This window comes from Variovorax sp. Soil_C_19 (assembly GCF_057657255.1).
Genome location: NZ_JBDGIV010000003.1, coordinates 274796 through 500577, shown reverse-complemented (window position 1 = coordinate 500577; position 225782 = coordinate 274796). Strand labels below are relative to the sequence as shown.

205 protein-coding genes (2 of these 205 running past the window's edge) are annotated in these 225782 nt (G+C 67.7%); 147 read left to right on the top strand and 58 right to left on the bottom strand.

What is annotated here, in order from left to right; genetic code table 11:
• The 4 genes from otsA to AC3A6R_RS09705 form a co-directional block, all read right to left on the bottom strand.
• On the bottom strand, nucleotides 1-1080 hold the 5' portion of the coding sequence (otsA, locus tag AC3A6R_RS09720; protein WP_487862852.1) for an alpha,alpha-trehalose-phosphate synthase (UDP-forming). It extends 306 nt beyond the left edge of the window; only the first 1080 of its 1386 coding nucleotides appear in the window; its start codon is at nucleotides 1078-1080; the stop codon falls past the left edge of the window.
• A complete protein-coding gene (locus AC3A6R_RS09715; RefSeq protein WP_487862853.1) occupies nucleotides 1077-2999 on the bottom strand; it encodes a glycoside hydrolase family 15 protein in 1923 nt (640 codons plus the stop codon). Before AC3A6R_RS09715 ends, otsA begins: the two co-directional genes overlap by 4 nt.
• 16 nt (nucleotides 3000-3015) lie before the next feature.
• Nucleotides 3016-3786: a trehalose-phosphatase gene (gene otsB / locus AC3A6R_RS09710; RefSeq protein WP_487864374.1), complete on the bottom strand. Its 771-nt coding sequence runs from the start codon at nucleotides 3784-3786 to the stop codon at nucleotides 3016-3018.
• 89 nt (nucleotides 3787-3875) lie between these two features.
• The gene (locus tag AC3A6R_RS09705) at nucleotides 3876-5135 is read right to left on the bottom strand and encodes a multifunctional CCA addition/repair protein (protein ID WP_487864373.1); all 1260 of its coding nucleotides are present in this window, start codon (nucleotides 5133-5135) and stop codon (nucleotides 3876-3878) included.
• Between the two features lie 160 nt (nucleotides 5136-5295).
• Between AC3A6R_RS09705 and AC3A6R_RS09700 the strand changes: the two genes are divergently transcribed.
• The gene (locus AC3A6R_RS09700) at nucleotides 5296-6021 is read left to right on the top strand and encodes an OmpW/AlkL family protein (protein ID WP_487864386.1); all 726 of its coding nucleotides are present in this window, start codon (nucleotides 5296-5298) and stop codon (nucleotides 6019-6021) included.
• 3 nt (nucleotides 6022-6024) lie between these two features.
• Here the strand turns inward: AC3A6R_RS09700 and AC3A6R_RS09695 are convergent, their stop codons facing one another.
• From AC3A6R_RS09695 to AC3A6R_RS09685, 3 genes are all read right to left on the bottom strand, one after another.
• Nucleotides 6025-6708: a glutathione S-transferase family protein gene (locus tag AC3A6R_RS09695; protein WP_487864372.1), complete on the bottom strand. Its 684-nt coding sequence runs from the start codon at nucleotides 6706-6708 to the stop codon at nucleotides 6025-6027.
• Between the two features lie 120 nt (nucleotides 6709-6828).
• Nucleotides 6829-7380, bottom strand: a complete 552-nt coding sequence (locus tag AC3A6R_RS09690; protein ID WP_487864371.1) for an MgtC/SapB family protein — start codon at nucleotides 7378-7380, stop codon at nucleotides 6829-6831.
• The gene (locus AC3A6R_RS09685) at nucleotides 7381-9414 is read right to left on the bottom strand and encodes a lytic transglycosylase domain-containing protein (RefSeq protein WP_487864370.1); all 2034 of its coding nucleotides are present in this window, start codon (nucleotides 9412-9414) and stop codon (nucleotides 7381-7383) included. It lies immediately after the preceding gene.
• Between the two features lie 9 nt (nucleotides 9415-9423).
• Between AC3A6R_RS09685 and AC3A6R_RS09680 the strand changes: the two genes are divergently transcribed.
• A complete protein-coding gene (locus AC3A6R_RS09680; protein ID WP_487862859.1) occupies nucleotides 9424-10041 on the top strand; it encodes a 5-formyltetrahydrofolate cyclo-ligase in 618 nt (205 codons plus the stop codon).
• 130 nt (nucleotides 10042-10171) lie between these two features.
• Here the strand turns inward: AC3A6R_RS09680 and AC3A6R_RS09675 are convergent, their stop codons facing one another.
• The gene (locus AC3A6R_RS09675) at nucleotides 10172-11155 is read right to left on the bottom strand and encodes a LysR substrate-binding domain-containing protein (protein WP_487864369.1); all 984 of its coding nucleotides are present in this window, start codon (nucleotides 11153-11155) and stop codon (nucleotides 10172-10174) included.
• A gap of 169 nt (nucleotides 11156-11324) precedes the next feature.
• On the opposite strand from AC3A6R_RS09675, the gene AC3A6R_RS09670 reads away from it, so the two are divergent.
• Nucleotides 11325-11645 (top strand): DUF2917 domain-containing protein, encoded by a 321-nt coding sequence (locus tag AC3A6R_RS09670; protein WP_487862861.1) that lies wholly within the window; start codon nucleotides 11325-11327, stop codon nucleotides 11643-11645.
• Nucleotides 11646-11721: 76 nt separating this feature from the next.
• Here AC3A6R_RS09670 and AC3A6R_RS09665 read toward each other — a convergent pair whose 3' ends face one another.
• A complete protein-coding gene (locus AC3A6R_RS09665; protein ID WP_487864368.1) occupies nucleotides 11722-12126 on the bottom strand; it encodes a BLUF domain-containing protein in 405 nt (134 codons plus the stop codon).
• 90 nt (nucleotides 12127-12216) lie between these two features.
• Between AC3A6R_RS09665 and AC3A6R_RS09660 the strand changes: the two genes are divergently transcribed.
• Nucleotides 12217-12987 carry a Crp/Fnr family transcriptional regulator gene (locus AC3A6R_RS09660; RefSeq protein WP_487862863.1) on the top strand — a complete coding sequence of 257 codons (771 nt, stop codon included), beginning with the start codon at nucleotides 12217-12219 and terminating at the stop codon, nucleotides 12985-12987.
• 16 nt (nucleotides 12988-13003) lie between these two features.
• Here the strand turns inward: AC3A6R_RS09660 and AC3A6R_RS09655 are convergent, their stop codons facing one another.
• On the bottom strand, nucleotides 13004-14722 hold the full coding sequence (locus AC3A6R_RS09655) for a sigma-54 interaction domain-containing protein (RefSeq protein WP_487864367.1): 1719 nt from the start codon (nucleotides 14720-14722) through the stop codon (nucleotides 13004-13006).
• A 164-nt stretch (nucleotides 14723-14886) separates the two neighbouring features.
• Between AC3A6R_RS09655 and AC3A6R_RS09650 the strand changes: the two genes are divergently transcribed.
• The 6 genes from AC3A6R_RS09650 to AC3A6R_RS09625 are packed head-to-tail and all read left to right on the top strand — an operon-like array spanning nucleotide 14887 to nucleotide 21549.
• Complete coding sequence (locus AC3A6R_RS09650; protein WP_487864366.1) at nucleotides 14887-16434, top strand: acyl-CoA carboxylase subunit beta; 1548 nt, start codon at nucleotides 14887-14889, stop codon at nucleotides 16432-16434.
• 27 nt (nucleotides 16435-16461) lie between these two features.
• Entirely contained in the window at nucleotides 16462-17466 is a 1005-nt protein-coding gene (locus AC3A6R_RS09645) for a Bug family tripartite tricarboxylate transporter substrate binding protein (protein WP_487864365.1), read from the top strand.
• A gap of 12 nt (nucleotides 17467-17478) precedes the next feature.
• Nucleotides 17479-19560 (top strand): acetate--CoA ligase family protein, encoded by a 2082-nt coding sequence (locus AC3A6R_RS09640; RefSeq protein WP_487864364.1) that lies wholly within the window; start codon nucleotides 17479-17481, stop codon nucleotides 19558-19560.
• Nucleotides 19557-20939, top strand: coding sequence for an acetyl-CoA carboxylase biotin carboxylase subunit (locus AC3A6R_RS09635; RefSeq protein ID WP_487864363.1), 1383 nt, complete (start codon nucleotides 19557-19559; stop codon nucleotides 20937-20939). Before AC3A6R_RS09640 ends, AC3A6R_RS09635 begins: the two co-directional genes overlap by 4 nt.
• The gene (locus AC3A6R_RS09630) at nucleotides 20936-21148 is read left to right on the top strand and encodes an acyl-CoA carboxylase biotin carboxyl carrier protein subunit (protein WP_487862869.1); all 213 of its coding nucleotides are present in this window, start codon (nucleotides 20936-20938) and stop codon (nucleotides 21146-21148) included. The genes AC3A6R_RS09635 and AC3A6R_RS09630 overlap by 4 nt, the downstream gene beginning before the upstream one ends.
• Nucleotides 21145-21549 carry a PaaI family thioesterase gene (locus AC3A6R_RS09625; protein ID WP_487862870.1) on the top strand — a complete coding sequence of 135 codons (405 nt, stop codon included), beginning with the start codon at nucleotides 21145-21147 and terminating at the stop codon, nucleotides 21547-21549. Before AC3A6R_RS09630 ends, AC3A6R_RS09625 begins: the two co-directional genes overlap by 4 nt.
• 46 nt (nucleotides 21550-21595) lie before the next feature.
• Here the strand turns inward: AC3A6R_RS09625 and AC3A6R_RS09620 are convergent, their stop codons facing one another.
• Nucleotides 21596-23017, bottom strand: coding sequence for an aminotransferase-like domain-containing protein (locus AC3A6R_RS09620; protein ID WP_487864362.1), 1422 nt, complete (start codon nucleotides 23015-23017; stop codon nucleotides 21596-21598).
• Between the two features lie 172 nt (nucleotides 23018-23189).
• Here AC3A6R_RS09620 and dctP point away from each other — a divergent pair, with 172 nt between their 5' ends.
• The 4 genes from dctP (at nucleotide 23190) to AC3A6R_RS09600 (ending at nucleotide 27442) form a co-directional block, all read left to right on the top strand.
• Nucleotides 23190-24230, top strand: coding sequence for a TRAP transporter substrate-binding protein DctP (gene dctP, locus AC3A6R_RS09615; protein ID WP_487862872.1), 1041 nt, complete (start codon nucleotides 23190-23192; stop codon nucleotides 24228-24230).
• Between the two features lie 64 nt (nucleotides 24231-24294).
• Nucleotides 24295-24828, top strand: coding sequence for a TRAP transporter small permease subunit (locus AC3A6R_RS09610; RefSeq protein ID WP_487862873.1), 534 nt, complete (start codon nucleotides 24295-24297; stop codon nucleotides 24826-24828).
• Nucleotides 24825-26135: a TRAP transporter large permease gene (locus tag AC3A6R_RS09605; protein ID WP_487862874.1), complete on the top strand. Its 1311-nt coding sequence runs from the start codon at nucleotides 24825-24827 to the stop codon at nucleotides 26133-26135. Before AC3A6R_RS09610 ends, AC3A6R_RS09605 begins: the two co-directional genes overlap by 4 nt.
• Complete coding sequence (locus tag AC3A6R_RS09600) at nucleotides 26132-27442, top strand: hydroxymethylglutaryl-CoA reductase, degradative (RefSeq protein WP_487862907.1); 1311 nt, start codon at nucleotides 26132-26134, stop codon at nucleotides 27440-27442. The genes AC3A6R_RS09605 and AC3A6R_RS09600 overlap by 4 nt, the downstream gene beginning before the upstream one ends.
• Before the next feature lie 73 nt (nucleotides 27443-27515).
• Here AC3A6R_RS09600 and AC3A6R_RS09595 read toward each other — a convergent pair whose 3' ends face one another.
• On the bottom strand, nucleotides 27516-28403 hold the full coding sequence (locus AC3A6R_RS09595) for a DUF6279 family lipoprotein (RefSeq protein WP_487864361.1): 888 nt from the start codon (nucleotides 28401-28403) through the stop codon (nucleotides 27516-27518).
• On the opposite strand from AC3A6R_RS09595, the gene glmU reads away from it, so the two are divergent.
• Nucleotides 28402-29820, top strand: coding sequence for a bifunctional UDP-N-acetylglucosamine diphosphorylase/glucosamine-1-phosphate N-acetyltransferase GlmU (glmU, locus tag AC3A6R_RS09590; RefSeq protein WP_487864360.1), 1419 nt, complete (start codon nucleotides 28402-28404; stop codon nucleotides 29818-29820). The genes AC3A6R_RS09595 and glmU overlap by 2 nt on opposite strands.
• Here glmU and AC3A6R_RS09585 read toward each other — a convergent pair.
• Nucleotides 29780-30283, bottom strand: a complete 504-nt coding sequence (locus AC3A6R_RS09585; RefSeq protein ID WP_487862877.1) for an Lrp/AsnC family transcriptional regulator — start codon at nucleotides 30281-30283, stop codon at nucleotides 29780-29782. The two genes, glmU and AC3A6R_RS09585, sit on opposite strands and share 41 nt — an antisense overlap.
• 151 nt (nucleotides 30284-30434) lie before the next feature.
• Between AC3A6R_RS09585 and glmS the strand changes: the two genes are divergently transcribed.
• Nucleotides 30435-32315 carry a glutamine--fructose-6-phosphate transaminase (isomerizing) gene (gene glmS / locus AC3A6R_RS09580; protein WP_487864359.1) on the top strand — a complete coding sequence of 627 codons (1881 nt, stop codon included), beginning with the start codon at nucleotides 30435-30437 and terminating at the stop codon, nucleotides 32313-32315.
• A gap of 132 nt (nucleotides 32316-32447) precedes the next feature.
• On the opposite strand, the gene AC3A6R_RS09575 is transcribed toward glmS, so the two are convergent.
• A complete protein-coding gene (locus tag AC3A6R_RS09575; protein ID WP_487864358.1) occupies nucleotides 32448-33509 on the bottom strand; it encodes a hypothetical protein in 1062 nt (353 codons plus the stop codon).
• Nucleotides 33510-33949: 440 nt separating this feature from the next.
• Here AC3A6R_RS09575 and AC3A6R_RS09570 point away from each other — a divergent pair, with 440 nt between their 5' ends.
• Entirely contained in the window at nucleotides 33950-35272 is a 1323-nt protein-coding gene (locus AC3A6R_RS09570; RefSeq protein WP_487862309.1) for an MFS transporter, read from the top strand.
• Between the two features lie 8 nt (nucleotides 35273-35280).
• On the opposite strand, the gene AC3A6R_RS09565 is transcribed toward AC3A6R_RS09570, so the two are convergent.
• Entirely contained in the window at nucleotides 35281-36024 is a 744-nt protein-coding gene (locus AC3A6R_RS09565) for a GntR family transcriptional regulator (RefSeq protein ID WP_487864357.1), read from the bottom strand.
• 56 nt (nucleotides 36025-36080) lie between these two features.
• On the opposite strand from AC3A6R_RS09565, the gene AC3A6R_RS09560 reads away from it, so the two are divergent.
• The 6 genes from AC3A6R_RS09560 (at nucleotide 36081) to AC3A6R_RS09535 (ending at nucleotide 42458) form a co-directional block, all read left to right on the top strand.
• Complete coding sequence (locus AC3A6R_RS09560) at nucleotides 36081-36797, top strand: alpha/beta fold hydrolase (protein ID WP_487864356.1); 717 nt, start codon at nucleotides 36081-36083, stop codon at nucleotides 36795-36797.
• A complete protein-coding gene (locus tag AC3A6R_RS09555; RefSeq protein WP_487862299.1) occupies nucleotides 36787-38046 on the top strand; it encodes an iron-containing alcohol dehydrogenase in 1260 nt (419 codons plus the stop codon). The genes AC3A6R_RS09560 and AC3A6R_RS09555 overlap by 11 nt, the downstream gene beginning before the upstream one ends.
• Before the next feature lie 82 nt (nucleotides 38047-38128).
• Complete coding sequence (locus tag AC3A6R_RS09550; protein ID WP_487864355.1) at nucleotides 38129-38965, top strand: sterol desaturase family protein; 837 nt, start codon at nucleotides 38129-38131, stop codon at nucleotides 38963-38965.
• Nucleotides 38966-39184: 219 nt separating this feature from the next.
• Nucleotides 39185-39601, top strand: a complete 417-nt coding sequence (locus AC3A6R_RS09545; RefSeq protein ID WP_487862297.1) for a hypothetical protein — start codon at nucleotides 39185-39187, stop codon at nucleotides 39599-39601.
• Nucleotides 39598-41085, top strand: a complete 1488-nt coding sequence (locus AC3A6R_RS09540) for an ATPase domain-containing protein (protein ID WP_487862296.1) — start codon at nucleotides 39598-39600, stop codon at nucleotides 41083-41085. Before AC3A6R_RS09545 ends, AC3A6R_RS09540 begins: the two co-directional genes overlap by 4 nt.
• 5 nt (nucleotides 41086-41090) lie before the next feature.
• Complete coding sequence (locus AC3A6R_RS09535; protein ID WP_487864354.1) at nucleotides 41091-42458, top strand: hybrid sensor histidine kinase/response regulator; 1368 nt, start codon at nucleotides 41091-41093, stop codon at nucleotides 42456-42458.
• Between the two features lie 44 nt (nucleotides 42459-42502).
• Here the strand turns inward: AC3A6R_RS09535 and AC3A6R_RS09530 are convergent, their stop codons facing one another.
• Nucleotides 42503-44485 carry a metallophosphoesterase family protein gene (locus tag AC3A6R_RS09530; protein ID WP_487864353.1) on the bottom strand — a complete coding sequence of 661 codons (1983 nt, stop codon included), beginning with the start codon at nucleotides 44483-44485 and terminating at the stop codon, nucleotides 42503-42505.
• Nucleotides 44486-44690: 205 nt separating this feature from the next.
• Between AC3A6R_RS09530 and AC3A6R_RS09525 the strand changes: the two genes are divergently transcribed.
• The 4 genes from AC3A6R_RS09525 (at nucleotide 44691) to AC3A6R_RS09510 (ending at nucleotide 49207) form a co-directional block, all read left to right on the top strand.
• The gene (locus tag AC3A6R_RS09525; RefSeq protein ID WP_487864352.1) at nucleotides 44691-45722 is read left to right on the top strand and encodes a TRAP transporter substrate-binding protein; all 1032 of its coding nucleotides are present in this window, start codon (nucleotides 44691-44693) and stop codon (nucleotides 45720-45722) included.
• A gap of 4 nt (nucleotides 45723-45726) precedes the next feature.
• Nucleotides 45727-46248, top strand: a complete 522-nt coding sequence (locus AC3A6R_RS09520) for a TRAP transporter small permease (protein ID WP_487862292.1) — start codon at nucleotides 45727-45729, stop codon at nucleotides 46246-46248.
• A complete protein-coding gene (locus AC3A6R_RS09515) occupies nucleotides 46238-47539 on the top strand; it encodes a TRAP transporter large permease (protein WP_487864351.1) in 1302 nt (433 codons plus the stop codon). Before AC3A6R_RS09520 ends, AC3A6R_RS09515 begins: the two co-directional genes overlap by 11 nt.
• Before the next feature lie 117 nt (nucleotides 47540-47656).
• Nucleotides 47657-49207 (top strand): methyl-accepting chemotaxis protein, encoded by a 1551-nt coding sequence (locus AC3A6R_RS09510; RefSeq protein WP_487864350.1) that lies wholly within the window; start codon nucleotides 47657-47659, stop codon nucleotides 49205-49207.
• 15 nt (nucleotides 49208-49222) lie between these two features.
• Here the strand turns inward: AC3A6R_RS09510 and AC3A6R_RS09505 are convergent, their stop codons facing one another.
• The gene (locus tag AC3A6R_RS09505; protein ID WP_487864349.1) at nucleotides 49223-49984 is read right to left on the bottom strand and encodes an SDR family oxidoreductase; all 762 of its coding nucleotides are present in this window, start codon (nucleotides 49982-49984) and stop codon (nucleotides 49223-49225) included.
• A gap of 104 nt (nucleotides 49985-50088) precedes the next feature.
• A complete protein-coding gene (locus AC3A6R_RS09500; RefSeq protein ID WP_487864348.1) occupies nucleotides 50089-50421 on the bottom strand; it encodes a four-helix bundle copper-binding protein in 333 nt (110 codons plus the stop codon).
• A 242-nt stretch (nucleotides 50422-50663) separates the two neighbouring features.
• Between AC3A6R_RS09500 and AC3A6R_RS09495 the strand changes: the two genes are divergently transcribed.
• The 8 genes from AC3A6R_RS09495 to AC3A6R_RS09460 all read left to right on the top strand — a co-directional run bounded on the left by AC3A6R_RS09495 (nucleotide 50664) and on the right by AC3A6R_RS09460 (nucleotide 63872).
• Nucleotides 50664-51854 (top strand): zinc-dependent alcohol dehydrogenase, encoded by a 1191-nt coding sequence (locus AC3A6R_RS09495; protein ID WP_487864347.1) that lies wholly within the window; start codon nucleotides 50664-50666, stop codon nucleotides 51852-51854.
• Nucleotides 51855-51870: 16 nt separating this feature from the next.
• Nucleotides 51871-52419 carry a hypothetical protein gene (locus AC3A6R_RS09490; RefSeq protein ID WP_487864346.1) on the top strand — a complete coding sequence of 183 codons (549 nt, stop codon included), beginning with the start codon at nucleotides 51871-51873 and terminating at the stop codon, nucleotides 52417-52419.
• Nucleotides 52416-54164 carry a RecQ family ATP-dependent DNA helicase gene (locus AC3A6R_RS09485; RefSeq protein ID WP_487864345.1) on the top strand — a complete coding sequence of 583 codons (1749 nt, stop codon included), beginning with the start codon at nucleotides 52416-52418 and terminating at the stop codon, nucleotides 54162-54164. The genes AC3A6R_RS09490 and AC3A6R_RS09485 overlap by 4 nt, the downstream gene beginning before the upstream one ends.
• A gap of 10 nt (nucleotides 54165-54174) precedes the next feature.
• The gene (locus tag AC3A6R_RS09480) at nucleotides 54175-55497 is read left to right on the top strand and encodes a lytic murein transglycosylase (RefSeq protein ID WP_487864344.1); all 1323 of its coding nucleotides are present in this window, start codon (nucleotides 54175-54177) and stop codon (nucleotides 55495-55497) included.
• Nucleotides 55498-55605: 108 nt separating this feature from the next.
• The gene (locus AC3A6R_RS09475) at nucleotides 55606-56862 is read left to right on the top strand and encodes a putative Na+/H+ antiporter (protein WP_487864343.1); all 1257 of its coding nucleotides are present in this window, start codon (nucleotides 55606-55608) and stop codon (nucleotides 56860-56862) included.
• An 88-nt stretch (nucleotides 56863-56950) separates the two neighbouring features.
• The gene (locus AC3A6R_RS09470) at nucleotides 56951-61792 is read left to right on the top strand and encodes a CapA family protein (protein WP_487864342.1); all 4842 of its coding nucleotides are present in this window, start codon (nucleotides 56951-56953) and stop codon (nucleotides 61790-61792) included.
• A 50-nt stretch (nucleotides 61793-61842) separates the two neighbouring features.
• Entirely contained in the window at nucleotides 61843-62751 is a 909-nt protein-coding gene (locus tag AC3A6R_RS09465; protein ID WP_487864341.1) for an alpha/beta hydrolase family protein, read from the top strand.
• 29 nt (nucleotides 62752-62780) lie between these two features.
• Entirely contained in the window at nucleotides 62781-63872 is a 1092-nt protein-coding gene (locus AC3A6R_RS09460; RefSeq protein WP_487864340.1) for an aldose epimerase family protein, read from the top strand.
• Nucleotides 63873-63886: 14 nt separating this feature from the next.
• On the opposite strand, the gene AC3A6R_RS09455 is transcribed toward AC3A6R_RS09460, so the two are convergent.
• Nucleotides 63887-64138 carry a DUF2798 domain-containing protein gene (locus AC3A6R_RS09455; RefSeq protein WP_487864339.1) on the bottom strand — a complete coding sequence of 84 codons (252 nt, stop codon included), beginning with the start codon at nucleotides 64136-64138 and terminating at the stop codon, nucleotides 63887-63889.
• Complete coding sequence (locus tag AC3A6R_RS09450; protein ID WP_487864338.1) at nucleotides 64135-65016, bottom strand: NmrA family NAD(P)-binding protein; 882 nt, start codon at nucleotides 65014-65016, stop codon at nucleotides 64135-64137. The genes AC3A6R_RS09455 and AC3A6R_RS09450 overlap by 4 nt, the downstream gene beginning before the upstream one ends.
• A gap of 130 nt (nucleotides 65017-65146) precedes the next feature.
• Between AC3A6R_RS09450 and AC3A6R_RS09445 the strand changes: the two genes are divergently transcribed.
• Nucleotides 65147-66034, top strand: coding sequence for a LysR family transcriptional regulator (locus AC3A6R_RS09445; protein WP_487864337.1), 888 nt, complete (start codon nucleotides 65147-65149; stop codon nucleotides 66032-66034).
• Nucleotides 66035-66056: 22 nt separating this feature from the next.
• Here the strand turns inward: AC3A6R_RS09445 and AC3A6R_RS09440 are convergent, their stop codons facing one another.
• Entirely contained in the window at nucleotides 66057-66983 is a 927-nt protein-coding gene (locus AC3A6R_RS09440) for an SMP-30/gluconolactonase/LRE family protein (protein WP_487864336.1), read from the bottom strand.
• A gap of 146 nt (nucleotides 66984-67129) precedes the next feature.
• Here AC3A6R_RS09440 and AC3A6R_RS09435 point away from each other — a divergent pair, with 146 nt between their 5' ends.
• Nucleotides 67130-67912 carry an SDR family NAD(P)-dependent oxidoreductase gene (locus AC3A6R_RS09435; RefSeq protein WP_487864335.1) on the top strand — a complete coding sequence of 261 codons (783 nt, stop codon included), beginning with the start codon at nucleotides 67130-67132 and terminating at the stop codon, nucleotides 67910-67912.
• Here the strand turns inward: AC3A6R_RS09435 and AC3A6R_RS09430 are convergent, their stop codons facing one another.
• Nucleotides 67913-68872 (bottom strand): LysR family transcriptional regulator, encoded by a 960-nt coding sequence (locus AC3A6R_RS09430; protein ID WP_487862275.1) that lies wholly within the window; start codon nucleotides 68870-68872, stop codon nucleotides 67913-67915. It abuts the gene before it with no gap.
• A gap of 160 nt (nucleotides 68873-69032) precedes the next feature.
• On the opposite strand from AC3A6R_RS09430, the gene AC3A6R_RS09425 reads away from it, so the two are divergent.
• The 10 genes from AC3A6R_RS09425 (at nucleotide 69033) to AC3A6R_RS09380 (ending at nucleotide 81697) form a co-directional block, all read left to right on the top strand.
• Entirely contained in the window at nucleotides 69033-70484 is a 1452-nt protein-coding gene (locus AC3A6R_RS09425; protein ID WP_487862274.1) for an aldehyde dehydrogenase family protein, read from the top strand.
• Between the two features lie 55 nt (nucleotides 70485-70539).
• Nucleotides 70540-71505, top strand: a complete 966-nt coding sequence (locus tag AC3A6R_RS09420; protein WP_487862273.1) for an ABC transporter substrate-binding protein — start codon at nucleotides 70540-70542, stop codon at nucleotides 71503-71505.
• 13 nt (nucleotides 71506-71518) lie between these two features.
• Entirely contained in the window at nucleotides 71519-72592 is a 1074-nt protein-coding gene (gene chvE / locus AC3A6R_RS09415) for a multiple monosaccharide ABC transporter substrate-binding protein (RefSeq protein WP_487862272.1), read from the top strand.
• 8 nt (nucleotides 72593-72600) lie between these two features.
• Nucleotides 72601-74157: a multiple monosaccharide ABC transporter ATP-binding protein gene (gene mmsA / locus AC3A6R_RS09410; protein ID WP_487862308.1), complete on the top strand. Its 1557-nt coding sequence runs from the start codon at nucleotides 72601-72603 to the stop codon at nucleotides 74155-74157.
• Entirely contained in the window at nucleotides 74144-75370 is a 1227-nt protein-coding gene (mmsB, locus tag AC3A6R_RS09405) for a multiple monosaccharide ABC transporter permease (RefSeq protein ID WP_487862271.1), read from the top strand. The genes mmsA and mmsB overlap by 14 nt, the downstream gene beginning before the upstream one ends.
• A complete protein-coding gene (locus AC3A6R_RS09400) occupies nucleotides 75367-76887 on the top strand; it encodes a sugar ABC transporter ATP-binding protein (protein ID WP_487864334.1) in 1521 nt (506 codons plus the stop codon). The genes mmsB and AC3A6R_RS09400 overlap by 4 nt, the downstream gene beginning before the upstream one ends.
• Before the next feature lie 70 nt (nucleotides 76888-76957).
• Nucleotides 76958-77992: an ABC transporter permease gene (locus AC3A6R_RS09395; protein WP_487862269.1), complete on the top strand. Its 1035-nt coding sequence runs from the start codon at nucleotides 76958-76960 to the stop codon at nucleotides 77990-77992.
• Nucleotides 77989-79023 (top strand): galactofuranose ABC transporter, permease protein YjfF, encoded by a 1035-nt coding sequence (gene yjfF / locus AC3A6R_RS09390; protein ID WP_487862268.1) that lies wholly within the window; start codon nucleotides 77989-77991, stop codon nucleotides 79021-79023. The genes AC3A6R_RS09395 and yjfF overlap by 4 nt, the downstream gene beginning before the upstream one ends.
• 7 nt (nucleotides 79024-79030) lie before the next feature.
• Nucleotides 79031-80770, top strand: coding sequence for an IlvD/Edd family dehydratase (locus tag AC3A6R_RS09385; RefSeq protein ID WP_487862267.1), 1740 nt, complete (start codon nucleotides 79031-79033; stop codon nucleotides 80768-80770).
• 6 nt (nucleotides 80771-80776) lie between these two features.
• Entirely contained in the window at nucleotides 80777-81697 is a 921-nt protein-coding gene (locus tag AC3A6R_RS09380; RefSeq protein WP_487862266.1) for a dihydrodipicolinate synthase family protein, read from the top strand.
• 29 nt (nucleotides 81698-81726) lie between these two features.
• Here AC3A6R_RS09380 and AC3A6R_RS09375 read toward each other — a convergent pair whose 3' ends face one another.
• The 5 genes from AC3A6R_RS09375 to AC3A6R_RS09355 all read right to left on the bottom strand — a co-directional run bounded on the left by AC3A6R_RS09375 (nucleotide 81727) and on the right by AC3A6R_RS09355 (nucleotide 88118).
• Complete coding sequence (locus AC3A6R_RS09375; RefSeq protein WP_487862265.1) at nucleotides 81727-81981, bottom strand: hypothetical protein; 255 nt, start codon at nucleotides 81979-81981, stop codon at nucleotides 81727-81729.
• 126 nt (nucleotides 81982-82107) lie between these two features.
• Nucleotides 82108-82641 carry a hypothetical protein gene (locus AC3A6R_RS09370; protein WP_487862264.1) on the bottom strand — a complete coding sequence of 178 codons (534 nt, stop codon included), beginning with the start codon at nucleotides 82639-82641 and terminating at the stop codon, nucleotides 82108-82110.
• Between the two features lie 41 nt (nucleotides 82642-82682).
• Nucleotides 82683-83117: a hypothetical protein gene (locus tag AC3A6R_RS09365; protein WP_487864333.1), complete on the bottom strand. Its 435-nt coding sequence runs from the start codon at nucleotides 83115-83117 to the stop codon at nucleotides 82683-82685.
• A gap of 169 nt (nucleotides 83118-83286) precedes the next feature.
• The gene (gene cphA / locus AC3A6R_RS09360; protein ID WP_487862262.1) at nucleotides 83287-85854 is read right to left on the bottom strand and encodes a cyanophycin synthetase; all 2568 of its coding nucleotides are present in this window, start codon (nucleotides 85852-85854) and stop codon (nucleotides 83287-83289) included.
• Between the two features lie 20 nt (nucleotides 85855-85874).
• Nucleotides 85875-88118, bottom strand: coding sequence for a cyanophycin synthetase (locus AC3A6R_RS09355; protein WP_487864332.1), 2244 nt, complete (start codon nucleotides 88116-88118; stop codon nucleotides 85875-85877).
• A gap of 139 nt (nucleotides 88119-88257) precedes the next feature.
• On the opposite strand from AC3A6R_RS09355, the gene AC3A6R_RS09350 reads away from it, so the two are divergent.
• From AC3A6R_RS09350 to queC, 3 genes are read left to right on the top strand one after another with little or no spacing between them, the layout of a single operon-like run.
• On the top strand, nucleotides 88258-90543 hold the full coding sequence (locus tag AC3A6R_RS09350) for a cyanophycin metabolism-associated ABC transporter (protein ID WP_487864331.1): 2286 nt from the start codon (nucleotides 88258-88260) through the stop codon (nucleotides 90541-90543).
• A complete protein-coding gene (locus tag AC3A6R_RS09345; protein WP_487864330.1) occupies nucleotides 90540-91031 on the top strand; it encodes a cyanophycin metabolism-associated DUF1854 family protein in 492 nt (163 codons plus the stop codon). The genes AC3A6R_RS09350 and AC3A6R_RS09345 overlap by 4 nt, the downstream gene beginning before the upstream one ends.
• A gap of 16 nt (nucleotides 91032-91047) precedes the next feature.
• Entirely contained in the window at nucleotides 91048-91785 is a 738-nt protein-coding gene (gene queC / locus AC3A6R_RS09340; RefSeq protein WP_487864329.1) for a 7-cyano-7-deazaguanine synthase QueC, read from the top strand.
• Here queC and AC3A6R_RS09335 read toward each other — a convergent pair.
• Nucleotides 91734-93530, bottom strand: a complete 1797-nt coding sequence (locus tag AC3A6R_RS09335; protein ID WP_487864328.1) for an ABC transporter ATP-binding protein/permease — start codon at nucleotides 93528-93530, stop codon at nucleotides 91734-91736. The genes queC and AC3A6R_RS09335 overlap by 52 nt on opposite strands.
• A gap of 244 nt (nucleotides 93531-93774) precedes the next feature.
• Here AC3A6R_RS09335 and AC3A6R_RS09330 point away from each other — a divergent pair, with 244 nt between their 5' ends.
• The 10 genes from AC3A6R_RS09330 (at nucleotide 93775) to AC3A6R_RS09285 (ending at nucleotide 104045) form a co-directional block, all read left to right on the top strand.
• Nucleotides 93775-94809, top strand: coding sequence for a putative 2-aminoethylphosphonate ABC transporter substrate-binding protein (locus tag AC3A6R_RS09330; RefSeq protein ID WP_487864327.1), 1035 nt, complete (start codon nucleotides 93775-93777; stop codon nucleotides 94807-94809).
• A 14-nt stretch (nucleotides 94810-94823) separates the two neighbouring features.
• Complete coding sequence (locus AC3A6R_RS09325; protein WP_487864385.1) at nucleotides 94824-95909, top strand: ABC transporter ATP-binding protein; 1086 nt, start codon at nucleotides 94824-94826, stop codon at nucleotides 95907-95909.
• A 6-nt stretch (nucleotides 95910-95915) separates the two neighbouring features.
• Entirely contained in the window at nucleotides 95916-97631 is a 1716-nt protein-coding gene (locus tag AC3A6R_RS09320) for a putative 2-aminoethylphosphonate ABC transporter permease subunit (RefSeq protein ID WP_487862255.1), read from the top strand.
• 87 nt (nucleotides 97632-97718) lie between these two features.
• A complete protein-coding gene (locus tag AC3A6R_RS09315) occupies nucleotides 97719-97850 on the top strand; it encodes a hypothetical protein (RefSeq protein ID WP_487864326.1) in 132 nt (43 codons plus the stop codon).
• Nucleotides 97851-97974: 124 nt separating this feature from the next.
• Nucleotides 97975-99240 carry an MFS transporter gene (locus tag AC3A6R_RS09310; RefSeq protein WP_487864325.1) on the top strand — a complete coding sequence of 422 codons (1266 nt, stop codon included), beginning with the start codon at nucleotides 97975-97977 and terminating at the stop codon, nucleotides 99238-99240.
• 19 nt (nucleotides 99241-99259) lie between these two features.
• On the top strand, nucleotides 99260-99982 hold the full coding sequence (locus AC3A6R_RS09305) for a GntR family transcriptional regulator (protein WP_487864324.1): 723 nt from the start codon (nucleotides 99260-99262) through the stop codon (nucleotides 99980-99982).
• A 117-nt stretch (nucleotides 99983-100099) separates the two neighbouring features.
• Nucleotides 100100-101143 (top strand): taurine ABC transporter substrate-binding protein, encoded by a 1044-nt coding sequence (locus AC3A6R_RS09300; RefSeq protein WP_487864323.1) that lies wholly within the window; start codon nucleotides 100100-100102, stop codon nucleotides 101141-101143.
• A gap of 4 nt (nucleotides 101144-101147) precedes the next feature.
• Nucleotides 101148-101984: an ABC transporter ATP-binding protein gene (locus AC3A6R_RS09295; RefSeq protein ID WP_487864322.1), complete on the top strand. Its 837-nt coding sequence runs from the start codon at nucleotides 101148-101150 to the stop codon at nucleotides 101982-101984.
• Nucleotides 101981-102796, top strand: a complete 816-nt coding sequence (locus tag AC3A6R_RS09290) for an ABC transporter permease (RefSeq protein ID WP_487864321.1) — start codon at nucleotides 101981-101983, stop codon at nucleotides 102794-102796. Before AC3A6R_RS09295 ends, AC3A6R_RS09290 begins: the two co-directional genes overlap by 4 nt.
• Nucleotides 102797-102803: 7 nt before the next feature.
• Nucleotides 102804-104045, top strand: coding sequence for a pyridoxal phosphate-dependent decarboxylase family protein (locus AC3A6R_RS09285; RefSeq protein WP_487862248.1), 1242 nt, complete (start codon nucleotides 102804-102806; stop codon nucleotides 104043-104045).
• 11 nt (nucleotides 104046-104056) lie between these two features.
• On the opposite strand, the gene AC3A6R_RS09280 is transcribed toward AC3A6R_RS09285, so the two are convergent.
• The 15 genes from AC3A6R_RS09280 to gspG form a co-directional block, all read right to left on the bottom strand.
• A complete protein-coding gene (locus AC3A6R_RS09280) occupies nucleotides 104057-106303 on the bottom strand; it encodes a phosphocholine-specific phospholipase C (RefSeq protein WP_487864320.1) in 2247 nt (748 codons plus the stop codon).
• Between the two features lie 14 nt (nucleotides 106304-106317).
• Nucleotides 106318-108528 carry a phosphocholine-specific phospholipase C gene (locus tag AC3A6R_RS09275; RefSeq protein ID WP_487864384.1) on the bottom strand — a complete coding sequence of 737 codons (2211 nt, stop codon included), beginning with the start codon at nucleotides 108526-108528 and terminating at the stop codon, nucleotides 106318-106320.
• A gap of 50 nt (nucleotides 108529-108578) precedes the next feature.
• A complete protein-coding gene (locus AC3A6R_RS09270) occupies nucleotides 108579-108770 on the bottom strand; it encodes a hypothetical protein (protein WP_487862246.1) in 192 nt (63 codons plus the stop codon).
• A gap of 160 nt (nucleotides 108771-108930) precedes the next feature.
• Complete coding sequence (locus tag AC3A6R_RS09265) at nucleotides 108931-109830, bottom strand: 5'-nucleotidase (protein ID WP_487864319.1); 900 nt, start codon at nucleotides 109828-109830, stop codon at nucleotides 108931-108933.
• A 4-nt stretch (nucleotides 109831-109834) separates the two neighbouring features.
• Nucleotides 109835-111073 carry a type II secretion system inner membrane protein GspF gene (gene gspF / locus AC3A6R_RS09260; RefSeq protein WP_487862244.1) on the bottom strand — a complete coding sequence of 413 codons (1239 nt, stop codon included), beginning with the start codon at nucleotides 111071-111073 and terminating at the stop codon, nucleotides 109835-109837.
• 22 nt (nucleotides 111074-111095) lie between these two features.
• Nucleotides 111096-112487, bottom strand: coding sequence for a GspE/PulE family protein (locus tag AC3A6R_RS09255; RefSeq protein ID WP_487864318.1), 1392 nt, complete (start codon nucleotides 112485-112487; stop codon nucleotides 111096-111098).
• Between the two features lie 14 nt (nucleotides 112488-112501).
• Nucleotides 112502-114811, bottom strand: a complete 2310-nt coding sequence (gspD, locus tag AC3A6R_RS09250) for a type II secretion system secretin GspD (protein ID WP_487864317.1) — start codon at nucleotides 114809-114811, stop codon at nucleotides 112502-112504.
• A gap of 2 nt (nucleotides 114812-114813) precedes the next feature.
• Nucleotides 114814-115614 (bottom strand): type II secretion system protein N, encoded by an 801-nt coding sequence (gene gspN, locus AC3A6R_RS09245; RefSeq protein ID WP_487864316.1) that lies wholly within the window; start codon nucleotides 115612-115614, stop codon nucleotides 114814-114816.
• A 23-nt stretch (nucleotides 115615-115637) separates the two neighbouring features.
• Nucleotides 115638-116171, bottom strand: coding sequence for a type II secretion system protein M (locus AC3A6R_RS09240; RefSeq protein ID WP_487862240.1), 534 nt, complete (start codon nucleotides 116169-116171; stop codon nucleotides 115638-115640).
• On the bottom strand, nucleotides 116168-117379 hold the full coding sequence (gene gspL / locus AC3A6R_RS09235) for a type II secretion system protein GspL (RefSeq protein ID WP_487864315.1): 1212 nt from the start codon (nucleotides 117377-117379) through the stop codon (nucleotides 116168-116170). The genes AC3A6R_RS09240 and gspL overlap by 4 nt, the downstream gene beginning before the upstream one ends.
• 131 nt (nucleotides 117380-117510) lie before the next feature.
• Entirely contained in the window at nucleotides 117511-118512 is a 1002-nt protein-coding gene (gene gspK / locus AC3A6R_RS09230) for a type II secretion system minor pseudopilin GspK (protein ID WP_487864314.1), read from the bottom strand.
• Nucleotides 118509-119204, bottom strand: coding sequence for a PulJ/GspJ family protein (locus AC3A6R_RS09225; RefSeq protein WP_487864313.1), 696 nt, complete (start codon nucleotides 119202-119204; stop codon nucleotides 118509-118511). Before AC3A6R_RS09225 ends, gspK begins: the two co-directional genes overlap by 4 nt.
• Nucleotides 119204-119581 carry a type II secretion system minor pseudopilin GspI gene (gspI, locus tag AC3A6R_RS09220; RefSeq protein WP_487864312.1) on the bottom strand — a complete coding sequence of 126 codons (378 nt, stop codon included), beginning with the start codon at nucleotides 119579-119581 and terminating at the stop codon, nucleotides 119204-119206. Before gspI ends, AC3A6R_RS09225 begins: the two co-directional genes overlap by 1 nt.
• Nucleotides 119582-119655: 74 nt before the next feature.
• Nucleotides 119656-120120 carry a prepilin-type N-terminal cleavage/methylation domain-containing protein gene (locus AC3A6R_RS09215; protein ID WP_487864311.1) on the bottom strand — a complete coding sequence of 155 codons (465 nt, stop codon included), beginning with the start codon at nucleotides 120118-120120 and terminating at the stop codon, nucleotides 119656-119658.
• Entirely contained in the window at nucleotides 120095-120535 is a 441-nt protein-coding gene (gene gspG, locus AC3A6R_RS09210) for a type II secretion system major pseudopilin GspG (protein ID WP_487862234.1), read from the bottom strand. The genes AC3A6R_RS09215 and gspG overlap by 26 nt, the downstream gene beginning before the upstream one ends.
• 49 nt (nucleotides 120536-120584) lie before the next feature.
• Between gspG and AC3A6R_RS09205 the strand changes: the two genes are divergently transcribed.
• Complete coding sequence (locus AC3A6R_RS09205; protein WP_487864310.1) at nucleotides 120585-121217, top strand: type II secretion system protein N; 633 nt, start codon at nucleotides 120585-120587, stop codon at nucleotides 121215-121217.
• Nucleotides 121218-121238: 21 nt separating this feature from the next.
• On the opposite strand, the gene ilvA is transcribed toward AC3A6R_RS09205, so the two are convergent.
• Nucleotides 121239-122825 carry a threonine ammonia-lyase, biosynthetic gene (gene ilvA / locus AC3A6R_RS09200; RefSeq protein WP_487864309.1) on the bottom strand — a complete coding sequence of 529 codons (1587 nt, stop codon included), beginning with the start codon at nucleotides 122823-122825 and terminating at the stop codon, nucleotides 121239-121241.
• A 232-nt stretch (nucleotides 122826-123057) separates the two neighbouring features.
• Between ilvA and AC3A6R_RS09195 the strand changes: the two genes are divergently transcribed.
• Entirely contained in the window at nucleotides 123058-124029 is a 972-nt protein-coding gene (locus AC3A6R_RS09195; RefSeq protein ID WP_487864308.1) for a hypothetical protein, read from the top strand.
• A gap of 90 nt (nucleotides 124030-124119) precedes the next feature.
• Here AC3A6R_RS09195 and AC3A6R_RS09190 read toward each other — a convergent pair whose 3' ends face one another.
• A complete protein-coding gene (locus AC3A6R_RS09190; protein WP_487864383.1) occupies nucleotides 124120-125310 on the bottom strand; it encodes a porin in 1191 nt (396 codons plus the stop codon).
• Nucleotides 125311-125596: 286 nt separating this feature from the next.
• On the opposite strand from AC3A6R_RS09190, the gene AC3A6R_RS09185 reads away from it, so the two are divergent.
• A complete protein-coding gene (locus AC3A6R_RS09185; RefSeq protein WP_487864307.1) occupies nucleotides 125597-126046 on the top strand; it encodes an OsmC family protein in 450 nt (149 codons plus the stop codon).
• A gap of 18 nt (nucleotides 126047-126064) precedes the next feature.
• Here AC3A6R_RS09185 and coq7 read toward each other — a convergent pair whose 3' ends face one another.
• Nucleotides 126065-126694 carry a 2-polyprenyl-3-methyl-6-methoxy-1,4-benzoquinone monooxygenase gene (gene coq7 / locus AC3A6R_RS09180; RefSeq protein WP_487862230.1) on the bottom strand — a complete coding sequence of 210 codons (630 nt, stop codon included), beginning with the start codon at nucleotides 126692-126694 and terminating at the stop codon, nucleotides 126065-126067.
• 282 nt (nucleotides 126695-126976) lie between these two features.
• Between coq7 and AC3A6R_RS09175 the strand changes: the two genes are divergently transcribed.
• The 7 genes from AC3A6R_RS09175 to AC3A6R_RS09145 all read left to right on the top strand — a co-directional run bounded on the left by AC3A6R_RS09175 (nucleotide 126977) and on the right by AC3A6R_RS09145 (nucleotide 135350).
• Nucleotides 126977-128164 carry a porin gene (locus tag AC3A6R_RS09175; protein WP_487862229.1) on the top strand — a complete coding sequence of 396 codons (1188 nt, stop codon included), beginning with the start codon at nucleotides 126977-126979 and terminating at the stop codon, nucleotides 128162-128164.
• A 193-nt stretch (nucleotides 128165-128357) separates the two neighbouring features.
• Nucleotides 128358-129338, top strand: coding sequence for an ABC transporter permease (locus AC3A6R_RS09170; protein WP_487862228.1), 981 nt, complete (start codon nucleotides 128358-128360; stop codon nucleotides 129336-129338).
• A 1-nt stretch (nucleotide 129339) separates the two neighbouring features.
• Nucleotides 129340-130611: a M20 aminoacylase family protein gene (locus AC3A6R_RS09165; RefSeq protein WP_487862227.1), complete on the top strand. Its 1272-nt coding sequence runs from the start codon at nucleotides 129340-129342 to the stop codon at nucleotides 130609-130611.
• A gap of 31 nt (nucleotides 130612-130642) precedes the next feature.
• Nucleotides 130643-132226 (top strand): ABC transporter substrate-binding protein, encoded by a 1584-nt coding sequence (locus tag AC3A6R_RS09160; protein WP_487862226.1) that lies wholly within the window; start codon nucleotides 130643-130645, stop codon nucleotides 132224-132226.
• 75 nt (nucleotides 132227-132301) lie between these two features.
• Entirely contained in the window at nucleotides 132302-133216 is a 915-nt protein-coding gene (locus AC3A6R_RS09155) for an ABC transporter permease (protein ID WP_487862225.1), read from the top strand.
• A 20-nt stretch (nucleotides 133217-133236) separates the two neighbouring features.
• Nucleotides 133237-134307, top strand: coding sequence for an ABC transporter ATP-binding protein (locus AC3A6R_RS09150; protein WP_487864306.1), 1071 nt, complete (start codon nucleotides 133237-133239; stop codon nucleotides 134305-134307).
• Complete coding sequence (locus tag AC3A6R_RS09145) at nucleotides 134304-135350, top strand: ABC transporter ATP-binding protein (RefSeq protein ID WP_487864305.1); 1047 nt, start codon at nucleotides 134304-134306, stop codon at nucleotides 135348-135350. The genes AC3A6R_RS09150 and AC3A6R_RS09145 overlap by 4 nt, the downstream gene beginning before the upstream one ends.
• A gap of 16 nt (nucleotides 135351-135366) precedes the next feature.
• Here AC3A6R_RS09145 and zwf read toward each other — a convergent pair whose 3' ends face one another.
• Entirely contained in the window at nucleotides 135367-136833 is a 1467-nt protein-coding gene (zwf, locus tag AC3A6R_RS09140; RefSeq protein ID WP_487862222.1) for a glucose-6-phosphate dehydrogenase, read from the bottom strand.
• A gap of 143 nt (nucleotides 136834-136976) precedes the next feature.
• Here zwf and AC3A6R_RS09135 point away from each other — a divergent pair, with 143 nt between their 5' ends.
• Complete coding sequence (locus tag AC3A6R_RS09135) at nucleotides 136977-137906, top strand: extracellular solute-binding protein (protein ID WP_487864304.1); 930 nt, start codon at nucleotides 136977-136979, stop codon at nucleotides 137904-137906.
• 12 nt (nucleotides 137907-137918) lie between these two features.
• On the top strand, nucleotides 137919-138551 hold the full coding sequence (locus AC3A6R_RS09130; protein ID WP_487862220.1) for an HAD family hydrolase: 633 nt from the start codon (nucleotides 137919-137921) through the stop codon (nucleotides 138549-138551).
• On the opposite strand, the gene AC3A6R_RS09125 is transcribed toward AC3A6R_RS09130, so the two are convergent.
• Entirely contained in the window at nucleotides 138538-139215 is a 678-nt protein-coding gene (locus AC3A6R_RS09125) for a lipocalin family protein (protein WP_487862219.1), read from the bottom strand. The genes AC3A6R_RS09130 and AC3A6R_RS09125 overlap by 14 nt on opposite strands.
• Before the next feature lie 270 nt (nucleotides 139216-139485).
• Between AC3A6R_RS09125 and tal the strand changes: the two genes are divergently transcribed.
• From tal to AC3A6R_RS09105, 4 genes are all read left to right on the top strand, one after another.
• The gene (gene tal / locus AC3A6R_RS09120; RefSeq protein ID WP_487864303.1) at nucleotides 139486-140445 is read left to right on the top strand and encodes a transaldolase; all 960 of its coding nucleotides are present in this window, start codon (nucleotides 139486-139488) and stop codon (nucleotides 140443-140445) included.
• Between the two features lie 2 nt (nucleotides 140446-140447).
• Nucleotides 140448-142004 (top strand): glucose-6-phosphate isomerase, encoded by a 1557-nt coding sequence (gene pgi, locus AC3A6R_RS09115; RefSeq protein ID WP_487864302.1) that lies wholly within the window; start codon nucleotides 140448-140450, stop codon nucleotides 142002-142004.
• 131 nt (nucleotides 142005-142135) lie between these two features.
• The gene (locus AC3A6R_RS09110; RefSeq protein ID WP_487862216.1) at nucleotides 142136-142465 is read left to right on the top strand and encodes a DUF805 domain-containing protein; all 330 of its coding nucleotides are present in this window, start codon (nucleotides 142136-142138) and stop codon (nucleotides 142463-142465) included.
• Between the two features lie 77 nt (nucleotides 142466-142542).
• Nucleotides 142543-143517 (top strand): carbohydrate kinase family protein, encoded by a 975-nt coding sequence (locus AC3A6R_RS09105; protein WP_487864301.1) that lies wholly within the window; start codon nucleotides 142543-142545, stop codon nucleotides 143515-143517.
• 67 nt (nucleotides 143518-143584) lie between these two features.
• On the opposite strand, the gene groL is transcribed toward AC3A6R_RS09105, so the two are convergent.
• A complete protein-coding gene (gene groL / locus AC3A6R_RS09100; RefSeq protein ID WP_487862214.1) occupies nucleotides 143585-145237 on the bottom strand; it encodes a chaperonin GroEL in 1653 nt (550 codons plus the stop codon).
• 83 nt (nucleotides 145238-145320) lie between these two features.
• Nucleotides 145321-145614: a co-chaperone GroES gene (locus AC3A6R_RS09095; protein WP_487862213.1), complete on the bottom strand. Its 294-nt coding sequence runs from the start codon at nucleotides 145612-145614 to the stop codon at nucleotides 145321-145323.
• 275 nt (nucleotides 145615-145889) lie between these two features.
• On the opposite strand from AC3A6R_RS09095, the gene AC3A6R_RS09090 reads away from it, so the two are divergent.
• The 11 genes from AC3A6R_RS09090 to AC3A6R_RS09040 all read left to right on the top strand — a co-directional run bounded on the left by AC3A6R_RS09090 (nucleotide 145890) and on the right by AC3A6R_RS09040 (nucleotide 160073).
• The gene (locus AC3A6R_RS09090) at nucleotides 145890-146852 is read left to right on the top strand and encodes an AraC family transcriptional regulator (RefSeq protein ID WP_487862212.1); all 963 of its coding nucleotides are present in this window, start codon (nucleotides 145890-145892) and stop codon (nucleotides 146850-146852) included.
• Nucleotides 146853-147090: 238 nt separating this feature from the next.
• A complete protein-coding gene (paoA, locus tag AC3A6R_RS09085; RefSeq protein WP_487862211.1) occupies nucleotides 147091-147741 on the top strand; it encodes an aldehyde dehydrogenase iron-sulfur subunit PaoA in 651 nt (216 codons plus the stop codon).
• Entirely contained in the window at nucleotides 147738-148688 is a 951-nt protein-coding gene (locus tag AC3A6R_RS09080) for an FAD binding domain-containing protein (RefSeq protein WP_487862210.1), read from the top strand. Before paoA ends, AC3A6R_RS09080 begins: the two co-directional genes overlap by 4 nt.
• Before the next feature lie 5 nt (nucleotides 148689-148693).
• Nucleotides 148694-150904 carry an aldehyde oxidoreductase molybdenum-binding subunit PaoC gene (gene paoC / locus AC3A6R_RS09075; RefSeq protein ID WP_487862209.1) on the top strand — a complete coding sequence of 737 codons (2211 nt, stop codon included), beginning with the start codon at nucleotides 148694-148696 and terminating at the stop codon, nucleotides 150902-150904.
• A 205-nt stretch (nucleotides 150905-151109) separates the two neighbouring features.
• Complete coding sequence (locus tag AC3A6R_RS09070; RefSeq protein WP_487864300.1) at nucleotides 151110-152165, top strand: helix-turn-helix transcriptional regulator; 1056 nt, start codon at nucleotides 151110-151112, stop codon at nucleotides 152163-152165.
• A 280-nt stretch (nucleotides 152166-152445) separates the two neighbouring features.
• Nucleotides 152446-153207, top strand: a complete 762-nt coding sequence (locus tag AC3A6R_RS09065) for a helix-turn-helix transcriptional regulator (protein ID WP_487864299.1) — start codon at nucleotides 152446-152448, stop codon at nucleotides 153205-153207.
• A 209-nt stretch (nucleotides 153208-153416) separates the two neighbouring features.
• Nucleotides 153417-154181 (top strand): winged helix-turn-helix transcriptional regulator, encoded by a 765-nt coding sequence (locus AC3A6R_RS09060; protein WP_487864298.1) that lies wholly within the window; start codon nucleotides 153417-153419, stop codon nucleotides 154179-154181.
• A gap of 134 nt (nucleotides 154182-154315) precedes the next feature.
• Nucleotides 154316-156442: a TonB-dependent siderophore receptor gene (locus tag AC3A6R_RS09055; RefSeq protein WP_487864382.1), complete on the top strand. Its 2127-nt coding sequence runs from the start codon at nucleotides 154316-154318 to the stop codon at nucleotides 156440-156442.
• Nucleotides 156443-156472: 30 nt separating this feature from the next.
• On the top strand, nucleotides 156473-157678 hold the full coding sequence (locus AC3A6R_RS09050; protein ID WP_487864297.1) for a PepSY-associated TM helix domain-containing protein: 1206 nt from the start codon (nucleotides 156473-156475) through the stop codon (nucleotides 157676-157678).
• Complete coding sequence (locus AC3A6R_RS09045; RefSeq protein WP_487864296.1) at nucleotides 157675-157869, top strand: hypothetical protein; 195 nt, start codon at nucleotides 157675-157677, stop codon at nucleotides 157867-157869. The genes AC3A6R_RS09050 and AC3A6R_RS09045 overlap by 4 nt, the downstream gene beginning before the upstream one ends.
• A gap of 62 nt (nucleotides 157870-157931) precedes the next feature.
• Nucleotides 157932-160073: a TonB-dependent receptor domain-containing protein gene (locus AC3A6R_RS09040; protein WP_487864295.1), complete on the top strand. Its 2142-nt coding sequence runs from the start codon at nucleotides 157932-157934 to the stop codon at nucleotides 160071-160073.
• Nucleotides 160074-160104: 31 nt separating this feature from the next.
• Here AC3A6R_RS09040 and metK read toward each other — a convergent pair whose 3' ends face one another.
• Nucleotides 160105-161289, bottom strand: a complete 1185-nt coding sequence (gene metK / locus AC3A6R_RS09035) for a methionine adenosyltransferase (protein WP_487862201.1) — start codon at nucleotides 161287-161289, stop codon at nucleotides 160105-160107.
• A 219-nt stretch (nucleotides 161290-161508) separates the two neighbouring features.
• Between metK and AC3A6R_RS09030 the strand changes: the two genes are divergently transcribed.
• Nucleotides 161509-162402, top strand: a complete 894-nt coding sequence (locus tag AC3A6R_RS09030) for a lysophospholipid acyltransferase family protein (protein WP_487864294.1) — start codon at nucleotides 161509-161511, stop codon at nucleotides 162400-162402.
• Nucleotides 162399-163283: an LpxL/LpxP family acyltransferase gene (locus tag AC3A6R_RS09025; protein WP_487862199.1), complete on the top strand. Its 885-nt coding sequence runs from the start codon at nucleotides 162399-162401 to the stop codon at nucleotides 163281-163283. Before AC3A6R_RS09030 ends, AC3A6R_RS09025 begins: the two co-directional genes overlap by 4 nt.
• Here the strand turns inward: AC3A6R_RS09025 and AC3A6R_RS09020 are convergent.
• Nucleotides 163277-164188, bottom strand: a complete 912-nt coding sequence (locus AC3A6R_RS09020) for an alpha/beta fold hydrolase (RefSeq protein WP_487864293.1) — start codon at nucleotides 164186-164188, stop codon at nucleotides 163277-163279. The two genes, AC3A6R_RS09025 and AC3A6R_RS09020, sit on opposite strands and share 7 nt — an antisense overlap.
• A gap of 70 nt (nucleotides 164189-164258) precedes the next feature.
• Nucleotides 164259-165002, bottom strand: a complete 744-nt coding sequence (yihA, locus tag AC3A6R_RS09015) for a ribosome biogenesis GTP-binding protein YihA/YsxC (protein ID WP_487864292.1) — start codon at nucleotides 165000-165002, stop codon at nucleotides 164259-164261.
• Nucleotides 165003-165072: 70 nt separating this feature from the next.
• Here yihA and AC3A6R_RS09010 point away from each other — a divergent pair, with 70 nt between their 5' ends.
• The 5 genes from AC3A6R_RS09010 to AC3A6R_RS08990 all read left to right on the top strand — a co-directional run bounded on the left by AC3A6R_RS09010 (nucleotide 165073) and on the right by AC3A6R_RS08990 (nucleotide 171211).
• On the top strand, nucleotides 165073-165741 hold the full coding sequence (locus AC3A6R_RS09010) for a c-type cytochrome (RefSeq protein ID WP_487864291.1): 669 nt from the start codon (nucleotides 165073-165075) through the stop codon (nucleotides 165739-165741).
• Between the two features lie 150 nt (nucleotides 165742-165891).
• Nucleotides 165892-168060 carry a cytochrome c biogenesis protein ResB gene (locus AC3A6R_RS09005; protein ID WP_487862195.1) on the top strand — a complete coding sequence of 723 codons (2169 nt, stop codon included), beginning with the start codon at nucleotides 165892-165894 and terminating at the stop codon, nucleotides 168058-168060.
• Nucleotides 168057-169373 carry a c-type cytochrome biogenesis protein CcsB gene (ccsB, locus tag AC3A6R_RS09000; protein ID WP_487862194.1) on the top strand — a complete coding sequence of 439 codons (1317 nt, stop codon included), beginning with the start codon at nucleotides 168057-168059 and terminating at the stop codon, nucleotides 169371-169373. Before AC3A6R_RS09005 ends, ccsB begins: the two co-directional genes overlap by 4 nt.
• A 117-nt stretch (nucleotides 169374-169490) precedes the next feature.
• Nucleotides 169491-170510 carry a protein-methionine-sulfoxide reductase catalytic subunit MsrP gene (gene msrP, locus AC3A6R_RS08995; RefSeq protein WP_487862193.1) on the top strand — a complete coding sequence of 340 codons (1020 nt, stop codon included), beginning with the start codon at nucleotides 169491-169493 and terminating at the stop codon, nucleotides 170508-170510.
• A gap of 41 nt (nucleotides 170511-170551) precedes the next feature.
• Nucleotides 170552-171211, top strand: a complete 660-nt coding sequence (locus AC3A6R_RS08990; RefSeq protein ID WP_487862192.1) for a protein-methionine-sulfoxide reductase heme-binding subunit MsrQ — start codon at nucleotides 170552-170554, stop codon at nucleotides 171209-171211.
• A gap of 14 nt (nucleotides 171212-171225) precedes the next feature.
• On the opposite strand, the gene lysA is transcribed toward AC3A6R_RS08990, so the two are convergent.
• Nucleotides 171226-172509 (bottom strand): diaminopimelate decarboxylase, encoded by a 1284-nt coding sequence (gene lysA / locus AC3A6R_RS08985; RefSeq protein ID WP_487862191.1) that lies wholly within the window; start codon nucleotides 172507-172509, stop codon nucleotides 171226-171228.
• Nucleotides 172506-172760 (bottom strand): LPS translocon maturation chaperone LptM, encoded by a 255-nt coding sequence (gene lptM / locus AC3A6R_RS08980; RefSeq protein WP_487862190.1) that lies wholly within the window; start codon nucleotides 172758-172760, stop codon nucleotides 172506-172508. The genes lysA and lptM overlap by 4 nt, the downstream gene beginning before the upstream one ends.
• Before the next feature lie 12 nt (nucleotides 172761-172772).
• On the opposite strand from lptM, the gene cyaY reads away from it, so the two are divergent.
• Nucleotides 172773-173105 carry an iron donor protein CyaY gene (gene cyaY, locus AC3A6R_RS08975; protein ID WP_487862189.1) on the top strand — a complete coding sequence of 111 codons (333 nt, stop codon included), beginning with the start codon at nucleotides 172773-172775 and terminating at the stop codon, nucleotides 173103-173105.
• Between the two features lie 19 nt (nucleotides 173106-173124).
• Here the strand turns inward: cyaY and AC3A6R_RS08970 are convergent, their stop codons facing one another.
• Complete coding sequence (locus AC3A6R_RS08970; protein WP_487864290.1) at nucleotides 173125-175533, bottom strand: penicillin-binding protein 1A; 2409 nt, start codon at nucleotides 175531-175533, stop codon at nucleotides 173125-173127.
• Between the two features lie 239 nt (nucleotides 175534-175772).
• Here AC3A6R_RS08970 and AC3A6R_RS08965 point away from each other — a divergent pair, with 239 nt between their 5' ends.
• The 41 genes from AC3A6R_RS08965 (at nucleotide 175773) to tatC (ending at nucleotide 212986) form a co-directional block, all read left to right on the top strand.
• Nucleotides 175773-176852, top strand: coding sequence for a pilus assembly protein PilM (locus tag AC3A6R_RS08965; RefSeq protein WP_487862187.1), 1080 nt, complete (start codon nucleotides 175773-175775; stop codon nucleotides 176850-176852).
• Nucleotides 176849-177478, top strand: coding sequence for a PilN domain-containing protein (locus AC3A6R_RS08960; protein ID WP_487862186.1), 630 nt, complete (start codon nucleotides 176849-176851; stop codon nucleotides 177476-177478). Before AC3A6R_RS08965 ends, AC3A6R_RS08960 begins: the two co-directional genes overlap by 4 nt.
• Before the next feature lie 7 nt (nucleotides 177479-177485).
• Nucleotides 177486-178169, top strand: a complete 684-nt coding sequence (locus AC3A6R_RS08955) for a type IV pilus inner membrane component PilO (RefSeq protein ID WP_487862185.1) — start codon at nucleotides 177486-177488, stop codon at nucleotides 178167-178169.
• The gene (locus AC3A6R_RS08950) at nucleotides 178166-178708 is read left to right on the top strand and encodes a pilus assembly protein PilP (RefSeq protein ID WP_487862184.1); all 543 of its coding nucleotides are present in this window, start codon (nucleotides 178166-178168) and stop codon (nucleotides 178706-178708) included. Before AC3A6R_RS08955 ends, AC3A6R_RS08950 begins: the two co-directional genes overlap by 4 nt.
• A complete protein-coding gene (locus AC3A6R_RS08945) occupies nucleotides 178705-180846 on the top strand; it encodes a type IV pilus secretin PilQ (protein WP_487862183.1) in 2142 nt (713 codons plus the stop codon). Before AC3A6R_RS08950 ends, AC3A6R_RS08945 begins: the two co-directional genes overlap by 4 nt.
• Nucleotides 180847-180870: 24 nt before the next feature.
• The gene (locus AC3A6R_RS08940) at nucleotides 180871-181419 is read left to right on the top strand and encodes a shikimate kinase (RefSeq protein ID WP_487864289.1); all 549 of its coding nucleotides are present in this window, start codon (nucleotides 180871-180873) and stop codon (nucleotides 181417-181419) included.
• A 50-nt stretch (nucleotides 181420-181469) separates the two neighbouring features.
• Nucleotides 181470-182582, top strand: a complete 1113-nt coding sequence (gene aroB, locus AC3A6R_RS08935) for a 3-dehydroquinate synthase (protein ID WP_487862181.1) — start codon at nucleotides 181470-181472, stop codon at nucleotides 182580-182582.
• Between the two features lie 73 nt (nucleotides 182583-182655).
• Complete coding sequence (locus AC3A6R_RS08930; protein ID WP_487862180.1) at nucleotides 182656-183786, top strand: deoxyguanosinetriphosphate triphosphohydrolase; 1131 nt, start codon at nucleotides 182656-182658, stop codon at nucleotides 183784-183786.
• Nucleotides 183787-183808: 22 nt separating this feature from the next.
• The gene (locus tag AC3A6R_RS08925) at nucleotides 183809-185086 is read left to right on the top strand and encodes an MFS transporter (RefSeq protein WP_487864288.1); all 1278 of its coding nucleotides are present in this window, start codon (nucleotides 183809-183811) and stop codon (nucleotides 185084-185086) included.
• Nucleotides 185083-185658, top strand: coding sequence for a DUF1415 domain-containing protein (locus AC3A6R_RS08920; RefSeq protein ID WP_487864287.1), 576 nt, complete (start codon nucleotides 185083-185085; stop codon nucleotides 185656-185658). The genes AC3A6R_RS08925 and AC3A6R_RS08920 overlap by 4 nt, the downstream gene beginning before the upstream one ends.
• Nucleotides 185655-186536, top strand: coding sequence for a class I SAM-dependent methyltransferase (locus AC3A6R_RS08915; protein WP_487864286.1), 882 nt, complete (start codon nucleotides 185655-185657; stop codon nucleotides 186534-186536). The genes AC3A6R_RS08920 and AC3A6R_RS08915 overlap by 4 nt, the downstream gene beginning before the upstream one ends.
• A gap of 37 nt (nucleotides 186537-186573) precedes the next feature.
• Nucleotides 186574-187275: a transposase gene (locus tag AC3A6R_RS08910; RefSeq protein ID WP_487864285.1), complete on the top strand. Its 702-nt coding sequence runs from the start codon at nucleotides 186574-186576 to the stop codon at nucleotides 187273-187275.
• Between the two features lie 170 nt (nucleotides 187276-187445).
• Nucleotides 187446-192206 (top strand): glutamate synthase-related protein, encoded by a 4761-nt coding sequence (locus AC3A6R_RS08905; RefSeq protein WP_487864284.1) that lies wholly within the window; start codon nucleotides 187446-187448, stop codon nucleotides 192204-192206.
• 42 nt (nucleotides 192207-192248) lie between these two features.
• Complete coding sequence (locus AC3A6R_RS08900) at nucleotides 192249-193727, top strand: glutamate synthase subunit beta (RefSeq protein ID WP_487862174.1); 1479 nt, start codon at nucleotides 192249-192251, stop codon at nucleotides 193725-193727.
• A gap of 67 nt (nucleotides 193728-193794) precedes the next feature.
• Nucleotides 193795-194655 (top strand): ABC transporter ATP-binding protein, encoded by an 861-nt coding sequence (locus AC3A6R_RS08895; protein WP_487864283.1) that lies wholly within the window; start codon nucleotides 193795-193797, stop codon nucleotides 194653-194655.
• Nucleotides 194652-195434, top strand: coding sequence for a lipid asymmetry maintenance ABC transporter permease subunit MlaE (gene mlaE / locus AC3A6R_RS08890; protein ID WP_487862172.1), 783 nt, complete (start codon nucleotides 194652-194654; stop codon nucleotides 195432-195434). Before AC3A6R_RS08895 ends, mlaE begins: the two co-directional genes overlap by 4 nt.
• A 37-nt stretch (nucleotides 195435-195471) precedes the next feature.
• The gene (gene mlaD, locus AC3A6R_RS08885; protein WP_487862171.1) at nucleotides 195472-195963 is read left to right on the top strand and encodes an outer membrane lipid asymmetry maintenance protein MlaD; all 492 of its coding nucleotides are present in this window, start codon (nucleotides 195472-195474) and stop codon (nucleotides 195961-195963) included.
• On the top strand, nucleotides 195960-196715 hold the full coding sequence (locus AC3A6R_RS08880; protein ID WP_487862170.1) for an MlaA family lipoprotein: 756 nt from the start codon (nucleotides 195960-195962) through the stop codon (nucleotides 196713-196715). The genes mlaD and AC3A6R_RS08880 overlap by 4 nt, the downstream gene beginning before the upstream one ends.
• Before the next feature lie 190 nt (nucleotides 196716-196905).
• On the top strand, nucleotides 196906-197565 hold the full coding sequence (locus AC3A6R_RS08875) for an MlaC/ttg2D family ABC transporter substrate-binding protein (RefSeq protein ID WP_487862169.1): 660 nt from the start codon (nucleotides 196906-196908) through the stop codon (nucleotides 197563-197565).
• 4 nt (nucleotides 197566-197569) lie between these two features.
• The gene (locus tag AC3A6R_RS08870; RefSeq protein ID WP_487862168.1) at nucleotides 197570-197842 is read left to right on the top strand and encodes an STAS domain-containing protein; all 273 of its coding nucleotides are present in this window, start codon (nucleotides 197570-197572) and stop codon (nucleotides 197840-197842) included.
• Nucleotides 197843-197939: 97 nt separating this feature from the next.
• The gene (locus AC3A6R_RS08865) at nucleotides 197940-198887 is read left to right on the top strand and encodes an ABC transporter ATP-binding protein (RefSeq protein WP_487864282.1); all 948 of its coding nucleotides are present in this window, start codon (nucleotides 197940-197942) and stop codon (nucleotides 198885-198887) included.
• Nucleotides 198884-199648 (top strand): ABC transporter permease, encoded by a 765-nt coding sequence (locus AC3A6R_RS08860; RefSeq protein ID WP_487862166.1) that lies wholly within the window; start codon nucleotides 198884-198886, stop codon nucleotides 199646-199648. Before AC3A6R_RS08865 ends, AC3A6R_RS08860 begins: the two co-directional genes overlap by 4 nt.
• Nucleotides 199649-199655: 7 nt before the next feature.
• Nucleotides 199656-199898, top strand: coding sequence for a BolA family protein (locus AC3A6R_RS08855; RefSeq protein ID WP_487862165.1), 243 nt, complete (start codon nucleotides 199656-199658; stop codon nucleotides 199896-199898).
• A 47-nt stretch (nucleotides 199899-199945) separates the two neighbouring features.
• Entirely contained in the window at nucleotides 199946-201238 is a 1293-nt protein-coding gene (murA, locus tag AC3A6R_RS08850) for a UDP-N-acetylglucosamine 1-carboxyvinyltransferase (protein ID WP_487864281.1), read from the top strand.
• A 28-nt stretch (nucleotides 201239-201266) separates the two neighbouring features.
• Entirely contained in the window at nucleotides 201267-201908 is a 642-nt protein-coding gene (hisG, locus tag AC3A6R_RS08845; protein WP_487862163.1) for an ATP phosphoribosyltransferase, read from the top strand.
• Between the two features lie 15 nt (nucleotides 201909-201923).
• Complete coding sequence (gene hisD, locus AC3A6R_RS08840; protein ID WP_487864280.1) at nucleotides 201924-203246, top strand: histidinol dehydrogenase; 1323 nt, start codon at nucleotides 201924-201926, stop codon at nucleotides 203244-203246.
• A gap of 38 nt (nucleotides 203247-203284) precedes the next feature.
• A complete protein-coding gene (locus AC3A6R_RS08835; RefSeq protein WP_487864279.1) occupies nucleotides 203285-203656 on the top strand; it encodes a hypothetical protein in 372 nt (123 codons plus the stop codon).
• Nucleotides 203653-204741: a histidinol-phosphate transaminase gene (gene hisC, locus AC3A6R_RS08830; protein ID WP_487864278.1), complete on the top strand. Its 1089-nt coding sequence runs from the start codon at nucleotides 203653-203655 to the stop codon at nucleotides 204739-204741. The genes AC3A6R_RS08835 and hisC overlap by 4 nt, the downstream gene beginning before the upstream one ends.
• On the top strand, nucleotides 204738-205361 hold the full coding sequence (gene hisB, locus AC3A6R_RS08825; protein WP_487862159.1) for an imidazoleglycerol-phosphate dehydratase HisB: 624 nt from the start codon (nucleotides 204738-204740) through the stop codon (nucleotides 205359-205361). Before hisC ends, hisB begins: the two co-directional genes overlap by 4 nt.
• Before the next feature lie 21 nt (nucleotides 205362-205382).
• Nucleotides 205383-206042, top strand: coding sequence for an imidazole glycerol phosphate synthase subunit HisH (gene hisH / locus AC3A6R_RS08820; RefSeq protein ID WP_487864277.1), 660 nt, complete (start codon nucleotides 205383-205385; stop codon nucleotides 206040-206042).
• A gap of 65 nt (nucleotides 206043-206107) precedes the next feature.
• On the top strand, nucleotides 206108-206860 hold the full coding sequence (hisA, locus tag AC3A6R_RS08815; protein ID WP_487862157.1) for a 1-(5-phosphoribosyl)-5-[(5-phosphoribosylamino)methylideneamino]imidazole-4-carboxamide isomerase: 753 nt from the start codon (nucleotides 206108-206110) through the stop codon (nucleotides 206858-206860).
• A 51-nt stretch (nucleotides 206861-206911) separates the two neighbouring features.
• Nucleotides 206912-208102 carry an AAA family ATPase gene (locus AC3A6R_RS08810; RefSeq protein ID WP_487864276.1) on the top strand — a complete coding sequence of 397 codons (1191 nt, stop codon included), beginning with the start codon at nucleotides 206912-206914 and terminating at the stop codon, nucleotides 208100-208102.
• A 30-nt stretch (nucleotides 208103-208132) separates the two neighbouring features.
• Entirely contained in the window at nucleotides 208133-208969 is an 837-nt protein-coding gene (locus AC3A6R_RS08805; RefSeq protein ID WP_487862155.1) for a D-hexose-6-phosphate mutarotase, read from the top strand.
• A gap of 20 nt (nucleotides 208970-208989) precedes the next feature.
• A complete protein-coding gene (gene hisF / locus AC3A6R_RS08800; RefSeq protein WP_487862154.1) occupies nucleotides 208990-209769 on the top strand; it encodes an imidazole glycerol phosphate synthase subunit HisF in 780 nt (259 codons plus the stop codon).
• Nucleotides 209770-209790: 21 nt separating this feature from the next.
• Nucleotides 209791-210189: a phosphoribosyl-AMP cyclohydrolase gene (hisI, locus tag AC3A6R_RS08795; protein ID WP_487862303.1), complete on the top strand. Its 399-nt coding sequence runs from the start codon at nucleotides 209791-209793 to the stop codon at nucleotides 210187-210189.
• Nucleotides 210186-210572, top strand: a complete 387-nt coding sequence (locus AC3A6R_RS08790) for a phosphoribosyl-ATP diphosphatase (protein WP_487862153.1) — start codon at nucleotides 210186-210188, stop codon at nucleotides 210570-210572. The genes hisI and AC3A6R_RS08790 overlap by 4 nt, the downstream gene beginning before the upstream one ends.
• A 10-nt stretch (nucleotides 210573-210582) precedes the next feature.
• The gene (locus tag AC3A6R_RS08785) at nucleotides 210583-210972 is read left to right on the top strand and encodes a DUF4870 family protein (protein ID WP_487862152.1); all 390 of its coding nucleotides are present in this window, start codon (nucleotides 210583-210585) and stop codon (nucleotides 210970-210972) included.
• On the top strand, nucleotides 210962-211321 hold the full coding sequence (locus tag AC3A6R_RS08780) for a histidine triad nucleotide-binding protein (RefSeq protein WP_487862151.1): 360 nt from the start codon (nucleotides 210962-210964) through the stop codon (nucleotides 211319-211321). The genes AC3A6R_RS08785 and AC3A6R_RS08780 overlap by 11 nt, the downstream gene beginning before the upstream one ends.
• A 62-nt stretch (nucleotides 211322-211383) precedes the next feature.
• Complete coding sequence (gene tatA, locus AC3A6R_RS08775) at nucleotides 211384-211635, top strand: Sec-independent protein translocase subunit TatA (RefSeq protein WP_487862150.1); 252 nt, start codon at nucleotides 211384-211386, stop codon at nucleotides 211633-211635.
• 13 nt (nucleotides 211636-211648) lie between these two features.
• Complete coding sequence (gene tatB / locus AC3A6R_RS08770; protein WP_487862149.1) at nucleotides 211649-212110, top strand: Sec-independent protein translocase protein TatB; 462 nt, start codon at nucleotides 211649-211651, stop codon at nucleotides 212108-212110.
• Between the two features lie 72 nt (nucleotides 212111-212182).
• On the top strand, nucleotides 212183-212986 hold the full coding sequence (tatC, locus tag AC3A6R_RS08765; protein ID WP_487864275.1) for a twin-arginine translocase subunit TatC: 804 nt from the start codon (nucleotides 212183-212185) through the stop codon (nucleotides 212984-212986).
• A gap of 33 nt (nucleotides 212987-213019) precedes the next feature.
• Here the strand turns inward: tatC and AC3A6R_RS08760 are convergent, their stop codons facing one another.
• The gene (locus tag AC3A6R_RS08760) at nucleotides 213020-214180 is read right to left on the bottom strand and encodes a S1C family serine protease (RefSeq protein WP_487862147.1); all 1161 of its coding nucleotides are present in this window, start codon (nucleotides 214178-214180) and stop codon (nucleotides 213020-213022) included.
• 26 nt (nucleotides 214181-214206) lie between these two features.
• Between AC3A6R_RS08760 and AC3A6R_RS08755 the strand changes: the two genes are divergently transcribed.
• The 3 genes from AC3A6R_RS08755 to pdxA all read left to right on the top strand — a co-directional run bounded on the left by AC3A6R_RS08755 (nucleotide 214207) and on the right by pdxA (nucleotide 216606).
• On the top strand, nucleotides 214207-214713 hold the full coding sequence (locus AC3A6R_RS08755; RefSeq protein ID WP_487864274.1) for a hypothetical protein: 507 nt from the start codon (nucleotides 214207-214209) through the stop codon (nucleotides 214711-214713).
• A 61-nt stretch (nucleotides 214714-214774) separates the two neighbouring features.
• The gene (locus AC3A6R_RS08750; protein ID WP_487862145.1) at nucleotides 214775-215548 is read left to right on the top strand and encodes a Nif3-like dinuclear metal center hexameric protein; all 774 of its coding nucleotides are present in this window, start codon (nucleotides 214775-214777) and stop codon (nucleotides 215546-215548) included.
• Nucleotides 215545-216606 (top strand): 4-hydroxythreonine-4-phosphate dehydrogenase PdxA, encoded by a 1062-nt coding sequence (gene pdxA, locus AC3A6R_RS08745; RefSeq protein WP_487864273.1) that lies wholly within the window; start codon nucleotides 215545-215547, stop codon nucleotides 216604-216606. Before AC3A6R_RS08750 ends, pdxA begins: the two co-directional genes overlap by 4 nt.
• 9 nt (nucleotides 216607-216615) lie before the next feature.
• Here pdxA and mscL read toward each other — a convergent pair whose 3' ends face one another.
• Nucleotides 216616-217047, bottom strand: coding sequence for a large conductance mechanosensitive channel protein MscL (mscL, locus tag AC3A6R_RS08740; RefSeq protein WP_487862143.1), 432 nt, complete (start codon nucleotides 217045-217047; stop codon nucleotides 216616-216618).
• A 119-nt stretch (nucleotides 217048-217166) separates the two neighbouring features.
• On the opposite strand from mscL, the gene AC3A6R_RS08735 reads away from it, so the two are divergent.
• The 8 genes from AC3A6R_RS08735 to AC3A6R_RS08700 all read left to right on the top strand — a co-directional run.
• The gene (locus AC3A6R_RS08735) at nucleotides 217167-217889 is read left to right on the top strand and encodes a phosphatase PAP2 family protein (protein ID WP_487862142.1); all 723 of its coding nucleotides are present in this window, start codon (nucleotides 217167-217169) and stop codon (nucleotides 217887-217889) included.
• Between the two features lie 419 nt (nucleotides 217890-218308).
• The gene (locus AC3A6R_RS08730; protein ID WP_487862141.1) at nucleotides 218309-219472 is read left to right on the top strand and encodes a polysaccharide biosynthesis/export family protein; all 1164 of its coding nucleotides are present in this window, start codon (nucleotides 218309-218311) and stop codon (nucleotides 219470-219472) included.
• Nucleotides 219469-219924 (top strand): low molecular weight protein-tyrosine-phosphatase, encoded by a 456-nt coding sequence (locus AC3A6R_RS08725; protein WP_487864272.1) that lies wholly within the window; start codon nucleotides 219469-219471, stop codon nucleotides 219922-219924. Before AC3A6R_RS08730 ends, AC3A6R_RS08725 begins: the two co-directional genes overlap by 4 nt.
• Nucleotides 219921-222176, top strand: a complete 2256-nt coding sequence (locus AC3A6R_RS08720) for a polysaccharide biosynthesis tyrosine autokinase (protein ID WP_487864271.1) — start codon at nucleotides 219921-219923, stop codon at nucleotides 222174-222176. Before AC3A6R_RS08725 ends, AC3A6R_RS08720 begins: the two co-directional genes overlap by 4 nt.
• A 340-nt stretch (nucleotides 222177-222516) precedes the next feature.
• A complete protein-coding gene (locus tag AC3A6R_RS08715) occupies nucleotides 222517-223230 on the top strand; it encodes a sugar transferase (protein WP_487862138.1) in 714 nt (237 codons plus the stop codon).
• Nucleotides 223231-223251: 21 nt separating this feature from the next.
• Nucleotides 223252-224400 carry a polysaccharide pyruvyl transferase family protein gene (locus AC3A6R_RS08710; protein WP_487862137.1) on the top strand — a complete coding sequence of 383 codons (1149 nt, stop codon included), beginning with the start codon at nucleotides 223252-223254 and terminating at the stop codon, nucleotides 224398-224400.
• A 14-nt stretch (nucleotides 224401-224414) separates the two neighbouring features.
• On the top strand, nucleotides 224415-225482 hold the full coding sequence (locus AC3A6R_RS08705; RefSeq protein WP_487864270.1) for a glycosyltransferase family 4 protein: 1068 nt from the start codon (nucleotides 224415-224417) through the stop codon (nucleotides 225480-225482).
• Nucleotides 225479-225782, top strand: the beginning of a protein-coding gene (locus tag AC3A6R_RS08700; RefSeq protein ID WP_487864269.1) for a hypothetical protein. Its footprint extends 938 nt past the window's final position; 304 of the gene's 1242 nt are visible here — the first part of the coding sequence; the start codon lies at nucleotides 225479-225481; its stop codon lies beyond the right edge, outside the window. The genes AC3A6R_RS08705 and AC3A6R_RS08700 overlap by 4 nt, the downstream gene beginning before the upstream one ends.

Genomic DNA, 225782 nt, shown 5'->3' with positions numbered 1-225782 from the left:
CACGAGTCCGACGGCGGCGGCACGGCACAGCCCCGGCACGCGCTTGCGCGCCACCATGCGGTGGATGTAGCGCACCGGCATCCAGTCGAGTTCGCCGTAATCGCCGTTGATCGCACCGCACAGCGACTCGAGTTCGCGCCGGATGTCGCCGTAGGCGTCGACCGTCTCGCGCGTGGGCGAGGCGATCTGGATCAGCGTGGCGCTGCGGCGGTTCTCGGGGTAGTTGGCGAGCAGTTCGCTGAAGGCGCGCACGCGCTGCGGAATGCCCTTGGAGTAGTCGAGCCGGTCGATGCCCAGCAGCAGTCGCCGCTGCGAGTATTCGCGCCGCATGGTGTCGAACATGTCGCGCGACTCCTTGGCATGCGTGAGCCGCGTGAACTCGTCCACGTCGATGCCGATCGGGAACGCGCTGCAGCGCACCGTCTGCCCGTAAGCGCGGTACATGTCGTCGCCGAGGTATTCGCCGTTGGCTTCGTTGCGCACGTAGTGTTCGAAGTGCTGCACGTCCTGCTGCGCCTGGAAGCCGATCAGGTCGTAGGAGAACAGCGAGCGCATGAGCCATTCATGCTGCGGGACTGCCGCGATGATGATCTGCGGCGGTAGCGGAATGTGCAGGAAGAAGCCGATGCGCTGCTTGCAGCCCATCGCGCGCAGTTCGGCCGCGAGCGGCATCAGGTGGTAGTCGTGGATCCAGATGATGTCGTCTTCCTTCAGCAGCGGCATGAGCTTGCGCGCGAACAGCTGGTTCACTCGCCGGTAGCCGCCGATGAAGCCGGCATCGAAATGGGCAAGGTCGAGCCGGTTGTGGAAGACCGGCCACAGCACGTCGTTGCTGTAGCCGAGGTAGTAGCTGTCGTGGTCGTCACGGCTCAGGTCGAGCGTGGCCAGCGTGACCTTGCCGGCCTGCTGCACATGCAGCTCGCCTTCGCCGGTGGGACCTTCCTCGACGATCTGGCCACTCCAGCCGAACCAGAGCCCCCCGCTTTGCTGCAGGCTTTCGCCGAGTGCCACGGCCAGGCCGCCGGCCGCGGGCTTGCGTGGGTCGGCCACGCGGTTGGATACGACGACAAGACGGTTCATATGGCGGAGTCCCAGGGCGCCGAGAGCCGCATCGCCGCGTTGATGATGCCGACCATGGAATAGGTCTGCGGAAAGTTGCCCCACATCTCGCCGGTGACGGGATGCGTGTCTTCGGAGAGCAGGCCGAGCGGATTGCGGGCCGCGAGCATGGTCTCGAAGATCTGGCGTGCTTCGGCCTTGCGGCCGATCTTGGCAAGCGCGTCGATGCGCCAGAAGGTACAGATGTTGAAGGCGGTCTCGGGCTTGCCGAAGTCGTCGGCCGCTTCGTAGCGGCGCATGTAGGGGCCGTCGCAGAGCGACTTCTCCATGGCGTCGACGGTGGAGACGAAGCGCGGATCGCGCGCGTCGATCAGGCCCACCTCGACCATCAGCAAAATGCTCGCATCGAGTTCGTGGCCGCCGAAGCTCTCGGCGAAGGCCTGTCGCTCCTCGCACCACGATTTGTCCAGGATCTCTTCCTTCATGCGCGCGGCATGGCCCTGCCAGTAGGCGGCGCGCTCGGGCAGCGCCAGCGCGTGGGCGATCTTGCCGAGCCGGTCGCAGGCGGCCCAGCTCATCAGGGCCGAGCTGGTGTGCACGCGGGCGCGGGTGCGCAGCTCCCACATGCCGGCATCGGGCGTGCCGTAGACGCGGATCGCCTGCTCGCCCACCGCTTCGAGGTGCGGGAATTCCGCCACACCCGCGGGGCTCAGCAGGCGCTGGTCGTGGAAAGCCTGCGCCGCGCCGAGCACGATGTTGCCGTACACGTCGTGCTGGAAGTGCTCTTGCGCCTGGTTGCCCACGCGCACCGGCCCCATGCCGCGGTAGCCCGGCAGGTGCTCGACCATGGATTCGGGCAGTTCGCGCTCGAGTCCGATGCCGTAGAGCGGCTGAATGTGCTCGCCGTGCGAGCCGATCACCACGTTGCCGAGCCAGCGCAGGTAGTCCTCCATGGTGCCCACTTCGCTCAGCGAGTTGAGCGCGCGCACCACGAAGAAGGCGTCACGCAGCCAGCAGTAGCGGTAGTCCCAGTTGCGCTGGCTGCCCGGCGCCTCCGGGATGCTCGTGGTCATGGCGGCGACGATGGCGCCGGTGTCCTCGTAGAGCGAGAGCTTGAGCGTGATCGCGGCGCGGATCACCGCGTCCTGGTATTCGAACGGAATCGCAAGCCGCTTGCTCCAGGTGCGCCAGTAAGCGATGGTTTCCTGCTCGAAGGCCCGCGCGGTATCGGCAATGCCGTCGAGCAGCGTCTCGTCGACGCCGAACATGAAGTTGTACTCGCGCGAGAGTACGAACGGCTGGCGCGCGAGGATGTGCGAGATCGAGGCGTCGGTGTTGAGCCGCAGCGTCACGTCGGGCCCGACGTAGCGGATGTGGTTGCTGCCGCGCGTGACCTCCACCGGCGCCGAGGCGCCCCACTGGAAGCGCGGGTCGAGCGACACGCGGATGCGCGGCGAACCCGCGAGCGGCCGCACGCGGCGCACCAGCATGAGCGGACGGAAGTAGCGCGAGCGGCTGTAGAAGCGCGGCGCAAAGTCGGTGATCTCGATGCCCTGGCCGGCGCTGTCGAACAGCTGGGTGCGCAGCACGGCGGTATTGGGCTCGTACCACTGCTTGCTCGAGGCGAAGTCCTCGATCTCGATGGCCCAGGCGCCGGCCTCGTCGCCCGGGTGCAGCAGGGCATTGAAGACCGGGTCGCCGTCGAAGCGCGGCAGGCAGCACCAGACGATGCGCCCGCGGGCGTCGACCAGCGCGCTGTAGGCGCAATTGCCGATCACGCCGACGTCGAGCGAAGGCTCGGCCGGCGGGGCGAAGCCGCGCGGCACGGCCGAGGTGGCGGCGCGGGGATCGACCGGGGCCTTGTCGGCGGGCCCGGCCGCGCCCGCGAGCGAAGTGCCCGCGCGGTCCTCGGGCGCCTTCGGCAACTGCAGTTCACTCATCCGGTCGCTCCTCTGCTCAGGTATCTTCGTTCTTCTTGTGCGGGGCTGCAGCCAGTTGGTCGCGCATCTGCACCAGCCATTCGTAGACGGCGCGCGGCGACTCGAGGCGGTGCTGTGCAATGCTCGGCCCCGCGCCGACCTTGATGGCGATGCCGCCGCGCGGCTGCACCACCGCGAAGCCGGTTTCGTCCGTGGTGTCGTCGCCGGCAAAGAACGGCACGCGCCCCGCGAACGGGGCCTCGGTCATGAAGGCGTCGATCGCGGTGCCCTTGTTGACGCCCGTGGGCTTGATCTCGAACACGAACTTGCCATGCATGAGTTCGAGCAGCGGACGGTCGGTGATGGCGCGCGACATCGCGTCGCGGCACACGGCCTCGAGCTGCGGCGCCAGGCGGTAGTGCAGCGCGATGGCCGCGTGCTTGCGTTCGACCAGCAGCCCCTCGTGCACGCGCGCCAACTCGTTGGCGGCATCGAGGATGGGAATGAGATCGGGTGGGCGCTGCTCCTGCATGCGCCCCTTGGCGTCGCGGCGCTGCACGCCGTGCTCGCCCGCGACAGGCAGCCGCAGCGGTGCAAGGAAGCGGTCGATGGCGTCGATCTGGCGGCCCGAAACCACCGCCAGCGCACCGCCGAGCTGGTCACTCAGATCTTCGAGCAGTGGAACCAGCGCGGGAGGAATCTCGATCGATTCAGGGGTTGGCGCGAGGCCGACCAGGGTGCCATCGAAATCGAGAAAGAGGGCGCCGTCTTGGCCCAACGGAGGTGGCAACTTGGAAGACATTGGCATCTGGCAACGACCATAACACGGGCCTAGCAGGTTCCATGTCGGCCAAAGCCGGACGTGCCCGGAGGCGGGCGCGAGCGCTTACAAAGTTGTCAATCGAGCGCGGCCGCGACCGCTTCCACGCGCGCCCGGTGGATCGCTGCGCCGATCTGCGGTCCCGCGGCGCCGGCCTGCTGCGCGGCGCGTGCGACCGGTTCGGTCGCCACGCCGGTCGCCACTGCCAGCACGCGCAGCAGACGCTCGCGCTGCGGGTAGGCGCGGTCTTCGAACCCGAGCCGGCCGCGCGCATCGCATTCGCAGGCCAACAGCGCATCGGCGAAGCGCGCCGGCTTGCGCAAGGCGTCGCAGCGCTCCAGCAGCCGCACCAGCGCCGCAGCGCCCAGTTCGCCGCTGCGATGGATGTTGCCGTGTTCGCGCGCCACCACATCGGCCAGCTCGCGGATCTCCACGGGCACGCGCCAGCGGTCGCACACCGCGCGCAGCAACTCGGCGCTGCGCTTCTCGTGGCCGATGTGGCGCGGCAGCATGTCGGCGGCGGTCGTGCCCTTGCCGAGGTCGTGCATGAGGCAGGCGAAGCGCACCGCGAGCGGCGCCCCGAGCCGCGCGCTCGTGTCGATGACCATCATCAGGTGCACGCCGGTATCGATCTCCGGATGGTGCGCCGCGGGCTGCGGCACGCCCCAGAGCCGGTCGACCTCGGGCAGCAGCACCGCCAGCGCGCCCGACGCCCGCAGCACCTCGAACATGCGCGAGGGGCGCGCTTCCATGAGCCCGCGCGACAGTTCCTGCCAGACGCGCTCGGGCACCAGTGCGTCGGCCTCGCCGGCCTCGACCATCTCGCGCATCAGGGCCATGGTCTCGGGCGCCACCGCGAAGTCATCGAAGCGCGCCGCGAAGCGCGCCACGCGCAGGATGCGCACCGGATCCTCGCGGAAGGCGTCGGTCACGTGGCGCAGCTGCTTCTGCGCGAGGTCGCGCCGGCCGTGGAAGGGATCGGCCAGCTTGTCGGGGGTGGGTTCGAAGCTGCCGTCGGCCTCGACGAACTCGGCCGGCATGGCGATCGCGTTGACCGTGAGGTCGCGCCGCGCGAGGTCCTGCTCGAGCGTGACGTCGGGCGCGGCGTGGATGGTGAAGCCGCGGTAGCCCGGCGCGCTCTTGCGCTCGGTGCGCGCGAGCGCGTATTCCTCGCGCGTTTCGGGGTGCAGGAACACCGGGAAGTCGCGGCCCACGGGCAGGAAGCCGCGCGCGTTCATCTCCTCGGGCGTGGCGCCGACCACCAGCCAGTCGTGGTCGGTCACGGGGCGCCCGAGCAGCCGGTCGCGCAGCGCGCCGCCGACGAGGTAGGTTTTCATGGCGCCAAGTTTAGGGATATCCCATATGTAAAAATAGAACGACCGTTCGATAATTTGTTGATGCCTCGGACGATCCTTCGCCGTTTCTCGCGGAACGCAGTCGCCGTCTCTGGCAAGGCTGCTTACTACAAAGTTCTTAACCAAAAGGAGCGAACAGATGATGAAGAAAAACATGTGGGCCCTGGCGGCATGCGGTGCGCTGGCGTCGGGCGGCGCATGGGCGCAGAACGCGGGCGACTGGGTCGTCGGTGCGGGCTGGCTCCACCTGGCACCGCAGGATTCGAGCAAGCCGCTCACGCTGACCGCGCCGGTGCGCAGCGTGGTCGCCGGCTCGGGCGCATCGGTCAGCGACTCGGACACGCTGGGCCTGAGCGCGGTGTATTTCATCGACAGCCACTGGGCGGTCGAAGGCGTGCTGGGTGTGCCGCCGAAATTCAAGCTCGACGGCAAGGGCACGCTCGGCCGCGTGGGTGAACTCGGCGAGGCGCGCCAGTGGAGCCCCACGATCCTCGGGAAGTACTACTTCAACCAGGCCAACGATGCCTTCCGCCCGTTCGTGGGCCTGGGCGCCACCTATGTCTGGTACAGCGACGTCAAGCTCACGCAGGGGCTGCAGGGCGCGCTCGGCAGCCAGCTGCGCCGGCCACCGATGTCGACCTCGACCACGGCCGAACTCGACAGCTCGTTCGCGCCGGTGTTCAACGTGGGCGCGTCCTACCAGTTCGACAAGCACTGGGGCGTCTCGTTCTCGGTCTCGTACATCCCGCTGAAGACCAAGGCTACGCTCACCACCACGTCGCTCGGCGGGCTGCCGATCGCCACCAGCGAGGCGCGGCTGAAGCTCAATCCAATCGTGACCTACCTGTCGGCGACCTACAGGTTCTGAGCGTCAGCGCTGCTGCCGGTAGGGCTCCTCGAAGTCGAGGAAGTCCTTCTCGGCCAGCGCGTCGTCGATCCAGGCCTTGACGCCGGGCAGCGCCTGCACGCGCGCGATGTAGGCGGTGATGGCGGCCGGCACCGGCAGGCCGTAGGTCTTGATGCGTACGCCGACCGGCGCGTAGTAGGCGTCGGCGATGCCGAATTCGCCGAACAGCATCGGCCCGCCGTGCGCATCGAGCAGGCCGCTCCACATCTGCACGATGCGCTCGACCTCGGCGCCGAGCGCGGGATGGTCCTTGAGCAGTTGCGCGCCCACGTGCGGAAGCGAGGCCTCGATGTTCATGCCGCACAGCGTGCGCAGGTTGCCGAAGCCCGCATGCATTTCGGCGCAGATGCTGCGCGCACGGGCGCGATCGGCCGCGGCGCTCGGCCAGAGCTGCTTCTCGGGAAAAGTCTCGGCCAGGTATTCGGCGATGGCCAGGCTGTCCCACACCACGAGTTCGCCGTCGACCAGCACCGGCACCTTGGCGACCGGATTGAGCCTGGCGATGATCTGCTTGAACTGCGAATCGGCCTCGAAGGAATCGAAGCGCACCTTGACCTCTTCAAACGGAATGCCGGCCTGCTTCATCAGCACCCAGGGCCGCATCGACCAGGACGAGTAGTTCTTGTTGCCGACGTAGAGCTTGCGCATGGTGTGGTCCTGCGGATCAGAGGAAAAGGAAGGCCCTCGATGCTAACGAGCCTGCGCGTCCGCATTGATGCCGAAGCCGCGGCAGATTGATGCGCGGTGCGCGCCCGGCGCATGCGCGCTTCAGCGCGGCGGCTCGTCCTCGGGCGCAGCGATCACGCGCCGCTTGCCCGGGTCGCGCGGCGGGCCGACCAGGCGCTCGACCAGGTTGACCAGGCGCGGCACCACGGAAAGCACCGCCAGCGCCAGCAGCGCGCTCGTCACCGCCGTGACCTCGCGCCCGAGCCCGCAGGCCATGCCGATGGCCGCCGTCATCCAGAGCCCGGCCGCGGTGGTCAGGCCCTGCACCTGGTGTTCGCCTCGGCCCTGCTTGAGGATGGTGCCGGCGCAGAGAAAGCCCACGCCCGCCACCAGTCCCTGGATGACGCGGCTCATGTCGGCCGGCTCGATGCCCGACTGCTGCGGGATCAGCACGAACATCGCTGATCCGATCGCCACCAGCATGTGGGTGCGCACGCCGGCCGCCTTGCCGTGCTGTTCGCGCTCGAACCCGAGCATGAAGCCGAGCACCGCCGCGAGCATCAGCCGCACGACGATGCGCGTGAGCTGGGCGACATCGGCCGCGTCCGAGAACTCGGCCGCAACCGTGTCGAGCACCTCGGTGGTCCAACTCATCTAGGGCAGGTCCTTGTTAGGTTCGGGTTCGGCCACATTGCGCGGGCCGACCTGGCCGAGGCGCTCCTTGAGCGACTGCGGACGGCCGCTGATCAGCGCCGCGTAGTTGGTGGTGTTGGCGAGCACCTTCTTCACGTAGTCGCGCGTCTCGTTGAAGGGCACGTTCTCGGCCCAGATCGCGGCGTCGAGAACCGGGCCGTTGCGCCAGTTGCGCGGCCGGCCGGGGCCGGCGTTGTAGGCGGCAGCGGCCAGCGCCATGGAGCCGTCGAAGTCGTCGAGCGCGAGCTTGAGGTAGGCGGTGCCGATGGTGATGTTGGTCTCGCGCTCGTTGATGCGGCCCGGCGTGAAATCGGTCATGCCGATCTTGCGCGCCGTCCAGCGCGCGGTGGCGGGCATGACCTGCATCAGGCCCGAGGCGCCGACGCCCGAGCGGGCGTCCATGATGAAGCGGCTTTCCTGACGGATCAGGCCGTAGACGTAGGCCGGGTCGAGACCGATCTCCTGGCTCTTGCGCAGCACGGTGTCGTGGAAGGGCATCGGAAAGCGCTGCTCGGCATCGATCGCGCCCTTGGTGCGCTCGCTGGTGTTGATGCAGCGGTCCCAGACTTCGCGCTGGCAGGCCAGGTCGGCCGCGGCCAGGAGCGAGCGGTCGTCCATGCCGCCCCGGTCGTGCAGGTTGGTGGCGTAGTTCCACTCGCGCACGCCTTCGGAGCGCAGCCCCATCGAGATCGCGTAGAGCCCACGCGCCAGCGACGGATTGGTGCGCGCGGCGTTCTTCTCCTCGGCCGTGAGCGGCGCCGGGCGCGTGGGCACCAAGATGCGCTGGCCCATCTCCTCGAGCGCGAGCATTTCGTAGAAGCCGCGCGTGCCGGCGATGCTCTGGTACAGCTCGCGCGCCTGGGCGCGGCGCTCGTCACCGCCCGCCGCGCTGAGCGCACGCGCCTTCCAGTAGATCCAGGTCGGCTCCAGCTGGGCGTTCTCGCTCATGGCGTTGATGGCGGGCGCCACCTCCTTCCACTGGCCGGCGCGCAGTGCGGCGCGCACGCGCCAGCCGAGCATGTCGTCGGAGAGATCGCTGTTCTTCGTGACGTTGGCGAAGTAGCTGCCGGCCAGCGGCGAGAGCTTGTTCGCGGCCTGGCGGCCGATGGTGCCCCAGACCCAGTTGCGTTCTTCGGCCGAGAGCATCGGCCCCCATTTGCCGTCGAGTTGCGAGGCCGCCTGCTCGGGGTCGGCCATGGCGATGCGGATCAGCGCCAGCACGACGATTTCCTTGCGCGACTTGGCGGCCACGAAGGCGCGGCCCGCGAGGAACTTCGCGGCGCTGGCATTGACCTCTTCGAACAGCGGCAGCGCGTCGGGTGCGGCGATGGCCACGGCGCCGCGCGCGGCCTGCGCGCGATTGGCTTCCATGGCCAGGCGCGCCTTCTTCCAGGCGTCGTTGGGCGACATCAGCCGGGCTGCGACCATGCGGTCGGCCGCGGTGAGGCAGCCGTCGTCCGCCTCTTTCTGCCCGTGCCAGTTGCGGCGCACCTCGTCGGCCTGGGCCTGGGTGGCGGTGCCGGTGCGCAGCGACTCGACGAGGATCGCGTAGCAGCGAACCTGCGGGTCGTCGTTCATGCGAAAGCCCGGCAGGGCGGCCGAGAAGCCGTCCCAGTCGCGGCGCTCGCCCAGCAGCAGCAGCCAGTCGTTGCGCAGCCGGTCTTCCTGGTAGGAGCCGGGATAGCGCGCGAAGAAGTCCTGCACTTCGTTCGGCAGGGCCTCTTTCAGCCGCGCCTTGAGCTCCCAGTAGGCGGCCCAGGGTTCGAGCGCATGGCCGCGGGCTTGCGGCAGCAGCGCGGCCAGCCGCGCCTTGTCGCCGCGCTGGAACGCCTGCTTCATCTGGACCAACAGGTCGTCGTTGCTGTTGGCCTGTTGCGCTGCCGCGGGCGCCTGCGCGAGCAGGGCGGCGGTGGCCAGGACGGTGGAAAAGACCAGCGCGGAGGCCGCTCGGCGCGGGCCGCGGTGCTTGGGTGCCAAAATGCTCGGGAACTGCATCGGGGGATTATGGACAAGTCACAGGATGCCGGCACCTCGGCGACCGCAAGTTTTCTCAAGGCACAACTGCGCAAGGCGCTCATCGAGCAGCGCCTCGCGATGCCCGACCGGCTGGCCAGGGCCGACCTGCTGCAGCGCGTGATGCGCATCTGGCTCGTGGGGCGACCCGACACGGTGATCGGCGCCTACTGGCCGATCAAGGGCGAGTTCGATCCGCTGCCCGCGCTGCACCGCTGGAAGGAAGACGGCGAACTGATGGACGAGCCGCAGCGCCGCCGCATCGGCCTGCCGGTGATGAACAAGGTCCACAAGACGCTGACCTTCCACGCCTGGTACCCGGGCTGCCAGATGGAAGAGGACGCCTACGGCATTCCCAAGCCCAAGGACACCGAACTCATCGTGCCCACGCTGCTGTTCGTCCCCTGCGTGGGCTACAGCGCCGGCGGCTACCGCCTGGGCTACGGCGGCGGCTTTTACGACCGCACGCTGGACGCGCTCGAGCCGCGGCCCTTCACGGTCGGCCTCGGCTTCACGAATGCGTTTCTCGAGGACTACCAGCCCGAGCCGCACGACCTGCCGCTGGATGCCATCCTGAACGACAACGGCGTCGTCTGGCCGGTGGGCTGACCCGGCCCTCGTCAGTCCCATGGCGCTTGAAGTGTCAGGGCCCAAAGCGTGAACGCCGCGGAACCGGCTTTGCCGGGCCGCTGGTGTTGCCCCCCAGTGGGGGGAGGCGCCGCAGGCGCTTCGGGGGGCGTCAATCAATATTGTCGACCGTGTCGGGGTCGGGCACCTCGCCGATCGTCTCGCGCGTGGTCACCGCCTGCGCCTGCAGCCAGTCCGAGAATGCCTTGATCTCGGGCCGCAGTGCCTGGCGCGGGCCGGCGATGAGCCAGTAGGCCATCGGTGAATCCATGCGGTGCTGCGGCAGCACCTCGACGAGGTCGCCATTGGCCAGGCTTTCGGCGATCAGCGAGCTGCGCGCCAGCACCACGCCCTGGCCGGTGAGCGCCGCCTGCACCATCTGGTAGGCGTAGTTGAAATAGAGCCAGCGCCGGGGCTGCGCCCGTTCGAGGCCGTTGACTTCGAACCAGCGCCGCCAGGTCAGCCATTCGAGGTGCGAGCGGTGCGCGTCGCCCGCTTCGATCAGCGTGAAGCGCGCGATGTCGGCCGGCGTCTTGACCGGCGGGCTGCTCTTCAGCAGCCACGGGCTCGCCACCGGGGTGAGCGTTTCGCCGAAAAGGCGCAGCGCCGAGGCCGGCATGCTCTCGCGCGGACCGTAGCGCAGCGCGATGTCCACGTCGGCCACTTCGAGGTCGACCGCGACGTCGCTGGCGTCGATGCGGATGTCGATTTCGGGGTTGTCGCGCTGGAAAGCCTCGAGCCGCGGGATCAGCCACATCGATGCGAACGATGCGAAGGTCGTGAGCGAGACGTTCTTGCGCCCGGCGCTCTGGCGGATCTGCCGCACCGCCATGTCGATGCGCGGCAGCGATTGCTGCACCGCGAGCAGCAGCTGCGCACCGGCGCTCGTGAGCTCCACCGCGCGCGTGTGGCGCAGGAACAGCGCCACGCCCACCTCTTCCTCGAGCGACTGGATCTGGCGGCTGACCGCCGACTGGGTGAGCGCCATTTCCTCGGCGGCGGCGCGAAAGTTCAGGTGGCGCGCCACCGCCTCGAAGGCGCGCAGGTGGCCGGCCGAGACCGGGCGGGAGCGCAGGTGGGTTTGCGAGTGCTGCATGGATCGGGAAGGGTGGATGCCGGGCATTGATGCGGATTCGGAATCAGTAGGCTACTTCGTTTTCATTGGACTGCCAACGGCCCGGAAACGATCATTCATTCCCGAACTGCGCCAATTCCTGTTTCTTCCCGTCCTGTCATCGCGCATCGGCCCAGCCAAGGAGTCTCTTATGTCCACCGCCGTCTGCACCAATGAATCGCTCGCTTCCCTGCCAGGTGCTGCCCGCACCAACGCTGCCGTGCCGCCGGCCGTGCGCCGTGGCGCCTGGCAGATCGCACCCGGCGAGGCCATGAGCCTGCGTGCCCGCACCGCCAGTGTGCTGCGCATCAAGCAGGGCCGCGTCTGGGTCACGGCCGACGCCAACGCGGCCAGCGCAAGCGAAGACCTCGTGCTCGCACCGGGCGAGTCGCTCACGGTGGCTGGGGGCCGGCGCATCGTGATGGAAGCCTGGGACGGCTACGGCGCCACCTATTCGTGGGACCCGGCCTGAGCCGCCCGTCGGGCAGCGCGTGTTTCCCACGGACGGAAGGCGGCCTCGGCCGCCTTTTTCTTTGGCTGCCCGGAATTCAGATGCTGATGTCGAAGCTGGGCCGCAGCGCCAGGAAGTGCTTCAGCGCCGCCTCACCGTCGAGCGCATGGACGCCGGCCATCAGATCGGGGCCTTCGCTCTCGGCCAGGCCCATGCCGAAGCCGCTGTAGCGGCGGCTGTCCAATGCGCCGCGGTAGAGCACCCGCACCTCCGTATGCCGCGGGTCATGGGCGATGCGGTGCATCAGCGTCTCCACGGCTTCCACGGGTCCTTCGAGGTGTTGGCAGAACCGCATGCCGTCGAACACCAGCAGGCCGGTGATCCGGTGTTCTGCGTTGCGAGCGCGGGCCTGGGTCACGATGGTGCCGACGGCCGTCGGCGGCAGGTCTTGCGTCAGAAGGCTGCAGTAGAAGATTTCGTGAAGTGCGTGGTGATCTGTCATGCGTTCGGAGGCAAGGGACGTATGAAGTCTAGGCACCTCCGAAGTGTCGCGAAATGTGAAAAGACATAGGCAAAAGACCTATAGTGCGGCGTGAAATTCGAGGACTACGCCATCCCTGCACCGCCGCCCGCGGGCCCGAACCCGTGCGACGACTGCGCGTTGCGCCGGCTCGACGCCTTCCTGCCGGCATCGCAGGACGAGCTTGCAACCATCCAGTCCTTCAGGATCGGCTCGCGCCAGGTCGCGGCCGGGCGCGCGATCATCGAGGAGCACCGGCCCAGCCCCGAGCTGTTCACGCTCTACGCCGGCTGGGCCTTCCGCTACAAGACGCTCAGCGACGGCCGGCGCCAGATCCTGAGCTTCCTGTTGCCTGGCGACTTCATCGGGCTGCAGGACGAATTCGCCGATGGGCAGACGCACGGCGTGGAGGCCGTGACCGACACCACGCTGTGCGCCTTTTCGCGCGCCCGGCTGTGGGAACTCTTCCATGGCCAGCCGAAGCTCGGCTACAGCATCACCTGGCTCGCCGCGCGCGAGGAAAAGCTCGTTGACGACAACCTCGTGACCGCGGGCCGCCGCAACGCGGTCGAGCGCGTGGCCATGCTGCTGATGCACCTGTACCGGCGCGCGCAACGTGTGGGCATGGTGCGCGACGATTGGGTCGAGTTTCCGTTCAACCAGCAGCACATCGCCGATGCGCTCGGACTGTCGCTGGTGCACACCAACAAGACCTTGCGCAAGCTGCAGGCGCTCGGGCTCTACAAGCTCGATGCCGGCTGGCTGCGCATCCTGGAGCCGCATGCGCTCGAAAGGCTGGGCGACTATTTCGAACGGCCGATGCGGCCGACGCCGCTGATCTAGGGGCCCGAGGCCGCGGTCAGGCGCGCGCGCTGCTGCCCAGCACCTTGTAGAGGTACGAGCGCGAGATGCCGAGCTCCTGCGCCGCCAGCTTCTTGTTGCCGCCGCAGCGCGCGATCGCATCGAGGATGGCCTGGCATTCGACCTGCCGCAGCGGTGCCACTGCCCCGCCGGCCGGCGACCCGGCCCGCGTCACAGACACGGACGAAAGATCTTGCGCCGGTATCCGCTGCGCATCGGCGAGCGGATCCTGATGGCGGGCGAAGTCCGCCACGCCGAGCAGCTTGCCGTCGCAGAACACCAGCGCCTCTTCCACGCGCTGGCGCAACTGGCGCACGTTGCCGGGCCAGCGCTGCTGCGCCAGGTAGCCGATCACGCCGGGCGCGATGCCTGGCTGGGCGATGCCGTTGCGCTCGCAGAACGCCTGCATGAAGCGCTGCACCAGTGCGGGAATGTCCTCGAGGCGCTGGCGCAGCGCCGGCACGTTCAGCACCACGCCGCTGAGGCGGTAGAACAGGTCGAGCCTGAAGCGGCCGCTGTCGATCAGCGCCCGCAGGTCGCGGTGCGTGGCCGCCACGATCCTGAAGTTCATGCGCCGGCTCAACTGGCTTCCGAGTCGCTGCACCTGGCGGTCTTCGAGCACGCGCAGCAGCTTGACCTGGATCTCCATCGGGATGTCGGCCACCTCGTCGAGAAAGAGCGTGCCGCCTTCGGCCTGCTCGAGCTTGCCGGGCTGTCCCTGCTTCTTGCCGCCCGTGAAAGCGCCGGCCTCGTAGCCGAACAGCTCGGATTCGATGAGGGTGGCGGGCAGGGCGGCCAGGTTCAGGCTGACCAATGGCGCATCGGCGCTGCGCCCACGTGCATGCAGGGCCTGCGCGACCAGTTCCTTGCCGCTGCCGCTCTCGCCGAGGATGAGCACGGGCACGTCGAGCCTCGCCACGGCGTCGATCTCGCGCGAGAGCCGTTGCATGGGCGCACTGCTGCCCACCATGATGGTTGCCGCGGCCGTTCCGCCCTGGAGTTCGCTGAGTTGCCGCTTGTAGTGCTGCACCTCGTCGCGCAGCTGGTTCAGGCGCTGCTGCATGCGGTTGACGGCCTCCACGCCGCTGAAGCTCACCTGCCCCACCGCACCGACCACGGCGCCGCCCTCGAAGATCGGCATGCGATTGACGATGCGGCTCACGCCGCGCCCCAGTTCCTGCAGCTCGCCGATCTCGGCCCTGCCGCTGCGTGCCACGTGGGGCAGTCGCGAGTTGGGGATCACGTCTTCCGCACGGCGCCCCACCGCCACGCCCGGCGCCAGGCCGAAGAACTTCTCGTGCACGGGGCTGATGTAGCGCATGTGCCCGTCGCGATCGGCCACGGTGATGGCCTGGTACGGATTGGTCAGGAACATGTTGAGGATGGCGTACGCGAAAGGCACGCTCGCCGCGAGGTCGAACAGCGCGGCCGATTCGTCGGCCGGCCGCACCAGCGCGACTTCCGTGTCCGCATCCGCCAGCCAGACGACGACATGGCGCGACATGCCGCGTGGCCCTGGCGTTTCCACATGCAGCAGGCGCCCCGCGCCGGACGGCTGGCCCTGGTCGGCCTGCGCCAGTCGCGCGCTCGCGACGGCCTTGGCCACGGCCGCGCGCAGCAGCGGTTCGCGCGCCGACCCCAGCTGCACGGCCGGCGCTTGCGCGCCGCTGTGCCAGGCGAGCAGGCCGAAACGGTGGTCCGTGGGATGAACGGGCATGTCTTTGCGGCGTGTGTTTACTGCGGACACCCACTCTAGCAGTGTCTTGGTTGTGTCCTTGTCGTGGACGTGTCTCGCGCGCCCGCCCAGCAGTCGCCTTTGAAATCAACGACTTACACGGTTGGCACGGTCCCTGCGCAGCAATGGCCAGGAGACATACACACATGACTTGGCAACCCGAAGTGGACGAGATCGCCTACCGCCGCGCGCTGGCGGCGAAGCTCGGTGGCGAGGACAAGGTGGCGCGGCACAAAGCTGCAGGCAAGCTGACGGTGCGCGAACGCATCGCCGGCTGCACCGACCCGGCGTCGTTCGTGGAAGTGGGCTCGTTGACGGGCTCGGGCCAGTACGACAGCCTGGGCCGCCTGGTGGATTTCACGCCGTCCAACCTCGTCATGGGCCGCGCGCGCATCGGCGGGCGAACCGTGGTCGTGGTGGGGGACGATTTCACGGTCCGCGGGGGTGCCAACGACGGCGCCGTGGGCGACAAGCTCATCTTCGCGGAGAAGATGGCGCACGACCTGCGACTGCCGATGGTCCGGCTGGTCGACGGCACGGGCGGCGGCGGTTCGGTGCGCAACATCGAGACCAAGGGCTACACCAGCGTGCCGACCATGAAGGTCTGGAGCCAGGTGGTGGAGAACCTCTCCACCGTGCCCGTCGTGTCGCTCGCGCTGGGCTCGGTGGCGGGCATGGGGGCGGCACGGGTCGCCTCGAGCCACTACTCGGTCATGGTCAAGGACACCGCTCAGGTGTTCAACGCGGGCCCGCCCGTGGTGGCGCGCATCGGTCAGACGGTGACCAAGAACGAACTCGGCGGCAGCCACATCCACACGCGCAACGGCGTGGTCGACGACGAGGTGGCGACCGAGGAAGAGGCCTTCGAACGCGTGCGCGGCTTTCTCTCGTACCTGCCGTCGTCCGTGCATGAACTGCCCGCGCGCGGCGAGGTGCGCGACGACCCCGCGCGCCGCGACGAATGGCTGCTGTCCGCCATTCCGCGCGACGGCCGCAAGGTCTACAAGGTCCGGCCGATCGTCGAATGCCTGGTGGACAGCGGTTCGTTCCTGGAAACCGGCCGCCAGTGGGGCCGCGCCATCGTCACCGGACTGGCGCGCATCGACGGCTGGCCCGTGGCCGTGGTCGCGAGCGACCCGTATTTCTATGGCGGCGGCTGGGATGGCCTCTCGGCCGAGAAGTTCACGCGCTTCGTCGACCTGGCGCAGACCTTCCATCTGCCGGTGGTGAACCTGGTGGACATCGCCGGCTTCCAGATCGGCGTGGAGGCCGAGAAGGCCGGGATCATGCGCTACGGCGTGCGCGCGCTGGCGGCGGTGTACCAGGCCACGGTGCCGTGGTGCAGCCTGATCGTCCGGCGGGCCTACGGCGTGGCCGCGGCGGGCCACCAGCACATGGGGCGCTTCAACTTCCGCTACGCCTGGCCGTCGGCCAACTGGGGTTCGTTGCCGATCGAGGGCGGGCTCGAGGTGGCCTACAAGGCCGAGATCGAAGGCGCGGACGACCCGGTGCAAAAGCGCGCCGAGATCGAGCAGCGCGTGCGCAGCCTCAGTTCGCCGTTCCGGACCGCCGAAGCCTTCGGCATCGACGAGGTGATCGACCCGCGCGACACGCGCCGGCTGCTGTGCGAATTCGTCCATCTGGCCGCGCCGCTGCGCGAGCCGGGAGCTCCCCGCTTCGGCCTGCGCCCCTGAATCAACAACCAAGAAGGAGACAAGAACATGACCGAAACGCATCGCCGTCCGTCCACGCGCCGCATCCTCGCCGCGCTGGGCCTGGCCGCCTCGTGCCTGGCCATTGCGCCGGCGCAGGCGCAGGCGGACAACTGGCCGAGCAAGCCGATCCGCATCCTGGTCGGCTTTCCGGCCGGTTCGTTCACCGACACCATCGCCCGCAGCGTGGCGGACCAGCTCGGCAGGCAACTGGGCCAGCCGGTGGTGGTGGAGAACAAGCCCGGCGCCAACGGCGCCATCGGCGTGGGCGAGGCCGCACGGGCTGCGCCCGACGGCTACACGCTGTTGGTCACCAACTCGAGCAGCATCACGATCAATCCGCAGATCTACAAGAAGATCACCTACCAGCCGAAGGACTTCGCGCCGGTCGCCATGCTGCTCGACGCGCCTTTCATCCTGGCGGCCAACCCCGCCTGGGCAAGCAAGAACCAGATCCGCGAACCCAAGGACGTGATCGCCTACGCCCGGCGCAATCCCGACAAGATCAGCTATGGCTCGGCGGGCCCGGGCAACATCGCGCATCTGGCCTTCGCGTCGTGGAGCAACCGAGCCGACGTCAAGACGACGCACGTGCCCTACAAGAGCGCCTCGCAGGCGCAGCTGGCGGTGCTCAGCGGCGAGCTGGCCCTTCAGTTCGACACCTGGAGCGCGCTGCCGCAGATCGCCGCGGGCAAGCTGGTGCCGCTGGCCGTCACCGCGCCCAAGCGCATGAAGCAGCTGCCCGACGTGCCCACGATGGCCGAAGCGGGCTATGCCGACTTCAACGTCACCTTCTGGGCCGGCCTGTTCGCGCCGGCCGGGACGCCGCCGGCCATCGTCGATCGCCTCTACGAGGCGACGCAGGGCATGCTCAAGGACGAGCGCGCACGCAACGTGCTCACCAGCCAGGGCGACATGGCGATGCTGCCGCCCGGGCCTTTCGGCGAACGGATCGCCAAGGAAGTGGCCGACTGGAAGCAGGTGATCCAGCGCGAAGCCATCTCGCTGGACTGAAACGAGGTTCGCGTGTCTTTGCTGCAAACCTTGAGCCCCGGCGCCGTGGCCATCCTCGGCGCCTCCGACAACCCCATCAAGCCGGGTGGCCGGCCGATCCACTACATGCGCCGCCACGGCTATGCGGGGCGCGTCTTCCCGATCAACCCGAACCGCAGCGAGGTGCAGGGCCTGCCCGCCTACGCGTCGTTGAAGGCGCTGCCGCAGGCACCGGACGTGGTGGTCATCAGCGTTGCCGGCGAGGACGTGGCGGCCGCCATCGACGACTGCTCCGCCGCGGGTGCCAGGGCGGCGGTCATCTACTCGTCGGGTTTTGCCGAGATGGGCGAAGCCGGGCGCGCTCAGCAGGCTGACCTGGTCGCCCGTGCGCGGCGCGGCGGCCTGCGCCTGTTCGGCCCCAATTGCCAGGGCGTGGCGAACTTCGCCACGGGGGCCATCCTCAATTTCTCGACCATGATCAACGAGAGCCCGCCGGCCGACGGTCCGGTGGCGATCGTGAGCCAGAGCGGCGCGGGGGCCGCGATCCTCTATGGCGGGCTGCGCCGCGCAGGCGTCGGCGTGCGCTACATGGTCTCCACCGGCAACGAAGCAGACGTCTGTGCCGCAGAAGCCGTGCTGGCGCTGATGGACGACCCGCAGATCCGACTCGTCGTGCTCTACGTCGAGACCCTGAGCCGCGCCGACCGCCTCGCTGAAGCGGCGCGAAGGGGGCGCGAGCGCGGTGTGACGATCCTCGTGGTGAAGGCGGGGCGCACCAGCGCCGGCCAGGCGACGGCCAGTTCGCACACCGGTGCCCTGGCCGGCGAGGATGCGCTGGCCGACGCTTTCCTGCGCCAGCACGGCATCCGGCGGCTCGCCGACTTCCGTGAAGCGATCGACTACGCACCGCTGTTCCTGTCGCAGCCTGCTGCACGCGGCAAGCGCGTGGTGAGCATCAGCAACTCGGGTGCGACCTGCGTGCTGTCGGCCGATGCGGCCGAGGAGTTCGGCCTGTGCATGGCGCCATTCGACGCTGCCACCCTCGCGAGATTGAAGCAGGCCTTGCCGCCGTACGTGAACGCGCGCAATCCCATCGACATGACCACGGCCCTGCTGGGCAAGCCCGAGACCTTCGGCAACACGCTGGCTGCGCTTGCCGGCAGCGGTGCCGTCGACCTGGTGCACGTCGGGTTCCCGATCGGCGGCGAGGGCTACGACTTCGCGGATTTCGCCGCGCAGGCCAGCCGCTTCGCGCAGGACAGCGGCGTGCCCGTGGCCGTCAGCGTGAACCAGGACTGGGTGGCGGCGGCTTTCCAGGCGCAAGGCGTGCCGACCTTCTGGAGCGAGCGTGCCGCCCTGCGCGGCCTCGCGCTGCTCGCCGCGCAGGCCGGGCCGCTATCTTCAACGGGCGTCGCGGCCCCGATCGCCGAACGGCCCGCGGTCATGCTCGACGAGCCGTCCACGCTGGCGCTGCTGCAAGCCGCAGGGCTGCCCGTGATGCGCCATGCGGTCGCCACGACCGAAGAAGCGGTGCGTGCCGCCTTCGACACCCTGCCGGCACCGCTCGTCGCCAAGGGCATCTCGGCCGACGTGGCCCACAAGTCGGAGCACGGGCTGGTGCGGCTGAACATCCGCGAACCGGCCCAGGCCGTGCAGGCATGGCGCGACTTTGCCGCCACCTTGCGCGACCTCGGCGCGCAGGACGGCGGCCTGCTGCTGGGCGCCCAGCACCAAGCCGATTTCGAAATGGCGTTGGGTGCGCATGTCGATCCGTCGTTCGGCGTGGTCGTGATGATCGGCCACGGCGGTGTGCTGGTCGAGGTGCGCAAGGACGTGCAGTTCCTCGTCGCGCCGTTCAGCCGCGACCAGGCGCTCGCCGCCATCCAGCGGCTGAGGCTGGCGCCGGCCTTCGCCGCCGTTCGCGGCATGCAGGCCGTGGCGCTGGCGCCGTTGGCCGACATGATGGTGCGCCTGGGCGACTGGATGCTGGCCCAGGCCGGCCACGTGCAGTCGGTGGACGCCAATCCGGTGCTGGTGGCGCGAGGGGCGGCAACCCCGGTCATCGTCGATGCCGTGGCGGCCGTGGCGGCCGTGGCGGCGGGGGAGGCCGCATGAACGCACCACGCCTTCCCCGCCGTGTGCTGGTCGCCAACCGCGGCGCGGTGGCCGCACGCGTGATCCGCACGCTGCAGCGCATGAACATCGAGGCGGTGGCCGTCTACTCCGAGGTCGACGCCGAGCTGCCCTACGTGCGCCTTGCCGACGCGGCTTTCGCGATCGGCCCTGCGCCCGCCCGGGAGAGCTACCTGAACCCGGCGCGCCTGCTCGAAGTGGCGCACCGGAGCGGTGCCGACGCGGTGCATCCGGGCTACGGATTCCTGTCGGAGAACGCCGATTTCGCCGAGGCCGTGCAGGCGCAGGGCCTGTGCTTCGTCGGGCCGTCGCCGCACTGGCTGCGCGTGCTCGGGCACAAGACGCAGGCGCGCGATTTCATGGCCGCGCAGGGCATGCCCCAGGCCGCCAGCTCGCGTGTGCTCGCGAGCAGCGACGAGGCCCTGGCCGCGGCGGTGCGCCTCGGCTACCCGGTGCTGGTCAAGCCGGCCGGCGGTGGCGGCGGCATCGGCATGCTCCCCGCGCGTGATGCGCAGGAACTGGCGGCCGCCTGGGCCAAGGCCAGCGGCATCGCTGCCAAGTTCTTCGCATCGGCCGAGCTGTACCTCGAAAAACTGGTGGAGGCACCACGCCACATCGAATTCCAGGTGCTGGCCGACCGCCACGGCGAGGTGCGCATCCTGTTCGAGCGCGACTGCTCCGTGCAGCGCCGCCACCAGAAGGTGGTGGAAGAGGCGCGCCCCGCAGGCATTCCCGAGGCGCAGCTGGCCGACATGCGGCGACTGCTGTCGGCGCTGCTGTCGCGCATCGGCTACGACGTGATCGGCACGGTGGAAACGCTCTACACGCCGCGGGACGGGTTCATGTTTCTCGAGATGAACACCCGCCTGCAGGTCGAGCATGCGGTGACCGAGGAAATCACCGGCATCGACATCGTCGAGGCGCAGATCCGGCTCGCGGCCGGCGAGCCCATGCAGCGCGTGCTGCCTGCACCGCCGCAGGCCAGCGGCCATGCGATCGAAGCGCGCATCTATGCCGAGGACCCGGTGCGCTTTTTGCCCTCACCGGGGCGGCTGACGCGCTTCGCGCTGCCCTCGGGTGAGGGCGTGCGGGTGGAGACCGGCTATGCCGAGGGCAGCTGCGTCACGCCGTTCTACGACCCGATGGTGGCCAAGCTCGTCGCGCACGGCCACGACAGGACCGAGGCCATCTCGCGCCTGCAGGCGGCACTGGCACGGACCCGCATCGAAGGCGTGAAGACCAACATCCCGTTCATCCAGCGCGTGCTGGTCGACCCTGACTTTCGGGCCGGCCGCATCGACACCGGCATCGCCCAGCGCGTGGCCGCCATCCCAACTTCTCCCTCAGTGAACCTGCCATGACCACAGTCGAAAGCCCCATTGCCGGCCTTGTTGCCGCCATCGAAACCAGCGAAGGTGCCGCCGTCGAAGCCGGTGCGGTCCTCATCGTCGTCGAGTCGATGAAGATGGAGATCCCGGTGGAGGCCGAGGCAGCCGGCGTCGTGCGCCGGCTGCTCGTTGCCGTCGGCGACCGGATCGCGGAGGGCCAGGCCATCGCGGAGCTCGGATGAGCGTCGCCGAGACAGGCTATTTCGGCATCGACGTGCCGTTCATGCGGCACATCGGCCTGGAGGCCGTGGGGCTCGAGCCCGGCTGCGCACGCACGCGGCTGCCGATGCGTCCCGAGCTGGTCAACAGCCGGGGCCATGGGCATGGCGGCGCCATGATGAGCGCGCTCGACTTCACGCTGAGCGCGGCCGCCCGCTCGCACGATCCGCTTGGGCAGGGCGTGATCACTGTCGAGATGAGCACCCATTTTCTTGCTGCCGCCACGACCGACCTGCTGATCGAAGCGCGCGTGCTGCGCGGCGGCGCGCGCACCGTCTTCTGCGAAGGCGATGTGCGTGACAGTGCGGGCGAGGTGGTCTGTACGGCGCGCGCCGTGTTCAAGCTCGTCGCGCTCGGGCGCTAGGTGCTGTCGCAGAAGCTGCCCGGAGGAGCGAACGCCGCCGGCGCCTTCATTGCCCGAGCGCCGACCGCAAAAAGCGCAGGAAGCGCGCGTCGCTCGCATAGGCCACATTGATTCGCAATGCCGGCGGATGATTGTTTCGATCGGGAAAAAACACGGACCCCGGCGCGAGGAATATGCCCTTGGCAGCGGCTTCGCGCGTGAGCTTGAGTTCGTCGACGGACGCAGGCAATTCGCCCCAGAGGTAGTAGCCGTTCGAATCGGCCGCATGCACGCGAACGCCTGCGCGCGCCAGCGCTCCGATGGCGGGCCGGTGCACTTCGGCCAGGCGGGTCTTGAGTCGATTCAGGTGCCGCCGGTACTGCCCGGCCGAAATCAATTGGTGCACCACCCTTTCCACGAAGTCCGAAGTGGACACCACGGTGACCATCTTGAGGTCGCAGATCGCGGCGATGCGTTCGACGGCGCCTGCGATGTAGCCGACCCGAAGACCTGCCGACAAGGTCTTGGAGAAGCTGCTCACGTAGATCACGCGTTCGAGCTGATCCAGCGCGGCCAGGCGAGGGGCGGACGCGGGTAGCAGATCGGCAAACGGGTCGTCCTCCACGACGAGGCAGTCGAATTCCGCCGCAAGCTGCAGCAGCTTGTGGGCCTTCGGCAGACTGATCGAGCCGCCCGTGGGGTTGTGCGCGAGCGATTGGGTGAAGAAGACCTTGGGCCGGTGCAGATGCAGGTACTTCTGCAGGAGGTCGAGGTCCGGCCCGTCGGACATGCGAGGAATACCCAGCATCTCCACTTTGGCGAGTTTCAGTTTGCCGAAGAGCGGGTAGTAGCCGGGCGAGTCCACCAGCACCTTGTCGCCCGGTTCCAGCAGATGGCGCACGATCAGGTCGAGTGCATGGTTTGCGCCCTGCGTGAGCAGAACCTGTCGCGCATGCACCTGGATGCTGCGTTCGCCGAGCAGGCGGACCACCGTCTCGCGCAGGGGCAGGTAGCCCCACGGCGTGCCATAGCCGTGCTCGATGTCCGACAGGCCATGCGCACGCGCGCGACGCAGGTGGCTGCCGAGCTCGGAGCCCTCCATCCACGACGCGGGCGGGCGGCCATCGCCGACGCGCACCTCGTAGTGCTGTTCCAGCTGCTCCCGCAGCAGCGACACCACGTCCACGGCCGCCGCCACGTGCGGCGCCGGGGCCGAGGCGCGGGTGCGCGTGATCTTGCGGACGTAGTAGCCGGACCCGGGTCGCGACTCGGCATGGCCGCGGGCGACGAGCCGGTTGTAGGCCTCGACAACCGTGTTGATGCCGAGGCCTTCCACGCGGGCGGTGTCTCGCACCGAGCGCAGGCGGGCGCCGGCGGGCAGGTCGTCGTGTTCGATCGCGCGCAGCAGCTTCTGCGTGAGCGCCTCGACCTTCGTGCCGGATGGTGGGGTGACCATGGAGACTTCGTGAAGGGAGTGGACTGTTCCCATTGGTGGGTGGATACAGTTCATCGAACTGTGCCCAAACTGTATCCCTTCCGGGCTGCGTTGTCTCATAGACTGGCCGCGATCGCAGCGAGGACGGGGCTTGCCCCACCGTGGACGCTGCGACGCGAAGCCCCGGCATCCGATCGGGGATCCATCATCCTACGGAGACAGTGACATGACCCAACCGCCGATGGCTCGCCGCCAGATCATCAAATCCGCTCTCGCCGCGACCGTTGTGGCCACCCCTCTGTTGGCGCAGGCCCAAGGCGCCAGCGTGACGTGGCGCATGCAGGCGTTGTGGGACGGCGGAACGACACCGCAGAAATTCGAGGAGCGTTTCGTGGCCCGCGTTGCCGAGCTGACGGGTGGCCGCTTCAAGATCAACCTGTTCGCCGCGGGTCAGATCGTTCCGGCGGCGCAGGCCTTCGATGCCGTGCGCGGCGGGGCCTTCGAGCTTATGAAGACCTTCGATGGCTACGAAGCCGGCAAGATTCCGGCCTTCGCCTTCACCAGTACCATTCCGTTCGGCTTCGCGGAAAGCGACGAGTACGAGGCCTGGTTCTACGAGCGTGGCGGCCTGGCGATGGCGCGACAGGCGTACGCACCGGCCGGCCTGCATTACATCGCGCCCACCGTCTACGGGCAGGAGCCGTTGCACTCCAAGGTGCCGATCCGAAAGATCTCCGATCTGGCCGGCAAGAAAGGTCGTTTCGTCGGGCTGGCGTCGGCGGTGATGGGCGCCATGGGCGTGTCCGTCACGCCGCTGCCCACGGGCGAGGTGTATTCGGCGCTCGACAAGGGCGTCATCGACATGGCGGACCGGGGCGATCTGACGGCCAACTTCGAGGCCGGACTGGCCGAAGTGGCGAAGTACGTGGTGGTGCCCGGGTTTCATCAACCGACCACCGCGACCGCTTACGTCGCCAACCGGGCGGCCCACGAGAAACTTCCTGCCGAGTTCAAGGCGGCGCTGGCAGTTGCCGCGCGCGAGGTGTCCGCCGCGCTGCGTCAGCACATCCTGGTGAGCGATGCAACGGTGCTGAGCAAGTACGCAGCCAAGGGATGCGAGATCATCCGCTTCAGCGCGGCCGACATCGCCGCGGCCCGGCCCAAGGCGATGGAGGCCTGGCGCTCGGCTACCAAGGGCGATCCACTGGCGACGAAGATTCTGGACAGCCAGATCGCCTTCATGAAGGAACTGGGCCTGCTGGCCTGACCTGACGCCTCACCGATCGGCACACCCGGGTGCCGGTCTTCATTCCCTTTTCGAGGAGTTCGGCATGCCCGTCTGGCTGTCCGTTCCCGCCTCGGCCATCACCACCTTCAACCGCTGGCTGTTTCAGGCCACGGTGTGGCTGATGGCCGTGGTGGTTCCCGTCATGCTCTATGAAGTGGTGGCGCGCTATGTCTTCGACGCGCCTACCGTCTGGGGCATGGAATTGGCCGTGCTGCTGTTCGGCCCCTATTTCCTGTTCGGGGGGCCCTACCTGTTGCACCTCAAGGGCCATGTCGCTCTGGATCTCGTGCGCCAGCGGCTGAGCGCCGCCTGGGTGCGCCGCCTGGACCTGGTGAACTACCCCGTGATCGTGATTTTCTGCGCCATCCTGCTGTACTTCAGCGTGCCCTCTGCGTGGAGCGCCTGGACCTACCGGGAAACCAGTTTCTCGGCATGGAATCCGCCGATCTGGCCGGTCAAGGCGGCCGTGCCCCTGGCGTTGGCCTTCATGTTGTTGCAGGCGCTCGCGGAGTGGGTGTATGCCTGGTTCGGCCACCCGCTGGACGCGGCCGCAGCGCGTGAGGGGGTCGCGCTGTGAGTGCCAATCTCATTTTGCTGATGATGTTCGGCAGTCTCACGCTGTTCATGCTCAGCGGACTGCCCATCGCCTTCGTGCTTGGCGGCCTGTCGCTGCTTTTCACGGTCACGCTGTGGGAGCCGAATGCGGTGATCGTTCTGGTCCTGCAGATCTTCGACACCATGAAGTCGGAAGCGCTGTTGGCCATTCCGTTGTTCATCCTGATGGCCTGCATCCTGCAGCGCGCCGGCGTGATCGAAGACCTCTACAAGGCGATGGAACTCTGGTTCGGCCGCCTGCGCGGAGGGCTCGCCATCGGGACCGTGATCATCTGCGTAGTCATGGCCGCGATGACCGGCGTGGTCGGCGCGGCCGTCACGGCCATGGGCATCCTCGCGCTGCCCGAGATGCTGCGCCGGGGATACAAGCCCGAACTGGCACTGGGAACCATCTGCGCATCGGGAACGCTCGGGATCCTGATTCCGCCTTCGGTGCTGACCATCGTCTACGCCGTCACGGCGCAGATATCCATCGGCCAGATGCTGATTGCCGGACTTGTCCCCGGCCTGATCCTGGCCAGCCTGTACATCGCCTACATCCTGATCGTGAGCTGGCTCAAGCCGGAGTGGGTACCGCTCGACAAAGGCGCCCATGTCGCAACGTGGCCCGAGAAGCTGCTGGCCTTGAAGGCGCTGGTGTTCCCGACGATGCTGATCGTGATCATCCTCGGATCGATCTTCTTCGGTGTCGCCACGCCCACCGAATCGGCCGCGGTGGGCGTGGCCGGCGCGTTGATTCCAGCCGCTCTCAAGCGCCGCCTGGGCATGCTGCGCGAGGCAGGATTCGATGCGCTCAAGGCCACGTCGATGATCCTGTGGATCACGCTCGGTGCCAAGGCCTATGTGGCCATCTTCACAGGCCTGGGCGGGGCGGACACGCTGCTCGAAATCATCAAGGGGCTGGAGGTCAACCGCTGGCTGATCCTTGGCGCGATGATGCTGCTGCTGGTGTTTTTGGGGACCGTGCTCGACGAACTCGGGATCATCCTGCTCACGGTGCCGGTGTTCCTGCCGATCGTGCGCCTGCTCGGCTTCGACGAACTCTGGTTCGGCGTGCTCTACGCCATCACCATCCAAATGGGCTACATCAGCCCGCCATTCGGCTACACGCTCTTCTATATCAAGGGCACGCTGCCTCGAAACATCGGCATGGGTGCGGTCTACCGCGGCATCCTTCCCTTCTTCGCGCTGCAGTTCGTCGGCCTGCTGATCTGTGCCGCCTTCCCCGATCTCGTCACGTTCCTTCCCAAGCTCATGACAGCGCGCTGAGCGTTCACCACCCCCTGAAGACCATGAACACACAAGCTCCAAGCAGCCGCATCGGCGGTTTCCACAAGCTGCCGATGCCGCAACGTATCGAGGCCGTGGCAGCGTTCGCTGCGCTCGACGCCGCAGAACAGGCCCACCTGCTCGACACCGGCAACCTGTCGGCCGACCTGGCGGACCACCTGATCGAGAACGTGATCGGGACCATGAACATCCCGGTGGGCATCGCCACCAACATGAAGATCGACGGCGTCGATCGCCTCATTCCCATGGCGACCGAAGAGTCTTCGGTGGTGGCGGCGGTCTGCAATGCCGCGCGCCAGTCCTATGACAGTGGAGGGTTCGTCACGTCCATGTCCGGCACGCAGATGATTGCCCAGATCCAGCTGACCGGCGTCGGCGACCCCGAGCACGCGCGCATCAGGATCCTCGAGCAAAGGGACGAGATCCAGGCCCTTTGCGACAGTTGCGATCCGGTGCTGGTGGGGCTGGGCGGCGGCTTCCGTGATCTGGAGGTACGCGTGATCCAGACCCAGGGTGGACCCATGGTCATCACCCACCTGGTGGTCGATACGCGCGATGCCATGGGCGCGAATGCCGTGAACACCATGGCCGAGAAGCTGGCGCCACGCATCGCCGGCTGGACCGGCGGCAAGACCAACCTGCGCATCCTCTCCAACCTTGCCGATCGGCGCCTGGCGCGGGCGCGTTGTACCTGGCGACTGGCCGACATCGGCGGCGAAGCTGTGCGTGACGCCATGATCTCGGCCTACCACTTCGCCGACGCCGATCCTTACCGGGCGGCGACCCATAACAAGGGTGTCATGAACGGCATCAGCGCCGTCGTGCTGGCGACGGGGAACGACACCCGCGCGGTGGAGGCCGGTGCCCATGCCTATGCGGCTCGCCAGGGTCGCTATGGCAGCCTGACACGCTGGGAAGTCACGGCCGAGAGGGACCTGGCTGGCTCCATCGAGGTGCCGATGGCCGTGGGCCTGGTCGGCGGCGCCACCAAGCTGCATCCCACCGCCAGGCTGGGGCTGAAGATCCTGGGCGTCACTTCGGCGCAGGAGCTGGCGCGGATCATCGCGGCTGTCGGTCTGGCGCAGAACTTCTCGGCCTTGAAGGCGCTGGCGACGGCGGGGATCCAGAAGGGCCATATGGCCCTGCATTCACAGAACATCGCCATGATGGCGGGCGCTGTGGGCGACGAGATCGAACATGTGGCGCGTGCGCTGGTGAGTCAGGGTGCGGTGCGGCTGGATCTGGCCGAAGCCGAACTGCAGCGTCTGCGTGCCGGCGGCGCATGATGCCGACCAACTGCCGAAGATAGGAACGCCTGGCCGAGGCCCGCGCCGCCGCTGTGCCGCGCATCACCGCACGTCAACGCGCCATGAGCAGGCTGATGTCCTGCCGATAGCCTTGCAGCCGCTGCACCGCCTTGTCGCGCTGGCCCGCGCTGGCCGTGGCGTGCAGCGCCGCCAGATTGCGGCAGCCCTCCTCGAGCAGCGCCTGCTGGTGCTCGCGCCAGGGGCCGGGCGGCGGATCGGCGATGCGCATCACATGCGCATGAACCGCGGCACGTGCCTCGGCGGCAGGCGGCCGCTCGGCCTGGAAGCCGCGCAGCAGCGCCAGCATCTCCCGCTGGCGTACGCGGCGTTCCGCATCGGCGAGCCTCGGGTCGAACACCGACTGAGCGATCTGGCGCCGAAGCAGGTCGCGCTGCGCGGGTTCGAGCCGGCCATAGAAGTCTTCCAGGCGCTCGAGGAAGCGGTCGTAGCGCCGCTCGTGCACCTCGGCCTTGCTGCGGTCCAGCCATTCCTTGCGGTATTCGGCGTTGATCTTCGCGTACTTGCGTTCGAGCTGCTGCAGTTGCGCGTCACCCAGGCCCAGCGCGATGTCGGCGATCGCGGGTTCCGCCTGCACGGCCACCGCGAGCAGGCGCTCGCGGATCTGCTCTGCCATGCGGCAGGCCTGGTCGGCGCTCACCTCGCCCGGCGCCAGCGCCTGCGCATCCTGCAGCAGGGCGGCCACGCGCGGCAGCTCGTTGCGGCGGTGCCAATCGAGCAGGCGCGCGAGTTCGTCGCGCACCTTCGGTGTCTGCGCGCCGTCGAAATCGAGGTAGCCGTCGAGCCACCAGTAGCTCAGTTCGGGCAGGTTGTTGTAGGCCAGGCGTACCGTGCTGCAGGCTCCGAGCGCGGCGGCCACCAGCAGCACGCCGATAATTCGCGCCAGCTTGGGGCAACACGACATTCGAGTAGAAAGACGCATGAATCAGATTTCGCAAGAGAACCAGGGGCCGGTCGACGTGGTCGTCATGGCAGCCGGCAAGGGCACGCGCATGAAGAGCAGGCTGCCCAAAGTGTTGCATCGTTTGGCCGGGCGCGCACTGCTCGCCCACGTGACCGACACCGCGGCGCGCCTTGGCGCGCGCCATGTGGTGGTGATCACCGGCCATGGTGCGGCCGAGGTGGAGGCCGCCATGGCCGCCCCGGCCGCCGGCGGCACCCTCCAGTTCGCGCGCCAGGAACCGCAGCTCGGCACCGGCCATGCGGTGCAGCAGGCCATGCCGCTGCTGCCCGACGACGGCACCGTGCTGGTGCTCTCGGGCGACGTACCGCTGATCGCCGAAGACACGCTGCGCGCGCTGATCGCCGCCAGCGCGGGCGGGCGGCTCGCGCTGCTCACGATCGAATTCGCCGACCCCACGGGCTACGGCCGCATCGTGCGCGACGAGGGCGGGGGCGAGGTCCGCGCCATCGTCGAGCAGAAGGACGCCAGCGAGGCCGAGCGCGCGATCCGCGAGGTCTACAGCGGCATGATGGCCGTGCCTGCGGCGCTGCTCAAGGGCTGGCTCGCGCGGCTGGACAACCGCAATGCACAGGGCGAGTACTACCTCACCGACATCGTCAAGTTCGCCGCCGCCGATGGCGTGCCCGTGGTGGCGCACGTCACCACCGATGCGCTGCAGGTCGCCGGCATCAACAGCCCCGTGCAGCTCGCCGCGCTCGAGCGCGCCTGGCAGCTGCGCCAGGCCGATGCGCTGATGGCGCAGGGGGTGCGGCTCGCCGATCCGGCGCGTTTCGACCTGCGCGGCACGCTGGCCTGCGCCACCGACGTCGAGATCGACGTCAACTGCGTGTTCGAAGGCGCGGTGTTCCTCGGCGAGGGCGTGCGCATCGGTGCCAACTGCGTGATCGCCAATGCACGCATCGAGGCGGGTGCGGTGATCCATCCGTTCACCCACATCGACGGCGAGAAGGCGGGCGTGTCGGTCGGCGAGAACGCCCTCGTCGGCCCCTTCGCGCGGCTGCGGCCCGGTGCCCAGCTCGGCGCCGAGGTGCACATCGGCAACTTCGTGGAGGTCAAGAACTCGACCCTGGCCGAAGGCGCCAAGGCCAATCATCTGGCCTACCTGGGCGACGCCACCGTGGGTCGGCGCGTCAACTACGGCGCGGGCAGCATCACGGCCAACTACGACGGCGCAAACAAGCACCGCACCATCATCGAGGACGACGTGCACGTGGGCAGCAATTGCGTGCTGGTGGCGCCCGTCACCATCGGCGCGGGCGGCACCATCGGCGGCGGCTCGACGGTCAACAAGTCGACCGCGCCCGGCGCGCTCACGGTGGCGCGCAGCAAGCCCGTCAGCTTCCCGGACTGGCAGCGGCCGCAAAAGAAGAAATAGGCAGCCGGGGCTCGAACTTCGCGCGCTTCAGGCTGAAGAAGGCCTTGACGTTGCGCACGTTGGCATCGGCCGTGAAGAGCCGCTGCGCGAGGGCGCCGTAGCCGGGCATGTCGCGCGTGGCGACCACCAGCACGAAATCCGGCCCGGGCGAGACGCGCCAGCACTGCTGGACCGCGTCGTCTTCGATCACGCGGGCCTCGAAGGCGTCGAGCGCGGCGGCGTCCTGGCGGTCGAGCGAGATCTCGACCACCGCCTGCAGCCCGTGGCCCTGCGCGGCCGCAAGGCGGTCGGGCGAGAGTAAGGCCACCTGCCGCTCGATCAGACCTTCCTGTCGCAGTCGCTGCACGCGGCGCAGGCAGGTGGGCGGCGAGACGCCCACGTCGGCAGCCAGTTGTTGGTTGGTGCGCGAGGCGTCGCGCTGGAGGGCTTCGAGCAGGCGGAGGTCGATGGTGTCTAGTTCCATGAATCCATCGATTATGAAATAAAAGTTCAAACAAGAAGTTTGTCGGAATTTATGAACAAAAAGTTCTTCTTTTTGAATACATATTTCCTGCGGTGCTGCCTACCATCGACGGCTGTTTCGGTTCAGCTTTCATCTTGTCAAAGGCAACACCATGTGCGGCATCGTCGGCGCGGCATCCCATCGCAACATCGTTCCGGTCCTCGTCCAGGGCCTGCAGCGGCTCGAATACCGCGGCTATGACTCCTGCGGCGTCGCCGTGCACGCGGGCGGGCTGGCCCGGTCGCGCACCACGTCGCGCGTCGCCGAGCTCGAGACGCAGGTGCGCGAGGACCACGTTGAAGGTCTGACAGGCATCGCCCACACCCGCTGGGCCACGCACGGCGCGCCGGCCGTGCACAACGCCCATCCGCACTTCAGCCACGGCCCCGGGGTCGATGCGCAGGGCGCGCGGCCGGGCCGCATCGCGCTCGTGCACAACGGCATCATCGAGAACCACGAGCCGCTGCGCGCGGCGCTCGAAGCCAAGGGCTACGTGTTCGAGAGCCAGACCGACACCGAGGTCATCGCGCACCTCGTCGACAGCCTCTACGACGGCGATCTGTTCGACGCCGTGAAGGCCGCGGTGCTGCAATTGCACGGCGCCTACGCCATTGCCGTGATCAGCCGCGACGAGCCGCAGCGCGTGGTGGGCGCGCGCGCCGGCTCGCCGCTGATCCTGGGCGCGGGCAAGGACGGCAGCGAGAACTTTCTTGCCAGCGATGCCATGGCCCTGGCCGGCGTGACCGACCAGATCGTCTACCTCGAAGAGGGCGACGTGGTCGACCTGCAGCCCGGCAAGTACTGGATCGTCGACCGCCACCACAAGCCCGTGCAGCGCACCGTGCGCACGGTGCTGGCGCACAGCGGCGCGGCCGAGCTGGGCCCGTACCGCCACTACATGCAGAAAGAGATCTTCGAGCAGCCGCGCGCGATCGGCGACACCCTCGAAGGCGTGGCCGGCATCGTGCCCGAGCTGTTCGACGGCATCGGGCAGGACGGCGCCACGGGCGCGAGCGCGCATCGCGTCTTCAAGGACATCGACCGGATCCTCATCCTCGCCTGCGGCACCAGCTACTACAGCGGCTGCACCGCGAAGTACTGGCTCGAGGGCATCGCGAAGATCTCGACCCAGGTCGAGATCGCGAGCGAATACCGCTACCGCGATTCGGTGCCCGATCCGCGGACGCTGGTGGTCACCATCAGCCAGTCGGGCGAAACCGCCGACACGCTCGCCGCGCTCAAGCATGCGCGCTCGCTCGGCATGGAGCAGACGCTCACCATCTGCAACGTGGCCACCAGCGCCATGGTGCGCGAATGCAAGCTCGCCTACATCACGCGCGCCGGCGTCGAGATCGGCGTGGCATCGACCAAGGCCTTCACGACGCAGCTGGCCGGCCTGTTCCTGCTCACGCTGGCCATCGCGCAGAGCAAGGGCCGGCTCAGCGAGGCCGACGAGGCGCGCTACCTGAAGGAGATGCGCCACCTGCCCGTCGCGCTGCAGTCGGTGCTCGCGCTCGAGCCGCAGATCATCGGCTGGGCCGAGGATTTCGCGCGCAAGGACAACGCACTCTTCCTCGGCCGCGGCCTGCACTACCCGATCGCCCTCGAAGGCGCGCTCAAGCTCAAGGAAGTGACCTACATCCACGCCGAGGCCTATGCCGCCGGCGAGCTCAAGCATGGCCCGCTCGCGCTCGTCACGAGCGAGATGCCGGTCGTGGCGGTGGCCCCGAACGACACCCTGCTCGAGAAGCTCAAGAGCAACCTGCAGGAAGTGCGCGCGCGCGGCGGCGTGCTCTACGTGCTGGCCGACGGCGACACGAAGATCAAGGGCGCCGAGGGCCTCAATGTGATCCGCATGCCCGAGCACTACGGCGCCCTCTCGCCGCTGCTGCACGTGGTGCCGCTGCAATTGCTGGCGTACCACACGGCGTGCGCGCGCGGCACCGACGTGGACAAGCCGCGGAATTTGGCGAAGAGTGTGACGGTGGAGTAGGGATAGGTCAGTGCCGTGCAGCGGCGTCTTGTTCTACGAGCAGCCGTTCAGACCGGCCCCGCGGCATTCGCTTTTGTTGGCCAAGTGCCAAGAGAAACGTTGTGCTGCGAGGCACGGTCCGTGCCCGGATGTTCAGGTGCACAAGACGTTCATGCAGTTCGGGATGACCTGATAGATCATCTGGCCGTCAATTTTTCGGAAGAACGTCGCGCCCTTCGCTCCCTCGACGTTGGCTCTCTCGAGAGTGACCTCGGGGGCCTCGATCTGTCCTTCAGCCTGTAGGTTCGTCGGTTCCAAGACGTAGTAGTCAATGGACTGATTCCTGCTCAGGTTTCTGACATAGATCTGTTTGATTCCCTCTCCGTCCAGCGGCGTCTCCAGGAGCGGTCGATAGCCCTTGGCTCCTTGCGATTTGAGTTGTTCCAGGTATTTGTCAAGCCCGACTGCGATCGGCTGCACGTCGTAATCGCAAAGACCCGCGCTGGGGACTTCGCGTTGCAGCAGGAACTCTGTCACGCTATCTAAGCTGCTTCGAAAATCGCAGTAACCCTGAGCACCCAGTGAATTGAGCTGCGCGACGACTTCCGAACTCGAACTGTTTGCTGCCGGATTGAGCGCGAAACTCGTGTATTCGAAGGTCGGTGTGGACGGCCTCGCTTTGCCATAGATTGCGATGAGGCCAGGCTGACCAGCACGCAGGAAAAGGCCGAGCGCTTGATAGCCCTTCTTGCCTTGCGACTTCATCGTGTCGGCACTGGTCGCCGGTCCCGGAACATACACCAGGTCGTACGAAGGCACTGCGGAAACTGCCTCATACAAAGAGACGAAGGTCAGCCCGGAAGGCACTCCCTTATATGGTCGAAAGCCAGCGTAGTCGGGTGATTTCAGTTCTGCCAGGACGGCCTCGAGATTCGCCGGATCGGCCGATCCGAGCTTGTAGCGATACGTCACGGGCGTCTTATCGGCAGGTTGCGCAGGTGTCACCGGCCGTTCCGGGGCGCTTCCTTGGTCTCTGCCTTCCGGCACAGGGCCATCGGCCGGCATCGTTGGCGTGGGCATATTGGAGGAAGGTGGCGGCGCTATCGAGAGTGCTGCCAAACCGCCCCCTCCGCTGCCGCCGCCCCCGCCGCCACAAGCAACGAGTGCGCTGAGGACGAGCATGCCTGCTGCTCGCACGAAGATTTCCTTTTCCATAAAGGCCTCCCTTGGCCGACCGTTGTGAGAACTTTCGTCGATCGCAACGGAATGTCCTCCGAATTTCGGTCCCCGCTGCTCGCTTTGCCGGCACGACCATTTCAGAGGGAGGGACGCGCGCGGCAACGCATTGTTCACAGCTTTTTCACTGTCTTCTCTCAGGACGTCGCGCGATATGCGAAACCGGAGAAAAACTGCCGCTTTGGCCGACCTGTGGCGATGGGCTGACCGGCGCGCAGAAACGCCTGCGACCGCGCCGACTAGGGTGCACCCTAGTCGCCGTCTCTTCGAATACCAGTAATATGTCAGTTGACTACTAGATGTATTAAGGAGACACCATGAGCACCGTATCCGGCGAGATTCCCCTCGTGGACCTGCCCACGGCCGCGCCCGTCTCGGGACGGCGCGCCACCATCGGCCATCGCCTCGAACGCCTGCCCATGACGGGCTACCAGCGCCGCCTGTTCGCCATCATTGCCACCGCCTGGTTCTTCGACTCGATGGACCTGGGGATCATGACCTTCGTGCTCGGCTCGATCAAAGCAGAGTTCGGCCTCTCCGCGATGCAGACCGGCCTGCTGGCGAGCTCGAGCTTCCTGGGCATGTTCCTGGGCGCAGCCACTGCGGGCATGCTCGCCGACCGCTTCGGGCGCAAGCCGGTCTTCCAGCTCAGCATGATCTTCTGGGGGGTCGGCAGCCTCATGTGCGGCCTGTCGGACAGCGCCAATGAGCTGATGGCCTACCGCGTGCTGCTGGGGTTCGGCATGGGCATGGAGTTCCCGATCGGCCTCGCGATGGTGTCGGAGATCGTTCCCGCCAAGAGCCGGGGCCGGTACGTCGCCATCCTCGAGGGCTTCTGGCCATTGGGCTTCATTGCCGCGGGCATCACGGCCTACTTTCTGCTTCCCGTCATCGGATGGCGCGGCATCTTCATCGCGCTGGCGGTTCCGGCGGTGTTCGTGTTCGTCGTTCGGCGCAACATTCCGGAGTCGCCGCGCTGGCTCGAAGACGCCGGCCGGCTCGACGAGGCCGACAAGGTCATGACCGGCTTCGAAGGGCATGTGCTGCGGGCCTCGGGCATGAGCAAGCTGCCTGCCGTGGAAGTGAAGCCGGGCGAGACCGCCAGGCCGCCGATGGCTCGCAGTGCGGCCTTCAAGGAACTCTGGAAGGGCGTCTACGCGAAACGAACCCTGATGATCTGGGCGTTGTGGTTCTTCGCGCTCCTCGGCTACTACGGGCTGACGACGTGGCTCGGGGCGCTGCTCCAGCAGGCCGGCTACGCCGTCACGAAGTCGGTCCTCTACACGGTTTATATCTCGCTCGCGGGCATCCCGGGCTTCATCTTCGCCGCGTGGCTGCTCGAGAAATGGGGCCGCAAGCCGACCTGCATGCTGATGCTCGTCGGCAGTGCGGCCGCGGCCTTCATGTACGGGCAGGCCGCCGCGACCCAGGCGCCGGTGGCGCAGTTGATCACCGCCGGGCTGTTCATGCAGTTCTTCATGTTCGGCATGTGGTCGGTGCTCTATGCGTACACCCCCGAGCTGTACCCCACGCGTTCGCGTGCCACCGGTGCGGGCTTTGCGTCGTCGGTGGGGCGGATCGGCTCGCTCGTGGGCCCGTACGTCGTGGGCATCGTGCTGCCGTTCACCGGGCAAGCCGGCGTGTTCACGCTGGGCGCGGCCTGCTTCGTGGTGGCGGCCCTCATCGTGATGCTCTTCGGGATCGAGACCAAGGGCCAATCGCTCGAAGCGCTGTCGCATTGACCCAGGCCTTAGCGATCCGACATGACGGTCGCGCGCGTGTAGTTCTCGATGAAGTCGATGAGGCGGTCCAGCGCTTCTCCGGCGCCCTGCACGTCGGCCTTGGAGATGGCCACGGCCACGTCGCCATGCAGCTTGGCCATCTGGGGCATGTCGGGCGACTGCTTGTAGTGGAGATACCAGAACCTGCGCGAAAGGCCGTGAAGCATGCGCATCGCGCCTTCGGCGAACTCGTTGCGCGCCGCCGCAAGGCACAGCTCGTTGAAGTCGCGGTCGGCGCGAATGAACGCCACCGAATCGTTCTTCGTAGACGAACGCCTGAACTCTTCGGCCAACTGCTCGAAGCGCTGCCGTTCTTCCTTCGATGCCCGCTTCGCGGCACTGCGGCAAACCAGCCGCTCGATCTCGCGTCGCGTTTCAAGGAGCTTCAATTGCTTGCCCACATCGACTTCGGCCACCAACAGCCCGCGTTGCGGCAGCACGATCACCAGGTGCTCGCGGGCGAGCCGCTGGATGGCCTCCCGGATGGGCGTGCGTCCGATGCCGGTCATGTCTGCGAGGCCCTGCTCCGAAACGGCGGCGCCCGGGGGAATGACGAGCGTGACGATGGCCTCTTCGATGCGTTCGTAGGCGAGGTCGGTCAGGCGCGTCTTCGGCTCGGCGAAGTCCATCGGCTTGGGTGCCGCACGGGGAGGGGCCTTGCGCGTGCGGCTCGTCGTCTTGGTAACCATCTTCTTGACTTTCGAAACAGGCATCCATCGTACTGCCTCCGGTGGTGCATGGAATCCGTCTGACATATCAGGTGTTCACAATGGATGTTGTCTTCGTGGGCGACGGCCCGACCACTGTGCTCGCATTGCACGGCATACAGGGAACCCGCGACGCATGGCTTCCCGTCGCCGAGCGGCTCTCCGCCCGCTTCCGCTTCGTGCTGCCCAACCTGCGCGGGCGGGGTGTCGCGCGACGCTGCAGCGGTGCAGGGGCGCATGCCTTGCAGGCGTTCGCGTCCGACGTGCGGGAGGTGGCGCAAGCGCACCTGGCCGACGCGCCCTTCGCGTTGGCCGGCTGGAGCATGGGCGTTTCAGTCGCGCTCGAATATGTCGCGGAAGCGAAAGGGCCTCAGCCCGGGAAGCTGGCGCTTCTTTCAGGTACGCCCCAACTCTGCGCTGCCGATTGGTTCCGCGGCGAAGGAGAGGCGCTCCTGCGCGAGATCGCGGCGCGCGAGGCCCGGCTCGGGCTGCGGCATGCGGCGGACCATGACGCGGTCGCGTGGACCTGGCAAGCCATTCGCGCGTCGGACCAGCGCCCGTTGCTGCACCGGGTCAGGCAGCCGACGCTGCTGCTGCACGGCGTGCAGGACGAAGACTCTCCCTGGGAGCACGCCGTCGCGCTTTCGTCGGCATTGCCCGATGCAACGCTGGTGCCGATCGAAGGTGCCGGCCACAGCCTTCTGTCGACGCACACGGCGCGCGTCGCCAACGAACTGATCCGATTCCTCGACCCTTTGGACAACCCCGATGAGACCTGACGACCTGATCCACTTCTGCGCCCCGGCGCGCCTGATCCTCGGCTGCGGAGCGCGCGCGCAGTTGCCCCGCCTGGTGCAGAAGCTCGGCTGGAAGCATGGCGTGCTGGTCACCGACCGGTACTTTTCCGGATCGACGCCCTGGGTGCGCGAATACGTCGACGCGGCGCAGGCTCTGGGCGTCGAGACCGTGGTGTACGACGGCGGTGCACCCGACCCGACCACCGACCTGTGCGACACGGCCACCCGCGTGCTGCGGCAACAGTGCCCTGGCGGCACCTTCGACCACGTCATCGCGCTCGGAGGAGGGAGCAACATCGACCTGGCTAAAGCGCTGTGCCTCACGCTGCCGATGGGCCTTCCGGTCCGGGCGTTCGTGGGCGACATCGGAGCCTGCCGCCCATTGCCGATGATCGCGATGCCGACCACGGCCGGCACAGGTTCCGAGGCCACGCCGGGGGCGATTCTTCTCGACCCGGAGAACGCAACGAAGGTCGCGGTCATGGACAACGCGCTGCGTCCCCAGGTGGCCCTGATCGATCCGGAGTTCACCTACACCTGCCCGCCGCGTGTCACGGCCGATGCCGGCATCGACGCGTTCACGCACGCGATCGAATCGTTCCTCACCATGGACTCGAGCGCCTACGACCGCAGCGGCGATCCGGATCCGGGCTACAGCGGCCGGTCGGCGCTGACGATGATGTTCGCGCGGGAGTCGATGCGCCTTTGCATCGACTGCCTGGAGCGCGCGTTCAACGATGGTGCCGACCGGCAGGCGCGCATCGGCATGGCCCATGCCAGTGTCTATGCGGCGCTCTCCTATGGCAGCGCCGGCCTCAACGCCGTGCACGGCATCGCCTATGCCGTCGCGGGCAAGACGCACAGGAGCCATGGCACCACCAATGCCGTGATGCTGCCGTACGTGCTGGATGCGCTGGGCGACGTGCGAGGCGACGAGATGCTCGAGGTCGCCGGGCTCATGTCGCTGCAGGTGTCGACCGCGCGTGAAGCGAGCCTGGCCGTCCCGGTGGCAGTGCGCGATCTGATCGGTCGCCTCGGCATTCCTACCGATCTGGCCGCGATGGGCATCGGGGACGGCGATCTGAGCGGGCTGGTCGACGACGCGCTGGGCGTCGCGCGGCTTGCCAAGGCGTTTCCGGTGCCCGACGTCGCGGCGCGCTATCGCGCCATCGTGCGCAATGCCTTTGCCGGCTATCTCCGTGCCGAAGGTGCCGGCGGGCGCGACTTCTGACCCGGCGGCACGCAGCACCATTGACCGTCTGTACTCAACTGATATACTAGTCATACATCAGATATAGACAGGAGACTTTGCCATGATGACCGAGCGCCAACGGAAATTTCGCGAGCAGTACAAGGCCGAGATCAGCCCGCTGTACAACGGCCTGCTCCACATTGGCGTGATGTACGCCGTCGGCATTGCCGCCATCTGGTACTGCCTGAGCAGGATCCAGGGCGCGCAGTGGGAGTGGCTCATGGTCATTCCGGTGTTCCTGGCGGGCAACTTCGTCGAATGGTTCATGCACCGCTACGTGATGCACAAGCGCATCGACGTGTTCGCGCTAAGGGCCATCTACGAGCGCCACACCCGCCAACACCATCAGTACTTCACCGACCTGGAGCCGACCATCGACACGGCGCGCGAGTTCCGCATCGTGTTCTTTCCATGGCGCGTGCTCGCGACGCTGGGCGTCGGCGGGCTGACGCTGGGCTACCTCGCATCGCTCGTATTCAATCCGAACGTCGGCTACATCGTCTTTCTCACGATGGTGGCGCAGTACCTGGTGTACGAGACCTTCCACTACTGCTGCCATGTGCACGACAACTGGTTCGTGCGCAACATGCCGTTCATCAACACCATCCGCCGCCATCACACGGCCCACCACAACATGGGCATCATGATGAAATACAACATGAACCTCACGTTCCCCATTGCTGACTGGGTCATGGGCACCTCGGACCTGCGGCGTGGGCTGCTGGGCCACCTCTTCAATGGCTACAGCGAACGGCACGTCAAGGAAGAGCTCCGGCCGATCATCCAGAAGTTCCGCCACGACCACACGCGCGTGACCCTGGACGGTCCGCAACTGAGCGAGAGCGAAGAGCAGGCGATGGCGGGCCGCCAGGCCGCGCACGGCGCCGCAGCGCATTGATCGGCGCCGGGTATGTGGTGACCATCGGCTAGATGCGGTTCATCGTGCGCCGCAGCGTTGGCGTCTTCGTCTGGTACCGGCTCGCTCTCGGCGTGGCCGTGATTCTCTTGCTGCAATCAGGGCATCTGGCGCCTTGTTGACCAATGTGAGGGATACTCGCGCGGACCGATCCCCATCTCGCCGCCGGACCCCTCCGACGAGATCTCAACCCAAAGGGCCATGCGCCACGAGATCATCCAGCGCTTTCTCGCCGAGGAAACCGCGGTGGGCGCCCATCAACGCACCCTCCCCGATGCGATCGCGCGCGCCTTGCGCACACTGCTGGCCGAACTGCAGCCGCTGGTCGGCGTGCCGGGCGCGCGCGCCTTGTACGCGCGCAGCCTCCACCTGACGCACGCCTCGTGCGGATGGCCAGCGGAAATGGCAGCGGGGCCGCTCGGCGAACTGCCGGCCTTGTTGCACCGCGATCTTTCGGCGCGCACGGCGCCCGACGCGGGCCTGGCCGGCGAATCCTTGCTCCTCACCTTTGTCGATCTGCTGATTTCGCTGATCGGCGAGCCATTGACCTACCGCTTGTTGCATTCAGCCTGGGGCCATCCCGGTGCCGACGAGCCCCATCAGGAGAAAGCGCAATGAATGACAAGGTCGTCATCCGGCGATTGCCGACCGGCGTGCCGGGCCTCGATGCGCTGCTCGGCGGCGGGCTCGCGGAGTTCTCGTTCAACCTGATCGCGGGGGCACCTGGGTCGGGCAAGACGACGCTTGCCCACCAGATCATGTTCGCGCTCGCCAACCCGCAGCGCAAGGCCCTGTTCTTCACCGTGCTCGGCGAACCGGCGTTGAAGATGCTGCGCTACCAGCAGCAATACAGCTTCTTCGACACCGACAAGGTCAACGACTCGATCCGCTTCGTCAACCTGGCCGACGACGTGATGACCGGTAACTACGATCGCGTGCTGGCACGCATGATCGAGGAAGTCGAAGCCTTCGAACCCGGGCTGGTGCTCGTCGATTCGTTCCGCTCGGTGGTGCAGGCGGTGCATGGCGTGCGCCCCGGCGAGACCGATCTGCAGCAGTTCGTGCAGCGGCTCGGCATGCACCTCACGACATGGCAGGCCACCACCTTCCTGATCGGCGAGTACATGAATCTCGAAGGCGAGGCCAACCCGGTCTTCACGGTGGCCGACGGCATCCTGTGGATGGCGCAGAGCGTGCAGCGCAATTCGATGGTTCGCAAGATCCAGGTGATGAAGATGCGCGGGCAAGCGACCATCGCAGGCCTGCACACCTTTCGCATCGATGGCGATGGCATCCAGATTTTCCCGCGAACCCTCGGGCAGGCGCAGCCGGCCTCCAGGGACGACGGTGGCGAGGCGCAGGCGCCACGGCGTCTGTCGATCGGCGTGCCGGCCCTCGACGAGATGCTGTGCGGCGGCCTGCCCGCGGGCTATTCGCTGCTCGTCGCCGGTCCTTCCGGTTCGGGAAAGTCGCTGCTCGCGACGGCCTTCCTCGCGGCGGGCGCGCGCGCCGGCGAGAAGGGCGTGATCGCGGCTTTCGAGAAAAGCCCCAGCCAGTCGCTCAGGCTTCGGTTGGGGCAACTCGTTGCGAGCGGCAGCGTCGCGGTCATCGACACGCGTGCGCTCGACCTGTCCATCGACGAGACGCTGTACGCGCTGACCGAAACGATCCGGCGCACCGGTGCCACGCGGGTGGTCATCGATTCGCTCTCGGGCCTCGAGCTGGCCCTGGCGCCGACCTTTCGCGAGGACTTTCGTGAATCGCTGCATCGGATGGTGGCGGTGCTCACCGGCATGGGTGTGGCGGTGCTGATGATTTCCGAGCTCGAAGACCGCTACAACGACCTGCGCTTCAGCCCCTACGGCGCTGCGTTCCTGACCGACGCCATCATCGTGCAGCGCTACGTCGAACTGCGGGGTGAACTCAAGCGTGTCATGGCCGTCGTGAAGCTGCGAAACAGCGCCCACAGCCACGAGCTGCGCCTGTTCGAGATCGACGACAGCGGTATCGTGATTGGCGAACGCCGGCCCGAGATGGACGCATTGCTGACCGGCCATCCGCGGGTGGCGTCGGACGCGCCGCATTCCGCCACCGGCAGGTGACGGACATGGACCCCGACCACCGTGGCAAGCGCGACCGGGTTGTCACCGCGCGCGAATCCGCGGTCGGTATTCGCGAGGACGCCGCCGCGGTTCGCGAGCAGACACAGCGCGACGTCGCCGACGAACAGTCGCTGGCCGAAGTGCGCATGTCGGACGTTCGGGAGGCCAACTCCTATCTGGTCATCGCCACGCTCGCGGCGGAGGAACTGAACGAGGCCGCGCAGCAGACGAAACGGCGGCAGGACGAGTTCCTTGCGATGCTGGCCCATGAACTGCGCAACCCACTGGCGCCGATCCGCAGCGCTGGGGCGCTCCTGGCACGGCTGGACATCGACGATCCCCGGCTGAAACTCATCCAGGATGTCCTCCAGCGGCAGGTGGCGCACATGGCACGGTTGCTCGACGATCTGCTCGATGCGTCGCGCGTCACGAGCGGCAAGGTCAACCTGCAGCGCCAGCCGACGGCGGTCGGCGACTTCGTCGACCAGGCGGTCGAAACCTGCCGGGGCTTGATCGACCTGCAGCGCCAGCAGCTCACGGTCGACCTGCCGCCGGAGCCGGTCTATGTCGATGGCGATACGCAGCGCCTCGCGCAGGCCGTCGGCAACCTGCTGCACAACGCGGCGAAGTACACCCCCGAAGGCGGCCGGATCGCGCTCAGCGTCCGGCCGGTCGGCGATACGGTGGCCATCACGGTGAGCGACGACGGTGCAGGCATCCCGGACGATGTGTTGCCCCATATCTTCGACCTGTTCAGGCAGGAGGACCGGTCGCTGAGCCGCAGCCAGGGAGGACTCGGCATCGGTCTGACGGTGGCGCGCGGCATGGTCGAACTGCATGGCGGCCGCATCGAGGTGCACAGCGACGGGCCTGGCCAAGGCTGCGAGTTCGTCATCACGCTTCCGCGTTTGCTCCGGCCCGTCGAGCCGGTGCACGTGCCGACGGTGGCGCCTGCGCTCGCGCCCGCGGGTGCGCGCATCCTGCTCGTCGACGACAACGTCGATGCCGGGCTGCTGCTCGCCATGCTGCTGCGCATGTCCGGGCACGAGGTCGAGGTCGCCCTCGAGGGGACGGGCGCGCTGGCGCTGTTCGCTCGGCTGCAGCCGAACATCGTGCTGTGCGACATCGGCCTGCCGGGCATGAACGGGTACGACGTGGCCGAGCGCATCCATGGCCTGCGCAATGGCAGGCCCGTGCTGATGGTCGCGCTGACCGGCTACGACGGGCCCGACCATCGTGCCCGCGCGCACGAGGTCGGGTTCGACCACCACGTGGTGAAGCCGATGGATTTCGAGGCGCTGCTGGCGCTTGTCGATGCGTGGGTGCTGGCAGGCGCCGATGCGTCGGCGGGCGGCGCGGGACCGGCGGCGTAGGCCGGCCCAATCCGCTTGCGCGTCGGCGGGGGCGTCCGCCGCACTCAATTGGCAGGGATCAGCGCGAAACGCCCGTCCTGGTTCAGTCGCGCCCAATACGCCGAGGCCTGCACGTCGTAGCCGACGACCGTGCCCGCGGCGCACGACGCATCCACATCGCCCGGCGCTGCGCCGAGGTAGGCGCTGCGATAGGCCGTCCTGCTCACGCACGCCGGGGTGGCCAGCGGTACCCACTTGCCCGATGCGTTGTCGTACCGGGCCAGCACCGTGTCGGCGGCCGAGCGGCCCTCGGGCACGGAGAACTCGAGCACGTAGCTGTCGCCGGCCTTGTCGTCGGTCAGCGCCCATCCGCCCTTGGCAAGCGCGGGCAGCACCACCGGGGCCTTGCCGGCCTCGGTGCTGTCGCCCATGCTGCCGGCAAGGCCGGTGTCGGTCTGGATGTTCTTCACACGGCCGTAGGCGTCGATGTAGGTGCCGTCCTGGCCGGCGATCCCGCTGACGACGAGCTCGTCGGACAGGGTGCCGGCAACGGCCGCCTTCCAGTTCAGCGCCACCAGCTTCTTCAGGTCGATGGTGGTGCCGCGCACCTCGACTTCCTCGTCGGGCGTGCCTTCGTTGACGACGCGTGCGCGCTGGCTGTTGTTCAGGTTGGGGCTGAAGCTCGCGTCGCGCACGAACATGTAGCGATACATCATCGACTCCATCTCGTGGTTGCTGGCGGCGAACGAGTAGCCCGGCGTGGCGCTCATGGTGCGCGTGCGCGTGTCGTGCCGGTTGAAGGTGTCGTTGCGGCCATCGAGCAGGCGGGCGCGGCTGCCGCCGGCGGAGACGCAGGCGCTGGTGCGGTACGAGGGATCGTAGACGCTGTAGCGCTGCACTTGCGCCGGCACGCTCGAGGGGTACACCACCTTCTCGCAGCGGTCCTTGGTGCGCACGAACCGGTCCATCATCTGCCAGTCGGGCGCCGCCAGCTGCTGGGGTTCGTCGGTGTTGCGGAACACCGAGTGCGTCACGAAGTATGAGCGGTAGTCGATCGCAGGGCCGGTGATCTCGAAGATCGAAGCGTTGGCGTCGATGCTGCCGGTGGCCTCGTTGCGCACCTTCAGCATCAGCATGCTCTGGATGCGCTCGTGCTCGCCGAAGCGGCTTTCGTAGCCCTTGTAGGCCGCATTGCCCGAAACGATCTGCGTGAAGGCCAGGTCGTTGTCGTCGCGCACCACGCTGCGCGAGTAGTGGTGCTCGTGGCCCGAGACGTAGATCACGTCGTGCGCGGCGAAGAGTTGGCGGTACTTGTCGTAGACATCGCGGAACTTCACGTCGTTCACGATCGAGATGCTGCCGTCGACGATGTTCTCGCGCACGAGCCCGTAGCGGTTGCCCGCGAACGAGTTGTGGGTCTGCAGGATGATGTGGTCGACCTTCGGCCCGTGCTTGCCCACCATGGCCTCCACGAAGTCGTAGGAGCGCTCGAGCCAGCCGTACGATATGTTGATCAGCAGCACGTTCTCGCGCACCACCACGTAGTTCTTGTTGCGCGAGCCCGGCATGTGCTCGGCATCGGCGGGAATGAACGACTCCACGGTGTCGTACCAGTCCTGGTCGATGCCCTTGGGCTCATGGTTGCCCATGATCGGCAGGATCGTCATCTTGCTGCGGTACTTCTCGGCCATGTCGCGCCAGAGCTTGTATTCGCTCGCCGTGCCGTTCTCGACCAGGTCGCCCACGGCCAGCACGACGTTGACGCCGGACTTCTCGTACAGGTCGAGGATGGCCTTCATCGGATGCAACGCGACGCCCGAATCGCTGCCCTGGGTGTCGGGAAGGATGCCGATGCGCAAGGTGGTGGCAACCGGCGTGGCCGGCGGCGCTGGCGTGTCGGGGGAGGCGGTGGGCGGCGCCGTGGGGGCGGTGCCCGGCGGCACGATGGGAAACGCGATCCCGCCGCCGCCGCTGCCCCCGCCGCAGGCGGCCAGGGCCAACAACGCCGCCAGCGACAACGTGCCCGCACTCTTCTTCGATCCACGCATACCGTTGCTCCAAGTGAAAGAGCGCGACGCTATCGGGGCCGTGTGTCAGGAAAGTGAATCAGAAGGTACTAACCCTATTGCGCGCATCCGGCAGTCGGGCGATGGTCGCTTTCAGTCCTCCCGGCCGCCGCGCCCGGGAAAATACCGTGCGCATTGAGTAGATTTGTTGACACTATTGGTTATCCCGCATAACAAAGGAGTTCCGATGTCCCGCCACCCATCCCGCCACCTCCGCGGCGTCGCCGCCGCCATCGTGGTGATCGTCGCAGCGTCAGGCGCCAGCGCACAGGACAAGCCGGTCGAACTCAAGTTCGCGCACTGGCTGCCGCCGTCGCACTCGCTCGCGAAGACCGGCTTCGAGCCGTGGGCCAAGTCGGTGGAGGCGGCCTCCAAGGGCAGCATCAAGGTGGCGATGTTCCCGGCCCAGCAGCTGGGCAAGGCCGCCGACCACTACGACATGGCGCGCGACGGTATCGCCGACGTGACCTGGGCCAACCCGGGCTACCAGGCCGGCCGTTTCCCGGTGTTCGCCGCTGGCGAACTGCCGTTCCTGGTGGGCAAGCCCGGCCCGGGGTCGGCAGCGCTCGACGCGTGGTACCGCAAGTACGCGGCCGCCGAGATGAAGGACGTGAAGTTCTGCTTTGCGCACCTGCACGTGGGCACCATGCATGCCAAGAAGCCGATTAGCGAGCCGAGCCAGCTCAGCGGCATGAAGATCCGCTCGTCGAATGGCACCAACGCCACCTTCATGTCGGCGCTGGGCGCCACCAACGTGCAGGTTTCGGCCCCAGAGGCGCGCGACGCGCTCGAGAAGGGCGTGGCCGACGCGCTGGCCTTCCCGTGGGATTCGGTCATCAGCTTCGGCATCGACAAGGCCGTGAAGTACCACTCCGACATGCGGCTGTACGCGTCCGACTTCGCCTGGGTCATGAACAAGGGCTGGTACGACAGGCTCTCGGCCACGCAGAAGAAGGTGATGGACGACCACTGCAGCAACGAATGGGCCGCCAAGGTGGGGGCCGCCTGGGGCGACTTCGAGGATTCGGGCAAGGCCAAGCTCGAGAAGGCCGCCGGCCACACGATCGTCGCAGTCTCGCCCGCGCAGCTCGACATGTGGCGCAAGGCCGCCGAGCCGGTCTACACGCAGTGGCAGGCCGCGGTCGACAAGTCGGGCGTGAACGGCAAGCAGGCGCTGGAAGAACTCCGCAAGGAAATCGCCGCGCGCAACGCCAACTGACGCGATGAAGCGCATTCTGTCGGCCACCGAAGCGGTGGCCGCTTTCTTCCTGCTCGCCATCGCTTTGCTCACGGCCAGCAACGTGCTGCTGCGCGACCTGTTCGCAGTCCAGATTCCCGACTGGTACGACGGCTCGCGCATGCTGCAGGGCATTGCGCTGTTCTGGGGCATTGCCCTGGCCACCTTCTATGGCAGCCACATCTGCGTCGACCTGCTCTGGGAGCACCTGAAGGTGCCTGGGCGCCGCTGGCTCGACATCGTCGCCACGCTCGTCGTGCTGGCGTTCCTGGTGCCGCTCGCGTGGATGGCGTGGGTCAAGGTCGCGGGAACCGGTACGCAAGGCACGATGGACCTGCGCATGCCGCTGTGGATGTTCTACGCGGTCGCTTCGCTCGGGGCCACGGTCGCGGCGCTGCTGGGCGTGGTGCGCGTCGTCTACCTGTGGCGCGGGCGCGAGGCCGAACTCCAGCCGGCGCCCATCGCGGGCGTGCAAGACATGGAAGAGGCCGCCGACCGTGGACCGTGACCTCGTCGCCCTGCTGGGCTTCATCGGCATGTTCGTGCTGATGGCGGTGCGCGTGCCGATCGGCATCGCGATGGGCATCGCGGGCGTGTGCGGCTTCGCGGCGCTGACCAGCTGGAATGCGGGCCTGAACCTGCTGGCCAACGTGCCGCTGTCGGTGGTGACCGACTACAACCTCAGCGTCATCCCGATGTTCATCCTGATGGGCGCGTTCGCATCGCGCTCGGGCATGAGCCGCGAGCTGTTCCAGGCCGGCCGCGCGTGGCTCGGCCACCTGCGCGGCGGTGTCGCGATGGCCTCGGTCGCCGCGTGCGCGGGATTCGCGGCGATCAACGGATCGTCGGTGGCCACCGCGGCCACGATGTCGCAGGTGGCGCTGCCCGAGATGCGCCGCGCCGGCTACCACCAGGGACTGTCCGCAGGGCTCATCGCGGCCGGCGGCACGCTGGGCATCATGATCCCGCCGTCGGTGATCTTCGTGCTCTACGGGATCATGACCGAGACCGACATCAAGAAGCTGTTCGCGGCCGGCGTCCTGCCGGGCCTGATGGCCGTGGCCTTCTACTTCCTGGTGGTTCAGATCATCGCGCGCGTGCGGCCCGACGCGATGCCGCGCGGCGAGGCGCACACATGGGGCGAGCGCTTCGGTTCGCTGCGCAGCCTCTGGGCCGTGGTGCTGCTGTTCGTGTTCGTGCTGGGCGGCATCTACGGCGGCCTGTTCACAGTGGAAGAGGGCGCGGGCGTCGGCGCGGTCGGCACGCTCGTGATCGGTGTGCTGCGCCGCCGGCTCGGCCCGGGCGAGATCAAGGCGGCGCTGATCGACACGCTGCGCGTCTCGTCGGCCATCCTCACGATCGTGATCGGTGCGTTCCTGTTCGGCTACTTCCTCACCATCACGCAGTTCACGCAGAAGGCCGTGGAGTTCCTGGTGACTCTGCCCGTGGGTGCCTACGGCGTGCTGGCGCTGGTGATGGTCGGCTACCTCATTCTTGGCGCGGTGATGGACGAACTGGCAATGATCCTGCTGACCGTGCCGATCGTCTTCCCGGCCATGATGCAGCTCGGCTTCGACCCGGTGTGGTTCGGCGTCATCGTGGTGATGGCGGTCACCTTCGGCATGATCTGTCCGCCGGTGGGGATCAATGTCTTCGTGATCAACTCGATTGCGCGCGACATTACGCTGGGGCGCATCTACCGGGGCACCATGCCATTCATCGGGGTCGACATCGTGCGCCTGGTGATCCTTTGCGCCTTTCCCGCCATTTCGCTGTGGTTGCCGGGCTTGCTTGAATAGGGAAAGACCCGGACGCCGATGCCCGGAACTGAGGGGCCTTGCGCCCCTTGTTCGCCGAATGCAGCGGCCCGGCGCCCCGGGAAAATCGGACATTCGTTCGCTTTTTCCCAGGATTCCATGCGACACCTCAAGATCGGCACCCGTCTCGGGGCAGGCTTCACCTTGCTGCTGCTTCTGCTGCTGGCCATCGGCGCCATCGGCCTGCAGCAGATGGCCAGGCTCTCGGACCAGATCCGGGTGGTCAACGAGGTGGCGGGCGGCAAGCTCTACGCTCTCAATCGGGTGCGCTTTGCGATCGGCACGCGCGCCATCGCAGCGCGCAACCTCGCACTGGTGACCGATGCGGCGCTGCAGAAGAAGGACCTCGAACTCGTGCGCTCCTCGCAGGCCGAGATCGACCAGGGCATGGCGTCGCTGGCCACTTTGTTGAAGCAGGCCGGTGCGGGCGCCGAGGAGGAGCGGCGCCTGCTCGATCAGCTGCAGGCGCTCGAGACGCGCTATCTGGTGATCGCGGGCAAGGTGGTGTCGCTCGCGACCGGCGGCCGCACCGACGAGGCCGTGCGCGCGCTGACGCAGGAATGCATGCCGCTGCTGACCCAGGTGATCGCCCACGTCGGCACGTTCGAGCAGGCACTCAAGCAAGGCGCCGACCGCACCGCGGCCGACGCGGCCGAGGCCTACCGCGCCGCACGCGGGTGGATGCTGCTGCTTTGCGGCTTCTCGCTCGCGCTGGGCATCGCCGCCGCTCTCTGGCTCACCCGTTCGATCACGCGTCCGCTCAACGACGCGGTGCGAGTGGCGCAGGCGGTGGCCGGCGGCAACCTCGCCACCGTCGTGCAGCCGTCTGGGCGCGACGAGACCGGGCTGCTGATGCAGGCGCTGCACGAGATGAACACCAGCCTCGCGCGCCTCGTCGGCGAGGTGCACCGCGGCACCGCGGGCATCGGCGAAGCCTCCGCCCAGATCACGGCCGGCAACCGCGACCTCTCGTCGCGCACCGAGGAACAGGCCAGTTCGCTCGAGCAGACGGCGGCCTCGATGGAAGAGCTCACCTCCACCGTCAAGCAGAACGCCGAGAACGCGCGCCAGGCCAACCAGCTTGCGGTTTCCGCATCGTCGGTGGCGGCCCAGGGCGGAACCATCGTCGGTGAAGTGATCGACACCATGGCGGCGATCAACGGCTCGTCGAGAAAGATCGTCGACATCATCGGCGTGATCGATGGCATCGCGTTCCAGACCAACATCCTCGCGCTCAATGCGGCGGTCGAGGCGGCGCGCGCCGGCGAGCAGGGCCGCGGCTTCGCGGTGGTGGCCTCGGAGGTGCGCAGCCTGGCGCAGCGTTCGGCCGCGGCGGCCAAGGAGATCAAGGACCTGATCGGCGACTCGGTCGGCCGCGTCGAGGCGGGCAGCGCGCTGGTCGACCAGGCCGGTCGCACCATGCGGGAGATCGTCGCCAGCGTGCAGCGCGTGACCGAGATCATGGGCCAGATCACCGTCGCCAGCCGGGAGCAGACCGACGGCATCGAGCAGGTGAACCAGGCGATCGCGCAGATCGACCAGGTCACGCAGCAGAACGCCGCGCTGGTGCAGCAGGCGGGCGCGGCGGCCGGCTCGCTGCAGGCGCAGGCCGGCAGCCTCTCGCAGGCGGTGAGCGCCTTCAGGCTCTGAACCGGGCTTCCCGCGTCAGAGCCCGCCCGTCGCGCGGATCACCGTCGCCGTCACGTACGAGGCGGCCGGCGTCATGGCCCACACGATCGCTTCCGCGATCTCCTCGGGCTCGGCGAGCCGGCCGAGCGGGATCTTCGGTGCGATGCGTGCGGGCCGGCCGGGCTCGCCTGCCTTGGCATGGATCTCGGTCAGCGTCGATCCCGGCGCGACAGCGCACACGCGGATGCCGCGCGCCGCCACTTCGCGGCCGAGGCCGATGGTGAAGCTCTCGACCGCGGCCTTGCTCGCGGCGTAGTGCACGTACTCGCCCGGGCTGCCGGTGGTGGAGGCCACCGAGGACACGTTCACGATGACCTCGAGCGCGCCATTCCGGCCGTGCCGCACCAGCGCCTCGCGCGCGCAGAGAAAGGTGCCGAGCACGTTGATATCGAGGATGCGCCGCAGGTTGTCGGTGGCCACCTCCTCGAAGCGGCCGATCGGACCGGTGATGCCCGCGTTGTTGACCAGGGCGGCGACCGGCCCGAGCTCGGCCTCGGTCCGGTCGAACAGCGCGCGCACCTCCGACTCGCTCGCGACATCGCCGCGCAGGGCGGCCGCGCGGCCGCCCGCGTTGCGGATGCGATCGACCACCGACTCGGCGGCTGCCGTGTCCGAGGCGTAGTTGACCGCCACCGCATAGCCGGCCCGGGCCGCCCCGAGCGCGGTGGCGGCCCCGATGCCGCGGCTCGCGCCCGTGATGAGCACCACCTTCCGGCTCTCGTTTTCGCTCGTCGTCATTCAAACCCTCCTCGATGCCTCGCGCGGCGCGGGTGCGCCGCACACGCTTTGTAGCATCCGTGCGCGCGGCACGAGGAGGGGTCTTCACCGGCAGTGCAGCGCGCTCAGCCGGCCATGCTTCGGCACGCGGCCGCGCAGTCGCGGCAGGCCTTGGCGCAGGCCTGGCAATGGTCGTGCGTGTGTTTCGCGCATTCCTCGGCGCAGGCATCGCAGACGCTGGCGCACAGCGCGCAGATGGCCTTGGCATGTTCGCTGCCGCGCGCCATGGCAGCGGCGGCAAAGTGGCAGGCGGCGGCGCAGTCGATGTCGAGCGCGATGCAGCGCGCCATCATCTTCACGTCGTCTTCCTTCAGGCAGGCGGCGGCGCAGTGGTTGCACGCGGTGGCGCAACCGTTGCACGCCTCGATGCAGGCGGCATAGGTGCTGTCATGCGGCATGGCGTTCTCCTTCAAATCCAACATGCTCGCGCGACAGCGGTGCACCCGTGTAGGAGCGTGGCGTATTGGTCCGTGCGATGCGCTTGGCATGCAGGCGCAGCGCATGTGCTCATCAGTAGGCGCAGTAGGGGCGCTGTCCGACGGACCGCGTCGGCCTGTGCTTGCGCGGCGCCTGTGCGCGCTGCAGATGCTTGGCTTCCTCTGTCGACCTTTTTCGGCTGCACACAAGCAAGGAGCAAGCGATGCTGGCAATGAACTACCGCGGTCCCTACCGGATCCGCACGGTGCACAAGCAGGAGCCCGAGATCGAGCATCCCGGCGATGCGATCGTGCGGGTCACGCGTTCGTGCATCTGCGGATCGGACCTGCACCTTTACCACGGCCTGGTGCCCGACACGCGCATCGGCTCCACCTTCGGGCACGAGTTCACGGGGGTGGTCGAAGCGGTCGGGCCGGCGGTGCAGCACCTGAAGCCCGGCGACCATGTGCTCGTGCCCTTCAACATCTTCTGCGGCAGCTGCTACTTCTGCCAGAAGGAGCTCTACAGCAACTGCCATTCGACCAATCCGGAAGCCACCGCGGTGGGCGGCATCTTCGGCTATTCGCACACGGCCGGTGGTTACGACGGCGGCCAGGCCGAATACGTGCGCGTGCCGATGGCCGACGTGGGCCCCACGATCATTCCGCCCGACATGCACGTCGACGACGCCGTGCTGCTGACCGACGCGCTCCCCACCGGCTACCAGGCCGCAGAGATGGGCGGCATCGACGAGGGCGACACGGTGGTGATCTTCGGCGCCGGACCGATCGGCATCTTCGCGGCCAAGTCGGCCTGGCTGATGGGCGCGGGGCGCGTGATCGTGGTCGACCATCTCGAATACCGGCTCGACTTCGTACGCGACTACGCGCAATGCGAAACCATCGACTTCAAGCAGGTCGGCGACATGGCGATCCACATCAAGAAGATGACCGACGGCCTCGGTGCCGACGTGTGCATCGACTGCGTGGGCTGCGAGGCCGCCGGCAACTTCGCGCAGACGCTGCTGGGCGTCAAGCTCAAGCTGCAGGGCGGCGCCGCCACGGTGCTGCACTGGTGCATCAACTCGGTGCGCAAGGGCGGCACCGTCTCGATCGTGGGCGTCTACGGCCCCACCTTCAACGCGGTGCCGATCGGCAACGCCATCAACAAGGGCCTCACGCTGCGCATGAACCAGGCCAGCGTGAAGCGGCACCTGCCACGGCTCATCGAGCACATCCAGGCCGGGCGCATCGAGCCGCGGCGCGTGATCACGCACCACATCAACCTCGAGGACGTGGCCGATGCCTACCACCTGTTCTCGAGCAAGCTCGACAACTGCATCAAGACCGTGCTGGTGCCGCCCGGCGCCGCACGCGACGGCGGCGCCACGTTGGCCACCGCGGCAGCACTTTGACACCAGGGAGCCGTCCATGAACCACACCCCGAACCCATCGGACAACACGAACAACGCCGAGAGCGAGGCACCGGTCTCCCCGCGCCATGCGCACATCGTGGGCTGGGGCGCGGACCTCGACCGCGCCATGCGCCCCGCCGTGCCGAAGGAGCGCACGCCGCCGCGCCTGCCGAACCACCCGATCGATCCGCCGCAGCAGCAGCACGCGCACGTCGAGGTGCTGCACTCGACCGAACGCCCCGGCATCACACCGATCTTCGGCTCCACGCTGCCGCCTTCGGGTCTCAGCGGCTGGCTGCGCCGCGCGGCCTTTCGCCATTCCGAGAACGACCTGCGCCACTGGATGATGCTGCTCATGGCCGACCGCTTGCAGATGGGCGAGGCACTGGTCGGCGATCTCGCGCGCGGCCACGTGCCCAACATCTATGCCGAGATGGGCGGACGCGCCGAACTCCGGCACAACCCGAGGGGCGCCGCACGCAAGGCTGCGATCGGCATCGCGGCCGTGGTGCTGCTCTGCGTGGTGCTGAAGCCGCGCAAACGGGCCCGGCGCCTGCGCGGATGAGCGCAGCGCCAAGGCCGCGGGCCCAATCCCGCGTCGACCGCGTGCTGCGCGAGGTGTTCGGCCTGCGGCAGTTGCGGCCGGGGCAGCGCCGCGTGATCGACCGCGTGGTGGCAGGCGAATCGACGCTCGCGGTCATGCCCACGGGCGCCGGCAAGTCGCTCTGCTACCAGGTGCCTGCGCTGCTGGCCGCGGGGCAGACCGTCGTTGTCTCGCCGCTGATCGCGCTCATGAAGGACCAGTGCGACAAGCTCGATGCGCTCGGCGTCACCGCGGTGCAGTTCAACAGCCAGTGCAGCGCCGAGGCCATCGCGGATGCCGAGCAGGCGATCGCCGATGGCCGTGCGCGCGTGGTCTTCTGCACGCCCGAGCGGCTGGCCGATGCGGCGTTCGTCAAGCTGCTGCGGCAGCGGCCGGTGTCGCTGCTGGTGGTCGACGAGGCGCATTGCATCTCGCAGTGGGGGCACGACTTCCGGCCCGCGTTCCTCGAGATCGGCGTGGCGGCGCGCGCGCTGGGCAACCCCGTGGTGCTGGCGCTCACGGCCACCGCCAACGACGAGGTGGCCGCCGAGATCATGGAGAAGCTCGGCATCCCGCGCGCGGGCCATGTCGACACCGGCGCCTACCGCACCAACCTTCACTATGCCGTCGAAACCTTCGAGCGCGAGGAAGACAAGCTGCAGCGTGCGCTGGCGCTCGCGACCGGACTGCAGGGCGGCGGCATCGTCTACACCGCCACCGTGAAGGCGGCGGAAGCGCTCTTCGCCGCGCTGTCCGAAGCCCTCGGCGAATCCGTCGGCCTCTACCACGGCCGGCAGCCCGCCGACGAGCGCCGCGCAGCGCAGGAGCGCTTCATGGCCGGCGACCTTCGCGTGATGGTGGCGACCAACGCGTTCGGCATGGGCATCGACAAGCCCGACGTCCGCTTCGTGCTGCACTACCAGGTGCCCGCGAGCCTCGATGCCTACTACCAGGAGTCGGGGCGGGCCGGCCGTGACGGCGAGCGCGCCGACTGCGTGCTGCTGTACCTGCGACGCGACAAGGCCGTGCAGCAGTTCTTTCTGGCCGGATGGCTGCCCGACCTGGCCGAGCTGCGCCGCGTGCAGCACGTCTTCTCGGAGGCGCGCGATGCGCGGCATGCCTTCGCCGATCTACCGCAGCGCGCGGGCCTGCCGCGTGGCAAGCTGCGCGTGTTGCTGAACCTGCTGCGGCAGGCGCAGCTGCTCGCGCAGGACGACGAAGGCCTGCTGCGCTGGGGCCGCAAGGCCGCGCTCGACGACGCCGGGCTCGAAGCGCTGTTGCGCGGCCACCGCGACAAGCGCGAGCAGGAGCGCGCGGCGCTCGAGCGCATGACCTTCTACGCAACCACCGGCATGTGCCGCTGGCAGGTGCTGCTCTCGGGCCTGGGCAGCGAAGACGAACTGCTGCAGCGCTGCGGCGCCTGCGACAACTGCGCGCGCCTTGCCAGGCACGAGCGCGCGCAGCGGGACGCCGAGGCCGAAGCGGCAGCGGCCAAGGCGCCGAAGCAGGCCGCATCGCCGTGCACCGCCTTCGCGCCGGGCGAGTCGGTCCGGGTCGCGCGCTACGGCGTCGGCTCGGTGGCGAGCGCCGACGCGATCTCGGTCACGATCGAGTTCGCCGACGGCAGTGAGCGCTGCTTCCGGCCCGAGTTCGTGCGGCCGGTGCCCGCACGGCGGGCGCGGCGGTCCGCGGTGCAGGCCCCGGTGCAGGCCCAGGCACAGGCCTGAGAATCGAGCCATGCACCATTCCGCACGCCCATCTTTCGCCCGCTCCCATCTGCTCTCGTCACTGCTCGCGGCCACCGCGGTGGGCCTTGCCGGCTGCGCTGCCAGCCCCGCGGCGAAGGCACCGCCACAGGCATCGGCACCAGCGCCTGCGAACCGGGTCGCAGCACCAGCGCCATTGCCAGTGCCACAGGACGGCGCTGCCGTCGAGCAGCAGTTCGCCCAGTGGGTGGCCGATTTCCGCACCAGTGCGCGCGCCGCGGGCATCGGCGAAGCGACGCTGCAGTCGGCATTCGCCAACGTGCAGTACCTGCCGCGCGTCGTCGAGCTCGACCGGGCCCAGCCGGAATTCACGCGCACGGTTTGGGACTACCTCGACAACGCCGTCACGCCGCAGCGCGTGGCCACGGGTCAGGAGCGGCTGCATCAGGTGCGCGCCGAAACCGAGGCGGCCGCCGCGCGCTACGGCGTGCCGCCGGCCATCGTCGTCGCCATCTGGGGCATGGAAAGCAACTACGGCGGCAACTACGGCAGCACCCCGGTGATCGACGCGCTCGCCACGCTCGGCTTCGACGGACGCCGTGGCGACTGGGCCCGCCGCGAACTGCTCGCGGCGCTCAGAATCCTCGAGGGCGGCGACATCGCGCGCGAGCGGATGATCGGTTCCTGGGCCGGCGCGATGGGCCAGACCCAGTTCCTGCCGTCGAACTTTCTTGCGTACGCGGTCGATGCGGACGGCGATGGGCGGCGCGACATCTGGGGCAGCATGGCCGACGTCGTGGCCTCGACCGCCCACTTTCTCTCGCGCTCGGGCTGGCAGGCCGGCCAGCCGTGGGGCGTCGAGGTCCGGCTGCCGGCGGGCTTCGAGCCCGGCCGCGCCGACATGGCGGTGCGCCAGTCGTCCGCGCAATGGGCGGCCGAAGGCGTTGCGGCCATCGACGGCCAGCCGCTGCCGGCCCTTGGCGACGGCGCGATCCTGCTGCCCGCGGGCGCGCGCGGGCCGGCCTTTCTGGTCGGGCCGAACTTCCGCACGATCCTGCGCTACAACAATTCGACCAACTACGCGCTCGCAGTCGGCCTGCTCGCCCAGCAGCTGGCCGGTGGCCCGGGCGTGCAGGCCGCGTGGCCGCGCGATCTGGCCGCGCTGTCGCGCAGCCAGACGACCGAGCTGCAGGCCGCGCTCAACCAGCGCGGCTTCGCGGCCGGCGCGGCCGATGGCGTGATGGGGCCCGCCACGCGCGATGCGCTGCGCCGCTGGCAACGCAGCGTGGGCCTGCCCGCGGACGGCTACCCGAGCCTCGAACTGCTGCAGCGCCTGCAACAGCAGCAGCCCTGAGGGCGGCGTCCGCTAAAATCGCGGCCGGGTGCGAAGCCGCGAGCGCGGCAACGCAGGTTTCATGCGCTGGTCGGGCCGCCACGCAGATCCATCACGCCATCGCCACCCATGCAAGAGTCCACCATGCAGTACATCGCTGCTGCACTGTTCGCCGTCGCCCTCATCCACACCTTCGCAGCCAAGCAGTTCGAGCGGCTGTCGCATCGCTACCCGCGCCACGCGGGGCTGTTCCACCTGCTCGGCGAGGTCGAGGTCGTGTTCGGCTTCTGGGCCATCGTGCTGGTGCTCACGATGGGCGTGGTCATCGGCGGTGACGCGGCGCTCGGCTATGCCGAATCGCGCAACTACACCGAACCGCTGTTCGTCTTCGTCGTCATGGTGGTTGCCGCTTCGCGGCCGGTGCTGGCCACCGTCATGTCGGTCGTCAACAACATCGCGCGGCTGGTGCCGGTGCCCACGCCTGTGGCCACCGCATGGCTCGGGCTGGCCGCGGTGCCGCTGCTCGGCTCGCTCATCACCGAACCCGCGGCCATGACCATCGCGGCGCTCATGCTCGCGCCGCAGATCTTCCGGCCCCAGGTGCCCGAGGGCGTCAAGTACTTTGCGCTCGGCGTGCTGTTCGTCAACATCTCGATCGGCGGCACGCTCACCTCGTATGCCGCACCGCCCGTGCTGATGGTCGCCACCACCTGGCAGTGGGACAGCGCCTTCATGCTCGCCACCTTCGGTTGGAAGGCTGCCGTGGCCGTGCTCATCAATGCGACCGTCGCCACATTCGTGCTGCGCCGCCACCTGCCGATTGGTGCCGCGGGCAACCAGCTGGCCGGTGCGCCGGTGCCGGCCACCGTGGCCGCCACACACCTGGTGCTGCTCGCGGGCATCGTGCTGTTCGCGCACCATCCGGTCGCGTTCCTCGGCCTGTTCCTCATGTTCCTCGGGTTCACGCAGGCGTATGAGCGCCATCAGAGCCCGCTGATCATCAAGGAGGCCCTGCTCGTCGGCTTCTTCCTCGCGGGCCTGGTGGTGCTCGGCGGCATGCAGCGCTGGTGGCTGGAGCCGGTCGTCTCGAGCCTGGAGCCGGTCGCGCTGTTCTTCGGCGCGCTGGGCCTCACCGCGATCACCGACAACGCGGCGCTCACCTACCTGGGTTCGCTGATCGCCAACATCTCGGACGAATCGAAGTACATGCTCGTCGCCGGCGCGGTGGCGGGAGGCGGCCTGACGGTGATCGCCAACGCGCCCAATCCCGCGGGCGTGGCGCTGCTCAAGCGCGGCTTCACCGACGAGACCATCGGCGCGGGCGGGCTGCTGCTCGGCGCGCTCGGGCCCACGGCCGTGGCGGCCGCGGCGTTCATGCTGCTGTAGTCATTCGGCCACGCTGGCGCGCTCGGGCCGCGCAGGTCCGCCGCAGGGATTTGCTGACCCGGTCCAGCCTGTCATCATTCGTGGCTGAATGACCAAAAAACTTACATTTGACGCAAGCCTGCTCGACCGGGCGCGGCAGGTGCTGGCCGGCTCCGATGGCACGCTCACGGCCGCAGCCGCCACGCCCGAGGCTGGCTGCGTGGCGTTCATTGCGTTGGGCGACGGCACGAGCCGCGCGCGCGTGGTCGCCGGCCGCGGCGCCACGGCCGACGAGGCCTGGGAACGTGCCACCGACGCGGCCACCGCGCTTGCCAAGCGCATCGGCATGCAGCCCCTGCGCCTGCGCGCGGAACTGGTCGACCAGGTCGAGCCGATGCGATGGAGCGCGCTGAAGGCCCGGCTGGCCGGCACCAAGCGCAACTACTTCCACCAGGGCGTGTCCTTCGATGCGCACTTCGATGTGGCACTGCTCGCGCCCGAGATCCACGGCAGCGCTGTCTTCTACAACGGCAGCGTGGAACATGCCGAGCCGAACCCGGGCAACCTGCGCCTGCATGCGAAGCGGCGCTTCGGGCGCGAGCTCGACTTTCCCGCCGACGACGATGCGCCCGTCTGGTGCTTCACCACGCGCGGTGCCTACGTCGATGCCGAGGGCGCGTGGCCGATCACGGCCGAGGGGCAGGCCGCCGGGTACCGCGTGCTGTCCGACTGGGACGCGCCGCAGGTGCACCGCCTCATCGACAGCGCCAGCGACTACCTCGCGGCGCAGGTCAAGCCCTCGGGCGAGTTCCACTACGGCTGGTTCCCGTGCTTCGACCGCGCGATTCCCACCTACAACACGCTGCGCCACGCCAGTTCGACCTATGCGCTGCTCGAGGCCTGGGAGCTGACCCGCAGCGACACGCAAAAGGCCGCGATCGACCGCTCGCTGGCCTTCCTCGCGCAGCGGCTCATCCGCCAGGTCAGCCTGCCCGACGGCACCCGCGCCGCCTACCTGCTGGACATCGGCAACGAGATCAAGCTCGGCGGCAACGCGGTGTGCCTGCTGGCTTTCGTGAAGTACACCGAGTTGACGGGCGATGCGCAGTACCTGCCGCTGCTCGAGCAGCTCGCGCTCGGCATCCAGGCCATGCAGGACCCGGCGACGGGGCGCTTCGTGCATGTGCTGAACCATCCGGCGCTCGACGTGAAGAGCGCCTTCCGCGTCATCTACTACGACGGCGAGGCCGCCTTCGGCCTGATGCGCCTGTACGGCCTCACGCGCGATGCGCGCTGGATCTCGGTGGTCGAGAAGGCCTTCGTGCACTTCATCGCGGCCGAGCACTGGCAGGCGCACGACCACTGGCTCAGCTACTGCGTCAACGAACTCACGCGCTACCGGCCCGAGACGCGCTACTACCGGTTCGGGCTGCAGAACGTGGCCGGCTACCTCGACTTCGTGCTCGAGCGCATCACCACGTTTCCGACGCTGCTCGAGCTGATGATGGCTGCCCGCGAGATGGTGGCGCGCATGGCGGCCGATCCCGCATTGCAGCCGCTGCTCGACGGCTTCGACCGCGCAAAATTCGACCGCGCGCTCGAGCACCGCGCGCGCTATCTCGCCAACGGCCACTTCTGGCCCGAGCTGGCGATGTTCTTCCGCAACCCCGACCGTATCGCGGGTTCGTTCTTCATCAAGCACCACAGCTTCCGCGTGCGCATCGACGACGTGGAGCATTACCTGTCGGGGTATGTGGCGTACCTGCGCTTCTTGCAGAGTGGCGAGCGCAATCGCGAATCGGCGCCGCAGTTGTCGCGCGATGCGGGCCCCGTCGTGGCCTGGGGCGGCGACGTGAACCTGGGCCGCCGGCAGCACTATCGCACCGCGGAGCTGGGCTTGCCTGCCGTGCTCGGCGGGGTTCCGGTGCTGGGCGAGGCGGACCTGCGCATCGTCAACCTCGAATGCGTGGTGGCGAGCCGCGGCGAACAGGGCAGGGCCAAGGGCGAAGGCGGGCCGCACTACTACCGTGCGAGGCCCGAGATGCTGCGCATCCTGGCCGAAGCGCGCATCGATCTCGTCGCCACGGCCAACAACCACAGCGGCGACTATGGCGCCGAAGCGCTCGCGGAGCAGGCGGCGCTGCTCGACGCCGCCGGCATCGGGCATGCCGGCTCGGGCCCCACGCTCGAAGATGCACTGGCCCCGGTGCTGCGCCGCGCAGGCGCGCTCAACGTGGCGCTGTTCGCGATCGACACCACGCAGCACCGTTTCGCGGCCGGCGAGGCAACGCCGGGCAATGCCTACCTGCCGTTGTCCGCGCCTTCCGCATGGATCGCATGCCTGGCACCGCGGATCGCCGCGGCGCGCGAAAAGGCGCACGTGGTGCTGGTTGCCGTGCATTGGGGAAAGAACCAGGAGGCCGCACCCGACGCCGACGAGATCGCCGTCGGCCACGCGATCATCGAGGCCGGTGCCGATGCGGTGCTCGGCGCTTCGGCGCATGTCCTGCAGGGCGTCGAGATCCACGACGGCCGGCCGATCGTCCACGATGCCGGCGATCTGCTGTTCGACGCCATGCGCCGCGACGATGACCTGGGCGGGGTGTTCTCGCTGCAGCTCGGCGCGGAAGGCGTGCGCCGCGTGATGTTCACACCCGTCGCCACGGGGTTCGGCACCACGGTGCAGCTCGAAGGGGAGCGCGCGCGCGCAGCGGCCGATCGCTTCGTCCGGAAGTGCGCATCGCTCGGTTCGGTGTTCACGCCCTGGGCCAACGGCCAGTGCGTGATCGACCTGCAGCCGCCGCCCCGGCCCGAGCGCGCGCTGCCGCTGCTTCCGGCCGTGGTCCATCGCCCGGTGGCGATCGCGCCGGTGGCACAGCCTCATGCGCAATGGCAGGTTGCAGCCGTGCCGACCGACGCGGCGCTCGAATCGCCGGTTTCCCTCGGGCCGCTGCGCCTGCTCGGCGTGCGCGTGGCGCCGCAGGCCATCGAAGGGCGCCGCCCACTTTTCGTGGAGACCTTCTGGCAGCTCGACCAGCCCACCGATGCCGACTGGCGGCTCGATGTGCGCGCGGTGCCCGCCGCGCCGGCCACCATGCCGGTCTGGGGTGTCGGCATGGACCATGACCCGTGCGACTGGATGTGGCCCACGAGCCGCTGGGAGCCTGGCCGCATCTACCGCGACTTCCACTCGCTGCGGCCACCGCCCTCGGCGCAGCTGCACGATGCGCTGCTGCAGATCGAGGTCGGCCTCGCGGGCCCCCATGGCGCACGGGTCGAACGCGTGCGCCTGCCCCGGCAGGTGCCCTTCGCCGCACGGCCGGGTGCAACCACAGCGCACGCCACCACCGAACGCAGGGCGCCTGCGCCGCGCTACCGCGTCACCCCGCCGGATGCGCTGCCGCCCGACCTGCCCGATGGCCCGGCACAGACATGGAACGCCGCCCAGCTGGCCGTGGCGACCGGCGGCACCTGGCTCGTCGAACCGCCCCCGGGCTGGTTCGTGCGCTCCGTGGTGCGCGGCGAAAAATTCCTGGGCCTGCTGCCGGCGCCGGCGCTGTTCGTTGCTTCGGACGCGCAGACGCGGGCCCTGCACGAACGCTATGCCGCGCCGCAGAGCGCGCGAGCCGTGGACTGGTCCGAACATGTGGTGCGGCTGCAGCCGCGCCTGGCCGGCGCGATGCTGAGCAAGCCGGTGGCCGGGCTCGATCCGGCGCTGCCCGTGCTGCACGTAGACGATCCGATCCAGGCGCTCATCGAGCTGGGCGCTGCGGCGCGGCAGCGCTTGCAGGGCCGGGTCGTGGCCATCACCGGCAGCGCTGGCAAGACCTCGGTCTGCCGGATGCTCGACCATGCGTTCTCGGCCTCGCTGCGCGTGTTCTCGACCGTCGACAACTACAACTCGCGCGTGGGCATGCTGGCCATGCTCGCGAATGTTCCGGCGCGCACCGACCTCGTGGTGCTCGAGGCTGCCGTCAGCGGCATCAATGCGCCGGACTACCAGAACATCAAGCTGGTCCGTCCCGACCTGGCCATCATCACCAACATCGGCCCTTCGCACCTGGACGAGGGCCGGACCGTCGAGGACATCGCGCGGCGCAAGGCCAACATCTTCGAGGGCATGCGCCCCGGTGCCTGGGCCGTGCTGTGCGCCGACAGCGATCACTTCGAGTACCTGCTGGGACGTGCGCAGGCGCGGCATCTGCAGGTCGTTACGTACGGCATGTCCGAAGCGGCGGACATCCGGCTCGACGCGCACGATCCGGCAACGGGCCGCGCCACGGTCACCCACGGCGAGCGAAGCTTCTCGTACCTGCTCGGCGCGAAGGGGCGGCACATGGCGGTCAACAGCCTCGTGTGTTTTGCGGTGGCGCACGCACTGGCGCTCGACGACGCCCGGGTGCCGGCGCAGCTCGCGTCCTTCGCGGCCGTGGCCGGGCGAGGGCAGACGCTGGATTTCGCACTCGACGGGCGGCGCTTCCGGGCGATCGACGAGACCTACAACGCCAATCCGCTGTCGATGGCGATGGCGCTTGCGATGGTCGCCGAGGAGCCTGTGCGCGAGGGGCGCAGGCTGCTCGTGCTGGGTGACATGCTGGAACTGGGAGCCGATGGCGCGCGCTACCACGAGGCGCTCATCGCGCCGATCGTCCGATGCCAGCCCGCACTCGTCTTCCTGCGCGGACCGCAGATGCACGCGTTGCGAGATCGGATCGCGGCGGCGCTTCCGCCGACGACGATCGTGCACGCACCCGATACGCTCGCAGCGCTTCAGCGGCTGTTGCTTGCTGCCATCGCCGACGGCGACCTCCTGCTGCTGAAAGGCTCCAACGGCATGCAGCTGTGGGAACTCGTGCGATCAATGACGGCGCTGCAGCAACAACAGCCAGCGGTGGTGATCCGGCGCGCGGAGGCACGGCCTGCCGCGACAGGGCCCTCGGCGTGCGTCTGATGCCGGCATGGCCGACGCGTCGGCCATCGCATTCCGCGGTGGCGGGGCGCATGCTGGCACTCGTGGCGCTGACGCTGGCGCAGACCGCCTGGGCGCAGTTCGACGGCCGCGCGCCCCGAGCCGCCGCGGGCATCGCCGAAGACGCCCCGCTCGCATGGAATCAGCCGCCGGTGCGCGCTACCTGCCCCGACCGTTTCGGCCACCTCTGGGTGCAGCCCGCCGAAGGCCCCGCCTGCATTCGCTACTTCGCGAGCAGCGACGTCGATGGCGCGCGGCTGGCGATCGTTCAGCTCTCGGGCGACCGCGACAGCCTCATGAACCGGCCGCCCGCGCAGATCCCCGGCAACACCGGGGCGCTGCGCACGCTCGACGCCGAGCGCAGCCGCGACCGCGCCGGTGTGCCCTGGGTCTTCATGGCGCGGCCGGGCACCTACGGTTCGTCGGGCGACCACGGCAAGCGGCGCGAAGCGGCGGAGTTCCATGCGCTCGACGCGGCGCTCGATGCGTTGATGCAGCGACATCGGCTGCAGCGCATCGTGATCGTCGGCCACAGCGGCGGCGCCACCGCGGGTGCGGCGCTGCTCACGCTGGGCCGCCAGCGCATCGCCTGCGCGGTGCTGACCTCGGGCGCCTACGGCCTGCTCGAGCGCGCCCGCCGGCTCGGCAAATCACGTGGCGGCCTCAGCGACACCACGGGCAGCACCCGGTTCTACGATCCGCTCGCGCACGTCGACGGCATCGCGCCCGATCCGCTGCGGCGCATCGTGCTGATCGGCAACCGCGACGACCGGAACACGCCGTTCGACCTGCAGGAGCGCTTTGCCGAGGCGGTCGCCAAGGCGGGCCACCGCGTGGAGATCAAGACCCATGCGGCCGAGCCGCCGCAGTACCACGACCTCACCGACCGCATCGCGCTGCGCACCGCGTCGCGCTGCGCGCGCGAGGCGATGTTTCAATAGCGGCAGACTGAGCGACAAGAAGGAAAGACATGGCTCCGACGATCCCCCGCGGCATCACCTCGCGCGAATTCGGCCGCATGCCCGACGCCCGCGTGGTCACCGAATACACGCTCGACAACGGCCTCGGCCTGCGCTTGTGTGCCATCAACCTCGGCGGCATCGTCACCGCACTGCATGTGCCCGACCGCCACGGCCAGAGCGGCAACATCGTGCTGGGCCTGCCGACGCTGGCCGACTACCTGGCGCCGCATCCGCACCTCGGCACCATCGTCGGACGCCATGCGAACCGCATTGCACAGGGCCGCTTCACGCTCGACGGCCAGCCGCACCAGCTGTCGGTGAACGATGGTGACCATTCGCTGCACGGCGGCCGGCATGGCTTCGGCACACGCTTCTGGCAGATCAAGCCCGTGCCTGCCGACGAGTCGCCCGGCGCCGTCGCGATCGACCTGCGCTACACGAGCGCCGATGGCGAGGAAGGCTATCCGGGCACGCTTCAGGTGGCGGTGCGCTATGCGCTGAGCACGCGCGAGAACACCTGGCGCATCGACTACCGCGCCGAGACCATCGACCGCCCCACGGTGCTGAACCTGACGCACCACGACTACTTCAATCTTGCCGGCGGCAGAGGCACGGTGCTGGACCACACGCTCACGATCGCCGCGAGCCGCTACTGCCCCGTGGACGCCGGCCTGATCCCGCTCGGCGAGGCGCCAGTGGACGGCACGCCATTCGACTTTCGCGCGCCGCGGGCCATCGGCGAGCGCATCAGCGAGCCGCGCGCGCAACTGCTTGCGGCCGGCGGCTATGATCACAACTGGGTGCTGGATCGCGCGGATGCGAACGGCTTGGCGCTGGCTGCCCGCGTCGCGCATGCGCCCTCCGGGCGCGTGATGGAAGTGCACACCACCGAGCCCGGCGTGCAGTTCTATTCGGGGAACTTCCTCGACGGCAGCTTGCGCGGCAGCCACGGCGAGCCGCTGTTGCGCGGCGCCGGCTTATGCCTCGAGACGCAGCACCATCCCGACGCGCCGAACCGGCCGGAGTTTCCGTCGACCGTGCTGCGACCCGGCGAGCGTTTCGACAGCGCGACCGAGCACCGCTTCGGCCTGCTCGGCTGAGCGGGCCCGCCGCTTCAGCGCGGCGGCGGCGGCGCCTGCACCATCGCCGCCACCAGGCGCCGCACGATCGGCAGCAGGCCGAGCAGCGCAGGAAAGGCGACCAGCCACGACACGCCCCACGCGGCCATCCACTGCGGCAGCAGCCCGTCGTTGAAGCCGACACTCTTGAGCGTCGCAATGCCCGCGACGATGCACGACATGAAGACCGACAACAGGAGCGGCATGAGGACGCCGGCCCAGCGCGCGGGCAGCTTGCGCGCGGTCATCGGGAAGGCTGGCTTGCGGCCAGTTCGCGGATGTAGTCGCCGAGCGTGCGCGCCGGGCGGCCGAGGATCGCCTCGAGCGTGAGCGCATTGCCGCCGAGGCCGTGAGCCGCGTAGTGGGCATGCACCCTCGAGAGCAGGACGAGCTGCTGCGCGTCATAGGGCGGGCGCGCCACGGCGACCCACTCGTCGAAGGGCAGTTCCGCCGCGCGCACCGGCCGCCCGAGTGCCTCGGCGGCCAGGGCCGCGATCTCGACGCGGTTGAAGCGTCCCGGTGCGCACAGTTCGAAGCTGCCGTACGCCAGGCGGTCTTCGGTCAGCGCGATGGCGGCTGCTTCGGCCACGTCGCGGTAGTCCACGCGCGCGATGCGCGTGCCGACCGGGTAGGGCTCGGCGAAGATGCCGTCGCGTGCGATGGCGGTCCAGGCGGACTGCAGGTTCTGGAAGAAGTTGGCCGGGTGCAGCAACGTGTAGTCGAGCGTCGATTCGAACAGCGCCGTTTCCACCGGCAGCTTGCTCGCGTGGTTCGCGAGCGTGGCGTGCGTGGGCTGGATCACCGAAGAGAAAACGAACTTGCGCACGCCCGCGGCCTGCGCCGCCGCCGCCATGCGGCAGCCCATGTCGGCCTCGTCGGGCTGGAAGGCCGGGCCGATGTGGAACACGCCGTCGCAGCCCGCCGCCGCGCGCGCGAGGCTCGCGCCGTCGCGCAGGTCTGCCACCGCCACCTGGTGTGCGCCACGCTGCAAGGCTGTCGCGGTGTCGTCCGGCCTGCGCACCAGCGCGCGCACGGTGGCACCGCGCGCGGCGAGTGCCGGCACCACGAGGCCGGCGACCCGGCCGGTCGCTCCGACCACCAGCACGGTGGGTTTTTGTCGTTCCATGGATGATTCCTTTTTTCTCTTGATTGCCTGCGAAGCGGCCATCGCCGCGGAACCGCAAAGATAGGGAAGGCATGCGCACCGGAGAATCCGCGCGCCGCGCCAAGAACCTTCATCCAGACCGGAAAGATGCATGGACCAGCTTCAGGACATCCGCGCCTTCGTCGCCATCGTCGACCACGGCAGCCAGAGCGCAGCCGCGCGCCAGCTGGGGCGCTCGGTGCAGTCGATCAGCCGTTCGCTTGGCATGCTCGAGCGCAGCCTCGGCGTGCAGCTGCTCCGCCGCACCACGCGGCGCTCGTCGACGACCGAAGTGGGGCGCAGCTACTACCGTCGCGTGCAGGCCGCGCTGGCCGAACTCGACGCAGCGGGCGCCGAGGCGAACAGCCAGCGCGAAGCGCCCAGCGGACTGCTGCGCGTCGCTGCACCGGTGGAGTTCTCCGCGTCGTACGTGGTGCCGCTGGCGGGCGCGTTCATGCAGCGCTACCCCGGCATGGCGGTGGACCTCACGGCGTCCGACCGGTTCGTCGACCTGATCGAAGGCGACCTCGACCTCGCGATCCGCATCGGCGAGCTGCCCGATTCGGAGCTCGCGGCGCGGCGGCTCGGCGCACTGCGGCGGGTGGTGTTCGGTGCGCCGTCGTACTTCGAGCGGCACGGAAGACCCGCGCGGCCCGAGGACCTCGCGGCGCACGAATGCCTGGTGCGCACCACGCACGGCAACGACGGGCACTGGCCGTTCTCGATCGACGGCCGGCGCGAGCGCGTGAAGGTGTCCGGCCGGTTTCGCGCCGACAGCACCGCCGCGCTCTACGCGGCGGCGACCAGCGGCATGGGCCTGTTCTTCACGCCGCTGTGGCAGATCCGGCATCTGGTCGCGAGCGGCCAGGTCGAACTGGTGCTCACCGCGTTCGAGGCGCCGCCGCTGCCGGTGCATGCCGTGTGGCCTGCGGCGCGCGGCAGCTTCGCGCGCGCGAAATTGTTCGCCGACTTCGCCGCAGAGAATCTGCCGCCGCTCTGACCGATCGGCAGCGCCCGCCGCTTCAACCCGCGAACAGCGCGGCCGGCAACCCCGGGCTTGCGATGCGCACCTTGAACAGGCCGCCCGCGAGCGGCTCGGCCTCCAACTGCTCGGGCGTGAGGCCGCTGCGCGCGGTGCTGATGTAGAGCGTGCACAGGTCCGCATCGCCGAAGGCGCAGTTGGTCACGTTGCTTGCGGGCAAGGCGATGCGGCCGAGCTCGTCGCCACTTGCGGGGTCGTGGCAACTCACGCAGCGGCCGCCCCAGCGCGCGATCCACAGCCGGCCGGCGGCGTCGGTGGTCATGCCGTCGGGCAGGCCTTCGCCCGCGCCGAAGCGCAGCCACACGCGCTTGTTGTGCACCGTGCCGGCCGCGGCATCGAAGTCGTAGGCATAAATGCAACCTTCGGCCGTGGCGTTGAAGTACATCGTGCGTTGGTCAAGCGACCAGGTCGGTCCGTTGGTGACCGCAAAGCCGTCGTCGTGCCGCGTACAGCGGCCGTCGGCATCGAAGCGGTAGAGCGCGCCGGTCGGCGCCTGGCAGTCGAAGTCCATGCTGCCGCCCCAGAAGCGGCCCTGCCGGTCGCACTTGCCGTCGTTGAAGCGGTTGCCCGTGCGCTCGGTCTCGGGCTGGTGCAGGTAGCGCGGCGCGGCGTCGGCGGCGGGGTCGAACAGCGCGAAGCCGCGGCGCAGCGTGACGATCAGCCCCGGCGCCTCGGCGCGCTCGGCCAGGGCGGTGATCTCCTCGTCGAACTGCCAGCTGCGGCGCGCGCCGTCGCGCGGATCGTGGCGGTAGAGCCGGTGCTCGAGGATGTCGACCCAGTACAGCACTTGGTCGCGCACGGACCACAGCGTGCCCTCGCCGAGCGTCGCGCCCGCGGGCCACAGGCATTCAGGCTGGCCGAGGATGGTCGGCGCGGCGAGCGCGCTGCCGCCGTTGTCGTGGTTCATGTGCTTGTCTCCTTCTTCGTTGTTGTGTGTCGCGGCCTTGACGCGGCGGATCGTATCAAGGCATATTGATAATAGAAATTGCGATTTATGGCATCGATAGATATTGAATTTGCAATGTCACTGCCGACCGCTTGGAGACGCCTCCCTTGACGACCGATTCACCGGAAAAGCCATCGATCCACCCCAGTCTGGCGGGGCGCACCGTGTTCGTGACGGGCGGCGGCAGCGGCATTGGCGCGGCCATCGTGGCGGCGTTCGCCGCGCAGGGCGCCCGCGTGGCGTTCATCGACATTGCCGAGGCCGCAAGCGCGGCACTTGCTGAGCGGATCACCGCAGCGGGCCATGCGGCGCCGTGGTGGCGCAGCTGCGACGTGCGCGACATCGGCGCGCTGCAGCAGGCCATGGCCGACGCGGCGGCCGAGCTCGGCGACTTCGCGGTGCTGGTCAACAACGTCGCGAGCGACGACCGCCACACGCTCGAATCGGTCACGCCCGACTACTACGACAACCGCATGGCCATCAACGAGCGGCCGGCGCTGTTCGCGATCCAGTCGGTGGTGCCGGGCATGCGGCGCCTGGGCTTCGGCGCGGTCATCAACCTGGGCTCGACGGGCTGGCAGACCAAGGGCTCGGGCTACCCCTGCTACGCGATCGCCAAGTCGTCGGTCAACGGCCTCACGCGCGGGCTGGCGGTGGAGCTGGGCCGCGACCGTATCCGCATCAACACGGTGTCGCCGGGCTGGGTGATGACCGAGCGCCAGGTGAACCTCTGGCTCGACGACGAGGGCGAGAAGGCGCTGCACCGCAACCAGTGTCTGCCCGACAAGCTGATGCCCGACGACATCGCACGCATGGTGCTGTTCCTCGCATCGGACGACGCGAAGATGTGCACGGCGCAGGAGTTCACGGTGGACGCCGGCTGGACCTGATCAGTCCATCTCGAGCTTGCGTCCGTAGACGCTGAGGCTCGCCGTCTTCAAAGCCTTCATCATCACCTTCGCCGCCGGCGACAGCAGCCGGTCGGTGCGCGTGATGATGCCGAACGCGTCCATGTGGCAGGGCATGTCGAGCGGTAGCAGCGACACGATGCCGTGCGCCGCGTAGTAGCGCGCCACGTCGCTCGCGAGCACCGCCACCATATCGCTCTGCTGCAGCATGCGCGTGATGAAAAGCAGGGCAGGGCTCTCGATGATGTTGGCGGGCGGCGCCAGGCCTTCCTCCTGGAACATCAGCTCGAAGCGGTGGCGCAGCACGCTGCCCGCGGGCGGCACGATCCAGCCGGCGCCCACCACGTCGCGCAGCGTGAGTCCGCTCACGCCCAGCAGCGGATGGCCGGGGCGCACCAGCGCGCACACCGGCTCCTCGGCCAGCGCCTCGTAGCGCAGTTGCGACTTGTCGTGCTCGGCGAAGAGCCGCGCCACCAGGATGTCGAGCTTGCCCTGCGCGAGCCGCTCCATCAGCACCGCGCTGGTCTCGATCTCGAGCGACACGCGCAGGTCGGGCTGCTCGCGCTTGACGATCGCCACGGCGGGCGGCATCAGCGTGATGCCCGGCGCGGTGATCGCGCCCACGTTCACCTGGCCGAAGCGGCCGGCCTTGAGCGCGGTGAGCTCGTCGTGCGCCTGGTTCAGGCTCGCGAGCGCCACGCGCGCATGGCGGATCATGGTTTCGCCGTACCAGGTCGGGCGCATGCCGCGCGGCAGGCGCTCGAACAGCGGCACCTCAAGCACGTCCTCCAGGTCCTTCAGCAGCTTGGAGGCCGCAGGCTGCGTCATGTTCAGCACCTGCGCCGCGCGGTGGATGTTGCCTTCCTCCGCCAGCGCCACGAGCAGCAGCAGTTGCCGCGTCTTGAGGCGCGCGCGGATGAACCAGTGGTTGTAGTTGTTCATGGCTTTTGGTTGCTTGCCTAGCGGCTTGGAACTTTGGGCTGACGGGTTTTCCAGAATCCGTCGATTGATATCCATTTTGTCGAAAAAATGATTGGATCGATATCAATATCGTTCATAGACTCTCGCCACTTCAAAAACGAGAGACAAAGGTCAACGCACCGTGATCCACGGCGAGCTTCACCAGAACGTGCGGCAGTACATCAATGGCCGCTGGGAGACCAGCGCGACCACGGGTGTGAGCGCCAATCCCTCGGACACCAGCGAAGTGGTGGCCGAGTACGCGCGCGCCGACCGGCGGCAGGTGGAGTTCGCGGTCCGTGCCGCGGCCGATGCCTTCGGCCACTGGAGCCACAGCGCGCCGCAGCGCCGCGCCGACGTGCTCGATCGCATCGGCACCGAACTGCTGGCGCGCCGCGACGAGTTGGGCCTGCTGCTGGCGCGCGAGATCGGCAAGACCCTGCCCGAGGCGGTGGCCGAGGCCGCGCGTGCGGGGCAGATCTTCAAGTTCTTCGCGGGTGAGGCGCTGCGCGGCGGCGGCGAGAACATGGCCTCGCTGCGCGCGGGCGTGCAGGTCGACGTGACGCGCGAACCCGTGGGCGTGACGGGGCTCATCACGCCCTGGAACGCGCCGCTCGCGGTGCCCGCGGGCAAGATCGCACCGGCGCTGGCGCACGGCAACAGCGTGGTGTTCAAGCCGGCCGAGCTGGTGCCGGCCTGCGGCTGGGCGCTGGCCGAGATCATCAGCCGCGCCGGGTTGCCCGCGGGCGTGTTCAACCTCGTGATGGGCAGCGGGCGCGAGGCCGGCCAGGCCCTGGTCGACAGCCCGCTGGTCGATGCGCTGAGCTTCACGGGCGCGGCACGCAACGGCGAACGCATCCTGCAGGCGGCGGCCGCGCGGCGCGCCAAGGTGCAGCTCGAGATGGGCGGCAAGAACGCGCTCGTGGTGCTGGCCGATGCCGACATCGACCATGCGGTCGACTGCGCGGTGCAGGGCGCCTACTTCTCCAACGGCCAGCGCTGCACCGCGTCGAGCCGGCTCATCGTCGAGGCTGCCGTGCACGACGTGTTCGTGGCGCGGCTGCGCGAGCGCCTCAAGGCACTGCGCATCGGCCATGCGCTGGAGCGCGGCATCGACGTCGGCCCGCTGGTCGACGAGGTGCGGCTCGCGCGCAGCCTGGCCTGGGTCGGGATCGCGCGCGAAGAAGGCGCCGAGCATGTCTGGGGCGGCGAGCCGCTCGTGCGCGCCACGGCGGGCCACTACATGAGCCCCGCGCTGTTCCTTGCGCAGCCCGGCCACCGCATCGCGCGCGAGGAGGTCTTCGGCCCGCTGGCTTGCGTGCTGCGCGCGGCCGACTACGACGAGGCGCTGGCGCTGTGCAACGACACGCCCTCGGGTTTGAGCGCGGGCATCTGCACCAACTCGCTCAAGCACGCGATGCATTTCAGGCGCCATGCCGAAGTGGGCATGACGATGGTCAATCTGCCGACCGCGGGGGTGGACTTCCACGTGCCCTTCGGCGGCCGCAAGGGGTCGGGCTACGGGCCGCGCGAACAAGGGCGCCATGCCGCGGAGTTCTACACGACGGTCAAGACCGGCTACATGCGGGCCTGACCACCACCACCAAGGCTTTCCAGCAGGCTCACAGCAAGAAAGAAGGAGACATCCCATGACACTCAATCGCCGCACCCTCAACATCGCATTGGCCGCCGCTTCGCTCGGCGGACTGCTGCCCGCCAGCGCGCTGGCGCAGAAGAAGATCGTGCTGGGCTTCAGCCAGGTGGGCGCCGAAAGCGAATGGCGCACCGCCAACACCGAGTCGATCAAGTCCTCGGCCAAGGAAGCCGGCATCGAGCTCAAGTTCTCCGACGCGCAGCAGAAGCAGGAGAACCAGATCAAGGCCATCCGCTCCTTCATCGCGCAGAGGGTCGACGTGATCGCCTTCTCGCCGGTGGTGGAGTCGGGCTGGGAGACGGTGCTGCGCGAGGCCAAGGCCGCCAAGATCCCGGTGGTGCTGACCGACCGCGCGGTCAACGCCAAGGACGATTCGCTCTACGTCACCTTCATGGGCTCGGACTTCGTCGAGGAAGGCCGCAAGGCCGGCCGCTGGCTGGTCGAGAAGATGAAGGACCAGAAGGGCGAGGTCAACATCGTCGAACTGCAGGGCACCGTGGGCTCGGCCCCGGCCATCGACCGCAAGAAGGGCTTCGAGGAGATCGTCAAGGCCGATCCCAAGTTCAAGATCCTGCGCTCGCAGACCGGCGACTTCACGCGCGCCAAGGGCAAGGAGGTGATGGAAGCCTTCCTCAAGGCCGAGGGCAAGAAGATCAACGTGCTGTACGCGCACAACGACGACATGGCCATCGGCGCGATCCAGGCGATCGAGGAAGCGGGCCTGAAGCCCGCGAAGGACATCACGATCATCTCGATCGACGCGGTCAAGGGCGCTTTCGAAGCCATGATCGCCGGCAAGCTCAACGTGTCGGTGGAGTGCAGCCCGCTGCTCGGGCCGCAGCTCATGAGCGCGGTGAAGGACATCAAGGCCGGCAAGACGCTGCCCAAGCGCATCGTGACCGAGGAAGGCATCTTCCCGATGGAAGTCGCCGCAAAAGAATTCCCGAATCGAAAGTACTGAGGACGGACATCCAATGAAACGCAGCAACTTCCTCAAGGCCTCCCTGGCCGTCGTGGCGCTGGCCGCCGCCGGTCTCGCGCCGCTCGCCCACGCGCAGGACAAGGGCCCGATCGCCATCTCGATGCCCACCAAGTCGTCGGCGCGCTGGATCGCCGACGGCGCCAACATGGTCAAGTACTTCAAGGAGAAGGGCTACAAGACCGACCTGCAGTACGCCGACGACGACATCCCGAACCAGCTCGCGCAGATCGAGAACATGGTGACCAAGGGCGCGAAGGTGCTGGTGATCGCGGCGATCGACGGCACCACGCTGTCGGACGTACTGCAGAAGGCGGCCGACAGGGGCGTGAAGGTCATTGCCTACGACCGGCTCATCAAGGGCTCGAAGAACGTCGACTACTACGCGACCTTCGACAACTTCCAGGTCGGCGTGCTGCAGGCGCAGTCGATCGAGGCGGCGCTGGGCCTGAAGAGCGGCAAGGGGCCGTTCAACATCGAGCTCTTCGGCGGCTCGCCCGACGACAACAACGCCTTCTTCTTCTACAACGGCGCGATGTCGGTGCTGGAGCCCTACATCAAGAGCGGCAAGCTCGTGGTGCGCAGCAAGCAGATGGGCATGGACAAGGTCGGCACCTTGCGCTGGGACGGTGCGGTGGCGCAGTCGCGCATGGACAACCTGCTGTCGGCCTTCTATTCCACCAACCGCGTCGACGCGGTGCTCTCGCCGTACGACGGGCTCTCGATCGGCATCATCTCGTCGCTCAAGGGCGTGGGCTACGGCTCGGCCTCGCAGCCGATGCCGGTGGTCTCGGGCCAGGACGCCGAGATCCCATCGGTCAAGTCGATCCTGCGCAAGGAGCAGACATCGACCGTGTTCAAGGACACGCGCGAGCTTGCCAAGGTGACCGTGGCCATGGTCGACGCGATGCTCTCGGGAAAGACGCCCGAGGTCAACGACACCCAGACCTACAACAACGGCATCAAGGTGGTGCCCTCGTACCTGCTGAAACCGGTGAGCGTGGACGGCGGCAACTGGAAGCAGGTGCTGGTCGATAGCGGCTACTACAAGGAAACCCAGGTCAAGTGAGCACCGCCATGGCAGCCGGCGCGCCGCGCATCCTCGAGATGCGCGGCATCACCAAGACCTTCCCGGGCGTGAAGGCGCTCGCCGACGTGAACCTGGCGGTGCGCGCCGGAGAGATCCATGCGGTGGTGGGCGAGAACGGCGCGGGCAAGTCGACGCTCATGAAGGTGCTGAGCGGCGTGTACCCGTGCGATTCGTACACCGGCGAGATCCACTTCGAGGGCGCGCTGCGCCGCTTCCGCGGCATCGCCGACAGCGAGAAGCTCGGGATCATCATCATCCACCAGGAGCTCGCGCTGGTACCGCTGCTCTCGATCGCCGAGAACATCTTCCTCGGCAACGAGATCGCGCGCGGCGGCGTGATCGACTGGTTCGCGGCCTACGCCAAGACGCGCGCGCTGCTCGCCAGGGTCGGCCTCGCGGAGTTGCCGACCACGCTGGTGACCGATCTCGGCGTGGGCAAGCAGCAACTGGTGGAGATCGCGAAGGCGCTGGCCAAAGAGGTCAAGCTGCTGATCCTCGACGAGCCGACCGCGAGCCTGAACGAGAACGACAGCGACGCGCTGCTGGCGCTGCTGCTCGAACTCAAGCGCCAGGGCATCGCGTCGATCCTGATCTCGCACAAGCTCAACGAGATCGCCAAGGTGGCCGATTCGATCACCGTGCTGCGCGACGGCGCCACGGTCGAGACGATCGACTGCCGCGCCGGACCGGTCAGCGAGGACCGCATCATCCGCGGCATGGTCGGGCGCGACATGGCGCACCGCTATCCCGAGCGCACGCCGCGCATCGGCGAGACCGTGTTCGAGGTGCGCGACTGGCGCGTGCACCATGCGCTGCACGCAGAGCGCGAGCAGATCAAGGGCGTGAACCTGCAGGTGCGCCGCGGCGAGATCATCGGCATCGCGGGGCTCATGGGCGCGGGCCGCACCGAGTTCGCGATGAGCGTGTTCGGCCGCTCGTACGGCCAGCGCATCAGCGGCACGGTGCTGATGCACGGCCAGCCGGTGGACGTGGGCACGGTGCGCAAGGCCATCGACCACGGCATCGCCTACGTGACCGAAGACCGCAAGGGCCTGGGCCTGGTGCTCGACGAGAGCATTCAGAAGAACGTGAGCCTCGCGAACCTGCCGGCGGTGGCTAAAGCCATGGTGATCGACGACACGCGCGAGTTCGCGGTGGCCAACGACTACCGCAAGGCGCTGCGCATCCGCTCGCCCGGCGTGTCGCAGGCCGTGGTCAACCTGTCGGGCGGCAACCAGCAGAAGGTGGTGCTGAGCAAGTGGCTCTTCACGCAGCCCGAGCTGCTGATCCTCGACGAACCCACGCGCGGCATCGACGTGGGCGCCAAGTACGAGATCTACACCATCATCGACCAGCTCGCGAGCGAGGGCAAAGGCATTCTCATGATTTCTTCCGAACTGCCGGAGCTGCTCGGCATGTGCGACCGCATCTACGTGATGAACGAGGGCCGCTTCGTGGCCGAGTTTCCGGCCGCCGAGGCCTCGCAGGAGCGCATCATGCACGCCATCGTGAGCGCGGGGAGTTCCGTCCATGACGCCGCCTGACGCCGAAGCGGTGAACGCCGCCATGCCTGCTGCCGCCGCGCCGCGCGGGGTGCATGCCGGGTTCCTCAAGAACAACCTGCGCGAATACGGCATGCTGATCTCGCTGGTCGCGATCATGGTGCTGTTCCAGGTGCTGACCGACGGCACCTTGCTGCGCCCGCTGAACCTCACGAACCTGCTGCTGCAGAACAGCTACATCGTCATCATGGCGCTCGGCATGCTGCTGGTGATCGTGGCCGGGCACATCGACCTGTCGGTAGGCTCGGTCTGCGGCTTCATCGGCGCGCTCGCAGCGGTGCTGATGGTCGAGTACGAATGGCATTTCGTGCCGGCGGCCGTGCTCGGCATCGTGGCGGGTGCCCTGATCGGCGCCGCGCAGGGCTGGTTCGTCGCGTTCCGCAGGATCCCGTCGTTCATCGTCACGCTCGCGGGCATGCTGGTGTTCAAGGGGCTCACGCTCGCACTGCTCGCGGGACAGTCTGTGGGGCCGTTTCCCGAGACCTTCCAGCGGCTCAGCTCGGGCTTCATCCCCGACCCGCTGGGCGGTGAGGGCGGGACGCTGCGCGTCACCTCGCTGGTGGTGGGCGCGGTGGCCGCGGCGGCGCTGGTGTTCTTCAAGCTGCGCGGACGCGCCCGGCTCGCCGCGCACGGCATGGAGACCGAGCCCTACGCCTTCTTCCTCGTGAAGAACGTGTTCTTCGCGGCGATCATCCTGTTCTTCAGCTACCTGCTCTCGACCTACAAGGGCCTGCCCAACGTGCTGATCGTGATGGCGGTGCTGATCGTGGCCTACGACTTCGTCACCAACCGCACCACGGTCGGCCGGCGCATCTATGCGCTCGGCGGCAACGAGAAGGCCGCGCGGCTGTCGGGCGTGAAGACGCAGTGGCTCGCCTTCCTGACCTTCGTGAACATGGGCGCGCTCGCGGCGCTCGCGGGCCTGGTGTTCGCGGCCCGGCTCAACACCGCCACGCCGAAGGCGGGCCTCGGCTTCGAGCTCGACGTGATCGCGGCCTGCTTCATCGGCGGCGCTTCGGCCTCGGGCGGCGTGGGCAAGGTCATGGGCGCGGTGATCGGCGCCTTCATCATGGGCGTGATGAACAACGGCATGTCGATCATGGGAATCGGCATCGACTACCAGCAGGTGATCAAGGGGCTGGTGCTGCTCGCGGCCGTGTTCATCGACGTCTACAACAAGAACAGGCAGGCATGAGCGGCAGCAGCCTTCCACCCGTGCTCGAACTGCGCGGCATCGGCAAGCAGTTCGGCGGCATTGCCGTGCTGCGCGACGTGCAGCTGAGCCTGCGCGCGGGCGAGATCCATGCGCTCATGGGACAGAACGGCGCGGGCAAGTCGACGCTGATCAAGGTGCTCACGGGCGTGCTCGCCTCGGAGGGCGGCGAGATGCGGCTCGACGGCCGACCGATCCGGCCGGGCTCGCCGCTCGAGGCGCAGAAGCTCGGCATCAGCACCGTCTACCAGGAGGTCAACCTGTGCCCGAACCTCTCGGTGGCCGAGAACATCTTCGCGGGCCGCTACCCGCGCCGCGGCGCGGTCCAGGGCTTTCGCATCGACTGGGCGGCGGTGAACCGGCGCGCCGCCGAGCTGCTGGCGCGCATCGGGCTCGAGATCGACGTGACGCGCCTGTTGTCGAGCTACTCGGTGGCGGTGCAGCAGATGGTGGCCATTGCGCGCGCGCTCGGCGTGTCGTCGAAGGTGCTGATCCTCGATGAACCGACCTCGAGCCTCGACGACGACGAGGTGGAGAAGCTGTTCGCGGTGCTGCGGCGACTGCGCGGCGAAGGGCTCGCGATCGTCTTCGTGACGCATTTCTTCAACCAGGTGTATGCGGTGTCGGACCGCATCACGGTGCTGCGCAACGGCGCGTGGGTGGGCGAATGGCACACCGCCGAGCTCGGCCCGCAGGCGCTGATCGCGGCCATGCTCGGGCGCGAGCTGGCGGCGCAGTCGGCGCACCCGGCCGCGCTGCCGGCGCTGGACGAAGCCGCGCCCGCGCTGCTGCACGCCGAGGGGCTCGCGCAGGCGGGGCAGCTGCAGCCGGTCGATCTGCGCGTGCGCGCGGGCGAAGTGGTGGGCATCGCGGGCCTGCTGGGCGCGGGCCGCACCGAGCTGGCGCGGCTGCTGTTCGGCCTGGAGGCACCGGACCGCGGCGTGCTCAAGGTCGACGGGCGCGCGATGCGCTTTTCGAGCCCGGCCGATGCGATCCGCCAGGGCTTTGCGCTCTGCCCCGAAGAGCGCAAGACCGACGGCATCGTCGCCGAGCTGTCGGTGCGCGAGAACATCGCGCTCGCGCTGCAGGCCCGGCTCGGCGCCCGGCGCTTCCTCTCGCAGGCCGAGCAGACCGCGCTGGCCGAGCGCTTCGTGGCGTCGCTGGGCATCAAGACCGCGAGTGTCGAGACACCGATCGGTCTGCTGTCGGGCGGCAACCAGCAGAAGGCGATGATCGCGCGCTGGCTTGCCACCGAGCCGCGCCTCCTGATCCTCGACGAGCCCACGCGCGGCATCGACGTGGCGGCCAAGCAGGAGATCATGGAGGAGATCCTGCGGCTCGCGCGCGCGGGCATGGCGGTGGTCTTCATCTCGTCGGAGATGAGCGAGGTGGTGCGCGTGGCGCACCGCATCGTGGTGCTGCGCGACCGGCAGAAGGTGGGCGAGCTCCCGGGCGGATCGACCGAGGACGAGGTCTACGAAATGATTGCCTCGGTATGAACCCGCGCGAGGCCGCGTGCCCCCATCCCAACCTTCCCCCAAAGGGGGAAGGAGCAAGGCAGCCAACCCCATGAACCGCCTCTCCGCCCTCATGCATCACCGTCTCGCCTGGCCCCTCATCACGCTGTTGCTGCTGCTCGCCGTCAACACCGCGTTCAACGCCAGCTTCCTGCACCTCGAGTGGCGCGACGGCCATCTCTACGGCAGCCTGATCGACATCGTGAACCGCGCGGCGCCGCTGGTGCTGGTGTCGCTCGGCATGACGCTCGTGATCGCCACGCGCGGCATCGACATCTCGGTGGGTGCGACGGTGGCGATCGCGGCGGCCGTGGCCGCCTGGATGATCGGCGGCTCGGTGGCGAGCGACGTGAGCCGGTTCCCGATGTGGCTCGCGATCCTGGCGGCGATCGCCGTCGCGCTGCTGTGCGGCCTGTGGAACGGGCTGCTGGTCGCCAAGGTCGGCATGCAGCCGATCATCGCGACGCTGATCCTCATGGTGGCGGGGCGCGGCATCGCGCAGCTCATCACCGACGGGCAGATCATCACCATCTACTACAAGCCCTTCTTCTTTCTCGGCAGCGGCCATCTCCTGGGCCTGCCGTTCGCGGTGTTCATCGTGGCGGCGGTGTTCGCGCTGCTCTACCTTGCGATCACGCGCACCGCGCTCGGCCTGTTCATCCAGGCCGTGGGCATCAACCCCACGGCTGCGCGCGTGGCGGGGGTGCAGGCGAAGCGGCTGGTGATCGGCGCCTATGCGTTCTGCGGTGTCTGCGCAGGCATCGCGGGCCTGTTGATCAGCTCCAACGTCAAGAGCGCCGACGGCAACAACGCGGGCCAGCTGCTCGAGCTCGACGCGATCCTCGCGGTGACGCTCGGCGGCACGGCGCTCACGGGCGGGCGCTTCAGCCTCGTGGGCAGCGTGATCGGCGCGCTGATCATCCAGACGCTGACCTATGCGATCTACTCGATGGGCGTGCCGCCGGAGATCAACCTCGTAGTCAAGGCGGCGGTGGTGTTCGCGGTGATGCTGCTGCAGTCGCCGGAGTTCAGGGCGGAGGTCCGCACGCTCGTGCAGCGGCCGGTGCATGACGGGAGCAGGGCATGAGCGCGGTGATCGAGACGAGCGCTGCACCCTCACCCCAACCCTCTCCCGCGCGCGGGAGAGGGGGCAAGCGCGGGCTCAATCCGAAGTACCTGCCGTTGACGGCGACCATCTCGCTCTTCATGCTGATGGCCACGCTGGGCTCGGTGTTCTACGACGGCTTCTTCTCGGCGCAGGTGTTCCTGAACCTGCTGATCGACAACGCCTTCCTGATCGTGGTGGCGGTCGGCATGACCTTCGTGATCCTCTCCGGCGGCATCGACCTGTCGGTCGGTTCGGTGATCGCGCTCACGACCATGGTGTCGGCCGCGCTGGTCGAGAAGCACGGCTGGAGCCCCGCGGTCGTCATTCCGCTGGTGCTCGCGATGGGAACGGCCTTCGGCGCGTTCATGGGCCTGCTGATCGAGCGCTATCGGCTGCAGCCCTTCATCGTCACGCTGGCGGGCATGTTCCTCGCGCGGGGACTGTGTTACCTGATCAGCATCGACTCGATCAGCATCACGCACGCGTTCTATTCGGAGGTGTCGCAGATCCGCATTCCGGTCTGGGGCGAGGCCTCGCTGTCGATCAGCGCGGTGATCGCCATCGCAGTGCTGCTGGCCGCCGTGTTCATCGCGCACTGCACGCCCTTCGGCCGCGCGGTGTACGCCATCGGCGGCAGCGCGCATTCGGCCATGCTGATGGGCCTGCCGGTGCGCCGAACGCTGGTGGGCGTGTACACGCTGTCGGGCCTGTGCTCGGCGCTCGCGGGCGTGATCTTCACTTTCTACATGCAGTCGGGCTACGGCCTGCATGCGATGGGGCTCGAGCTCGACGCCATCGCCGCCGTGGTGATCGGCGGCACGCTGCTGACCGGCGGCGTGGGCTATGTCGCGGGCACGCTGTTCGGCGTGCTGATGCTCGGGATCATCCAGACGCTGATCTCCTTCGACGGCACCCTGAGCTCGTGGTGGACGCGCATCGTCGTGGGCGCACTCCTGTTCGTGTTCTGCCTGCTGCAGCGCTTCTTCACCTCGCGCGCCCCGCGCCACTGAGACTTTCATGACAACAAAGAAATTGCGCTCGACCGAATGGTTCGGCTCCGCCGACAAGAACGGCTTCATGTACCGCAGCTGGATGAAGAACCAGGGCATCCCCGACCACGAGTTCGATGGACGCCCGATCGTCGGCATCTGCAACACCTGGTCGGAGCTCACGCCGTGCAACGCCCACTTCCGCAAGATTGCCGAGCACGTGAAGCGCGGCATCTCGGAGGCGGGTGGCTTTCCGGTGGAGTTTCCGGTGTTCTCGAACGGCGAATCGAACCTGCGGCCGACCGCGATGCTCACGCGCAACCTCGCGAGCATGGACGTGGAAGAAGCGATCCGCGGCAATCCGGTCGATGCGGTGGTGCTGCTCACGGGCTGCGACAAGACCACGCCGGCGCTGCTGATGGGCGCGGCGAGCTGCGACATCCCGGCCATCGTGGTCACCGGCGGACCGATGCTCAACGGCAAGCTCGACGGCAAGAACATCGGCTCGGGCACGGCCGTGTGGCAGCTGCACGAATCGCTGAAGGCCGGCGAGATCGGCCTGCACCAGTTCCTGTCGGCCGAGGCGGGCATGTCGCGTTCGGCCGGCACCTGCAACACCATGGGCACCGCCTCGACCATGGCCTGCATGGCCGAGGCACTGGGCACCTCGCTGCCGCACAACGCGGCGATCCCGGCCGTCGACGCGCGGCGCTACGTGCTCGCGCAGATGTCGGGCATGCGCGCGGTCGATATGGCCAAGGAAGGCCTCACGCTGTCGAAGATCCTCACGCGCGAGGCGTTCGAGAACGCGATCCGCGTGAATGCGGCGATCGGCGGCTCGACCAACGCGGTGATCCACCTGAAGGCCATCGCCGGGCGCATCGGCGTGCCGCTCGAGCTCGAAGACTGGACGCGCATCGGCAGCCACACGCCGACCATCGTCGACCTGATGCCTTCGGGCCGCTTCCTGATGGAAGAGTTCTACTACGCAGGCGGGCTGCCGGCCGTGCTGCGGCGCCTGGGCGAGAACGGCCTGCTGCCGCACCCGGGCGCGCTCACCGTCAACGGCCACTCGATCTGGGACAACGTGCGCGAGGCGCCGAGCCTCGACGACGAGGTGATCCGCCCGCTCGACCGGCCGCTGATCGCCGACGGCGGCATTCGCATCTTGCGCGGCAACCTGTCGCCGCGCGGCGCTGTGCTCAAGCCTTCGGCCGCATCGCCCGAACTGCTCAAGCATCGCGGCCGCGCCGTGGTGTTCGAGAACCTCGAGCACTACAAGGCGCGCATCGTCGACGAATCGCTCGAAGTCGACGCCAGCTCGGTGCTCGTGATGAAGAACTGCGGCCCCAAAGGCTACCCTGGCATGGCCGAGGTCGGCAACATGGGCCTGCCGCCCAAGCTGCTGCGCCAGGGCATCAAGGACATGGTGCGCATCTCCGACGCGCGCATGAGCGGCACGGCCTACGGCACGGTGGTGCTGCACGTCGCACCCGAGGCGGCCGATGGCGGCCCGCTCGCGGCGGTGCGCGACGGCGACTGGATCGAGCTCGACTGCGATGCAGGCCGCCTGCACCTGGACATCAGCGACGAGGAACTCGCCGCGCGCCTGGCGGCGCTGTCGGCCTCCGACGTGCAGCCGATGAGCACGCGCGGCGGTGGCTACCAGAAGCTCTACGTCCACCACGTGCTGCAGGCCGACGAGGGCTGCGATTTCGACTTCCTGGTCGGCTGCCGAGGCTCTGCCGTTCCCCGCCATTCACACTGATTCACCATGAACAATCCCCGTTATCGCGGCATCTTCCCGGTGGTGCCCACCACCTTCACCGAACAGGGCACGCTCGACCTCGACAGCCAGAAGCGCTGCGTCGACTTCATGATCGACGCGGGCTCCGACGGGTTGTGCATCCTCGCGAACTTCTCGGAGCAGTTCGTGCTGTCGGACGAGGAGCGCGAGGTGCTCACGCGCACCATCCTCGACCACGTGAAAGGCCGCGTGCCGGTGATCGTGACCACCACGCACTACAGCACCCGGGTCTGCGCCGAGCGCAGCCGCCGCGCGCAGGACATGGGTGCGGCGATGCTGATGGTGATGCCGCCCTACCATGGCGCGACCTTCCGCGTGCCCGAGCCGCAGATCTTCGAGTTCTACGCGGGGCTGTCCGACGCGGTGGGCATCCCGATCATGGTCCAGGACGCGCCCGCGAGCGGCACCGTGCTGTCGGCGGCCTTCCTCGCGCGCATGGCGCGTGAGATCGAGCAGGTGGCGTACTTCAAGATCGAGACGCCCGGTGCCGCATCGAAGCTGCGCGAACTGATCCGCCTCGGTGGCGATGCGGTCGAGGGACCCTGGGACGGCGAGGAGGCCATCACGCTGATGCCCGACCTTGATGCGGGCGCCACCGGGTCGATGACCGGCGGCGGCTATCCCGATGGCATCCGGCCGATCATCGAGGCGCACCGCGCGGGCGATCGCGACCGTGCCTTCGCGCTCTACCAGCAGTGGCTGCCGCTGATCAACTACGAGAACCGCCAGGCCGGCCTGCTCGCTTGCAAGGCGCTCATGAAGGAGGGCGGCGTGATCGCTTGCGAGGCACCGCGCCATCCGCTGCCGGCGCTGCACCCCGACACGCGCGCAGGCCTGATCGAAACCGCCAGGCGGCTCGATCCTCTGGTGCTGCGCTGGGGGCGTTGAAGAAGAAAAAAAGAAGACGCGGAAGCGTCTCAGGGCTTCTCGAGTTCGCTGACCTGCAGCGACAGATCGAACAGCTTCGACTTGCTCGCGTAGTAGCGGTCGAGCCGCCATTCCTTCAGGATGTCGATCGCGAGTTCGAAGCTCTTGTAATCGAGGTTGTAGAGGGTGACCAGTTCGAAGCTGCGCTCCGATTCGAGCGCCAGCACGAGCTGGGCCAGGATCTTGGCCGATTCATTGGCCGGGTCCGTTTCGATGAATCGGCGGGCGACCTTGATGGCATTCATTGGAAAGTGTTCCTCGGTAGGCAGAGACCGGGAACTATAGCTATCAGTGCGCCAGGCTTTATGACAGTCCTGTGACAGTCCAAGGCCATGCCCTGCGGCAGTGGCCTTGGCCATCGCGCGAAACGCTCAGCGTGCGGGATACGGTGCTGGATAGGGTGCGGGCGCCGGGTACGCCGCGGGCGGCGGCATGCGCTCGACCGGTGCGACGATCGCTGGCGCCGGCGCGCGCGAGGGCGCAGGCATCGGTGCAGGCATCGCCGCGGGCGCGGGCATGACGACCGTGGTGACCGATTCGCGGATCACGCCGCCGCCCATCACGCTGCCACTGACCCGGGCGTCGGTGTTGCCGCTGTCGCCGAGCACGCGCGCCTCGCAGGCCGAGCGGTCGGCGGGCGGCTGCAGGTTGCAGCGCGCGAGCGCATTGGCGCGGAAGTCGGGTGCACTGGTCAGGCCGCCGCGCGCGGCTTCCTGGCGCGCGGCGCCGGCTTCGCGAATGCAGGCCGCACGGTCCTGTTGGTTGTGGCCGCAAACGGCGAGTTCCTGCTGGTAGGTGGAACCGCCTTGGCGCGACTGGGCCGAGGCCGGCGCCACGGCGGCTGACAGACCGCCGACTGCGATCAGGGCGGCGATCATCGAACGGGCGTGAAGACTGTTGTTCATGGTGTGCTCCTTGGCGTGACCTGAAACGAAAGGAAGCGCATTCAGCGCGCGGGGGATGCCGGTTGCGCCGGCAGCGGTGTCACCGTTTCGCGGATGACGCCACCGCCCATCACGCTGCCCTCGGTGCTGGTGCGCGCGCCGCCTTGCAGGCGCGCTTCGCAGTCGGCGCGGTCGGCCGCGGGCTGCTCGCGGCAGCGTGCCAGGGCATTGGCGTCGTAGCGGCCCGGGCTCGCGCTGGTCAAGCCGCTGCGCGCCGCCTCCTGGCGGGCGGCACCCGCTTCACGCAGGCAGGCTGCGCGGTCCTGCTGGACGCCGTCGCAGGTGGCGCGCTCCTGGCGCATCGTGTCGGCGCTGCCGGCGGGTGCCTGGGCCCGCGCCAGCGAGGTGCCGGCCGCGAGAATGACCACACTGGCCGCGAAGAAGGCGGCAGCGGAAAGGCGGGATACGCGGGATACGGAACGGGCTCTTGTTCTCATCGGGTGCTCCTGGTTGGGCCACGCCCTCCGAAGAGGGCACGACCGGAGCGCCAGTCTGGGGCCGCTGGCCCAGCGGCCCCTGTGGGACGGCACAGACAGCAGCCCCGGCCGGACTCGCCGCTGCATGTGGGACTGGTCCGGCATGCGCGCCCCGAAGGCGCTCCGGGGATCAAGCCTCCGAAATGCGCTTGGCCAGGTGCGCGAGCGCTTCGTCCACCTGGTCGACCAGGACCAGCGCCAGGTCGCCCGGCTGCAGCCGCGCCAGCGCAGTGTCGATGGCGATGAACTCGCCGCGGATCTCGTCGATGTAGCTCGTGCGCTGCGCACCCTGCAGTCCCTGGCGCAGGAGCGCCATCACCTCGCCGTCGGCGCGGCCGCGCTGCGCGGCATCCTGGTAGAGGATGACTTCGTCGAAGGCCTGCCCGAGGATCGCGGTCTGGTCGCGGATGTCGCAGTCGCGCCGGTCGCCGGCGCCGCTGATCACCACCGAGCGCTTGTTCGCGGGCATGGTGTCGACCGCCGACACCAGCGCACGCATTGCGTCGGTGTTGTGGCCGTAGTCGGCGATCACCGTGGCGCCGCGGTAGTCCATGACGTTGAAGCGCCCGGGCACGCCGGCCGCGTCGTTCATGAAGCTGGCGAGGCCGCTGCGGATCGTGTCCCAGTCGAGGCCCACGGCCCAGGCCGCAGCCACGGCGGCCATCACGTTGTCGACCTGGAAGCCGATCGTGCCGTTGCGCGTGATCGGCACGTCGCGCAGTGCGATGCGCTCGCGCCACGAGCCCTCGGCCGCAATCAGCGCGTCGTTGTCGACGTAGACGGTGCGCTTGCCCTGTGCGCGATGCGTGGCCATCACCGGATGCTGCCGGTCGGCCGCGAAGAAGATCACATGGCCGGGGCAGCCCGCGGCCATCGCGGCCACGTTCGCGTCGGCCGCATTGAGCACTGCATAGCCTTCGGGCGCGACGTTGCGCACGATCACGCGCTTGAGCACCGCAAGGTCTTCGACCGTGGTGATGTAGTTCAGGCCCAGGTGGTCGCCGCTGCCGATGTTGGTGACCACGGCCACCTGGCAGCGGTCGAAGCCGAGGCCCTCGCGCAGCACGCCGCCGCGCGCCACCTCGAACACCGCCGCATCGACGTCGGGGTGCAGCAGCACGTTGCGCGCGCTCTTCGGGCCGCTGCAGTCGCCGCTGTCGGTCTGGCGCCCGTCGACGTACACGCCGTCGGTGTTGGTCATGCCGGTGCGCAGGCCGCTCGATGCGAGCAGGTGGTTGACGAGGCGCGCGCTGGTGGTCTTGCCGTTGGTGCCGGTCACGGCCACCACGGGGATGCGGCCGTCGTCGCCGGGTGCGAAGAGGGTGTCCATGACGGCCTCGCCAACGGCGCGGCCGCGGCCGAACGAGGGCGAGATGTGCATGCGCAGGCCGGGTGCGGCGTTGACTTCGACCACGCCGCCGTGTTGCTCCTCGAGCGGGCGCAGCACGTTCTCGCACACCATGTCGACGCCGCAGATGTGCAGCCCGACCATCTGCGCCGCATCGACCGCGCGCGCGGCCACTTCGGGGTGCACGGTGTCAGTCACGTCGGTGGCGGTGCCGCCGGTGGAGAGGTTGGCGTTGTTGCGCAGCACCACGCGCTGGCCGCGCTCGGGCACGCTGTCGGGCGTGAGGCCCTGTGCCTCGAGCCGGCCGACGGCGATGTCGTCGAGGCGGATCTTGGTGAGCGAGGTGGCATGCCCTTCGCCGCGCCGCGGGTCGAGGTTCACCGCATCGACGAGCTGGCGCACCGTGGCGCTGCCGTCGCCGATCACGTGCGGCGGGTCGCGCCGTGCCGCGGCCACGAGGCGGTCGCCCACCACGAGCAGGCGGAAGTCGAAGCCCGGCAGGAACTTCTCGACCATCACCTCGCCGTACGCGGCGGCCGATTCGTAGGCGGCCGTGAGCTGTTCGCGCGTGGTGATGTTGACCGTGACACCCTTGCCCTGGTTGCCGTCCTGCGGCTTCACCACCACGGGCAGTCCGATCTCCATGGCAGCGGCCCAGCCGTCGTCGGCATCGGCCACGGGGCGGCCCAGCGGCACCGGCACGCCCGCGGCATTGAGCAACTGCTTGGTGAGCTCCTTGTCCTGCGCGATCGATTCGGCCACGCCGCTGGTGCTGTCGATCTCGGCGGCCTGGATGCGGCGCTGGCGCGAGCCCCAGCCGAACTGCACCAGGCTGCCGCTCGTGAGCCGGCGGTAGGGAATGCCGCGCGCCACGGCGGCGTCGACGATGGCGCCGGTGCTCGGGCCCAGGCGCTCCGATTCGTCGAGGTCGCGCAGCTCGGTGAGGGCGGCGGTCGCGTCGAAAGGCGTGTCGTAGAGGGCGGCGGTGAGCAGCGCCTCGGCGAGCGCGAGCGCGCGGCGGCCGACCTCTTCCTCGGTGTACTGGACCACGACCTGGTAGACGCCGTCTTCGAGCGTGGGCGAGGTGTGGCCGAAGTTGACGGCGCAGCCGGCCTGCGCCTGCAACGCCACGGCCGCGTTCTCGAGCACGTGGGCCAGCGCCAGCGGCTGGCCCAGCACCATCGGATGCAGCTCGCCGATGGTCGGAAAGCGCGCGCGCAGGCGGGCCTCGAAACCGGCCAGGCGGCTGATGGCGTTCTCGTCGCCTTCGCAGGCGACCACCGCTTCGATCGCGGTGTGGCGGCTCCAGAGATTGGGCCCGCGCAGGGCGCGGAGACGGGTGACTTTCATGGACGGCGACGCGGTTGGGTTCAGGCGAGCTGCGGTTGGACGGGGAGCGGCGGGCTCTGCGACAGCTGCAGCGACGCGAGCGCTGCCTGCAGGTCGGCTTCGAAGGCTTCGACGCCGGCGCCGATGAGGTTGAGCGGAATGCCCAGCGCCCAGGCCGCCGCCACGGCGGCGAGCAGGCTCTCGAGGCCGACGCCCACGTGCGTGGCGCGCCAGACGGTCAGGCGGCCGAGCCCCGGCAGGAACGATTCGCTGCTGCCGTTGGCCAGCACCACGCGGTCCTGGCGCACCAGCACGGCCTTGCCGCCCGCGCCCTGGTGCGCGGCCAGCGCCGGCGCCTGCGCGTCGGCCGCATACAGGATGACGGCGCCGTCGCACAGCGGCGCGAGGCCGGCGACGCGCGCATCGCCGGCATTGAGCACGGCGGTGCCTTCGGCGAGCACCACGTCGACCTGCGTGCGCAGCACCTTGACCATCTGCTCGCTCTCGGTGATGTCGAAATCGCCGAGCGCCTCGGCGCCGTCCAGGTCGGTCACGATGCCGACCTCGCAGCGGTCGTACGCGAGGCCGTGGCGCAAGATGGTCTCGGCGCCGTTCTCGATTACCACCGCCTGCACGGCGCGGTTCATGAGCAGGCGGCGCCCGGCGTCCCAGTTGGCGCTGTCGCGCGCATCGACGCGGCGGCGCTCGAGGAACAGGCCGTCGCGGCAGGCCAGGCCGGTGTGGCGGCCGCCAAGGTCGATGAGCCATGCCACCAGCCGCGCGAGCACGGCGGTGTCGCGCGAGCCCGCGACGCCCACCACCGGGATGCGGCCCGGCGCGTCGTTCGGAAACAGGTGGTCGCAGATCGCGCGGCCCACCGGACGCGGCGAGCCGACAGCCGGCTTCAGGTGCATCAGCAGGCCGGGGCCGGCATTCACTTCGACGATGGCGCCGCGCTGCGGGCCGAGCGGCTTGCCGATGTCCTCGGCCACGAGGTCGATGCCCGCGATGTCCAGGCCGACCACACGGGCCGCCAGCACGGCGGCGTGCGCCACTTCGGGGTGGACCTGGTCGGTGCAGTCGTTGGCCATGTTGCCGTTGCGCTGGATCGTGACCACGCGGCCCGCGGCGGGCACCGCATCGCCGTCGAGTTCCTGGCGCTTGAGTTCGAGCTGCAGTTTGGCGTCGGTCGTCAGCACGATCAGGTCGAGCGGAAATTCTTCTTCGGCGCCGCGGCGCGGGTCGCTGTTGAGCTGCTTGTCGATCAGCTCGGCCACGGTGCTGCGGCCATCGCCGGTCACGGTGATGATCTCGCCGCGCGCTGCGGCCACCACTTCGCCGCCCACCACCAGCAGGCGGTGCTCATGGCCACGGATGAAGCGCTCGACCATCACGTCGCTGCCCTCGGGCTCGGCCACGGCGAAGGCGGCCATGACTTCTTCGCGCGTGGTCAATTCGAGCGACACGCCGCGGCCGTGGTTGGCGTCCGAGGGCTTGACCGCCACCGGCACGCCGATGTCCTCGGCCGCTTCCCAGGCTTCCTCGGCGCTGGCCACGACCCGGCCTTCGGGCACAGGCACGCCGCAGCTCGCGAGCAGCGACTTGGTGAGCTCCTTGTCGCTCGCGATCGATTCGCCGATGGCGCTGGTGTAGTCGGTCTCGGCGGTCCAGATGCGCTGCTGGCTCGCGCCATAGCCCAGCTGCACGAGGTTGCCGCTGTTGAGCCGCATGTGCGGGATGCCGCGGTCGGTGGCGGCGGCCACGATGGCCGCGGTGCTCGGCCCGAGGTAGCAGTCCTCGACCTTGGCCTTGACCGCATCGACGGCCTTCTGCACGTCGGCGGCGGCGAACGGATCGGCGTTGATGGCGGCCATCAGCAGGCGATGGCCCTCGGCCAGCGCCACGCGGGCCACCTGTTCGTCGCGCGCGCGGAACACCATGCGGTAGACGCCGTGCGCCGAGGTGCTGCGGGTTTGCCCGAAGCCCGTGGGCATGCCCGCCAGGTTGAGCAGTTCGATCACCACGTGCTCGAGCACGTGGCCGGCCCAGGTGCCTTCGGTCAGGCGCTGGATGAAGCCGCCGCGCTCGCCGACACCGCAGTGGTGTTCGATCAGCGCCGGCAGCAGGCCCGTGAGGCGGGCGGTGAAGCCGTCGATCTTGTTGGACGGAAAGTCTTCCAGCGCCCCCAGGTCGAGCCAGACCTCGAGCACGGGCCGGTAGGTCCAGAGGTTCGGTCCGCGCAAATAGTTGATGCGCAGCAGGCGGATGTCGTCGAAACGGGTCATGCAAACGTTCGATGTGCTTTGGCCGAGCACCGCGGCGCCTTCAAGCGCGCCCATGGCGATCGGTCAGAATCGGCGCCCCGCGAAGGGCGTCATGGCGCGGTTGTAGTGAACCGCGACGGGCAAGAGTCAAATCAACACGATGCAACATCACGATCCAGTCGGCACCCGGGAGGGCGAAGATACAGAGACGGCGGCTTCAGCCGCGCTGAAAAGCCGCCTCGCAGCCGCCGAAAACGTTCTGGTCACACTGGCGGTTGACCTCGACGAAGAACTTAGGTTTACCTCCGGCCTGCTGGCCCTGACCGACCGGCGCCTAGTGGCGCTCGGCCCGGCCGGCCAATGGTGTGAGTGGCCACTGTCCGATTTGGGACTGACGTTGCGTCTGAACGACCATGCCGGCGTCGGCACGCTCGACCTCGCCGGCGCCGCCGGGCTACTGGCGCGCTGGCGCTACACCCTGGTGCACCAGCCGGCCGCGCTGAAACTGCTGAAAATCTTCGGGCAGCGCGCGAATGGCGCCGCTGTCGCTGAGGCGACAGCCGAAGCCGACGGCGACGAGGCCGCGGTCGACACCGAGCTGCAGACGCCGCCATCGACCTGGGTGCTGCTGCGCCTGGGCCGCTTCGCGCGACCTTACCGCAAACAGCTGATCGCGGGCTTCGTGCTGACCCTGATCTCCACGGCCGCCAGCCTGGTGCCGCCGTACCTGACCATCCCGCTGATGGACGACATCCTGATTCCGTTCCAGAACGGACAGACGATCGACCCGTCGCGCGTGGCGCTGTACCTCGGCGGCTTGCTCGGCGCGGCGCTGCTCGGCTGGGGCCTGGGCTGGGCGCGCACCTACCTGCTCGCGCTGGTTTCGGAGCGCATCGGCGCCGACCTGCGCACCAGCACCTACGAGCACCTGCTGACGCTGCCGCTCGACTATTTCGGCGGCAAGCGCACCGGCGACCTGATGGCGCGCATCGGTTCGGAGACAGACCGCATCAACGTGTTCCTGTCGCTGCACGCGCTCGACTTCGCCAACGACGTGCTGATGATCGTGATGACCGCGACCATCCTGTTCTCGATCAACCCGCTGCTCGCCGTGGTCACGCTGGTGCCGCTGCCCTTCATCGCCTGGATGATCCACGTGGTGCGCGACCGGCTGCGCACCGGCTTCGAGAAGATCGACCGCGTCTGGTCCGAGGTGACCAACGTGCTGGCCGACACCATTCCCGGCATCCGCGTGGTCAAGGCCTTTGCGCAGGAGCGCCGCGAGGCCGAGCGCTTCCGCGTCGCCAATGCCTACAACCTGCAGGTCAACGACAAGCTCAACCGCACCTGGTCGCTGTTCACACCGACCGTGTCGCTGCTGACCGAGATCGGGCTGCTCGTGGTCTGGGGCTTCGGCATCTGGCAGGTGGCGCGCGGCAGCATCACGGTGGGCGTGCTGACCGCGTTCATCGCGTACATCGGGCGCTTCTACACGCGGCTCGACTCCATGAGCCGCATCGTCTCGGTCACGCAGAAGGCGGCGGCCGGCGCCAAGCGCATCTTCGACATCCTCGACCACGTGAGCAACGTGCCCGAACCCGCGAACCCCGTGAAGGTCGAGCGCGTGCAGGGCCGCATCGAGATGAGCGGGCTGGGCTTTCGCTACGGCTCGCGCGCGGTGATCCACGACCTCGACCTCACGATCGAGCCCGGCGAGATGATCGGCCTCGTGGGCCACAGCGGTTCGGGCAAGAGCACGCTGGTCAACCTGATCTGCCGCTTCTACGACGTGACCGACGGCGCGATCAAGGTCGACGGCACCGACATCCGGCGCTTCGCGGTGGCCGACTACCGGCGCCACGTGGGCCTGGTGCTGCAGGAGCCTTTCCTGTTCTTCGGCACCATTGCGCAGAACATCGCCTACGGCAAGCCCGATGCCACGCGCGAGGAGATCGTGGCCGCCGCGCGCGCTGCGCATGCGCACGATTTCATCCTCCGCCTTCCGCATGGCTACGACTCGCTCGTGGGCGAGCGCGGCCAGGGGCTCTCGGGCGGCGAGCGCCAGCGGATCAGCATCGCGCGCGCGCTCTTGATCGATCCGCGCATCCTGATCCTCGACGAGGCGACCTCGGCCGTCGACACCGAGACCGAGAAGGAGATCCAGAAGGCGCTCGACAACCTGGTGCAGGGCCGCACCACCATCGCGATTGCGCACCGCCTCTCGACGCTGCGCAAGGCCGACCGGCTGGTGGTGATGGACCGCGGCGAGGTGGTCGAGGTCGGGCCGCACGACGCGCTGATGGAGAAGCAGGGCGCCTACTGGCGGCTCTACCAGGCGCAGCTGCGGCAGGCCGACGACGACGCGAGCGAAGGCGCCGTCGACGAGCGCGCGGGCGTGCTCGCGCCGCTGGTCAGCCACGCGGCCCATCCGGCAGGAGACGCATGAACGCCCACACCCACCCCGCCATCGACCAGGGCTTCACGCTGGAGCGCGACGGCTTCGGCCGGCTGGTGCTGACCGATGCACGCGGCGAGCGCCACGCGGGCGTGACGCCGGTGCGTGCCTTTCCGCTCAGCGCGCCGGGCGAGGGCGTGTCGCTGGTCGGCAGCGACGGCCGCGAGCTGGTCTGGATCGACCGCCTCGAGCAGCTGCCGGCACCGGTGCGCACGCTGCTCGAAGCCGAGCTCGCGGTGCGCGACTTCGCACCCACGCTGCTGCGGCTGCACAGCGTCTCGAGCTTCGGCGTGCCGAGCACCTGGACCGTGAGCACCGACCGCGGCGAGACCCGCTTCGTGCTCAAGGCCGAGGAAGATATTCGCCGGATCGACGGCGGCGCGCTGCTGATCGCGAGCGCGCATGGCGTGCAGTTCCGCATTCCCGATCCCAAGGCGCTGGACCGCGCCTCGCGCAAGCTCCTCGAGCGCTTTCTCTGAAGAAAACGAAACGCACATGCCTCTTCACACCACCGCGCTGGTCCTGTTCTCGGGCGGCCAGGATTCGACCACCTGCCTGGCCGATGCGCTGTCGAAGTACCAGCGCGTCGAAACGCTGGGCTTCGACTACGGCCAGCGCCACCGCGTGGAGCTCGACGTGCGCGGCACCGTGCTCGCCAAGCTGCGCGAGCGCTTTCCCGACTGGGCGCCGCGCCTCGGGCAGGATCACGTGCTCACGCTCGCCGCACTGGCGCAGCTCGGCGGCTCGTCGCTGACTGAAGAAGTCGCGTTCGAGATGCAGGCCGACGGCCTGCCGAACACCTTCGTGCCCGGGCGCAACCTGCTGTTCCTCACGCTCGCCGGCGCGCTTGCGTACCGGCGCGGGCTGCAGGTGATCGTCACCGGCGTCTGCGAGACCGACTTTTCAGGCTACCCCGACTGCCGCGACGACACCATGAAGGCGATGCAGCTCGCGCTGTCGCTCGGCCTGGAGCGGCGCCTGGTCATCGAGACGCCGCTGATGTGGATCGACAAGGCCGAGACCTGGCAGCTCGCGCACCGGCTGGGCGGCGCGCCGCTGGTCGACCTGATCGTCGAAGAAACCCACACCTGCTACCTCGGCGACCGCGCGCACCGCCAGGCCTGGGGCTACGGCTGCGGCGAATGCCCTGCCTGCGACCTGCGCAAGAAGGGCTGGGAGCGCTACGTGGCGGCGCCGGCCGGTGCGGCCGAGGGCGTGACCTCGACGGTGTAGCGCGCCGCGGCGCCTTCGGCGGTGTCGGGCACCAGCGTCCAGCGCTGGGTGTGGAACTCGCCCACCGCCGCGCGGTGCGCGATCGACACCATCGCACCGCCGCGGGCCTTCACCATCTGCGCAAGCCGCTGGTACACGGTGCGCTCGGCCGCCGCGTCGAGCGCGCTCGTGATCTCGTCGGCGAAGATCCAGCGCGGCTTCTTGAGGAGCACGCGCGCGATCGCCAGCCGCTGCTGCTCGCCGCCCGAGAGCTTCTGGCTCCAGGCGTCGCTGTCGTCCAGCCGCACCGCCAGGTCGGGCAGCAGCGCGTCGTCGAGCGCCTGGCGCAGTTCGGCCTCGCTGTATTTCGCGGCGTCCTCGGGATAGGCCAGCGCCTGGCGCAGCGGACCGTCGGGCACGTAGGGGCGCTGCGGCATGAACATCGCGTCGGCCGGAACCTGCACGCGGCCGCGCGCAAAGGGCCAGATTCCCGCGAAGGCGCGGAACAGCGTCGACTTGCCGCTGCCCGAGGGGCCCTGCACCAGCACGCTCTCGCCCGCGGCCGCCGAGAGCGCGGCGTCCGCGAGCAGCGGCCGGCCGGTCGGCAGGCTGAGCGAGAGGCCATCGGTGTGCAGCACCTCAGCGTCGCTGCGCTCCAGCGCGCGTGCCTGCTCGGTGCGCGCACGGATCGCGTCGTCGAAGCTCGTCAGGCGGTCGGCCGTGGCGCGCCAGGCGGCCACATTGTCGTAGTTGTCGACGAACCAGCTCAGCGAATCCTGCACGCGGCCGAAGGCGGTGGAGATCTGCATCAGCTGGCCGAGCTGGATCGCGCCGCTGAAGAAGCGCGGCGCCGCCACGATGAACGGGAAGATCACCGCCGCCTGGCTGAAGAAGGCCGTGAAGGTGACCAGGTTCTTCTGCTGCTTGATGAGCGCGAGGTAGTTGCGCAGCACCGCTCCGAAGCGCAGGTCGAGCTGGCCGCGCTCCACGGTCTCGCCGCGGTCGAGCGCGATCGCCTCGCTGTATTCGCGCACGCGCACCAGATGGTGCCGGAAGTCGGCCTCGAAGCGCTGCTGGCGGAAGTTGAGCCCGATCAGCGGCCGGCCGATGTAGTGGGTGATGACCGTGCCCACCACGCAGTAGACCAGCGCGAGCCAGACCATCGAGCCCGCGATCTCGTAGCTGCTGCCGCCGAATGGCAGCATCACCGTGCCCGACAGCCCCCACAGGATGCCGACGAAGCTCACCAGCGTGACCACCGCGTTGAGCAGGCCCATCGACAGCGTCATGGTCGCGCTGGTGAACAGGTGCATGTCTTCCTGGATCCGCTGGTCGGGGTTGTCGGGCGTGGTGCCGTCGCCCTTTGCGTAGCGCGCGAGTTCCAACTCGTAGAAGGTGCGGTTGGCCATCCAGCGGCCCAGGTAGCTGCGCGTCATCCAGGCGCGCCAGCGCAACTGCAGCAGTTGCGTCACGTAGAACTTGAGCACCTGCAGCGCGATGTTGAAGAACGCCAGGATGCCGAACACCTGGATCTCGCGCCAGAAAACCGTGGCGTCCTTGTTCTGCAGCGCATCGTAGAAGCGCCCGTACCACTGGTTGAAGAGCACCAGCGCGTACACGTAGGCCAGGTTCAGCGCGACGATGGCCGCGAACATCATGCGGGCGCGCCACTTTTCCTCGGAGCGGAAATAGGGCACCGCGAGCGCGAAGATGCGGCGCAGCACCTGGACGAAGCCTCGGGCGCGTTCATTGGCGGAAGATGACATGCAGGGGTTTCCTCGACAGGCGCTCGCGCGCGGGGACCGTGAGGGAGCGATCGTAGACAGATTTCTTAAGCCGCCCTGAAATGCGCCAGCCGCAGCGGCGCGGTTGTGACAGCGGCGTGACGCGGATGACAAATCCCTGTCACATGGCGCTGCGAGCATCGCGCGTTCCAGGCCTTGCGCTGCGTACTTTCTTCCGCGTCTTCTTCCCGTCTTTCTGCCCACTCCTTCGAGGGACTCCCCCACCATGCTGCTTCGTTTCATCCGCCGCGCCGCCGTGCCCGCTGCCTTGCTCTCGCTGGCCTTTGCCGCCTCGGCCCAGGGCCGCACCGAACTGCTGGTCTACACCGCGCTCGAAGCCGACCAGATGCAGGCCTACAAGGCCGCCTTCGAAAAGGAGAATCCGTCCATCGCGCTGAAATTCGTGCGCGACTCGACGGGCATCGTCACCGCCAAGCTGCTGGCCGAGAAGGCCAACCCGCAGGCCGACGTGGTGTGGGGCCTGGCCGCCACCTCGCTGATGCTGCTGGACAAGGAAGGCATGCTGCAGCCTTACGCCCCCAAGGGCCTCGAGGCGGTCAAGCCCACGATGCGCGACCCCGCGAACCCGCCCAAGTGGGTCGGCATGAACGTGTGGTCGTCGGCCATCTGCTTCAACACCGTCGAGGCGCAGAAGAAGAACCTGCCCAAGCCCACCAGCTGGGCCGAACTCGCGAACCCGGTCTACAAGGGCCAGATCACCATGCCCAACCCGGCCGCATCGGGCACCGGCTACCTGATGGTTTCGGGCTGGATCCAGATGATGGGCGAGGAGAACGCGTGGAAGTACATGGACGCGCTGCACCAGAACATCGGCATCTACAGCCAGTCGGGCAGCAAGCCCTGCCGCCAGGCCGGCGCCGGTGAGTTCGCGCTCGGCATGTCGTTCGAATACCGCGCCGACAAGACCAAGCGCGACGGCGCGCCGATCGACATCGTGCTGCCCAAGGAAGGCCTGGGCTGGGACATGGAGGCCACCGGCATCCTCAAGACCAGCAAGAAGCAGGACGCCGCCCGTGCGCTCGCCGACTGGGCCGTGACGAAGCAGGCCAACGCGCTCTACGCCAAGAACTTCGCGGTGCTCGCGCTGCCGGGCATCCAGGAGAAGCTCGAGTTCGTGCCGGGCGACGTGGAGAAGCTGCTCGCCAAGAACGACTTCACCTGGGCCGCGGCCAACCGCGAGCGCATCCTCACCGAGTGGTCGAAGCGCTACGAGTCGAAGTCGGAAAAGAAGCCGATGTGAGCCAGCGGACCGAGATGACCACCAGCTTCCTGTCCCTGCGCGGCATCGAGAAATCCTTCGGTGCCAGCCGCGTGCTCGACGGCATCGACCTCGACATCGAGCCGGGCGAATTCGTCTGCCTGCTCGGGCCTTCGGGCTGCGGCAAGACCACGCTGCTGCGCATCGTCTGCGGCATCGAGCGCGCGGACCGCGGTCAGATCCTGCTCGGCGGCCAGGACATCGCGAGCCTGCCGCCCGCGGCGCGCGGCTTCGGCGTGGTGTTCCAGTCGTATGCGCTCTTTCCCAACCTCACGGCGGCGCAGAACATCGCGTATGGCCTGCATCCCACGGGCGCGCTCGCGCGCGAGATGGCCAAGCGTTCGCGCGAAATGCTCGACCTCGTTGGACTCACGGCGCATGCCGACAAATACCCGGTGCAACTCTCGGGCGGCCAGCAGCAGCGCGTGGCACTGGCGCGCGCGCTCGCGCCCAATCCACGGCTGCTGCTGCTCGACGAGCCGCTCTCGGCGCTCGACGCGCAGGTGCGCGCCAGCCTGCGCAGCGAGATCCGCGCGCTGCAGAAGCGCCTGGGCATCGTGACGATCATGGTCACGCACGATCAGGAAGAGGCGCTCTCGATGGCCGACCGCGTGGTGCTGATGCACGACGGGTGCATCGAGCAGGCCGGCACGCCCGACGAGCTCTACCGCCAGCCGCGCACCCGCTTCGTCGCGGGCTTCGTCGGCCGCATGAACATGCTGCCCGCGACCATCGTGGCCGACGGCAAGGTGCGCGTGCGCGACAGCGAGCTGTTCTGCACGCCGGGCCACCTCGGTGCCCTGGGCATCGGTTCGCAGGCCACCGTGGGCATCCGCCCCGAACACGTGGTGGTGAAGCGCTTCGGCACCGAGCTGGGTGCCAACAGCTTCGCAGCGCGCCTGCTCGACACGGAATTCTTCGGCAACCGCACCTCCGCGCGGCTGGCCTGCGAGCCGCTCGGCATCGAGATCGAGGCCGAGTTGCCGGCCGATGCGCGCTACGGCGGCGAGGAGCCCCTGGCCCCCAGCAGCATGGTGCACATCCAGCTGCCCTTGAATGCGCTGTCGGTCCTGGCGCACTGAAAAAGCATGAGCAGCAGCCCCCAGGCCATCGCCGTCATGCCGATGGCGATGCCGCGCAGCAGCGCGTTCGACCGCGAGCGCTGGCTCACCGGCGCGGCCGTGCTGGCGATGGTGGCGCTGCTGGTGCTGATCGTGGCGCTGCCGGTCGGTGCGCTCGTGGGCCAGAGCTTCTTCGACCGCACGGGCGCCTTCGTCGGCCTGGCCAACTTCGCGCGCTACCTCGACAGTCCGGCGCTCGTGCAGTCGGCATTCAACAGCGTCTGGATCGCGGCCGTGAGCGCGGTGGCCTGCACGACGCTGGCCTACGTGTACGCCTACGGCCTCACGCTCTCGTGCATGCCCGCCAAGGGCGTGCTGCGCGCGGTGGCGCTGGTGCCGCTGCTCGCGCCTTCGCTGCTGCCGGCCATCAGCCTCGTCTACCTCTTCGGCAACCAGGGCATCTTCAAGGGCCTCTTCGGCGACACGTCGATCTACGGACCGCTCGGCATCGTGCTGGGCTCGGTGTTCTGGACGCTGCCGCATGCGCTCCTGATCCTCACCACGGCCATGGCCACCTCCGACGGCCGGCTCTACGAGGCCGCGCAGACGCTCGGCGCCTCGCGCTGGCGCATGTTCCGCACCGTGACGCTGCCGTCGACGCGCTACGGGCTGATCGTGGCCGCGATGGTGGTGTTCGTGCTCGTCATCACCGACTTCGGCGTGCCCAAGGTGGTGGGTGGCCAGACCGGCGTGCTCGCCACCGACATCTACAAGCAGGTGGTCGGGCAGCAGAACTTCCAGATGGGCGCGGTGGTCGGGCTGGTGCTGCTGGTTCCGGCGCTGCTGTCGTTCCTGGTCGAACGGCATGTGCGCGGCAGGCAGTCGGCGGCGTTGTCCGCGCGCGCCACGCCCTATCGGCCCGAGCCGGTGGCCGCACGCGACCGGGCGCTTTTCGTGTTCTGCGCGCTCACCGCCTGCGCCATCCTCGTGATGATCGGCATGGCCGTGTTCGCATCGCTCGCGACCTACTGGCCCTACCAGCTCGCGCCCTCGCTGAAGAACTACGACTTCGGCAACATGGACGGCGGCGGCTGGGGCAGCTACTTCAACTCGTTGCGCCTGGCCCTCTGCGCGGCGGTGGCCGGCGCGCTGGCCACCTTCGTCTCGGCCTACTTGGTCGAGAAGCCGAGGCGCTTCGGCCTGCTGCGCGAACTGCTGAACCTGCTGGCCAACCTGCCGCTCGCGGTGCCCGGGCTGGTGCTCGGCGTGGGCTACATCTTCTTCTTCATCTCGCCGTCGAACCCGCTGCGCGCCATCTACGGCAGCATGACGATCCTGGTCGTCTGCACGGTGGCGCACTTCTTCTCGGTGGCGCACCTCACCGCGCTCACCGCGCTGCGCCAGCTCGACCGCGAGTACGAGCTGGTGTCGGAGTCGATGGGCGTGCCGTTCTGGCGCACGCTGTGGCGCGTGCACCTGCCGGTGGCGCTGCCGACGGTGCTGAACGTCGGCGGCTACTTCTTCGTCAACGCGATGACCACCGTGTCGGCCGTGGTCTTCCTCTATTCGCCACAGACTACGCTGGCCGCGATCGCGGTGCTCAACATGGACGACGCCGGCGACGTGGCGCCGGCCGCGGCGATGGCGTCGCTGATCATGCTCACGGCGGCGGTCGGCCGCGGGCTGTTCGCGCTCGCCGGGCGGTGGGCGCTGGCGCGCACGCAGCAGTGGCGGCAGCGCTGAAGGCCGGGCCTGGCGCGCTTGCGGCGGTGGCCGGATCGGGCTCACGTCCGACTTGACCGGGGGCGGCGCAGGCCTAGCATGCGGCCCATGCCAACCCTCTTGACCGCACTCTTCTTCTGCCTCGGCCTGCTGGCCGCCGGCTGCGACGACAAGCCCAAGCCCGGCGGGCCGATGCCCAAGGCCGCGGCGGTGTCGCTCGCCGCGCCTTCGCTGGCCTGATCCGGTCGCCGCGCGCGCCGCCATCGCGGCGGCGCGGTGCCTTCCTGCGCGATCTCGCCGCGCCTTGTATGCTCGACGCCCACGTTCGCGGCGCCCGGCGCATACGAGAGAAGAGAGAACCACGATGGAGACCACGGCCGCAAGGCACCAGCCCGACTCCCGCTACGCCATGGTACGTCTGGGGGTCACGCTCCTCGTCATGACCGTGGGCAGCAGCGGCATGTACGTGGTGTCGGTGATGCTGCCGTCGGTGCAGGCCGAGTTCGGCATCGCGCGCGCCGATGCCTCGCTGCCCTACACGCTGCTGATGCTGGGCTTCGGCATCGGCGGCGTGCTGATGGGCAAGCTCGCCGACCGCTTCGGCGTGATGTGGCCGCTGCTCGGCGGTGCGGTGTTTCTCGGGCTCGGCTACATCGCCTCGGGCCTGGCCGACGGCATCGTGTCGTTCACCATCGCGCAGACGCTGCTTGTGGGTCTGCTCGGCAGCTCCGTGGCCTTTGCGCCGCTGGTGGCCGACACCTCGCTCTGGTTCGTCAAGCGCCGCGGCATCGCGGTGGCCGTATGCGCGAGCGGCAACTACGTGGCCGGCGCGGTGTGGCCGCCGATCGTGCAGCACTTCATCGAGACGGTGGGCTGGCGCCAGACCTACATCGGCATGGGCGTCTTCTGCGGCCTCACGATGGTGGTGCTGGCCCTGTTCTTCCGCGCGCGCCCGCCGATCGCGGCGGCTGCACCGGCCGGCACCGCGGCTGCCGGCAGCGCCGCGGTGCGCAATGCCCTCCGGCCTTTCGGGCTCAGCCTGGGCACCGCGCAAGGCCTGCTGTGCGTCGCTGGCGTGGCCTGCTGCGTGGCCATGGCGATGCCGCAGGTGCACATCGTGGCGTACTGCAGCGACCTGGGCTTCGGTGCCGCGCGCGGCGCGCAGATGCTGTCGCTGATGCTGGCCTTCGGCGTGGTGAGCCGGCTGGTGTCGGGCGCGATCTGCGATCGCATCGGCGGGCTGCGCACGCTGCTGCTCGGCGGCGCGCTGCAGTGCGTGGCGCTGCTGCTGTTCCTGCCCTTCGACGGACTGGTGCCGCTGTTCGTGGTGTCGGCGCTGTTCGGGCTGTTCCAGGGCGGCATCGTGCCGTCGTACGCGATCATCGTGCGCGAGCATTTCCCGGCGTCCGAGGCGGGCGCGCGCGTGGGCACGGTGCTGATGTTCACGCTGTTCGGCATGGCGCTCGGCGGATGGATGTCGGGCAAGGTGTTCGACCTCACCGGCAGCTACCACGCCGCCTTCCTCAACGGCATCGCGTGGAACCTGGTGAACGTGTCGATCGCGGCCATGCTGCTGTGGCGGGTGACGGTGATCGCAAGGCGGCAGAGTATATTCAAGCCGACCCACTGACCGCCGAACACCTGTTCCCATGCCCCAGCAGACCTCGTCGCCTTCCCGGCGGCCCGCCCGCGCCGCCGCGCGCCCCGCCATGCCCGAGGAGACCGTGGTGCGCGGCGGCGACACGCTGACCGACCAGGTCTACCAGCAGCTGCGCCAGTCGCTGATGACCGGCGCGCTGCTGCCCGAGCAGGTGCTCACCGTGCGTGGCGTCGCCGAGAATCAGGGGGTGAGCCTCACGCCCGTGCGCGAGGCGGTGCAGCGGCTGGTGGTGGAGCACGGGCTCGAAGTGGTCAATGGCCGCACGATCCGCGTGCCGCGGCTCGGTGTCGAGACCTACCGCGAGATCCTCAAGATCCGCATGGAACTCGAATGCCTGGCCGCGAAAGAGGCCGCGCCGCGCATCTCGAATGACGAGATCGAGCGGCTCGACGGCGTGATGCAGGCGCACCTGGCGGCGATCCAGGCCGGCGATGCGCACCGCACGCTGGTCCAGAACACTGAGTTCCATCTTTCGATATATCGCGCCTCGGGCCAGCCCATCCTGATCCGCATTATCGAAAGCCTGTGGTTGCGCGTGGGCCCCACGCTGAACCTGCTGTTTCCGCAGTACTGTGGCAGCCTCACAGGGCACGAGACGCATCGCGTGGCCATGGATGCACTGCGCCGGCGCGATGGCGACGCGCTGGGGCAGGCGATGCGCGACGACCTGACGCACGGGTCGCGCTACCTGATCCGGCTGCTCAAGCCCTGAAGTTGCGCGGGATTCGGGTTTCTGCGTACGCAGAATATATTCTGATCGCCTAAAGTGCGTGCCAGGCCCCCGGTGTGCGGGGCGCCAGTTCCTTGTTTGTTCAGGAAAGGCCGTCGCATGAAGCTGAATCTCTCCCGCCGCGAGTTCCATCTGGCGAGCGCCCACATGCTCGTCGCGTCGTCCGCCGGCGCGCTGTTGATGGGGGCTTCGGCGCCGGCCGCCGCGCAGGCGCGCGCGGTCCGGCTCGGCACCTTCGGCGCCATCGACGCGCAGAACTACATCCGTGCGAAGAACCTGGTGGCCAAGACCTTCGGCGCAGGCGTGAGTGCCGATTTCGTCATCGTGCGCGCCGGCTCCGAGGTGATCTCGGCGATGGCCGGCGGCAGCCTCGACATGTGCAACATCGGCTCGAGCCCCATGATGGTCGGCTACGCCAACGGGCTGAAGGCCTCGATGGTCTACGTCTACAAGAACATCGTCGACAGCGAATGCCTGGTGGTGCAGGGCCAATCGGGCATCGCCACGGTGGCGGGCCTCAAGGGCAAGAAGGTCGGCCTGCCGTTCAACACCTCGGTGCACTTCGCGGCGGTGGCCGCGCTCAAGACCGCCGGCCTGGGCCTTTCGGACGTACAGCTCATCAACATGCGCGCCGACCAGATCGCCTCGGCCTGGCAGCGCCGCGAGATCGATGCCAGCTACATCTGGGTGCCGGTGGTGCCGCGGCTCACCGACGACGGCGGCAAGATCATCTTCAAGACCGGCGACCTCAACAAGCAGGGCCTGGTGATCTTCGACGGCCTGCTGGTGCGCGACGAGTTCAAGCAGAAGTCGCCCGACCTGGTGCTGGCCTTCCTCAAGGACTACGAGCAGATCGCGCGCACCTTCAAGCAGGAGCCGAAGGAAGTGGTCGAGACGATGACCAAGTTCCTCAACGTCGACGAGGCCACGGTGATGCGCTCGCTCAACACCTTCTACCCGGTGCCCGCGCGCGAGCAGCTGACGAGCCAGTGGATGGGCAAGCCCGGCGAGAAGGACACGGGCGTGCTCAAGACACTGCAGACGCAGGCGCAGTTCCTGTTCGAGGCGGGCCAGATCACGGCGATGCCGAAGGACCTGAGCGGGCTCGTCGATGCGAGCTTCGTCGCGAAGATGGCCGCCTGAGGCCATGGGAGCGGCACACACAGGAACGGCGCAGCCGGCGCCGGCCGCCGGCGCGCCCAAGGTTCGCTTCGAGGACATTTCCAAGCGCTTCGGCGAAGGGCCCGATGCGGTGCAGGCGCTGGAGCCGATCACGCTCGACATCGCGCAGGGCGCCTTCACCTGCCTGCTCGGCCCCTCGGGCTGCGGCAAGAGCACGCTGCTGAACATCGTCGCGGGCTTCGAGCAGCCCACGGCCGGCCGCGTGCTGATGGACGGCCTGCCGGTGCGCGGCCCCGACCCGCGCCGCGGCGTGGTGTTTCAGCAGGGCGCGCTCTTCACCTGGATGCGGGTGATCGACAACGTGGCCTTCGGCCCGCTCGCCACCGGCAAACCGGCGGCCGAGGCCACGCGCATCGCGTCGCACTACCTCGAGATGGTCGGACTCACCGGCTTTGCGAAGCGCTACCCGTACGAGCTTTCGGGCGGCATGCAGCAGCGCGTCGGCATTGCGCGCGCGCTCGCCAATTCGCCCGAGATCCTGCTGATGGACGAGCCCTTCGCGGCGCTCGACGCGCAGACGCGCGAGCTGCTGCAGGAGGAGATCAAGCGCATCTGGCAGGAGACGCGCAAGACCGTGCTGTGGATCACGCACAGCATCGACGAGGCGCTGTTCCTCGCGACCGAGGTGGTCGTGATGTCGGCGCGGCCCGGGCGCATCAAGGCGACGTTTCATCCCACCTTTGCGCAGAGCGACGACCCGGCGGTGGTGGCGAGCGCCGAGTTCGCGCGCACGAAGGCCGAGATTTTCGGGCTGCTGCGCGAAGAGGCGCTGGCGGCGCAGCACCAGGAGGCGCAGCGATGAGCGGTGCATCCAACGCCCGCTCGGGCGCGCGCGGGCGCTCGCGCTGGATCAATCTGGGCTCGTTCGCCGTGCTGCTGGCGCTCTGGCTGCTGCTCACCGTGCCGCTGGTGGGCGACAAGCCCTTCGTCGCGCCGCTCTTCCTGCCGTCGCCGATGGCGGTGTGGCAGACCTTCTGGCAGCTGATGGAGAACGGCTACCAGGGCAAGACGCTCGCGCACCACCTGGGCATCAGCCTGTTCCGCTTCGGCGTGGCGTTTGGGCTCACCGTGCTGGTCGCGGTGCCGCTGGGCCTGTGGATGGGCATGAACGAAACGGTCAAGGCCGTGCTCGATCCGCCGATCGAGATCACGCGGCCGATGCCCAAGCTCGCGCTGCTGCCGCTTCTGATCATCTGGTTCGGCATCGGCGAAGTGTCGAAGATCGTGATCATCGTGCTCGCGCTGCTCCCGATCCTGTCGATCAGCGCGATGCAGGCGGTGCGCGCGGTGGGCCGTCGCAAGGTGCAGGCCGCGATGGCGCTCGGCGCGTCGCGCGCCATGATCTTCCGGCGTGTGATCTTCCCGGCGAGCCTGCCGGGCATCTTCACCGGCATCCGCGTGAGCATCGGCCTGGGCGTGACGATGCTGGTGGGCGCCGAGATGATCGCCACCAACGCGGGCATCGCGTACATGGCGATGTCGGCCTCCGACTTCCTGCTCACCAATGTCGTGATCGTCGGCGCGCTGATCATGGCGGTGCTCGGCTACCTGCTCGACCTGCTGGCGCGGGCGCTCGAAAACAAGGTCGTCCACTGGGGCGGCAAGGAAGGATGACTCACTCATGGCAATGACACTCCCGGCCAGCGGCACGCCCTGGCCCGAACTGCAGCGGCAGCTCAAGGAAGCCGGCGAAGGCGACGTGGACTGGCGCCGCGGCCGCGTGCCGATGTTCATCCACTACGCGGGCGAAGACGTGCTCGACGTGGCAAAGCAGGCCTACCTGATGTACTTCTCCGAGAACGGACTCGGGCCGCGCGCGTTCGCGAGCCTCGCGAAGTTCGAGCGCGAAGTCGTGGAGATGGGCCTGGGCCTGCTGCACGGCGGCCCCGAGGCGCGCGGCGCCATGACCACGGGCGGCACCGAGAGCATCTTCCTGGCGGTGAAGTGCGCGCGCGACCGCGCGCTGGCACGGCGGCCCGGCATGGGGCGGCCGCAGATCGTCATGCCGCACAGTGCGCACCCGGCCTTCGACAAGGCCGCGTACTTTCTCGGGCTCACGCCGGTGCGCACGCCGCTCGCGGCCGATTTTCGCGCCGACCCGGCGGCGATGCGCGCGGCGGTCACGCCCGACACCGCGATGGTCGTCGGCTCGGCGCCCGCGTTCCCGCACGGCGTGGTTGACCCCATTTCCGAGATTGCAGCGCTGGCGCGCGAACACGGCACCTGGATGCATGTCGATGCCTGCGTGGGCGGCTACTTTGCGCCGTTTGCGCGCGCGCTCGGCGCGGACGTTCCCGACTTCGACTTCGCGGTCGAGGGCGTGACCTCGATCTCGGCCGACCTGCACAAGTACGGCTACACCGCCAAGGGCGCGTCGACGCTGTTCTTCGCGGACCCCGATGCGTTCGCGCTGATGGGCTACTACTTCGACGACTGGCCGCGCGGCCAGTACTTCACGCACACGCTGGTGGGCACGCGCGCGGGCGGCGCCATCGCCGCGGCATGGGCGGTGATGAACTACCTGGGCCACGAAGGCTACCTGCGCGTGACCGAGCGCGTGCTCGCCACGCGGCGCGCGATGCAGCAGGGCCTCGACGCACTCGGCCTGCCCACGCTGGGCCGGCCCCAGCTGTCGATCTTCGCCTTCGGTTCGCCCACGCGCGACATGGGCGCGATCGGCCACGGGCTCGGCGAGCGCGGCTGGACCGTGGGCTACGTGCAGCAGCCCGCGGGCATCCACCACATGCTCAACCTCACGCACGAGCCCGTCGTCGGGCAGTACCTGGCCGACGTGGCCGCGGTGCTGCGGGACCCGGCGACGCTGGCGAACGGGAATGCGCCCGAGGTGAAGGCGCAATACTGAGGTTGTGAAGTTCAGCGTTCGCCCAGGCCCATGGCCGGGTCGCTGACCGAATGCCGGCCGGTCTCGACGCGGCCCGCGAAACGGCGCGCCCAGGACGCGTCGGCATCGCACGTCACGACGAAGTCATACCAGGCGCCGCTCGAAGCCAGGTCCCAGTGCTGCTCGGCCTTGCCGCCGGGCTGCACCGTCGTGGTCCACGGGCCGTCCTCGCGGTAGGCCTTGGCGCGCGCCGTGAACCTGCAGGCCCTCGCGCCCGTGTTGCGCATCTCGAGGTACACGTTGCCGTTGGCGATGTCGTAGCACACGCGCACCTCGGGGCTCGACGCATCGGCGACGCGCAAGCTGCCGAGGTCGCCCTTGAAGTGGCGGTGAAAGCCGTTGGGGCCGAGCAGCCAGAGGTCGTAGAAGCCGCTGTTGTCGCGGCCCGCCGTCCACACATCGTCGAGCGTCTTGCCGGCCTCGAGCATGTAGCGGCGCGGGAGCCGGTCGAGGTTGAGCTTGTCGTACACGTGGAACACCGCGGCCGCAGTGCCGGTGTTCGCCATCAGCAACTGCAGCGTGCCGTCGAGCGGCGCCACGCGCGCGCTGGCGTGCAGCTCGTACGGCAGCGCGCGCGAAGGCCGCGTGCCGCTGGCCTGGCGCGGCAACTGCGGGTCGAGCGGCAGCGGCACGTGGTCCAGCTTCTCCTGGTTGACGCGGATCTGGTCGGCCTCGGTGCGGCTGACGCGGCCAGCCAGCGCGGGCAGCGGCTCGTCGTTGGGGGTGGCGAAGTTGAAGGCGCTCGTGAGGTCGCCGCACACCGCGCGGCGGAACGCGCTGATGTTCGGCTCCTGCACGCCGAAGCGCGCCTCGATGAAGCGCAGCACCGAGGTGTGGTCGAAGGCCTGCGAATTGACCCAGCCGCCGCGGCTCCAGGGCGAGATCACGTACATCGGCACGCGCGGGCCGGGGCCGTACACGCGGCCGTCGGGTGTGGGCTGCTTGGTGCTGCCGATCGGCGCGGGCTGGGTGAAGTACTCGGGGAGCAGTGCGCTGTCGGACAGCGTGGTCTTGCCCGCGGGCGTGCCGTCGGGATTGATCGAGGGCGGCGACGGCGAGGGCACGTGGTCGAAGTAGCCGTCGTTCTCATCGAAATTGACGATCAGCACGGTCTTGCTCCAGACCTCGGGCACGGCGGTGAGCGCGTCCAGCACCTCCTGCACGAACCAGGCGCCCTGCACCGGGCTCGACGGCCCGGGGTGCTCGCAGTAGATCGACGGCGCGCTCATCCAGGCGACCTGCGGCAGCGTGCCTTCGCGCACGTCGCGTCGAAAGGCGTCGAGGTAGTCCTCGGGGCGGGTGCCCGGCAGCGTGTTCGCGATGCCCTTGTACAACGGGCTCCTGGCGTCGTCGGTGGTGCGGTCGTAGGCCTTGTAGGGCAGCGGCTGGCCGGTGTTCGCGTAGGGCTTGTTGGGTTCGCCGCCGCTCGACACCGGATAGCCCGAGTCGACGTTGGCCTGGCGGAACTGCCGGAAAGCGCCGAGCATGTTGTCGCCCCATTCGTCGGGCATGTTCTGGTAGCTGATCCAGCGCACGCCCGCTTCCTCGAGGCGCTCGGCATAGGTCTTCCAGGTGTAGCCCACGTTGGGCGAGTCGGGCAGGCCGCTGATCCAATCCCACTCGTTGGTCACGAAGGCGGTGTTGGAGGCGGTCGGTCCGTTGGTGCCGGTCAGGTGAAAGGCCCGGTTCGCATCGGTGCCGGTGTGCATGCTGCAGTGGTAGGCATCGCAGAGCGTGAAGGCGTTCGCCAGCGCGAACTGGAACGGCACCTCGGCTTGCTTGTGGTAGCCCATCGACTGGCTGGTCTTGTAGCGCGCCCATTGGTGCATGCGCCCGCCGTCCCAGGCGTCCTGGCTGTCGGCCCAGTCGTGCGGCGTGCCGCCGTCGCGCTGGGCATTGCCTTTGGAACTGTCGAGGTGGTAGGGCAACACGGTGTTGCCGGTGGCATCGCTCTGCTGCCAGACGTTCATGCCCTTGGGCAGCGGAATGGTGAAGCGGTCGCCGAAGCCGCGAACGCCCATGAGCGTGCCGAAGTAGTGGTCGAACGAACGGTTCTCCTGCATCAAGATGACGATGTGCTCGACGTCGTTGAGGGTGCCCGTCTTGTTGTTGGCGGGGATGGCGAGCGCGCGGCGGATGCTCGGGGGAAAGGCCGAGAGCGCGAGCGCAGCGGCACCGGTGGCGGCGCTGTCGGTGAGGAACTTGCGGCGGGTGGTCATGTCGGTCGCGCGCCTCACAGGTCGCCCATGCCCATGGCCGGGTCGCTGACCGTGTGGCGGCCGGTTTCCACGCGACCCGCGAACCGGCGCTGCCAGCCGGGATCGGTATCGCATGTCACGACGAAGTCGTACCAGGCGCCGCTCGACGCCAGATCCCAGTGCAGCTCGGCCTTGCTGCCGCCTTGCACCGTGGCCGTCCACGGACCATCGTCGCGGTAGGCCTTGGCGCGCACCGTGAACTTTGCGGGGCTGCCGCCGCCGTTCAGCATCTCGAGGTACACGTTGCCGTTCGCGATGTCGTAGCACACACGCACTTCGGGCGCCGCGGCGCCGCCGGCGCGCACGCGGCCCAGGTCGCCTTGAAAGTGGCGATGGAAGCCGTTGGGCCCGAGCACCCAGAGGTCGTAGAAGCCGCTGTCGTCGGCCATCGCGTTCCACGCCTCGTCGAGTGTCTTGCCGGGCTCGACCATGAAGCGGCGCGGCAGGCGGTCGAGGTGCAGCTTGTCGTAGACGTGGAACACGGCAGCGGCGGTGCCGGTGTTGGCGAACACCAGCCGCACCGTGCCGGCGACCACGTCGCTGCGCGCACTGGTGTGCAGCTCGTAGGGGAGTGCCCGCGAAGGCCTTGTGCCGCTCGCCTGGCGCGGGCGTTGCGGGTCGAGCGGCAGCGGCACCTGAGCGAGCTTTTCCTGGTCGCTGCGCAACTGGTCGGCCGCGTTGCGCGTGGTGCGGCCGGCGAGCGCGGGCAGCGGCTCGTCGTTCGGGTTGGCGAAGTTGAAGGCGCTCGTGAGATCGCCGCACACCGCGCGACGGAACGCGCTGATGTTCGGCTCCTGCACGCCGAAGCGCGCCTCGATGAAGCGCAGCACCGAGGTGTGGTCGAAGGCCTGCGAATTGACCCAGCCGCCGCGGCTCCAGGGCGAGATCACGTACATCGGCACACGCGGGCCGGGGCCGTACACGCGGCCGTCGGGCGCGGGCTGGCTGCTGGTGCCCGGCGGCTTCGGATGGTTGAAGTACTCGGGCGCAAGCACCTCGATCGGCAGCGTGGTCTTGCCCGCGGGCGTGCCGTCGGGGTTGATCGAGGGCGCGGCCGGCGAGGGGTAGTGGTCGAAGTAGCCGTCGTTCTCGTCGAAGTTGATCAACAGCACCGTCTTGCTCCACACCTCGGGCACGGCGGTGAGCGCGTCGAGCGTTTCCTGTATGTACCAGGCGCCCTGCACCGGGCTCGACGGTCCCGGGTGCTCGGAGTAGGTGGCGGGCGCGATGAGCCACGAGACCTGCGGCAGCTTGCCGCCTTTGATGTCCTGACGGAACTGTTCGAGGAAGCCGCCGTCGCCCATGGTGTTGGCAATGCCCTTGTAGAGCGGATTGCTGGCGTCGTCGCTGGCCGGGTCGTACACCGGCGAGGCAATGCTCGAACTGTTGCTGACGGGCTTGCCCGAAGCCTCGTTGGCCAGGCGGTATTGCTTGAAGCCCGCGAGCGGGTTGTCGCCGAAGTTCTCGGGCATGTTCTGGTAGACGATCCAGCTGACCTTGGCCTCCTGCAGGCGTTCGGGGTAGGTCTTCCATTCGTAGCCCGTGGCCGAGCTGTCGATCGAGTCCCACTCGTTGTTCACCGTGGCCACGCCCGCGCCCGTGGGGCCGTTGGTGCCGGTCCAGTGGAACATGCGGTTCGAGTTGGTGCCGGTGTGCATGCTGCAGTGGTAGGCGTCGCACAGCGTGAAGGCATTGGCCAGTGCGAACTGGAACGGCAGTTCCGCCTCCCGGAGGTATCCCATCGATTGCGTGAAAGGCGCCGTGTCGGTTTTCTTGTACTTGACCCACTCGTGCATGCGTCCGCCGGCCCATGCATCCTGGCCGTCGCTCCAGCTGTGCGGCGTACCGGTCACGCGCTGGGCATTGCCCTTCGAATCGTCGAGGTGATAGGGCAGCACTTCCTTGCCTGCATCGTCGAGCTGCTGCCAGACGCCGCGCCCTTCGGGCAGCGGAATGGTGAAGCGGTCGCCGAAGCCGCGCACGCCCATGAGCGTGCCGAAGTACTGGTCGAACGAGCGGTTCTCCTGCATGAGGATGACGATGTGCTCGACGTCCTTGAGAGTGCCGGTCTTGTTGCTGGCGGGAATGGCGAGGGCGCGGCGGATGCTCGGGGGAAAGGCCGAGAGCGCGAGCGCGGCGGCACCGGTGGTGGCGGTGCCGGTCAGGAATTTGCGGCGAGAAGGCATGGTCATCGGGGTGCGTCCTGGGCGTTGTTCTTGATCGATTCCAGGCGCACTCAAGGGGCGCAGCGCATCACCGGCTCGGGCGTGGCCGGCGGAGTGGGCGTGGGTTCCGGATTACCCACCACGGGCAGGCCGCCGAAGAAGCCGCCGCCGCCGCCGTTGCCGCCACCACAGGCGCACAGCAGGCAGGCCAGGAAGAGCGCCGGAACGAGGCGCGGCAAATGAAGTGGGCGTGGACGCTGCATGGGGTTCCTTTGGCTCGTGTCGGTTCGCACAAAAAAAAGCGCCCGCGCAAGGACGTTGCGCGGACAGCGTCAAAGACTAGGGCGAAGCCATGACGTCACGGTGAATCGGCCGTGACAAAGCCAGCGCGGGCGCAGGCCGGCGCGTTCGGGGGCAGCCCCCTTACTTTTCGTTGCTGATGCCGCTGGAGACGTGGCCCGCGGGCACGTGGCGTGCCGCGGCATCGACGTGGCCGGTCTGGTCGTCGAAGAAGAAGTCGGGCTCGAACTCGCGCAGGAACTCGCCCTTCGGCAGGCCGCCGAGGAACATCGCTTCGTCGACGCGGATGTTCCAGTTCATGAGCGTGCGGATTGCGCGCTCGTGCGCGGGGGCGCTGCGCGCGGTGACGAGCGCGGTGCGGATGCGCATCTGTGCATTGCCGGCCATCTGCAGGCGGTGCAGCGCCATGAGCAGCGGCTTGAACGGCCCTTCGGGCAGCGGCAGGTCGGCCTTGCTGAGTTCATGCGCCTGGAAGGCGTCGAGGCCTTCGGACTGGAACACGCGCTCGGCTTCGTCGGAGAACAGCACGGCGTCCCCGTCGAAGGCGATGCGCACTTCGTTGGGCCAGGCATCGCTGGCCTTGACCGATTCGACCAGCACCCGCGCGGCCGGAAAGCCCGCGCCGAGCGCCTCGCGCACGTCCTGCGCATTGACCGACAGGAACAGGTGCGCGCGCAGCGGCCGCAGGTAGCCGAAAGGCGGGCGGCCTTGGGTGAACACGCCGCGCTGCAGCTTGATCTCGGCCGCCGCGCTGGAGCGGAAGATGCGCATGCCCGAGACCGGGTCGTTGCGCGACAGGATCACGACCTCGACGCGCTGGACACCGTCGTCGTTGAAGCGCAGCAGCTTGCGGATCAGCGAGTACGCGATGCCGGGTGCGGCCGGCACGTCGAGCCGCTCGAGCTGCAGCTTCATGTAGCCCGTGTCGTCGCCCGATTCGAAAACCAGGTTTTCTTCTTCGAGGTTGAACAGGGCGCGCGAGGAGATCGCGACCACGAGCTTGTCTTCGAGGGTGACGGGCATGGCGCTACTTGACGAACTGGTTGAGCTGGATGATAGGCAGCATCACCGCGAGCACGATCAGCATGACCACGCCACCCATCGCCACGATCAGCAGCGGCTCGAGGATGGTGGCCAGGTGCATGGCGCGGCGCTGCACCTCGGCACCGAGCTGGTTGGCGGCGCGCTGCAGCATCAGGGGCAGCGTGCCGGTCTGTTCGCCGAGCCGCGCGAACATCGAGACCAGGCCGGGGAAGCGCTTCTTTTGCGCCAGGGCCGACGCGAGCGGTGCGCCTTCGCGCACCAGCACCAGCGCGTCGAGCGCATCGGCGCGCATGGCGCGGTTGCTCAGCGTTTCGGCGGCGGCCTGCAGCGCGCGCAGGATCGGCACCCCCGCGGTCGCGAGCATGGCGAGTGTGCTGGCGAAGCGCGCGGCGTTGTAGCCGCGGGCGAGCTTGCCGACCAGCGGCAGGTTGAGCCACGCCGCATCGAACTTCAGACGAAAGGCTTCCTGCGCCAAGGCGATGCGCACGGCGATGGTGGCCAGCACCACGCCGCCGAGCATCCACCATCCGTAGCTGCGCACGGCGGCGCTCAGCGAGAGCATCACGGTGGTGAGAAAAGGCAATGAGCGCTTGGTGCCCGCGAACACCTGCGCCACCTGCGGCACCACATAGCTCACGAGAAAGATCACGATCACGATCGCCACCAGCGTGACGATGGCCGGATAGAGCGCCGCGCCGACGAGCTTCTGCTGCAGCGCTTGCCGTTCCTCGAGGTCGTCGGCAAGCCGGTCGAGCACGAGGCCGAGATTGCCGCTCTGCTCGCCCGCGCCGATCACGGCCGTGTAGATGGGCGAGAACTCGCGCGGGTGCGCGGACAGGGCGCGTGCGAACGGGGAACCCGCATTGACCTCGGCGCGCAGCGATGCGACGAGGTTCCGCTGCGGCTCGGTCTCGGCTTCGTCGGTGAGCGCGGTCAGCGCGCGTTCGAGCGGGAGGCCCGAGGAGACGAGGCCAGCGAGCTGGCGCGTCCAGACCGCGAGGCCGGTGGAATTGAAGACGCGCTTGCCGCCGCCGAGCCAGCGCCCGAGGCCGCTAGGCCGGCCATTGGCATCGAGCGCCTCGCCGCCGACCGGCTTGACCGACAGCGGGATGAGCGACTGCGCGCGCAGCATGCTGCGCGCACTGCGCGCGGTGTCGGCCTCGAGCACGCCTTCGCGCGATTGGCCGGCGGCATCGATGGCTTCGAAGGAATAGGCCGGCATGGCAGGGGCGCGATGGCGGCGGTTATTCGCGCGTCACGCGCAGCAGCTCGGCGCGCGAGGTGATGCCGGTCTCGACCAGCCGCTCGCCGTCGTCGCGCATCGAGCGCAGCCCGCCGCGCGTGCCGGCCTCGAAGAGCTGGCTCTCGGCGGCCTTGCCGTGGATGAGCGCCTGCACTTCGTCGTTGGCCACGAGCAGCTCGAAGATGCCGGTGCGGCCCTGGTAGCCGGTCTGGCCGCAGACGTCGCAGCCGGCGCCCGCGCAGGCGGTGCAGACCTTGCGCACGAGGCGCTGCGCGAGCACGCCGAGCAGCGACGAGCTCAACAGGAACGGCTCCACGCCCATGTCGGTCAGGCGCGTGACGGCGCTGACCGAATCGTTGGTGTGCAGTGTCGCGAGCACGAGGTGGCCGGTGAGCGAGGCCTGGATCGCGATCTGCGCCGTCTCGAAGTCGCGGATCTCGCCGATCATGATCACGTCGGGGTCCTGCCGCAGGATCGCGCGCAGGGCCTTGGCGAAGGTGAGTTCGATCTTGGCGTTGATCTGCGTCTGGCCCACGCCCGGCAGTTCGTATTCGATCGGGTCTTCGACCGTCATGATGTTGCTGCGGCCGGCGTCGAGCCGCGCCAGCGCCGCGTACAGCGTGGTGGTCTTGCCCGAGCCCGTGGGGCCGGTGACGAGGATGATGCCGTGCGGCTGCGCAATGAGCCGCTCGAAGCGATCGAGCGTGTCGCCCTGCATGCCGACCGATTCGAGCGTGAGCTTGGATTCGGTCTTGTCGAGCAGCCGCAGCACCGCGCGTTCGCCGTGCGCGCTCGGCAGCGTGGAGACGCGCACGTCGACCGCGCGCGTGCCGATGCGCAGCGAGATGCGGCCGTCCTGCGGCAGCCGCTTCTCGGAGATGTCGAGGTCGGCCATGATCTTCAGGCGCGAGATCAGCGCCGCGTGCAGCGCGCGGTTGGGCTGCACCACCTCGCGCAGTGTGCCGTCGATGCGAAAGCGCACGGACGAGGTGCGCTCGTACGGCTCGATGTGGATGTCGCTCGCGCCGTCGCGCGCGGCCTGCGTGAGCAGCGCGTTGAGCATGCGGATGATCGGCGCGTCGCCCGCGCTCTCGAGCAGGTCTTCGACCGCGGGCAGCTCCTGCATCATGCGCGAGAGATCGGCGTCGCTCTGCACTTCGCTCACCACCGCGGCGGCGCTCGATTCGCCCTGCGCGTAGGCCGCGCTGATGCGCTGCGCGAGCGGGCCGGGGTCGAGCACCTCGAAGGCATGCACGCCGTACTTGCGCGTGACCTCGCCGAGCGCGCTGCGCGAAGGCAGGCGCGACATCCAGAGCGTGTAGCGGCCGTCGTCGGTTTCCTCGAGCAGCAATTGCTGGCTGCGGGCGAACGCGTAGGGCAGGGGATGGCGCATGGCGGTGGTCGGCTTCAGGGCAGTTCGCGCGCGGTGCTCGGATCGGCCGTGGGCGGCAGTGCGCCGCGCAGCGGGCTGGGGCGCAGGGTGCGGGTGTCTGACGGCGGGGCGGGCGGGGGAATGAGCTGCGTGCCCATGATGCGGTCGCTGCGGTTGCCGCTCTCGCTCTGGCGAGCCGCCGCGCGCGGCAGCGCCGCCTCGGGCAGCACGGGCGCGGCGTCGACGCCGCGCAGCATGATGTTGTCGGTGCTGGGCTGGGCGCGCTGTTGCATGCCGCGGATCTCGTCGTAGCGGTCGTAGGCGAAGGCTTCGCTCGATGCGCCATCGCGCATGACCACCGGCCGCAGGAACATCATGAGGTTGCTCTTGACGCGCGAACGAACCTCGTTCTTGAACAGGTTGCCGAACACCGGGATGTCGCCTGCCAACGGCACCTTCTCGATCGTGTTTCTGTAGTCGTCCGACAGCAGTCCGCCGAGCATGATGAGGCCGCCGTCTTCGACCAGCACGCTCGATTCGATCGCGCGCTTGTTGGTGGTGGGGCCGTTGGGGTTGTTGATGGTGTTCCCGGCGACGGTGGAGATCTCCTGGAAGATGGTCATCTTCACGGTGCCGTTCTCGTTGATCGTCGGGCGCACGCGCAGCGTGAGGCCCACGTCCTTGCGCTCGACCGTGGTGAACGGGTTGATGCCCACCGAGCCCGAGGTGCTTGCGTACTGGCCCGTGACGAAGGGCACGTTCTGGCCGATGACGATCTTGGCCTCTTCGTTGTCGAGCGTGAGCAGGTTGGGCGTCGAGAGCACGTTGGCGTCGCCGTCGCTGTTGAAGAAGTTCGCGATCGCGCCGAGGATGTACTGCCCGCCGATCTTGCCGGCGATGCCGAGGTTCAAACCCGACGACGGCCGGATGTTGGCCACATCGCGTGTGGCCAGCGCCTGCGTGAGCGCGAGGATGTTGGCGCTCGCGAGGCTCGAATTGGTGCCGATGACCGCGTTGTTGCCGAGCGCGCTCTGCCACTGCACGCCGAAGTTGGCGGCCTTGTCGGCGCTCACCTCGACGATCAGCGCCTCGATCATGACCTGCGCGCGCCGGCCGTCGAGCTTGTCGATCACCGCGCGCATCTGCCGGTACTGCGGCTCGGGCGCGGTGATGATCAGCGAGTTGGTCGACGGGTCGGCCTGGATCTGGCCGCCGGTCGAGGGTTGGTTGGCATTGTTGAGCGGCGCGTTGGCGGCCGGCGAACCGCTCTGGCCATTGAGGCCGACCGACATGGACATGGCCTGCGGCATGTTCGCCTGCGCCTGCGGTGTGCTCGCGGCCCCGCCGGCAGCGCCCGGGGCGCCGGGCATGCCGGGCATCTGGTTGGCGGCCATGGCTGCACGCAGCGTGGCCGCGAGGCGCACCGCGTCGGCATTCTTCAGGTAGACCACGTAGATGTTGCCGGCCGCGCCGTTGCTGCTTTCGGCCGGCGGGCGGTCGAGCTTCTCGACCAGCGTGCGCACCAGCGCTGCGCGCGCGGGATTGGCCGCGCGCAGGATCAGCGCATTGCTGCGCGGATCGGCCATGAGCGTGGTGCGGAACGACGCATCGGCCGCACCCGGTGCCGCGGTGCCCGGCGCGCCCGAGCCGCCGCCCTCGATCAGCCGCGTGATCAGCGGCAGCATATCGGTGGCGATCGAATGCTTGAGCTGAATCACCTCGATGTCGGAGGCGTTCGGCACGTCGAGCGCCGCAATGATGCGAGCGAGCCGCCGCATGTTGCCTGCGTAGTCGGTGATCACGAGCGAGTTGTTGCCCGGGTTCACGTTGATCGTGTTGTTGGGCGGAATCAGCGGCCGCAGCACAGGCAGCAGGCTGTTGGCCGATTCGTAGTTGAGCCTGAAGATCTGCGTGACGATCTGGCTGTCGGCCACCGAGGCGCCGGGCGTTGCGGTGCTGACGCTCTGGGTCTGCAGCTTGGCGTCGGCCTCGGGCACCACCTTGTAGAGCCCTTCGGCCTCCACGATCGCGAAGCCCTGCAGGCGCAGCGCCGAGGCGAACTGGTTGAACGCCGCCGCCGGTGCGATGGCGCGGTCGGTGACGAGGTTCATCGTGCCCTTGACGCGCGGGTCGACCACCACGTCGCGGCCCGTGACCACCGCCATGGTGCGCGCCACGGCCTCGATGTCGGCGTTCGCGAAATTGAGCGTGATGGGTTCGCCGCGCCGCGGCGCGCCGCCGGTCGCCTGCGCGAAGGCGGGCGGCACGGCCTGCACGAGGGTGGCAGCGATCAGCATCTGCGCGGCGAGTGCAACGATGCCGAGCGTGGTCGGAGGCTTCTTCATGGTCAACCCAGGGTGATGATCGAACGCGCGTTGTCGCGGCGTCCGATGATGTTCAACAAATTGGAGAGCGCGTCTTCGCGCCCCGCAGCAGCGCTCGCTTCGCCGTTGAAGCGGAAGGCCGTGCCGTTCCAGCTGCCGCTGCCGTTGAGCTGCAGGCTGCCTTCGCGCGTGTTCAGCAGCAGCGTGGGCCGGTTGCCGCCCTCGAGCGTGATCCGGTAGCTGCCCATCGGCTTGAGGGTAGACAGGCTTGATGAAACGTCGGTGGCATCGAGCGTGGCCTGGCCGGCAATGCGCAGCACCGGCCCGTCCCACTGCATGGCGAGCCCGCGCGTGGAGAGGTCGAGCGTGCCTTCGAGCCTGAGCGTGTTCCACGGTGCGCCGAGCCCGGTCAGAAGGCTCGCGGGCCAGCGCGAGCTGCCGTCGCCCCATTGGAGCTGCAGGCCGTTGGTGCGCGGGCTGGCCCTGAGCTGCAGCGGCCGGGCGGCGCAGCAGGGCAGGTCGAGCGCGGCGGACAGGCCGCCCCAGCCCGGGCGCATGCGCCAGTTGAGCAGGCCGGGCAACGAGACCGCTTCGGCGCCGCCCGCGCCACTTGCGAGCACCACGGCCGCGGTGCCGTTCCAGACCGTGCCACGTGCATTGACCAGCAGCAGACGGCCTTGGCTCCAGTTCGACAGCCCCGCGGCGAGCCAGCGTGCGGGCGCGAACAGCACGAGCGCGACCAGCGCGCCGATCACGAGGCCGAGCAGGGCCCAGCGCCAGCCGCGTCGCGGCGCCGGTTCAGAAAGTGGAGAGCGCTTCAGCATGTGATGGGTTCACCAAGCCTGGCTCATCGGGCGGCGGGCAGCGCCATCACGAAGGTGCCTTCCCAGCGCACGGCCGGAGTCGCGGGTTCGTTCTTGCCGGCGGCCGGCGGCGCGGCGGCAGCGCGCGTGAGATGGGCTTCGCGCGGCACCGCATGGGCATTGCCACGCGCCTGCGTGAGCCACTGCGCGACAGCATCGGCGGGTGCGGCGCGCAGCGTGATCGTGGCTGCCCCGTCGCCGCTCGCGGTCATGAGCTGGGCATTGCCGCCGAGGCTCTGGCGCACGGAGGTTTCGAGCGCGCGCAGCGCGTCGTCGCGCGTGAGGCGCGGCTGAGCCTGCAGTGCCTTGGCACGCGCCTGCAAGCTCGCCATCTGTTGCAGCTGTGCGTCGAGCTTCGCGTGCTCGGTGCGCGCTGCCGCCAAGGTGCGCAGCGCGGGGGCCAGGGCGATCCACCACAGCAGCGCCAGCGCGACGAGCGCAGCCGCGATGGCCACCATGCGCCGCTCGCGCTGTTCGAGTGCGGCCCACCGCGCGCGGAGTTGTTCGCTGGCGTTCATCGCGTCCCCTCGGCCTGCACCAGCAGGAGATCGCCTTCGGCGCGCACGCTGTAGCCGCGTGGGCCCAGGGTGCCCGACAGGCGCGTGAGTTCGGACGGCTGCAGCGCCAGACCGCGCAGGCGCAGCTGGCCGGCACTGAAGTCGATGGCGGTGGGAATGCGGCCCGGCGGCAGGTTGCCCGCGAGCGCGCCGATCATCGGTTCGAGATCGCTGCCGGCGACGTCGCCCACGGCCTGCTGCAGCGCCGCGACCTCGCGCGCCATCTGCAACGGTGCGTCGACCACGAGTTTCACGGACGGGAAGGTCTGGGTCAGCATGGTGTTCACGGCCTGGCGCTTGGCGTCGAGCGCCTGCCGCTCCTTCCAGGCCCAGGCGTTGAGGCCGATCAACTGGACCAGCAGCAGCGCAGCGGCGCCCCAGCGCGCGGCGCGAAATTCGGGCGCGTGGCGCAGCGTCTGGAGCACCGACGCGAACTTCTTGCCGGCGCGTGCGCGGCCGGTGGCGGCGAGATCGAACTGCGCGAGCTCCCAAGGCGATCGCGCAGCCTGGAGCCAGCGCTGCGGCGCCTGCACGATCGGCAGCCGGCGCTCGAGCAGATGCTCGGCAGCTTCTGCGACGGCGGGCTCGGCGGTGATCACGGCCGTGTCGAGCGGGACGGTGCCCGAGAGCGCGAGGCCGGCGCCCGCGAGCGGCAGCGAGACCACGCCGTCAGCGTCGCACACGGTGAGCATCGGTGCGTCGGCTTCGCCGGTGACCTGCAGCAGCGGCGGGGCATCGAGCGGCTGCGGCGTGAATTCGGGAACGATGCGCACCACGCGCCGGCCTGCGGATTCGAGGCCCTGCACGAGCGTGCGCAGCCAGATGCGGTTGCAGGCCACGACCCAGACCGGCACGCCGGCCTTGGCCTCGGGCTCGAGCGCGAAGTGCAGGGCTTCGGGTTCATCGAGCAGGCGCTCTTCGAGCAGGCCGTCGAGCACCGCGCGCAGTTTGGATGCGCTTCCCATGCTGCCCTTGGGCAGCGTGACGCGATGCCACGAAAGCGCTGCGGCGGGAACGCCGAGCGTGACTTCGGCGCCGGCAGGCAGCAGCGCGCGCAGGGCGCGGCCATGGTCGCGCAATGCGATGCCGTCATCGCCCGCCTGGGCCCAGTCGTACTCGCCCGCGGCATCCGCCGGGGCGAGGGGGGCAATGAGCAGCAGCGGTGTCATTTCGAATTCGGAAGGGCGGGTGATTGTAGGGTCGGGCGTCCTGAAAGCGCTATTTTTTCGATAGCTAGTAACCCAGGTGCGGCGCGCGTTGGAAGATTAATGAATGCAAGAGAATCGATGAAAAACCCGCCTCAGGTTCTGGCCGGCGGCGTCGCGGCAAGGCCGGCACCGCGGTGGCGCCAAATGGTCTTGACGGTGATGCCGTCGCGCTGCAGAAGCGAACGCTCGTCGACCCAGGTGCGGTCGATGCGCAGCCGGCCGTAGACCTCGAAGAACTGGGTGCTCACGCTGTGCTGGGCGGCATTGAACTGCGAACCACCATTCGGCAGCGCGCGGTTGGCATCGGTGATCTGCCGAAAGAACGCGAGTGTGCGCTTCTCGACCACCTGGCGCGCGTCGCTGATGCTCAGCGACGGCAGGCTGGCGCTGATGGCCTCGGCACTCGCGGTGTTGATGTTGAGCGGCGTGCGCACCGGCAGCACGGTGACGTAGGGCTCTAGCGCGGCCACTGTCGAGGGCGAAAGGCCGAGCCATACGAGCTGCGACATTTCCTGCGGCATCAACGGTGCCGCGCCGCCGCCGGCACCGTCGCCTGCCGCATCGGCGGCGGTGGCCATCGTGCGCAGCAGCGAGGCAGTCATTGCGCTGAGTTCGGAGGCCGGCAGGCCGAGGATGTTGAACAGTTTGGTGAAGGTCGCGACGCTGGCCGGCACCGGCTTGTTGCCGTCGACCAGCGACAGGATGTTGAGCTTGGACTGCGCATCGACGATGCGGCCCGAAAGAAAGGCGTCGGGCAGTCCTTCGAGGTTGTCGCTTGCCACGTTCTTCTCGGCCGACAGAAAGCTCGTGAGCCGCGCCTCGGCGAGGGGCACGGCCCAGGGCTCGGCCAGGTGATCGGGGCCGCCAGTCATGCCGTCTTCGCGCAGGATGAGGCGCGACCAGTCGAGCGCGCCGACCAGCACCCATGCGGCTTGCACGCGGCCACGCTCGGCGGCCTCGACCTCGGAGGCGCGCCATTGCTGCCACAGCGCCGCGGCCGAGAAGGTCGCGACGAGCATCACGGTGAGCATGGCCGCGAGCAGTGCGGCGCCACGCTGCTGGCGAGGGCGCGCGAGCCTGGGCGATGTGCTCATGACCTTGGCGCTCCCACGGTGGGCTTGACCCAGTCGCGCGTGAGCATGCCCGCGAGCCCGTCGCCCGGCGAGAGGTTGAGCACCAGGCGCACGCCGTCCGGCATGTTCACCGTGGCGCGAAGCGGATTGGCAGGGTTGGATGGGGTGGGTGGAGCGGTTGGGAGCTCGCCGGCGGGCGCCCAGACGTTCTCGCGAAAGTAGTAGAGCTGCCAGCTGTCGACTGGCATGAGCGCAACCTCGCCGCCGGCCGCCCCGCCGCCGTCCTGCGCCCACGAGCCCGCCATGTTCCAGGCCTGCTGCCACTCACCCCGCGTGGAGAAGGGCGGCGATTGCCAGCGTCGCCAGCGCGTGCCGTCGGCGCCGCTGCGCAGCGTCCAGGCCACCACGAGCACTGTGGGAGCGGCCTCGTCGCCGCCGCGACGCGTGAGCCGGAGCACGCGGCCGTTCCAGTCGATGGGGCGCGTCTGCGCGAGCGCGGTGACCGCGTCGAGGTCGGCGCTCCATTGCGCCAGCGTGGTCTGCAGCGTGAGCACCGCATCGGCACGCTGCTGGTTCAGGGTGGTGGCGCGCGACATGCCGTCGAGCCCGCGCCAGCTCACGAGCGCCAGCAGCGCCATGACCGCGATGGCCACCAGCAGTTCGATCAGCGTGAAGCCGCAAGGGCCTTGTCGGCGCGCGAAACGGTCGGACATCAGAAGCGGCCCACCACGGTCGAGACGCGCAGCACTGGCGCATCGGCCTCGTCGCGCACCTGCACGTCGACGCGCCGGAAGTTCGGATTGAGCGTGGCGATGGTGGCGGTGGTGACGTTGAACGAGACGCCGGCCTGCACGCAGATCGAACCCGAATCGCCCACTGGCGGCATCTGCCGCGCGAGCCGCACCTTGGCGAGTTCGTTCTCGGCACAGATGTCGGCCAGCAGCAGGTCGGATTGGCGCTGGGCATTGCGCGTGAGCGACATCGTGGCCTGTGAACCCGCCGCGAGCGCAAGCGCGACGATGCCGAGTGCGATCAACACTTCGATCAGCGTGAATCCGCAACAGTGGCGGGCGCGCCGCGCGGGGGTCAATGGTGCACCCTTGGCGCTGCGCGCCTTCCCGCCAGGCGGGAGCGAGCTTGCTCGGGGGCAGCCCGGCGCGGCGCTCATGGCGTGGACACCGTGAAGGGGCGCAGGCCGTCCGTCGCAATGCGCAGCGAGCGCGCTGGCGGTCCTTCGGCCTGCAGCAGGATCTGCTGGGCCGCGATGATCGGATCGGGCCCCAGTTGAACCGCAGCGATGGGAGCGCCATTCGCCAGCGCGGCCTGGGCACTGATGCCGTTGGTGGTCCAGCCGCCGGGCAGCGCATCGGGCGGCAGGCCCTCGAACACGAAATTGCCGCCCTCGACGAGGCGCCAGCGCACCGCGACGCCGCTCGCGCGCGACTGGGCGCGGGCCGACTCGAGCAGCGCGGCCAGCCGGTCGGCTTCGCGGTCGAGCTGGGCAGCGCTGCTGTCGCGCATGGCGAAGCTCACGCCTGCCGTGGCGACCGCGATGATGGCGATCACCACGATGAGCTCGAGCAGCGTGAAGCCGCTGCGGCGCCTATTGCCAGCTGCCGATGTCGGCATTCTTGCCCTCGCCGCCGGCCTGGCCATCGGCACCGAGGGAGAGCACGTCGATCTCGCCCTTGATGCCCGGATTCATGTACTGATAGGAATGGCCCCAGGGATCGTTCGGCAGCTTCTCGACATAAGGCTTCCAGTTCGGTGCCGCGGGGCCGGCCGTGGGCCGCACGAGCAGCGACTGCAGGCCCTGTTCGGCCGTGGGATAGCGCTGGTTGTCGAGGCGGTAGAGCTTCAGCGCCTGCATCAGGTTGTTGATGTCGGTGCGGGCGGCGGTCACGCGGGCATCATCGGCCCGCTCGATCACGTTCGGCACGATCAGCGCGGCCAGCACGCCGATGATGACCAGCACCACCATCAGCTCGATCAGCGTGAAGCCGCGTTGGGCGGTGCGGATGGTCTCGTGAAGGATTTTTTTCATATCGGGAAGAACATGTTTCGGAAGGCCCGCTGCATGATAATCCGCGGCCATGACAAGTCCCTATTCCGCTGCGCGCTGGCATGCCCCGGTCGCCACCACGGGCCTCTGGGCACTGGCCGCGGGCGCGGCCGTGTTCTGGGGGCTCCGGCTCGCGAGCCCGGCCGAACCCGTGGCCGCAGCGGCGGCCCTGCCGCGTGCGGCGGTCTCTGCCGACGCCGATGCGATCGCACGGCTGTTCGGTGCGCTTCCGGCGGAGCAGATGGCGCCCGAGGCGCCCGCGGCGGCGAGCCGCTTCGCACTTTCGGGCGTGGTGGCGGATCCGTCCAATCAGGGTGCTGCCCTCATCTCGATCGACGGCAAGCCGCCGCGCCCGTTCCGCGTCGGTTCGCGCGTCGGCGACAGCTACGTGCTGCAGTCGGTGGATGTGCGTGCCGCGACGCTCGGCGCGCAGGCGGACGGGCCGGCGGCGTTCACGCTGCAACTGCCCGTGCGTGCGCCGATCGCCGTCGGAAGCGCTCCAGCAGTGATTCCGCCTGCGCCGGCAGGTTTGCCGATGGCGCAAACACCGCCAGTCCAGCCAGCATCGCCGGAACAGGCGCCGGTGGGTCTGCTGCCCGCTACCATGCCGGCGGTCATGGCGCCGCCGCCTGGGCAGCAACAACAGCAACAGCCCGCGCAATAGCCGACCGGACCGGCGACTGGCTCAGGCCTGCAGGAACAGGCGGTACGCAGGGTTCGCGGTTTCTTCCACCCAGGGATAGCCCAGCGTTTCGAGAAACGCTTCGAACGCCGCGGCGTCGCTCGCCGGCACCTGCAGGCCCACGAGGATGCGGCCGTAGTCGGCGCCCTGGTTGCGGTAGTGGAACAGGCTGATGTTCCAGTTCGGCCGCATCAGGCTCAGAAACTTGAGCAGCGCGCCCGGTCGCTCCGGAAAGATGAAACGCAGCAGGCGCTCGTCGTGCGCGAGGCCGGTGCGGCCGCCCACCATGTGCCGCAGGTGTTCCTTTGCGAGTTCGTCGTGCGTGAGGTCGAGCGCGTCGAATCCGTGGGCATTGAAGGTCTGCGCGATCGTGGCCGACTCGCCGCGCGTGGACGTCGTCAGCCCCACGAACACGTGGGCCTTCGCCGCATCGCTGATGCGGTAGTTGAACTCCGTCACGTTGCGCAGCGTGCCGCCGGCTGAACCTGTTTGCGGCGACGCGCCAGCCGGCATTTCTCCGACGAGTTCGCAGAACCGGCGGAAGCTGCCGCGCTCTTCGGGAATCGTGACGGCGAACAGCGCCTCGCGCTCTTCGCCGACCTCGGCGCGCTCGGCGACAAAGCGCAGCCGGTCGAAGTTCATGTTGGCGCCGCACAGGATCGCCGCATAGGTCTCGCCGTGGCGGCCCTGTTCGCCCACGTACTGCTTGATTGCCGCCACCGCGAGTGCGCCGGCCGGCTCGACGATGCTGCGCGTGTCGACGAAGATGTCCTTGATGGCTGCGCACACGGCATCGGTGTCGACAGCGATGTAGTCGTCGACGAGGTTGCTTGCGATGCGGAAGGTTTCCTCGCCCACGAGCTTGACCGCCGTGCCGTCCGAGAACAGCCCGACATCGGGCAGGCTCACGCGCTGGTGCGCCGCGACCGATTGCATCATTGCGTCGGAGTCGTTCATCTGCACGCCGATCACCTTGATCTCGGGACGCAATGCCTTGATGTAGTTGGCCACGCCAGAGATCAGGCCGCCGCCGCCGATCGCAACGAACACGGCGTCGAGTCTGCCCTGGTGCTGGCGCAGGATCTCCATCGCGATCGTGCCTTGTCCCGCGATCACATCGGGATCGTCGAAGGGATGCACGAAGGTGAGGTCCTGCTGCGCCTGCAGTTCGAGCGCATGCAGATAGGCGTCGGAATAACTGTCGCCATGCAACACCACTTCGCCGCCGAAGCCACGCACTGCATCTATCTTGAGACGCGGCGTGGTGACGGGCATCACCACCATCGCACGCGTGCCGAGCTTGCGCGCCCCCAGCGCCACGCCTTGTGCATGGTTGCCGGCCGACGCACAGATCACGCCGCGCGCAAGCTGCTCTGGCGTGAGGTTCGCCATCTTGTTGTAGGCACCGCGCAGCTTGAAGCTGAAGACCGGTTGCTGGTCTTCGCGCTTGAGCAACACCGTGTTGTCGAGCCTCTCACTGAGTGCGTTGGCTTTCTCGAGTGCAGATTCGACTGCTACATCGTAAACGCGGGCATTCAGGATTTTTCTGAGATAGTCGGCGGGCGTCAGCGCCGCAGGTACATCGCGCACGTTATTTCCACGGGAGTTTTAAATTGATAACGCATCATCATAAGAGGCATCGAGATTGCTTACGGATATGACATGGACACAAATGTCATAAATATCTCTTTTAGAGCCTCTGCCGCTAACGATTCAGGTTTTTTTTGAACGAGCCTATCCCGCGATCCATACGTCCGCCGTTCGGTTAACAGATGAGCAAAATTTGTTATCAGTTCTTGTCAGTGACCTTTCTAGAGGGTTAATGCAAGCAGAAGCCGCGCGTGTGCAGCGAGGCGAAATCGGACGTCCCACCTGGCAGGTGATGGGCAACAGATTGAATGCCCACATCCTTCCGCTGTTGGGTTCGGTGCGCGCGCAAGACTTCTCGACGGCGGATGCACAACGCCTGATCGATCACCTCGGCGAGCAAGGCTTCACCAGCACGACGATTGCGCAGTACCTCGTGCTGTTGCGGAAGGTCGTGGTGCATGGCGTGAGCACGGGTGTGCTTCGCGCGGCACCGCCTTTTCCGAAGGTCAAGGTGCGCAGTCAGCCGCGTGGCAGCTTCAGCGTGGCGGAGTACCGCGCGGTTGTGGCCGCTGCGCGCAAGTTGCGTGGACTGTCGCACCCGGTGCTCGACGAGCTCGGCGCAGGCGATCGTTTCTGGATTGCACGGGAGTTGCTCGTCATGCCGGAGGAACTGCCGTGGCTGATTCGCTGGATGGTCAATACCTTCGTGCGTCCGAGCGACATCAAGCTCATGAAGCACAAGCACATCGAGGTCGTACGCGGCAAGCATGTCTATCTGCGCATGAACCTGCCGGAAACCAAGCGGCACAGTCAGCCCATCGTGAGCTTGCGTCCCGCAGTACGGGTTTACGAATGTCTGCTTGCCCGCCGGCGCAAGGAGGGCACTGCGGCGCCCGATGACTACATCTTCATGCCGCACCTGAAGAATCGCGAGCACGCATTGGCGGTGCTCAATTTCCTGTTCCATTGGGCCCTCAAGGTCAAAGGCCTCGAGAAGGGACCGCTCGGCCAATCGAGGACGCTCTATTGCTTGCGTCACACCGCGATCACGTTGCGGTTGCTCTATGGACAGGGCATCGACATGCTGACCTTGGCGCGAAACGCGCGCACAAGCGTGAACATGGTCGAACGTTTCTACGCTTCGGTGTTGAGCGGAGAAATGAATGTGGGGCTGCTGCAAAGCAGGCGAAGCCGAGTGAACTGAGAAAAGCCAAAAAGCCGCCCGGCTTGCGCAGGGCGGCTTGAATCTGACGCAACGTGAACTGGCGAGGGCCAGCATGGCGTCAGGTCGCGATCAGAACGCGTGGCGGATGCCGAAGTCGTAGCCGGTGGAGCCCTTCGGGGTGAAGTCGCCAGCCGTGTTGTTGAAGAACTTCGGGCCGCCGACCGTCAGGCCTGCACCGTCCTTGTTCGTTACACGAGCGACCGTTGCGTACAGGGCCGTGCGCTTCGACAGGTTGTGGACGTAGCCCAGCGCGAGCTTGTTGGCCTTCGGGTCCGGCAGGTTGCTGAGAACGTTGTCGTTCAGCTTGTACTTCACGCCGGAGTACGAAGCGCGAATGAGGCCTGCGCCGACCGGGACGGTCACGCCCACCAACCAGCCATTGAGACGGTCGGAGGTCGACGATGCAGTGAAGTTGGCAGTAGTGCTGTCGAAGTCGGTCTTGTAGCTGGAGCGTGAGATCTGACCGAACAGCTTGGCCGGGCCGAAGTCATACGACGCACCGAGGTTGGCGATGTTCAGCTTTTCGGTGATGCCAGCGTAGTAGTCATCGCCGACGGTCGCGCTTCCCAGGCCGAGTGCGACGTCCAGAGGACCGTTGGCATAGCCGAAGCGCGTGCCGAAATAGCGGCCGGTGCGCGAGTTGTTCAAAGTCGTGGGGTCGATAGCACCCTTGGTCTGCTCGTGGAAGCCGTACTGCAGCTGACCGTAGAAGCCGCCCAGATTCGACGGCAGGAAGTAGCCAATGCTGTTGCTGTTGCGGGTCGGGTTGCCAAATGCGCTGGAAGCCGTTTGGATGAGGTTGCCGCCGACGCCAACGGTACCGAACGGATCGAACACGGTGTGGTTCCAGAACGTCGGCGCGTAGTCACGGCCGAGGCGGATTTCACCGAAACCACCCGACAGGCTCACGGTGGAGCGGCGAGCGAAGGTTGCGACACCTTCCGAACCGTCGTCGTTCTTGATTGGGGCTTCGAGCCAGAAGCTGGCAGCCAGGCCACCACCGAGGTCTTCAGTGCCACGGAAACCCAGACGGCTGCTGTTGTAGGCGCCGGTGGACAGCCCGCGGCTGCTGGTCTTGACGCTGCCACGATTCACGAAGGCCGGGTTGTACGCGACCGGGTAGCCGAACGCGTTGTACGTGAAGCCATCGCGCTGATCGCTCGCGCTGTTCGAATAGCTGCTGATCGAAGCGTCGACCACGCCGAACAGGGTGACGGACGACTGAGCCGAGGCAACACCGGCAACAGCCAGGGCAGCCAGAGCAACTGCCCTTTTCGAGGCGAACAGCTGCCCTTCGAACGAAAAACTAGAGTGGAGGTGGGCGCCGCGTCACAAGCAGGCAAGAAAAAAGCCCCGGGCCTTGCGGCTCGGGGCTAAATCCACCAATTGGAAGGGTGGAGGAGACAACCGGTGCGCACAGCGGGGTGCCGATGAAATAAAGTATATCGGCTGTTTGCTGCATTGCAACAAGCAGTGACGCTTTTCCCACACACAAACGAATGTCAGCAAACGTTACTGCTGAACGTTCCGATTGGACCCGACGAAGATGGAATGCACAGTGAGTTGGACCGGCGACGCCGGCACCCGTTCGGCCATGGGTTTCGTGGCCGAGACCGGCAGCGGCCATGTACTGACGATGGATGGCGCCCCGGATGCGGCCAAACCCGAAAACGGGGGGCAGAACCTGGCGCCTCGCCCCATGGAGACCGTGCTCGCCGGCACAGGCGGCTGCACCGCCTATGACGTCGTGTTGATCCTCAAGCGCGGGCGCCACCGCGTGGAGCGCTGCAGCGTCAAGCTCACGAGCGAACGCGCGCCGACCGATCCGAAGGTCTTCACCAGGATCCACATGCATTTCACGGTGGCCGGCAAAGACATTCCGGCCGCTGCGGTCGAGCGCGCCATTGCGCTCAGCCACGACACCTACTGCTCGGCCAGCATCATGCTGGCCAAGACGGCCGAGATCACCACGAGTTTCGACCTGATCGAGACCTGAGCAGGCCGCGGCCTTGGGTCAGATGCGGTGCGCCACCGTGGTCATGACACGGGAGGCCATCCGCATCAGCGCCTTGGCCGGTGCGGGCAATTCGGCCGCTCCCGCGGCGACGGCCTGCGAGGCATGCCGCGCCTCGTCGACCTTCATCTGTTCGACCACGGCCCGCGAGGCGCTGTCGGCGGCCGGCAGCCGGCCGAGGTGGCTCTCCAGGTGGGCTTCGACCTGGCGCTCGGTCTCCGCCACGAAGCCGAGGCTCAGTGGATCCCCGAGTCGTCCGGCCACGAGCCCGAGGCCAAATGCACCCGCGTACCAGAGCGGATTCAGCAAGGAAGGCCGGGCGCCGAGCGCGTCCAGCCGCTCGCGCGTCCAGGCCAGATGGTCCGTCTCCTCGTGCGAGGCTTCGAGCAGCTGCGCCCGCAGCACGGGATCGCGCGCCACCGCGGCCTGGGCGGTATAGAGCGCCTGGGCGCAGACCTCACCCACATGGTTCACCCGCATCAGCGCGCCGGCTTCGCGGCGCTCTGAATCGGTCATTTCGCCGGGCGGCTGGACCGGTGTGGGAAGGGCGCGGCTGGCGCGATGGCGCGCAAAAAGGGTACGCAGCGCTGCATCGGCCGTGGTCAGGACGGGATCAAGCGAAAGGGACATGCCGCAATTTAAACCCAGGCGCAGGGGCGGCAAGATAGTGCTTGCTTTCATTTCACATCGTGAGTTTCCGGGGTGTTTTCGGCCTTTGTTGCAGTCCCGCAACGAAACGCAGGGGGTGCCGGAGATTTCGGGCGATTTGTTTTGCCCTGCCGCATCGGCTCTGGTGCAATAGCATCAACTTCCCAAAAGGAGGTTGGCCCGGGGTCCGGTGGGAGCACAAAGTGCCAGTCACGGTGAGCCCTTCGCACCGGAGCCCTATGTTTAACCTTGGAGAAACTTGCAATGAAAAAATCTCTAGTTGCTCTGGCTGCCCTGGCTGTTGCCGGTGTTGCCTCGGCTCAGTCGTCCGTCACCCTGTTCGGCGTGGTCGACGCTTCGATCAGCAGCTATTCGAGCTCGTCGCGTGACCTGAACGGCGCCACGTTCCTGAACCCGTTCTACGTGAACCAAGGCAGCGTCAAGGTCAGCCGCCGTGAACTGGCCAACTCGGGCTACAACTCCAGCCGTCTGGGCTTCCGTGGCACGGAAGACCTCGGTGGTGGCCTGGCCGCGAGCTTCTGGCTCGAAGCCCCGATCACCAATGACGATGGCGCTACCGGCGTTTCGACGTTCAACCGTCGTTCGACCGTGAGCCTGTCGGGTGGTTTCGGTGAAGTCCGCCTCGGCCGCGACTACACGCCCACCTTCTGGAACAACACCGTGTTCGATCCGTTCGGCACCAACGGTGTGGGTACCAACCTGATCCAGACGGCCGCCGCCGACTTCGGTCACCCGACCCGCGCAAGCAACACCATCGGCTACTTCCTGCCGCCGAACCTGGGTGGCTTCTACGGTCAGCTGCAGTACGGCTTCCACGAGAAGACCAAGTACGATCCGGGCCTTGCTACGCCGAACGTCGCGAACAATTCGCGTACCGGCCGTAACATCGCTGGCCGCTTTGGCTACGCCAACGGCCCGCTGGACGTTGCTGTGGCTTATGGCACCAGCACCGTGGGCGACCAGTTCTACGCTGGCACGACCACCAAGGTCAACACGCTGAATGTTGGCGCTTCGTATGACTTCGGTCCCGTGAAGCTGTTCGGTGAAGTGTCGCGCCTGAAGAACAAGGTCGACTACGAAGTGACCCCGTTCGTGGCTGCTGCCGACGCCGACCTCACCGGCTACCTGCTCGGCGTGACCGTGCCGGTCGGTGCTGGCCTGATCCGCGCTTCCTACTCGCACGTCAAGTACGACTTCAACGAAGTCCAACTGCCGTTCGAGCCGAGCATTGCCGACCCGAAGGCCAACAAGCTGGCCATCGGCTACGTGCACAACCTGTCGAAGCGCACGGCTCTGTACGCCACGATCGCTCGCGTCAGCAACAAGAACGGTGCTGCTCTGACCGTCGGCGGCCCCGCCTTCATCAACACCGGCGTCTTCACCCCGAAGAACTCGACCGGTTACGACTTCGGCATCCGTCACGCTTTCTAATTCGAGGCTGGCCTGAGCCAGCTTTGATCGAAAGTTCAAAAAGCCACTCGACGCAAGTCGGGTGGCTTTTTTTATTGCAATTCCACTTTGCCGCAAGTGTGGCGAAAGCGCACCAGGGGCGTGCACCCCCGGGGAATCACCGTGCGGGCACGCACCTTGCACTGCTAGCATGCCTGCTCACTTTGTTTGCTGAATGATTGCCTTTGTCCTGCGTCGCCTGATACAGGCCGTGATCGTCATGATCGCGGTCGCGTTCATTGCCTTTCTTCTCTTCCAATACGTGGGCGACCCGGTCGTCTTCCTGCTGGGGCAGGATGCCAAGCCCGAGCAGATCCGCGAAATGCGCGCCGCATTGGGGCTCGACCAGCCCTTCTTCGTGCAGTTCTGGCGCTTTCTGGGCAATGCTGCGCAGGGCGAGTTCGGCCTGAGCCTGCGCCAGGGCGCGAAGGTTTCGCGTCTTATCGGCGAGCGCTTTCCAGCCACGCTCGAACTTGCGCTGGTCGCGGCCATGCTGGCGCTGTTCGTCGGCATTCCGATGGGCGTGTACACCGCGCTGCGCCGCGGCACCTTCCTGAGCCAGCTGTTCATGACCGTGTCACTGCTCGGTGTGTCGCTGCCGACCTTTCTGATCGGCATCCTGCTGATTCTGATTTTCGCCGTGACGCTGGGCTGGTTCCCGAGCTTCGGACGCGGCGAGACGGTGCAGTTCGGGTGGTGGACCAGCGGGCTGTTCCGTGCCGACGGCTGGCACCACATCATCCTGCCGGCCGTCACGCTCGCGATCTTTCAGCTCACGCTGATCATGCGGCTGGTGCGCGCCGAGATGCTCGAGGTGCTGCGCACCGACTACATCAAGTTCGCGCGGGCGCGCGGGCTCACGAATCGCGCCATTCACTTCGGCCATGCACTGAAGAACACGCTGGTGCCGGTGATGACCATCACCGGCCTGCAGCTCGGCGGCCTCATCGCCTTTGCGATCATCACCGAGTCGGTGTTCCAGTGGCCCGGCATGGGGCTCTTGTTCATCCAGGCCGTGACCTTCGCCGACGTGCCCGTGATGGCGGCCTACCTGTGCCTCATCGCGCTGATCTTCGTGGTGATCAACCTCGTGGTCGACCTGCTGTATTTCGTGGTCGACCCGCGGCTGCGCGTCGGCAAGGCGGGAGGGCATTGAGATGACAACGACCACCGCTGCCGCACCGCGGCTGCGCGCAGCCGGCAGGGCATTCGCGCAGATTGCGAGTTTCTATCCCGAGATCGAGGCCTTCCGCCGCGACCTGCATGCCCATCCCGAACTCGGCTTCGAAGAGGTCTACACCTCGCGGCGCGTGCGCGAGGCGCTGCGCGCCTGCGGCGTGGACGAGATCCACGAAGGCATCGGCAAGACCGGGGTGGTGGGCGTCATCCGCGGCCGCTCCACCGCGAGCGGGCGAATGATCGGTCTGCGCGCCGACATGGACGCCTTGCCGATGCGCGAAGACAACGATTTCGGCTGGCGCTCGGCCCACGACGGCCTGATGCACGGCTGCGGACACGACGGCCACACCGCCATGCTGGTCGGCGCGGCACGCTACCTGGCCGAGACGCGCCACTTCGACGGCACCGCCGTGCTGATCTTCCAGCCCGGCGAAGAAGGCCTGGCTGGCGCCCGCGTGATGATCGAAGACGGCCTCTTCGAGCGTTTTCCGGTGCAGTCGGTCTATGCGATGCACAACTGGCCCGGCCTGCCCGCGGGCACGGTGGGCATCAACCGGGGCGCCATGATGGCCGCCGCCGACCGCGTGACCATCGAGATCAAGGGCAAGGGCGGGCATGGCGCGCATGCCTACCAGACCATCGATCCGGTGGTGGTGGCCGCACACATCATCACGGCCGCGCAAACCATCGTGTCGCGCAATGTGCGGCCCATCGATGCCGCGGTCGTCAGCATCTGCGCCGTGCAGGCCGGCGACCTCGGAGCCATGAGCGTGATCCCGGGCGAGGCGACTTTGGTGGGCACGGTGCGCACCTTCAGTGCGCGCGTGCAGGCGCAGGTCGAGCAGCGGCTCAGCGAGCTTTGCACCGCGGTGGCCACGGGCTTTGGTGCCACCGCCACGATCAAGTACGAACGCATCTATCCGGCCACCATCAACACCGCGCCCGAGGCGATGTTCGCGGCCGACGTGGCCGAATCGCTGGTCGGCGCCTCGAACGTCGAGCGCAGCATGGAGCCCAGCATGGGCGCCGAGGATTTTTCCTTCATGCTGCAGAAGAAGGCCGGTGCCTACCTGCGCATCGGCCAGGACGCCCGAAATGGCGCCTTCCTGCACAACAGCCGCTACGACTTCAACGACGAGATCCTGCCGCTCGGCGCCGCGCTGCACGCGGGCCTGATCGAGCAGGGCATGCCACTGGCCGCCACCCGCGGCGAGTTGACCGAGAAAGATGCCGCCACCGCGGCGCCTTGAAATTTTTGATCCCAACCCGAGGAGTGTTCCCATGAGTTTCAGGAAGAACGTGGCTGCGGCCGCCGTGTTGTGCGCCCTGGGCGCCGTCAGCCTGGTCGCCAGTGCGCAGACCATCCGGATCGCCAACCAGGGAGACGCGCTTTCGCTCGATCCGCATTCGCTCAACGAGTCGCTGCAGCTCAGCGTGACGGCCAACGCCTACGAAACCCTCGTGGGGCGCAACAAGGACTTGAGCCTGGCGCCGCTGCTCGCCACCAGCTGGAAGCAGAGTTCGCCGACGGTCTGGCGCTTCGAACTGCGCAAGGGCGTGCAGTTCCATGACGGCACGCCGTTCACCGCCGACGACGTGGTGTTCAGCATCGCGCGCGGCAAGGGCGAAGGCTCCGACATGAAGGCCTCGCTGTCCGACATCAAGGAAGTGCGCAAGGTCGACGCGCACACCGTCGAGATCGAGACCACCGGCCCGCAGCCGATCCTGCCCGACGCGCTCACCACGTTCTCGATCATGAGCAAGAAGTGGTGCGAGGAGAACAAGGCGGTCCAGCCGGTCGACCGCCGCAAGGGCATCGAGAACGCCGCCTCGTTCAAGGCCAACGGCACCGGCCCGTACCGCGTGCGCGAGCGGCAGCCCAACGTGCGCACGGTGTTCGAGCGCAATGCCAAGTACTGGGGCAAGATCGAAGGCAACGTCCAGGAAGTGATCTTCACGCCGATCGCCAATCCGTCCACGCGCGTGGCCGCTCTGGTCTCGGGCGAGGTCGACGTGATGGAGCCGGTGCCGCTGCAGGACATCGGCCGCATCAACGCGAGCCCGAACTCGCGCGTGATCGTCGGGCCCGAACTGCGCACCATCTTCCTGGGCATGGACCAGAAGCGCGACGAGCTGCTCTATTCGAACGTCAAGGGCAAGAACCCGTTCAAGGACAAGCGCGTGCGCCAGGCCTTCTACCAGGCCATCGACATCGCCGGCATCCAGCGCACCGTGATGCGCGGCGCCTCGCGGCCCACCGCGCTGATGATCGGGCCCGGCATCAACGGCTGGACCGAGGACCAGGACAAGCGGATGCCCTACGACGTCGAGGCGGCCAAGAAGCTGATGGCCGAGGCGGGCTATCCGCAGGGCTTCGAAGTCACGATGAACTGCCCCAACGACCGCTACGTCAACGACGGCCAGATATGCCAGGCAGTGGCCGCCAACCTGGCGCGCATCAACGTGAAAATCAATCTCGCGGCCGAGACCAAGGGAACCTATTTCCCGAAGATCCTGCGGCGCGACACGAGCTTCTACATGCTCGGATGGACCCCGACCACCTACGACGCGCACAACGCGCTCGCTTCGCTGATGTTCTGCCCCGACGACAAGGGCGCAGGGCAGTTCAACCTGGGTGCGTACTGCAGCCCGCAATTGGACGGGCTGACCAAGCAGATCCTGTCGGAAATCGACAAGGGCAAGCGCAACGACTTGATCAAGCAGGCCTTCAAGGTCCATTCCGACGACATCGGCCACCTGCCGCTGCACCAGCAGTCGCTGGCCTGGGGCTTGAGCAAGAAGGTCGAGCTGGTGCAGCTCGCCGACAACTTCATGTTCTTCAAGTGGATGAGCATCAAGCCCTGAGCGGGCATCTGAGCGCCGCGGTGGCCTGACCCCATGGGCCCGCTTCTTGCGGGCCCATTCCTTTTGCTTCCCACGATGTTAAAAAAAACGCTTGTCCGCTGGCTCGATAGTGATGTCGGCCACAGCTTCCGCACCTCGCCGGTGGCGATCGGCGCGGCACTGATTGCACTGGTGTGCGTGTTCTGCGCCGCATTCGCCGGCTGGGTGTCGCCGCACAATCCCTTCGACCTTGCCGTGCTCGAGCTCAGTGATGCCCGGCTGCCGCCGGCCTGGGTGGCCGAGGGTTCGAGCAAGTACCTGCTCGGCACCGACGACCAGGGGCGCGACATCCTGTCGGCGGTGATCTACGGCGCGCGCATTTCGCTCATCGTTGGCGTCGTCTCGGTGGTGATTTCGATGGTCGTCGGCGTGGTGCTCGGTCTGGCGGCCGGCTTCTTCGGCGGCTGGCTCGACAGCTTCCTCATGCGCCTGTGCGACGTGATGCTCTCGTTCCCGCCGATCCTGGTCGCCCTGTTGATCGCCGGCGTGGGCCGTGCGCTGTTTCCGAACGCGCACGAATCGCTCGCTTTCGGCGTGCTCATCATCTCCATCGCGCTGACCGGCTGGGTGCAGTACGCACGCACCGTGCGCGGCTCCACGATGGTCGAGCGCAACAAGGAATACGTACAGGCCGCCCGCGTGACCGGCGTGGCGCCGTTGCGCATCATGCTGCGCCATGTGCTGCCCAACGTGATGGGGCCGGTGATGGTGCTCGCGACGATCCAGGTGGCGACCGCGATCATCACCGAGGCGACCCTGTCGTTCCTCGGCGTCGGCGTGCCGCCGACGTCGCCCTCGCTCGGCACGCTGATCAACATCGGCAACCAGTACCTGTTCTCGGGCGAATGGTGGATCACGGTGTTTCCGGGGGCGATGCTGGTGCTGATCGCACTCAGCGTGAACCTGCTCGGCGACTGGCTGCGCGACGCGCTCAATCCGCGCCTGCGCTGACACAGACAAGGAAGGACACCATGACACTGCTCCAGGTCAAAGACCTCGTGGTCGAGTTTCCGCACCGCCGCGGCACATTGCGCGCGATCGACGGCATTTCCTTCGACATCGCGCCCGGCGAGATCCTCGGCGTGGTCGGCGAGTCGGGCGCCGGCAAGTCGCTCACCGGCGCGGCCATCATCGGGCTGCTCGAGCCACCCGGCCGCGTGGCCGGAGGGGAGATCGTGCTCGAAGGGCAGCGCATCGACAACCTCGGCTTCGATGCGATGCGGCCGATCCGCGGCCGCAAGATCGGCGCGATCTTCCAGGATCCGCTGACTTCGCTGAACCCGCTCTACAGCGTCGGGCGGCAACTGATCGAGACCATCCGCACCCACCTGCCGGTGACCGAGGTCGAGGCGCGGCGCCGTGCCATCGGCCTGTTGCAAGACACCGGCATTCCGGCCGCCGAGCAGCGCATCGATCATTTTCCGCACCAGTTCTCGGGCGGCATGCGCCAACGCGTCGTGATCGCGCTCGCGCTCGCGGCCGAGCCCAAGCTGATCGTGGCCGACGAACCCACCACGGCGCTCGATGTGTCGATCCAGGCGCAGATCATCCAGCTGCTCAAGCGCGTCTGCAGGGACCGCGGCGCGGCCGTGATGCTGATCACGCACGACATGGGCGTGATCGCCGAAACCTGCGACCGCGTGGCGGTGATGTATGCAGGCCGCATCGCCGAGATCGGTCCGGTGCACGAGGTCATCCACCAGCCGGCGCATCCCTACACCTCGGGCCTCATGGCCTCGATCCCGGACATGGCGAGCGACCGCGAGCGGCTCAATCAGATCGACGGCGCCATGCCGCGGCTCAACGCCATTCCCGAGGGCTGCGCCTACAACCCGCGCTGCCCGCGCACTTTCGCGCGCTGCCTCTCGGAGCGGCCCGCGCTCATGCATGCGGGCGCCACGCGGGCCGCATGCTGGCTGCACGATGCCACCGATCCGCACCGCGGCCAAGCCGAACTGGCCGCCCGCCACCACGATGCGGAACTGGCCGGCGAACGCGCCGTGCCCGATGCCGCAGCCCCACTCGACGAGGTGAGCCGATGAGCACCGCTACGCTTCCCGCGGCCGACGACAAGAGCCGCGACACCGCAGGCAGCGAGCCGTTCGTCGTCGCGCACGACCTGGCCCGCACCTTCGACGTGTCGCCGCCCTGGCTCAACCGCGTGCTCGAGCGCAAGCCGCGCGTGCTGCTGCATGCGGTGGATGGCGTGAGCTTTTCGATCGAGCGCGGCAAGACACTCGCGCTGGTCGGCGAATCGGGCTGCGGCAAGAGCACCGTGGCGCGCCTATTGGTAGGTCTGTATGCGCCCACGCGTGGCGGCTTCCGGTTCGACGGGCAGGATGCGCATGCCGCGTTCAAGACCCCCGAAGGCCGTACGCTGCGCCGACGCATCCAGATGATCTTCCAGGACCCCTATGCGAGCCTCAACCCGCGCTGGATCGTCGAGGACATCATCGGCGAGCCGCTGCGCGAGCACGGCATCCTGAGCGACAAGGCCGAGCTGCGCGCGCGCGTGGGCGAACTGCTCCAGTCGGTCGGCCTTTCGCCGCTCGACGGCGTGAAGTACCCGCACCAGTTCTCGGGCGGCCAGCGCCAGCGCATCTCGATCGCGCGCGCGCTGGCGACCGAGCCCGAGTTCCTGGTGTGCGACGAGCCGACCTCCGCGCTCGACGTCAGCGTGCAGGCGCAGGTGCTCAACATCATGAAGGACCTGCAGCGCCAGCGCAGCCTGACCTATCTGTTCATCTCGCACAACCTCGCGGTGGTGCGGCATGTGGCGGACCAGGTCGGCGTGATGTATCTGGGCCGGCTCGTCGAGGTGGCCGACAAGCGCAAGCTCTTCGCCGAACCGCAGCATCCCTACACGCGCATGCTGCTCGACGCGATCCCGCAGATGAAGCACACGGGGCGTGCCCGCACGCCGGTGCAGGGCGAAGTGCCGAACCCGCTGAACCCGCCCACGGGCTGCGCCTTCCACCCGCGCTGCCCCAACGCCAATGCCCGCTGTTCGGCAGAGCGCCCGGCGCTGCTGGAGATCAACGGCGTGAAGGTCGCCTGCCACGCCGTGGAAGAGGGGCGGATCTGAGAGCCTGTCTGAGGGGCTATTGCTCCTCGCTCCACGAGAAGCCGTCGCGCGCGATCATCGCGCTCGAGGCGCTCGGCCCCCACGTGCCGGCCGCATAGGGGCGCGGCACGCCGTCCGAAGCCCAGCTGTCGATCAGCGGTTCGACCCAGCGCCAGGCTTCTTCCTGCTCGTCGCTGCGCACGAACAGGTTCAGCCGGCCGTCGATCACGTCGAGCAGAAGCCGTTCGTAGGCGCCCACGCGCTCCGAGCCGAAGCGTTTGTCGAAGTCGAGGTCGAGCTGCACCGGCGCCAGTTGCGTGGCGCTCTGGTGGCCGTTGCCGCGCCGGTTGTCCTGCGCCTGCGCGAGCATGTGCAGTTCCAGTCCGTCGCGCGGCTGCAGGTTGATGACCAGCTTGTTCACCGCGCCGGCCGGCGCGCGGTAGATCGCATGCGGCGTGGGACGGAAGTTGACCTCGATACGCGCGTCGCGCGAGGCCAGCCGCTTGCCGGTGCGGATGTAGAGCGGCACGCCGGCCCACCGCCAGTTGGCGATCTCGGTGCGCAGCGCGACGAAGGTCTCGGTGCGGCTTTCGGGGTCGACGCCGGGTTCGTCCTTGTAGCCCTGCACGCGCTCGCCGTAGGCCGTGCCGGCCGTGTATTGCCCGCGGATCGCGTGCAGTCCCAGCGTCTCGGGCGTCCAGGGCTTGAGCGCGCGCAGCACCTTGAGCTTCTCGTCGCGGATCGCGTCGGCATGCGAGTTGATCGGCGGCTCCATGCCGATCGCGCAGACCAGTTGCAGCGCGTGGTTCTGCACCATGTCGCGCAAGGCGCCGGTCTGGTCGTAGAAGGCGCCGCGCTTCTCGACGCCCAGGTCTTCCGCGATCGTGATCTGGATGTTGGCGATGTGCTCGCGGCGCCAGATGGGCTCGAACAGTGCGTTGCCGAAGCGCATCGCGAACAGGTTCTGCACCGAGGGCTTGCCCAGGTAGTGGTCGATGCGGAAGACCTGCTTCTCGTCGAGCACCTTGCACACCGCCGCATTTATCGCGCGGTTCGATGCCAGGTCGTGGCCGAGCGGCTTCTCGAGCACCACGCGCGTCGACGGGCCGTTGAGGCCGGCCGCGGCGATCTGCTCGACCACCTGGGTGAAGAGCGCCGGCGCGGTGGCCACGTACATCACGACCGTGTCGGCGTTGCGCTGCTTCAGCAGGTCGGAAAGGCGCGCGTAGTCGTCGGGCTTCGAAAGGTCCATGCGCAGGAAGTGCAGCAGCGAGGCGAACTTCTCGAACTCCTCGGCCGACGGGCGCTTGGCGCCCTCCACCGCGTTGAACCGCGACTGGATCAGTTCGCGGTACTGGTCGTCCGAGAGATCGTCGCGCGCCACGCCGACAATGCGTCCGTCCTTCGGCAGGCTGCCGTGCCTGAAGGCCTGGAACAGCGCGGGCATCAGCTTGCGCCATGCAAGGTCGCCAGTACCGCCGAACAGAACGAGATCGAAGCTCATGGGTCGAATTTCCTTGTGTCTGGATGCAGAGGGGTTCTGTCGTCCACCGAATGGTACTTGTACCGATTCATGAGGCCGGCACGGCGGCTACGCTTCACCATGGCCACGAGGCCTATTTTTGTTTCAGGGCGGCAAGGTTCCGGATGAAGAAGCTTCTTTTCGCAACCGCCTGCATGGCGATGTCGACGGCCTCGGCGCAGGGCTCGGTCGATGTGATCTGCTCGGTGCAGGCCGCCTGGTGCAGCGCGGTCGCCACCGCGTATGCGCGCAGCACTGGCACGCACGTCAGGATGTCGCTCAAGGGCCCTGACGACGCGCTGGCCCAGCTGATCGCCGACGGGGACCGCCCCGGCGCCGACCTCTGGTTCGGCGGCGCGGCCAAGGCGCATCTTCAAGCGGCCGCGCAAGGCCTCACGCTTGAATACCGGTCGCCGACGCTCGCGCAGCTGCGTCCGTGGGCGCGGCAACTGGCGCAGCAGTCGGGGCACAGGAGCGTGGGCCTCCATGCGGCGCCGCTCGGCATTGGCTACAACCCCGACCTGCTGGCCAGCAAGCAGCTCCCGGTGCCCATGACCTGGGCCGACCTGCTCAGGCCCGCGTACAAGGGCGTGGTCCAGGTGGTCGACCCGGCCCCGGGCGGCCCGGGCGAGGCGATGACCGCCGCGCTGGTCCGGCGCATGGGCGAGGACAAGGCGTTCAATTATCTCAAGGCGCTGCACGGCAGCGTGGCCCGCTACACCCGCTCGGCCGCCGGACCGATGAAGGCCGTCGCGCGCGGCGAGGCCGCCGTGGCCATCGGCTTCGTGCACGACGGCATCGCCGAGAAGATGCAGGGCTTTCCGATCGAAACCGTGGTCCCGGCCGACGGCACCGGTGCCGAGATCGGCGCCATGAGCCTCGTGAAGGGCGCGCGCAACCTCGATGCCGCCACGAAACTCTATAAATGGGCGCTGACGCCTGCCGCGCAGGCGCTGGCCGCAGCCAATGGCCAGTTTCAGGTGCCGAGCAACAGGAACACCCGGCTCGATCCGCGCCTCCCCGATGCCGGGAAGATCGTTGCAACAGGCCCATGAAACAATGGCGCCATGAACGTGGTTTTCGATCTTGGCGCCGTGCTCCTGGCTTGGGAGCCCACCCGGCTGGTGCAGACGCACCTTTCCGAGAATGCGCCCAACGAGGCTGCTGCGGCGGCGCTGGGCCGCGCGCTGTTTCAACATGACGACTGGCTGAGCTTCGACTGCGGAACCCGCTCGCTCGACGAAGCCATCGCGCGCATGGCGCTGCGGCTGTCGCTGCCGGGCGAGAAGCTCGACGCGATGCTCGGCACGCTGGGCGAGCGCCTCGAACCGATCGCAGTCACGGTCGAACTGCTCGAGGGGCTCTTCGCCCGCCGCGCGGCGGGGGAGGGGCTCCGGCTCTACTATCTTTCGAACATGCCGGCGCCGTACGCGCGCGCCATCGAGCGCCGACATGCCTTCATGCGGCGTTTCGACGGCGGTGTCTTCTCAGGTGACGTGAAGTTTCTCAAGCCTCACCGCGAGATCTACGAACTGCTCGCGGTGCGCCATGCGCTCGAGCCGGCGCAGACTGTCTTCATCGACGATTCGGCCGCCAACGTCGAAGCGGCGCGCGCCTTCGGCTGGCATGCGATCCATTGCACGCATCCGGCCGCGCTCGGCGCGCAGCTCGGCCGTTACCTGCCGCCTATCGGCCGGTGAGAACGACCTTCGAGGTGTCGAAGCCCAGGCTGGCCGCGTAGTCGAGCTCGGCCTGGAGCGCGGCGTCCTCGAGGCGCGGCGCGCGCGAGAGCACCCACAGGTACTCGCGGTCGGGCGTGCCGACCAGCGCCACCTGGTAGTCGCGGTCGAGCTTGAGAATCCAGTAGTCGCCCCAGACCATCGGCAGCCAGCCGAGCCAGGCCGGTGCGAATCGCACCTCGAGCCGGCCGGCGCCGGGCTGGCCCGCCACCGGCACCACGCGCGCGGTTCCCACGGCCTCGTCGAAGTTGCCGTCCGGCCGTACGCAGCGGTTGCGCACCTGCACTGTGCCGTCGGGCTGCGGCGTGTACTCCGCGGTGACGGGACCGCTGCACTCTTTCTGGAAACGGTTCGGCAGGCGTGCCTGTTCGTGCCAGATGCCGGCGTAGCGCTGAAGGTCGACCGGCGCCACCACCTGCAGCGGTGCACGCATGAGCGGCGCGCCATCCGGCGGGCCCGGCAGTTGCGCGCGCGCGGTCCGGCCCGCGCCGAGCGCGAACCAGGTGACGACGCCACCCACGACGAAGGCGGTTGCCAGGGTACCGATGGCGCGGCTGGTGCGGCGGTCGTCGAAAGGAGCGCGGCTGTCGGCGGCGGATGCCGCGGAGCGATGACGGAAAGGCATGGGCGAGGCACTCCTGTGTGTTGCGGGTGCAAAAGAAAAGCATGAAGCCGGCGAATGCAAAGGGTAGCCCGCGCCGAGGTGCGCCTGCCGTCAGCGACGGACCACAGCCCGTGTAGGGGAGCGCGGCGCAAAACGCCGACAACCCTGTCGGCGGAAGGCCGATGGAGGGGGGCGGGAACCCGTGCTACGGTATGAATGAAGAAACAAACATCGGCCCCTGCACAACTGCGTGCAGGACTTGTCATCACCCGGACCGGATAATCTTTCGCCATGAACCAACTCGATGCCCTCCGCCAATGGACCACCGTGGTCGCCGACACCGGCGACTTCAAGCAACTCGCCATCTCGAAGCCGCAGGACGCGACCACCAATCCGTCGCTGATCCTCAAGGCGGTGCAGAAGCCCGAGTACCGGCCACTGCTCGACGAGACGGTCGGCAAGCACACGGGCAAGCCGATCGACGAGGTCATCGACCGCCTGCTGGTGCGCTTCGGCACCGAGATCCTCTCGATCATCCCGGGCCGCGTGTCGACCGAGATCGATGCACGACTGTCCTTCGACACGGCCGCCACCGTGGCGCGCGGCGAACGCATCGTGGCGCTCTACAAGGCCGAGGGCATCGACACCGAAAAGCGCCTGCTCATCAAGGTGGCCTCCACCTGGGAAGGCATCCAGGCCGCGCGCGCTCTCGAGCAGAAGGGCATCCGCACCAACTTGACGCTGCTGTTCTCGTTCGCCCAGGCCGTGGCCTGCGCAGAGGCGGGCGTGCAGCTGATCTCGCCCTTCGTGGGCCGCATCTACGACTGGTACAAGAAGTCGGCCGGCAGCCAATGGGACGAGACCGCCAATGCGGGCGCAAACGACCCTGGCGTGAAGTCGGTGCGAGAAATCTTCACGTACTACAAGCAGCATGGCATCAAGACCGAAGTGATGGGCGCGAGCTTCCGCAACGTGGGCCAGATCCGAGCACTGGCCGGCTGCGACCTGCTGACCATCAGCCCCGAACTGCTGGCCGAACTGGCCGCGAGCGACGCGCCGCTTTCGCATGCGCTTGATGCGGGCAAGGCCGCCGCCGAGGCGAAGGTGAAGAAGCTCAGCTACGACGAGGCCGCATTCCGCTTCGCGCTCAATGAGGACGCGATGGCCACCGAGAAGCTCGCAGAAGGCATCCGCGCCTTCGCGGCCGATGCCGTGAAGCTCGAGAAGCTAATGCAGGAAAGCGGCAAGTAAAGATGGCCATGACCTTCCGCTGCGACCGTGCGCCCGCGTGGGCGCAACTCCAGTCCTGCTTCGACACCGCGGGCAAGCAGTTCGATGTGCGCCATGCCTTCGTCGACGACGCCGGGCGCTTCGAGCATTTCAGCCAGCAGGCGCCGCATGTCTTTGCCGACCTGTCGAAGAACCTGATCGACGTGCCCACCGAGGCGCTGCTGCTGCGGCTGGCCGGAGAATGCGGCCTCGAGGCGCACCGCGACGCAATGTTCGCGGGCGAGCACATCAACAGCACCGAAGACCGCGCGGTGCTGCACACGCTACTGCGCGCACCGGTTGGTGCGAACGCGGGAAAGACGGCCGCCGAGCTGCGCGAGGTGCATGCCACGCTCGACGCCATGCTGGCCTATGCCGAGAAGGTGCGCGCGGACCACACCATCACCGACGTGGTCAACATCGGCATTGGCGGCTCCGACCTCGGTCCGCAGATGGCGGTGCTGGCGCTCGCGGAATTCGTGGCGCCCGGCAAGCGGTTCCACTTCGTCTCGAACGTCGACGGCCACGAGCTCGCGGGCGTGCTGCGCGACCTCGCGCCCGAGCACACGCTGTTCCTGATCGCCTCGAAGACCTTCACCACGACCGAGACGATGACGAACGCGCTCTCGGCCAAGCGCTGGTATGCGCAATCGGGCGGCAACGACATTGCCGGCCATTTCGCCGCGCTCACCACCAACGTCGAGGCCGCCAGGCAGTTCGGCATCGAGACCACCTTCGGCTTCTGGGACTGGGTGGGCGGACGCTATTCGCTGTGGTCGGCCATCGGCCTGCCGATCGCGCTCGCCATCGGCGCCGAAGGCTTTCGCCGGCTGCTCGCGGGCGCGCACGCGATGGACGCGCACTTCCGCACCGCGCCGCTCGCGCAGAACCTGCCGGTGCGCCTGGGCCTGCTCGACGTCTGGTACCGCAACTTCCATCGCTTCACGAGCCGCGGCATTGCGCCGTACCACAGCGCGCTGAAGCGCCTGCCGGCCTACCTGCAGCAGCTCGAGATGGAAAGCAACGGCAAGCAGGTCGATGCGACCGGCGCGGCGCTGCCGCCGGGCCTGGGTACCTCGCCCGTGCTCTGGGGCGAGCCGGGCACAAACGGCCAGCATGCCTACTTCCAGATGCTGCACCAGGGCACCGATGTGATCCCGCTCGAATTCGTCGCGGTGCGCGACGCGGCGCACGACCTCGACGGTCACCATCCGAAGCTGCTGGCCAATGCGCTCGCGCAGGCGCAAGCGCTGATGGTCGGCCAGCTCGACGCGGGCGGCCACAAGAACTTTTCGGGCAACCGGCCGAGCACCTTCTTCGTGCTCGAGAAGCTCACGCCCGAATCGCTCGGCGCCTTCCTCGCGATGTACGAGCACCGCGTGTTCACGAGCGGCGCGCTCTGGGGCATCAACAGCTTCGACCAGTGGGGCGTGGAGCTCGGCAAGGTGCTCGCCAAGGACATCGAGCCGCGCCTCGCCTCGGGCGACGTCACGGGCCTCGATGCCTCGACCGCGGGCCTGCTCGAACGGCTGCGGACGTAGACCGTCCGGCCGTCTGCGGCCTTTTGTTTGCGATCTCGCAACCCGCCAAAAGCTGTATTCGCTATTGAATGACGCACCGATATGATCGGCCCCGGGAACTTTCCCGGGGGTCAATCAAGAGGAGTCGTTCAATGGATTTCCAAACAGCCGTCAAGACCTGTTTCGCCAAGTACACCGATTTCAGCGGGCGTGCGTCGCGCTCGGAGTTCTGGTGGTTCATATTGGCCGAGGTGGCCGTGCTCATTGTCGCGAGCCTGATCCACCAGTACGTCTACTTCATTGCGGCATTGGGGTTCCTGCTGCCGGTGCTCGCCGTGGGTGCACGCCGCCTGCATGACATCGGCAAGAGCGGATGGCTCCAGCTGCTGATGATCATTCCGCTCGTCAACCTCGTGCTGATTTATTTCTTCGTGCAGCCGACGCAACCCGAGACCAACGCACACGGCGCGCCGGCGGTCTGAGCACCCACGCACACATCAAAGGGCCGCGCGAGCGGCCTTTTCGTTTTCTGCCTCAACCCGCACGAGAATCCACGCACATGCGCATTGCAGTCACAGGCGAGGCCTTGATCGATTTCACCGCTGGCGAGCCCGGTGCCCTGACCTTCGTAGGCCACGAGGGCGGCTCGCCGCTCAACACGGCCGTGGCCTGTGCGCGCCTGGGCGAGCCGACCGGCTTTCTCACGCAGTTGTCGACCGACCTGTTCGGCGAGCGGCTGGTGGGCTTTCTCGAACGCAACGGCGTGGACACGCGTTTCATCCTGCGCAGCGATGCGCCATCGACACTGGCCTTCGTCGAGCGCATGCCTGAGACCAACCGCTACGCCTTCTACACCCGCGGCAGTGCCGATGCGACCTGGGCGCCCGAGCCGCTGCCACGGCTGCCTGCGGAATGCCGCTTCCTCCACTTCGGTTCGATCGCGCTGCTGCAGGAGCCCGCGGCGACGCGCATCGTGGAACTCGTCACGGCCCACGCCGGGCGTTGCGTGATCGTCTTCGATCCCAACGTGCGGCCGAGCCTGGTTCCCGACATGGCGTTCTACCGCGAGCGTGTCCAAGGCTGGGTCGAGCTGGCCGACATCGTGAAGCTCAGCGACGAGGACGCCGGGCTGCTGGCGCCTGGCCAGCCCATCGATGCACTCGCGGCCCAATGCCTGCAGGCCGGCGCTCGTGCGGTGGTCGTCACTCAGGGCGGGGCCGGTGCCACGCTCTGGCGTACCGGCCATGCGCCGCTTTCCGTGCCGGCACCGCGGGTCGAGGTGGTCGACACCATCGGCGCGGGCGACACCTTCACGGCCGGGCTCTCGGTCGCGCTGCTTGCCGCGGGCGTGGCGCATCCGGCGCAACTCGGCGCGCTGACCGACGGTGCATGGCAAACGGCCATGTGCTTTGCCGCCACGGCTGCGGCGCTCAACTGCGCCCGCGAGGGTGCCGATCCGCCCACCCTCGCGGCCGTCGAGGCGGCGCTCGCGCGGCAGGTAGTCACGGCCGGCACCCTTTTCGAGCGCCCATAAAAAAACCCGCCTTTCGACGGGTTTCCTGTTCGCGGGGTGCTGGCCCCGGGCAGGGGCGCGGGCGAATTTACATGCCCATGCCGCCCATGCCACCCATGCCGCCCATGTCGGGCATGCCGCCGCCGCCAGCGCCCTCGTCCTTGGGTGCGTCGGCGATCATGGCTTCCGTCGTCAGCAGCAGCGAGGACACCGAAGCGGCGTTCTGCAGTGCGGTGCGGGTGACCTTCGTCGGGTCCAGGATGCCCAGCTCGAGCATGTCGCCGTACGTGTCGTTCGCAGCGTTGAAGCCGTAGTTGCCCTTGCCGGCCAACACAGCGTTGACCACCACCGAGGCTTCGCCGCCGGCGTTGTTCACGATTTCGCGCAGCGGCGCTTCGATGGCCTTGAGCACCAGCTTGATGCCGGCTTCCTGGTCGGCGTTGTCGCCCTTGACCTTGTCGCCCACGGCTTGCTTGGCACGCAGCAGAGCCACGCCGCCGCCAGCCACGACGCCTTCTTCCACTGCAGCGCGGGTGGCGTGCAGGGCGTCTTCGACGCGGGCCTTCTTTTCCTTCATTTCGACTTCGGTGGCAGCGCCAACCTTGATCACTGCCACGCCGCCGGCCAGCTTGGCCACGCGCTCTTGCAGCTTCTCGCGGTCGTAGTCGCTCGTGGCTTCTTCGATCTGCACGCGGACTTGCTTCACGCGGGCTTCGATGTCGGCCGCAGCGCCCGAACCGTCGATGATGATGGTGTTTTCCTTGCCCACTTCGATGCGCTTGGCTTGGCCCAGGTCGGCCAGCGTCACCTTCTCGAGCGTCAGGCCCACTTCTTCAGCGATGACCTTGCCGCCCGTCAGGATGGCGATGTCTTCCAGCATGGCCTTGCGGCGGTCGCCGAAGCCAGGTGCCTTGACGGCCACGACCTTCAGGATGCCGCGGATCGTGTTCACGACCAAGGTAGCCAGGGCTTCGCCTTCGACTTCTTCGGCAATGATCAGGAGCGGACGGCCAGCCTTTGCGACTTGTTCCAGCGTAGGGAGCAGGTCGCGGATGTTGCTGATCTTCTTGTCGAACAGCAGCACGAAGGGGTTGTCCAACAGCGCCGATTGCTTCTCGGGGTTGTTGATGAAGTAGGGCGACAGGTAACCGCGGTCGAACTGCATGCCTTCGACGACGTCGAGTTCGCTGTCGAGCGACTTGCCGTCTTCGACGGTGATCACGCCTTCCTTGCCGACCTTGTCCATCGCGTCAGCGATGAGCTTGCCGATGGTTTCGTCGCTGTTGGCCGAGATCGAGCCGACTTGAGCGATTTCCTTCGACGTGGTGGTGGGCTTCGAAGCCTTCTTCAGCTCGGCGACCAGGGCCGTGACAGCCTTGTCGATGCCGCGCTTCAGGTCCATCGGGTTCATGCCGGCAGCCACCAGCTTGAAACCTTCGCGAACGATGGCCTGGGCCAGCACGGTCGCGGTGGTGGTGCCGTCACCGGCGTTGTCGCTGGTCTTGGAGGCCACTTCCTTCACGAGCTGGGCGCCCATGTTCTGGAGCTTGTCCTTGAGCTCGATTTCCTTCGCGACCGACACACCGTCCTTGGTCACGGTGGGGGCGCCGAACGAACGCTCGAGCACCACGTTGCGGCCCTTGGGGCCCAGGGTCACCTTGACGGCGTTGGCGAGGATGTTCACGCCTTCGACCATGCGTGCGCGGGCTTCACCGCCGAAGACTACGTCTTTTGCTGCCATGTTTTATTACTCCAGTAATTAGATCTAATCAGTTGGGGACAGAGCAATCCGCGCTTCGCGTCGGCTTGGTCTGTCCCGCAAAATCACTTTGCTTCGACGACCGCGAAAAGGTCGTCTTCCTTCATCACGAGCAGCTCGTCGCCGTCGACCTTCACGGTCTGGCCGCTGTACTTGCCGAACAGCACGCGGTCGCCGACCTTGACGGTCAGGGCCGAGATTTCGCCCTTGTCATTGCGCTTGCCCGGGCCCACGGCCAGGACTTCACCCTGATCGGGCTTCTCGGCGGCGGCGTCGGGGATGACGATGCCAGAGGCGGTCTTGGTTTCGCTGTCAACACGCTTGACGATCACGCGATCGGCCAAAGGACGAAGTTTCATTGCATCTCCTGAATAAGAAACGGGGTTGTGGTCGGCGCCCGCGGGAAAGCAGGCAGCCATCGACTGGAAGCGAGGCCTGGTTGTTAGCACTCAACAGCAGCGAGTGCTAATCATAAGGGCAATCGGCGGAGTTTCAAGGCCGGGCGGCCCGGCAGGGCACACGCGCTGGTTGCGCAATCCGCTGGATTTCTTGCCCGATCCCCTCGCGGCACCCGCGGTTTTGTGGAAGGCCGGTGCCTCGCAGGTAGAGTCCGCCGCGGAGATTCACGCCGTCCATGGCAACCCGACATCAACACGACACGCCCGCTGCCGAGCACCTGCGGGCCCCCCAGGCCGCGATGGCGCGGATCATTGCCGCCCACACGCCGCGCGCGGGCGATTTCGAGACGCCGATCGCGGGCCTCGGCTTGTTCCGGCGGGACGCCCCGGCAGCGCCCGTCGTCTGCATGATCGAACCCGGCATCGTGCTCGTCGCCCAGGGGACGAAGCAGCTGTGGGTCGGCGGCGCGGCCTATGCGTACGACGCCTCGCGCTTCCTCGTCACCTCGCTCGACGTGCCCGCCAACTCCGAAGTGCTGGCGGCGAGCCCCGAGGCGCCCTGCCTCGGCCTGGTGCTGAAGTTCGACGTGCGCATGCTGGCCGAGCTGATCGCGCAGGGCAGCCTGCCGCCGCAGCGCGACCGTCCGGCCGGGGTGGGCGTGGAGATCGGCACCGCCACCCCTGCGCTCTGGGCGCCCATCGAGCGACTGTTGGCGCTGCTCGATGAGCCCGAGGCCATTCCGGTGCTCGCTCCCTTGATCCAGCGCGAGATCCACTACCGGCTGCTGATGAGCGACCAGGCGGGCAGGCTGCGGCAGATCGCCTCGGTGGACGGGCAGGGCCGCCGCATCGCGCGGGCGATCGATTGGCTCAAGCTGAACTACGCCTCCTCGCTGCGCGTGGACGAGCTCGCGGCCCGCGTGCAGATGAGCGCGCCCACCTTTCACCATCACTTTCGCCAGCTCACCGCGATGAGCCCGCTGCAGTACCAGAAATGGCTGCGGCTGAACGAGGCGAAGCGCCTGATGCTGAGCGAACACGCCGATGCGGCGAGCGCCGCATTCCGGGTCGGCTACGAAAGCCCGTCCCAGTTCAGCCGCGAATACAGCCGGCTGTTCGGCGCCCCGCCCAAACGCGACATCGGCTTGCTGCGCGACAACGCCAAGGGCGGCGACCCCGCCGCGCGCCGGCGCATTTAAGTCTTTACGTCACAGCGCGCCGCGAGCCTCACAGGATCGGGCAAGAAATGGAGCGGAATGCGCTATCGATGGCAGCGCGTCTCGCGAAGAATGGTCGGTCCGGACCCAGGTCGGAAAGCCTTCGGCTGACTCGGAAAGTAGGCGATGAACTGCGCGCCGGCACCGCCGAAACCATTCTCCTGTGCAGCCCTCCACGATGCATGCAGACACCGAACTTCGATCAACAACAGGAGTTGACATGAACAGTCCCACGACCCAGATGATCTCGCGGCGCGACGCGCTCATCGTCGGCGCTGCGACCGCCGCCACCGCGGCGGCGGTCTCGTCCGCGGCACCGGCCGCTGCCGCACCGGCGGCACCCTCTGCTGCGGCCGTACCCCGCATGAAGCTCACGCTCAACGTCAACGGAAACGCGCATGCGCTGGACCTCGACACACGCACCACCTTGCTCGATGCACTGCGCGAGCACCTGCACCTCACCGGCACCAAGAAGGGCTGCGACCACGGCCAATGCGGTGCCTGCACGGTGATCGCCGACGGACGGCGGATCAATTCGTGCCTGACGCTCGCGGTCATGCACGACGGCGGGCAGGTCACGACCATCGAAGGGCTCGGCACGCCGCAGAACATGCATCCGCTGCAGGCCGCGTTCGTCAAGCACGACGGCTACCAGTGCGGCTACTGCACGCCGGGCCAGATCTGCTCGGCGGTGGCGGTGATCGACGAGGTCCGGCGCGGCGTGCCGAGCCATGTGAGCGCAGACCTCACGGCACGGCCGATCCTCTCGGCCGAAGAGCTGCGCGAGCGCATGAGCGGCAACATCTGCCGCTGCGGCGCCTACTCCAACATCGTCGACGCCATCACCGAAGTGGCCGGGAGCCCGACATGAAGCCGTTCAGCTACGAGCGCGTGCAAACGCCGGCACAGGCCGCGGCGGCCGTGGCCGCGAACCCGGGCGCCAAGTTCATCGCCGGCGGCACCAACCTGCTCGACCTGATGAAGCTCCAGATCGAGGCGCCTGCGCACTTGGTGGACGTGAACGGCCTCGCGCTCGACAAGATCGAACCCACGCCCGATGGCGGCCTGCGCATTGGTGCGCTGGTGCGCAACACTGACCTCGCCGCCGACGAGCGCGTGCGGCGCGACCATGGCGTGCTGTCGCGCGCGCTGCTGGCCGGCGCCTCCGGGCAGCTGCGCAACAAGGCGACCACCGCCGGCAACCTGCTGCAGCGCACGCGCTGCCCCTATTTCTACGACACCGACCAGCCCTGCAACAAGCGTCGCCCGGGCAGCGGCTGCAGCGCCATCGGCGGCGTGACGCGGCAGCTCGCGGTGGTGGGCGGCAGCAGGTCCTGCATCGCCACGAACCCGAGCGACATGGCCGTTGCGATGCGCGTGCTGGACGCGGCCGTCGAGACCGTGCGTCCCGACGGGCGCACGCGCGTGATCCCGATCGCCGATTTCCATCGCCTGCCCGGCGACACGCCGCACATCGAGACCGCGCTCGAGCGCGACGAGCTGATCACCGCGGTCACGCTGCCAAAGCCGGTTGGCGGCACGCAGATCTACCGCAAGGTCCGCGACCGCGCCTCGTACGCCTTTGCACTGGTGTCGGTCGCGGCGGTCGTGCAGCGCGACGGATCGGGGCGGGTGGCGCTCGGCGGCGTTGCGCACAAGCCGTGGCGCGTCGAGGCCGCGGAGGCCGCGATGCCGCAGGGTGCGCGGGCCGTAACGGCACGACTTCTCGCCGATGCGCAGCCGACCCACGACAACGCCTTCAAATTGCCGCTGGCCGAGCGCGCGCTGGCTGCGGCCATCGCACAAGCGAGGAGCTGATCGCCATGAAATTCGACACCCCCGCCACCACCAATCCCATCGACCAGCTGAAGGTCATCGGCAAGCCGACCGACCGGATCGATGGACCGCTCAAGACGACCGGCGCTGCGCGCTACGCCTACGAACGCCATGCCGAGGTTCCGGGCGCCGCCTACGGCTGCGTTGTCGGCGCAGGCATTGCCAAGGGCCGCATCGCGTCGATGGACCTGCGCGCGGCGCGCGCTGCGCCGGGCGTGCTGGCCATCGTCACCGCGCGCAACGCGGGCAAGCTCGGCAAGGGCAATTTCAACACCGCCAAGCTGCTCGGCGGGCCCGAGATCGACCACTACCACCAGGCGCTCGCGGTGGTGGTGGCCCACACCTTCGAACAGGCGCGCGCCGCCGCGCAGCTGGTGCGCATCGACTACACCCCAACGCCGGGCCGCTTCGACCTGGCCGCGGAAAAGAACGCGGCGCAGATGCCCGAGCCCAATCCGTTCTCGGGCCAGCCCGAGACCCGGACCGGCGATTTTGCGGGCGCGTTCGCTGCGGCCCCGGTACAGCTCGACGCCACCTACACCACGCCCGACGAGTCGCACGCGATGATGGAGCCGCATGCCTCCATCGCGGAGTGGAAGGGCGACAAGCTGACCCTCTGGACCTCGAACCAGATGATCGCGTGGGGCGTCGGCGACGTCGCCAAGACGCTCGGCATTGCGAAGGAGAACGTGCGGCTGGTGTCGCCCTTCGTCGGTGGCGGCTTCGGCGGCAAGCTGTTCGTGCGCGCCGATGCCGTGCTGGCCGCACTCGGCGCGCGGGCGGCCGGGCGGCCGGTGAAGGTGGCGCTGCAGCGGCCGCTGATGGCGAACAACACCACGCACCGGCCTGCCACGATCCAGCGCATCCGCATCGGCGCTTCGAGAGAAGGCAGGATCACCGCCATTGCCCACGAGGGCTGGTCGGGCGACCTGCCCGGCGGGCAGGCGGAGACCGCCGTCAACCAGACCCGGTTGCTGTACGCCGGGGCCAACCGCCTGACGACCACGCGCCTTGCCGTGCTGGACCTGCCGGAGGGCAACGCCATGCGCGCGCCCGGCGAGGCGCCGGGCATGATGGCGCTTGAGATCGCGATGGACGAGATGGCGGAGAAGCTGGGGCTCGATCCGGTCGAATTTCGCATCCTCAACGACACCCAGGTCGATCCCGAGAAGCCCGAGCGCCCCTTTTCCCAGCGCCGGCTCAACGAATGCCTGCGCACGGGTGCCGAGCGCTTCGGCTGGAACCAGCGGAACGCGGCGCCGGGCCAGCAGCGCGACGGTCGCTGGCTCGTCGGCCTGGGCGTTGCGGCGGCATTCCGCAACAACCTGTTGACGAAGTCGGCCGCGCGCGTGCGCCTGGACGACCGGGGCATCGTCACGGTGGAAACCGACATGACCGACATCGGCACCGGCTCGTACACCATCATTGCGCAAACCGCGGCCGAGACCATGGGCCTGCCGCTCGAGCGCGTGCAGGTGCGGCTTGGCGACTCGGCCTATCCCGAGTCGGCGGGCTCGGGCGGGCAGTGGGGTGCCAACAATTCCACGTCGGGCGTGTTTGCCGCCTGCATGAAGCTGCGCGAGGCCGTGGCGGCCAAGCTGGGCTTCGCAGCGGCCGAAGCGGCGTTCTCGGACGGCATGGTGCGTGTCGGGGGGCGGGCGGTGCCGCTGGCACAGGCGGCCGGCGCGAACGGCCTCGTGGCCGAGGACGGCATCGAGTACGGCGATCTCGACAAGAAGTACCAGCAGTCGACCTTCGGCGCGCACTTCGTCGAAGTCGGCGTCGATGCGATGACCGGCGAGATTCGCGTGCGGCGCATGCTTGCCGTCTGCGCCGCGGGGCGCATCCTGAACCCCAAGTCGGCGCGCAGCCAGGTGATCGGCGCCATGACGATGGGCGTCGGCGGGGCGCTGATGGAAGAGCTCGCGCTCGACAAGCGCCACGGCTTCTTCGTCAACCACGATCTGGCCGGCTACGAGGTGCCGGTGCATGCCGACATTCCGCACCAGGAGGTGATCTTTCTCGACGAGACAGATCCGATCTCATCGCCGATGAAGGCCAAGGGCGTGGGCGAGCTCGGCATGTGCGGGGTCGCAGGCGCCGTGGCGAATGCCGTCTACAACGCCACCGGTGTGCGCGTGCGCAACTATCCGATCACGCTCGACAAATTGCTGGACCGACTGCCGCCGGTGGTGTGAACGAAGCCGAGCGCACGGGTGCGGCTCGGCTTGCTCAAGATTATTATTTATTTCAACTGAGATGAATTTGATTTCAATTGAAATTGAGCTGAAGTTTTTGGTTCAATCGATGTGAAAATATCGAGGCCCGTGCTTGTTATTTATAAGCGGTGTGCGCGAATCTTTATTCAGTAATTGAGTTTGCTGCAATAGAGTCCCGTGCTGCATGCCTCAACGCCCTACTCGAATAAATCGCTTCAGTACGCAAGACCTTCCCGCAGAAAGCAGACTGGCCCATTGGTCGCTGCAGTTCGGCCAAACCCTGGGATACGCCGGGCTCGAAAGTCCCGATGGCCACAATTTCCATCAAACCCTGACACGTGTCGATCTCGGGCTCACGCGGTTTCTCCGCTTGCGGGGCAGCGAAACGGCGTCCCATGCGGAAACCGGCCATTTGCCCGAATCGGAACTTCGGCCCTTTCATCTGCTGATCCGCCTGGGCTACGGCGCCACGACGCTTTTCCAGGAAAGGGAAGTAACCATCGAGCCCGGCGACATGGTCCTGCTCGATGCCCGGCGCGAGTTCCGGCTGCATTCGCGACCGACCACGGACTTTCTCGCCATCGGATTCCCCGACTCGCTGGTCGCGCGGTGGCTGCCCAGCGCCAAGGACGCCGTCGCTTTTCGCCTCGAGGGCCGCGCTGGATGGGCCGGCACGCTGTCGGCCTACCTCCGGGCGCTGGACGCCAGCCTTCTCGAAACCATCGACAGCACCTTCGAAGAAGAACTGGTCGGCGAGCACATGCTGTCGATGCTGTCGTTCGCCTTGACGCAGAGTGGCTTCCCGATGGCGGACGACGACCGCGTGCCCGCGCGCGACCGCGTGCTGCACGCACGCATGTGCGGCTGGATCCGGGACAACTACGGCAATCCGGAGGTCAATGCGACGACGCTTGCGCGGCATTTCAACGTCTCGATCCGCTACGTGCACAAGGTGTTTGCCGGGGCGGGGCAGGGCGTGACCTTTCGCGAGACGCTGAAGCATGAGCGCCTCAAGGCGGCGGTTCGAATGCTGCGTACCGCCACGGTGTCGCACACCCTCGTTGCCCAGGTGGCGGAGCGCTGCGGCTTTTCGGATCCTGCCTACTTCGGCTTGGTCTTTCGTAAGGAATTCGGCTCCTCCCCGGGAACCTTCGCACGTCGCATGGGCCGAACGCCGGAACCGATCAGCTCAAAAATAAGGGAAAACCCTAATAACCACGACGAGGTTTCTAGCGAATAACCTCGTGAATATTCTGCGAGTTGCGGCAGCTGAAAACGCCGTGCACACACCTCTCCCCCCTCAGGACCCAGACACCCGAACCCGAAGCGGGGGCGAACTTGCAGCCTGGGCCGAGGAACTGGAGACCAAGGCCGGGGCATGGCAGGGTGACGCTGCCGAACCAAGCCCCGTCAACCTGAAACTGGTTCTCGTCGATCCCGACGGGCTGGCCTTCATGCGATCGCAAGGTGCCGCCTTGGACATCTATCGGCCGAAGGCGAGCGTCCCGGAAGAAGGTCGGATGTACCCCTTCCATCTGCTGCTGAAGCTCTCGCCAGGCGCCACGTTCGTCGAGCAGAACGGACGTGTGCTCGAACTCCAAACCGGCGACATGACGCTGCTCGACTCGAACGAGGCCATGCACCTGCGGTCTTCCGAAGGGAACGACGCCTGGATCATCGGACTGTCGACCTCGCTGGTCACTCGGTGGCTTCCGAACGCCAAGGATGCAACGGCATTGCGGCTCGACGGACATTCGGGCTGGGCCGGCGTGCTCTCCAACTACATCCAGTCGCTCGACATCCGGCAGGTGCAGCGCCAGGGCGGCAAGTTCCAGCGCGAATTCGTCGCGGAGCATCTCATGTCCATGCTCTCGTTCGCGCTGGCGCAGACCGGGGTGCCGCCCAGCGCAGCGCCCGATGCCGTTCCGCCGCGTGACCGTGCCATGCACGCCCACATCTCCAGCTGGATCCGCGACAACTATGCCGACACCGAGGTCAGCGTGACCAAGGCCGCGGCGCACTTCAACCTGTCGACGCGCTACGTGCACAAGGTGTTTGCAAGCGCCGGGCATGGGGTGACCTTTCGCGAGGCGCTGCAGCACGAGCGTCTCGAAGCCGCAAGGCGCCTGCTGCGGACGACCGCCGCAGGCAACGGCGCGATAGCGCAGGTGGCCTACCGCTGCGGCTTTGCAGACCCGGCCTACTTCGGGCTGGTGTTCCGAAAGAAGTACGGCTGCCCTCCGGGTGCCTACGCGCGGGGCACCGAGGCGCCATCGACGTAAGCCCGCGATTCAAGCCGGGAGCGAGTGCCGGCGGCTCGTAAACAACGAAACGAGCGCTTCGTGCAATGCTGCCTCTGCGTGCGCGGTTTTCATATTCCTACCGCGCATCATTCGTAGTGTCGGAATTTTCTATTTACTAAAGTACACGAAAGGCACAGCCAACCGCCGTGCGGAGCTCGATATCCGCGGCGCGCAAATGAGGAACAACAATGGACAACGACAACAACCGCTACGCGTCCGGGCGCATTGCGATCCTCGGCCAGGAAAACCGCTTGCGCGAAGCCGTGCGGCGGATCGTCCGCAGGCTCGGCTACGAGCCGGTGGTTCTTTGCAGCAGCGCAGCGAGCGCCTCGGGCTCCGACAATCCTGAAGCTTTCAAGATGCTTATCCTGACCGGCGAGAGCGACAGCCTGTCGTCCATGGCGCTGATCCGTGAAACGAAGGGCATGTTCGATAAGCAGACGCCGATGCTCTGCCTGCTTCCCAAGGAGCAGTTCGACGACGTGAGCGCACTGCGCCGGGAGGCCACGGACGAGCTGATCGCAAAGCCTTCGTCGTTTGCCGAACTCTTCAGCGTCGTTCGGCTCTTCGCAAGCAGCTTCCCGGGCAAAATGCCGCCGCTCGAGCGCCGATGGGGCGGCTACCGCTTCCTGATGCAGAGCAATACGGTGGAGTTCGGCGGTCGGCGGGTGCAACTGCGCCCTGACGAGTTCGATCTGGCCATCGAACTCTTTGGCCACGAAGGCTCCACGGTCGCACGGGACGCCCTCTGGGACGCAGTGTGGGCCAAGCCGTGGGACGGGAAGTCGCGCATGCTCGACACCTGCGTCTCGGTGCTCCGTCGGGCATTGAAGCTGCCTTCGAACGGCTGGGAGCTGCGGGCTGTCTGGGGTGCGGGTTATCGCCTCGACGGTTCGTCGGGGCGCGAGGGGGCCGCCATTCCTTACTGGACGCCTTCGTCGATGCGCGCCTGACCCGGCGACGCCCGGGTGCCGGCGCTTCCGCCTGCCGCGGATGTCGCTCCGATCCAAGACAAGAACTGGAAACGATTGATTCTTAACTATTAGAATGCGAATCGTTCTTAGTGAGTTTTGGAGTGGAGCAGGAAATGACGAGGTTCATCGCGCGGCACAAGGTCGCATCCGTTCTGGCGGGTTGCCTGGCAATCTATGTGCAGCAGCATGCGGTGGCACAGCCCGCCGCGCCGGCCACTGGCTCGCTGCCGGAGGTACGCGTCGACGCGAGCACCGAAGCCGAGACAGCGACTTCGCCCGTCGTCGGCTACCGCGCGAGGAACGCCGCAACGGCCACCAAGACGGACACCCCGCTGGCCGAAACACCCCAATCGGTGACGGTGGTCACGCGCGACCAGATCGTGGATCAGGGCGCCACGAACCTGCAGGATGCGCTCACTTACGCGGCGGGTGTGCGCTCCGATGCGTACGGCCTCGACTCGCGTGCCGACAGTTTCCAGGTGCGCGGCAGCGAGCCCACGATTTACCTCGACGGATTGCAGATGTACTCGGCCGGCTGGTACACCGCGACGGCGCGGCCCGACCCGTACACGCTGGAGCGCCTGGAAGTGCTGCGCGGTCCGGCGGGCATGCTTTTCGGCGCGGGCAACGCCGGCGGCGTGGTCAACATGGTCAGCAAGCGCCCACAGCGGGAGACCTACCGCGAAGTGGGCGTGCAGGTGGGTTCGTTTGGCCGCAAGCAGGTCCAGGCCGACCTCACTGGCGCGCTGACCGCGGATGGCGACTGGACTTATCGCCTGGTGGCGCTGCACCGAAAATCCGATACGCAGGTCGACCATGTGCCTGACGACCGCTCGCTTCTCATGCCCTCACTCACATGGCGGCCCACGGCTGCCACCTCGCTGACGCTGCAAGGGCTTTGGCAAAAGGACAAGACCGGCAGTACGTCGCAGTTCTTCCCCTGGCAAGGCACGCAGCTGCCTAACCGCAATGGTCCGTTGCCGCTCAGCCGCTTCATCGGAGAGCCCGGTGACGGATACGACACCGAGCGCAAGACCCTGGGTTGGTTGTTCGAGCACCGGTTCAACGACCAGTGGGCGTTCCGGCAGAACTTCCGTGTGTCTCGCACCTTCAACGACTCGCACTACCACTATGCCGATTCGTTCTCGCTGCCGGGTGGCTGGGCAAAGGACCCGTTCGGCCAGCGAATCCTCGGCCGCTACAACGACAAGTCGCTCGCCTGGACGCGCATGGCGGGCATCGACAACCATGTCGAAGGCCATTTCGACACCGGCGCCCTGCGCCACACGCTGCTGGTGGGCGCCGAGTATTCGCGCCAGCGCCAGGACAAGCGCGAGGGCTCAGCGTTCAGCACCATCGATGCCTACGCGCCCATCTATGGCATCGGCCACGTTCCCGTGACGGAACTGACCGACCGGCCTCGCACGACGCAGCGCAACGCTGGTGTGTATGTGCAGGACCAGATGAAGCTGGACAACTGGATCTTCGTGGCTGGCCTGCGCTACGACCGCAGCACCGCCGGATCGGCGGGCAGTGCTTCGGAGACGACGAGCGCCACGTCGCGCCGTTTGGGCGTCATGTACAACCTGCCTTCTGGCTGGTCGCCCTACCTGAGCTACACCGAATCGTTCACGCCCCAGGCGGGCACCGACGCAAATGGCAATCTGTTCAAGCCGCTGCGTGGCGAGCAGGTGGAAGCGGGCATCAAGTACCAGCCCCTGGGGTCGTCCACGAATTTCACTGCGTCGGTCTTCTCGCTCAAGGAAAAGAACCGCACCGTTTTCGACAGCGCCGACATCAACTACGGCCGCCAGGTCGATTCGAGCAAGAACAAGGGCGTCGAGCTCGAACTGAAGACCACCCTCGGCCGCGATCTCGACGTCATCGCCAACTACACGTACATCGACGTCGACAAGAAACTCACCGACGCGCCCCGCACCCAGTTGTCGGTCTGGGGCAAGTACCGCTTCTCCGTGGGCGGCGTGCCGGGCTTCTCGGCGGGTGCCGGCGTGCGCTACATGGGGAGTTTCCGCGACGTCGAAGGTACCAGCGTGGGGCCCAACATGCCCGCCGTGACCCTGCTGGACTTGATGCTGGCCTACGAGTCGGACAAGTGGCGCTATGCCCTGAACATCAACAATGCGACCGACAAGACGTACTCCAGCACCTGCCTTGCGCGCGGCGATTGCTGGTACGGCGCCCGCCGCAGCGTTGTGGCAAGTGCGACCTATCGCTTTTAATATTCCACTTTCGACCGGAGCCGCCGCGACATGAACAGCCGCAAGATCAAGACCTGGGCCTGGGTGCACAAGTGGAGCAGCCTGGTATGCACCGTGTTCATGCTGCTGCTGTGCATCACGGGGCTTCCGCTGATCTTTCACCATGAGATCGGGCATCTGCTGGGCACCGAGGTCGAGTCGCCCGCCATGCCGGCGGACACGCCGCGCGCAAGCCTGGACCGCGTGCTCGAGGTTGCGCGTGCGAAGCATCCCGACCGCGTGGTGCAGTTCGCGTCGCAGCCCGAGGACGACAAAGGCCTGTGGTTCGTCACGCTGACGCCCACGCCCGATCCCACCGACGACTTCAAGTCGGTGGCGGTCGATGCGCGCACCGCCGCCGTGCTGGCAGAGCCCAAGTTCGGCGAGGGCTTCATGTACGTGATGCTCAAGCTGCACGTCGACCTGTTCGCCGGGTTGGCGGGCAAGCTGTTCCTGGGCTTCATGGGCCTGCTGCTGCTGGTGGCCGTGGTCTCGGGCGTGGTGCTCTATGCGCCGTTCATGCGCAAGCTCGAATTTGGCACCGTGCGTCGCGAGAAGCGCCCCCGCCTGAAGTGGCTCGACCTGCACAACCTGCTGGGCATCGTCACCTTGGTGTGGGTGTTCGTGGTGGGCGCCACGGGCATGATCAACACCTGGGCGGACCTGCTCATCAAGTACTGGCAGTACGACCAGCTGAGCGCGTTGCTGGCGCCGTACAAGGGCGAACCGACGGTGGCCGTGGCCGAGCGGGCCTCGGTCCAGCGATCGATGGAAGCCGCCGTCCAGCAGGCGCCCGGCATGGAGCTGTCGTTCATCGCCTTCCCGGGCACCGCGTTCTCGAGCCCGCACCACACGACCTTCTTCATGCGGGGCAACGAGCCCTTCACCTCGAAGCTGCTGAAGCCGGTGCTGGTCGACGCCAAGACCGCGCAGGTCACGGCCGTGCCCGAGCTGCCGTGGTACCTGACCGCGCTCCTGGTGTCGCAGCCGCTGCACTTCGGCGACTACGGCGGCATGCCGATGCAGATCCTCTGGGCGCTGCTCGACATCGCGACCATCATCGTGCTGGGCAGCGGGCTCTATCTCTGGCTCAAGCGCGGCAACACGGTGCCCACGCCGGCTGGGCCTGCCGCGGCGGCCGGCGCCGCCGGGCGAACGCCGGCGCAGGGCGGCGGAAAGCCAGGCGAACCGGCGCCGGCGATGAAGGTGCAGGCATGAAGCCGCAGCGCCATTCGCAGTCGTTCGGACGCATGTGGGGCTGGCCGATTGCACTTGGCCTATTGACCGGGGTGGGCCTCATCTCCGCGCTGTTCAGCGACGGTGGGGCAGGCGATGTGGTCGCCTGGTTCGCTCTGGGCGTCCCCGTGGCAGTGTGCGCCTGGTTCGGCTGGCGCAAAGGCAAAAGTTGATCCCGACCCGACCGGGTGGTTGCCGGTAGGCCGGGCGGCGCGCGCCGAAGCAGAATCGGCGCATGAACTCCGCCTTTTCCGCCAGTGTCGCCACAACGCGGGTCTTGCTATTCGGCATCCCCCTGATCGCGCAGGCGCAGATGGCAGCGCCGCCGCAGGCCGACCGCGGCCAGTTGCCCGAGGTCACCGTGTCGACGCCGCGCGGCGAGGTCGCGCCCTTCAGCGTGCCGGGCTCGGTCGACCGGATCGACGGCGCCGATATGCGCGACAGCCGCCTGCAGGTCAATCTCTCCGAGAGCCTCGGGAGCGTGCCGGGTCTGCAGGTGCAGAACCGCATGAATTACGCGCAGGACCTGCAGCTCTCGATCCGCGGCTTCGGCGCGCGCTCGACCTTCGGCGTGCGCGGTGTGCGGCTCTATGTCGACGGCATTCCGGCGACGCTGCCCGACGGGCAGGGGCAGACCTCCAACATCGACATCGGCTCGATCGATCGCATCGAGATCCTGCGCGGACCCTTTTCGGCGCTGTACGGCAATTCGTCGGGCGGCGTGCTGCAGGCCTTCACCGCATCGGGCGAAGGCGCGCCGAGGCTTGCCTATTCGGCGGCGGGCGGGAGCTTCGGTACCTGGCGCCAGTCGCTGCAGGCCAGCGGATCTCAAGGCGCGGTCGACTACCTGCTGAACGCGAGCCGGTTCCGCACCGAGGGCTGGCGCGCGCACAGCGCGGCCCGGCGCGACCTGGTGAACGGCAAGCTCGGCGTCACGCTCGACAACGGCGACCGCCTGACGCTGGTGGTCAACAGCGTGCGCATCGATGCGCAGGACCCCCTGGGCCTGACGGCGAGCCAGTACGCGCTCGCGCCGCGCGGCGCGCCACTCGCCATGCAGTACGACACGCGCAAGACGGTCGAGCAGACCCAGCTCGGCCTGTTGTACGAACGCCGTATCGATGCGACGCAGGGATTGCGGCTGATGGTCTACGGCGGCGAGCGCAAGACCGTGCAGTACCAGTCGATCCCGCCCTCCGCGCAGCAGAACCCGCTGCATGCCGGCGGCGTCATCGACCTTTCGCGGCAGTACAGCGGCATCGACCTGCGCTGGAGCGCCGCCGGGACGGTGGCCGGACGGCCGTTCGATCTCGTGGCAGGCCTGGGTTACGACAGCCTGCGCGAATTGCGGCGCGGCCACGAGAACTACCTGGGGCCCGCCTCGTCGGCACTGCTCGGCGTGCGGGGCCGGCTGCGGCGCAACGAGCGCAACGAGGTCTGGAACCTCGACCCGTATGCGCAGGCGACGTGGCAGCTGGCCGAACGATGGACGCTCGAAGCCGGCGTGCGCCGCAGCAGCGTGCACTTCGATTCGCGCGACCGCTACATCCTCGGGCCCAACCGCGACGACAGTGGCAGTGCACGCCATGCCAAGACACTGCCGGCGGCCTCGTTGCGCTTCGAGGCCACGCCCGACCTTGCGCTGTACGGATCGATCGGGCGGGGCTTCGAGACGCCGACGCTGAACGAACTCTCGTACCGCGCCGGCGGCGCCAGCGGGCTCAACTTCGCATTGCGTCCGGCCGTCAACGACAGCGTCGAGCTTGGCGCCAAGGCCCGGCTGGGCGGCGGCCTGCTGACCGCAGCGCTGTTCCAGACGCGCACGCGCGACGAGATCGTGACCGACACCAACAGCGGCGGGCGTGCCACCTTCCAGAATGCGGGCCGCACGCGCCGCGACGGTTTCGAGCTCGCCTGGCAGCACGAGACGGCCAACCACTGGCGCACGCAGCTGGCCTACACCTGGCTCGATGCGCGCTACCGCGATACCTTCTGCTCGCCGTCGCCATGCACCGCATCCAGCCAGGTCGCGGCCGGCAACCGCATTCCCGGGATTGCGCAGCAATCGCTCTACGCGTCACTCGGCTGGGTGCCGCCCGAAGGCTGGCGTGCGGGCATCGAGATGCGCGCGCTCGGGCGCATCCTGGCCAACGACGCCAACAGCGCGAGCGCACCGGGCTATGCGGTGGCGGCGCTGTACGCCGGCTATCTCCGGAAATGGGAGCGCTGGGAGTTCAACGCCTTCGCGCGCGTCGACAACCTGTTCGACCGGCGCTACGTGGGCTCGGTCATCGTCAACGAAGGCAATGCGCGCTATTTCGAGCCCGCGCCGGGGCGCAACTGGACGGTGGGCCTGAGCGGCGCGTACCGCTTCTGACCGGGCCCACCATCGCGTCGTTGCGCCTCGTTTACTTCAGGCCGGCCGCCGCGCGCAGCGCCGCAGCTTGGGTGGTCGCTTCCCAGGTGAACTCGGGCTCTTCGCGGCCGAAGTGGCCATAGGCGGCGGTCTTCTGGTAGATCGGGCGCAGCAGGTCGAGCATCTGGATGATGCCCTTCGGACGCAGGTCGAAGAACTCGCGCACGAGCTCGGCGATCTTGTCGTCGGGGATCACACCGGTGCCTTCGGTGTAGACCGTGATGTTCATCGGCTGCGCCACGCCGATCGCATAGGCCACCTGGATCTGGCACTGGCGCGCCAGGCCGGCGGCCACCACGTTCTTGGCCACGTAGCGCGCGGCATAGGCGGCCGAGCGGTCGACCTTCGACGGGTCCTTGCCCGAGAACGCGCCACCGCCGTGCGGGCAGGCGCCGCCATAGGTGTCGACGATGATCTTGCGGCCCGTGAGGCCGCAGTCGCCCTGGGGGCCACCGATGACGAAGCGCCCGGTCGGGTTGATCAGGTAGCGCGTGTTCTGCAGCCACTCCTTGGGCAGCACCGGCTTGATGATCTCCTCGATGATGGCTTCGTTGAACGAAGCCTTCATCTTGGTGGGCGTTTCGCTTTGGTCGGGGCTGTGCTGGGTGGAGAGCACGACGGTGTCGATGCTGTGCGGCTTGCCGTCGACGTAGCGCATCGTGACCTGGCTCTTGGCATCGGGGCGCAGGAAGGGCAGGCGGCCATCCTTGCGCAGCTGGGCCTGGCGCTCGACGAGGCGGTGCGCGTAGTAGATGGGCGCGGGCATCAGCTCGGGCGTCTCGTCGCAGGCGTAGCCGAACATCAGGCCCTGGTCGCCGGCGCCGGTGTTGAGGTGGTCGTCGCTCGCGTGGTCCACGCCCTGGGCGATGTCGTTGGACTGCTTGTCGTAGCAGACCATCACGGCGCAGCCCTTGTAGTCGATGCCGTAGTCGGTGTTGTCGTAGCCGATGCGCTTGATGGTGTCGCGCGCCACCTGGATGTAGTCGACGTGCGCGTTGGTGGTGATCTCGCCGGCGAGCACCACGAGACCGGTGTTGGTCAGGGTCTCGGCGGCCACGCGGCTGCGGGGATCCTGCTCAAAGATCGCGTCGAGGATGGCGTCCGAGATCTGGTCGGCGACCTTGTCGGGATGGCCTTCGGAGACCGATTCGGAAGTGAAGAGAAAGTCGTTCGCCATTTGTACAAAACTCCTAGAAGTGACTTGGCGCGTTGCCAACTCTGCGGAGCCCTGGCGAACGCTTTAGCAGATGCCGGTGATCGGCGGGGCACAATCGCTTCGCGCTTGTGTTTGTCGCCCTGCAAGTTGTTCCGTAACTCGGCGACAATTTCGATTGTATTCGAGCCGCGCAATAACATGCGCGCGCGTCCCGCTTTTGACACCCGTTCCCGCCCGTTGATGATCACCCTGTTTCGCCTGCTTGCCCGCGTGCCGATGCCGCTGATGCATGGCCTCGGCAGCTTGCTGGGCTGGCTGGTCTGGTTCTGTGCGCCCGGCTACCGGCGCCGTTTCAAGGCCAACGCCGAGAGCGCGGGCATCTCTCCCGCGCAATACCGGCCGGCGATCGCGGCGGCCGGCCACATGGTGTCGGAACTGCCCTGGCTGTGGCTGCGGCCGCAGGGCGAGACCGTGCTGTCGCGCGTGGCGCGATGGGAAGGCGTCGAGGCCTTCGAGGCGGCCATGCGCGCGAAGAAGGGCGTGATCCTGGTGGCGCCGCACCTCGGCAGCTGGGAGATGTGCGGCCAGGCCATCGGCGAGCGCTTTCTTTCCACCTTCGGGCCGATCACGGCGCTGTTCCGTCCGGCGCGCAAGAAGTGGATGGCCGAACTGATCGCCGCCGGCTCGCGCGACCGCCCCGGACTGCAGACGCTGCCGACCAACAACACGGGCGTGCGTGGCCTGATCCGCACGCTGCGCAGCGGCGGCTACACCGGCATCCTGCCCGACCAGGTGCCGCCGGCAGGGCAGGGCGTGTGGGCGCCGTTCCTGGGGCGGCCGGCCTACACCATGACCTTGCTGCCGCGCCTCGCGCAGCAGACTGGCGCGGCCTGCTTCCTGAGCGTGTGCGAGCGGCTGCCGCGCGGTGCGGGCTACGTGATCCGGTTCGAGCCGATCGTCGGCACCGCGCTCACCGATCCGAAGGCGTCCATCGAAGAGGCCGCCACCGCCATGAACGATGCCATCGGTAGGCTGATCCGCAGCCTGCCGGGCCAATATGTGTGGGACTATGCGCGCTACAAGGAACCGCGGGCCGAGCGTGTGGCGGCCGCGGCCGCGGGGGAGGCGCCATGAGCCTTGGTTCGCGACTCGGCATCGGTTTCATGCGCGCGATCGCGCCCTTGCCCCTGCCGCTCGTGCGCGGTGTCGGCGCTGTGCTCGGGCGCGTGCTGCACACGCTCGCCGTGCCGCGCCGGCGCGTGGTCGACCGCAATCTGGCGGTCTGCTTTCCGCACAAGTCCGAGGCCGAGCGCCGTGCCATCGCGCGCCAGACCTTCGTGTACGTGGCGCAGTCCTGGCTCGACCGCAGCTGGCTCTGGCATGCGCCCGAGCGCGTGGTGGCAAGCCGCCTCAAGGTGGTGGGCTCGGTGCCCGAGATCCGCGAGATCGCCGACGGCGAGGCGCCAATGATCCTGTTCGCGCCGCACTTCTACGGCCTCGATGCCGCAGCCACCGCGCTGACCAGGCACACCGAGCGACCCTCGGCCACCATCTACACGACCCAGCGCGATCCGATGGTCGACGAATGGATTCGCCAGGGTCGCACGCGCTTCGGCAACGTGGCCGCGCTCAACCGCGTCGACGGCATCAAGCCCGTGCTCGCGGGGCTGCGCAAGGGCGGCTTGCTCTACCTGTTGCCCGACATGGATTTCGGCCGCGACCAGACGATCTTCGTGCCGTTCTACGGCGTGCAGGCCGCCACCGTGCCGTCGCTGTCGCGCTTTGCGCGGCTGGGCAAGGCGAAGGTGGTGCCGATCGTCTCGAAGCTCACGCGCGAGGGCTACGAGGTCGAGGTGCTGCCGGCCTGGCAGAACTTTCCGACCGACGACGTGGCCGCCGACACGACGCTGATGAACCTGCGGCTGCAGGGCTACATCGATGCGATGCCCGCGCAGTACTACTGGGTACACCGGCGCTTCAAGACCCGGCCCGACGGAGAAGCGCCGATCTACTGAGGGCGCACGAACGCCTCGATCTCGCCGGCGACCAGCCCGGGTTGCTCGTGCACGATCCAGTGGGTGGCGCCGGGCACCTTCTTCACGACGAGGTTGGGCACGTAGTCGTCGAGGCCCTCGAGCAGTCCCGGCAGCAGCGCCACGTCGTCGAGTGCCCAGAGCACCAGTGTCGGCACGTTCACCGTGAGGCGCTCGCGCGGTGGCACCGGGATGCTGTCGGCGCTCTGGCCCGGCGGAGGCGGCTTCAGCGGCGTCACGCGGTAGAGGTTGCAGCCGCCCGTCAGGCCTGCGTTCCAGACCTCGCGGTACTGCTGCTTCACTTCGTCGGTCAGCCAGCCGTGGCCATCGGGGCCCGCTTTCATCATCGTGAAAAAAGGCCACATGCGCCGGTAGTCGTCTTCGGCGAGCAGCGTCTCGGCGTCGGGCCGCGCGAGGAAGTTCATGTAGGCGCTGGCTTGCTGCTGCGCCGGGTTGTCGCGCAGTTCGCGCGCGAAGGTGCCCGGGTGCGGCGAATTGACGATGACCAGCCGCTCGACCTGCCCAGGGAACGCGTTGGCGTAGCCCCAGCCGAAGGCGCCGCCCCAGTCGTGGGCCACCAATGCGGCCAGCGTGCCGGCCGGGTTTTCGGTGGCGACGAGCTGCTGGATGTCCTGGATCAGCAGATGGGCCTTGTACTGGGCCACGTCGGCAGGAGCGCTCGATCGTTCGAAGCCGCGCAGGTTCGGCGCGACGCAGCGATAGCCGCCGTGCGCCGGGTCGGCGAAATGCGCGAGCAGTTCGTCCCAGATGAACGCGGCCTCGGGGAAGCCGTGCAGGAACATCATCAACGGCCGCCCCGGCGTGCCGGCCGCGCGGCAGCTCAGGGTGGTGCCGTTCGGCAGTTGGCGCTGGAAGGTCTCGATCATGGTGGCCTGGCCTCTCTTTGCTATGGTTTCGATAGCTGCACGCCGGGAGAGCCGGGCCGCGGCGGATTCGCTACGGGCCGTCGGTGGCCTCGGGCGGCGGCGTTGCCTGCGTCGTCTCTTCGGTCGGATGCGCCCAGCGCCACAGCAGCTCGGCGGCTTCGCCGACGCCCTGTTTCTTGAGCGCGGAGAACAGTTTGACCTCGCCGCCGCCGGCCTGCAGTCGCGTGATGGACAGCACCTTGGCGCCCTCGCTGCGCGTGAGCTTGTCGGCCTTGGTCAGCAGCACGAGGAACTTGAGCCCCTGCTGCACGCGCGGGCGGATCACGTCCAGCAGGATCTCGTCGAGCTCGGTGAGGCCCTGGCGCGGGTCGCACATCAGCACCACGCCGCGCAGGTTCTCGCGCGTGATCAGGTAGTTGCCCATGACCCGCTGCCAGCGCAGCTTGGCCTCCTTGGGCACCGCGGCATAGCCGTAGCCCGGCAGGTCGGCCAGCACGGCGTCGTCCGCCTTCTGCTTGCCGACGCCGAACAGGTTGATGTGCTGGGTGCGGCCCGGCGTCTTGGAGGCAAAAGCCAGCCGCGTCTGCTGCGTGAGCGTGTTGATGGCAGTCGACTTGCCTGCATTCGAGCGGCCGACGAAGGCGATCTCGGGCAGCTCGATCGGCGGCAGATGCTCGAGCTGCGGCGCGCTGGTCAGGAAGTGGGCGGTGTGCAGCCAGCCGAGCGCAATGCGCTCGCGCTCGGCGACGACAGGGTCCACGGCCGGGGTCGCGCGGGAAGGGGGGGCGGCGTGCTTGCGCGACGGGCTGGTCATCAATAGGCTTTCGGTACGAGCCGCCATTGTAGAATCGCGGGGTTTTGCGCCAATAAATCGAGCCCCCGATATGAAGTTGTTTGCCAATTTTCTGCTTGCAGCCCTCATGGGCGTTGCAGCCAGCGCGAGTTTTGCAGCCGAAGAGCCTGCAACTGCCCCTGCGGCGGCCGCCAAGCCAGCCAAGCCCGACCCGGCCAAGGGCGATACGCTGTTCAGTGCGACGCCGGCAAACAGCCAAAGCTGCGCTTCGTGCCACAACGCCGACGGCAACTCGGCCATCGCGGCCAACCCGAAGCTGGCGCAGCAACATCCCGAATACATCCTCAAGCAGTTGCAGGACTTCAAGTCCGGCAAGCGCAAGAGCCCGATCATGCAGCCGCTGGCCGCGAAGCTGTCCGACCAGGACATGCGCGACATCGCCTGGTTCGTCGGTTCCAAGCAGATCAAGACCGGCTTCTCCAAGGAGAAGGACCTGGTGGCGCTCGGCGAGCGGATCTACCGCGGCGGCATTGCCGATCGCCAGATCCCGGCCTGCGCCGGCTGCCACAGCCCCAACGGCGCCGGCATGCCCGCGCAGTACCCGCGCCTGGGCGGCCAGCATGCCGACTACACCGCGGCGCAGCTGGTGGCGTTCCGCGACAAGGTTCGCCTCAACAGCATCCCGATGAGCGACGTCGCGGCCAAGCTGAACGACCGCGAGATCAAGGCCGTGGCCGATTACATCGCCGGCCTGCGTTGACGCACCGCTGCGCTCAGGGCGCATGCACCGCTTGAACTAACCGCCGATAAAAATCCCAAACAGAGGGCGGGCCGATCCAGCTGGATGGCCCGCCCTTTTGTTTTTCCCGCTTTCCTGCCCTTTTCTTCTTCTTTTCACGTTCGCTGCCCGATGTCTGTCTCCACCCACGGCCTTCGCGTCCATCGCGGCCCGCAAGTGCTTCGCGCTGCGGTGGAACTGCTGTCCTCGATGCGCTTCGCGATCGCGCTGCTCACGGTCATCTGCATCGCATCGATCATCGGCACCGTGCTCAAGCAGCACGAGCCCATCAACAACTACATCAATCAGTTCGGGCCCTTCTGGGCCGAGCTGTTCCGCGCGGCCAAGCTCGATTCGGTGTACAGCGCCTGGTGGTTCCTGCTGATCCTGTTGTTCCTGGTGGTCAGCACCTCGCTGTGCATTGCGCGCAACACGCCGCGCATCCTGGTGGACCTCAAGACCTTCAAGGAAGACATCCGCGCGCAGAGCCTCAAGGCTTTCGGCCAGCGTGCCGAGAGCCGGCTCGACGAGGCGCCCGCGGCCGCTGCCAACCGCATCGGCCAGCTGCTGGTGAGCGGTGGCTGGAAGGTCAAGTTGCAGCAGCGCGACGGTGCCGACGGGCAAACCGGCGCCGGCTGGATGGTGGCCGCGCGCGCGGGCGGCGCCCACAAGCTCGGCTACATCGCGGCCCACAGCGCGATCGTGCTGGTCTGCATCGGCGGCCTGCTCGACGGCGACCTCGTGGTGCGCGCCCAGACCTGGTTCAACGGCAAGAGCGTGTTCACCGGCGGCGGCATGATCGCCGACGTGCCGGCGCAACACCGGCTCTCGCCGCGCAACCCCACCTTCCGCGGCAACATCCTGGTGCCAGAGGGCGGGCAGGGCAGCGTGGCCATCCTGCAACAGTCCGACGGTGTGCTGCTGCAGGAGCTGCCGTTCTCGATCGAGCTCAAGAAATTCATCGTCGACTACTACTCGACCGGCATGCCCAAGCTGTTCGCGAGCGAGGTGGTGCTGCACGACCGTGAAACCGGCGCGCAGGTGCCGGCGCGCATCGAGGTCAACCATCCCGCGAGCTACAAGGGCGTGGAGATCTACCAGTCGAGCTTCGACGACGGGGGCTCGCGCGTGAAGCTCAAGGCCGTGCCGATGGCCGCCGCGGCCAAGCCTTTCGAGGTCGAGGGCGTGATCGGCGGCCCGAGCACCGAGATCACCAACGGCACCGAGAAGCTCACGCTCGAATACGCGGCGCTGCGCGTGATCAACGTCGAAAATTTCGCGGATGGCGGCGCCATGAGCAGCGGCGCCGACGTGCGCAAGGTCGACCTGCGCCACGACATCGAGTCGCGCTTCGGTGCGGCCAACAAGACCAACAAGCCGAAAGTGCTGCGCAACATCGGCCCGAGCATCGGCTACAAGCTGCGCGATGCCGCGGGCCAGGCGCGCGAGTACCAGAACTACATGGTGCCGGTCGACACGGGCGACGGCCAGCCGGTGTTCCTGCTCGGCATGCGCGAGAAGCCCGAGGAGCCTTTCCGTTACCTGCGCGTGCCGGCCGACGAAGAGGGCGCGATGGACGGCTTCGTGCGCATGCGCACCGCGCTGGCCGACGCCGACACCCGCGCCCGCGCGGTCGAGCGCTACATCGCCAAGGCGGCCGATCCGAAGCGGCCCGAAATGGCCGAGCAACTGCGCGTCTCGGCGGCGCGGGCGCTGGCCCTGTTTGCCGGCAGCGAACGCGCCAAGGCCGACGCGAGCACGCGTGGCGGCTGGCAGGCGATTGCCGAATTCATGGAGGCCAACGTGCCCGAGGCCGAGCGCGAGCGCGCCGGCACAGTGCTGGTGCGCATCCTCAACGACGTGCTGTTCGAGGTGCTCAACCTGAGCCGCGAGGGCGCGGGGCTGGCGGCATTGCCGAGCGAACCGAAGTCGCAGGCCTTCCTGACGCAGGCGGTGCTGGCCATCAGCGACGCCCATTTCTATCCGGCACCGGTCGCGATGCTGATGACCGACTTTACCCAGGTGCAGGCAAGCGTCTTCCAGGTGGCGCGCGCGCCCGGCAAGAACGTGGTCTATCTGGGCTGTCTGTTGCTGATCATCGGGATTTTTGCCATGCTGTACGTGCGCGAGCGCCGTCTCTGGGTGTGGCTGACGCCCGGCGAGGGCGCCGGAGACACCGCTGCGACCGCCGCGACCATGGCGTTCTCGGTCAACCGCAAGACCATCGACAGTGATCGCGAGTTCGAGCACCTCAAGCACAAGTTGCTCGCCCTGAAAAAAGAAGAGCCGGCCTCACCATGAACACCACCACCCTCACGCTCCACGAAAGCTGGCTCTCGCGCCGCAGCCTGTTCGACTGGTTGTTCGCGGCGCTGGTCATCGCCGGCGGCCTGTTCGCATTGACGCAATACGCCAGCGCGATGGACAACTACGAGAAACCCATCCTCGTGGGCGCGATGATTTCCATCATCGCCATCTGCTGGTTCTGGCGGCCGCTGCGCGTGCTGGCGATCGTGGTCGCGGCGGCCTCGCTGCTGGCCATCGTGTCCTACCAGGGCGACCTCGCGCGCGCCGAGACGGTGTTCTGGCTCAAGTACTTCCTGTCGAGCCAGTCGGCCATCCTCTGGATGAGCGTGCTGTTCTTCATGAGCACGCTGTTCTACTGGCTGGGCCTGTTCGGCGGCAAGCAGGGCGATGCGTTCGAAGCCATCGCATCGCGGCTGGCCTGGGCCGCCGTCACGATGGCGCTCATCGGCACCATGGTGCGCTGGTACGAAAGCCACCAGATCGGGCCCGACATCGGCCACATCCCGGTGAGCAACCTGTACGAGGTGTTCGTGCTGTTCTGCTGGCTCACGACCGCGTTCTACCTGTACTACGAAGAGCGCTACCGCACACGGTCGCTCGGCGCCTTCGTCATGCTGGTCGTGAGTGCCGCCGTCGGCTTCCTGCTCTGGTACACGCTGGTGCGCGAAGCCCACGAGATCCAGCCGCTGGTGCCCGCGCTGCAGAGCTGGTGGATGAAAGTGCACGTGCCCGCCAACTTCATCGGCTACGGTACCTTCGCGCTCGCGGCCATGGTGGCCTTCGCCTACCTCGTCAAGGAGCAGGCGAACGAGACACGCTGGTACAAGCTCACGCCGATCTGGCTATTGGGCATGGCGCTGTGCTTCGTGCCCGTGGCCTTCCGCCAGCGCGCACAGGAAGCCGGCGGCAGCTACTGGGTGGTCTATGCGGCCATCTCCGCACTCATCGCCGCGGGCATCCTGTTCGGCCGCAAGCGCATTGCCGCGCGGCTGCCTGCCAACGAGGTGCTCGACGACGTGATGTACAAGTCGATCACGGTCGGCTTCGCCTTCTTCACCATTGCCACGGTGCTCGGTGCACTGTGGGCGGCCGATGCCTGGGGCGGCTACTGGAGCTGGGATCCGAAGGAAACCTGGGCCCTGATCGTCTGGCTCAACTACGCCGCCTGGCTGCACATGCGGCTCGTCAAGGGCCTGCGCGGCACCGTGGCCGCATGGTGGGCCCTGGCAGGGCTGGCCGTGACCACCTTCGCCTTCCTCGGCGTGAACATGTTCCTGAGCGGGTTGCACAGCTACGGCACCCTTTGACGGGCAGACGGCGGCTTTTTAGCGAAGAATGAAACCGCGCGCGCCAAAAGCGCGTAACCGGATCAGGGGAAGTCGCGAACTACCCCGAGCAAACGATTCACGCGAAAGGCCTCCACCATGACGTTCCATTCCCGCCCGCAGGGTCGCAGCAGCGGTTTCATCCACCCGGTTGCGAGCGAAATCACGCCGCGCGAAGTCTACGAGCGCCGGCGCGACCTGCTCAAGCTCATGGCCGGCGGTGCCGCAGGTGCTGCGCTCGCGAGTTTCGCGGGCCGCGAGGCCTTTGCCCAGGGCACGGGGCCGCACAAGCTCGCGCTGCTGCCCGGCGCCAAGTCGGCCGTGGCCGGCGCGCAGACGATGGAAAAGCTCACCGACTACAAGGACGCGGCGAGCTACAACAACTTCTACGAGTTCGGCACCGACAAGGGTGATCCGGTCAAGAATGCCGGCACCCTCAAGACGCGCCCCTGGACCGTGGAGGTCGAGGGCCTGGTCAAGAAGCCCGGCAAGTACGGCATCGAAGACCTGCTCAAGCTCAGCGCACAGGAAGAACGCATCTACCGCCTGCGCTGCGTCGAGGGCTGGTCGATGGTCATTCCCTGGGTGGGCTACTCGCTGGCCGAACTCATCAAGCGCGTCGAGCCGCAGGGCAATGCGAAGTTCGTCGAGTTCGTGACGCTCGCCGACCCGAAGACCATGCCCTTCGTCGGCTCGCGCGTGCTCGACTGGCCCTACGTCGAGGGCTTGCGCATGGACGAGGCCATGCATCCGCTCACGCTGCTGGCCTTCGGCATGTACGGCGAGGTGCTGCCGAACCAGAACGGCGCGCCTGTGCGCCTCGTGGTGCCCTGGAAGTACGGCTTCAAGTCGGCCAAGTCGATCGTGAAGATCCGCTTCGTCGAAAAGGAACCGAGCACGGCGTGGAACAAGGCCGCGGCCAACGAATACGGCTTCTATTCCAACGTCAATCCGAACGTCGACCATCCGCGCTGGAGCCAGGCCACCGAGCGCCGGATCGGCGAGGGCGGCGGGCTGGGCGGGTTGTTTGCCAAGCGCCACAAGACGCTCATGTTCAACGGCTACGAGGCCCAGGTCGGGCAGCTTTACGCCGGCATGGACCTGAAGAAGAACTTCTGAATGAGCCTGTGCCGGCCTCCGGGCCCGGCGCGCATCGCCCCATGAACAAGCTGCTCATGCACCCGGCGGCCAAGCCGCTCGTCTTCCTTCTGTGCCTGCTGCCATTCGCCTGGCTGGTCTATGGCGTGGTGGTCGACCAGCTGGGGGCCAATCCCCAGGAGTTCCTGATCCGCGCCACGGGCGACTGGACGCTGCGTTTTCTCTGCATCGTGCTTGCGGTGACGCCGCTGCGGGTGATGGCCAAGCTCAATGCGCTGGCGCGCTTTCGCCGCATGCTCGGGCTGTACGCGTACTTCTACGTCGTGCTGCACCTGCTGTGCTACAGCCTGTTCGACAAGGGCTTCGACTGGGGCGAGATCGCAAGCGACATCATCAAGCGGCCGTTCATCCTCGTGGGGTTCTCGGCCTTCGTGCTGTTGACGCCGCTGGCCGCGACCTCGTTCAACCGCGCCATCAAGGCCATGGGCGCGAAGCGCTGGCAGATGCTGCACAAGCTGGTCTACTTGATCGCCGGCCTCGGCCTGCTGCACTTCTTCTGGATGCGGGCCGGCAAGAACGATTTCGCCGAGGTGTTCGTCTACGCGGGCATCATCGCGGTGCTGCTGGGCTGGCGAGTGTGGCACGCGTTGGGCAAGCGCAAGCCGAAGCCCACCGCGGCGAGCGGTGGCGAGAAGCCGCTGCGCGGCAGCAGCCCCGGCTGACCCGTGCCGGCCGCTCAGCCGTCGATCTGCTGCTCGGTGCGCAGCTGGTCTTCCACCGTTTCGCGGCGGCGTATGAGCCGCGCCTCCTGGCCGCTCACCAGCACTTCGGCCGCCCGGCCGCGGGTGTTGTAGTTGCTGGCCATGCTCATGCAGTAGGCGCCTGCGGACAACACGGCCAGCCGGTCGCCGGCCACCACGTTGAGTGCCCGGTCGCGGCCGATCCAGTCGCCGCTCTCACACACCGGGCCGACCACGTCGTAGGTCGTGCCGTCGCCGGCGCGCGGGCGCAGCGGCACGATCCTCTGGAACGCCTGGTACATCGCGGGCCGCGGCAGGTCGTTCATGGCGGCATCGACGATGCAAAAGTTCTTTTCCTGCCCCGGTTTGATGTAGAGCACCTCGGTCACGCAGACGCCTGCATTGCCGACGAGCGAGCGGCCCGGCTCGATGACCAGCTTGCGCTGGCCGAAGCCGCGCGCATCGAGCTTGGCGAGCAGCTGCTGCCAGAGTGCATCGGCCTTGGGAGGGACTTCGCCGTTGTAGTCGATGCCCAGGCCGCCGCCGAAGTCGAGGTGATGGACCGGCACGCCGGCTGCCTCGATGGCTTCGACCAGGTCGAGCACCCGGTCGCAGGCGTCCAGATACGGCGACGCCTCGGTGATCTGCGAGCCGATGTGGCAGTCGATGCCGACCACCTCGATGCCGGGCAGCCCTGCGGCATGCCGGTAGGCCTCGACCGCGCGGTCGTGTGCGATGCCGAACTTGTTGCCCTTGAGCCCGGTCGAGATGTACGGGTGCGTTTTCGGATCGACGTTGGGATTGATTCGGATGCTGATCGGTGCGCGCTTGGTCTCGGCCAGCGCCACCTCGTTGAGCACGTCGAGCTCTGCCTCGCTCTCGACGTTGAAGCAGGCGATGCCGGCCGTGAGGGCCTGGCGCATTTCGGCGCGGGTCTTGCCGACCCCCGAAAAGATGATCTTCGCGGGATCGGCGCCCACCGCCAGCACGCGCGCCAGTTCACCGCCCGAGACGATATCGAAGCCGCAGCCCGCCTCGGCGAAGACGCGCAGCACGCCGAGCGACGCGTTCGCCTTCATCGCATAGCAGATCAGCGCATCGCGCCCTTCGAAGCCGCGCTGGTAGGCGGCCAGCGCGTCGAGCATCCATTGCTTCGAATAGACGAAGAGCGGGGTTCCGTGTTCGCGGGCCAGCGCGTCGAGGCTCAGGCCTTCGACATGGAGCGCGCCGCCCTGGTCGGCGATGTGCGGATGGCCGGGGAGCGGGGTGCTTGCCGTCATCGCGTCGCTCCATTGCCGACTGGCGCACTGCTTCGCGCAGCGGGTGCAGGCGCCGTCTCGGCGCCGGGCGCGCCGCCGGGGATCAGCAGTTGCGGCAAGGTGGCGCGCTGTGCGGCCGCCGGATCGGTCGGCAGGAACAGCGGTCCACGCTGCCCGCAAGCCGACAGGACCGCGGCGGCAGCCGCGAGGCCGGCGACCATGAGCGCAGCACGGGTGGAGGCGCTCACTAGAATTTGACGAACATTCAACATGACGAAATTGTAATGACCGACTCCGAATACCTGGACCGCGCCGAAGCCGCGCTCGCCGCCATCGAGCAATGCTGCGATCGCATCAACGATGCCACCGACGCCGACGTCGACAACCAGCGGGTCGGCGGCATGATCACGATCTCGTTCAGGAACGGCAGCCAGCTGATCGTCAATCTGCAAAAGCCGCTGCAGGAGATCTGGCTCGCCGCGCGTTCGGGCGGCTATCACTACCGCCACGACGGTAGCGCCTGGGTCGACACCAAGACGGGCGAGGAGTTCTTCGCGAACCTGACGCGCGAAGCAAGCCTGCAGGCCGGGCAGCCACTGGAATTCACGGCCGCCTGACCCGCCGCTTTGCGTCGGATCAGTTCCTGAAGAGGTCGAGGATGCGGTTGCGCTCCTCGGGCGGGGGCGGCGGGGCGACGGGCACGCCGGTCAGGGCCTCCACTGGCGCGGCGACGGGGGTCTCGACGCCGAGGCTCGACACGCCGCGGCCCGGTGCATAGTCGTCGTAGTACCACTCGCCGCCCACGCTCACGACGCCGCTTGGCGGGGACGCCGAGAGTTCGGTGACCGGCACGCCCTTGAGCGCGGTCTGCATGAAGTTGACCCAGATCGGCAGGCTCAGGCCGCCGCCGGTCTCGCGGTCGCCCAGGTTGCGTGGTGTGTCGTAGCCGATCCAAGAGATGGCGGTCATGGTCGGCTGGAAACCCGCGAACCAGGCATCGAGCGAGTCGTTGGTGGTGCCGGTCTTGCCGTAGAGGTCGGGTCGCTTCAACAGGGCTTGCGCCTTGGCGGCAGTGCCCGAGCGTGTCACCGACTGCATCAGCGTGTTCATGATGAACGCATTGCGCTGGGGAATCGCGCGGATCGTCTCGTTGAGCAGCGGCGGCTGCTTCTCGACCAGCACCCGGTCCTTGTGGTCGGTGATGCGGGTCACGAGGTAGGGATTGACGCGGTAGCCGCCGTTGGCGAACACCGAATAGGCGGTGGCCATCTGCATCGGCGTGACCGAGCCGGCACCGAGCGCCATCGGCAGGTAGGCCGGATGCTTCTCCTTGTCGAAGCCGAAGTTGGTGACCCAATCCTGCGCGTAGCGCGTGCCGATCGACTGCAGGATGCGGATCGACACCAGGTTCTTCGACTTCATGAGCGCGGTGCGCATCGACATCGGACCGTCGTAGCCGCCGCCGTAGTTCCTGGGTTCCCAGGGTTGGCCGCCCGTGGTGCCGGCATCGAAGAAGAGAGGCCCGTCGTTGATGACCGTGGACGGCGTGAAGCCCTTTTCGAGGGCCGCCGAATAGATGAACGGCTTGAAGCTCGATCCCGGCTGGCGCCAGGCCTGCGTGACGTGGTTGAACTTGTTCTTGCCGAAATCGAAGCCGCCCACCAGGGCCTTGATGGCGCCGTCGCGCGGGTCCATGGCGATGAAGGCGCCTTCCACTTCGGGCAACTGGGTGATCTCCCAGGTGTCCTTCGGCGTCCTGACCACGCGGATCACCGCGCCGCGACGGATCTTGATGTTTGGCGGAGCCTTGCTGGAAAGCCCTGACTGTGCGGGCTTCAGGCCTTCGCCTGTGATCTGCACCAGGTCGCCGTTGCCGCGCACGGCGGAGATCTCCTTCGGCCCGGCCTGGAGCACCACGGCCCCCCTCACGTCGCCGTTGTCGGGGTGTTCCGCGAGCGCGTCGTCTACGGCCTCGTCGAGTTCCTTCGGGTCGTTGGGCAAGTCGACGAACTTCTCGGGCCCGCGGTAGATCTGGCGCCGCTCGTAGTCCATGATGCCCTTGCGCAGCGCCTTGTAGGCTGCGGCCTGGTCGGCGGCCACGAGCGAGGTATAGACCTTGAGGCCGCGCGTGTAGGTACTGTCGCCGTACTGCGCGTACATCAGCTGGCGCACCGTCTCGGCCACGAATTCGGCGTGCAGCCGGTCCGGGTTGGACGCGTCGCGCAGGTGGAGTTCTTCCTTCTTGGCCTCGGCCGCCTGCTCGGCCGTGATGAAACCGGCGTCCTGCATCCGGTCGATTACGTAGAACTGCCGCCCGCGGGCGCGCTGCGGATTGTTGACCGGGTTGTTTGCGCCCGGCGCCTTCGGCAGCCCCGCCAGCATGGCGGCCTCTGCAATGGTCAGCGCGTGCAGCGGCTTGCCGAAGTAGGCCTCCGATGCGGCGGCGAAACCATAGGCGCGGTTGCCAAGATAGATCTGGTTCAGGTAGATCTCGAAGATCTGATCCTTGGTCAGCAAATGCTCGAGCTTGAAGGTGAGCAGCACCTCGTAGATCTTGCGGGTCAGCGTTTTTTCGGAGCTCAGGTACACGTTGCGTGCCACCTGCATCGAGATGGTCGATGCGCCCTGGCTCTTCACCCGGCTCAGGTTGGCAATGGCGGCACGCACCATGCCCTTGTAGTCCACGCCGCCGTGGTCGTAGAAGCGGGTGTCTTCCGCGGCCAGCACTGCGTCCTTCACGAGCTTGGGAATGGCTGCGATCGGGGTTAGATTGCGGCGCTCTTCGCCGAATTCGCCAATCTGGATGCCTTCGGCAGAGAAGACCCGCAGCGGCAGCTTCGGCCGGTAGTCGGACAGTTCCGAGATGTCGGGCAGATTCGGGTAGGCGACCGCGAGGGCGACGGCAATAACGCACAGGATCGCCAGGGCGCCGGCTGCAGCAATGCCGAATCCCCAGGCAAGAAAGCGCAGCAGCCATTTCAGCCAGGCGGGGCGTGCGGGAGAGGGGGTCTTGGCTGCCCCTTTGGGGCGTGGAGTTTCTTGCATGGGGGCCCGGAGAGTCACCGCGCATTATAAAAAGCCGACTACCCGAAAGGGGTTCAACTGTGAGGGAGAGGTTTCCCGCTAAGCCAAAAGTTACCGAATGTCGCTGCCGCGTCAGGTTTTGACAACGAACCGGAGTTTTGCCCGCGCCGCCCGCTTGGATGGCGCTACGCCTGCTGATAGCATGCAACCGAACGCAAATCTTTCCATTAGTTACAAATGCAGGGCTAGAGGGACCTAACTTGGCTTCTTTCGGATCATTGTTTCGCCGGCAAGGCGCTCCCATGCTCGGCCTGGACGTCAGTTCGTCCAGCGTCAAGCTGGTCGAGCTCGGCCGCGAAGCCAGCGGCAAGCTGGTTCTCGAGCGCTGCGCGATCGAACCCCTGGAGCGGGGCTGGATCACCGATGGCAACGTCGAGAAGTTCGACGAAGTGGCCGAAGCCGTGCGCCGCGTCGTGCGCAAGAGCGGCACCCGCACCCGCAATGTCGCCCTGGCGCTGCCGCCCTCGGCGGTCATCACCAAGAAGATCATTCTCCCGGGCGGCATGAGCGAGCAGGAACTCGAGATCCAGGTCGAGTCCGAAGCCAACCAGTACATCCCCTTTTCGCTCGACGAGGTCAGCCTCGATTTCTGCGTCACCGGCCAGAGCACCGCGTCCGCCGGCGACGTCGAAGTGCTGATCGCCGCCTCGCGCAAGGAGAAGGTCCAGGATCGCGAAGGCCTGGCCGAAGCGGCCGGGCTGAAAGCCGTGATCCTCGACGTCGAGTCCTTCGCTTCCCGCCTTGCAGCCGCCCGCCTGATCGAGCAGTTGCCGAGCAATGGGGTCGATGCGGTCGTGGCGCTCTTCGAAGTGGGCGCCTTCACCACCAGCATGCAGGTGCTGCGCAACCAGGAGGTGCTGTACGACCGCGACCAGGCCTTCGGGGGCGCGCAGCTGACCCAGCTCATCGTTCGCCAGTACGGTTTCTCCGCCGAGGAGGCCGAGGCCAAGAAGCGCAGCGGCGATCTGCCCGACGACTACGGCTCGGGCGTGCTCAAGCCCTTCGTCGAGAGCATCGGCCAGGAAATCGCCCGCGCGCTGCAGTTCTTCTTCACGAGCACGCCGCACAACCGGGTCGACTACGTGCTGCTCGCGGGCGGTTCGGCCTCGTTGCCGGGCCTGGCCAGCGCGGTGACGCGCCAGACCTCGTTCGCCTGCTCGCTCGTGAACCCGTTCGACGGCATGGACATCGGACCCAACGTCCGCGAGAAGAAGGTCCGGCGCGAGGCGCCCTCGTACCTGACCTCTTGCGGCCTGGCCATGCGGAGGTTCGTGCAGTGATCCTCATCAACCTGCTTCCGCACCGCGAGGCCGCACGCAAGCGGCGGCGCGAGGCGTTCTATGGCGCGCTCGGCGCCGCGGCGGTGCTGGGCGTCGTGATCGCCGGCCTCGGCTACCTCTGGTTCGAGGCGCAGATCTCGGCCCAGCAGGACAAGAACAGCTTCCTCAAGGCGGAGATCACCAAGCTCGAGGTCGAGATCAAGGAAATCTCCACGCTGCAGGAAGAAATCGCCGCGCTGCGCGCACGCCAGCAGGCGGTCGAAGACCTCCAGGGCGACCGCAACCTGCCGGTCCATCTGCTCAACGAACTGGTCCGGCAACTGCCCGATGGCGTCTATCTTACGAGCATGAAGCAGGACAACCAGACCGTTACCCTGCAGGGCATGGCGCAGTCGAACGAGCGCGTCTCGGAACTGCTGCGCAATCTCGGCAACAACAGCCCCTGGCTCGTCAAGCCCGAATTGATCGAGATCACCTCCGCCACCGTGAGCCTGAGCCAGCGCGACCAGCGCCGTGTGGCGAACTTCACGATGCGCATCGGCCTCAAGCGGCCGACCGACGCGCAGAAGGCGGCCGAGAAGGCGCTGACCGCACCGGGGTCGGCACCGGCGCCGGGCAAGGGGTAGACGAACCATGGCAAGCAATCGCCCCTCCCAGAAACTCGACGTCGGCGCGGCACTGCGCAACTTCGGCGACCAGTTTCGCAACCTGAATCCGAACGACCCCTCGATGTGGCCGCCCGTGCCGCGCTACGCCCTGTGCGTGGCGGTCACGCTGCTGGTGCTCGTCGCGCTGTGGTTCGTGTGGCTCACCAATGCCAACGACGAACTCGAGAGCGAGCGCGCCCGCGAAGTCGCGCTGCGTGCCGACTACAAGAAGAAGGTCGGGCTGGCCGCCAACCTCGACCTGCTCAAGAAGCAGCGCGAGCAGGTGCAGCAATACGTGACGCTGCTCGAGAAGCAGCTGCCCAGCAAGGCCGAAATGGACGCCTTGCTGTCCGACATCAATCAGGCCGGCCTGGGCCGCAGCCTCCAGTTCGAGCTGTTCCGCCCGGGCCAGGTCTCGGTGAAGGACTACTACGCGGAGCTGCCGATCGCAGTGCGCGTGACCGGTCGCTACCACGACATCGGCGCCTTCGCCGCCGATATCGCGAGCCTCTCGCGCATCGTCACGCTGAACAACCTGACGGTCACGCCGCAAAAAGAGAAGGACGGCACCCTGACGATGGACGCCACGGCACGCACCTACCGCTACCTCGACGACGAAGAGCGGGCAGCCCAGAAACGCGCCGCTGCGCCGAAGGCGAAGAAGAAATGAGGACGTTCGCGAAATTCCTCTGGCTGCTGATGGCCGCGCTGGGCCTGAGCGCCTGCGCCGACGCCGAGCGCGAAGAGCTGCGGCGCTGGATGGCCGAGCAGCGCGCCCAGGTCAAGCCCAACGTGCCGCCGATCACCGAGCCCAAGAAGTTCACGCCGCAGGCCTACACCGAAGGCGCGGCCTTCGAGCCGTTCAACCTGCTGAAGCTGACCCAGGCATTGCGCCGCGAGTCGAACCAGCCGAGCACCTCGGAACTGATCGCGCCGGAGCTGGCGCGCCGCAAGGAGGCGCTCGAAGCCTTCCCGCTCGATGCGATGGCCATGGTGGGCAGCATGAACCGCAACGGCCAGCCCGTGGCGCTGATCCGCGTCGACAAGCTGCTCTACAAGGTGCGGGTCGGCGAATACCTGGGCCTCAACTACGGGCGCATCACCCGAATCAACGAAACCGAAGTGAGCCTGCGGGAGATCGTGCAGGATGCCGCCGGTGAATGGATCGAACGCGCGGCGACACTGCAGCTGCAAGAGAGTGCGAAATGAATCACAAGAAACTAACGTTGGTACAGCGGCTGCGAGTGGCGGGCCTGGGCCTGCTGGCATTTGGCGCATTCGCGATCGCGCATGCGCAAAACGCTATTGAAGCGGTCACCAGCTCGACGCAGTCCGGTTCGGAGGTGATCCGCATCGATCTCGCCCAGCCGCTCACGGCCGTGCCGACCGGCTTCGCGGTCCAGACGCCGGCGCGCATCGCGCTCGACTTTCCCGGCGTGACAAACGCCATCGGGCGCTCCGCCATCGAGGTGAACCAGGGCAACCTGCGCTCGGTGAACGTGGTCCAGGCGGGCGACCGCAGCCGCGTGGTGCTCAACCTCAAGCAGGCGACTGCCTACAAGGCCGAGATCCAGGGCAAGTCGCTGCTCGTGATCCTCGAGCCTGTGGCGGGCACGGCGCTCGCGTCGTCGACGCCCTCGGTCTTTGCCGAAAACCGCAACCGTGACACCCTGCCGCTGCGCGACGTCGACTTCCGCATGGGCCCCGACAATTCGGGCCGCGTGATCGTCGACCTGGCCAATAACCAGGTCGGCGTCGATGTGCGGCAGCAGGGCAAGAACCTCGTGGTGGAGTTCACCAAGTCGACGCTGCCCGAGGGCCTGCGCCGCCGCCTCGACGTGGCCGACTTCAACACGCCGGTCCAGCTGATCACCTCGCAGCAGTCGGGCGACCGCGTCCGCATGACAATCGAAGCGCGTGGCGACTGGGAGCACAGCGCCTACCAGAGCGAGAACCAGTTCGTGGTCGAGCTTCGCGCGCGCAAGGTCGACCCGACCAAGCTGACGCAGGGCGTGGGCTACAACGGCGAGAAGCTCTCGCTGAACTTCCAGAACATCGAGATCCGTTCGCTGCTGCAGGTGATCGCCGACTTCACGAACTTCAACATCGTGACCTCCGACTCGGTCACCGGCGCCCTGACGCTGCGCCTGAAGGACGTGCCCTGGGATCAGGCGCTCGACATCATCATGCAGGCCAAGAACTTGGGCATGCGCAAGAACGGCACCGTGCTGTGGATCGCGCCCAAGGACGAGATCAATGCCAAGGAAAAGCTCGAGTTCGAGGCCAAGGCCGCGATCGAGAACCTCGAGCCGCTGCGGACGCAGTCGTTCCAGCTCAACTACACCAAGGCGATCGCGATCGCCCAGGGCCTGACCGGCACCGGCGCCTCGGCCGGCGGCGGTGGCGGCTCCGGCTCCACCACCCGCATCCTGAGCCCGCGCGGCAGCGTGATCGCCGAAGCGCGCACCAACCAGCTGTTCGTGTCCGACATTCCGTCGCGGCTCGCGCAGGTCAGCGAACTGATCCAGAAGCTCGACATACCGGTGCGCCAGGTGCTGATCGAAGCCCGGATCGTCGAGGCTTCCGACACCTTCGGCAAATCGCTCGGCGTGCGGCTGGGCGGCGGCATCTCCCGCGAACGCGTCGCGTCGTCCAACGGCAATCCGGCCTTCGGCACCGTCGGCGTGATGCCCGCCACCACCGGCGGCGGCGTCGGCGGCGCAGCAGCCACCTGGACCAACTCCAACTTCATCAACCTGCCCGCAGGCGATGCCGGCGGCACCGGCAATACGCCCGGTGCCTTCGCGATCTCGCTGTTCAACTCGAGCTTGTCGCGCATGTTGAACCTCGAGATCTCGGCGCTCGAAGCCGACGGCAGGGGCAAGCTGGTCTCCAGCCCCCGCGTGATCACCGCCGACCAGACCAAGGCACTGATCGAGCAGGGCGAGGAAATCCCCTACCAGCAGGCCACCTCGAGCGGCGCCACCTCTATCTCATTCCGCAAGGCCGTGCTGAAGCTCGAGGTCACGCCGCAGATCACCCCCGAAGGCAACATCATCCTGACGCTCGACGTCAGCAAGGACGCCCGCGGCGTGAACACCTCGGCAGGTCCGGCTATCAACACCAAGCACGTGCAGACCGAAGTGCTGGTCGAGAACGGCGGCACGGTCGTCATCGGTGGTATCTTCGAACTCACCGAAACCAATGACGAATCGCGCGTGCCGGTGCTGGGTGAAGTGCCCTACCTCGGGGCACTGTTCCGCAAGCGCGAGCGCGTTGCCAACAAGACCGAAATGCTCGTCTTTATCACTCCGAAGATGATTACCGACCGCAACGCCGCGCGCTGACGCGCGAGGTGTAGCAGCCACCGCGTGGCGATCGCATTCGTCGGCTTGCCCGGCGCCGGCAAATCTGCAGTGGGCCGGCGCCTCGGTGCCCGCCTGGACCTTCCGTTCGTCGACACCGACCATGTGATCGAGCAGCGCATCGGCTGCTCCATCCGCGACTACTTCGAGCGCGAGGGCGAGACGGCGTTTCGCGATCTTGAGCAAGCCGTCATCGAGGACTTGGGCGCGCAGCCACACGGCATCCTTGCCACCGGCGGCGGCGCGGTGCTCAGGGAAGCCAACCGCAGGCAGCTGCACGAGCGCTTCCATGTGATCTACCTGCGCTCCTCGCCCGAAGACCTGTTCCGGCGCCTGCGCCACGATGTCAAGCGGCCCCTGCTGCAGGTGGCCGATCCGCTCGGCCGGCTGCGCGAGCTGCACGACGTGCGCGACCCGCTCTACCGCGAGACCGCCCACGACGTGGTCGACACCGGCCGGCCCTCGATCACGATGCTGGTGAACGTCATCGTGATGCAGCTCGAACTGGCCGGCATCGTCTCGCCGGGCGCCTACCCCGAAGCGTCGGAGCCCTGAGCCGAACCCGCGCAACGGGCAGGGACGTGGCAGCGCCTAAACTCGCTGCCATGTCCCTTCCCGCATCTTCCGCCACGACAGAACGCGTCGACATCCAGCTCGGCGACCGCAGCTATCCGATCCTGATCGGCGCCGGCCTGCTCGACGTGCCGCAGAGCTTTGACGTGGTGCCCTCGGCTGCCAGCGCGTTGATCGTCAGCAACACCACCGTGGCGCCGCTCTATGCCCAGCGGCTGCGTGCCGTGCTGGCCGGCCGCTTCCGCAGCGTGCACCTGCTCGAGCTGCCCGACGGCGAGAGCCACAAGAACCTGCAGACCCTGAATTTGATCTTCGACCAACTACTCGGCCGCGGCAGCGACCGCAAGACGGTGCTGTTTGCCCTCGGCGGTGGCGTCGTTGGCGACATGACGGGTTTCGCCGCTGCGAGCTACATGCGCGGCGTGCCCTTCGTCCAGGTGCCCACCACGCTGCTGGCGCAGGTGGATTCGTCGGTCGGCGGCAAGACGGCCATCAACCATGCGCTCGGCAAGAACATGATCGGCGCGTTCTACCAGCCGCAGCTCGTGGTGTGCGACCTGGAAACGCTGCAGACGCTGCCGCCGCGCGAACTGAGCGCCGGCCTGGCCGAGGTCATCAAGTACGGCCCGATCCACGACATGGCGTTCCTCGACTGGACCGAGGCGAACATCGATGCGTTGGTGGCGCGCGATCCGGCTGCGCTGGCGCATGCCGTGAGGCGCAGCTGCGAGATCAAGGCGCTGGTCGTCGGCCAGGACGAACGCGAGACCGGGCTGCGCGCCATTCTCAACTTCGGCCATACCTTCGGCCATGCCATCGAATCAGGGCTCGGCTACGGCGAATGGCTCCATGGCGAAGCGGTCGGCTGCGGCATGGTCATGGCGGCGCATCTGTCGCAGCGCCTCGGCGGCGTGGATGCGGCCTTTGTCGAGCGGCTCACGCGGCTGGTCGAGCGCGCCGGCCTGCCGACCGTCGGACCGGCGCTGGGCGCCGACCGGTACCTCGAACTGATGCGGGTCGACAAGAAGTCCGAGGCGGGCGAGATCCGCTTCGTGGTCATCGACAGGCCGGGCTCGGCCGCAGTCCGCAGCGCGCCCGATGCGCTGGTGCGCGAAGTGCTCGCGCAGTGCTGCGCAAGCGAATGAGCGCCGCGCCGGGCCGCCCCAAGCAAGCTCGCTCCCGCTTGGCGGGAAGGCGCGCAGCGCCAAGGGTGCACCAATGACCCTCGCGGCCTTTGCGTGCCATCCGTCGCGCTCGCGCGGGCGCCGGCATGCCGAGCCGCCGGCGCCGACGCGCGACGCATTCCAGCGCGACCGCGATCGCATCGTGCATTCGACCGCATTTCGGCGCCTGGTCTACAAGACCCAGGTCTTCCTGAACCACGAGGGCGACCTGTTCCGCACCCGGCTGACGCATTCGCTGGAGGTGGCGCAGCTGGGCCGCTCGATCGCACGTGCGCTGCGCATCAACGAGGACCTGGTCGAAGCCATCGCGCTGGCGCACGACCTCGGCCACACGCCGTTCGGCCATGCGGGCCAGGATGCGCTCGACGCCTGCATGGAAGGCCACGGCGGCTTCGAGCACAACCTGCAGAGCCTGCGCGTGGTCGATGCGCTGGAGCATCGCTATCCGCAGTACGACGGGCTGAACCTGAGCTTCGAGACGCGCGAAGGCATCCTCAAGCACTGCTCGCGAACGAATGCGGAGCGGCTCGAAGCGGCCGAGCCCGGCGGCGTGGCCCGGCGCTTTCTCGACCGCACGCAGCCGGCGCTCGAGGCGCAGCTGTGCAACCTGGCCGACGCGATCGCCTACAACGCGCACGACATCGACGACGGCGTGCGCTCCGGCCTCATCAGCGTCGAGCAGCTCGGCGAGGTGCCGCTGTTCGAGCGATACCGCTGCGAGGCGGTGGCTGAGCACCCGGGGCTGCAGGGGCGGCGCATGCTCTACGAAACCATCCGGCGCATGCTGAGCGCCCAGGTCTACGACGTGATCGACGCCACCCGGGCGGCGATCGAGGCGGTGCAGCCGGCTGACGCGGACGCAGTGCGCCAATCGCCACCGCTGGTGCGTTTCAGTCCGGCCATGCAGGCGCAATCCGACGAACTCAAGCGCTTTCTGTTCCGCAATCTGTACCGGCATCCGCAGGTCACCCAGACCACCGACCAGGCGCAGCAGGTGGTGCGCGAGCTGTTCGACGCGTATCTCGAACGCGACGCCGAGATGCCGGCTTCCTTTGCGGGCCGCCGCGACCGCCACCGTGCGGTGGCTGACTACATCGCCGGCATGACCGATCGCTTCGCGATGCGCGAGCATGAGCGCCTGACCGGGCGTCGGGCGATCGAATGAGCGCCGCGCCAAGGGTGCACCAGTGAGTGCTGCAGCCGCCGCGCCGGCACGCGTTCCGCTCGCCGCCTTTGCCGTGGTTCTGGGAGGCGTCAGCGCCGCGCTGCACCTCGGCAAGCTGCCGCCCGCGGTGCCGGCGCTGCAAGCTATGATGGGCATCGACCTGGTCGAGGCCGGGTTCCTGCTGTCGCTGGTGCAGGTGGCGAGCATGGCGCTGGGCCTGGTTGCGGGGCTGGCAGCCGACACGATCGGCCTGCGCCGCAGCATGCTGGCGGGATTGGCGATCCTGACGGTCGCGAGCCTGCTGGGCGGCGCGGTGGGCGCGGGTTGGCTCGGCCGAACGTTCGCGCTGCAATGGCTGCTGGGCCTGCGCGCGCTCGAAGGCGTCGGCTTCCTGATGGCCGTGATGCCGGGACCGGGGTTGATCCGGGCCTTGACGCCGGCCGGCGCCGACAAGGCCGCGCTGGGCGTGTGGGGCGCTTACATGCCGTTCGGCGTCGCGCTCGCGCTGCTGGCCGGCCCGGCCCTGATCGCCTGGGGCGGATGGCCCGACTGGTGGTGGACGCTGTCCGCGGTCTCCGCGGGTGCGGCGCTCTGGTTGTGGCTTGCGGTGTCCCCGGACGCACGGCGGGCCGGCGCTGCCGCGAAGGTGGCGGACGGGGCGGCGGCCACCGGCTGGCCGGCGCGGCTGCGCGCCACAGTCGGCGCACGGGGGCCGTGGATGACGGCTGCGACCTTCGCGGTGTATTCGGCCCAATGGATGGCGGTGATCGGTTTCCTGCCCGCCATCTACGCGGGGGCGGGCGTGCCGGCCGGGCTCAGTGCCGTGCTGACCGCGCTGGCTGCCGCGATGAACATCGTCGGCAACCTCGCGGGCGGCCGCTGGCTGCAGCGCGGCGTGGCGCCCGAGCGCCTGCTGCGCTGGGGGTTCCTGGCCATGGCGCTGGGCGGCATCGCGGCCTTTGCGCAGGTGGGGCAGGGCGGCGACGCGCTGGGGCTGCCGCCGGCGCTGCGCTACATCGCGGTCTGCGTCTTTTCGCTGGGTGGCGGCATGGTGCCTGCCACGCTGTTCCTGCTCGGCGTGCGCCTGGCGCCGGGGCCTTCGACCGTCTCCACCACGGTCGGCCTCATGCAGCAGGCCTCGTCGCTGGGGCAGTTCCTCGCGCCGCCGGCGGTGGCCTGGATCGCGCTGCGCGCCGGCGGCTGGCATTGGACCTGGATCGCCACGCTCGCTTGCTCGCTCGCGGGCATGCTGCTCGCGGCGGGCCTCGGGCGAATACGCCTTGCGACGGAAGTGGCATGAAGGACGCAGCGACAATCGACGCCATGCAGGCCGAAGCCGATACCCGGCGCTGGCTGGAGCGCGCGGTCATCGGGCTCAACCTGTGCCCCTTCGCAAAGGCGGTGCACGTGAAACGGCAGATCCACCATGCCGTCTACCTGGGCGCCGACGAAGGCCCTCTGATCGAGATGCTCCTGGCCGAAGCCCGTGAACTCACTGCGCACGATGCTTCCGTGCGCGACACCACCTTGCTCATCGCACCCAACACCTTGGCGGACTTTCTGGACTTCAACGACTTCACGGCCCGCGCCGAACGCAAGCTCGCGCGCGCAGGCTTCGACGGCGTGCTGCAGCTCGCGAGCTTCCATCCGCAGTTCGAGTTCGCCGGCAGCGCGCCCGACGACATCGGCAACGCCACCAATCGCGCGCCCTATCCCACGCTGCACCTGCTGCGCGAAGACAGCGTGAGCCGCGCGGTCGAGGCCTTTCCCGAGGCCGAGGCGATCTTCGAGCGCAACATCGAAACGCTCGAAGCGCTGGGCCAGGCCGGCTGGAATGCGCTCGACGTCGGCGCCGGGAGTGCAACGCGATGAACGCACAGCCGACCCGGGCCGGGATGACCGCCAAAGCGTCGAAGGCCGAAAACGAATTGTTGGAGGTGCTGCGTCCGGGCCAATCGGTCGAGCTCTTGAAGGAACTGCACATCCTCACGCGCGAAGGCCGCCTCAACCAGGACTCGCGCCGCAAGCTCAAGCAGGTCTACCACCTGTTCCAGTTCATCGAGCAATTACTGCGCGAGCTGCCGGAGGCGGGCACCGGCGCCACGCTGGCCGACCACGGCGCCGGCAAGTCGTACCTCGGCTTCATCATCTACGACCTGTTTTTCCGCTCGCACGCGGGCGGTCACGTATACGGGATCGAGACGCGCGGCGAACTCGTCGAGAAATCGCGTGCGCTGGCCACGCGGCTCGGCTTCGACCGCATGTCTTTCCTGAACCTCACGGTGGCCGAGTCGGCCAGCGCCAGCGAATTGCCCGAGCGCATCGACGTGGTCACCGCGCTGCATGCCTGCGACACCGCGACCGACGACGCCATCGCCTTCGGACTGGCGAAGAAGGCGCGCGCGATGGTGCTCGTGCCCTGCTGCCAGGCCGAGGTCGCGGCCTGCCTGCGCGAGACCAAGGCGCTCGCGCTGTCGCGCACGCCGCTGGCCGAGCTCTGGCGCCATCCGCTGCACACGCGCGAAATCGGCAGCCAGCTCACCAACGTGCTGCGCTGCCTCTACCTCGAGGCCAACGGCTACAGCGTGACCGTCACCGAACTGGTCGGCTGGGAGCACAGCATGAAGAACGAACTGATCCTGGCGCGCCATACCGGCCAGCGCAAGGCTGCCGCCGCGGCGCGGCTGCGCGAATTGCTGGCGCAGTTCGGACTCGACGCCCTGGGCGATACGCGGTTTCGGCTGGGCTGAACCGGCGTCGACGCAACCCGCGCGAGCGTTCGACGCCATGGCCCGTCTTCCCCGCCTCACGCTCCCCGGTATGCCGCACCACGTGATCCAGCGCGGCAACAACCGCCAGCCGATCTTTGTGGATCGCGCGGACCACGAAAAGCTGCTCGGCCTGCTCGCCGACAACGCCGCGCGCTTTGGCATCGCGCTGCACGCCTACGTGCTGATGGACAACCATTTCCACCTGCTGGCCACGCCTGACAGCACCACCGGCCTGCCGCAGTTCATGCAGTCGGTGGGACGCAGCTACGTGCGCTATTTCAACGACCGCCATGGCCGCAGCGGCACGCTGTGGGAAGGGCGCTACAGATCCACGCTGATCCAGACCGACCGCTATCTGCTGACCTGCATGGCCTATATCGACCTGAACCCGGTGCGCGCAGGGCTGGTGTCGGATGCGCGTGACTTCGCCTGGTCCAGCCACGGTCACTACGCGGGCTTGCGCCACGACAGGCTGCTGACGCCACATCCGCTCTATTGGGAACTCGGCAACACGCCGTTCGCGCGCGAGGCTGCCTATGTAGAGCTCGTACGCGGCGGCGTGCGTGCTGCCGATCAGGTCGCGCTCACCGATGCAACCTTGCGGGGCTGGGCAGCGGGCGATGCCGACTTTCTGGCCTCGCTTCAGAAATCGACCGAGCGCCGCGTGACCAAGGCCCGCGCCGGCCGGCCTCCCTCAGCGCCCGAGACGCAGGCCTGAACGCAGGGGCATGGAAGCCGCTCCGCGTGCCGGCCAATCAATCTGTCCCCGATTTTATCCTCACCAAAACCCTCGAAATTCAATGAGACTCTGACCCCGATTAAAGTGTTTGGCATTCTTTGTGCATCGCAATATCCTCACCATCCCTGCGAAAACTGAAGGAGTGCGCCATGACGACGGCTGCCGAGATCGAACATCTCCAACAACACGGTCTGTATTCCGGTGCCGACGAGCATGACGCCTGCGGCGTCGGCTTCGTCGCGCACATCAAGGGCGAGAAGAGCCATGCCATCGTGCTGCAGGGCCTCAAGATCCTCGAGAACCTCGACCACCGCGGCGCAGTGGGCGCCGACAAGCTGATGGGCGACGGCGCCGGCATCCTGATCCAGCTGCCCGACCGCCTCTACCGCGAAGAAATGGCCAAGCAGGGCGTCACGCTGCCCCCGCCCGGCGAATACGGCGTCGGCATGATCTTCCTGCCCAAGGAACATGCCTCGCGCCAGGCCTGCGAACAGGAGATGGAGCGCGCGATCAAGGCCGAGGGGCAGGTGCTGCTGGGCTGGCGCGACGTGCCGGTGAACCGCGAGATGCCGATGTCGCCGACCGTGCGCGAGAAAGAGCCGCTGCTGCGCCAGGTCTTCATCGGCCGCGGCAACGACGTGATCGTGCAGGACGCACTCGAGCGCAAGCTCTACGTGATCCGCAAGACCGCGAGCGCCAACATCCAGCGCCTGAAGCTCAAGCACAGCAAGGAATACTACGTTCCGAGCATGTCGAGCCGCACCGTGGTCTACAAGGGCCTGCTGCTCGCCGACCAGGTCGGTACCTATTACCTCGACCTGCAGGACAAGCGCTGCGTCTCGGCGCTCGGCCTGGTGCACCAGCGCTTCTCGACCAACACCTTCCCGGAGTGGCCGCTGGCCCACCCGTACCGCTACGTCGCCCACAACGGTGAAATCAACACGGTCAAGGGCAACTACAACTGGATGAAGGCGCGCGAAGGCGTGATGTCGTCGCCGGTGCTCGGCCCCGACCTGCAGAAGCTCTACCCGATCAGCTTCGCCGGCCAGTCCGATACCGCCACCTTCGACAACTGCCTCGAGCTGCTCACGATGGCCGGCTACCCGATCAGCCAGGCCGTGATGATGATGATCCCGGAACCCTGGGAGCAGCACGCCACCATGGACCCGCGCCGCCGCGCGTTCTACGAATACCACGCGGCCATGCTCGAGCCGTGGGACGGCCCGGCCTCGATCGTCTTCACCGACGGCCGCCAGATCGGCGCCACGCTCGACCGCAACGGCCTGCGGCCTTCGCGCTACTGCGTGACCGACGACGACCTCGTCATCATGGCCTCGGAGTCGGGCGTGCTGCCCGTGCCCGAGCAGAAGATCGTGCGCAAGTGGCGCCTGCAGCCCGGCAAGATGTTCCTGATCGACCTGGAGCAGGGCCGCATGATCGACGATGAGGAGGTCAAGGCCACCCTCGCGAACAGCAAGCCCTACAAGCAGTGGATCGAGAACCTGCGCATCAAGCTCGACAGCGTCGAGGCCGAGCCGGCCGGCGCGGTCAGCGCGCCGATCTCGCAGGTGCCGCTGCTCGACCGCCAGCAGGCCTTCGGCTACACCCAGGAAGACATCAAGTTCCTGATGAGCCCGATGGCGCAGGCCGGCGAAGAGGGCATCGGCTCCATGGGCAACGACAGCCCGCTGGCCGTGCTCTCGAGCAAGAACAAGCCGCTCTACAACTACTTCAAGCAGCTGTTCGCGCAGGTGACCAACCCGCCGATCGACCCGATCCGCGAAGCGATCGTGATGTCGCTGGTGTCGTTCATCGGCCCCAAGCCGAACCTGCTGGACATCAACCAGGTCAACCCGCCGATGCGGCTCGAAGTGAGCCAGCCGATCCTCGACTTTGCCGACATGGCCAAGCTGCGCGACATCGGCACCTACACGCAGGGCAAGTTCAAGAGCTACGTGCTCGACATCACCTACCCGCTCGACTGGGGCTACGAAGGCGTCGAGGCCAAGCTGGCATCGCTGTGCGCCGAGGCGGTGGACGCGATCAAGGGCGGCCACAACATCCTGATCGTGAGCGACCGCGGCGTCGGCCCGACGCAGGTGGCGATTCCCGCTGCGCTGGCGCTGTCGGCCGTGCACCAGTACCTCGTGGGCGAGGGCCTGCGCACCACGGCCGGACTGGTCGTGGAGACCGGCTCGGCGCGCGAGGTGCACCACTTCGCTGTGCTCGCGGGCTACGGCGCCGAAGCCGTGCACCCGTACCTGGCCATGGAAACGCTGGCGGCGATGCACGCGGACCTGCCGGGCGACATGAGCGCCGAGAAGGCGGTCTACAACTACGTCAAGGCCATCGGCAAGGGCTTGTCGAAGATCATGTCGAAGATGGGTGTCAGCACCTACATGAGCTACTGCGGCGCCCAGCTGTTCGAGGCCATCGGCCTCAACAGCCGGACGGTCGGCAAGTACTTCACGGGCACCGCGAGCCGCGTCGAGGGCATCGGCGTGTTCGAGATCGCCGAGGAAGCGATCCGCATGCACAAGGCCGCGTTCGGCGACGACCCGGTGCTTGCCAACATGCTCGACGCGGGCGGCGAATACGCCTGGCGCACGCGCGGCGAGGAGCACATGTGGACGCCCGATGCGATCGCCAAGCTGCAGCACAGCACGCGCGCCAACAACTGGAACACCTACAAGGAATACGCGCAGCTCATCAACGACCAGAACCGCCGCCACCTCACGCTGCGCGGCCTGTTCGAGTTCAAGATCGATACCGCCAAGGCGATTCCGGTCGACGAGGTCGAGCCCGCGTCCGAGATCGTGAAGCGCTTCGCCACCGGCGCGATGTCGCTCGGCTCGATCAGCACCGAGGCGCACTCGGTGCTCGCCGTGGCCATGAACCGCATCGGCGGCAAGAGCAACACCGGCGAAGGCGGCGAAGACCCGGCGCGCTACCGCAACGAGCTCAAGGGCATTCCGATCAAGCAGGGCGACACGCTGCGCAGCATCATCGGTGCCGAGAACGTCGAGGTCGATCTGCCGCTGCGCGATGGCGACTCGCTGCGTTCGCGCATCAAGCAGGTGGCCTCGGGCCGCTTCGGCGTCACGGCCGAGTACTTGCATTCGGCCGACCAGATCCAGATCAAGATGGCGCAGGGCGCCAAGCCCGGCGAGGGCGGCCAGCTCCCGGGCGGCAAGGTCACCGAGTACATCGGCAAGCAGCGCTACGCGGTGCCGGGCGTGGGCCTCATCAGCCCGCCGCCGCACCATGACATCTACTCGATCGAAGACCTCGCGCAGCTGATCCACGACCTGAAGAACACCGCGCCGCATGCGAGCATCAGCGTCAAGCTGGTGAGCGAGATCGGCGTCGGCACCATCGCCGCAGGCGTGGCCAAGTGCAAGAGCGACCACGTCGTGATCGCCGGCCATGACGGCGGCACGGGCGCCTCGCCCTGGTCGTCGATCAAGCACGCCGGCAGCCCGTGGGAGATCGGTCTGGCCGAGACGCAGCAGACGCTGGTGCTCAACCGCCTGCGCAGCCGCATCCGCGTGCAGGCCGACGGCCAGATGAAGACCGGCCGCGACGTCGCCATCGGCGCGTTGCTGGGCGCCGACGAGTTCGGCTTCGCCACCGCGCCGCTGGTGGTCGAGGGCTGCATCATGATGCGCAAGTGCCACCTGAACACCTGCCCGGTGGGCGTGGCCACGCAAGACCCGGTGCTGCGCCAGAAGTTCTCGGGCAAGCCCGAGCACGTCGTCAACTACTTCTTCTTCGTGGCCGAGGAAGTGCGCCAGATCATGGCCCAGCTCGGCATCCGCAAGTTCGACGACATGATCGGCCGCGCCGACCTGCTCGACATGCGCCGCGGCATCGAGCACTGGAAGGCCTCGGGCCTGGACTTCAGCCGCCTGTTCGCACTGCCGAATGTGCCCGCCGATGTGTCGCGCTACCACGTCGAGAACCAGGACCACGGCCTCGACCGCGCGCTCGACGTGAAGCTGATCGAAAAGTCGCGCTCCGCCATCGACCGCGGCGAGAAGGTGCAGTTCATCGAGGTGGCGCGCAACGTCAACCGTTCGGTGGGCGCCATGCTCTCGGGCGCGCTGACCAAGGTGCATCCGCAGGGCCTGCCCGACGATTCGATCCGCATCCAGCTCGAAGGCACCGGCGGCCAGTCGTTCGGCGCCTTCCTGGCGCGCGGCATCACGCTCTACCTGATCGGCGACGCCAACGACTACACCGGCAAGGGCCTGTCGGGCGGCCGCGTGGTGGTGCGCCCTAGCCTCGACTTCCGGGGCGAGGCGGTGCGCAACACCATCGTGGGCAACACCGCGCTGTACGGCGCGACCACCGGCGAAGCCTACCTCTGCGGCGTGGCCGGCGAACGCTTCGCAGTGCGCCTGTCGGGCGCCACCGCGGTGGTCGAAGGCACGGGCGACCATGGCTGCGAGTACATGACCGGCGGCACCGTGGCCGTGCTCGGCAAGACGGGCCGCAACTTCGCGGCCGGCATGAGCGGCGGCGTGGCCTTCGTCTACGACGAGGACGGCCAGTTCGCCTCGCGCTGCAACATGGCGATGGTCTCGCTCGAGAAGGTGCTGACCTCCACCGAGCAGACCGCGAGCGTGCACCGCAAGATCTGGCACGGCGGCGAGACCGACGAGGCGCAGCTGCGCAAGCTGCTCGAAGACCACCACCGCTGGACCGGCAGCAAGCGCGCGCGCGAGCTGCTCGACAACTGGGCCGAGGCGCGGACCAAGTTCGTGAAGGTGTTCCCCAACGAGTACAAGCGCGCGCTCGCCGAACTCCACGACCGCAAGGTCGAGCTCACGAGCAGCGGCAACAACGCGCACGTCGGCCTCGAGCCGCATGCGATTGCCGCGTCCAAGACGGCGCCGGCGGCTGCCTGAATGCCCGGGTGAACGCAGAAGACATAACGAAGGAACATCACGATGGGAAAGATCACCGGCTTCCTGGAGCATGAGCGCGTCGAGGAGGGCTACCGCCCGGTCGAGGAGCGCCTGAAGCACTACAAGGAATTCGTCATCGGCCTGGACACCGAACAGGCCAAGGTGCAGGGCGCGCGCTGCATGGACTGCGGCACGCCGTTCTGCAACAGCGGTTGCCCGGTCAACAACATCATTCCGGACTTCAACGATCTCGTGTACCGCAACGACTGGCAGAACGCCTTCGCAGTGCTCGACTCCACCAACAACTTCCCCGAGTTCACCGGCCGCATCTGCCCTGCACCCTGCGAGGCCGCCTGCGTGCTCAACGTGAACGACGATCCCGTGGGCATCAAGTCGCTCGAGCACGCGATCATCGACCGCGCGTGGGACGAAGGCTGGGTCGCGCCGCGCGTGGCCAAGCACAAGACGGGGAAGAAGGTTGCCGTGGTGGGCGCCGGCCCGGCCGGCATGGCCGCAGCGCAGCAGCTCGCGCGCGCCGGCCATGACGTCACGCTGTTCGAGAAGAACGACCGCATTGGCGGCCTGCTGCGCTACGGCATCCCCGATTTCAAGATGGAGAAGTCGCACATTGATCGCCGCGTCGAGCAGATGAAGGCCGAGGGCGTGGCCTTTCGCACCGGCGTGGTCGTCGGTGCCGCGAAGGACCCGCTCGGCAAAGGCTCCAAGGTGACCAACCTGGCCAAGGAAACGGTCACGCCCGAGCAGCTGCAGAAAGAGTTCGACGCCGTGCTGCTCACCGGCGGCGCCGAGCAGTCGCGCGACCTGCCCGTGCCCGGGCGCGACCTCGACGGCATCCATTTCGCGATGGAGTTCCTGCCGCAGCAGAACCGCGTCAATGCCGGCGACAAGCTCAAGGGCCAGCTGCGCGCCGAAGGCAAGCACGTGATCGTGATCGGCGGCGGCGACACCGGCTCCGACTGCGTGGGCACCAGCAACCGCCACGGCGCAGCGAGCGTCACGCAGTTCGAGCTGATGCCCCAGCCGCCTGAGGAAGAGAACCGCCCGCTGACCTGGCCCTATTGGCCGATCAAGCTGCGCACCAGCTCCAGCCACGAGGAAGGCTGCGAGCGCGAGTTCGCGATCTCTACCAAGGAGTTCATCGGCGAAAAGGGCAAGGTCACCGGCCTCAAGACCGTCCGTGTCGAATGGAAGGACGGCAGGATGCAGGAAGTCGCAGGCAGCGAGCAGATCCTCAAGGCCGACCTCGTGCTGCTCGCCATGGGCTTCGTGAGCCCCGTGGCGGCGGTGCTCGATGCCTTCGGCGTCGAGAAAGACGCGCGCGGCAACGCCCGCGCTAGCGTCGATTTCGTCGGCGGCTATGTCACCAACGTGCCCAAGGTGTTCGCGGCCGGCGACATCCGCCGGGGCCAGTCGCTCGTCGTCTGGGCGATTCGCGAGGGCCGGCAGGCCGCGCGCTCGGTGGACGAATTCCTGATGGGATTCAGCGACCTTCCGCGCTGAGATTTTTGTTTCAGTTTGGCGGGGCCTGCCGCGCTCCCGCTATCATTCGCGGAAACCGCACGCCGGGATGCCCGAAAGGGTGCCCGGCTTTTTCATTGAGATGGACGCAGCCGTACCCCAGCCCCAACCCTTCGTAGAGTTCCGCGACGTCACGTTCGGCTACGGCGCACGCGCGATCCTCGGCGGCGTGTCGTTTTCCGTGCCGCGCGGCAAGGTCACGGCACTGATGGGCGCTTCGGGCGGCGGCAAGACGACCGTGCTGCGGCTCGTCGGCGGCCAGCAGCGGGCGCAGCGCGGCGAGGTGCTGTTCGACGGCCACGATGTGGGCGGCTTCGATGCGGCGTCGCTGTACGCGGCGCGGCGCCGCATGGGCATGCTGTTCCAGTTCGGTGCGCTCTTCACCGACATGAGCGTGTTCGACAACGTCGCCTTCCCGCTGCGCGAGCACACGCAATTGCCCGAGCCGCTGGTGCGCGACATCGTGCTCATGAAGCTCGACGCGGTCGGCCTGCGCGGTGCGCGCGACCTGATGCCGAGCGAGGTCTCGGGCGGCATGGCCCGGCGCGTGGCGCTGGCCCGCGCGATCGCGCTCGACCCCGACCTGGTCATGTACGACGAGCCCTTCGCCGGCCTCGACCCGATCTCGCTGGGCACGGCGGCGCGGCTGATCCGGCGGCTCAACGACACGCTCGGGCTCACGAGCATCGTGGTTTCGCACGACCTCGAGGAAACCTTCCGCATCGCCGACCATGTGGTGATCCTGGCCAACGGCCGCATCGCCGCGCAGGGCGCACCCGACGACGTGCGCCAGAGCGACGACCCGCTGGTCCACCAGTTCGTCAATGCGCTGCCCGACGGACCGGTGCACTTTCATCACCCGGGCGTCGGCATCGAGGAAGACTTCGATCCGCAGGGAGGCCGCTCATGAGCTGGTGGAATCCGGCCGACGTCGGCTTCACGGTGCGCAGCAAGCTCGCCGGCCTGGGCTACGGCGCCAAGCTGTTCGTGCGCTTGGTGCTGCAGGGCGCGCAGAGCCTGCGACGCTTCAGCCTGGTGCGCGACCAGATCCATTTCCTCGGCAACTACTCGCTCGCGATCATCGCGGTGTCGGGCCTGTTCGTCGGCTTCGTGCTCGGGCTGCAGATGTACTACGCGCTGCAGCGCTACGGTTCCTCCGAAGCGCTCGGCCTGCTGGTGGCGCTGAGCCTGGTGCGCGAGCTCGGGCCGGTGGTGGCGGCGCTGCTCTTCACCGGTCGGGCCGGCACCTCGCTGACCGCCGAGATCGGCCTCATGAAGGCCGGCGAGCAGCTCAGCGCGATGGAGATGATGGCCGTCGATCCGGTGCGGCGCATCCTGGCGCCGCGCTTCTGGGCCGGCGTCATCACGATGCCGCTGCTGGCGGCGGTGTTCAGCGCCGTCGGCATCATGGGCGGCTACGTGGTCGGCGTGCTGATGCTCGGCGTCGACCCCGGTGCGTTCTGGGGGCAGATGCAGGGCGGCGTCGACGTGTGGCGCGACGTCGGCAACGGCGTGATCAAGAGCATCGTCTTCGGCTTCACCGTCACTTTCATCGCGCTGCTGCAGGGCTACGAGGCGCAGCCCACGCCCGAAGGCGTGTCGCGCGCCACCACGCGCACCGTGGTGATGGCGTCGCTGTCGGTGCTGGGGCTCGACTTCCTGCTCACCGCCATGATGTTCAGTATTTGAAGGAGCCCCGGCTCCATCGTTCTAGAGAGTGCCAACCATGCAACGTTCCAACAACGACCTCTGGGTCGGCCTGTTCGTCCTGATCGGCGGCGCGGCGCTGCTTTTCCTCGCGCTGCAGTCCGCCAACCTGCTGAGCCTGAATTTCCAGCAGACCTACAACGTGGTCGCCCGCTTCCAGAACATCGGCGGGCTCAAGCCGCAGACGGCGGTCAAGAGTTCCGGCGTGGTCGTCGGCCGTGTCGAATCGATCACCTTCGACGACAAGACATTTCAGGCCAACGTGACGCTGGCTTTGCAAAAACGCTACAGTTTTCCCAAGGACAGCTCGCTCAAGATCCTGACCAGTGGCCTGCTCGGCGAGCAGTACATCGGCATCGAGGCGGGCGCCGAGGAGAAGAACCTCCAGGCCGGCGACACGATCACTGCGACCCAGTCGGCCGTGGTGCTCGAAAACCTGATCAGCCAATTCCTCTACAGCAAGGCGGCCGAAGGAAGCACTTCGACGCCGGGAACAGCCAACAAGAAATGAAATCAACGAGCACTCTGAGGCCGCTCGCTATCAATAAGGTAGCGCGCGGCGCACATTGGGCGGCCGCTGCCGTCGCCCTGGCCCTGGCTGCGGGATGCGCCAGCGGCCCCCAGGCCCATCCGGGCGATCCTTTCGAGCCTTTCAACCGCGGCGTCACGCGCTTCAACGACGTGGTGGACGACGCAGTGCTCGTGCCCGCGGCCACCGCCTACGAACGCGTGCTGCCTTCGATGGTGCGAACGGGCGTGGGCAACTTCTTCAGCAATGTCGGCGACATCTGGAGCTTCGCCAACAGCGTCGCACAGCTCAAGCTGCGCAACAGCGCCGAGACCTTCATGCGTCTCAACGTGAACACCTTCTTCGGGCTTGGCGGTCTGCTGGACATTGCCACCGAGGCCGGCATCGACCGCCACGAGGAAGACTTTGGCCAGACACTCGGCCGCTGGGGCGTCGGGCCCGGACCGTACGTGGTGCTGCCGGTGTTCGGCCCGTCGACGGTGCGCGACACCGCCGCCCTGCCGGTCGACCGCGCCGGCAGCGTGATCGGCAACATGCACGACGTGGCATGGCGCAACTCGCTGGCGCTGCTCGAAGCCGTCGACACGCGCGCGCGGTACCTGCGCGCGGGGCGGCTGCTGAACGACGCCGCGCTCGACAAGTACACCTTCACGCGCGACGCCTACCTGCAGCATCGCCGCAGCGACGTCTACGACGGCAATCCACCGGACGACGACGATGAAGGCGGAAAGTAGATCGGGGCGGAAGCAGGGCTGATCGCCGCCGGATGCGAGCGTTTCTGCTTGCATCCCGTTTCAAGGCTTCACCTGTGCTTCAGGGAACCGGGTCGGCCGGCGGCCTGTCGAACACGTTCTTTCCAGCAGACGCGCGAACAATCGAATCGATCGCGCGGCCCTGCAGGAGTTTCAACTTGAAGGGGTTTTCATGAACAACAAGATCTTGCAACGCCGCGGCTTCGGCCGGCTCGTACTGGCCAGCGCACTGCTCGTGGGCGCCGCCACCGCCTTCGTGCGTCCCGCGCATGCGGCCGACGAGGCGCCCGACGCGCTCGTCAAGCGGCTGTCGACCGACGTGCTCGAGACCATCAAGGCGGACACCTCGATCAAGGCCGGCGACATCAACAAGATCATGCTGCTGGTCGATAGCAAGATCATGCCCAACGTCAACTTCCAGCGCATGACGGCGTCCGCGGTGGGCCCGGCCTGGCGCCAGGCCACGCCGGAGCAGCAGAAGCGCCTGCAGGAAGAGTTCAAGACGCTGCTGGTGCGCACCTACGCGGGCGCGCTCGACCAGGTCAGCGACCAGAGCGTCACGGTGCGTCCGTTCCGCGGTTCGACCGAGGACAACGAAGTGCTGGTCCGCACCGAGGTCAAGGGCCGCGGCGATCCGGTCCAGCTCGACTACCGGCTCGAGAAGACGCCGGGGCAGGGCGGTGGCTGGAAGGTCTACAACCTCAATGTGCTGGGCGTCTGGCTGGTCGACACCTACCGCACGCAGTTCGCGCAGGAAATCAACGCCCGCGGCATCGATGGCCTGATTGCAGCGCTCGCCGCGCGCAACAAGGGCAACAGCGGCCGGAGCTGACGCCATGCTGGTGCTGCCCTCGAAGCTCACGCACGACGACGCCCCGGCCTGCATGCGCATGCTGCAGCAGGGGCTCGCGGGGCAGACCGATACGTCGACAGTGGTCGACGCCAGCGCGCTCGCGCAGTTCGACTCCTCGGCGCTTGCGGTGCTGCTCGAATGCCGGCGCGAATCGAGCGCGATCGGCCGCGGCTTCGCGGTCAAGGGACTGCCGCCCCGACTGCGCGAGCTGGCGGCGCTGTACGGCGTCGCGAGCCTGCTGCCGGCGGCGCCCTGAGCCGCCTTCCGGATCGCCGCATCGGCCGGCGCCAGCGCAGGGCATCGGGCCTGCGTCCAGCGTGCAAACTGGCGCGCCCGTAAAATCGCCGGCTCCCATGCCCGCGATCTCATTCCAGTCGGTCTCCAAGACCTATCCCCCCTCCAGACAACAGCGGGCCCAAGGCCAGCAGGGTTTGCGCGCCGTCGACGACGTCAGCTTCCAGATCGAGGAGGGCGAATTCTTCGGCCTGCTCGGTCCCAACGGCGCCGGCAAGACCACCCTGATCAGCATGCTCGCGGGCCTGTCGCGGCCCACGGCCGGCGCGATCAGCGTGCACGGCTTCGATGTGCAGCGCGACTACGCCGAAGCGCGGCGCCAGCTCGGCATCGTGCCGCAGGAGCTGGTGTTCGACCCGTTCTTCAACGTGCGGGAGTCGCTGCGCATCCAGTCGGGCTATTTCGGCATCAAGAACAACGAGGCCTGGATCGACGAGCTGCTGCAAAGCCTGGGCCTGGCCGACAAGGCCACCGCCAACATGCGCCAGCTCTCGGGCGGCATGAAGCGCCGCGTGCTGGTGGCGCAGGCGCTGGTGCACAAGCCGCCGGTCATCGTGCTCGACGAGCCCACGGCCGGCGTCGACGTCGAACTGCGCCAGACGCTGTGGCAGTTCGTCGCCAGGCTCAACAAGCAGGGCAGCACCGTGCTGCTCACCACCCATTACCTCGAAGAGGCCGAAGCGCTGTGCAGCCGCATCGCGATGCTCAAGCTCGGCCGCGTGATCGCGCTGGACCGCACCAGCGAGCTGCTCAAGTCCGCCGCGAGCAATGTGCTGCGCTTCAAGACCGACGCCATGCTTCCGTGGTCCATCGCCCAGCATGCGCGCATCACCGGCCGCATCGTGCAACTGCCGGCGCAGAACGCGCATGAAGTCGAACAACTGCTGGCCGCGATCCGCGAGGCCGGCGTCGTGGTGGAAGACGTGGAAATGCGCAAGGCCGACCTGGAAGACGTGTTCATCGACCTGATGGCGGGCGAGCAGACGCCGCTGGAGCTGTCCCGATGATGGCCGTTACGGGATGGCGCGCGCTGCTTTACAAAGAGACGCTGCGCTTCTGGAAGGTCGGCTTCCAGACCGTCGGTGCACCGGTGCTCACCGCGCTGCTCTACCTGATGGTGTTCGGCCATGTGCTCGAAGACCATGTGAAGGTCTACGGCTCGGTCAGCTACACCGCCTTTCTGGTGCCCGGGCTCGTGATGATGAGCGTGCTGCAGAACGCCTTCGCCAACAGTTCCTCGTCGATCATCCAGAGCAAGATCATGGGCAACCTGGTCTTCGTGCTGCTCACGCCGCTGTCGCACTGGGGCTGGTTCTTCGCCTACGTGGGCTCGTCGGTGATCCGCGGGCTGGCCGTGGGACTCGGCGTCTTCGTGGTCACCATGTTCTTCGCGATGCCGAATTTCGTGGCGCCGCTCTGGATCGTGGTGTTCGCGCTGCTTGGCTCGGCCATGCTCGGCACGCTGGGGCTCATCGCAGGGCTCTGGGCCGAGAAGTTCGACCAGATGGCCGTGTTCCAGAACTTCCTGATCATGCCCATGACCTTTCTCTCGGGCGTGTTCTATTCGATCGGGTCGCTGCCGCCGTTCTGGCAGAAGGTGAGCCACCTGAACCCGTTCTTCTACATGATCGACGGCTTCCGCTACGGCTTCTTCGGCGTGAGCGACGCCTCGCCCTGGCTCAGCCTGGGCATCGTCGGCGCGGCGTGGCTCGTGATCAGCGCGATCGCGGTCCATCTGCTGCGCATCGGCTACAAAATCAGAGGCTAAAACCCCCATGACCGCTGAAGAACTTCAAGCCATCATCCAGTCCCATCTGCCTTGCGAGCACATCGCGCTCGAGGGCGATGGCCGGCACTGGTATGCCACCATCGTCTCGGCCGAATTCGAGGGCAAGCGCCCGATCCAGCGCCATCAGCGGGTCTACGCCACCCTGGGTGCGAAAATGCACACCGACGAGGTGCATGCACTCTCGATGAAGACCTACACGCCGGCCGAATGGGCGGCGATCGACAAATAAGTAAGCAAGCAACGGCCGCCGAGCGGCCCCTATTCGCTGGATTCCTGATGGACAAGCTTCTGATTCGCGGCGGGCGCCAGCTTCGCGGCGAGGTACTCATTTCCGGCGCCAAGAACGCCGCGCTGCCCGAGCTGTGCGCAGCGCTCCTGACCGACCAGCCCGTGGTGCTGCACAACGTGCCGCGGCTGCAGGACGTGTCGACCATGCTCAAGCTGGTGCGCAACATGGGCGTCACGGCCGAACGCGACGACAACGGCACGGTGCGGCTCGACGCCGGCGATCTCGTCAACCCCGAGGCGCCCTACGAACTGGTCAAGACCATGCGCGCCTCGGTGCTGGCGCTGGGCCCGCTGCTCGCGCGCTTCGGCCATGCCAAGGTCTCGCTGCCGGGCGGCTGTGCCATCGGCTCGCGGCCGGTCGACCAGCACATCAAGGGACTGCAGGCCATGGGCGCCGAGATCGCGGTCGAGCACGGCTACATGCTCGCACGCCTGCCGGCCGGCCGCACGCGGTTGAAGGGCGCCCGCATCCTGACCGACATGGTCACCGTGACCGGCACCGAGAACTTCCTCATGGCCGCAGCGCTGGCCGAAGGCGAGACCCTGCTCGAGAACGCCGCACAGGAGCCCGAGATCGTTGACCTGGCCGAGATGCTGATCCGCATGGGCGCGAAGATCGAAGGCCATGGCACCAGCCACATCCGCATTCAGGGCGTCGATAAGCTGCACGGCTGCGAGCATGCGGTGGTGGCCGACCGCATCGAGGCCGGCACCTTCCTCTGCGCCGTGGCCGCGACGGGCGGCGATGTGCTCCTGCGCCATGCGCGCGCCGACCACATGGAGGCCGTGATCGACAAGCTGCGCGATGCCGGGTGCACGGTCGCTGCGGAAGAGGGCGGCGTGCGCATCAGCTCCAGCGCGCCCGCCAGCGGGCATCTCAAGGCGCAAAGTTTCAGCACCACCGAATACCCGGGCTTCCCGACCGACATGCAGGCCCAGTTCATGGCGCTCAACGTCATCGCGCGCGGCGCGTCGATGGTCACCGAAACGATCTTCGAGAACCGCTTCATGCATGTGAACGAAATGATGCGCCTGGGCGCCCGCATCCATGTCGAAGGCAAGGTGGCGATGGTCGAGGGCGTGGAGCAGCTCTCGGGCGCCACCGTGATGGCCACCGACCTGCGCGCCTCGGCAAGCCTCGTCATTGCCGGGCTCGTGGCCGAGGGCGAGACGCTGGTCGACCGCATCTACCATCTCGACCGGGGCTACGACCGCATGGAAGCCAAGCTGCGCGGCCTCGGCGCCGACATCGAACGACTGACCGGAGCCGCCGCCGCATGATCACCCTCGCATCACAGGAGTCGCAATCGTGATCACGCTTGCTCTGTCCAAGGGCCGCATCTTCGAAGAGACGCTGCCCCTGCTGGCCGCGGCCGGCATCGAGGTCACCGAAGACCCCGAGAAGTCCCGCAAGCTGATCCTCGGCACCACCCGGCCCGACGTGCGCGTGGTGCTGGTGCGCGCCTCCGACGTGCCCACCTACGTGCAGTACGGCGGCGCCGACCTCGGCGTGACCGGGCTGGACGTGCTGCTCGAGCACGGCAACCAGGGCCTGTACCAGCCGCTCGACCTGCGCATCGCGGCCTGCCGCCTCAGCGTGGCGGTGCGCGCCGACTACGACTACGCCTCGGCCGTGCGCCAGGGCTCGCGCCTCAAGGTGGCGACCAAGTACGTGGGCCTTGCGCGCGAGTTCTTCGCGAGCAAGGGCGTGCACGTCGACCTGATCAAGCTCTACGGCAGCATGGAACTGGCGCCGCTCACCGGGCTGGCCGATGCCATCGTCGACCTGGTCTCGACCGGCAACACGCTCAAGGCCAACCAGCTGGTCGAGGTCGAGCGCATCATGGACATCAGCGCGCGTCTCGTGGTCAACCAGGCCGCGCTCAAGCTCAAGCGCGAGCCGATCCGCCGCATCATCGACGCCTTCGCGTCGGCCATTCCCTCTGCCTGATCTCTTTTCGAAGCCATGACCCCGAAAGCAGCCCCCGCCCGACTGTCCACCGCCTCGGCCGGCTTCGATGCCGAATTCAAGGCGCGGCTGCATTGGTCCGCGGATGCCGATGCGGCCATCGAGAAGGTCGTGGCCGACATCCTGGCCGACGTGCAGCGGCGCGGCGACGAGGCGGTGCTTGAATACACGCGGCGCTTCGACCGGCTCGAGGCGACGACGCTGTCGCAGCTGGAGCTCACGCAGGCCGAACTCAAGGCGGCCTTCGAGTCGCTTCCCGCCGCGCAGCGTGAGGCGCTCGAAGCCGCGGCGCAGCGCGTTCGCAGCTACCACGAGGCGCAGAAGAAAGCCTCGGGCGAAAGCTGGAGCTACCGAGACGCCGACGGCACGCTGCTGGGCCAGAAGGTCACGCCGCTCGACCGCGTCGGCATCTACGTGCCGGGAGGCAAGGCCGCCTACCCGTCGAGCGTGCTGATGAATGCCATTCCCGCACATGTCGCGGGCGTGGGCGAGATCATCATGGTCGTGCCGACGCCCGGGGGCGAGAAGAACCCGCTCGTGCTCGCCGCCGCCTACGTGGCCGGCGTGACGCGCGCCTTCACCATCGGCGGCGCCCAGGCCGTGGCCGCGCTGGCCTACGGCACCGCCACCATCCCCGCGGTCGACAAGATCACCGGCCCCGGCAACGCCTATGTGGCGGCCGCCAAGCGCCGCGTGTTCGGCACCGTGGGCATCGACATGATCGCGGGCCCGAGCGAGATCCTGGTGCTGGCCGACGGCAGCACGCCGCCCGACTGGGTGGCGATGGACCTGTTCAGCCAGGCCGAGCACGACGAGCTCGCGCAGAGCATCCTGCTGTGTCCCGACGCGGCCTACATCGACCGCGTGCAGGCCGAGATCGACCGGCTGCTGCCGACGATGCCGCGCGCCGAAATCATCGCCGCCTCGCTCAATGGCCGAGGCGCGCTGATCCACACCCGGAGCATGGAAGAGGCCTGCGAGATCAGCAACCGCATCGCGCCCGAGCACCTCGAGGTCAGCAGCAGAGAGCCGCAGCACTGGGAGCCGCTCTTGCGCCATGCGGGCGCGATCTTCCTCGGCGCTTTCACGAGCGAGAGCCTCGGCGACTACTGCGCGGGCCCGAACCACGTGCTGCCCACCAGCGGCACGGCGCGCTTCTCGAGCCCGCTCGGTGTCTACGACTTCCAGAAGCGCTCGAGCCTGATCGAGGTCAGCGAGGCCGGAGCGCAGGTGCTCGGCCCGATCGCCGTGACGCTGGCCGAGGGCGAAGGCCTGCAGGCCCATGCCGAAGCGGCGCGGCTGCGGCTTCGCAAGGCCTGAGTCCGGCCCATTTCATTGCGCCAGGAGAGGCACGCACGATGGCCAGACGCCGTTTTCATCGTCCGCGCACGGCGGCCGTGCTGCTGGCGCTGCTTGCAGCCGCGGGCATGGCGCAGGCCATGAGCATCCGCGAACTGCGCACGCTCGAAGCCGGCGAGAAGGACGGCAAGGCCTATGCGAGCTACTACCTCGTCGGCCTGCTCGAAGGCCTGCGCGAAGGCGTGGAGTCCTCGCAGCGCAACGGCCAGAAACCGCTCTTCTGCGTCGAAGACCGCCGGCTCGAACCCGCGATGGCGCGCTCCCTCTACCAGACCGAACTGAGCCGCAACGCCGACAGCTACGAAGCCGACATGCCGGTCCAACTGGTCATGGCCGGCGCCCTCCGCAACAGCTATCGCTGCACAAAATGACCACTTCCCTACCTGTCCGTCCGATCGACCGCATCCGCTCCGACGTGCAGTCCATGCACGCCTATGCAGTGCAGGATGCACGCGGGCTCGTCAAGCTCGACGCCATGGAGAACCCCTTCGGCCTGCCGACGTCGCTGCAGGCCGAACTCGGCGCGCGGCTCGGCGCGCTGGCGCTCAACCGCTATCCGGGCGAGCGCGGCACCGACCTGCAGCGCGCGCTGGCGGCGCATGCGCAGATGCCCGAAGGCTTCGCCCTGATGCTCGGCAACGGCTCGGACGAGCTGATCTCGCTGCTGGCCATTGCCTGCGACAAGCCCGGCGCCGCAGTGCTCGCGCCCGTGCCCGGCTTCGTGATGTACGCCATGAGCGCCCAGCTGCAGGGCCTGCGCTTCGTGGGTGTGCCGCTCACGGCGGACTTCGAGCTCGACGAGGCCGCGATGCTCGCCGCCATCGCACGCGAAAAGCCCGCCATCGTCTACCTCGCCTATCCGAACAATCCCACCGCCAACCTCTGGGACGACGCGGCGATCGAGAGGATCGTCGAAGCCCAGGGCGCCGAGGGTGGGCTGGTGGTCATCGACGAGGCCTACCAGCCCTTCGCCGCCCGCAGCTACATCGACCGCATCGCGCGCCACGGCCATGTGCTCCTGATGCGCACGCTCAGCAAGTTCGGTCTCGCCGGCATCCGGCTCGGCTACCTCATGGGGCCGGCCGCGCTGGTCGCCGAGATCGACAAGGTGCGCCCGCCCTACAACATCAGCGTCCTCAACTGCGAGTGCGCGCTGTTCGCGCTCGAGCATGCAGAGGTGTTCGAGGCGCAGGCACGGCAGATCCGCGACGAGCGCCATCGGCTCATGATGGGCCTGGGACGGCTGCCGGGCGTCAAGACCTGGCCCAGCGACGCCAACATGATCCTGGTGCGCGTGCCCGACGCTGCGAAGACCTTCGAGGGCATGAAGAGCCGCGGGATCCTGGTCAAGAACGTTTCTAAAATGCACGAACTGCTCGCAAACTGCCTGCGCCTGACTGTCGGCACCGCCGACGAGAATGCGCGCATGCTCGCGGCCCTCGAAGATTCACTATGACCACCCCACAGCCTGCCGACACCGGCACCGCCGCGCGCACCGCCTCCGTCACGCGCAACACCGCCGAGACCAAGATCACCGCGAGCGTCAATCTCGACGGCACCGGAAAGGCCAAGCTCTCGACGGGCATCGGCTTCTTCGACCACATGCTCGACCAGATCGCCCGCCACGGGCTGATCGACCTCGAGATCGACTGCCAGGGCGACCTGCACATCGATGGCCATCACACCGTCGAGGATGTCGGCATCACGCTCGGCCAGGCCGTGGCCAAGGCCGTGGGCGACAAGAAGGGCATCCGCCGCTACGGCCATGCCTATGTGCCGCTCGACGAAGCGCTGAGCCGCGTGGTGATCGATTTCTCGGGCCGCCCGGGCCTGGAGATGCACGTGCCGTTCACGAGCGGCATGATCGGCACCTTCGACAGCCAGCTCACCTACGAATTCTTCCAGGGCTTCGTGAACCATGCCTTCGTCACGCTGCACATCGACAACCTCAAGGGCATCAATGCGCACCACCAGTGCGAGACCGTGTTCAAGGCCTTCGCACGCGCGCTGCGCAGCGCGCTCGAACTCGACCCGCGCTCGGCGGGCGTGATCCCGTCGACCAAGGGCTCGCTCTGAGCCAAGCGGCGCTATGAAGCTATGAAATCTGTAGCAGCAAACACCGTCGCCGTGGTCGACTACGGCATGGGCAATCTGCACTCGGTGTCGCAGGCCGTGCGCCATGCGGCCGACCTGGCGGGCGTGGAAGTGTTCGTGACATCCGATCCCGAGGTGGTGCGCCAGGCCACACGCGTGGTGCTGCCGGGGCAGGGCGCCATGCCCGACTGCATGCGCGAACTGCGCGAGTCGGGGCTGATGGAAAGCGTGCTCGAGGCGGCGGCGGCCAAGCCGCTCTTCGGCGTCTGCGTCGGCATGCAGATGCTGTTGTCGCGCAGCGACGAAGGCCCGACCGAGGGGCTCGACCTCATTCCGGGCGAGGTCGTCAAGTTCGATCTCGCCGGGCGCCTGCAGCCCGACGGCAGCCGCTTCAAGGTGCCGCAGATGGGCTGGAACCAGGTGCGCCAGGCGCATGCGCATGCCATGTGGGCCAGCGTGCCGGACCTGAGCTACTTCTATTTCGTCCACAGCTTCTATGCCCGGCCGGCGGACGTGCGGCACAGCGTGGGCGAGTCGGATTACGGGGCATGCTTTACCGCTGCCATCGCACGCGATAATATTTTTGCCACCCAGTTCCATCCCGAGAAGAGTGCGGACCATGGGTTGCAGCTCTACCGAAATTTCCTTCACTGGAATCCCTGACCACCATTCCCTCGCCTGGGCTTCGCCATCCGACAGCCCTTTCTTCGCCCACTCGCGCCACTTTCATGCTCCTCATCCCAGCGATCGACCTCAAAGACGGCCACTGCGTACGCCTCAAGCAAGGCGATATGGACCAGTCCACCATCTTCAGCGAAGACCCCGCCGCCATGGCCCGCAAATGGGTCGACGCCGGCGCGCGGCGGCTGCACCTGGTCGACCTGAATGGCGCCTTCGCCGGCAAGCCGCAGAATCACGCGGCCATCAAGGCGATCCTGAAGGAAGTCGGCGACGACATCCCGGTGCAGCTCGGCGGCGGCATCCGCGACCTCGACACCATCGAGCGCTACATCGACGACGGCCTGCGCTACGTGATCATCGGGACCGCCGCGGTCAAGAACCCCGGCTTCCTGAAGGACGCCTGCGTGGCCTTCGGCGGCCACATCATCGTGGGGCTCGACGCCAAGGAAGGCAAGGTCGCCACTGATGGCTGGAGCAAGCTCACGGGCCACGAGGTGGCCGACCTCGGCAAGAAGTTCGAGGACTACGGCGTCGAGTCGATCATCTACACCGACATCGGCCGCGACGGCATGCTCTCGGGCATCAACATCGAGGCGACGGTGCGGCTCGCGCAGGCACTGACGATCCCGGTGATCGCCTCGGGCGGCCTCTCGAACATGGCCGACATCGACAAGCTCTGCGCGGTCGAGCCCGAGGGTGTCGAAGGCGTGATCTGCGGTCGTGCGATCTATTCGGGCGACCTCGACTTCGCGGCCGCGCAGGCGCGGGCCGACGAGCTCGCGGGCGCCGGACAGCCGTAGACAGCGGACTTCCCGGCCGCTTTCCGGGCGCGCCAGCGGAGTCCTTCCAACGTGCTCTCTGCGCTTGCCATCGCCAACTACCGGTCGCTGCGCGCGCTCACGGTGCCGCTCGCGCAGCTCACCGTGGTCACGGGGCCGAACGGCAGCGGCAAGTCGAGCGTCTACCGCGCGATGCGCCTGCTGGCCGAGATCGCCAGCGGCGGCGTGATCCGCTCGCTGGTGCGCGAGGGCGGGCTCTCTTCCACGCTGTGGGCCGGGCCCGAGCGCTTCTCGGCGGCCATGCTGCGCGGGGAGCATCCGGTGCAGGGCACCGTGCGCAGCGAGCCGGTCAATCTGCGCCTGGGCTTCGCGGGCGCGGCCAGTGACGATTTCGGCTACGCGATCGACATCGGCCTGCCGATTCCGCGCGACGGCAGCCGCTTCAACCGCGACCCGCAGATCAAGCACGAGGCGATCTGGAGCGGCCCGCTGCTGCGTGCGTCGACGCAACTCGTCGACCGCAAGGGCGCCTCGCTGAGGCTGCGCGCCGAGCGCGGCGGCGGCTGGACGCCCGTGGGGCGGCCGGTCGCGCACTTCGCGAGCATGATGACGGAGTTCGCCGATCCGCAGGCCGCGCCTGAGATGCTGACGCTGCGTGAGCAGATGCGCTCCTGGCGCTTCTACGACCATTTCCGCTCCGATGCCGGCGCGCCCGCGCGCCAGCCCCAGCTCGGCACCTACACGCCCGTGCTTGCCGACGATGGCGCCGACCTGGCCGCCGCGCTGCAGACCATCCGCGAGATCGGGGACGGCGAGGCGCTCGACCGCGCGGTGGACGATGCCTTTCCGGGCGCGCGCCTCGAGGTGCGCACCGTCGAGGACCGCTTTGAGACGTTGATGCACCAGCACGGCCTGCTGCGCCCGCTGACGGCCGCCGAGCTCTCCGACGGCACGCTGCGCTACCTGCTGTGGATCGCCGCGCTGCTCACGCCCCGCCCGCCAGCGCTCCTGGTGCTCAACGAGCCCGAGACCAGCCTGCATCCCGACCTGCTGCCTGCACTCGGCCGGCTGGTCGCGCACGCCGCGCGCGCGTCGCAGGTCATCGTGGTGTCACACGCCGCGCGCCTCATCGCCGCGCTCGAGGATGCGGCGCAGGACGGAGCCCCGCTGCAGCCAGTGGTGCTCGAGAAGCGCCTGGGCGAGACCCGCATCGCCAACCTCGACATGAGCGAGATCCCGCGCTGGGCGTGGCCGGCGCGCTGACGCGGGCGGACCGCTGCCTACAATTCCCCGATGGATATCAGCTCGATCGAGTTTCGCGGCCAGCCCGCCCTTCGCGCCGCGGGTGCCGACGGCAGCCTGCTGACGGTGTCGCTGCACGGGGCGCAGGCGCTCTCGTGGGTCACGGCCGATGGGGTGGAGCGCCTCTACCTGAGCCCGCGCGCGGTGTTCGACGGCAAGTCTGCCATCCGCGGCGGCGTGCCCATCTGCTGCCCGCAGTTCAACCAGCGCGGCACGCTGCCCAAGCACGGCTTCATGCGGAACCTGCCCTGGGAAGACCGCGGCATCGACGCAACGTCGGGCGACTGGGTGCTGCGCCTCCGCGACAGCGACGCCACCCGCAGCCTCTGGCCCCATCCTTTCGAGGCGCGCCTTCATCTGGCCATGGCGCCGGGGCGGCTGCGCATCGCGCTCGTGCTGCTCAACACGGGCTCTGCGCCGCTGAGCTTTGCCGCGGCGCTGCACACCTATCTGTGCGTCGACGACATCGCCGAAGTGCGCCTGGAGGGCCTGCAGGGTGCGAACCGCTGGGATTCGGTGCGCGACGATCGCCACGTGGAGACGGCGCCGGCGCTGCGCTTCGATGCCGAGTTCGACAGCGTCTACGCCGCGCCCGCGCAACCGCTCCAGCTCGTGCAGCCCGGCGGCACGCTCGAGATCTCCCAGAGCGCGAGCTGCAGCGAAACCGTGGTCTGGAACCCGGGCGCCGCGCTCAGTGCGAAACTCGCCGACATGCCCGACGACGGCTTTCGCCACATGCTCTGCGTCGAAGCCGCCCGCATCGACGAGCAGGTGCTGCTGATGCCCGGTGCCGAATGGCAGGGCTGGCAGCAACTGCGCGTTCTTTGAAATTTTCCCTCTCACCGACCATGCTCGCCAAACGCATCATTCCCTGTCTCGACGTCACCGGCGGCCGCGTCGTGAAGGGCGTCAACTTCCTCGAACTGCGCGATGCGGGCGATCCGGTGGAGATTGCCGCGCGCTACAACGCGCAGGGCGCCGACGAGCTCACCTTCCTCGACATCACCGCCACCAGCGACGGCCGTGACCTGATCCTGCCGATGATCGAGGCCGTGGCCTCGCAGGTGTTCATTCCGCTCACCGTGGGCGGCGGCGTGCGCACGGTCGAGGACGTGCGGCGGCTGCTCAATGCCGGCGCCGACAAGACCAGCTTCAATTCGGCCGCCATCGCCAATCCGCAGGTGATCGAAGAGGCCTCGCAGAAATACGGCGCCCAGTGCATCGTGGTGGCCATCGACGCCAAGCGCCGCAGCGCCGAGGAGGCCGCCACCCGCGGACCAGGCTGGGACGTGTACAGCCACGGCGGGCGCAAGAACACCGGGCTCGACGCCGTGGCCTGGGCCACCGAGATGGCGCGCCGCGGCGCGGGCGAGATCCTCCTGACCAGCATGGACCGCGACGGCACCAAGAGCGGCTTCGACCTCGCGCTCACGCGCGCCGTGAGCGACGCGGTCGACGTGCCCGTCATCGCCTCGGGCGGCGTCGGCAGCCTCGACGACCTCGCCGACGGCATCCAGACCGGCGGCGCCGATGCGGTGCTCGCCGCGAGCATCTTCCACTACGGCCAGCACACGGTCGGCGAGGCCAAGGCCCGCATGGCCGCCCGGGGCATTCCGGTGCGCACCTGAGGCGTTGCCCAGGGTGGGACAATACGCGCCATGAACTGGCTCGACGAAGTGAAGTGGGACGCGAACGGCCTGGTGCCCGTGATCGCGCAGGAACAGGGCAGCAACGACGTGCTGATGTTCGCGTGGATGAACCGCGAGGCGCTCGAGAAGACCGCCGAACTCGGCCGCGCCGTGTATTTCAGCCGCTCGCGCGGCAAGCTCTGGTTCAAGGGCGAGGAATCGGGCCATGTGCAGACCGTGCACGAGATCCGCATCGACTGCGACAACGACGTGGTGCTGCTCAAGGTGACGCAGCGCGGCCACGAGCCCGGCATCGCCTGCCACACCGGCCGCCACAGCTGCTTCTTCAGCAAGTACGAGAACGGCCGCTGGACGGTCACGGAGCCGGTCTTGAAAGACCCGGAGTCGATCTACAAATGACCGCCACAGTGAACAACAACACTTCGGACGCCCTTGCACGCCTGGCCGCGGTCATCGAGAGCCGCCTGCCCGCGCGCGGCGGCGACCCCGAGAAGAGCTACGTCGCGCGCCTGCTGCACCGCGGCCCCGATGCCTTCCTCAAGAAGATCGGCGAAGAGGCCACCGAGGTCGTGATGGCCGCGAAGGACGCCGACCATGGCGGCGACCGCGCAAAAATAGTGAACGAAGTGGCCGACCTGTGGTTCCACACCATGGTGGCGTTGGCGCACTACGGCGCATCGCCGGCCGAGGTCATCGCGGAGCTCGAGCGCCGCGAAGGCACCAGCGGTATCGAGGAAAAGGCCCTGCGCAAGGCGCAGGCGCGTGAAGCATCCAACGATTGAAAGGACAGGCATGGCCAACGAGATCGTGAACGTGGAACCCGAGGAGTCGCTCAAGACCTGGGGCTGGATCAGCTACATCCTGCACCTGGTCGTGGCCGTCGGCGCCGTGCTGCCGGGCATGCAGGCTTCGGTGGCGCTGCTGCTGGTGGCGCTTTTGATCGATTTCATCAAGCGCGACAACGCAGCCGGCACCTGGCAGGCCTCGCACTTCAGCTGGCGCATCCGCTCGGTGCTCTGGGCCGGCCTGCTGTACATCGTGACCTCGTGGCTCTGGCTGCTGCTGCTCGTGCCGGGCTGGATCGCCTGGAGCCTGATCTCTCTGTGGTTCCTGTACCGGATCGTCAAGGGCATGATCCGCATGAACGACAACCGCGCCATGGAACCCAAAGATGTCATCTGATCCGAACTGCATCTTCTGCAAGATCGTCGAAGGCAAGATCCCGTCGCGCAAGGTCTACGAGGACGAAGAGCTGTTCGCCTTCCACGACATCGCGCCCTGGGCGCCGGTGCATTTCATGGTGGTGCCCAAGCGCCACATCGCGTCCATGGCGCAGCTCACCGAGGACGACGCCGCGCTGATGGGCCGGATCATGACCCTGGCACCCAAGCTGGCGCTCGAGCAGGGCTGCAGGCCGTATCCCGAAGGCGGCTTCCGCGTGGTCGTCAACACCGGGGCCGAGGGCGGGCAGGAAGTGCAGCATCTCCATGTCCATGTCATGGGCGGTCCCCGGCCCTGGCTTCGCGGCTGAGCGATAAGCCAAACTGTCACACTTACCCCGACTAAAATCGGACACATTCTTAGGAGTCTTCCATGGGTTCTTTTTCCATCTGGCACTGGCTGATCGTGCTGCTCGTCGTGGTCATGATCTTCGGCACCAAGAAGCTGCGGAACATGGGTTCGGACCTTGGCGGTGCCGTCAAGGGCTTCAAGGACGGCATGAAGGACGGCGGCTCGACCGACGCCTCCGCGGCCGCACCAGCCCCGACCGCGCAAGTGACCGGCCAGCCCCCGGCCAACAGCGACAAGTCGGCCATCGACGTCGAAGCACGTCAGAAGTCCTGAGCGCCGTCCGCAAGTGCTCGACCTCGGCATTGAGAAGCTGGCGCTGGTCGGCGTCGTGGCGCTGATCGTCATCGGACCCGAAAAGCTGCCGCGGGTGGCCCGCACCGTCGGCATGCTGCTCGGCAAGGCGCAGCGCTACGTGAACGACGTCAAGGCCGAGGTCAATCGGTCGATGGAGCTCGACGAGCTCCGCAAGATGAAAACCACGGTCGAGGACGCGGCGCGCGACGTGGAGCACAGCATCCACACGGGCGCGAGCGATCTCGAGAAACAGCTGTCGGGCTCTTCGGGCGAAACGCTCTCGGCGCTGGCCGAGCCCGAGCTGTCGGTGCCCGAATACAGGCACCCGCGCAAGAACTGGCGGCTGAAGCAGGGCGCCACGCCGCAGTGGTATAAGGCCCGCAATGGCATGCGCACCAAGGCGCTGTCCGGGGCGGCGCGCGTGGCGCGCTACCGTCCCCGCAAGATCAACTAGCGAATCCGCAGCGTTCCTCGTGCGCCGAACGCCGGCCGGAGCCACGTTTTCCCCGCTCTTTCTTCCTCCCCCATGGCCGATTCCGACAACAAGAACAAAGACGCAGAAGACGAGCTGGCGGGCACCGAACAGCCGTTCGTGCAGCACCTGGTCGAGCTGCGCGACCGGCTGCTTTACTGCGTCTACGGCCTGGCGATCGCGGGCGCGCTGCTCGCCATCTGGCCGGGCCCAGGCGGGCTGATCGACCTGATCGCCATGCCCATCCGCGCGCACATGCCGCCGGATGCCAAGCTCATCGCGATCGGCGTGTTCTCGCCCTTCTTCGTGCCGCTCAAGGTGCTGATGATGACGGCGGTGCTGCTCACGCTGCCCTGGCTCATGTACCAGGCCTGGATGTTCATCGCGCCGGGGCTCTATAGCCACGAAAAGCGCTTCGCGCTGCCGCTGATCTTCTTCGGCAGCCTGCTGGCCTATGGAGGCATCGCGTTCGTGCAGTTCTTCGTGCTCGACAAGATGTTCGGCTTCATCCAGAACTTCACCCCCGACGCGGTGGCGGCCACGCCCGACATCTCTTCGTACGTGGAGGCCATCCTCTCGCTCTACATCGCCTTCGGCGTGGCCTTCCAGGTGCCGATCGTGGTGATGCTGCTGGTGCGCTTCAACATGGTCACGATCGAGAAGCTGCGCTCGTTCCGTGGCTACTTCATCGTCATGGCTTTCGTGATTGCCGCGGTGCTCACGCCGCCCGACGTGATCTCGCAGCTCGCGCTGGCGGTGCCGATGTGCCTGCTGTACGAGGTGGGCATCATCGGTGCGCGCTATTTCGCACAGGGCAACAAGAAGCCCGACGAGGAAGGCGCCGACTCCTCGGTCTGACCGGCGCCCTGCGGGCCCGGTCTTTTCAGTGCGTCACTCTGGCTGGTTCGGCATCTGCCGGATCGGCGTTCTCGGGCGCAGGCCCGGCGTCACGTCGAGTTCCATCTTGTCGCTACCGCGTTGCAGCGCGAAGCGTGCCGAAGTGCCGGGCTTGAGCCCGGCCACTGCGGTCAGCAGGGACTGCACGCTGTCGGTGCGCTTTTCGCCCACCGAGGTGATCACGTCGCCCGGGCGGATGCCGGCCTTCGCTGCGGGGCCGTTCTGCAGCACGCCGGTGATGATCACGCCCGAGTCGGCCTTGACGCCGAAGGTTTCAGCCAGTTCGGGCGAGAGTTCGTTGGGCTCGACGCCGATCCATCCGCGGCGCACCTGGCCGTCCTTCACGATGCCTTCGAGGACGATCTTCGCCATCGACACCGGAATCGCGAAGCCGATGCCCATGCTGCCGCCCGATCGCGAATAGATGGCCGTGTTGACGCCCTGGAGGTTGCCGTTCACGTCGATCAGCGCACCGCCCGAATTGCCGGGGTTGATGGCCGCATCGGTCTGGATGAAGTTCTCGAAGTTGTTGATGCCGAGCTGGTTGCGCCCGAGCGCCGAGACGATGCCGCTGGTGACGGTCTGGCCCACACCGAACGGGTTGCCGATGGCGAGCACCTGGTCGCCTACCTGGAGTTCGTCGGAGTTGCCCAGCACGATCGCGGGCAGCTTGTCGAGTTCGATCTTGAGTACCGCGAGGTCGGTGTCCGGGTCGGTGCCGATGACCTTGCCGCGCGTGTGGCGGCTGTCGTTGAGCGTGATCTCGATCTCGTCGGCGCCTTCGACCACATGGTTGTTGGTCAGGATGTAGCCGTCGGAGCTCACGATCACGCCGCTGCCCAGGCCGACCTGGGGCTGGTCCGCCTGGTCGCCGAAGAAGAAACGGAACCAGGGATCGTTGCTGCGGGGATGGCGCGGCGCGGCCTTGCTGGTGTTGATGCTCACCACGGCCGGCGAGGCCTTCTTGGCCGCCGCGCTGAGGCTGCCCGGCGCCGGCGCGGACGGGGCGCCGCCCGGCGCCTCGACGATCGACACCACGCCGCCCAGTGACGTCGTGCGCCGGTTGATCCACTCGGGCTTGAGCGTCGCGACGACGAAGTAGGCCGCGAGCAGGACGGTCACGGCTTGGGCAAAGAGCAGCCAGGTGCGTTTCATGAAAACTTGGAAGAGAAAGACAGACGGTGAATGCGCGCGCCACCCACTGGCGGCGCAAGGGTCGATTCTCCCTCAACGTCAACCCAGCTAGAAAACTGCGCAATGCCGGCCGGAATGCGACTTTTGCCGCGTGGGTCTTGATCCCTGCGGAATTGCACGGCGTATGCTCCCCAAGGCGAATCCTCAGCGAAGTGAAAATCGCGTCAAAACGCAACATTGTTTCCAAACTGCTGGTTAAGCCGCCTATTTACATGAAACGCCATTTGCTTCTCGCGGCCGCTTCCCTCGCCCTGCTCGGCCTCGCCGCCTGCATCACGCCCTCGTCCTCCAACGCGCCGGCCCAGCCGGCAGCCGCGTCGGCGAACCCGGGCGCAGGCCGCGACGCCCAAGGTTGCATCCCCTCCGCCGGTTACGCCTGGTGCGCCAGCACGAACCGGTGCGAACGACCGTGGGAACTGGCGAGAAAGAACGGCCTGCCCAACACCATGCAGGCGTTCGAGGCGTTCTGCCGCGGGTCTGCGAGCGGCAGGTAGTTCGCTCGGCCTCCGATCGCCGGGCGATGCGCAGGCGCGGCGAGGGCGCGACAATGTCGTGATGAGCACCACACGCAACGAGCTGCTGCACGCCTTCGATCTGCTGCTCGCGCCCTCGCGCTTCAAGGACTACGGACCCAACGGCCTGCAGGTCGAGGGCCGCACCGTGGTGCGCAAGATCGTCTCGGGCGTGACCGCGAGCCGCGCGCTCATCGAAGCCGCCATTCGGGCCGAGGCCGACGCCATCTTCGTGCACCACGGTCTGTTCTGGCGCGGCCAGGACGGCCGCGTGACCGGCTGGATGAAGCAGCGCCTGAGCCTGCTGCTGGGCGACGACGTCAACCTGTTCGCCTACCACCTGCCGCTCGATGCGCATCCGGAGCTCGGCAACAACGCGCAGCTCGGCCTGCAGCTCGGGCTGCTGGCCCATCCCGGCTCGGCAGGGCGCTTCGGCGAGCAGGAGCTCGGCTTCCTCGGCGCGCCCGAGAACGGGGAGCCCTTCGCGAGCGGCAAGGCGCTCGCGGCACATGCCGAGAAGGTGCTGGGGCGGCCCGTCACGCTGGTGGACACGGCCCAGCGCCCGATCCGGAACGTCGCCTGGTGCACGGGTGGCGCCCAGGGATATTTCGAGGCCGCCATCGCTGCCGGCGCGGACGCGTTCATCACGGGGGAAATCTCCGAGCCGCAGGCCCACTATGCACGCGAGATGGGGGTAGCCTTCCTGGCCTGCGGCCACCATGCGACCGAGCGCTTCGGTGCGCCCGCGGTGGCGGGGCACGTGGCGGCGCAGCTCGGGCTCAAGCACGAGTTCATCGACATCGACAACCCCGCATGAGCGATCTGGCCACGCACGCACCGATCGCGATCACGCTCGGCGATCCGGCGGGCATCGGGCCCGAGATCATCGTCAAGGCGTTTCAGGCTGCGCCCGAGACCACGCGCGGCGCGTTCGTGGCCGGCGACGTCGCCACCGTGCGCAGCGCCGCCCAGGCGCTTGCGCGGCCAGGCCTGCCGGCGTGGCCGGTGGCGCAGATCGAGCGCATCGCCGAGGCTGCCGCCGTGCCGCCCGGCTGCATCCCGGTGCTGCAGGTGGTGGCGCCGCCTGCGCAGCCGATCGTGCTCGGCCGCATCAGTGCCGAGGCCGGCCGCATTGCGGGCGAGTGCGTCGTCTGGGCCGCGCGCGCGGCGCTGCGCGCGGAGGTCGCCGCAATCGTCACGGCGCCGCTCCACAAGGAAGCCCTGGCGGCGGCCGGCCTTCCGTACCCGGGCCACACCGAACTGCTGCAGGCCGAGGCGGCGGCGCATGCGGGGCTCGCGGTCGAGGGCATGCCGGTGCGCATGATGCTCGCCAACGACGAACTGCGCACCGTGCTGGTGAGCATCCACGTGTCGCTGCGCGATGCCATCACGGCCGTGAGCTTCGGCGGCGTCCTCGAGACGCTGCGCATCACGCACCGCGCGCTGCAGCGCATCCTCGGGCGGGCGCCGCGCATCGGCGTGGCCGGTCTCAATCCGCATGCGGGAGAGGGCGGGCTGTTCGGTTCCGAAGAGCGCGATGTGATCGCGCCCGCCATTGCCGCCGCGCGCGCCGAAGGCATCGATGCCGACGGCCCGCACGCGCCCGATACCGTCTTCATGCGCGCGCGCGCCAAGGGCAGCGTGCCCGACAGCGGCGAGTTCGACGTGGTGGTGGCGATGTACCACGACCAGGGGTTGATCCCGGTCAAGTACCTCGGCGTGGAGAAAGGCGTGAACGTGACGCTCGGCCTGCCGCTGGTGCGCACCAGCCCCGACCACGGCACCGCCTTCGACATTGCCGGCACGGGGCGGGCCGATGCGTCGAGCCTCGTCGAGGCCCTGCGCATGGCGCGCCGGCTGGCCGCAGCGCGTTGATTGCGCCGCTCAGGGCCGCTTGAGGCTGTCGCGAATCTCGCGCAGCAGCGCGATGTCTTCGGGCGGGGCGACCGGTGCCGCTGGCGTCTCGGCCTGGGTTTTGCGCAGCTTGTTGATCTGCTTGACCATCATGAAGATGATGAATGCGAGGATCAGGAAGTTGACCGCGATGGTGATGAAGTTGCCATAGGCCAGCACCGGAACGCCTGCCTTCTTGAGGTCCGCGAGGTTGTTTGCCACGCCGGCCGGCGCCGTGCCCAGCACCACGAAGAGGTTCGAGAAATCGAGCTTGCCGAACACCAGCCCGACGAGCGGCATGATGATGTCGTTCACCAGCGAGTCGACGATCTTCCCGAACGCCGCGCCGATGATTACGCCCACGGCGAGATCCACTACGTTGCCCTTGACGGCAAATTCCTTGAACTCACTGACGATGCTCATGATGTCGTTACCCTCTGCGTTCTTTGGTGTGGAATGGGCCGCCAGTATGCCGTCACGCGTTCGGGATTCGCCAACCTGAGGCTTCCGGGCAGCGCCCGAGTGTAGTTCGAAAGCGTTGCATGCCAATGGCGTCCGGTTGTTTTGCCACACGCGGCGTCGCGGGCATCAATAATAAGAAGAATATCTTCCTCAATTCGATGAATAATTTCTGGTTAGTTGTCACGGCATTCGGTGACAGTGGTTTTCTGCTGCCCGCGGCATTCTGGATTGCAATCTGGCTCGCGAGCAATCCGGAGACGCGACGTGCAGCGGTGCATTGGGTATTCCTATTCGGCGGCTGCGGATTGCTGGTGATGATCTCGAAACTGGCTTTCCTGGGCTGGGGAATTGGCAGTGCCCGTTTCGATTTCACCGGATTCAGCGGGCACACCGCGTTGGCAACGGGGCTCTGGCCGGTCATCTTCTGGCTCGCGGCCCAGCGCGCTTCGCCTGCCGTGCGCTTCGCTGCCGTGGCAGCCGGGTGCGGCTGGGCGGTCGTGGTGGGCACCTCGCGGTTGGCCCTCGAGGCGCATTCCACGACGGAAGTCGTAACCGGAACGTTCCTCGGTCTGATGGCGAGCATCGGCTTTCTCTGGTTGCATGGTGCGCGGCGGATTCCGCCGCCGGCGCCGCGCTGGCTGGCCGCCGGCCTGGCCGTGCCGCTCGTGTTCTTTCTCGTGGGGCGCCCTGCACCGACACAGGGCGCACTGGAAGCGCTGGCCAAGTGGATGGCGGGCATCGAACGCCCGTACACGCGCCTCGATCTGCGGCAGCTGCGCGAGCCTCCGCGCAAGCGGGCGTAGCAAAAAACCTCTGCTTACAAAAGAGCAAACCTTTTCAACGCATTGCCGGGGCCTCGGGTTCGTGGCATGGATGCCACAAAGGGCAATGTCAAGCCGGTAATTGATAGTTCACATTTGGGGGTGAGCGGTCGGCTCGTCGGGCAGGGGATTCCAGCCCCTTCTCCCAATGGAGGAGGGGCCTCTTTTATTGAGGTGCTAGATAACCACAGGCCGGATCAGGGTATTCCGCAGATGGAAACAAGTTTTTCATCTATTCAACGGAAAACCACTGTTGAGCGGACAGCGACAATTCGACGCGGCCTGCCTGCCGATGCGGCGCAGGCTTGCTTTGACGAACCGCGGACATAAAGACAAGGCGTAATTGCCGGTTTGGCTCGGGCCTTGCATGGGCATCGCGGTTGTTAAAACCAATTAGTGCAATGGGGATCAATTTGACACGCTTCGTGTACCCGAAGGGGTGGGGTTTTGCCCTAATGGGCGCGTTATTGCTGCAGGGCTGTGCACCGGGGTTCGGGTCGTTGGGCGCTTACGAGGCCGACCAGAGCCTGCCTCCCGAATTCCAGTACCTGCCGGCCGACGGTGCGCCGGACGGGGTGATCACGTCCATTTCGCCTGCGCTCATCCGCACGATGGCCGAGGCGGAGCCGACTTCCGTTGCGCCGGACGTGAAGGCACTGTTCGGGGAAGCTCCGGCGTACACCATCGGACCCGGCGACGTGGTCGGGGTGATCGTCTACGACCACCCGGAACTGCTGCCGAACGCGGGTGCAGTGATCACGCAGCAGGCCGACCCCACGGGCATCAGCGTGGCCCCCGGCTTCATCGTTGGCGCCACGGGCCAGATCAGCTTTCCGTACATCGGCCGCGTAAAGCTCGAGGGGCTCACCGAGATCGAAGCCTCCGACCTCATCGCTAGCCGGATCTCCGAGTACATCAAGTCGCCGCAGGTGACGGTGCGGATCCAGTCGTTCCGAAGCCGCCGCGCATTCGTGGAAGGCGAGGTGCGCAACCCCGGGCTGCAGATCTTCACCGACGTGCCGATGACGCTGGCCGAAGCCCTGAGCCGGGCCGGCGGCGTCACCGCGAATGGCGACCGGTCGTTCGTGACGCTCACGCGCGGCGACAGGACCACGCAGATCGACCTGGAGCGCCTGCAGGCGCGCGGTGCCGATGCCAGCAGGATCCCGCTGCGCAACGGTGACGTGGTGCAGGTGCGCAACCGCGACGAGAGCAAGGTGTTCGTGATGGGCGAGATCGCGCGGCCCTCGGCGCTGCGCATGTACAACGGGCGGCTCAGCCTCAACGAAGCGCTCGGCGAAGCCGGCGGTCCGAACCTGGCGTCCGCCAACACGGGCCAGATCTACGTCATCCGCAACAACGCGCGCGGCCTGCCGGCGATCTTCCATCTGAATGCACGCAACCCTGCGGCGTTGGCGCTCGCCGAGCGCTTCCCGCTGCAGCCCAAGGACGTGGTCTACATCGATTCCGTGCCGCTCGTGACCTGGAACCGCCTTGCAAGCCTGATCTTGCCGGCCGCGCAGGTCATCAACGCGGGCGACGAAGTCTGGAGCCGCCACCGATGAAATCCGTACTGACGGTCTGCATCGGCAACATCTGCCGCAGCCCCATGGCCGAAGGCCTGCTGGCGGCAGGACTGCCGCACCTGCGTGTCATGTCCGCGGGCACCGGCGCGCTCGTCGGGCGCGCCGCCGATCCGATGGCGCAGCAGCTCATGCAGGCGCGCGGCATCGACATCTCGGGCCACGTGGCGCAGCAGGCGAACCAGCTGCTGTGCCGGCAGGCCGACCTGATCCTCGTGATGGACATGGACCAGCGCCGCCACCTCGAGACGACCTACCCGTTCGTGCGCGGCAAGGTGTTCCGCATCGCCGAGGCCGCCAAGCAGGACGTCCCCGACCCCTACCGGCAGGACGAGGCGGCGTTCGCGCACGCGCTCTCGCTCATTGACGTGGGGGCCAGGACCTGGATCGACCGCATTCTGAAAATTACAACACCCGAGCAGCAACCGACATGAATGCAGCACCGCAGCAAGCCGCCCTGCCGATGCCACCGCTGGAAGAGGAGAGCGAAGGCATCAACCTGGTCGAGTACCTGGACATCCTGATCGACAACCGCTGGCTCATTGCCGGCGTCGTTGCGGTCGCGCTGTGCCTCGGTGCCGCCTATGCGCTCTTCGGCAAGCCGGTGTACGAGGCCAACCTCGCCGTGCAGGTGGAAGACTCGGGCAATTCCGCCGGTAGTTTCCTCGGCGATGCCGCCTCGTCGCTGCTGAGCGTCAAGACCCCGGCCGCCGGCGAGATCGAGATCATCCGTTCGCGCGCGATCCTCGGCCAGGCGGTGGAGAACACCAAGCTCTACATCAGCGCCCGGCCGCGCTATGCGCCGGTCGTGGGCAGCTGGCTTTCGCGGCGCGCGAGCGAGCTCTCGGACCCCGGCTTCATGGGGCTTTCGGGCTACGTGAGCGGCACCGAGCAGATCGTGGTTCCGCAGTTCGACGTGCCGGCGAGCCTGGAAGAGAAGCCCTTCTGGCTGACCGTGAAGGCGAAAAACCAGTACGAACTGAGCCATCCCGACATGGCCGCGCCGCTTGCGGGTGCGATCGGCACGCCGCTTCTGGCCGAACTCGGCGGCGCACGGCTCCGGCTGCTGGTGAGCACTGTGAACGCGAAGCCGGGTGCGCAGTTCGAGCTGGTGCGGTTCTCGAAGCAGAAGACGCTGCTGGCGCTGCAGGACAGCCTCAAGGTGGCCGAGAAGGGCAAGCAGTCGGGCGTGCTCGACGTCAGCTGGAAGAACCCCGATCCCGAGCGGCTCACGCAGGTTCTCAACGAGGTCGGCCGGCTCTACGTTCGCCAGAACATCGAGCGCAAGGCGGCTGAGGCCGAGAAGACGCTGGGTTTCCTCGACACCGCGTTGCCCCAGTTCAAGAAGCAGCTCGAGCAATCCGAAGATCTCTACAACCGCTACCGCAACGAGAATGGCACCGTGAGCCTCGACGACGAGGCGAAGAACGCGTTGTCGCAGACCGTCGAGCTGCAGGCCAAGCTGCTCGAGGCGCAGCAGAAGCGGCGCGAACTCTCGGCGCGCTTCACCGACAAGCACCCGACGCTGCAGACGCTGGACAACCAGATCGCCGCGTGGAAGGGCGAGATCGCAGGTGTCGACGTCCGTATCCGCAAGATGCCGCTGCTGCAGCAAAACACCGTGCAGATGCAGCGCGACATCAAGGTCAACACCGATCTCTACGTGTCGCTGCTCAACAGCTCGCTGCAGATGCGCCTCGCCAAGGAAGGCAAGGTCGGCAATGTGCGGCTTCTGGACGAAGCCATCGTTCCCGAGGAGCCCGTCTGGCCCAAGCGCTCGCTGATCTTCGCCGTGGCCCTGCTGTTGGGGCTCGGCGCCGGCGTAGCCGCGGCCATTGGGCGCAACGCGCTGTTCGGCGGCATCCGCAACCCAAGCGAGATCGAGTTGCAAACCGGGCTCAGCGTCTACAGCAGCATTCCGCTGAGCGGCGCCCAGCGGCTGATCGACAAGAGCATCGAGAACAGGGCGCCCGGCCTGCACGTGCTGGCGCTGCAGCAACCGGAAGACCCCGCGATCGAAAGCCTGCGCAGCCTGCGCACCGCGCTGCAGTTCACCATGCTCGAAGCTGCCAACAACCGACTGCTCATTTCCGGTGCGACCCCGGGCGTCGGGAAGACCTTCGTGTCGGTCAACTTCGCGGCCATCACCGCGGCCTCGGGCAAGAAGGTGCTGCTCATCGATGCCGACCTGCGCAAGGGCCGGGTGAACCAGTTCTTCTCGATGCCGCGGTCACCGGGCCTGTCCGAATTGATCGCCGGCACCATCACGCAGGACAAGGCGCTTCGCTCATCGGTCCAGCCGAACCTCGACGTGATCACGACCGGTGTGCTGCCGCCCAACCCGGCGGAATTGCTACTGAGCGAATCTTTTTCGCAGATTCTGCAAAAGCTCTCCCCTGATTACGACCTGGTGATCGTCGACACGGCGCCCGTGCTGGTGGCTGCGGACACCGCGTCGGTGGCGCCGCTCGCCGGCTCGCTGCTGCTCGTGGCGCGTGCTGAAAAGACCCAATTGGGCGAATTGAACGAAAGCATCCGCAGGCTGGCCCATGCCGGCTGCGCCGCCAATGGCGTCATATTGAATGCTATGGACTTATCTCGACGGCATGCCGGTAGCAGCAGCTATAAGTACGGCGGTTACCGATACACACACTATAAATACAAAAACAACAGGGATATCACCTAGTCTTAAGCTCCGTTTCTGGGAAAATTTGCCAAGAATGTGAGATTTATCACTGGACGCACTAAATAGGTGCGATGGGTTATTTGCTAATTAAAAAGCACTCGGGCGAATAGCGTATTCATTTGGTATTACTCGTCCAGATCGCTTGCCCGCGCACGGATTTTTGCGCCGCAACCTTCAGGGCTTCCGCGGTCCGGGTCGAAAAGGCTCGGGCGCCGGGCCTTCATATGCCACAGGACCCGCAAGGGGCAAGCACGCGCTTGTAAGACGAAAGGTGCTCTGCAATGAGACTTCTTCAGCTGGAAATTCGTTCGATCCTTGAATGTGAAATAGGAGCATTCCGATGACCAATTTCCGTTCGGAGGAATCGATGGTGCCCCCCGGCGACGAGGCCTTCGGGGGCATTGCGGGCGATGCGGGATGGACGAGGGTGCGTCATTCGCCCATGCTGCGCGCAGGCAAACGGACAGTGGACATTTCCGCGGCACTGTTCTTCTTCTGCGCCTTCGGCTGGCTATTTGCCATTTTGGCGGTCGGCGTGCTGATCACATCGGGCGCGCCGGTACTTTATTCGCAACCCCGCTACGGACGCGGCGGGCGGATCTTCAAGTTCTACAAATTCCGCTCGATGCTGCCGAACTCCGCGCAGATCCTGGAAGAGCATCTGAAGAACGACCCGGTGGCGCGCCAGCAATGGGCCGAATACCAGAAGCTGGAGAACGACCCGCGCATCACCCCGTTCGGCAAATTCATCCGCAAGACCAGCCTGGACGAATTGCCGCAGTTCTGGAACGTGCTGGTGGGCGACATGAGCCTTGTCGGCCCGCGCCCCTGCATGCTCGACCAGAAGAGCCTGTACGGCTCGGACTGGTCGTTCTATTGCGCCGTTCGCCCGGGCATCACCGGACTCTGGCAGGTCAGCGGCCGCAACCAGCTGAGCTACAAGGCGCGCGTCGCGCTCGACGTTGCCTACGTCGAGACGCTGTCGGTCAGCCGGGACATCGGCATCTTCATCCGGACCATCTGGGTCGTCGCCGTGGGACATGGCTCGCGCTGAGCGCTTCGCCTGATTGATGATATGAAGAAGATACTGATCTGCGCTGTGCCCTTCAGCGACAACCTCGGCGACGGCGTGATCGCGGCCTCGCTCGCGCACATCGTCGGCCTCAAATACCCACAGGCGCGGGTGGAATTCCTGGACATTGCCGGTCGGCAGGGATTTGCGGAAGAGAACCTGCGTGGCGGCGGCGCCTTTCGCGTGTTCGCGAAATTGCCGTTGCTGCTGCGGTCGCTGATCGTGTTCCTGTATTGCCTCAAGGGCTACGTTTCCTCATGGCGCAGGAATTGGGAGGCGGCCGTCGACGATGCCGACCTCGTGGTGATTGGCGGCGGCCAGCTTTTCTGCGACGTGGCGCTCAACTTTCCGGCCAAGCTGTTTTTCCTGAGCCGGCTGCTGCGCGGGAAGAGGGTGGTGGTCGCGAGCGTGGGCGTGACCGCCAGATGGACGTTCTGGGGGCAATTCCTGGTCAAGCGCTTCCTCGACAACGCAAGGCCGGTGTTCTACGCCACGCGCGACCAGGAGTCGGCCGACAACCTGCACACGTATTTCAAGGTGCCGCGGCCGCAGATCCGGGTCGTGCCCGATCCGGCATTGATCTGTGCCGACGCGTTCCCCGACGAGCTGTCGCCCGAGAAGACCTGGGACGTCGGCATCTGCGTCAGCAGCCTCGATGCGCTGGTGATGAATTCGGAATACGGCAGTGCCAATTCGACGCCGTCGGCTCGGTTCTTCTCGAGCCTGGCCGACACATTGCGCGCGCAGGGGCTGCGGGTGCTCTATTTCACCAACGGCGCGGCCGAGGACAACCGGGTGCTGGACGAAATCGTCTTGGCAGCCGGCGAGGCGAAACCAGCCTTCGTGGTGCCTCGCCATCCCGACGAACTGGTGTCGCTGATCAGCGCGTGCGCCTGCATCGTGGCCCATCGGCTGCACGCCAACATCGTGGCCTATGGCCTGCACATTCCTTCGGTCGGAATGAACTGGGACAAGAAGGTCGCGTCGTTCTTCGAACTGACGGGACGCGAGCGTCACCTCTTCGACCTGTCGCCCGAGGTGGAAAAGCTCGGGTCCTCGGTGCGGGACCTGCTGGGTGAGCGGAACCCGGCCCGGCAACGCCTCGATGCGCTCCGAAGCCAGGTCGTGGCCGGCATCCATGCACTGATCTGAATGGATGGGCCGACATGAAGATATTGCACGTCGCGGAGACGCTCAAGGGCGGCCTCGAAACCTACCTGCGGATGGTGTCGGGCTTCCAGCAGAATTCGCCCGCGATCTCCCAGGCCAAGTTCGTGCTGCCAGCGCCGGTCGACTGGCTGAGCCCGAAAGATACGCACGTCGTGCCGGCGGCGCGCAGTCCGCTGGTGCTTGCCGGCTATGCGGCCGAGATCCGCAGGATCATCCGCACGGAACGCCCGACGGTGCTGCATCTCCACAGCTCGATCGCAGGGGGCATCGTGCGCGCCATGGCGCTCGTCGGCCAGGTGCCGGCCGAGACCCGCATCGTCTACTGCTCGCATGGCTGGGCCTTCGACCAGATCGGGCCGTCGTACAAGAAGGCGATCTACCGCTGGATCGAATGGCTGCTCTCGCACTGGAGCGACGCGATCATCTGCATCAGCGACCATGAACTGCGGCTGGCCGAAAAATTCGGCATCAAGCGCTGCACCTGCATTCCGAACGGCATCGCCGCCTCGCCGGCACCGGCTGCCATCGAGGCCACGCCCCGCCAGGTTCCGTCCGAAAGGAAGATCCTGTTCGTCGGGCGGCTCGACCAGCAGAAGGGCGTCGACGCGCTGCTCGATGCCTACGTCCGCGTGCGGCCGAACTTCAAGCTGGTCGTGGTCGGCGAAGCGGTCCGCAACGACCTTCCGCTTGCCAAGCCCAACGAGGTCGAGTTCAAGGGCTGGCTCGAAAAGGAAGCGCTCGACGAGGCCTACCGTTCGTGCGAGGCGATCATCGTTCCCTCGCGCTGGGAGGGCTTCGGCCTGGTGGCCGTCGAGGCGATGGCGCGCGGCAAGCCGGTGTTTGCTTCGGCCGTGGGCGGGCTGGTCGACATCGTCGAGGACCATCGAAGCGGACGGCTGTTCGCGCTCGAGCGCATCGACGACATGCTGCGCGAGATCGACCGCCTTGCCTCGGACGATCTGGCGCGCATGGGCCGTGCCGGCCGCGCGCTGTTCGAGCAGAAATACACCGCCGACCGCATGAATGCCGCAATCGTCGACCTCTACAAGGAGTCGGTGCTTTGAAGAAGATACTTGCTTTCCTGCTGGCAACGGCGGCACTGGCCGGCCTCGGCAGCGGGGCCCAGGCGCGCGGCATCGCCGAACTGGCATCGGCATACCCCGTGGCGCTGAGCGTGCAGATCGATCCCGCGGACATCTCGGACGACGACCTGCGGGAGATCAAGGCTTCGGGCTTCGAGTTCGTGCGCTTCGGCGCGCGGCCGCCGCTCAAGAGCGTGAACCCGGCGTCGATCGACTATTCGAGCCTGATCCGCCGCGTGAAGAACGCACGGCTCGAAGCGATCGTCACGCTGTTCGGCGGGC

Coding starts and splice junctions, on each gene's coding strand:
- AC3A6R_RS08705 (WP_487864270.1), top strand. CDS start 224,415: ATGAAGATATTGCACGTCGCGGAGACGCTCAAGGGCGGCCTCGAAACC.
- AC3A6R_RS09065 (WP_487864299.1), top strand. CDS start 152,446: ATGTACCCCTTCCATCTGCTGCTGAAGCTCTCGCCAGGCGCCACGTTC.
- AC3A6R_RS09510 (WP_487864350.1), top strand. CDS start 47,657: ATGCGACACCTCAAGATCGGCACCCGTCTCGGGGCAGGCTTCACCTTG.
- AC3A6R_RS09485 (WP_487864345.1), top strand. CDS start 52,416: ATGAGCGCAGCGCCAAGGCCGCGGGCCCAATCCCGCGTCGACCGCGTG.
- AC3A6R_RS09375 (WP_487862265.1), bottom strand. CDS start 81,981: ATGAATGCCATCAAGGTCGCCCGCCGATTCATCGAAACGGACCCGGCC.
- AC3A6R_RS08945 (WP_487862183.1), top strand. CDS start 178,705: ATGAATCACAAGAAACTAACGTTGGTACAGCGGCTGCGAGTGGCGGGC.
- AC3A6R_RS09630 (WP_487862869.1), top strand. CDS start 20,936: ATGACCACAGTCGAAAGCCCCATTGCCGGCCTTGTTGCCGCCATCGAA.
- msrP (WP_487862193.1), top strand. CDS start 169,491: ATGACGTTCCATTCCCGCCCGCAGGGTCGCAGCAGCGGTTTCATCCAC.
- AC3A6R_RS08715 (WP_487862138.1), top strand. CDS start 222,517: ATGACCAATTTCCGTTCGGAGGAATCGATGGTGCCCCCCGGCGACGAG.
- AC3A6R_RS09110 (WP_487862216.1), top strand. CDS start 142,136: ATGGATTTCCAAACAGCCGTCAAGACCTGTTTCGCCAAGTACACCGAT.
- AC3A6R_RS09460 (WP_487864340.1), top strand. CDS start 62,781: ATGGCTCCGACGATCCCCCGCGGCATCACCTCGCGCGAATTCGGCCGC.
- AC3A6R_RS09080 (WP_487862210.1), top strand. CDS start 147,738: ATGAAGCCGTTCAGCTACGAGCGCGTGCAAACGCCGGCACAGGCCGCG.
- gspD (WP_487864317.1), bottom strand. CDS start 114,811: ATGAAGAAGCCTCCGACCACGCTCGGCATCGTTGCACTCGCCGCGCAG.
- AC3A6R_RS08735 (WP_487862142.1), top strand. CDS start 217,167: ATGCCAATGGCGTCCGGTTGTTTTGCCACACGCGGCGTCGCGGGCATC.
- AC3A6R_RS09385 (WP_487862267.1), top strand. CDS start 79,031: ATGACAACAAAGAAATTGCGCTCGACCGAATGGTTCGGCTCCGCCGAC.
- AC3A6R_RS09505 (WP_487864349.1), bottom strand. CDS start 49,984: ATGACGACGAGCGAAAACGAGAGCCGGAAGGTGGTGCTCATCACGGGC.
- AC3A6R_RS09445 (WP_487864337.1), top strand. CDS start 65,147: ATGGACCAGCTTCAGGACATCCGCGCCTTCGTCGCCATCGTCGACCAC.
- AC3A6R_RS09610 (WP_487862873.1), top strand. CDS start 24,295: ATGCCCGTCTGGCTGTCCGTTCCCGCCTCGGCCATCACCACCTTCAAC.
- AC3A6R_RS09300 (WP_487864323.1), top strand. CDS start 100,100: ATGAAGCTGAATCTCTCCCGCCGCGAGTTCCATCTGGCGAGCGCCCAC.
- cphA (WP_487862262.1), bottom strand. CDS start 85,854: ATGAAAGTCACCCGTCTCCGCGCCCTGCGCGGGCCCAATCTCTGGAGC.
- AC3A6R_RS09620 (WP_487864362.1), bottom strand. CDS start 23,017: ATGGGAACAGTCCACTCCCTTCACGAAGTCTCCATGGTCACCCCACCA.
- ccsB (WP_487862194.1), top strand. CDS start 168,057: ATGAACACCACCACCCTCACGCTCCACGAAAGCTGGCTCTCGCGCCGC.
- AC3A6R_RS08730 (WP_487862141.1), top strand. CDS start 218,309: ATGGGGATCAATTTGACACGCTTCGTGTACCCGAAGGGGTGGGGTTTT.
- AC3A6R_RS08970 (WP_487864290.1), bottom strand. CDS start 175,533: ATGCAAGAAACTCCACGCCCCAAAGGGGCAGCCAAGACCCCCTCTCCC.
- AC3A6R_RS09155 (WP_487862225.1), top strand. CDS start 132,302: ATGTTAAAAAAAACGCTTGTCCGCTGGCTCGATAGTGATGTCGGCCAC.
- AC3A6R_RS09030 (WP_487864294.1), top strand. CDS start 161,509: ATGATCACCCTGTTTCGCCTGCTTGCCCGCGTGCCGATGCCGCTGATG.
- hisD (WP_487864280.1), top strand. CDS start 201,924: ATGACCCCGAAAGCAGCCCCCGCCCGACTGTCCACCGCCTCGGCCGGC.
- pgi (WP_487864302.1), top strand. CDS start 140,448: ATGGCCATGACCTTCCGCTGCGACCGTGCGCCCGCGTGGGCGCAACTC.
- AC3A6R_RS08955 (WP_487862185.1), top strand. CDS start 177,486: ATGGCAAGCAATCGCCCCTCCCAGAAACTCGACGTCGGCGCGGCACTG.
- AC3A6R_RS09225 (WP_487864313.1), bottom strand. CDS start 119,204: ATGTCCGACCGTTTCGCGCGCCGACAAGGCCCTTGCGGCTTCACGCTG.
- AC3A6R_RS08710 (WP_487862137.1), top strand. CDS start 223,252: ATGAAGAAGATACTGATCTGCGCTGTGCCCTTCAGCGACAACCTCGGC.
- AC3A6R_RS09145 (WP_487864305.1), top strand. CDS start 134,304: ATGAGCACCGCTACGCTTCCCGCGGCCGACGACAAGAGCCGCGACACC.
- AC3A6R_RS08780 (WP_487862151.1), top strand. CDS start 210,962: ATGTCATCTGATCCGAACTGCATCTTCTGCAAGATCGTCGAAGGCAAG.
- gspG (WP_487862234.1), bottom strand. CDS start 120,535: ATGAAAAAAATCCTTCACGAGACCATCCGCACCGCCCAACGCGGCTTC.
- AC3A6R_RS09550 (WP_487864355.1), top strand. CDS start 38,129: ATGATGACCGAGCGCCAACGGAAATTTCGCGAGCAGTACAAGGCCGAG.
- AC3A6R_RS09570 (WP_487862309.1), top strand. CDS start 33,950: ATGACGGGCTACCAGCGCCGCCTGTTCGCCATCATTGCCACCGCCTGG.
- AC3A6R_RS09595 (WP_487864361.1), bottom strand. CDS start 28,403: ATGCGTCTTTCTACTCGAATGTCGTGTTGCCCCAAGCTGGCGCGAATT.
- AC3A6R_RS09455 (WP_487864339.1), bottom strand. CDS start 64,138: ATGACCGCGCGCAAGCTGCCCGCGCGCTGGGCCGGCGTCCTCATGCCG.
- AC3A6R_RS09500 (WP_487864348.1), bottom strand. CDS start 50,421: ATGCCGCATGACAGCACCTATGCCGCCTGCATCGAGGCGTGCAACGGT.
- AC3A6R_RS09525 (WP_487864352.1), top strand. CDS start 44,691: ATGTCCCGCCACCCATCCCGCCACCTCCGCGGCGTCGCCGCCGCCATC.
- AC3A6R_RS08865 (WP_487864282.1), top strand. CDS start 197,940: ATGCCCGCGATCTCATTCCAGTCGGTCTCCAAGACCTATCCCCCCTCC.
- AC3A6R_RS09040 (WP_487864295.1), top strand. CDS start 157,932: ATGAACTCCGCCTTTTCCGCCAGTGTCGCCACAACGCGGGTCTTGCTA.
- AC3A6R_RS09345 (WP_487864330.1), top strand. CDS start 90,540: ATGAACGCCCACACCCACCCCGCCATCGACCAGGGCTTCACGCTGGAG.
- AC3A6R_RS09475 (WP_487864343.1), top strand. CDS start 55,606: ATGCAAGAGTCCACCATGCAGTACATCGCTGCTGCACTGTTCGCCGTC.
- AC3A6R_RS09350 (WP_487864331.1), top strand. CDS start 88,258: ATGCAACATCACGATCCAGTCGGCACCCGGGAGGGCGAAGATACAGAG.
- AC3A6R_RS09650 (WP_487864366.1), top strand. CDS start 14,887: ATGACTTGGCAACCCGAAGTGGACGAGATCGCCTACCGCCGCGCGCTG.
- zwf (WP_487862222.1), bottom strand. CDS start 136,833: ATGAGCTTCGATCTCGTTCTGTTCGGCGGTACTGGCGACCTTGCATGG.
- murA (WP_487864281.1), top strand. CDS start 199,946: ATGGACAAGCTTCTGATTCGCGGCGGGCGCCAGCTTCGCGGCGAGGTA.
- AC3A6R_RS08725 (WP_487864272.1), top strand. CDS start 219,469: ATGAAATCCGTACTGACGGTCTGCATCGGCAACATCTGCCGCAGCCCC.
- hisA (WP_487862157.1), top strand. CDS start 206,108: ATGCTCCTCATCCCAGCGATCGACCTCAAAGACGGCCACTGCGTACGC.
- AC3A6R_RS09665 (WP_487864368.1), bottom strand. CDS start 12,126: ATGACAGATCACCACGCACTTCACGAAATCTTCTACTGCAGCCTTCTG.
- AC3A6R_RS08930 (WP_487862180.1), top strand. CDS start 182,656: ATGACCCTCGCGGCCTTTGCGTGCCATCCGTCGCGCTCGCGCGGGCGC.
- AC3A6R_RS09530 (WP_487864353.1), bottom strand. CDS start 44,485: ATGCGTGGATCGAAGAAGAGTGCGGGCACGTTGTCGCTGGCGGCGTTG.
- AC3A6R_RS09450 (WP_487864338.1), bottom strand. CDS start 65,016: ATGGAACGACAAAAACCCACCGTGCTGGTGGTCGGAGCGACCGGCCGG.
- AC3A6R_RS09365 (WP_487864333.1), bottom strand. CDS start 83,117: ATGAGAACAAGAGCCCGTTCCGTATCCCGCGTATCCCGCCTTTCCGCT.
- AC3A6R_RS09130 (WP_487862220.1), top strand. CDS start 137,919: ATGAACGTGGTTTTCGATCTTGGCGCCGTGCTCCTGGCTTGGGAGCCC.
- yihA (WP_487864292.1), bottom strand. CDS start 165,002: ATGACCAGCCCGTCGCGCAAGCACGCCGCCCCCCCTTCCCGCGCGACC.
- AC3A6R_RS09025 (WP_487862199.1), top strand. CDS start 162,399: ATGAGCCTTGGTTCGCGACTCGGCATCGGTTTCATGCGCGCGATCGCG.
- AC3A6R_RS09655 (WP_487864367.1), bottom strand. CDS start 14,722: ATGCCCGTTCATCCCACGGACCACCGTTTCGGCCTGCTCGCCTGGCAC.
- AC3A6R_RS09545 (WP_487862297.1), top strand. CDS start 39,185: ATGCGCCACGAGATCATCCAGCGCTTTCTCGCCGAGGAAACCGCGGTG.
- lysA (WP_487862191.1), bottom strand. CDS start 172,509: ATGACGGCAAGCACCCCGCTCCCCGGCCATCCGCACATCGCCGACCAG.
- tatA (WP_487862150.1), top strand. CDS start 211,384: ATGGGTTCTTTTTCCATCTGGCACTGGCTGATCGTGCTGCTCGTCGTG.
- aroB (WP_487862181.1), top strand. CDS start 181,470: ATGTCCCTTCCCGCATCTTCCGCCACGACAGAACGCGTCGACATCCAG.
- AC3A6R_RS08805 (WP_487862155.1), top strand. CDS start 208,133: ATGGATATCAGCTCGATCGAGTTTCGCGGCCAGCCCGCCCTTCGCGCC.
- AC3A6R_RS09135 (WP_487864304.1), top strand. CDS start 136,977: ATGAAGAAGCTTCTTTTCGCAACCGCCTGCATGGCGATGTCGACGGCC.
- AC3A6R_RS09070 (WP_487864300.1), top strand. CDS start 151,110: ATGCCTCAACGCCCTACTCGAATAAATCGCTTCAGTACGCAAGACCTT.
- AC3A6R_RS08880 (WP_487862170.1), top strand. CDS start 195,960: ATGAAATCAACGAGCACTCTGAGGCCGCTCGCTATCAATAAGGTAGCG.
- yjfF (WP_487862268.1), top strand. CDS start 77,989: ATGAGCGCGGTGATCGAGACGAGCGCTGCACCCTCACCCCAACCCTCT.
- tal (WP_487864303.1), top strand. CDS start 139,486: ATGAACCAACTCGATGCCCTCCGCCAATGGACCACCGTGGTCGCCGAC.
- AC3A6R_RS09705 (WP_487864373.1), bottom strand. CDS start 5,135: ATGAAAACCTACCTCGTCGGCGGCGCGCTGCGCGACCGGCTGCTCGGG.
- AC3A6R_RS09355 (WP_487864332.1), bottom strand. CDS start 88,118: ATGACCCGTTTCGACGACATCCGCCTGCTGCGCATCAACTATTTGCGC.
- AC3A6R_RS08760 (WP_487862147.1), bottom strand. CDS start 214,180: ATGAAACGCACCTGGCTGCTCTTTGCCCAAGCCGTGACCGTCCTGCTC.
- hisF (WP_487862154.1), top strand. CDS start 208,990: ATGCTCGCCAAACGCATCATTCCCTGTCTCGACGTCACCGGCGGCCGC.
- mmsA (WP_487862308.1), top strand. CDS start 72,601: ATGGCAGCCGGCGCGCCGCGCATCCTCGAGATGCGCGGCATCACCAAG.
- AC3A6R_RS09540 (WP_487862296.1), top strand. CDS start 39,598: ATGAATGACAAGGTCGTCATCCGGCGATTGCCGACCGGCGTGCCGGGC.
- AC3A6R_RS09520 (WP_487862292.1), top strand. CDS start 45,727: ATGAAGCGCATTCTGTCGGCCACCGAAGCGGTGGCCGCTTTCTTCCTG.
- AC3A6R_RS09255 (WP_487864318.1), bottom strand. CDS start 112,487: ATGCGCCATCCCCTGCCCTACGCGTTCGCCCGCAGCCAGCAATTGCTG.
- AC3A6R_RS09045 (WP_487864296.1), top strand. CDS start 157,675: ATGAAGCCGCAGCGCCATTCGCAGTCGTTCGGACGCATGTGGGGCTGG.
- AC3A6R_RS08895 (WP_487864283.1), top strand. CDS start 193,795: ATGCCCGAAAGGGTGCCCGGCTTTTTCATTGAGATGGACGCAGCCGTA.
- AC3A6R_RS08990 (WP_487862192.1), top strand. CDS start 170,552: ATGAACAAGCTGCTCATGCACCCGGCGGCCAAGCCGCTCGTCTTCCTT.
- AC3A6R_RS08860 (WP_487862166.1), top strand. CDS start 198,884: ATGATGGCCGTTACGGGATGGCGCGCGCTGCTTTACAAAGAGACGCTG.
- AC3A6R_RS09125 (WP_487862219.1), bottom strand. CDS start 139,215: ATGCCTTTCCGTCATCGCTCCGCGGCATCCGCCGCCGACAGCCGCGCT.
- AC3A6R_RS09315 (WP_487864326.1), top strand. CDS start 97,719: ATGCCAACCCTCTTGACCGCACTCTTCTTCTGCCTCGGCCTGCTGGCC.
- glmS (WP_487864359.1), top strand. CDS start 30,435: ATGTGCGGCATCGTCGGCGCGGCATCCCATCGCAACATCGTTCCGGTC.
- AC3A6R_RS09535 (WP_487864354.1), top strand. CDS start 41,091: ATGGACCCCGACCACCGTGGCAAGCGCGACCGGGTTGTCACCGCGCGC.
- AC3A6R_RS09685 (WP_487864370.1), bottom strand. CDS start 9,414: ATGCAGTTCCCGAGCATTTTGGCACCCAAGCACCGCGGCCCGCGCCGA.
- AC3A6R_RS09420 (WP_487862273.1), top strand. CDS start 70,540: ATGACACTCAATCGCCGCACCCTCAACATCGCATTGGCCGCCGCTTCG.
- AC3A6R_RS09700 (WP_487864386.1), top strand. CDS start 5,296: ATGAAGAAAAACATGTGGGCCCTGGCGGCATGCGGTGCGCTGGCGTCG.
- AC3A6R_RS09290 (WP_487864321.1), top strand. CDS start 101,981: ATGAGCGGTGCATCCAACGCCCGCTCGGGCGCGCGCGGGCGCTCGCGC.
- AC3A6R_RS09170 (WP_487862228.1), top strand. CDS start 128,358: ATGATTGCCTTTGTCCTGCGTCGCCTGATACAGGCCGTGATCGTCATG.
- AC3A6R_RS08900 (WP_487862174.1), top strand. CDS start 192,249: ATGGGAAAGATCACCGGCTTCCTGGAGCATGAGCGCGTCGAGGAGGGC.
- AC3A6R_RS09265 (WP_487864319.1), bottom strand. CDS start 109,830: ATGCCCGTCACCCTCGAAGACAAGCTCGTGGTCGCGATCTCCTCGCGC.
- otsB (WP_487864374.1), bottom strand. CDS start 3,786: ATGCCAATGTCTTCCAAGTTGCCACCTCCGTTGGGCCAAGACGGCGCC.
- AC3A6R_RS09480 (WP_487864344.1), top strand. CDS start 54,175: ATGCACCATTCCGCACGCCCATCTTTCGCCCGCTCCCATCTGCTCTCG.
- metK (WP_487862201.1), bottom strand. CDS start 161,289: ATGGCGAACGACTTTCTCTTCACTTCCGAATCGGTCTCCGAAGGCCAT.
- AC3A6R_RS09285 (WP_487862248.1), top strand. CDS start 102,804: ATGGCAATGACACTCCCGGCCAGCGGCACGCCCTGGCCCGAACTGCAG.
- AC3A6R_RS09050 (WP_487864297.1), top strand. CDS start 156,473: ATGAACAGCCGCAAGATCAAGACCTGGGCCTGGGTGCACAAGTGGAGC.
- AC3A6R_RS08790 (WP_487862153.1), top strand. CDS start 210,186: ATGACCGCCACAGTGAACAACAACACTTCGGACGCCCTTGCACGCCTG.
- AC3A6R_RS09295 (WP_487864322.1), top strand. CDS start 101,148: ATGGGAGCGGCACACACAGGAACGGCGCAGCCGGCGCCGGCCGCCGGC.
- AC3A6R_RS09645 (WP_487864365.1), top strand. CDS start 16,462: ATGACCGAAACGCATCGCCGTCCGTCCACGCGCCGCATCCTCGCCGCG.
- AC3A6R_RS09380 (WP_487862266.1), top strand. CDS start 80,777: ATGAACAATCCCCGTTATCGCGGCATCTTCCCGGTGGTGCCCACCACC.
- AC3A6R_RS09060 (WP_487864298.1), top strand. CDS start 153,417: ATGGACAACGACAACAACCGCTACGCGTCCGGGCGCATTGCGATCCTC.
- AC3A6R_RS09205 (WP_487864310.1), top strand. CDS start 120,585: ATGACAAGTCCCTATTCCGCTGCGCGCTGGCATGCCCCGGTCGCCACC.
- AC3A6R_RS08785 (WP_487862152.1), top strand. CDS start 210,583: ATGGCCAACGAGATCGTGAACGTGGAACCCGAGGAGTCGCTCAAGACC.
- AC3A6R_RS09395 (WP_487862269.1), top strand. CDS start 76,958: ATGAACCGCCTCTCCGCCCTCATGCATCACCGTCTCGCCTGGCCCCTC.
- AC3A6R_RS09020 (WP_487864293.1), bottom strand. CDS start 164,188: ATGATCGAGACCTTCCAGCGCCAACTGCCGAACGGCACCACCCTGAGC.
- gspL (WP_487864315.1), bottom strand. CDS start 117,379: ATGACACCGCTGCTGCTCATTGCCCCCCTCGCCCCGGCGGATGCCGCG.
- coq7 (WP_487862230.1), bottom strand. CDS start 126,694: ATGTCCCTTTCGCTTGATCCCGTCCTGACCACGGCCGATGCAGCGCTG.
- AC3A6R_RS08950 (WP_487862184.1), top strand. CDS start 178,166: ATGAGGACGTTCGCGAAATTCCTCTGGCTGCTGATGGCCGCGCTGGGC.
- AC3A6R_RS09565 (WP_487864357.1), bottom strand. CDS start 36,024: ATGCCTGTTTCGAAAGTCAAGAAGATGGTTACCAAGACGACGAGCCGC.
- AC3A6R_RS08905 (WP_487864284.1), top strand. CDS start 187,446: ATGACGACGGCTGCCGAGATCGAACATCTCCAACAACACGGTCTGTAT.
- pdxA (WP_487864273.1), top strand. CDS start 215,545: ATGAGCGATCTGGCCACGCACGCACCGATCGCGATCACGCTCGGCGAT.
- AC3A6R_RS09680 (WP_487862859.1), top strand. CDS start 9,424: ATGGACAAGTCACAGGATGCCGGCACCTCGGCGACCGCAAGTTTTCTC.
- AC3A6R_RS09185 (WP_487864307.1), top strand. CDS start 125,597: ATGGAATGCACAGTGAGTTGGACCGGCGACGCCGGCACCCGTTCGGCC.
- AC3A6R_RS09670 (WP_487862861.1), top strand. CDS start 11,325: ATGTCCACCGCCGTCTGCACCAATGAATCGCTCGCTTCCCTGCCAGGT.
- tatC (WP_487864275.1), top strand. CDS start 212,183: ATGGCCGATTCCGACAACAAGAACAAAGACGCAGAAGACGAGCTGGCG.
- AC3A6R_RS09635 (WP_487864363.1), top strand. CDS start 19,557: ATGAACGCACCACGCCTTCCCCGCCGTGTGCTGGTCGCCAACCGCGGC.
- AC3A6R_RS09310 (WP_487864325.1), top strand. CDS start 97,975: ATGGAGACCACGGCCGCAAGGCACCAGCCCGACTCCCGCTACGCCATG.
- AC3A6R_RS09275 (WP_487864384.1), bottom strand. CDS start 108,528: ATGCCTTCTCGCCGCAAATTCCTGACCGGCACCGCCACCACCGGTGCC.
- AC3A6R_RS08855 (WP_487862165.1), top strand. CDS start 199,656: ATGACCGCTGAAGAACTTCAAGCCATCATCCAGTCCCATCTGCCTTGC.
- queC (WP_487864329.1), top strand. CDS start 91,048: ATGCCTCTTCACACCACCGCGCTGGTCCTGTTCTCGGGCGGCCAGGAT.
- AC3A6R_RS09330 (WP_487864327.1), top strand. CDS start 93,775: ATGCTGCTTCGTTTCATCCGCCGCGCCGCCGTGCCCGCTGCCTTGCTC.
- lptM (WP_487862190.1), bottom strand. CDS start 172,760: ATGTTGAATGTTCGTCAAATTCTAGTGAGCGCCTCCACCCGTGCTGCG.
- AC3A6R_RS08835 (WP_487864279.1), top strand. CDS start 203,285: ATGGCCAGACGCCGTTTTCATCGTCCGCGCACGGCGGCCGTGCTGCTG.
- AC3A6R_RS08915 (WP_487864286.1), top strand. CDS start 185,655: ATGAACGCACAGCCGACCCGGGCCGGGATGACCGCCAAAGCGTCGAAG.
- AC3A6R_RS09370 (WP_487862264.1), bottom strand. CDS start 82,641: ATGAACAACAGTCTTCACGCCCGTTCGATGATCGCCGCCCTGATCGCA.
- mscL (WP_487862143.1), bottom strand. CDS start 217,047: ATGAGCATCGTCAGTGAGTTCAAGGAATTTGCCGTCAAGGGCAACGTA.
- groL (WP_487862214.1), bottom strand. CDS start 145,237: ATGGCAGCAAAAGACGTAGTCTTCGGCGGTGAAGCCCGCGCACGCATG.
- AC3A6R_RS09675 (WP_487864369.1), bottom strand. CDS start 11,155: ATGCAGCACTCGCAAACCCACCTGCGCTCCCGCCCGGTCTCGGCCGGC.
- AC3A6R_RS08870 (WP_487862168.1), top strand. CDS start 197,570: ATGCTGGTGCTGCCCTCGAAGCTCACGCACGACGACGCCCCGGCCTGC.
- AC3A6R_RS09055 (WP_487864382.1), top strand. CDS start 154,316: ATGACGAGGTTCATCGCGCGGCACAAGGTCGCATCCGTTCTGGCGGGT.
- AC3A6R_RS09160 (WP_487862226.1), top strand. CDS start 130,643: ATGAGTTTCAGGAAGAACGTGGCTGCGGCCGCCGTGTTGTGCGCCCTG.
- AC3A6R_RS09010 (WP_487864291.1), top strand. CDS start 165,073: ATGAAGTTGTTTGCCAATTTTCTGCTTGCAGCCCTCATGGGCGTTGCA.
- paoA (WP_487862211.1), top strand. CDS start 147,091: ATGAACAGTCCCACGACCCAGATGATCTCGCGGCGCGACGCGCTCATC.
- AC3A6R_RS09095 (WP_487862213.1), bottom strand. CDS start 145,614: ATGAAACTTCGTCCTTTGGCCGATCGCGTGATCGTCAAGCGTGTTGAC.
- hisC (WP_487864278.1), top strand. CDS start 203,653: ATGACCACTTCCCTACCTGTCCGTCCGATCGACCGCATCCGCTCCGAC.
- AC3A6R_RS09575 (WP_487864358.1), bottom strand. CDS start 33,509: ATGGAAAAGGAAATCTTCGTGCGAGCAGCAGGCATGCTCGTCCTCAGC.
- AC3A6R_RS09690 (WP_487864371.1), bottom strand. CDS start 7,380: ATGAGTTGGACCACCGAGGTGCTCGACACGGTTGCGGCCGAGTTCTCG.
- AC3A6R_RS09585 (WP_487862877.1), bottom strand. CDS start 30,283: ATGGAACTAGACACCATCGACCTCCGCCTGCTCGAAGCCCTCCAGCGC.
- chvE (WP_487862272.1), top strand. CDS start 71,519: ATGAAACGCAGCAACTTCCTCAAGGCCTCCCTGGCCGTCGTGGCGCTG.
- AC3A6R_RS09215 (WP_487864311.1), bottom strand. CDS start 120,120: ATGCCGACATCGGCAGCTGGCAATAGGCGCCGCAGCGGCTTCACGCTG.
- AC3A6R_RS08875 (WP_487862169.1), top strand. CDS start 196,906: ATGAACAACAAGATCTTGCAACGCCGCGGCTTCGGCCGGCTCGTACTG.
- gspF (WP_487862244.1), bottom strand. CDS start 111,073: ATGCCGGCCTATTCCTTCGAAGCCATCGATGCCGCCGGCCAATCGCGC.
- AC3A6R_RS09490 (WP_487864346.1), top strand. CDS start 51,871: ATGAACCACACCCCGAACCCATCGGACAACACGAACAACGCCGAGAGC.
- AC3A6R_RS09465 (WP_487864341.1), top strand. CDS start 61,843: ATGCTGGCACTCGTGGCGCTGACGCTGGCGCAGACCGCCTGGGCGCAG.
- AC3A6R_RS09400 (WP_487864334.1), top strand. CDS start 75,367: ATGAGCGGCAGCAGCCTTCCACCCGTGCTCGAACTGCGCGGCATCGGC.
- AC3A6R_RS09325 (WP_487864385.1), top strand. CDS start 94,824: ATGACCACCAGCTTCCTGTCCCTGCGCGGCATCGAGAAATCCTTCGGT.
- dctP (WP_487862872.1), top strand. CDS start 23,190: ATGACCCAACCGCCGATGGCTCGCCGCCAGATCATCAAATCCGCTCTC.
- hisH (WP_487864277.1), top strand. CDS start 205,383: ATGAAATCTGTAGCAGCAAACACCGTCGCCGTGGTCGACTACGGCATG.
- AC3A6R_RS09555 (WP_487862299.1), top strand. CDS start 36,787: ATGAGACCTGACGACCTGATCCACTTCTGCGCCCCGGCGCGCCTGATC.
- AC3A6R_RS09430 (WP_487862275.1), bottom strand. CDS start 68,872: ATGAACAACTACAACCACTGGTTCATCCGCGCGCGCCTCAAGACGCGG.
- AC3A6R_RS09240 (WP_487862240.1), bottom strand. CDS start 116,171: ATGAACGCCAGCGAACAACTCCGCGCGCGGTGGGCCGCACTCGAACAG.
- glmU (WP_487864360.1), top strand. CDS start 28,402: ATGAATCAGATTTCGCAAGAGAACCAGGGGCCGGTCGACGTGGTCGTC.
- AC3A6R_RS09335 (WP_487864328.1), bottom strand. CDS start 93,530: ATGTCATCTTCCGCCAATGAACGCGCCCGAGGCTTCGTCCAGGTGCTG.
- AC3A6R_RS08920 (WP_487864287.1), top strand. CDS start 185,083: ATGAAGGACGCAGCGACAATCGACGCCATGCAGGCCGAAGCCGATACC.
- mlaD (WP_487862171.1), top strand. CDS start 195,472: ATGCAACGTTCCAACAACGACCTCTGGGTCGGCCTGTTCGTCCTGATC.
- AC3A6R_RS09090 (WP_487862212.1), top strand. CDS start 145,890: ATGGCAACCCGACATCAACACGACACGCCCGCTGCCGAGCACCTGCGG.
- gspN (WP_487864316.1), bottom strand. CDS start 115,614: ATGCTGAAGCGCTCTCCACTTTCTGAACCGGCGCCGCGACGCGGCTGG.
- AC3A6R_RS09280 (WP_487864320.1), bottom strand. CDS start 106,303: ATGACCACCCGCCGCAAGTTCCTCACCGACAGCGCCGCCACCGGTGCC.
- AC3A6R_RS09165 (WP_487862227.1), top strand. CDS start 129,340: ATGACAACGACCACCGCTGCCGCACCGCGGCTGCGCGCAGCCGGCAGG.
- AC3A6R_RS09470 (WP_487864342.1), top strand. CDS start 56,951: ATGACCAAAAAACTTACATTTGACGCAAGCCTGCTCGACCGGGCGCGG.
- AC3A6R_RS09560 (WP_487864356.1), top strand. CDS start 36,081: ATGGATGTTGTCTTCGTGGGCGACGGCCCGACCACTGTGCTCGCATTG.
- AC3A6R_RS09440 (WP_487864336.1), bottom strand. CDS start 66,983: ATGAACCACGACAACGGCGGCAGCGCGCTCGCCGCGCCGACCATCCTC.
- hisB (WP_487862159.1), top strand. CDS start 204,738: ATGACCACCCCACAGCCTGCCGACACCGGCACCGCCGCGCGCACCGCC.
- mmsB (WP_487862271.1), top strand. CDS start 74,144: ATGACGCCGCCTGACGCCGAAGCGGTGAACGCCGCCATGCCTGCTGCC.
- AC3A6R_RS09270 (WP_487862246.1), bottom strand. CDS start 108,770: ATGCAGCGTCCACGCCCACTTCATTTGCCGCGCCTCGTTCCGGCGCTC.
- AC3A6R_RS09195 (WP_487864308.1), top strand. CDS start 123,058: ATGCAAGCAGAAGCCGCGCGTGTGCAGCGAGGCGAAATCGGACGTCCC.
- AC3A6R_RS09005 (WP_487862195.1), top strand. CDS start 165,892: ATGTCTGTCTCCACCCACGGCCTTCGCGTCCATCGCGGCCCGCAAGTG.
- AC3A6R_RS09625 (WP_487862870.1), top strand. CDS start 21,145: ATGAGCGTCGCCGAGACAGGCTATTTCGGCATCGACGTGCCGTTCATG.
- AC3A6R_RS09495 (WP_487864347.1), top strand. CDS start 50,664: ATGCTGGCAATGAACTACCGCGGTCCCTACCGGATCCGCACGGTGCAC.
- AC3A6R_RS09175 (WP_487862229.1), top strand. CDS start 126,977: ATGAAAAAATCTCTAGTTGCTCTGGCTGCCCTGGCTGTTGCCGGTGTT.
- AC3A6R_RS09305 (WP_487864324.1), top strand. CDS start 99,260: ATGCCCCAGCAGACCTCGTCGCCTTCCCGGCGGCCCGCCCGCGCCGCC.
- mlaE (WP_487862172.1), top strand. CDS start 194,652: ATGAGCTGGTGGAATCCGGCCGACGTCGGCTTCACGGTGCGCAGCAAG.
- AC3A6R_RS09320 (WP_487862255.1), top strand. CDS start 95,916: ATGAGCAGCAGCCCCCAGGCCATCGCCGTCATGCCGATGGCGATGCCG.
- AC3A6R_RS09695 (WP_487864372.1), bottom strand. CDS start 6,708: ATGCGCAAGCTCTACGTCGGCAACAAGAACTACTCGTCCTGGTCGATG.
- AC3A6R_RS08750 (WP_487862145.1), top strand. CDS start 214,775: ATGAGCACCACACGCAACGAGCTGCTGCACGCCTTCGATCTGCTGCTC.
- AC3A6R_RS09150 (WP_487864306.1), top strand. CDS start 133,237: ATGACACTGCTCCAGGTCAAAGACCTCGTGGTCGAGTTTCCGCACCGC.
- AC3A6R_RS08720 (WP_487864271.1), top strand. CDS start 219,921: ATGAATGCAGCACCGCAGCAAGCCGCCCTGCCGATGCCACCGCTGGAA.
- paoC (WP_487862209.1), top strand. CDS start 148,694: ATGAAATTCGACACCCCCGCCACCACCAATCCCATCGACCAGCTGAAG.
- cyaY (WP_487862189.1), top strand. CDS start 172,773: ATGACCGACTCCGAATACCTGGACCGCGCCGAAGCCGCGCTCGCCGCC.
- AC3A6R_RS09105 (WP_487864301.1), top strand. CDS start 142,543: ATGCGCATTGCAGTCACAGGCGAGGCCTTGATCGATTTCACCGCTGGC.
- AC3A6R_RS09715 (WP_487862853.1), bottom strand. CDS start 2,999: ATGAGTGAACTGCAGTTGCCGAAGGCGCCCGAGGACCGCGCGGGCACT.
- AC3A6R_RS08910 (WP_487864285.1), top strand. CDS start 186,574: ATGGCCCGTCTTCCCCGCCTCACGCTCCCCGGTATGCCGCACCACGTG.
- gspK (WP_487864314.1), bottom strand. CDS start 118,512: ATGAGCACATCGCCCAGGCTCGCGCGCCCTCGCCAGCAGCGTGGCGCC.